General features: G+C 42.8%; 181 protein-coding genes, 39 pseudogenes and 1 riboswitch (2 of these 221 running past the window's edge). Of the genes and pseudogenes, 113 read left to right on the forward strand and 107 right to left on the reverse strand.

The window, feature by feature from the left end:
- Positions 1-272 carry the final stretch of an alpha/beta hydrolase-fold protein gene (locus N4T56_RS20390; protein WP_261734469.1) on the forward strand. The gene continues 949 nt to the left of window position 1, outside the view, so the window shows 272 of its 1221 coding nt (coding positions 950-1221); its start codon lies off the left edge, out of view; it ends in the stop codon at positions 270-272.
- Between the two features lie 159 nt (positions 273-431).
- Positions 432-671, forward strand: coding sequence for a YdcH family protein (locus N4T56_RS20395; protein ID WP_261734470.1), 240 nt, complete (start codon positions 432-434; stop codon positions 669-671).
- Between the two features lie 601 nt (positions 672-1272).
- Here N4T56_RS20395 and N4T56_RS20400 read toward each other — a convergent pair.
- The 3 genes and pseudogenes from N4T56_RS20400 to N4T56_RS20410 all read right to left on the reverse strand — a co-directional run bounded on the left by N4T56_RS20400 (position 1273) and on the right by N4T56_RS20410 (position 3767).
- Positions 1273-1769, reverse strand: a pseudogene (locus N4T56_RS20400) (GNAT family N-acetyltransferase).
- Positions 1766-2038: a type II toxin-antitoxin system TacA family antitoxin gene (locus tag N4T56_RS20405; RefSeq protein WP_188739005.1), complete on the reverse strand. Its 273-nt coding sequence runs from the start codon at positions 2036-2038 to the stop codon at positions 1766-1768. Before N4T56_RS20405 ends, N4T56_RS20400 begins: the two are co-directional and overlap by 4 nt.
- 109 nt (positions 2039-2147) lie before the next feature.
- The gene (locus N4T56_RS20410; RefSeq protein ID WP_315903076.1) at positions 2148-3767 is read right to left on the reverse strand and encodes an amidohydrolase; all 1620 of its coding nucleotides are present in this window, start codon (positions 3765-3767) and stop codon (positions 2148-2150) included.
- Between the two features lie 435 nt (positions 3768-4202).
- Between N4T56_RS20410 and N4T56_RS20415 the strand changes: the two genes are divergently transcribed.
- Positions 4203-4655: a DUF2846 domain-containing protein gene (locus N4T56_RS20415; RefSeq protein ID WP_315903077.1), complete on the forward strand. Its 453-nt coding sequence runs from the start codon at positions 4203-4205 to the stop codon at positions 4653-4655.
- A gap of 19 nt (positions 4656-4674) precedes the next feature.
- Here the strand turns inward: N4T56_RS20415 and N4T56_RS22890 are convergent.
- The 3 genes and pseudogenes from N4T56_RS22890 to hutI all read right to left on the reverse strand — a co-directional run bounded on the left by N4T56_RS22890 (position 4675) and on the right by hutI (position 7219).
- Positions 4675-4938 (reverse strand): annotated as a pseudogene (locus N4T56_RS22890) (hypothetical protein).
- Between the two features lie 69 nt (positions 4939-5007).
- A pseudogene (locus N4T56_RS20425) lies at positions 5008-5785 on the reverse strand (haloacid dehalogenase type II).
- Positions 5786-5986: 201 nt separating this feature from the next.
- A complete protein-coding gene (gene hutI / locus N4T56_RS20430; protein WP_261734883.1) occupies positions 5987-7219 on the reverse strand; it encodes an imidazolonepropionase in 1233 nt (410 codons plus the stop codon).
- 138 nt (positions 7220-7357) lie between these two features.
- On the opposite strand from hutI, the gene hutC reads away from it, so the two are divergent.
- The 7 genes from hutC to N4T56_RS20465 all read left to right on the forward strand — a co-directional run bounded on the left by hutC (position 7358) and on the right by N4T56_RS20465 (position 14383).
- On the forward strand, positions 7358-8062 hold the full coding sequence (gene hutC / locus N4T56_RS20435) for a histidine utilization repressor (RefSeq protein ID WP_261734471.1): 705 nt from the start codon (positions 7358-7360) through the stop codon (positions 8060-8062).
- Positions 8063-8159: 97 nt separating this feature from the next.
- A complete protein-coding gene (gene hutU / locus N4T56_RS20440) occupies positions 8160-9167 on the forward strand; it encodes a urocanate hydratase (protein WP_261734472.1) in 1008 nt (335 codons plus the stop codon).
- Entirely contained in the window at positions 9086-9301 is a 216-nt protein-coding gene (locus tag N4T56_RS20445; RefSeq protein WP_261734473.1) for a hypothetical protein, read from the forward strand. Before hutU ends, N4T56_RS20445 begins: the two co-directional genes overlap by 82 nt.
- On the forward strand, positions 9222-9833 hold the full coding sequence (locus tag N4T56_RS20450) for a hypothetical protein (RefSeq protein WP_261734474.1): 612 nt from the start codon (positions 9222-9224) through the stop codon (positions 9831-9833). Before N4T56_RS20445 ends, N4T56_RS20450 begins: the two co-directional genes overlap by 80 nt.
- 3 nt (positions 9834-9836) lie before the next feature.
- Positions 9837-11375: a histidine ammonia-lyase gene (gene hutH, locus N4T56_RS20455; RefSeq protein WP_261734475.1), complete on the forward strand. Its 1539-nt coding sequence runs from the start codon at positions 9837-9839 to the stop codon at positions 11373-11375.
- 217 nt (positions 11376-11592) lie between these two features.
- Positions 11593-12861 carry a mechanosensitive ion channel family protein gene (locus N4T56_RS20460; protein WP_261734476.1) on the forward strand — a complete coding sequence of 423 codons (1269 nt, stop codon included), beginning with the start codon at positions 11593-11595 and terminating at the stop codon, positions 12859-12861.
- A 22-nt stretch (positions 12862-12883) separates the two neighbouring features.
- The gene (locus tag N4T56_RS20465) at positions 12884-14383 is read left to right on the forward strand and encodes an alpha/beta fold hydrolase (protein ID WP_261734477.1); all 1500 of its coding nucleotides are present in this window, start codon (positions 12884-12886) and stop codon (positions 14381-14383) included.
- Here N4T56_RS20465 and N4T56_RS20470 read toward each other — a convergent pair.
- The 5 genes and pseudogenes from N4T56_RS20470 to N4T56_RS20490 form a co-directional block, all read right to left on the reverse strand.
- On the reverse strand, positions 14344-14958 hold the full coding sequence (locus N4T56_RS20470; RefSeq protein WP_261734478.1) for a lysophospholipid acyltransferase family protein: 615 nt from the start codon (positions 14956-14958) through the stop codon (positions 14344-14346). The genes N4T56_RS20465 and N4T56_RS20470 overlap by 40 nt on opposite strands.
- 368 nt (positions 14959-15326) lie before the next feature.
- Positions 15327-15794, reverse strand: a complete 468-nt coding sequence (locus tag N4T56_RS20475; protein ID WP_261734479.1) for a DUF2489 domain-containing protein — start codon at positions 15792-15794, stop codon at positions 15327-15329.
- A gap of 112 nt (positions 15795-15906) precedes the next feature.
- A pseudogene (gene yihI / locus N4T56_RS20480) lies at positions 15907-16454 on the reverse strand (Der GTPase-activating protein YihI).
- Positions 16455-16509: 55 nt separating this feature from the next.
- The gene (locus tag N4T56_RS20485; protein ID WP_261734480.1) at positions 16510-17172 is read right to left on the reverse strand and encodes a class I SAM-dependent methyltransferase; all 663 of its coding nucleotides are present in this window, start codon (positions 17170-17172) and stop codon (positions 16510-16512) included.
- A gap of 1028 nt (positions 17173-18200) precedes the next feature.
- Complete coding sequence (locus N4T56_RS20490; RefSeq protein ID WP_261734481.1) at positions 18201-18824, reverse strand: c-type cytochrome; 624 nt, start codon at positions 18822-18824, stop codon at positions 18201-18203.
- A 264-nt stretch (positions 18825-19088) separates the two neighbouring features.
- On the opposite strand from N4T56_RS20490, the gene yihA reads away from it, so the two are divergent.
- Positions 19089-19754 carry a ribosome biogenesis GTP-binding protein YihA/YsxC gene (gene yihA / locus N4T56_RS20495; protein ID WP_261734482.1) on the forward strand — a complete coding sequence of 222 codons (666 nt, stop codon included), beginning with the start codon at positions 19089-19091 and terminating at the stop codon, positions 19752-19754.
- A 625-nt stretch (positions 19755-20379) separates the two neighbouring features.
- Here the strand turns inward: yihA and polA are convergent.
- Positions 20380-23137, reverse strand: a pseudogene (polA, locus tag N4T56_RS20500) (DNA polymerase I).
- Between the two features lie 544 nt (positions 23138-23681).
- Here polA and elbB point away from each other — a divergent pair.
- Positions 23682-24338 (forward strand): isoprenoid biosynthesis glyoxalase ElbB, encoded by a 657-nt coding sequence (gene elbB, locus N4T56_RS20505; RefSeq protein ID WP_261734483.1) that lies wholly within the window; start codon positions 23682-23684, stop codon positions 24336-24338.
- 77 nt (positions 24339-24415) lie between these two features.
- Here elbB and glpG read toward each other — a convergent pair whose 3' ends face one another.
- The 5 genes and pseudogenes from glpG to N4T56_RS20530 form a co-directional block, all read right to left on the reverse strand.
- The gene (gene glpG / locus N4T56_RS20510) at positions 24416-25258 is read right to left on the reverse strand and encodes a rhomboid family intramembrane serine protease GlpG (protein ID WP_261734484.1); all 843 of its coding nucleotides are present in this window, start codon (positions 25256-25258) and stop codon (positions 24416-24418) included.
- On the reverse strand, positions 25255-25563 hold the full coding sequence (gene glpE / locus N4T56_RS20515) for a thiosulfate sulfurtransferase GlpE (protein WP_238107505.1): 309 nt from the start codon (positions 25561-25563) through the stop codon (positions 25255-25257). The genes glpG and glpE overlap by 4 nt, the downstream gene beginning before the upstream one ends.
- Positions 25564-25667: 104 nt before the next feature.
- Positions 25668-26695, reverse strand: a pseudogene (gene tdh / locus N4T56_RS20520) (L-threonine 3-dehydrogenase).
- A gap of 41 nt (positions 26696-26736) precedes the next feature.
- Positions 26737-27930 carry a glycine C-acetyltransferase gene (locus tag N4T56_RS20525; protein ID WP_261734485.1) on the reverse strand — a complete coding sequence of 398 codons (1194 nt, stop codon included), beginning with the start codon at positions 27928-27930 and terminating at the stop codon, positions 26737-26739.
- Positions 27931-28256: 326 nt separating this feature from the next.
- The gene (locus N4T56_RS20530) at positions 28257-28913 is read right to left on the reverse strand and encodes a TetR/AcrR family transcriptional regulator (protein WP_261734486.1); all 657 of its coding nucleotides are present in this window, start codon (positions 28911-28913) and stop codon (positions 28257-28259) included.
- 129 nt (positions 28914-29042) lie between these two features.
- On the opposite strand from N4T56_RS20530, the gene N4T56_RS20535 reads away from it, so the two are divergent.
- Both N4T56_RS20535 and N4T56_RS20540 read left to right on the forward strand, forming a co-directional pair.
- On the forward strand, positions 29043-29531 hold the full coding sequence (locus tag N4T56_RS20535; protein ID WP_261734487.1) for a glycosyltransferase N-terminal domain-containing protein: 489 nt from the start codon (positions 29043-29045) through the stop codon (positions 29529-29531).
- On the forward strand, positions 29428-30306 hold the full coding sequence (locus tag N4T56_RS20540; RefSeq protein ID WP_261734884.1) for a 3-deoxy-D-manno-octulosonic acid transferase: 879 nt from the start codon (positions 29428-29430) through the stop codon (positions 30304-30306). Before N4T56_RS20535 ends, N4T56_RS20540 begins: the two co-directional genes overlap by 104 nt.
- Before the next feature lie 147 nt (positions 30307-30453).
- Here N4T56_RS20540 and N4T56_RS20545 read toward each other — a convergent pair whose 3' ends face one another.
- On the reverse strand, positions 30454-31173 hold the full coding sequence (locus tag N4T56_RS20545) for a 3-deoxy-D-manno-octulosonic acid kinase (protein WP_261734488.1): 720 nt from the start codon (positions 31171-31173) through the stop codon (positions 30454-30456).
- Between the two features lie 109 nt (positions 31174-31282).
- Between N4T56_RS20545 and N4T56_RS20550 the strand changes: the two genes are divergently transcribed.
- The gene (locus N4T56_RS20550; RefSeq protein ID WP_261734489.1) at positions 31283-32320 is read left to right on the forward strand and encodes a glycosyltransferase family 9 protein; all 1038 of its coding nucleotides are present in this window, start codon (positions 31283-31285) and stop codon (positions 32318-32320) included.
- 59 nt (positions 32321-32379) lie between these two features.
- Here N4T56_RS20550 and N4T56_RS20555 read toward each other — a convergent pair whose 3' ends face one another.
- Positions 32380-33249, reverse strand: coding sequence for an adenylyltransferase/cytidyltransferase family protein (locus tag N4T56_RS20555; RefSeq protein WP_261734490.1), 870 nt, complete (start codon positions 33247-33249; stop codon positions 32380-32382).
- Positions 33250-33475: 226 nt separating this feature from the next.
- Here N4T56_RS20555 and N4T56_RS20560 point away from each other — a divergent pair, with 226 nt between their 5' ends.
- The gene (locus N4T56_RS20560; protein ID WP_261734491.1) at positions 33476-34549 is read left to right on the forward strand and encodes a CDP-glycerol glycerophosphotransferase family protein; all 1074 of its coding nucleotides are present in this window, start codon (positions 33476-33478) and stop codon (positions 34547-34549) included.
- Positions 34550-34631: 82 nt separating this feature from the next.
- Here N4T56_RS20560 and N4T56_RS20565 read toward each other — a convergent pair whose 3' ends face one another.
- From N4T56_RS20565 to N4T56_RS20580, 4 genes are all read right to left on the reverse strand, one after another.
- A complete protein-coding gene (locus tag N4T56_RS20565) occupies positions 34632-36821 on the reverse strand; it encodes a YjbH domain-containing protein (protein WP_390904095.1) in 2190 nt (729 codons plus the stop codon).
- A gap of 2 nt (positions 36822-36823) precedes the next feature.
- Positions 36824-37600, reverse strand: a complete 777-nt coding sequence (locus tag N4T56_RS20570) for a capsule biosynthesis GfcC family protein (RefSeq protein WP_261734492.1) — start codon at positions 37598-37600, stop codon at positions 36824-36826.
- Positions 37597-38316: a YjbF family lipoprotein gene (locus N4T56_RS20575; RefSeq protein ID WP_261734493.1), complete on the reverse strand. Its 720-nt coding sequence runs from the start codon at positions 38314-38316 to the stop codon at positions 37597-37599. Before N4T56_RS20575 ends, N4T56_RS20570 begins: the two co-directional genes overlap by 4 nt.
- 90 nt (positions 38317-38406) lie before the next feature.
- Positions 38407-38673 carry a hypothetical protein gene (locus N4T56_RS20580; RefSeq protein ID WP_261734494.1) on the reverse strand — a complete coding sequence of 89 codons (267 nt, stop codon included), beginning with the start codon at positions 38671-38673 and terminating at the stop codon, positions 38407-38409.
- A gap of 244 nt (positions 38674-38917) precedes the next feature.
- Here N4T56_RS20580 and coaD point away from each other — a divergent pair, with 244 nt between their 5' ends.
- Positions 38918-39421 carry a pantetheine-phosphate adenylyltransferase gene (gene coaD / locus N4T56_RS20585; protein WP_261734495.1) on the forward strand — a complete coding sequence of 168 codons (504 nt, stop codon included), beginning with the start codon at positions 38918-38920 and terminating at the stop codon, positions 39419-39421.
- Between the two features lie 51 nt (positions 39422-39472).
- Here the strand turns inward: coaD and mutM are convergent.
- The 7 genes and pseudogenes from mutM to N4T56_RS20620 form a co-directional block, all read right to left on the reverse strand.
- Positions 39473-40289, reverse strand: a pseudogene (mutM, locus tag N4T56_RS20590) (bifunctional DNA-formamidopyrimidine glycosylase/DNA-(apurinic or apyrimidinic site) lyase).
- 9 nt (positions 40290-40298) lie between these two features.
- The gene (locus N4T56_RS20595; protein WP_261734496.1) at positions 40299-40757 is read right to left on the reverse strand and encodes a hypothetical protein; all 459 of its coding nucleotides are present in this window, start codon (positions 40755-40757) and stop codon (positions 40299-40301) included.
- Positions 40758-40978: 221 nt separating this feature from the next.
- Positions 40979-42793 carry a bifunctional molybdopterin-guanine dinucleotide biosynthesis adaptor protein MobB/molybdopterin molybdotransferase MoeA gene (locus N4T56_RS20600; protein ID WP_261734886.1) on the reverse strand — a complete coding sequence of 605 codons (1815 nt, stop codon included), beginning with the start codon at positions 42791-42793 and terminating at the stop codon, positions 40979-40981.
- 18 nt (positions 42794-42811) lie between these two features.
- Positions 42812-43402 carry a molybdenum cofactor guanylyltransferase MobA gene (mobA, locus tag N4T56_RS20605; RefSeq protein ID WP_261734497.1) on the reverse strand — a complete coding sequence of 197 codons (591 nt, stop codon included), beginning with the start codon at positions 43400-43402 and terminating at the stop codon, positions 42812-42814.
- Positions 43386-44135 carry an energy-coupling factor ABC transporter ATP-binding protein gene (locus tag N4T56_RS20610; RefSeq protein ID WP_390904136.1) on the reverse strand — a complete coding sequence of 250 codons (750 nt, stop codon included), beginning with the start codon at positions 44133-44135 and terminating at the stop codon, positions 43386-43388. The genes mobA and N4T56_RS20610 overlap by 17 nt, the downstream gene beginning before the upstream one ends.
- A 4-nt stretch (positions 44136-44139) precedes the next feature.
- Positions 44140-44847 (reverse strand): annotated as a pseudogene (locus N4T56_RS20615) (ABC transporter permease).
- Positions 44844-45641, reverse strand: a complete 798-nt coding sequence (locus N4T56_RS20620; protein ID WP_390904137.1) for a substrate-binding domain-containing protein — start codon at positions 45639-45641, stop codon at positions 44844-44846. The pseudogene N4T56_RS20615 and the gene N4T56_RS20620 overlap by 4 nt, the downstream one beginning before the upstream one ends.
- Positions 45642-45863: 222 nt before the next feature.
- Between N4T56_RS20620 and N4T56_RS20625 the strand changes: the two are divergent.
- Together N4T56_RS20625 and N4T56_RS20630 are read left to right on the forward strand one after the other, a co-directional pair.
- Positions 45864-47351 (forward strand): annotated as a pseudogene (locus N4T56_RS20625) (sigma-54-dependent transcriptional regulator).
- Positions 47352-47404: 53 nt separating this feature from the next.
- Positions 47405-49493, forward strand: a pseudogene (locus N4T56_RS20630) (sensor histidine kinase).
- Positions 49494-49964: 471 nt separating this feature from the next.
- Here the strand turns inward: N4T56_RS20630 and N4T56_RS20635 are convergent.
- A complete protein-coding gene (locus N4T56_RS20635; RefSeq protein WP_261734499.1) occupies positions 49965-50645 on the reverse strand; it encodes a 7-cyano-7-deazaguanine/7-aminomethyl-7-deazaguanine transporter in 681 nt (226 codons plus the stop codon).
- A 261-nt stretch (positions 50646-50906) separates the two neighbouring features.
- A pseudogene (locus N4T56_RS20640) lies at positions 50907-52264 on the reverse strand (isochorismate synthase).
- Between the two features lie 722 nt (positions 52265-52986).
- Here N4T56_RS20640 and N4T56_RS20645 point away from each other — a divergent pair.
- The 3 genes from N4T56_RS20645 to ccoG all read left to right on the forward strand — a co-directional run bounded on the left by N4T56_RS20645 (position 52987) and on the right by ccoG (position 57552).
- Positions 52987-54180 carry an HD-GYP domain-containing protein gene (locus tag N4T56_RS20645; protein ID WP_261734500.1) on the forward strand — a complete coding sequence of 398 codons (1194 nt, stop codon included), beginning with the start codon at positions 52987-52989 and terminating at the stop codon, positions 54178-54180.
- Between the two features lie 299 nt (positions 54181-54479).
- The gene (locus N4T56_RS20650) at positions 54480-55922 is read left to right on the forward strand and encodes a sigma-54 interaction domain-containing protein (protein WP_261734501.1); all 1443 of its coding nucleotides are present in this window, start codon (positions 54480-54482) and stop codon (positions 55920-55922) included.
- Between the two features lie 172 nt (positions 55923-56094).
- Positions 56095-57552, forward strand: coding sequence for a cytochrome c oxidase accessory protein CcoG (gene ccoG / locus N4T56_RS20655; RefSeq protein WP_261734502.1), 1458 nt, complete (start codon positions 56095-56097; stop codon positions 57550-57552).
- 140 nt (positions 57553-57692) lie between these two features.
- Here ccoG and N4T56_RS20660 read toward each other — a convergent pair whose 3' ends face one another.
- Complete coding sequence (locus N4T56_RS20660; protein WP_261734503.1) at positions 57693-58205, reverse strand: malate synthase; 513 nt, start codon at positions 58203-58205, stop codon at positions 57693-57695.
- Positions 58206-58356: 151 nt separating this feature from the next.
- Between N4T56_RS20660 and N4T56_RS20665 the strand changes: the two genes are divergently transcribed.
- On the forward strand, positions 58357-59886 hold the full coding sequence (locus N4T56_RS20665) for a DUF3612 domain-containing protein (protein WP_261734504.1): 1530 nt from the start codon (positions 58357-58359) through the stop codon (positions 59884-59886).
- Here the strand turns inward: N4T56_RS20665 and N4T56_RS20670 are convergent.
- Genes N4T56_RS20670 through N4T56_RS20685 form a run of 4 tightly spaced genes read right to left on the reverse strand, consistent with a single transcriptional unit; the run spans position 59806 to position 61341 of the window.
- On the reverse strand, positions 59806-60351 hold the full coding sequence (locus tag N4T56_RS20670; RefSeq protein ID WP_261734505.1) for a type 1 glutamine amidotransferase: 546 nt from the start codon (positions 60349-60351) through the stop codon (positions 59806-59808). The two genes, N4T56_RS20665 and N4T56_RS20670, sit on opposite strands and share 81 nt — an antisense overlap.
- The gene (locus N4T56_RS20675; RefSeq protein WP_261734506.1) at positions 60338-60520 is read right to left on the reverse strand and encodes a hypothetical protein; all 183 of its coding nucleotides are present in this window, start codon (positions 60518-60520) and stop codon (positions 60338-60340) included. The genes N4T56_RS20670 and N4T56_RS20675 overlap by 14 nt, the downstream gene beginning before the upstream one ends.
- Positions 60517-60954, reverse strand: coding sequence for a hypothetical protein (locus tag N4T56_RS20680; protein WP_261734507.1), 438 nt, complete (start codon positions 60952-60954; stop codon positions 60517-60519). The genes N4T56_RS20675 and N4T56_RS20680 overlap by 4 nt, the downstream gene beginning before the upstream one ends.
- A 6-nt stretch (positions 60955-60960) precedes the next feature.
- Positions 60961-61341, reverse strand: coding sequence for a hypothetical protein (locus N4T56_RS20685; protein ID WP_261734508.1), 381 nt, complete (start codon positions 61339-61341; stop codon positions 60961-60963).
- A 306-nt stretch (positions 61342-61647) separates the two neighbouring features.
- On the opposite strand from N4T56_RS20685, the gene N4T56_RS20690 reads away from it, so the two are divergent.
- The 5 genes from N4T56_RS20690 to N4T56_RS20710 all read left to right on the forward strand — a co-directional run bounded on the left by N4T56_RS20690 (position 61648) and on the right by N4T56_RS20710 (position 67935).
- The gene (locus N4T56_RS20690; RefSeq protein ID WP_261734509.1) at positions 61648-63168 is read left to right on the forward strand and encodes a flavocytochrome c; all 1521 of its coding nucleotides are present in this window, start codon (positions 61648-61650) and stop codon (positions 63166-63168) included.
- A 28-nt stretch (positions 63169-63196) separates the two neighbouring features.
- Positions 63197-63550 (forward strand): cytochrome c3 family protein, encoded by a 354-nt coding sequence (locus N4T56_RS20695; RefSeq protein WP_261734510.1) that lies wholly within the window; start codon positions 63197-63199, stop codon positions 63548-63550.
- Positions 63551-63947: 397 nt separating this feature from the next.
- Positions 63948-65192: a hypothetical protein gene (locus tag N4T56_RS20700; RefSeq protein WP_261734511.1), complete on the forward strand. Its 1245-nt coding sequence runs from the start codon at positions 63948-63950 to the stop codon at positions 65190-65192.
- Positions 65193-65236: 44 nt separating this feature from the next.
- Positions 65237-66364: a hypothetical protein gene (locus N4T56_RS20705; protein WP_261734512.1), complete on the forward strand. Its 1128-nt coding sequence runs from the start codon at positions 65237-65239 to the stop codon at positions 66362-66364.
- A gap of 269 nt (positions 66365-66633) precedes the next feature.
- The gene (locus tag N4T56_RS20710; RefSeq protein WP_261734513.1) at positions 66634-67935 is read left to right on the forward strand and encodes an anaerobic C4-dicarboxylate transporter; all 1302 of its coding nucleotides are present in this window, start codon (positions 66634-66636) and stop codon (positions 67933-67935) included.
- Between the two features lie 120 nt (positions 67936-68055).
- Here N4T56_RS20710 and N4T56_RS20715 read toward each other — a convergent pair whose 3' ends face one another.
- Positions 68056-68952: a LysR family transcriptional regulator gene (locus N4T56_RS20715; protein ID WP_261734514.1), complete on the reverse strand. Its 897-nt coding sequence runs from the start codon at positions 68950-68952 to the stop codon at positions 68056-68058.
- Positions 68953-69072: 120 nt separating this feature from the next.
- Here N4T56_RS20715 and N4T56_RS20720 point away from each other — a divergent pair, with 120 nt between their 5' ends.
- Positions 69073-69723, forward strand: coding sequence for a TetR/AcrR family transcriptional regulator (locus tag N4T56_RS20720; RefSeq protein WP_261734515.1), 651 nt, complete (start codon positions 69073-69075; stop codon positions 69721-69723).
- A gap of 80 nt (positions 69724-69803) precedes the next feature.
- Here the strand turns inward: N4T56_RS20720 and gorA are convergent, their stop codons facing one another.
- From gorA to N4T56_RS20735, 3 genes are all read right to left on the reverse strand, one after another.
- Positions 69804-71159, reverse strand: coding sequence for a glutathione-disulfide reductase (gene gorA / locus N4T56_RS20725; protein WP_261734516.1), 1356 nt, complete (start codon positions 71157-71159; stop codon positions 69804-69806).
- 88 nt (positions 71160-71247) lie between these two features.
- On the reverse strand, positions 71248-71784 hold the full coding sequence (locus N4T56_RS20730) for a hypothetical protein (RefSeq protein WP_261734517.1): 537 nt from the start codon (positions 71782-71784) through the stop codon (positions 71248-71250).
- Between the two features lie 167 nt (positions 71785-71951).
- Positions 71952-72626 carry a hypothetical protein gene (locus N4T56_RS20735; protein ID WP_261734518.1) on the reverse strand — a complete coding sequence of 225 codons (675 nt, stop codon included), beginning with the start codon at positions 72624-72626 and terminating at the stop codon, positions 71952-71954.
- Between the two features lie 308 nt (positions 72627-72934).
- Between N4T56_RS20735 and prlC the strand changes: the two genes are divergently transcribed.
- Together prlC and N4T56_RS20745 are read left to right on the forward strand one after the other, a co-directional pair.
- On the forward strand, positions 72935-74974 hold the full coding sequence (gene prlC, locus N4T56_RS20740; protein WP_261734519.1) for an oligopeptidase A: 2040 nt from the start codon (positions 72935-72937) through the stop codon (positions 74972-74974).
- Between the two features lie 410 nt (positions 74975-75384).
- A complete protein-coding gene (locus N4T56_RS20745; protein ID WP_261734520.1) occupies positions 75385-75582 on the forward strand; it encodes an alpha/beta hydrolase in 198 nt (65 codons plus the stop codon).
- 69 nt (positions 75583-75651) lie between these two features.
- Here the strand turns inward: N4T56_RS20745 and ribB are convergent, their stop codons facing one another.
- The gene (ribB, locus tag N4T56_RS20750; protein ID WP_261734521.1) at positions 75652-76308 is read right to left on the reverse strand and encodes a 3,4-dihydroxy-2-butanone-4-phosphate synthase; all 657 of its coding nucleotides are present in this window, start codon (positions 76306-76308) and stop codon (positions 75652-75654) included.
- A gap of 96 nt (positions 76309-76404) precedes the next feature.
- Positions 76405-76573: riboswitch (FMN riboswitch) on the reverse strand.
- Between the two features lie 270 nt (positions 76574-76843).
- On the opposite strand from ribB, the gene N4T56_RS20755 reads away from it, so the two are divergent.
- A complete protein-coding gene (locus N4T56_RS20755) occupies positions 76844-77374 on the forward strand; it encodes a thioesterase family protein (RefSeq protein WP_261734522.1) in 531 nt (176 codons plus the stop codon).
- A gap of 106 nt (positions 77375-77480) precedes the next feature.
- Positions 77481-78168, forward strand: a pseudogene (locus tag N4T56_RS20760) (DNA-3-methyladenine glycosylase I).
- A gap of 6 nt (positions 78169-78174) precedes the next feature.
- Here the strand turns inward: N4T56_RS20760 and N4T56_RS20765 are convergent.
- Complete coding sequence (locus N4T56_RS20765) at positions 78175-78783, reverse strand: TetR/AcrR family transcriptional regulator (RefSeq protein WP_261734523.1); 609 nt, start codon at positions 78781-78783, stop codon at positions 78175-78177.
- A 106-nt stretch (positions 78784-78889) separates the two neighbouring features.
- On the opposite strand from N4T56_RS20765, the gene N4T56_RS20770 reads away from it, so the two are divergent.
- From N4T56_RS20770 to N4T56_RS20800, 7 genes and pseudogenes are all read left to right on the forward strand, one after another.
- Positions 78890-79588, forward strand: coding sequence for an MBL fold metallo-hydrolase (locus tag N4T56_RS20770; RefSeq protein ID WP_261734524.1), 699 nt, complete (start codon positions 78890-78892; stop codon positions 79586-79588).
- Complete coding sequence (locus tag N4T56_RS20775; RefSeq protein WP_261734525.1) at positions 79479-79994, forward strand: MBL fold metallo-hydrolase; 516 nt, start codon at positions 79479-79481, stop codon at positions 79992-79994. The genes N4T56_RS20770 and N4T56_RS20775 overlap by 110 nt, the downstream gene beginning before the upstream one ends.
- Before the next feature lie 318 nt (positions 79995-80312).
- On the forward strand, positions 80313-81464 hold the full coding sequence (locus N4T56_RS20780; protein ID WP_261734526.1) for an efflux RND transporter periplasmic adaptor subunit: 1152 nt from the start codon (positions 80313-80315) through the stop codon (positions 81462-81464).
- 9 nt (positions 81465-81473) lie between these two features.
- Positions 81474-84629 (forward strand): efflux RND transporter permease subunit, encoded by a 3156-nt coding sequence (locus N4T56_RS20785; protein WP_261734527.1) that lies wholly within the window; start codon positions 81474-81476, stop codon positions 84627-84629.
- Positions 84630-85045: 416 nt separating this feature from the next.
- Entirely contained in the window at positions 85046-85585 is a 540-nt protein-coding gene (locus N4T56_RS20790; RefSeq protein ID WP_261734528.1) for a hypothetical protein, read from the forward strand.
- Between the two features lie 208 nt (positions 85586-85793).
- Positions 85794-86541: pseudogene (locus N4T56_RS20795) on the forward strand (lytic transglycosylase domain-containing protein).
- 127 nt (positions 86542-86668) lie between these two features.
- The gene (locus N4T56_RS20800; RefSeq protein WP_261734888.1) at positions 86669-87988 is read left to right on the forward strand and encodes a M28 family peptidase; all 1320 of its coding nucleotides are present in this window, start codon (positions 86669-86671) and stop codon (positions 87986-87988) included.
- A gap of 92 nt (positions 87989-88080) precedes the next feature.
- On the opposite strand, the gene N4T56_RS20805 is transcribed toward N4T56_RS20800, so the two are convergent.
- Positions 88081-88926 (reverse strand): 23S rRNA (adenine(2030)-N(6))-methyltransferase RlmJ, encoded by an 846-nt coding sequence (locus N4T56_RS20805; RefSeq protein WP_261734529.1) that lies wholly within the window; start codon positions 88924-88926, stop codon positions 88081-88083.
- Between the two features lie 129 nt (positions 88927-89055).
- Here N4T56_RS20805 and N4T56_RS20810 point away from each other — a divergent pair, with 129 nt between their 5' ends.
- From N4T56_RS20810 to N4T56_RS20830, 5 genes are all read left to right on the forward strand, one after another.
- On the forward strand, positions 89056-89832 hold the full coding sequence (locus tag N4T56_RS20810) for a class I SAM-dependent methyltransferase (RefSeq protein WP_261734530.1): 777 nt from the start codon (positions 89056-89058) through the stop codon (positions 89830-89832).
- 899 nt (positions 89833-90731) lie between these two features.
- Positions 90732-92867: an ankyrin repeat domain-containing protein gene (locus N4T56_RS20815; RefSeq protein ID WP_261734531.1), complete on the forward strand. Its 2136-nt coding sequence runs from the start codon at positions 90732-90734 to the stop codon at positions 92865-92867.
- A gap of 280 nt (positions 92868-93147) precedes the next feature.
- On the forward strand, positions 93148-93525 hold the full coding sequence (locus N4T56_RS20820; protein WP_261734532.1) for a DUF2796 domain-containing protein: 378 nt from the start codon (positions 93148-93150) through the stop codon (positions 93523-93525).
- A 4-nt stretch (positions 93526-93529) separates the two neighbouring features.
- On the forward strand, positions 93530-93991 hold the full coding sequence (locus N4T56_RS20825; protein WP_261734533.1) for a Fur family transcriptional regulator: 462 nt from the start codon (positions 93530-93532) through the stop codon (positions 93989-93991).
- A gap of 378 nt (positions 93992-94369) precedes the next feature.
- On the forward strand, positions 94370-94507 hold the full coding sequence (locus N4T56_RS20830) for a hypothetical protein (RefSeq protein WP_261734534.1): 138 nt from the start codon (positions 94370-94372) through the stop codon (positions 94505-94507).
- Between the two features lie 545 nt (positions 94508-95052).
- On the opposite strand, the gene N4T56_RS20840 is transcribed toward N4T56_RS20830, so the two are convergent.
- On the reverse strand, positions 95053-96096 hold the full coding sequence (locus tag N4T56_RS20840) for an MBL fold metallo-hydrolase (RefSeq protein ID WP_261734535.1): 1044 nt from the start codon (positions 96094-96096) through the stop codon (positions 95053-95055).
- A gap of 288 nt (positions 96097-96384) precedes the next feature.
- Entirely contained in the window at positions 96385-97320 is a 936-nt protein-coding gene (locus tag N4T56_RS20845; protein WP_261734536.1) for a helix-turn-helix domain-containing protein, read from the reverse strand.
- Between the two features lie 910 nt (positions 97321-98230).
- Here N4T56_RS20845 and N4T56_RS20850 point away from each other — a divergent pair.
- The 3 genes and pseudogenes from N4T56_RS20850 (at position 98231) to N4T56_RS20860 (ending at position 100631) form a co-directional block, all read left to right on the forward strand.
- Positions 98231-99687: pseudogene (locus tag N4T56_RS20850) on the forward strand (catalase).
- A gap of 94 nt (positions 99688-99781) precedes the next feature.
- A complete protein-coding gene (locus tag N4T56_RS20855) occupies positions 99782-100279 on the forward strand; it encodes an ankyrin repeat domain-containing protein (protein ID WP_261734537.1) in 498 nt (165 codons plus the stop codon).
- Between the two features lie 130 nt (positions 100280-100409).
- A complete protein-coding gene (locus N4T56_RS20860; protein ID WP_188923020.1) occupies positions 100410-100631 on the forward strand; it encodes a penicillin-binding protein in 222 nt (73 codons plus the stop codon).
- Positions 100632-100691: 60 nt separating this feature from the next.
- Here N4T56_RS20860 and N4T56_RS20865 read toward each other — a convergent pair whose 3' ends face one another.
- Positions 100692-101237, reverse strand: a complete 546-nt coding sequence (locus tag N4T56_RS20865; RefSeq protein WP_261734538.1) for a CBS domain-containing protein — start codon at positions 101235-101237, stop codon at positions 100692-100694.
- 183 nt (positions 101238-101420) lie between these two features.
- A complete protein-coding gene (focA, locus tag N4T56_RS20870) occupies positions 101421-102290 on the reverse strand; it encodes a formate transporter FocA (protein WP_261734539.1) in 870 nt (289 codons plus the stop codon).
- A 588-nt stretch (positions 102291-102878) separates the two neighbouring features.
- Here focA and N4T56_RS20875 point away from each other — a divergent pair.
- Positions 102879-105041, forward strand: a complete 2163-nt coding sequence (locus tag N4T56_RS20875; protein WP_261734540.1) for a TonB-dependent receptor plug domain-containing protein — start codon at positions 102879-102881, stop codon at positions 105039-105041.
- The gene (locus N4T56_RS20880; RefSeq protein WP_261734541.1) at positions 105041-105502 is read left to right on the forward strand and encodes a TlpA family protein disulfide reductase; all 462 of its coding nucleotides are present in this window, start codon (positions 105041-105043) and stop codon (positions 105500-105502) included. Before N4T56_RS20875 ends, N4T56_RS20880 begins: the two co-directional genes overlap by 1 nt.
- Before the next feature lie 328 nt (positions 105503-105830).
- Here the strand turns inward: N4T56_RS20880 and N4T56_RS20885 are convergent, their stop codons facing one another.
- Positions 105831-107039 (reverse strand): MFS transporter, encoded by a 1209-nt coding sequence (locus tag N4T56_RS20885; RefSeq protein WP_261734542.1) that lies wholly within the window; start codon positions 107037-107039, stop codon positions 105831-105833.
- A gap of 82 nt (positions 107040-107121) precedes the next feature.
- Between N4T56_RS20885 and N4T56_RS20890 the strand changes: the two genes are divergently transcribed.
- The 4 genes from N4T56_RS20890 to N4T56_RS20905 all read left to right on the forward strand — a co-directional run bounded on the left by N4T56_RS20890 (position 107122) and on the right by N4T56_RS20905 (position 109897).
- Positions 107122-107361: a hypothetical protein gene (locus N4T56_RS20890; RefSeq protein WP_261734543.1), complete on the forward strand. Its 240-nt coding sequence runs from the start codon at positions 107122-107124 to the stop codon at positions 107359-107361.
- 111 nt (positions 107362-107472) lie between these two features.
- Positions 107473-109296: a tetratricopeptide repeat protein gene (locus tag N4T56_RS20895; protein WP_261734544.1), complete on the forward strand. Its 1824-nt coding sequence runs from the start codon at positions 107473-107475 to the stop codon at positions 109294-109296.
- A complete protein-coding gene (locus tag N4T56_RS20900; RefSeq protein WP_261734545.1) occupies positions 109284-109514 on the forward strand; it encodes a tetratricopeptide repeat protein in 231 nt (76 codons plus the stop codon). Before N4T56_RS20895 ends, N4T56_RS20900 begins: the two co-directional genes overlap by 13 nt.
- A 62-nt stretch (positions 109515-109576) precedes the next feature.
- The gene (locus N4T56_RS20905; RefSeq protein WP_261734546.1) at positions 109577-109897 is read left to right on the forward strand and encodes a hypothetical protein; all 321 of its coding nucleotides are present in this window, start codon (positions 109577-109579) and stop codon (positions 109895-109897) included.
- Positions 109898-110011: 114 nt separating this feature from the next.
- Here the strand turns inward: N4T56_RS20905 and N4T56_RS20910 are convergent, their stop codons facing one another.
- The gene (locus N4T56_RS20910; RefSeq protein WP_261734547.1) at positions 110012-110281 is read right to left on the reverse strand and encodes a hypothetical protein; all 270 of its coding nucleotides are present in this window, start codon (positions 110279-110281) and stop codon (positions 110012-110014) included.
- Between the two features lie 10 nt (positions 110282-110291).
- A complete protein-coding gene (locus tag N4T56_RS20915; RefSeq protein WP_261734548.1) occupies positions 110292-110615 on the reverse strand; it encodes a hypothetical protein in 324 nt (107 codons plus the stop codon).
- A 569-nt stretch (positions 110616-111184) separates the two neighbouring features.
- Between N4T56_RS20915 and N4T56_RS20920 the strand changes: the two genes are divergently transcribed.
- From N4T56_RS20920 to N4T56_RS20935, 4 genes and pseudogenes are all read left to right on the forward strand, one after another.
- A complete protein-coding gene (locus N4T56_RS20920; protein WP_261734549.1) occupies positions 111185-112234 on the forward strand; it encodes a hypothetical protein in 1050 nt (349 codons plus the stop codon).
- 27 nt (positions 112235-112261) lie between these two features.
- Entirely contained in the window at positions 112262-113314 is a 1053-nt protein-coding gene (locus N4T56_RS20925; RefSeq protein ID WP_261734550.1) for a hypothetical protein, read from the forward strand.
- Between the two features lie 217 nt (positions 113315-113531).
- Positions 113532-113916: pseudogene (locus N4T56_RS20930) on the forward strand (DUF3302 domain-containing protein).
- Positions 113917-113918: 2 nt separating this feature from the next.
- Positions 113919-115063, forward strand: a pseudogene (locus N4T56_RS20935) (HlyD family secretion protein).
- A 60-nt stretch (positions 115064-115123) separates the two neighbouring features.
- Here the strand turns inward: N4T56_RS20935 and N4T56_RS20940 are convergent.
- From N4T56_RS20940 to N4T56_RS20965, 6 genes are all read right to left on the reverse strand, one after another.
- Positions 115124-116047 carry a sensor domain-containing diguanylate cyclase gene (locus N4T56_RS20940; RefSeq protein WP_261734551.1) on the reverse strand — a complete coding sequence of 308 codons (924 nt, stop codon included), beginning with the start codon at positions 116045-116047 and terminating at the stop codon, positions 115124-115126.
- A gap of 272 nt (positions 116048-116319) precedes the next feature.
- Positions 116320-116967, reverse strand: coding sequence for a molybdopterin cofactor-binding domain-containing protein (locus N4T56_RS20945; protein WP_261734552.1), 648 nt, complete (start codon positions 116965-116967; stop codon positions 116320-116322).
- Positions 116968-116974: 7 nt separating this feature from the next.
- Positions 116975-118381, reverse strand: coding sequence for a molybdopterin cofactor-binding domain-containing protein (locus N4T56_RS20950; protein WP_261734553.1), 1407 nt, complete (start codon positions 118379-118381; stop codon positions 116975-116977).
- Entirely contained in the window at positions 118350-118625 is a 276-nt protein-coding gene (locus tag N4T56_RS20955) for a hypothetical protein (RefSeq protein WP_261734554.1), read from the reverse strand. The genes N4T56_RS20950 and N4T56_RS20955 overlap by 32 nt, the downstream gene beginning before the upstream one ends.
- Entirely contained in the window at positions 118609-119088 is a 480-nt protein-coding gene (locus N4T56_RS20960) for a (2Fe-2S)-binding protein (RefSeq protein ID WP_238104822.1), read from the reverse strand. Before N4T56_RS20960 ends, N4T56_RS20955 begins: the two co-directional genes overlap by 17 nt.
- Positions 119089-119605: 517 nt before the next feature.
- Positions 119606-119761 (reverse strand): hypothetical protein, encoded by a 156-nt coding sequence (locus tag N4T56_RS20965; RefSeq protein ID WP_261734555.1) that lies wholly within the window; start codon positions 119759-119761, stop codon positions 119606-119608.
- A gap of 463 nt (positions 119762-120224) precedes the next feature.
- Here N4T56_RS20965 and N4T56_RS20970 point away from each other — a divergent pair, with 463 nt between their 5' ends.
- The 3 genes and pseudogenes from N4T56_RS20970 to N4T56_RS20980 form a co-directional block, all read left to right on the forward strand.
- Positions 120225-120542 carry a hypothetical protein gene (locus tag N4T56_RS20970; protein WP_261734556.1) on the forward strand — a complete coding sequence of 106 codons (318 nt, stop codon included), beginning with the start codon at positions 120225-120227 and terminating at the stop codon, positions 120540-120542.
- A gap of 11 nt (positions 120543-120553) precedes the next feature.
- Positions 120554-120814, forward strand: a complete 261-nt coding sequence (locus tag N4T56_RS20975; RefSeq protein WP_261734557.1) for a hypothetical protein — start codon at positions 120554-120556, stop codon at positions 120812-120814.
- 76 nt (positions 120815-120890) lie between these two features.
- Positions 120891-122414 (forward strand): annotated as a pseudogene (locus N4T56_RS20980) (PepSY-associated TM helix domain-containing protein); the annotation flags it as partial.
- 70 nt (positions 122415-122484) lie between these two features.
- On the opposite strand, the gene N4T56_RS20985 reads toward N4T56_RS20980, so the two are convergent.
- Both N4T56_RS20985 and N4T56_RS20990 read right to left on the reverse strand, forming a co-directional pair.
- A complete protein-coding gene (locus tag N4T56_RS20985; protein ID WP_261734558.1) occupies positions 122485-123180 on the reverse strand; it encodes a pirin family protein in 696 nt (231 codons plus the stop codon).
- Between the two features lie 100 nt (positions 123181-123280).
- A complete protein-coding gene (locus N4T56_RS20990) occupies positions 123281-123727 on the reverse strand; it encodes a DoxX family protein (RefSeq protein WP_261734559.1) in 447 nt (148 codons plus the stop codon).
- A 158-nt stretch (positions 123728-123885) separates the two neighbouring features.
- On the opposite strand from N4T56_RS20990, the pseudogene N4T56_RS20995 reads away from it, so the two are divergent.
- The 3 genes and pseudogenes from N4T56_RS20995 to N4T56_RS21005 all read left to right on the forward strand — a co-directional run bounded on the left by N4T56_RS20995 (position 123886) and on the right by N4T56_RS21005 (position 127654).
- A pseudogene (locus N4T56_RS20995) lies at positions 123886-124783 on the forward strand (LysR family transcriptional regulator).
- Positions 124784-125026: 243 nt separating this feature from the next.
- Positions 125027-126400, forward strand: coding sequence for a DUF4041 domain-containing protein (locus N4T56_RS21000; RefSeq protein WP_261734560.1), 1374 nt, complete (start codon positions 125027-125029; stop codon positions 126398-126400).
- 12 nt (positions 126401-126412) lie between these two features.
- Positions 126413-127654 (forward strand): GIY-YIG nuclease family protein, encoded by a 1242-nt coding sequence (locus tag N4T56_RS21005; protein WP_261734561.1) that lies wholly within the window; start codon positions 126413-126415, stop codon positions 127652-127654.
- A 149-nt stretch (positions 127655-127803) separates the two neighbouring features.
- On the opposite strand, the gene N4T56_RS21010 is transcribed toward N4T56_RS21005, so the two are convergent.
- On the reverse strand, positions 127804-128994 hold the full coding sequence (locus tag N4T56_RS21010; protein ID WP_261734562.1) for an MFS transporter: 1191 nt from the start codon (positions 128992-128994) through the stop codon (positions 127804-127806).
- Between the two features lie 149 nt (positions 128995-129143).
- On the opposite strand from N4T56_RS21010, the gene N4T56_RS21015 reads away from it, so the two are divergent.
- From N4T56_RS21015 to N4T56_RS21025, 3 genes are all read left to right on the forward strand, one after another.
- Positions 129144-130025, forward strand: coding sequence for a LysR family transcriptional regulator (locus N4T56_RS21015; RefSeq protein ID WP_261734563.1), 882 nt, complete (start codon positions 129144-129146; stop codon positions 130023-130025).
- Between the two features lie 102 nt (positions 130026-130127).
- On the forward strand, positions 130128-130640 hold the full coding sequence (locus N4T56_RS21020) for a DUF2937 family protein (protein ID WP_188957696.1): 513 nt from the start codon (positions 130128-130130) through the stop codon (positions 130638-130640).
- Positions 130641-130671: 31 nt separating this feature from the next.
- A complete protein-coding gene (locus tag N4T56_RS21025; RefSeq protein WP_261734564.1) occupies positions 130672-131145 on the forward strand; it encodes a peroxiredoxin in 474 nt (157 codons plus the stop codon).
- 53 nt (positions 131146-131198) lie between these two features.
- Here the strand turns inward: N4T56_RS21025 and N4T56_RS21030 are convergent, their stop codons facing one another.
- The 5 genes from N4T56_RS21030 to N4T56_RS21050 all read right to left on the reverse strand — a co-directional run bounded on the left by N4T56_RS21030 (position 131199) and on the right by N4T56_RS21050 (position 136485).
- Positions 131199-133169 carry a methyl-accepting chemotaxis protein gene (locus N4T56_RS21030; protein WP_261734565.1) on the reverse strand — a complete coding sequence of 657 codons (1971 nt, stop codon included), beginning with the start codon at positions 133167-133169 and terminating at the stop codon, positions 131199-131201.
- Positions 133170-133484: 315 nt separating this feature from the next.
- A complete protein-coding gene (gene envZ, locus N4T56_RS21035; protein ID WP_261734566.1) occupies positions 133485-134828 on the reverse strand; it encodes a two-component system sensor histidine kinase EnvZ in 1344 nt (447 codons plus the stop codon).
- Between the two features lie 3 nt (positions 134829-134831).
- Positions 134832-135575 carry an osmolarity response regulator transcription factor OmpR gene (gene ompR, locus N4T56_RS21040; RefSeq protein WP_315903078.1) on the reverse strand — a complete coding sequence of 248 codons (744 nt, stop codon included), beginning with the start codon at positions 135573-135575 and terminating at the stop codon, positions 134832-134834.
- A gap of 99 nt (positions 135576-135674) precedes the next feature.
- Entirely contained in the window at positions 135675-136133 is a 459-nt protein-coding gene (locus N4T56_RS21045; protein WP_261734567.1) for a hypothetical protein, read from the reverse strand.
- 49 nt (positions 136134-136182) lie between these two features.
- Positions 136183-136485: a hypothetical protein gene (locus N4T56_RS21050; protein WP_261734568.1), complete on the reverse strand. Its 303-nt coding sequence runs from the start codon at positions 136483-136485 to the stop codon at positions 136183-136185.
- Between the two features lie 457 nt (positions 136486-136942).
- On the opposite strand from N4T56_RS21050, the gene N4T56_RS21055 reads away from it, so the two are divergent.
- The 8 genes from N4T56_RS21055 (at position 136943) to N4T56_RS21090 (ending at position 148951) form a co-directional block, all read left to right on the forward strand.
- Positions 136943-138433, forward strand: coding sequence for a SulP family inorganic anion transporter (locus N4T56_RS21055; protein ID WP_261734569.1), 1491 nt, complete (start codon positions 136943-136945; stop codon positions 138431-138433).
- A gap of 31 nt (positions 138434-138464) precedes the next feature.
- On the forward strand, positions 138465-139313 hold the full coding sequence (locus N4T56_RS21060) for a universal stress protein (RefSeq protein WP_261734570.1): 849 nt from the start codon (positions 138465-138467) through the stop codon (positions 139311-139313).
- A 1050-nt stretch (positions 139314-140363) separates the two neighbouring features.
- Complete coding sequence (locus tag N4T56_RS21065; protein WP_261734571.1) at positions 140364-140795, forward strand: nuclear transport factor 2 family protein; 432 nt, start codon at positions 140364-140366, stop codon at positions 140793-140795.
- 75 nt (positions 140796-140870) lie between these two features.
- Entirely contained in the window at positions 140871-141521 is a 651-nt protein-coding gene (locus N4T56_RS21070; RefSeq protein WP_261734572.1) for a YdbC family protein, read from the forward strand.
- A 489-nt stretch (positions 141522-142010) separates the two neighbouring features.
- Complete coding sequence (locus tag N4T56_RS21075; protein ID WP_261734573.1) at positions 142011-143234, forward strand: efflux RND transporter periplasmic adaptor subunit; 1224 nt, start codon at positions 142011-142013, stop codon at positions 143232-143234.
- Positions 143234-146383, forward strand: coding sequence for an efflux RND transporter permease subunit (locus tag N4T56_RS21080; RefSeq protein WP_261734574.1), 3150 nt, complete (start codon positions 143234-143236; stop codon positions 146381-146383). Before N4T56_RS21075 ends, N4T56_RS21080 begins: the two co-directional genes overlap by 1 nt.
- Positions 146376-147872 (forward strand): efflux transporter outer membrane subunit, encoded by a 1497-nt coding sequence (locus tag N4T56_RS21085; protein WP_261734575.1) that lies wholly within the window; start codon positions 146376-146378, stop codon positions 147870-147872. The genes N4T56_RS21080 and N4T56_RS21085 overlap by 8 nt, the downstream gene beginning before the upstream one ends.
- Before the next feature lie 584 nt (positions 147873-148456).
- Entirely contained in the window at positions 148457-148951 is a 495-nt protein-coding gene (locus tag N4T56_RS21090; protein ID WP_261734576.1) for a DUF2238 domain-containing protein, read from the forward strand.
- Positions 148952-149185: 234 nt separating this feature from the next.
- Here the strand turns inward: N4T56_RS21090 and N4T56_RS21095 are convergent, their stop codons facing one another.
- On the reverse strand, positions 149186-149965 hold the full coding sequence (locus N4T56_RS21095) for an acetoin reductase (protein WP_261734577.1): 780 nt from the start codon (positions 149963-149965) through the stop codon (positions 149186-149188).
- 810 nt (positions 149966-150775) lie between these two features.
- Between N4T56_RS21095 and N4T56_RS21100 the strand changes: the two genes are divergently transcribed.
- On the forward strand, positions 150776-151555 hold the full coding sequence (locus N4T56_RS21100; protein ID WP_261734578.1) for a sulfite exporter TauE/SafE family protein: 780 nt from the start codon (positions 150776-150778) through the stop codon (positions 151553-151555).
- A gap of 56 nt (positions 151556-151611) precedes the next feature.
- Here the strand turns inward: N4T56_RS21100 and N4T56_RS21105 are convergent, their stop codons facing one another.
- Positions 151612-152478, reverse strand: coding sequence for a DMT family transporter (locus tag N4T56_RS21105; protein WP_261734579.1), 867 nt, complete (start codon positions 152476-152478; stop codon positions 151612-151614).
- A 544-nt stretch (positions 152479-153022) separates the two neighbouring features.
- On the opposite strand from N4T56_RS21105, the gene N4T56_RS21110 reads away from it, so the two are divergent.
- The 5 genes from N4T56_RS21110 (at position 153023) to N4T56_RS21130 (ending at position 157476) form a co-directional block, all read left to right on the forward strand.
- On the forward strand, positions 153023-154186 hold the full coding sequence (locus N4T56_RS21110) for a hypothetical protein (protein WP_261734580.1): 1164 nt from the start codon (positions 153023-153025) through the stop codon (positions 154184-154186).
- A 14-nt stretch (positions 154187-154200) separates the two neighbouring features.
- Complete coding sequence (locus N4T56_RS21115; protein ID WP_261734581.1) at positions 154201-154605, forward strand: TerB family tellurite resistance protein; 405 nt, start codon at positions 154201-154203, stop codon at positions 154603-154605.
- Positions 154606-154652: 47 nt separating this feature from the next.
- On the forward strand, positions 154653-155540 hold the full coding sequence (locus N4T56_RS21120; protein WP_261734582.1) for a DNA repair protein: 888 nt from the start codon (positions 154653-154655) through the stop codon (positions 155538-155540).
- 11 nt (positions 155541-155551) lie between these two features.
- Positions 155552-156316, forward strand: a complete 765-nt coding sequence (locus tag N4T56_RS21125) for a hypothetical protein (RefSeq protein WP_261734583.1) — start codon at positions 155552-155554, stop codon at positions 156314-156316.
- A gap of 188 nt (positions 156317-156504) precedes the next feature.
- A complete protein-coding gene (locus tag N4T56_RS21130) occupies positions 156505-157476 on the forward strand; it encodes a hypothetical protein (RefSeq protein ID WP_261734584.1) in 972 nt (323 codons plus the stop codon).
- Between the two features lie 25 nt (positions 157477-157501).
- On the opposite strand, the gene greB is transcribed toward N4T56_RS21130, so the two are convergent.
- A complete protein-coding gene (gene greB, locus N4T56_RS21135) occupies positions 157502-157981 on the reverse strand; it encodes a transcription elongation factor GreB (RefSeq protein WP_261734585.1) in 480 nt (159 codons plus the stop codon).
- Between the two features lie 190 nt (positions 157982-158171).
- Here greB and N4T56_RS21140 point away from each other — a divergent pair.
- From N4T56_RS21140 to N4T56_RS21170, 7 genes and pseudogenes are all read left to right on the forward strand, one after another.
- Positions 158172-160532: pseudogene (locus tag N4T56_RS21140) on the forward strand (Tex family protein).
- 184 nt (positions 160533-160716) lie between these two features.
- Positions 160717-161961 (forward strand): phosphoethanolamine transferase, encoded by a 1245-nt coding sequence (locus tag N4T56_RS21145; protein ID WP_261734586.1) that lies wholly within the window; start codon positions 160717-160719, stop codon positions 161959-161961.
- Positions 161900-162385: a phosphoethanolamine transferase gene (locus N4T56_RS21150; RefSeq protein ID WP_261734587.1), complete on the forward strand. Its 486-nt coding sequence runs from the start codon at positions 161900-161902 to the stop codon at positions 162383-162385. The genes N4T56_RS21145 and N4T56_RS21150 overlap by 62 nt, the downstream gene beginning before the upstream one ends.
- A gap of 9 nt (positions 162386-162394) precedes the next feature.
- Positions 162395-162802, forward strand: coding sequence for a diacylglycerol kinase (locus N4T56_RS21155; protein WP_261734588.1), 408 nt, complete (start codon positions 162395-162397; stop codon positions 162800-162802).
- A 73-nt stretch (positions 162803-162875) separates the two neighbouring features.
- A complete protein-coding gene (locus N4T56_RS21160; RefSeq protein WP_261734589.1) occupies positions 162876-163553 on the forward strand; it encodes a response regulator transcription factor in 678 nt (225 codons plus the stop codon).
- The gene (locus N4T56_RS21165; protein ID WP_261734590.1) at positions 163550-164980 is read left to right on the forward strand and encodes a sensor histidine kinase; all 1431 of its coding nucleotides are present in this window, start codon (positions 163550-163552) and stop codon (positions 164978-164980) included. The genes N4T56_RS21160 and N4T56_RS21165 overlap by 4 nt, the downstream gene beginning before the upstream one ends.
- A 312-nt stretch (positions 164981-165292) precedes the next feature.
- Positions 165293-167202, forward strand: a pseudogene (locus tag N4T56_RS21170) (LTA synthase family protein).
- On the opposite strand, the gene N4T56_RS21175 reads toward N4T56_RS21170, so the two are convergent.
- Together N4T56_RS21175 and bioH are read right to left on the reverse strand one after the other, a co-directional pair.
- Entirely contained in the window at positions 167194-167667 is a 474-nt protein-coding gene (locus N4T56_RS21175) for a hypothetical protein (RefSeq protein ID WP_261734591.1), read from the reverse strand. The pseudogene N4T56_RS21170 and the gene N4T56_RS21175 sit on opposite strands and share 9 nt — an antisense overlap.
- 110 nt (positions 167668-167777) lie before the next feature.
- Entirely contained in the window at positions 167778-168569 is a 792-nt protein-coding gene (gene bioH / locus N4T56_RS21180; protein WP_261734592.1) for a pimeloyl-ACP methyl ester esterase BioH, read from the reverse strand.
- 42 nt (positions 168570-168611) lie between these two features.
- Here bioH and N4T56_RS21185 point away from each other — a divergent pair, with 42 nt between their 5' ends.
- On the forward strand, positions 168612-169418 hold the full coding sequence (locus N4T56_RS21185) for a ComF family protein (RefSeq protein ID WP_261734593.1): 807 nt from the start codon (positions 168612-168614) through the stop codon (positions 169416-169418).
- A 229-nt stretch (positions 169419-169647) separates the two neighbouring features.
- The gene (gene nfuA, locus N4T56_RS21190; protein ID WP_261734594.1) at positions 169648-170226 is read left to right on the forward strand and encodes a Fe-S biogenesis protein NfuA; all 579 of its coding nucleotides are present in this window, start codon (positions 169648-169650) and stop codon (positions 170224-170226) included.
- Positions 170227-170314: 88 nt separating this feature from the next.
- Here the strand turns inward: nfuA and N4T56_RS21195 are convergent, their stop codons facing one another.
- From N4T56_RS21195 to N4T56_RS21205, 3 genes and pseudogenes are all read right to left on the reverse strand, one after another.
- On the reverse strand, positions 170315-170644 hold the full coding sequence (locus N4T56_RS21195; RefSeq protein WP_261734595.1) for an FKBP-type peptidyl-prolyl cis-trans isomerase: 330 nt from the start codon (positions 170642-170644) through the stop codon (positions 170315-170317).
- 48 nt (positions 170645-170692) lie between these two features.
- The gene (locus N4T56_RS21200) at positions 170693-172627 is read right to left on the reverse strand and encodes an alpha/beta hydrolase family protein (protein ID WP_261734596.1); all 1935 of its coding nucleotides are present in this window, start codon (positions 172625-172627) and stop codon (positions 170693-170695) included.
- A gap of 70 nt (positions 172628-172697) precedes the next feature.
- Positions 172698-174040: pseudogene (locus N4T56_RS21205) on the reverse strand (MATE family efflux transporter).
- A 14-nt stretch (positions 174041-174054) separates the two neighbouring features.
- On the opposite strand from N4T56_RS21205, the pseudogene N4T56_RS21210 reads away from it, so the two are divergent.
- Positions 174055-175115 (forward strand): annotated as a pseudogene (locus tag N4T56_RS21210) (polysaccharide deacetylase family protein).
- 27 nt (positions 175116-175142) lie between these two features.
- Here the strand turns inward: N4T56_RS21210 and N4T56_RS21215 are convergent.
- The 5 genes and pseudogenes from N4T56_RS21215 to N4T56_RS21235 all read right to left on the reverse strand — a co-directional run bounded on the left by N4T56_RS21215 (position 175143) and on the right by N4T56_RS21235 (position 179099).
- Positions 175143-175703, reverse strand: a complete 561-nt coding sequence (locus tag N4T56_RS21215; protein ID WP_390904138.1) for an SCO family protein — start codon at positions 175701-175703, stop codon at positions 175143-175145.
- Positions 175704-175779: 76 nt separating this feature from the next.
- Positions 175780-176686, reverse strand: a pseudogene (gene cyoE, locus N4T56_RS21220) (heme o synthase).
- A gap of 13 nt (positions 176687-176699) precedes the next feature.
- Positions 176700-177680, reverse strand: coding sequence for a COX15/CtaA family protein (locus N4T56_RS21225; RefSeq protein ID WP_261734597.1), 981 nt, complete (start codon positions 177678-177680; stop codon positions 176700-176702).
- Entirely contained in the window at positions 177680-178231 is a 552-nt protein-coding gene (locus N4T56_RS21230; RefSeq protein ID WP_261734598.1) for a hypothetical protein, read from the reverse strand. Before N4T56_RS21230 ends, N4T56_RS21225 begins: the two co-directional genes overlap by 1 nt.
- A 52-nt stretch (positions 178232-178283) precedes the next feature.
- A complete protein-coding gene (locus tag N4T56_RS21235) occupies positions 178284-179099 on the reverse strand; it encodes an SURF1 family protein (RefSeq protein ID WP_390904096.1) in 816 nt (271 codons plus the stop codon).
- Here N4T56_RS21235 and N4T56_RS21240 point away from each other — a divergent pair.
- Entirely contained in the window at positions 179047-179265 is a 219-nt protein-coding gene (locus N4T56_RS21240) for a DUF2909 domain-containing protein (RefSeq protein ID WP_223418933.1), read from the forward strand. The two genes, N4T56_RS21235 and N4T56_RS21240, sit on opposite strands and share 53 nt — an antisense overlap.
- Positions 179266-179272: 7 nt before the next feature.
- Here N4T56_RS21240 and N4T56_RS21245 read toward each other — a convergent pair whose 3' ends face one another.
- The 6 genes and pseudogenes from N4T56_RS21245 to lexA all read right to left on the reverse strand — a co-directional run bounded on the left by N4T56_RS21245 (position 179273) and on the right by lexA (position 185835).
- The gene (locus tag N4T56_RS21245) at positions 179273-180148 is read right to left on the reverse strand and encodes a cytochrome c oxidase subunit 3 (RefSeq protein ID WP_261734599.1); all 876 of its coding nucleotides are present in this window, start codon (positions 180146-180148) and stop codon (positions 179273-179275) included.
- A complete protein-coding gene (locus N4T56_RS21250; protein WP_261734600.1) occupies positions 180145-180708 on the reverse strand; it encodes a cytochrome c oxidase assembly protein in 564 nt (187 codons plus the stop codon). Before N4T56_RS21250 ends, N4T56_RS21245 begins: the two co-directional genes overlap by 4 nt.
- Before the next feature lies 1 nt (position 180709).
- Positions 180710-182305: a cytochrome c oxidase subunit I gene (ctaD, locus tag N4T56_RS21255; protein WP_261734601.1), complete on the reverse strand. Its 1596-nt coding sequence runs from the start codon at positions 182303-182305 to the stop codon at positions 180710-180712.
- A gap of 10 nt (positions 182306-182315) precedes the next feature.
- Positions 182316-184325, reverse strand: coding sequence for a cytochrome c oxidase subunit II (gene coxB / locus N4T56_RS21265; RefSeq protein ID WP_390904097.1), 2010 nt, complete (start codon positions 184323-184325; stop codon positions 182316-182318).
- Positions 184326-184716: 391 nt separating this feature from the next.
- Positions 184717-185224 (reverse strand): annotated as a pseudogene (locus tag N4T56_RS21270) (cell division inhibitor SulA).
- Positions 185221-185835, reverse strand: a complete 615-nt coding sequence (gene lexA / locus N4T56_RS21275; RefSeq protein ID WP_188917653.1) for a transcriptional repressor LexA — start codon at positions 185833-185835, stop codon at positions 185221-185223. The pseudogene N4T56_RS21270 and the gene lexA overlap by 4 nt, the downstream one beginning before the upstream one ends.
- 264 nt (positions 185836-186099) lie before the next feature.
- Here lexA and plsB point away from each other — a divergent pair.
- From plsB to N4T56_RS21295, 4 genes and pseudogenes are all read left to right on the forward strand, one after another.
- Positions 186100-188524, forward strand: a pseudogene (plsB, locus tag N4T56_RS21280) (glycerol-3-phosphate 1-O-acyltransferase PlsB).
- Positions 188524-189780: a tryptophan permease gene (gene mtr / locus N4T56_RS21285; RefSeq protein WP_261734602.1), complete on the forward strand. Its 1257-nt coding sequence runs from the start codon at positions 188524-188526 to the stop codon at positions 189778-189780. Before plsB ends, mtr begins: the two are co-directional and overlap by 1 nt.
- Positions 189781-189893: 113 nt before the next feature.
- Positions 189894-190674 (forward strand): annotated as a pseudogene (locus N4T56_RS21290) (VOC family protein).
- A gap of 100 nt (positions 190675-190774) precedes the next feature.
- Positions 190775-191035: a hypothetical protein gene (locus N4T56_RS21295; RefSeq protein ID WP_188735897.1), complete on the forward strand. Its 261-nt coding sequence runs from the start codon at positions 190775-190777 to the stop codon at positions 191033-191035.
- A 567-nt stretch (positions 191036-191602) separates the two neighbouring features.
- Here the strand turns inward: N4T56_RS21295 and N4T56_RS21300 are convergent.
- The 4 genes and pseudogenes from N4T56_RS21300 to N4T56_RS21315 all read right to left on the reverse strand — a co-directional run bounded on the left by N4T56_RS21300 (position 191603) and on the right by N4T56_RS21315 (position 197064).
- Positions 191603-194734, reverse strand: a pseudogene (locus N4T56_RS21300) (efflux RND transporter permease subunit).
- 12 nt (positions 194735-194746) lie between these two features.
- Entirely contained in the window at positions 194747-194887 is a 141-nt protein-coding gene (locus tag N4T56_RS21305) for a hypothetical protein (protein WP_261734603.1), read from the reverse strand.
- On the reverse strand, positions 194868-196520 hold the full coding sequence (locus N4T56_RS21310; protein WP_261734604.1) for an efflux RND transporter periplasmic adaptor subunit: 1653 nt from the start codon (positions 196518-196520) through the stop codon (positions 194868-194870). The genes N4T56_RS21305 and N4T56_RS21310 overlap by 20 nt, the downstream gene beginning before the upstream one ends.
- Positions 196521-196662: 142 nt before the next feature.
- A complete protein-coding gene (locus N4T56_RS21315) occupies positions 196663-197064 on the reverse strand; it encodes a hypothetical protein (protein WP_261734605.1) in 402 nt (133 codons plus the stop codon).
- Positions 197065-197406: 342 nt separating this feature from the next.
- On the opposite strand from N4T56_RS21315, the gene N4T56_RS21320 reads away from it, so the two are divergent.
- A complete protein-coding gene (locus N4T56_RS21320; protein ID WP_261734606.1) occupies positions 197407-197970 on the forward strand; it encodes a NapC/NirT family cytochrome c in 564 nt (187 codons plus the stop codon).
- Between the two features lie 66 nt (positions 197971-198036).
- On the opposite strand, the gene N4T56_RS21325 is transcribed toward N4T56_RS21320, so the two are convergent.
- Both N4T56_RS21325 and rsmD read right to left on the reverse strand, forming a co-directional pair.
- Positions 198037-198333 carry a DUF1145 domain-containing protein gene (locus N4T56_RS21325; RefSeq protein ID WP_261734607.1) on the reverse strand — a complete coding sequence of 99 codons (297 nt, stop codon included), beginning with the start codon at positions 198331-198333 and terminating at the stop codon, positions 198037-198039.
- A gap of 2 nt (positions 198334-198335) precedes the next feature.
- On the reverse strand, positions 198336-198929 hold the full coding sequence (rsmD, locus tag N4T56_RS21330) for a 16S rRNA (guanine(966)-N(2))-methyltransferase RsmD (protein WP_261734608.1): 594 nt from the start codon (positions 198927-198929) through the stop codon (positions 198336-198338).
- Between the two features lie 168 nt (positions 198930-199097).
- Between rsmD and ftsY the strand changes: the two are divergent.
- From ftsY to rpoH, 4 genes and pseudogenes are all read left to right on the forward strand, one after another.
- A pseudogene (gene ftsY, locus N4T56_RS21335) lies at positions 199098-200631 on the forward strand (signal recognition particle-docking protein FtsY).
- A 3-nt stretch (positions 200632-200634) separates the two neighbouring features.
- Positions 200635-201317, forward strand: a pseudogene (ftsE, locus tag N4T56_RS21340) (cell division ATP-binding protein FtsE).
- Positions 201314-202279 carry a permease-like cell division protein FtsX gene (gene ftsX, locus N4T56_RS21345; RefSeq protein ID WP_261734609.1) on the forward strand — a complete coding sequence of 322 codons (966 nt, stop codon included), beginning with the start codon at positions 201314-201316 and terminating at the stop codon, positions 202277-202279. Before ftsE ends, ftsX begins: the two are co-directional and overlap by 4 nt.
- A 228-nt stretch (positions 202280-202507) precedes the next feature.
- Positions 202508-203365 (forward strand): RNA polymerase sigma factor RpoH, encoded by an 858-nt coding sequence (gene rpoH, locus N4T56_RS21350; protein ID WP_261734610.1) that lies wholly within the window; start codon positions 202508-202510, stop codon positions 203363-203365.
- A gap of 84 nt (positions 203366-203449) precedes the next feature.
- Here rpoH and N4T56_RS21355 read toward each other — a convergent pair whose 3' ends face one another.
- From N4T56_RS21355 to N4T56_RS21380, 6 genes and pseudogenes are all read right to left on the reverse strand, one after another.
- A complete protein-coding gene (locus N4T56_RS21355; protein ID WP_315903096.1) occupies positions 203450-203809 on the reverse strand; it encodes an AMP-binding enzyme in 360 nt (119 codons plus the stop codon).
- Between the two features lie 99 nt (positions 203810-203908).
- Positions 203909-204874: pseudogene (locus N4T56_RS21360) on the reverse strand (AMP-binding protein); the annotation flags it as partial.
- Positions 204871-205977, reverse strand: a complete 1107-nt coding sequence (gene menC / locus N4T56_RS21365; protein ID WP_261734611.1) for an o-succinylbenzoate synthase — start codon at positions 205975-205977, stop codon at positions 204871-204873. The pseudogene N4T56_RS21360 and the gene menC, both read right to left, overlap by 4 nt.
- Positions 205978-205985: 8 nt before the next feature.
- A complete protein-coding gene (gene menH / locus N4T56_RS21370) occupies positions 205986-206795 on the reverse strand; it encodes a 2-succinyl-6-hydroxy-2,4-cyclohexadiene-1-carboxylate synthase (protein WP_261734612.1) in 810 nt (269 codons plus the stop codon).
- Positions 206777-208515, reverse strand: a pseudogene (gene menD, locus N4T56_RS21375) (2-succinyl-5-enolpyruvyl-6-hydroxy-3-cyclohexene-1-carboxylic-acid synthase). Before menD ends, menH begins: the two are co-directional and overlap by 19 nt.
- A 108-nt stretch (positions 208516-208623) precedes the next feature.
- Positions 208624-209052: an Lrp/AsnC family transcriptional regulator gene (locus tag N4T56_RS21380; RefSeq protein ID WP_261734614.1), complete on the reverse strand. Its 429-nt coding sequence runs from the start codon at positions 209050-209052 to the stop codon at positions 208624-208626.
- A 171-nt stretch (positions 209053-209223) separates the two neighbouring features.
- On the opposite strand from N4T56_RS21380, the pseudogene yjeH reads away from it, so the two are divergent.
- Positions 209224-210499, forward strand: a pseudogene (gene yjeH, locus N4T56_RS21385) (L-methionine/branched-chain amino acid transporter).
- A gap of 6 nt (positions 210500-210505) precedes the next feature.
- Here yjeH and N4T56_RS21390 read toward each other — a convergent pair.
- Positions 210506-210958, reverse strand: a complete 453-nt coding sequence (locus tag N4T56_RS21390) for a tellurite resistance TerB family protein (protein ID WP_261734615.1) — start codon at positions 210956-210958, stop codon at positions 210506-210508.
- Positions 210959-211062: 104 nt separating this feature from the next.
- Positions 211063-211614 (reverse strand): DUF2780 domain-containing protein, encoded by a 552-nt coding sequence (locus tag N4T56_RS21395; protein WP_261734616.1) that lies wholly within the window; start codon positions 211612-211614, stop codon positions 211063-211065.
- Between the two features lie 171 nt (positions 211615-211785).
- Between N4T56_RS21395 and N4T56_RS21400 the strand changes: the two genes are divergently transcribed.
- From N4T56_RS21400 to N4T56_RS21410, 3 genes are read left to right on the forward strand one after another with little or no spacing between them, the layout of a single operon-like run.
- A complete protein-coding gene (locus tag N4T56_RS21400) occupies positions 211786-212502 on the forward strand; it encodes a hypothetical protein (RefSeq protein WP_261734617.1) in 717 nt (238 codons plus the stop codon).
- A gap of 23 nt (positions 212503-212525) precedes the next feature.
- The gene (locus N4T56_RS21405; RefSeq protein WP_261734618.1) at positions 212526-213965 is read left to right on the forward strand and encodes a tetratricopeptide repeat protein; all 1440 of its coding nucleotides are present in this window, start codon (positions 212526-212528) and stop codon (positions 213963-213965) included.
- Between the two features lie 31 nt (positions 213966-213996).
- Positions 213997-214209 (forward strand): hypothetical protein, encoded by a 213-nt coding sequence (locus tag N4T56_RS21410; RefSeq protein WP_261734619.1) that lies wholly within the window; start codon positions 213997-213999, stop codon positions 214207-214209.
- Positions 214210-214385: 176 nt separating this feature from the next.
- Here the strand turns inward: N4T56_RS21410 and N4T56_RS21415 are convergent, their stop codons facing one another.
- From N4T56_RS21415 to N4T56_RS21425, 3 genes and pseudogenes are all read right to left on the reverse strand, one after another.
- Positions 214386-214718, reverse strand: coding sequence for a hypothetical protein (locus N4T56_RS21415; RefSeq protein WP_261734620.1), 333 nt, complete (start codon positions 214716-214718; stop codon positions 214386-214388).
- Between the two features lie 392 nt (positions 214719-215110).
- Positions 215111-216976 (reverse strand): cytochrome c3 family protein, encoded by a 1866-nt coding sequence (locus N4T56_RS21420; RefSeq protein ID WP_261734621.1) that lies wholly within the window; start codon positions 216974-216976, stop codon positions 215111-215113.
- Between the two features lie 847 nt (positions 216977-217823).
- Positions 217824-218808: pseudogene (locus N4T56_RS21425) on the reverse strand (LysR family transcriptional regulator).
- Positions 218809-218955: 147 nt separating this feature from the next.
- Here N4T56_RS21425 and N4T56_RS21430 point away from each other — a divergent pair.
- Positions 218956-220162: pseudogene (locus N4T56_RS21430) on the forward strand (multidrug effflux MFS transporter).
- Between the two features lie 93 nt (positions 220163-220255).
- On the opposite strand, the gene N4T56_RS21435 reads toward N4T56_RS21430, so the two are convergent.
- Both N4T56_RS21435 and N4T56_RS21440 read right to left on the reverse strand, forming a co-directional pair.
- On the reverse strand, positions 220256-220810 hold the full coding sequence (locus N4T56_RS21435; RefSeq protein ID WP_261734622.1) for a hypothetical protein: 555 nt from the start codon (positions 220808-220810) through the stop codon (positions 220256-220258).
- A gap of 2 nt (positions 220811-220812) precedes the next feature.
- Positions 220813-221214: a putative porin gene (locus tag N4T56_RS21440; RefSeq protein ID WP_261734623.1), complete on the reverse strand. Its 402-nt coding sequence runs from the start codon at positions 221212-221214 to the stop codon at positions 220813-220815.
- Positions 221215-221337: 123 nt separating this feature from the next.
- On the opposite strand from N4T56_RS21440, the gene N4T56_RS21445 reads away from it, so the two are divergent.
- The 7 genes and pseudogenes from N4T56_RS21445 (at position 221338) to N4T56_RS21475 (ending at position 227918) form a co-directional block, all read left to right on the forward strand.
- On the forward strand, positions 221338-221949 hold the full coding sequence (locus N4T56_RS21445) for a tRNA-uridine aminocarboxypropyltransferase (RefSeq protein ID WP_261734624.1): 612 nt from the start codon (positions 221338-221340) through the stop codon (positions 221947-221949).
- A gap of 19 nt (positions 221950-221968) precedes the next feature.
- Positions 221969-222352 (forward strand): hypothetical protein, encoded by a 384-nt coding sequence (locus tag N4T56_RS21450; protein ID WP_261734625.1) that lies wholly within the window; start codon positions 221969-221971, stop codon positions 222350-222352.
- Positions 222353-222382: 30 nt separating this feature from the next.
- A complete protein-coding gene (locus N4T56_RS21455; RefSeq protein ID WP_261734626.1) occupies positions 222383-223021 on the forward strand; it encodes a class I SAM-dependent methyltransferase in 639 nt (212 codons plus the stop codon).
- Positions 223022-223139: 118 nt separating this feature from the next.
- Positions 223140-224448, forward strand: a pseudogene (locus N4T56_RS21460) (amidohydrolase).
- Between the two features lie 43 nt (positions 224449-224491).
- Positions 224492-225820 (forward strand): annotated as a pseudogene (locus tag N4T56_RS21465) (M16 family metallopeptidase).
- Positions 225817-227264 (forward strand): annotated as a pseudogene (locus tag N4T56_RS21470) (M16 family metallopeptidase). Before N4T56_RS21465 ends, N4T56_RS21470 begins: the two co-directional pseudogenes overlap by 4 nt.
- Positions 227265-227447: 183 nt before the next feature.
- Complete coding sequence (locus N4T56_RS21475; protein WP_261734627.1) at positions 227448-227918, forward strand: hypothetical protein; 471 nt, start codon at positions 227448-227450, stop codon at positions 227916-227918.
- A gap of 24 nt (positions 227919-227942) precedes the next feature.
- On the opposite strand, the gene N4T56_RS21480 is transcribed toward N4T56_RS21475, so the two are convergent.
- The 4 genes and pseudogenes from N4T56_RS21480 to N4T56_RS21495 form a co-directional block, all read right to left on the reverse strand.
- Positions 227943-228278 (reverse strand): DUF2956 domain-containing protein, encoded by a 336-nt coding sequence (locus tag N4T56_RS21480; protein WP_261734628.1) that lies wholly within the window; start codon positions 228276-228278, stop codon positions 227943-227945.
- Positions 228278-228741: pseudogene (gene trmL, locus N4T56_RS21485) on the reverse strand (tRNA (uridine(34)/cytosine(34)/5-carboxymethylaminomethyluridine(34)-2'-O)-methyltransferase TrmL). Before trmL ends, N4T56_RS21480 begins: the two are co-directional and overlap by 1 nt.
- 99 nt (positions 228742-228840) lie before the next feature.
- A complete protein-coding gene (locus tag N4T56_RS21490; RefSeq protein ID WP_261734629.1) occupies positions 228841-229524 on the reverse strand; it encodes a hypothetical protein in 684 nt (227 codons plus the stop codon).
- Between the two features lie 70 nt (positions 229525-229594).
- Positions 229595-230686: pseudogene (locus N4T56_RS21495) on the reverse strand (ATP-binding protein); it runs 274 nt beyond the window's last position.

Raw genomic sequence — 230686 nt, forward strand, 5'->3', positions numbered from 1 at the left:
TTGATGTACCAGCAATTGATTCGTTATTGGCTCTTGGCGCCAGTTTTGCTAACGATAATCCTGCACAAGCTATTGCGGTATATCAAGATACGCTGAATGCTTATCCTAAGGCACATACTGCGTATCATGCTTTAGCCATGGTTTATGCGGATTTAGGCGAGTTAACTAAAGCGATTACGGCTGAAAAGCAAGCCTTAGCGAGTACCGACCATCCGTTCTATCAACACAAGTACACCCAACAATTAGAGGTGTTTCAGCAATCGGAAAAATAGCGGCTAACTGCAGGGTAAGCCTTTAGTTGTATTTATGTTGGTATTTTAGTATAGCTATAGTATCCATTTTTAGAATGCAGTTTCGATTCTACCGAGAGCCAAAATATAGTCTAACCTTAAGATTGGTTTACATAATTGGATAATATAAAGGAGTAAGATATGTTAGGTGAAAGCCACGCGTTATTAGTTGATTTTCCTGAGTATACAGACACCATTTTAGCCTTAACCACAAAAAACAGTGAGTTCGCTGACTCTGCTCGTCGTTACCATGAGTTGGACACCGAAATCCGCAAGTTAGAACTGAGAAACTCCCCTACAAGTGATGACTTTATGCATCAAGCTAAACACGAACGATCTGTGCTTAAAGATAAGCTTTATCTTCAGTTTACTAAAGCGTAGAGGTCTGTTTTGAGCTGGAATCCAGCTCTTTTTTTATGGCCTGTGGCCACTAACGTCGTGGCGCTTCGCCCACACCAGATCAAGAGGAAACCAACGGCGGTTCCCTCTTCCTTTTTATAAAAGCATTGGCTCATTTGCCACATCAAAATAAATGATAGATGTTATTATTTCGCGACGTGGTGAATCCAGCTTTTGACCGCGTTTGTAGTCTGCTTTGTCCCATCCTGTCATCAAGAGTGAAAGTGTTAATGCTTCAGATGGGAGTCTGATGAGAATTCCTTCACATCAGACAAGTGGCTGAGCAACAGGGATGTACCGGTGCGTGTCGGAGAGTGAATGCCATGATAATACCAATCAGCACAAAAATGTGATCATTCTTACTGGTTAAAATCGCTTATAACGTCGTTAGACATTTTGAAGGTAGAACAACTAGCTCACTGCAACTTTGCCTTATTCTAAGCAATTTTTGCCTTATTCTAAGCAATTTTTCCTACGCAATTTCTGATCACTTATTTATCCTGATTGGTATAAACCTGTGAAATGAGTGCTCAGTGATATATTCTTGGCTCTAAGTTTTTCAAGCTATCTCAAGCCACTCAAACTATTTCAAACTCGCTCTTACATCTGCGATGGTGATGAACAGTTTGTGTTCTGCATCTTGAAATGCCTGGAATCCATAGCGTTGAGAGAAGTGCTTTGCGCCATCTTTTGCGTCAACAATCACCACTGGGAATGCTACGCTGTCACTCGCAGTGAGCAACTTTTGCAATGCATCAATAAGTAACCATTCACCAACCCCCTGGCCTTTGTAACGCTTATCTACTGCTAAGCGGGCGATGAGGCCGCCTGAGGTTGAAGATTGATACTTTTTTTGTAGCTTATGTGGCAGGGCTTTTATGTCTATCGGGGTCATTGTTAATGTATAAAAACCGATAATATGAGCGTTATTGATATCATCTTCTAAAACAAAGGTTCTGGTGTTGTCTTTTTTAGCTTGCTGACTCGCCATAACTTTCAAGTAGTTATTAAGTGCGTCACTGCCACAGTTAAAGCGGTTCTATCGTGTTTTGCCTTATCTAACAGTACCATATTCATTATTGGTTTTTGCTTTTATAACGTTCAGAAGCCGCTTGTAGATTTGAGTTTGCGGTTGCTGGGCGGTCTAGGGCTTCCATAAGTAAAGTGGCATCAGCTTGATTAAGCTTTAGCGTTTCTTCACGTTCAATCACTTGTTTGGCCTTTTCGATTGCAGCATTTAACATAAATGAATTAATGCTCGACATGCCAGCAAGCGCCGCGGCTTTCGATAATAAATCTTGGGTGTCAGCATCAACTCTAGCGGTGATGCGAGGTAACGTAGCTGCCATAATATTCTCTCTATTTGTGCCAAAGTGTCACATAAGCGTTATGTGGTTAAATTGCTCAAAAAGCAATCTGCGTGTCACTTTGGCACATAAGGAAATAGATTGAGAAGCTCTATTCCTCTCCTTTCACAAACACCTGACGGCCATTGACCCAGGTGGCGATGACCTTGTTTTGCCATATTTGTTGCGGGTTTATTGCAAAGTAATCGTCCTCAACCAAAATAAAATCTGCTTTTTTACCTGACTCTAGTGTACCCAATAACTGCTCTTGGTGGCCGGCATAGGCTGCGTCGATGGTGAAGCTTTTAAACGCTTCAATACGTGACAATTTCTCACCCGCCAACCAACCGTCTAAAGGCTTGTTAAGATGATCTTGACGGGTGACCGATGCATGCAATCCAAAGAATGGGTTCGGTGATTCGATAGGAAAATCTGACCCATTGGCGATGACGGCATTGGCATTTAACAGCTTGCGCCATGCATATGCGCCGGCAAGCCGCGCTTTACCTAAACGGTTTTCGGCCATGTTTTTGTCGCTGGTGGCATGGGTGGCTTGTACCGAAGCAATCACATCGAGCTGGGCAAAGCGGGGGACGTCAGCAAGGTCGAGAATTTGAGCATGCTCAATACGATGACGTAATGCCTTAGAGTCGGTTTTGGCAATAGCGCTTTGATATTTATTAAGCACGACCTGGTTGGCGTTGTCGCCGATGGCGTGGGTATTAACCTGAAATCCGGCTTTCATTGCCTGTAAAATCAGTTTGCCTAATTGCTTGTCTGAATACAGCATTAAGCCTTTGTGGCCGGGTTGGTCTGAGTACTCTTTAATTAACGCCGCACCGCGGCTACCTAATGCGCCGTCGGCAGATATTTTTACACTGTCGACTTTAAACATGTCGTCGCTGGTGTTGATATGACCTTGCTTTAATACCGTGTCAAAACGTGGGTCTTCAACCGACAGCATGCCATTAACGCGCACGCTCATGGCAGTGTTTGCCGCTAATTGCTGGTAAGCTTTAATGTTGTTAATGCTGATCCCCGCATCATGTACGCTGGTTAAGCCATATGAGGCTAAGCTGTCCATTGCTAGGGTTAACGTAGACTCAAGCTGTTGCTGATTAAGATCGGGGATGATGTTAAACACCAAGTTCATCGCATTATCGATAAGCACACCTGTAGGATTACCTTGCTCATCCTTAACTATTTCTCCACCTTCTGGCGAGACGGTGCTGGCTGAAATACCGGCCAGTGCTAGCGCTTTACTGTTTACCCAAATCGCATGGCCATCAACCCGTCCAAATGACACCGGATTAGCACTGAATGCTTTATCTAGACTTTCTTTGCTGGGAAATTGTTTGCTAAACCATAACTCTTGGTTCCAACCGCGACCCATTAACCAACCGTCTGTCGGATTTTTTTTGAGAAACGCGAGTGCGCGTGACACCGCATCTTGTTCGCTACTGGTGTTGGTTAAATCTGCGGTTAATAAGCTTAAGCCGTAACTGAGCACATGACCGTGGGCGTCGATTAATCCGGGCAGTAAAGTTTTACCTTTACCATCAATGGTAATGATATCGTTGGCTATGGGTAAAGCCTGGTCTTTAGTGAAAAGTCGGTCGATTTTATCGTCGGTGAACTGAATTGCATTAAAGGTGTGTAATTTACCGTTAACTAAGGTGTAGCCGTTAACATCATGCACTAGGGTGGTTTGCGCGAAAGTGCTTGCACTCAAACTGCAAACGCCCAATGTTATCAACAGTGCTATATAATCCTTTTTCATCATTTCATCCCTTTATGCGACTAATTTATCAACACTTATTAAATGTTAATTAATGGTTAATAGCAAGAGGTCGCAAGCGTCAGATTTAAAGCAATTGTATTCGCTTTTCTTAGTCATTTTATGTTGGTCACAAAGTTGGTTATATACATATCTGCAACTATTGTATGACATAGAGGTTTGGTTTAAATTATCAGATTAAGACTGCTCTATTTATCTCAAGGACAGAGCTACAGAAAGTCGGGATGACTTATTTATTTAATTTCCTACCTTTTACCGTCTAATTACTTGAGTAAACGATCCGGCTAACCGGGCTAGAACATCATGCTATAACAATTCAAATGAGTAAATTTAGATGAAAAAATCTATTTAGCGTTATCACTGATTGCGGTGACATTTTTCTCTGGTTGCGCCTCTGTACCTATGGCCTCCTCTGAGCAAGACAATGCTTTAAAGCAATTCCAAAAACCACAAAATGGTAATGCTGGTTTATATATCTATCGAAATAGCTTTGTGGTACAAGCGCTTAAGAAGAATGTGTATATTGACGGAAAATTAATAGGTGAAACTGCAAATAAAGTTTATTTTTACAAAGAGTTAGTTCCAGGCAGCTACGCTCTAGCTACTGAGTCTGAATTCAGTGAAAATAACATTGAATTACCAGTGGAGGCAGGGCAGCTCTATTTTGTTGAGCAGTATATTAAAATGGGTGTTTTTGTTGGCGGTGCAGCGTTGAAAAAAGTGGATATCGACACTGGTATGAAAAACATTAAAGAGTGTAAGTTAGCGAAAGAGACGGATTTGGATATTTATTTACCGAAACAAGCCGTAGCTCAAAAATAGAAAGCGTTAAATTGTCAGCTCAAAAATCGCCTAGCCAATGCTGGGCGATTTTGTTTTTAAAATTTAATTGCCTAGCGTCTGTTGATCTTTCAAGGTTATTTTTGCAGCGAATTGTTGGACATTTGTACAAGGCAGAGACTTTGAGGTGTAGTTATTCTACATAAAAAGTCGATAACGCAGTAAAAATGGCCAACAAACGCTGCCCGAAGGGTTCGGCTAAAAACGTTTTACTCTTTGTTGAATGATTCTTTGCAAATAAAGAGTTGCTTAGATTGCTAGGTATCAATCAATTCGCCTCGATTAAAACGTTTTTAACTCGAACAAAATTTAACCAGCAAAGATCAGCTTAGCCCTAGTTAAACTTAGTCAACGTTTTAGCAAGGTCATTCACATCTAACACGTTATAGTCTGGCTCTGCAGCCAGTGGAAACAACACTTTACCCTGGCGACGAATAAACGCAGTTTGTAACCCTGCTTTTTCAGCACCTGCGATGTCCCAACCGTGGGCAGCAACCATTAGGGCTTCGTTAGCGTTAACGCCTAAATCTTTAATGCTACCATTGGTAAGTGCTTAAATGCGGCTTAAATACACCGACAGATTCGATGCTTAAGTTGGCATCAAAATACTGACTTAAGTTTGCATTTTTAAGCTGTAATTGTACGCCTTCTAATGATGAGTTAGTTAATGTTACGAGCTTATAACCTTGCGCTTTTAATGCTGCTAAACCTTCTGCAACATCTGGATGAGCAGGCAATGAGCGTAATGGCGTTACAATCGCGGTTTTAGCTTGTTCGTGAGTGATTTCAATACCGTTAATTTCGGCCACCATCTCTAATGATGCCACCCCAATATTACCAAATGACTGATATTCGCCAGTGGCTGAAACCACTAAAGAGTGATGCAACATGGTTGAGAACCACAATGGCAATAAATCGTCACGACCATTTAACGCAGTGCCAACTGATTTGCGCATGTTTTCTAGATCTAACAGGGTTTCATTCACATCAAAAATAATCACTTTAGGCTTTGTGAGTTCAGTGGCTGAATCAGTTGGTTCATTGGCGAAAACATGGCTGCTGTTTAGCAACAAAAACGCGCTAGCAATTGATAGTAGTGTGCGGATTTTCATAATACCTCTGTCAATATGGGTTAGGTTAACAATAAAAAGATTTTGAACGATCGTTCACAATGTATCTAGCCTAAATGAAATAGATCTTAAAATCACGCAATTATTGATTTTATCTTGTTGGTCTTACAGGTATAGAAGGAGAAAGAGCCATATGTTGTGTATAAAAGCCAACAACATACGGCTTGAAGGCTTGAAATGCGATTAACGGGGTAAGGCAACTACCTCGCCATTTTTGACCACGTTTAAACAAGGATTAACCCCGTAGGAATACGCGAGTTGAGCGGGGGTGTTGATATCCCATAAACAAAAGTCAGCTTGCTTGCCTACGGTAATACTACCAACGCGATGCTCGAGTCCCAACGCCTTGGCGGCATTGATGGTAACGCCTTGCAGGGCTTCTTCTGGGGTTAACTTAAACAAGGTACAGGCCATGTTGAGCATTAATAAGGTTGAGCAAATCGGTGATGAACCTGGGTTAAAGTCGCTGGCTATCACCATCGGCACCTTGTATTGACGCAGTAAATCGATGGGCGGTAATTGGGTTTCGCGTAAAAAGTAAAAAGCCCCAGGTAATAACGTCGCGCAGGTTCCACTTTCGCTTATGGCCTTAACTCCCGCCTCGTCTATAAACTCAATATGATCAACCGACTTAGCCCCCAAGCTTGCAGCTAAGGCGCTACCACCCATATTAGATAACTGCTCAGCGTGTAGTTTTACCTGTAAACTCGCTCGCTTAGCAGCGCTTAATACTCGCTCGGTTTGCTCAAGATTAAAGGCGATATTTTCGCAAAATACATCAACGGCATCCGCTAAGTTTTCTGCGATTACTGCGGGCAGCATGTCATTAATAACAAGGTCGACATAGCTGTCTACATCGTCCTGATATTCTGGCGGAATGGCATGAGCACCTAAAAATGTGGTGCTAACATCGATATGATGATGCTCGCCAAGCTCACGGGCAACTCGCAATAGTTTCAGTTCGGTTGCAGTGTTTAAGCCGTATCCTGACTTAATTTCAACAGTAGTGACACCTTCTCTGGCAAGGGCATTTAAGCGTTGGCGACCTAATTCAAATAACTCTGCTTCATCGGCATCACGACAGGCATTAACCGTTGAAATAATACCGCCACCGGCACGGGCAATATCTTGATAACTGGCGCCTTGGAGCCGTTGCTCAAACTCATTGGCGCGATGACTCGCAAACACCAAGTGAGTGTGTGCATCGATAAGCCCTGGGGTTATCCAACCCCCTTGACCTCTGTAAACCGGGGTTGCCAAAACGTCAAATTCGGGCAGTTCATTGCGTGAGCCAACCCAAGCAATTTTACCGTCTTTTACTGCAATTGCTGCTTGCGGTATTACCCCGTAATCACCAGAAAAGCTGGGATTCATGGTGGCGATATTGATATCTATCCATACTTGATCCCACACCATGTTATTCCTCTTTTTCATCGAAAAAATTTGTCTTCTATGTAAGGTTAAACAATACTTGTTTAACCTTGTATATACAAGGTAGGCTAAAACCTGAGATAAATAAATTATGGCAATTTTGTCAGTATTGGAAGTGAAGATATGGCTCAAGCAAAGTTTGCTCAAATTAAACAATTTATTTTGTCACGGATTGAAACTGGTGAATGGCAAGAAAACGATCGCGTGCCGTCTGAGAATCAATTAACAGAATTATTTGTCTGTAGTCGCATGACTGCTAGGCGGGCGTTAACTGAGCTGGTGGCATCGGGTGTGTTAGAGCGCACTCAAGGCGTGGGCACTTTTGTGGCAGGGCTTAAGTCGCAGTCATCGTTATTGGTCATTCGTAATATTGCCGACGAAATTAAAGACCGCGGTCATGGCTATAGCGTTACACCGCTTGAGTTAAAGCAGATTGACGCCAGTACCGCGGTGGCTAATGCATTGGGGCTTGAGGTTGGCAACCCGGTATTTTATTCAGTACTAGTACATTGCGAACAAGGTTTACCTCTGCAAGTGGAGGAGCGCTTTGTTAACCCCAAGTTAGTGCCAAAGTACCTAGAGCAAGACTTTAGATTGCAAACGCCACACGAATATTTATCTGCTGTGGCGCCGTTAACTGAAGCGCGTCATACCGTTGAAGCCATTATGGCCACTGAGTTGTTACAGCAAAGGTTGGCAATAGAGGCCACTGAACCCTGTTTACAAATTTTACGCCGCACCTGGTCGCGCCAAGGTGTGGTGAGTTTTGCACGGCTAGTGCATCCCGGCAGTAAGTTTAAATTAACCTCTGCGTTGGTGAATGAATGATGCTAATCAATGAGGATATGCTCCATAGCGAATAACCATAACAACAATACAAAACACAACAAGACCAAACCGGATTGACTCGGTTGAAGAGGATATTATGGACAAACGACACGACCCAAGCCGGCGCATTATTGCGCCGCATGGTACCCAATTACAGTGTAAAAGTTGGCTAACAGAAGCTGCGATGCGGATGTTAATGAACAATCTTCATTCTGATGTAGCCGAACGTCCAGAAGAGTTAGTGGTATACGGCGGTATTGGCCGCGCCGCGCGTGACTGGCAAAGTTACGACAAAATTATTGAGGTGCTGAAACGTCTTGAAGATGATCAAACCTTATTGGTGCAGTCTGGTAAACCTGTTGGGGTGTTTACCACTCATGCTAATGCGCCGCGAGTGATTATTGCTAACTCAAACCTGGTACCTCACTGGGCTAACTGGGAGCACTTTAATGAGTTAGATAAAAAAGGCTTGGCAATGTACGGCCAAATGACCGCGGGTTCGTGGATTTATATCGGCTCGCAAGGCATTGTGCAAGGCACCTATGAAACCTTTGTCGCCATGGCCAAGCAGCATTTTAATGGCTCGTCAGCAGGTAAGTGGATTTTAACCGGCGGCTTAGGCGGCATGGGTGGCGCGCAACCTTTGGCAGGCACTATGGCGGGTTACTCAGTGTTAACCTGTGAAGTGGATGAAACCCGTATCGATTTTCGGATGCGCACGGGTTACGTCGACAAAAAAGCCACATCATTAGACCAAGCCTTAGCGATGATTGATGAAGCGAACCAAAGCGGCCAGCCCGTTTCGGTAGGATTGTTGGCTAACGCTGCTGATGTGTTTAGTGAGTTAGTCACCCGTGGTATTACCCCTGATGTAGTGACAGATCAAACCTCGGCGCACGATCCTTTAAACGGTTATTTACCCCAGGGTTGGACTTTAGAGTATGCCGCTCAAATGCGCAAAACAGATGAGGCGGCAGTGATTAAAGCCGCTAAACAGTCGATGGCGGTGCAAGTGAGAGTGCCATGTTGGCATTGCAAGCTGCAGGCGCGGCAACTACAGATTATGGTAACAATATTCGTCAAATGGCCTTTGAAGAAGGCGTGAGTAATGCCTTTGACTTTCCAGGTTTTGTGCCAGCTTACGTGCGGCCATTATTTTGTGAAGGCATTGTGGCCATTCCGCTGGGTAGCCTTGTCTGGCGATCCAGAAGATATCTACAAAACAGATGCCAAAGTTAAAGAGCTTATTCCTGATAATCCCCATTTACACAATTGGCTCGATATGGCTCGTGAGCGCATTGCGTTTCAAGGTTTACCAGCGCGTATTTGCTGGGTCGGTTTAAAAGACCGTGCCCGTTTAGCGTTAGCGTTTAATGAGATGGTTAAAAGCGGCGAGTTGTCGGCTCCCATTGTCATTGGTCGAGATCACTTAGATTCAGGCTCGGTTGCCAGCCCTAACCGTGAAACCGAAGCCATGCTTGATGGATCTGATGCGGTTTCAGATTGGCCATTAATGAATGCGTTATTAAATACTGCAAGCGGTGCCACTTGGGTGTCATTGCATCATGGCGGCGGTGTCGGCATGGGTTTTAGTCAACATTCTGGGGTGGTTATTGTTGCTGACGGTACCGACGAGGCCGCGGTGAGGTTAGGCCGCGTATTATGGAATGATCCCGCAACTGGGGTGATGCGTCATGCCGATGCGGGTTACGAGCTTGCTAAAGATTGTGCCAAAGCGCAAGGCTTAGACCTGCCAATGTTAGGAGCGTAACCCATGCCGACTTACTCATTTGAATTGATCCCAGGCACCTTAACATTGGCACAAACTCGCGCCATCAGCCGCAATAACGTCAAGATAACGCTTGCTAAAGATGCGATTAAAGATATTAATCAAAGTACTGAAATTGTCCAGCAAGTGCTGCGTGAAGGTCGTACTGTATATGGCATCAATACTGGGTTTGGCTTGTTGGCCAACACCAAAATAGCACCGCAAGATTTACAAGTTTTGCAGCGATCAATTGTGTTGTCTCATGCCGCAGGTATTGGCCAATACATGCAAGATGCCACAGTGCGTTTAATGATGGTGTTAAAAATTAACTCATTAAGCCGTGGGTTTTCTGGTATTCGTCTAGAGGTGATTGAGTTTTTAATTCAGTTAGTGAATGCCGGCGTATATCCGTGCGTACCCGAGAAAGGCTCTGTCGGTGCATCGGGCGACTTAGCACCATTAGCGCATATGTGTTTGCCATTATTAGGCGAAGGCGAAATGAGCTATAAAGAGCAAATTATATCGGCAAGCGAAGGCCTAGAGGTTGCAGGGTTAGCGCCGATTGAACTGGCTGCTAAAGAAGGCTTGGCGTTATTAAATGGCACTCAAGCATCAACAGCATTAGCGTTAGAAGGTTTATTTAATGCAGAAGATTTGTTTGCCGCCAGTTCTGTGATTGGTGCCATGAGTGTTGAAGCAGCAATGGGCAGTCGAAGCCCATTTGATGCACGTATTCATTCCGCCCGAGGGCAAACAGGTCAAATTGATTCGGCGGCGATATTTCGTCATTTGTTAACAAGCGAATCAGAGATCAGCCAAAGCCACAGTAATTGTGAAAAAGTACAAGATCCATACTCACTGCGTTGCCAGCCACAGGTATTGGGCGCGTGTTTAACTCAAATTCGTCAAGCGGCAGAAGTGCTAGGGGCTGAAGCCAATGGCGTGACCGATAATCCGTTAGTGTTTCAAGATACTGGCGACATTATATCTGGCGGTAACTTTCATGCAGAACCCGTGGCAATGGCGGCAGATAACCTAGCGATTGCCATTGCTGAAATGGGTGCGATTGCTGAGCGTCGTATGGCGCTGCTGATTGACGCTAGCTTGTCAAAATTACCGCCATTTTTGGTCAATAATGGTGGGGTGAATTCAGGCTTTATGATTGCACAGGTTACGGCAGCGGCACTGGCTTCTGAAAATAAAACCTATGCTCATCCAGCTTCGGTAGACAGTTTACCCACATCGGCAAATCAAGAAGACCATGTATCGATGGCAACCTTTGCCGCACGTCGTTTGCGAGACATGAGTGAAAACACCCGTGGCGTGTTAGCAATTGAACTACTCGCTGCGGCGCAAGGGCTAGATTTTAGAAGCCCATTACAGCCCAGTACTGCCATTGCTAAGGCAAAAGCTGAGCTAAGAGAAATCGTGTCGTTTTATGATCAAGACCGCTATTTTGCCCCTGATATCGATAACACCGTTAATTTACTGCTTAGTGCGAGTTTTAATCGACTATTACCGCCAGAGTTAATGCCAAGCTTTTAGGATTTAGCAAACAAAAAGGATCGCGAGATCCTTTTTGTTTGCTAAACTCCCCTTGATTATCGCCAGTGGTATGCTGAGTTAACTTTATTGAATGAATGTACTGAATTGAATACTCAATTAAGTGCATAATACTTGCAGTAAAAACCTTCGGTTTTGTTTGTCTTCTGGGTATTAAACGTTCCTTTGTGTAAAGGACTATGTGGCTAAGGATTTGTGAGTGAATACAGAATTTAGGGTAGAGGTTGCCTCTTGGTTAACCCAGCTAGGCATTGACAGTCAGCCAACAGATGGTGTGGCGACATCGGTATTAATTTTTGCTTGTTTGCTTATTGCTGGCATTGCTTATTACATTACCCATCGATTTGTGGTGCATGGACTTAATGCGGTTATTCGCCGCTCATCAGTCACCTGGGACGATATTTTTATGCGCTTTAATGTGCTAGAGCGCTTAGCGTTATTAGTGCCTATTGTGCTGTTAGATTTGCTTATTCCGATTGTGATCAATTCACATGAGTTTGCCAGTGTCATTATTGACCGCCTCCTTAGTTCATTGCTGGTGTTCTTTATTTTAAGGGCTATTTATGGTGCGCTAAATGCTGTTGATGAAATAGCCGATGTTAATCATGTAAACCGCCGAATACCGGTTAAAAGCTTTGTGCAGCTCACTAAGTTATTCCTATTTTTTATTGGCTTAATTATAGTTTTCTCAATACTAGCCGACCAGTCGCCTATTTACTTTTTTAGCGGTTTAGGTGTCGCTACTGGTTTTATGATGTTGGTGTTTCGCGACACTATTTTGGGCTTTGTTGCCGGTATTCAGCTTGCGGCTAACCGCATGGTGAGCAAAGGCGACTGGATCCAAATGGATAAGTACGCCGCTGACGGCGCGGTAGAAGATGTCACATTAACGACCGTAAAAGTGCGCAATTGGGACAATACCATCACCATGATCCCTGCGTATGCTTTGGTGTCTGATGCTTTTAAAAACTGGCGGGGCATGTCTGAGTCAGGCGGGCGTCGTATTAAACGTTCAGTGAATATTGACGTTAACAGTATTAAATTTTTAACAGATGAAGAACGTATTCGTTTAGGTAAAGTGAATTACCTAAAAGAGTATTTACCACAAATATTCAGTGAAATTAGTGCGGCCAATGCCAATATTAGCGATATTGATATGAAAGTTAACGGGCGCCATTTAACTAATATCGGTACTTTTAGGGCGTACTTACAAGAGTATTTACGTCGTCATGACAAAATTCATAAAGACATGACCTTAATGGTTAGGCAGCTCGCGCCAACCACTGAGGGCTTGCCGATCGAACTGTATATTTTTACCAATGATATCCGTTGGACGTATTACGAAGGGATTCAAGCTGATATTTTTGACCATGTTTTTGCAGTGTTGCCTGAGTTTGGGTTACGGGCATTTCAAAACCCAACCGGTAATGATATTCGCAGCATTAAACAATACAGTGAGCAGCAATAGTCAATCGGTAAGGATGTGAGTTGTGGCTAAGTGTCGTTATAGTCAAGGCGCTGTTTTACAGCGTCGGTTACTCCAACGGGTGCGCTTTTTAGTCTGTTACGTGTTGGCCATTACCTGTGTCATCTTGCCTGCACAGGCCAATTGGTTCAGTGATATTCATCGTAGTGTCAGTGGTGATGAAAAAGCGCCTAGCCTGAATCCTCTTAGCCTTGCTGAATTAGCTGACTATCCTGCAGATTATACCTATGAGCGCGTTATCGCGCCCAGCCATCAAGCGCCAGTATTTGTTTTGCAAGCCGGTCTTGAGCATCGCGACACTGTGGTGCTTATTCATGGCTTAGGTGACCAGGCGTCGAAAGATTGGTTAACGGTAATCCCAACACTTGCTAAGCAATACCATGTGGTGGCTATCGATTTACCCGGATTTGGCTTATCTCAAGGAGCTGTATTTACTTACTCGCCGCAACAATACGCCAAAGTTATCGATTGGCTGATAACTCAATATCGCCATGATGGCCAAGTTTACCTTGTGGGTCACTCTATGGGCGCGGCTATCAGTGTGTATTATGCCAGCCAATATCCTGGGCGTATTCAACAATTGGTGTTGGTCGATGCGGCCGGTATTTTAGATCGTACCGCCTACATTAAGCGGATTTCGACCCGCGATAATGATCAGGCCGATTTACCTCAGAGTGTTAGACGAGTTTTGGCTCGGGTAGACAACCTTGCCGATAAATTATTGGAGAAAACCGGCACAGGTTTTGACCCAACACGGATTTTTAGTGGTGACTCCTCGTTACGTAATATGACCATTGGCGAGCAAACTAATGTTAATGCGGCACTGGCGTTGATGGAACAAAATTTCTCGGTGTTAAGTTATCAATCCGTTCCGCCAACTCAGATTATTTGGGGCGGTCAGGATATCGTGGCACCGCTGCGCACAGCTTATGCGTTGCAACATGTTTTACCTCGTTCTCAGTTGCAGGTGATTAATCAAGCTAACCATGTGCCAATGAAGTCTCATCCCAATGAGTTTAATCAGTTGTTATTAGATAGCCTTAACGCCACGATTGAGCCTCGAAAAGCTCGACCACAAAATAACAGTGAGCGAATGAGCCGCTGCTTTCAAGATGATCAGAGTGAATTTAGCGGTCAATATCAGCAAATAATATTGAACGATTGTAAGTTGGCGCGCTTTGATAATGTGGATGTGAAGCACCTGGACACGACAGACTCTATTGTTACCATAACTGCAAGTCGTATTGGTACGGCCAATCAAACCATGCAAATGACTCGCAGTGTCATTAATGCTACAGACACTGTAATACTTGGCCAAATGCAAAGTCATCGCAGTCGTTTTGATTTTGCCGGGGTCAGTTTTTACGGTGAGTCGCCAGTGTTTGTATCGCAAGCATCAACTCGACTTGTACTATCACTAACAAGAATTATCACTCCCACCCAATCGACACGCCTGGGTGGAAGTTACGTATTAGCTGAGCAAAGCCTAGAAAGTGCGTTGTAATACTTAATGGCGTTCAGTTGAGGATTGTAACTGGTAATTTGGGATTTTTTGGGACGATAGCCTGTGATGGTGCGATAAAAATCCATTAATTGGTTCATTTCTGTTTCAATATTGCCTGTTGGAGTTAAAGGCGGCGAGAGCACAATGGTTTTGCGGCCAAAATCTAAACCTACTGGGACAATATCTACCTGTGCTTTAACTGCAATATGATAAAAACCGCTTTTCCAGCGAGTAACAGGGCTACGTGTGCCTTCTGGTGCCAGCGCTAACTTGTAGTTGGGATCTTGTTGAAACAACTGTGCAGCAGCATCGACGAGGTTATTATGTCTGCGCCTATCAACAGGGCTGCCACCCATCGCACGAAATAGCCATCCCCAAGGCGCAATAAACAATTGGTGCTTGCCTAGGAAATGGATTTTTGTACCTAATGCGCTTCGGGCAATAATCCCAATAATAAAGTCCCAATTGCTGGTATGAGAGCCAACTATCATCACGCACGATTGAGTTTTATCGAACTGTCCTTCAAACGTCCACCCCAGCAGACGCATTAATCTTATACACAAAGTGTTTATCATAGTGGAGTCCTAATCAGAGCGTTTACGCTTCTTATTATTGTAGCCTTTCTTAACGTACGACTGCATGGATGCAGGAGGTAGAGCAACGCAGGAGCAGTTGCCGACGACTGCATGGATGCAGGAGGTAGAGCAACGCAGGAGCAGTTGCCGAGAACGACTATGTCTTCAAAAGGTTGGTTCAAATACCTCACTGATCATTTTCGCTAAAAGAGCAAATTCTAATGCGGATGGGTATGACGCACCCAATAGGGGCGTTTAGTGATTAAAGCATATAATCTACTCTTCGCCAATTGACTATGAGATTGGCTGTAGCGGGCTGATTCAATAAGTCATGCCCGCAGCAATATGCGATATAGGGGATGAGAGAGTTAGTGAGTGGTTGGCTTATCGAACTCTGCGATGCGCTTGGCTTCATCTAAAATGACTTGCTCTAGTTCTGCTTCAGACTTCATCCGTTCTAAATCATATTTCATCCGCTGTTGTTTTGGCAGGGCTTTACGTGCGTCCATGATGGGATGATCTCGAATGATGTCATAGTGAACAAATAAGTTAGGAAAATCACCAGCCACTTGTTCTGACATTGATAATGCATCAAACAGTTTACCAATGCGCACCACACCTTCAGAAAGCTCGCAGCGGTCTTCTAACATGGCTGCAGCAATATAACGAATATCGGTAAGGATTTGCTGTCTACGCTCTTCCGCTTTGGCTTGACGCTCTGCCTGCGCTTTTTGGTTGGCCTCAGTGCGGCGCTTAAGGGTTAATAATAGGTGAGTGGCGTACGCGGCAAGGGCGATGATAATGAGTAATGCAATAATAATGGCGATAGTTGGCACAATTTATCCTTTTTTGAATACAAAACTGGCGCGAACCTAGTTTATTGGGGATTTACCCAATCAACTAGGTGTGCGCCAGTTTATTCCATTCAAATGAAATTCATTGAGTGGTTTAGTCTTGTTTTTGATAATCTTTAAGCAGATCTGCGCCTGACTCAAAACGATTTAATAGCTCGTCGTCTGTCAGTTGCTTTTTAGGGCTAGGCGCAGGTGCTTCACCACCTTCAGTTAGCCCTAAACGTTGCATTAACTGCTCGATTTTGTCTAATTGAATATCTAACCATTTTTGATCGGCGTTAGACAGATCGCGACCTTCTTCAAGTTGGTCAAGCAACTGATTTAGTCTTGGATCTTCTTCTAGCTTCAGCAATTTTTGCTCGTCAGTTATTTTAGGCTGTTTAGGCTTAACCACTAACGGCTCAGTGATTGATGTTGGCAATGATAATGCAACCGGTTTTTTACTGCCATGACGTGCATCTTTTGTTACTGCTACGCCACTGCCAGAAGCTTGTTTAAGTAACGCTTCATTATGACGGCTGCCAGATTTACGGCCAGATTCTGATTTTTTACCATCGACCGCTTTACGATCGGTTTTTTTACTCTTGGGGCAAACTTAGAGCCGTTTTCGCCGCCTTTGCGAGTTTTTTTACTGCGAGCCATGATGTTCTCGTTAGGTTTTCTAAACACGTCCTTGCAGAGTAATTTCTCCAAGGCACTAAATAAGGATGCGCTTTATATCAGGTTTTGACGATTTTTGCATCAAAACCAGATCTTTTGCTGCAAATAATAGCTCAAAATCACTGTGAGAAGCTAAATATTCGAATGTTGTTTGCTGATAGAAGCTCACATGAGTGGGATTATTTTTATAATGCCACTTCGCAAATAGGGCTTTGTCTGTGAGTAGTGGGGTGCTAATGGCTAACCAGCCATTAGGCTTAATCAGTTGGCTTAATAATTTCCATTCGCGAATGGGATGCCTAAAGTGCTCAAACACTCGGTAACAACAAACAAAATCGTAGTTCTGACTTAAAACAGACTGATCGGCAGCAAAGAATGGGTCGTATTGATTCACTTGATGGCCGGCTTCAACAATGCTCAGCTGACTTTTTTCATCTAATACTCTACCAAAGTTTAGGCCTTTTAAACTGCCTGTTTGTTGCTCGGCGATTTGCGCTAACAGGGGTAAAACAAATTGTGATAGTTGTTTTTGTTTAGATGATTTTTGTGCCCGACCATATCGCTGACGTTCTAGATTGGGCATAAGGTGTGAGTTTGGGCTAGCGAAGACTAAGTCGCATTGTGGGCAAGCGTAAAAAGCTCTTTTTTTGTCTTGAACAAAAAAATTGGCTGAATGATGACACAGTGGACATGGGCTCATTAACGACAGCAGCACCTTAGTAAACAATATATAGTGATATTACCCATCCGCATTAGCATTTGCGCTTATAGCGAAATTTATCAGCGGAATATTCTGCGGTAGCCTTTTGAAGAACCCTCTGGCAAACATAGCGTCTCAATACCTTTGATGTTGATAACGATACCTGTAGTCATTTCCATTGTACTGGTTTTAGTGACGCAGCCTAAAATAGTTCACATTCTAATAAGGGTATGTATAACAATAAACTATACCAATGTCCAAGTGATAGATATAACCATTGGCTGTAGATATGCGATAAAAAACACATAAAAAAAGGTGGCAGTAAACTGCCACCTTATAAAACAGTGCTTAAATGCACCTTATTCTGATTCCAAGTATCCGTACTTGCTATGTGACTATCCCGGTCAGATCTTAACTTTTGTTTTGCTGTCCGTGCTTTTGTAGTTGTTATTGGTCATCGCTGACGCTTTTTTATATTCTGTCGCCGTCCTGACTACAGCTTCCGTAGATGGTCTTCAATGACACATCATTATCCTCTTTGTCTTCTGTGACTATCAGTCAACCATCCTTGTTTTTTGTACCTTCGAGCAAGCTTCTTATGGATGCATCCTCAACAAAATGTTGATCCGCGGCTATTTGAATCATTCAAAAAACACCAAAAGGGTTACTCTGTTGTGTAAGGCAGTGCTAAATAGCGATTTGACCAGTCGGTCAGTTCCTTACAAATTTTACGACCTGGATTTCAAATTGAAATCGCGACTCATGTTATTAATATTAGTGAGTGGCCTTAAATTATTATTGTTATGACTTTTCTTTATTCTTATATCTTAAATGTATCAGTCCGAAATCTGTTTGATGTTATTAAGTTTATGGTCCAAACAGCTGGGTTTACCTCGGTACGGGGTGTATTTAACTCTAAAACCGTGAACTGTGTCAAGTATTAATGCAATCAGTTGACGTAAACGTCAGCTTTAGGGTAATAAAAATGAGCAATATATGCTCATTTTTATTATCTCGAACTCAGTCTATTATTTCTTAATGCTTGAAATATATTTAGATAGTGCTTCGATATCAGCATCTGACAATTTTTTAGCAACATCTTGCATCATGCCATTTAAATCGTTGTTACGAGAACCGTCACGGAACTTAGTTAACTGGATTTTGATGTAGTTAGCATGTTGACCGCCAATCATAGGGAAGCCAGCCGCAGCAGCACCACTACCCTCAGGACCATGACATGCGATACAAGAGGTGATACCGCGGGCTGCATCGCCACCTTGGTAGAGTTTTTCGCCTGCTTCTACGCCTTCAACCGCTGGATTAGCTGATTGAGTTTGGCTAGCGAAGAATGCTGAAATATCCGCGATATCAGTATCGCTTAACGCGATAGACATACCACCCATGATTGGATCCATACGACCTTCTTTGCCACCAGTTTGCATGGCAGAGCGGAATTCAGTTAATTGCTTTTCAAGGTATGCAGGGTGTTGGCCTGCAAGTTTTGGGTACATATCGATCATGCTGTTGCCGTCAACACCGTGACAGGCAGAACATACGATTACTTTAGTTTTGCCGGCTTCAGCATTACCTTCAGCCATAGCAGGTGATGACATAGTGGCTACTACAGACAGCGCAAGAGCTAACTTTTTCATGGCGTTCCAACTTCTTGTTAATTTATTGTCCTGAGCTTACTAGGAAGACCCGCAAGCGTGGTAAAATGATTTTTCCAAGCACTTTGGTGTAGTTTACGTGGCTCGAGTACAACGAGATCAACTATGACTACTTCACACATATCAGCGTTGCTTGGTTAAATAATGTGATCAGGGTAATATTTTACACGAAAACGTGCAAAAGTAAGCAATTGTTAAACATTTATGGTAATGCATTTACTGAAAGTAATTTAATTGGAGTGACTAGTGACCGAATCTCGTATCGATTTCCGTAAGGCAAAGTTTTTAATCAGTGCGCCTGATATTGCGCATTTAGATCAGTATCTTCCTGGGGATATCGGGGTTGAGATTGCTTTTGCTGGACGCTCAAACGCAGGTAAATCAAGTGCATTAAATGCGCTTACTGAACAAAAAAGTTTAGCTCGTACCAGTAAAACCCCAGGTCGTACCCAGTTGATTAACGTTTTTGAGTTGGATGCTGATCGCCGTTTAGTGGATTTACCGGGTTATGGTTTCGCCCAAGTACCGTTAGCGCTTAAAAACAAATGGCAGCAAGCATTAGGCGAATATTTGCAAAAGCGTGCTTGTTTAAGTGGTGTGGTGGTATTGATGGATATTCGTCATCCGCTTAAAGATCTTGATATGCAAATGATTGAATGGGCTGTATTAAGCAACATCCCTGTATTAGCCTTGTTAACCAAGGCTGATAAATTGACCCAAAGCATTAAAATGAAAACCGTTAACGAAGTGCGTAAAGCATTAGCTGACTATGGTGATAAAGTACAAGTTGAACCGTTTTCGTCATTAAAAGGCACTGGTAAGCCAAAGGTGTTGAGTGTCTTAAATGACTGGTGTCACCCAGCATGGTTGCCTGAGCAGCAAGCGTTACGTGAGCAAGCCGAGCAAGAATAATGTTGATGAAATAAAACCAGACACCTTGAAATAACCGACGTTGAGTCGGTTTTTTTATTTGTTTTTGATGAAAATCATCCAAAAAAAACCGACGGCCAAATGGCTATCGGTACAAAAATTAGCTCTTTTGGGGAGAAGCTAAATTCAACAAGACTCAAGTGTCATCAACTCAATTTGACGACCCTCAATGACCATAGAATAACTGCTTTTTTTATAAAGTTAAAGTATTTACTCTAAATATATTTTTAAGCGAAAAAAAAACCAAAAAAAAGCCCCAGCAACCTAAGTTGCTGGGGCGCCGAATTTGGCTAGTCACTATTGCTAGTGAAATAAAGGTTTGAAAGATTGAACATCTTAACCTCTGTACCCTACGAATGAGATAATAGCGCATTCGCCTTAAAATGAAAAACTGTTTTTCATAAAAAGACACAATAACTGTGAGTTTGACCTCAAATCGTTGCTTGTTTGTTAACCAGAGCGACAAGCTGTTATCAGTTTTATGCTGATATGAACACAAGATTAGTCGTTTTAAGAGATGCTTTGACGCCTTAAACAATAATGCCGCATTGAGACAATGCGGCATTGTTGTTCAGTCTGCCCCTAAGGAGGTGTGACAATATTAGCTTTAGTGGGCTTGGTCCCAGTTGTCGCCTATTCCCGCCTCTGCCAGCAATGGCACATCAAGTGATGCAGCCTGTGCCATTAGGTCGCACACTTTGCTTTTAAGTGCTTCAGCTTGTGTTGCATCAACTTCAAATACCAATTCATCGTGTACCTGCATAATGAGGGTGATTTCACCTTGTGTGTCTTGATTAATCCACTGGTGAATCGCAATCATGGCTTTTTTGATGATATCAGCGGCGGTGCCTTGCATCGGCGCGTTAATCGCTGCGCGTTCAGCGGCTTGGCGGCGCATTGCATTACGGTCGTTAATTTCTGGTAGGTATAAACGGCGGCCAAACAGTGTTGATACATAACCTTGTTCGGCGGCATCAGCACGTGTTTCTTCCATGTATTTTAAGACACCAGGATAGCGAGCAAAATAAGTGTCGATGTAGGTTTGTGCTTCGTTACGCGGAATATCTAATTGTTTGGCTAAACCAAACGCAGACATACCGTAAATTAAGCCAAAATTAACGGCTTTAGCACGGCGACGCTGTTCGGTGGTGACTTCTTCAAAGTGAACACCAAACACTTCAGCTGCGGTGGCTCTATGAATGTCTTTACCTGCAGCAAATGCGGTTAATAAGCCATTGTCTTGAGATAAATGAGCCAGTTATGCGTAATTCGATTTGCGAATAGTCGGCGGCTAAAATTTTACGACCGGCAGGGGCAATAAAGGCTTGGCGAATACGGCGACCTTCTTCGGTTCGAATCGGGATGTTTTGTAAGTTAGGCTCGCTTGACGACAAACGTCCGGTAGCGGCATTGGCTTGGTGATAGCTGGTATGAACACGGCCGGTGGTGGCATTGACCATCAGCGGTAATTTATCTGTGTAGGTGCTTTTTAATTTAGCGAGGCTACGGTGTTCAAGAATAATTTTAGGTAGCGGATAGTCTAAGGCTAATTCAACTAATACTTCTTCTGAGGTTGAAGGGGCACCTTTTGGGGTTTTCTTTTTAACTGGGTATTTAAGTTTTTCAAAAAAGAGCGTTTGCAGCTGCTTAGGCGATGCGAGGTTAAACTTCTCGCCAGCAATCTCGTAAGCTTTATTTTCAAGGTCATCGAGTTTTTGGGCCAGTTCACCACTTTGTTGACTGAGTAGCATTGAGTCGATTAACACCCCTTGGCGCTCAACGTCTGATAACACCTGAATTAACGGCAGTTCTAATTCGTTAAATACTGAGGCTAATGCTGACTCTTTTTCTACGCGCGGCCATAAATGCTCATGTAAACGCAAGGTGATATCGGCATCTTCTGCTGCGTAAGGTCCGGCTGTGGCTAAGTCTATTTGATTGAAGGTCAGCTGTTTAGCTCCTTTCCCCGCAACGTCTTCAAAACTGATATTTTTATGGCCTAAATATTTTAACGCTAAACCATCCATGTCGTGGCGTGATGCGACCGAGTTAAACACGTATGACTCAAGCATGGTGTCAAAGCGTACGCCGCCAAGCTTAATGCCTGCATTGGCAAAAATACTCATGTCATACTTTAGGTTTTGACCGACTTTTTGTGGCGTTTTGCCCTCTAAAATAGGGCGCAGCTTTTCAAGCGTTGCGGCTTTGTCGAGTTGTTGTGGCGCATCAAGATAGTCATAGGTCAATGGCAGATATGCTGCTTTGCCTGCTTGAGTGGCAAATGATAAACCGACGAGTTTGGCTTCCATGTAATTGAGACTGGTGGTTTCGGTGTCAACGGCAATCAGTTCAGCTTTACTGAGTTCATCAATCCATTTGTCTAATGCTTCTTCGCTAAGAATGGTTTCATATTCGGCTTCGATAGCGGCAGAGACGGTAATTTCTTCGTTGCTATCTTGGCTAACCGTGCCTGTAGGTTGTTTGTTGTCTAACACTTCTGCTAACCAGCGCTTAAACTCCATTTCACCAAAACATTTGATTAATTCATCGCGATCTTGTGGCTTAACATTCAGCTCATGCCAGTCTTGCTCTAATTCGACATCGGTTTTGATGGTGGCAAGTTCATAGGAGAGCTTAAGCATGTCAGCGTTATCGATAATTTTAGCTGGCATGGTTTTGGCGCCTCTAAAGCCAACTTCAACTACGCTTTGTGGATTAGCCAAAAGCTGCTCCACACTGCCTACGCCTGTCAGCATAGCTAATGCAGTTTTTTCACCGACGCCAGGTAAGCCTGGAATGTTATCGGCTTTGTCACCCATTAATGCTAAAAAATCAATAATGCGATCTGAGTCAACGCCAAATTTAGTTTTGACCTCTTCTGGTACCATGATGGTATCTGTCATGGTGTTAATTAAGGTGACATGTTCGTTGACTAACTGCGCCATGTCTTTATCGCCGGTGCTAATTAACGTGGCTCGGCCTTCTTTGCTCGCTTGCAAGGCTATGGTGCCAATCACATCGTCGGCCTCGACACCTGGAATACTGATCAACGGCAACCCCATAGCATGAATAATGCGATGTAACGGAGCTATTTGATTACGCAGATCATCTGGCATTGGCGGGCGCTGTGCTTTGTATTCATCGTACATGTCATTACGAAACGTTTTACCTTTAGCATCAAAAACCACAGCAATATGGCTTGGACTATAACGGCTTAACAAACTACGTAGCATGTTTACAACGCCATAAACCGCACCCGTCGCTTCACCTTTTGAATTTGTTAAATGAGGCGGCGCATAATAAGCGCGATAAAGATAAGAAGAGCCATCGACGAGGACGAGCGGATTATTAGGAATTGTTGGCATAATGTGTTTTTCGTTTTATGTATTTTGCGAGACAGATAGGATGACATTATACCCACAGCACCTCAAGGTACTTGTGAGATTGTCACAAATTTATCTACTTGAGTGTGGATAAACTCAAAGATCCGACAAGCCGCGCGGTTGGTGAGTTTGGCTTATTTGGTTAGGTACCTTTGTATTAAATTTTAACCACGAAAAAAGCCTCGCAGCCTGTGGATAAGTCTGTGAGTGAAATAATCAACGTTGCTGGATAGAATTTCTTACGGCTTGAATCGAAATATGTATCTAGTTGAAATTTATATATTATTTTTATTTTTGTGAGCTATTTATTAATTTCAATAAATATAACTAATTTGTGGACTTTTTTATTGATGTCAGTTAAGTCACAATGAATTTCAATGATGTTTTATGGCTAAAAAAAGCCCAACAGCAAAATTCGACGTTCTAAGTTAGCACGATTTTTAATCAGATCAACCGTTTTGTTGGAATTATGTTGTAATTTTTACATTGTTAATTAATGCTCAATAAAAAGTTGAAGGTGAATAGCATGAAAAAGATAGCCGTGTTGCTCAGTGGCTGTGGCGTATTTGATGGTACAGAAGTCCATGAAGCCGTTTTAAGTTTGCTTGCGATTACGCGAGCGGGTGGTCAATATCAGTGTTTTGCCCCAGACATTGACCAAATGCATGTGGTCAATCATTTAACCGGTGAGGTTAATACTGAAGAAACTCGCAACGTGTTGGTTGAGTCTGCTCGTATTGCTCGTGGTGAAGTGCTCAATGCCAGCAGTTTAGACATTAATGACTATGATGCGTTAGTGGTACCTGGTGGTTTTGGTGCAGCCAAGAATTTATCTAATTTTGCGACAACAGGCAGCCGTTGCCACATTAACCCTATTGTAGAAACTTTTATTCGTGAGTTTGCGCTTGCGCGTAAGCCTGTGGGGTTTGTATGTATTTCACCTGTGATGATCCCACACATTTATGGTCAAGGTTCGCTTGGCACCATAGGGAATGATAGTGATATTGCCCATGCATTTAATGAAATGGGTGGCAAACATCAAGCGGCAGCTGTTGAAGATATCGTTGTTGATGAGGCAAATAAGGTGGTGAGCACACCAGCATACATGCTCGCTACATCGGTTTTAGAGGCACATATAGGTATCGAAAAACTGGTGAATAAAGTGTTAGAGATGATTGATTAGCTTGCAACACACTAATAAAAACCATCGATGGAGGTGGTTTTTATTGCCTTGACGCTGTAGCAGCTTCTCTTTGGAAATTAACTTGTTGATTGCTTACGGCTGTCAAATAAAGCTTGAGCAAGCCCAACGAGTAAGCCACCGATGTGGGCACCGTTAGCGATTGGCATACCGAGTAAATCAGTAAAGCCAAGTACCAACCATACCATCATAAAGCCCATATAGGCTTGCGGTAAACTAATGCCACATTGAGGTTGTCTAACTCCCATTAACCAAGTGTACCCAACCACAGCATACACCACACCAGATAAACCACCAAAGTGGGAGTCGGTCATGTAAAACTGCACCACGCTGGGAATAGTACCTGCAATAACGAATAAAAATAGCAACGGTCTAACACCGAGTCGGGTTTCAATTTTTCCACCTAAATACCACCACCACAACAAATTAAACACGATATGCATGGTCGAAAAATGCATTAAACTTGGCGTGAAAACTCGCCATATTTGGCTGATATCACTGTGTGGGACTGCGCCAAAAAACGATAACTGATTATATATTGCGTCAGCAAAGCCTAAGTTCATTCCTGCAAATATTGCGACACAGATAAAGAAAGTTATCAGGGTCAGCGAGTATACGCCGGTCAGAAATTGCTGCAACAATCCTTTAGCGCCTGAGTCATAGTTGAATTGCGTAGAGGTGTCACCATTGTCCCAAGATGCTTGTAAATATTTGCTGTCATTAGGGTTGTTGGCAAACTGCAGTAGTTCTTCGCGAGCCTGATGCTCATCTTCTGGGTTGGTAATAATTAGGCCAACACCTTGGGCGTGTCGCACTGCATGGCATTGAATGTTCAACCCTTTAAGGTAATCAATAAATGCTTGTGCTGCACGGGCGTTAGGAAGTTGGCCTATTTCTATCATGAGTGCGCGAGGCTCCATGCACTAAATCCACCGTCAAGACTGTAGACATCATCAAAGCCTTGCTCATTTAAATAGCTGGCAGCACTTTGGCTGCTCATTCCGTGATAACACACAACAACAAGAGGCTTATCCATATCTGCAGATGCAATATAGTGGGCTAAATTTTCATTGTTTAAATTGACTGAATGTTGAATATGGCCAGCAGCAAAGCTAGCCGCATCGCGAATATCAACAACCTGCACCTCGTTCGAGGCCTCAGACATATGGATTAGCTCATTAACAGATAAGTGTTTAAAACCAGACATGGTATTACCTATAAAAAGTTCACGGAAAGCGTTTGTATGGAAGCCAGTTTGCAACAAGGGGTTATGCAACCCCCTTGAGAATACAGACAGTATAAGCGCGAGAATTAATCCCAGCTTAAAATCACTTTGCCAGATTGGCCTGAGCGCATGGCATCAAAGCCTTGCTGGAAATCATCCACATTGAAATGATGCGTAATGATTGGGGTTAAGTCTAGGCCTGATTGGATTAAGCTGGCCATTTTATACCAGGTTTCAAACATCTCACGGCCGTAAATACCTTTGATGATTAAACCTTTAAAAATGATTTTGCTCCAATCAATGGCCATATCGCCACCTGGAATACCCAGCATGGCAATTTTGCCGCCATGGTTCATGGTGTCTAACATGGCGTGAAATGCTGAAGGTACGCCAGACATTTCTAAGCCCACATCAAAACCTTCGGTCATGCCGAGGTTTTTCATCACATCTTTTAAGCTTTCTTTGGCCACGTTAACCGCGCGAGTCGCACCCATTTTGCGGGCTAGGTCTAGGCGATACTCGTTGACATCGGTTATTACAACATGGCGTGCGCCCACATGCTTACACACAGCGGCAGCCATAATACCAATAGAGTACAGCACCAGTGATTAATACATCTTCACCGACTAAATCGAATGATAATGCGGTATGTACAGCGTTACCAAATGGATCAAAAATAGCGGCTAAGTCATCAGAGATATCTGCCGGAATTTTGAAGGCATTAAAGGCTGGTAATACAAGGTATTCTGCAAAGGCACCATCACGGTTAACACCGACGCCAGAAGTATTACGACATAAATGAGTACGACCACCACGGCAGTTGCGGCAATAACCACAAGTAATATGACCTTCGCCAGACACGCGGTCGCCAATGGCAAAACCGCGCACTTCTTAGCTGCATGTCGACCACTTCGCCTACGTATTCATGACCTGCAATCATAGGAACAGGAATGGTTTTTTGTGACCATTCGTCCCAGTTGTAGATATGTACGTCGGTGCCACAAATGGCGGTTTTTCTAATTTTGATCAATAGATCGTTATGACCCATTTCTGGTTTTGGTGCATCAACCATCCAGATGCCTTCTTCAGGCTTTAATTTGCTTAATGCTTTCATCTTAGTAACCTAGTAATCCCGAGCTTAATGATATGAGCGAGTTAGATAATACCCATTTCTTTACCAATGCGGGTAAAGGCGCCGATAGCATGATCGAGTTGCTCGCGAGTGTGTGCGGCAGACATTTGGGTACGAATACGTGCTTGGCCTTTAGGTACCACTGGGAACGAGAAGCCAATAACATAAATGTGTTCTGCTAATAATTTGTTGGCAAAGTCACCAGCTAACTTCGCGTCGCCAATCATGACTGGAATAATGGCATGGTCAGCGCCACCTAAAGTAAAACCAGCTGCTGACATTTGCTCACGGAAATAACGGCTGTTTTCCCATACGGCTTCGCGCAACGCGTGGCCAGTTTTAAGCATATCAAGCACACGAATTGAGGCACTAACGATTGATGGCGCTAATGAGTTTGAAAATAAATAAGGGCGTGAGCGCTGACGTAGCCATTCAACTACTTCTTTTTTGGCTGCGGTAAATCCACCTGACGCGCCACCTAATGCTTTGCCTAATGTGCCGGTAATAATGTCTACACGATCCATTACGTCGCAGTATTCATGGGTGCCACGGCCATTTTGACCAATAAAGCCAACTGCATGTGAGTCATCTACCATCACTAGTGCACCGTATTTGTCGGCAAGATCGCACACACCTTTGAGGTTAGCGATAACGCCATCCATGGAGAATACACCGTCGGTGGCAATGAGAATGTTGCGCGCGCCAGCGGCTTGTGCTGCAATTAGCTGAGTTTCTAAATCGGCCATGTCGTTGTTGGCATAACGAAAACGTTTCGCTTTACATAAACGTACACCGTCTATGATTGACGCATGGTTTAACGCGTCTGACACAATCGCGTCTTCGGCATCTAATAAGGTTTCGAATAAACCGGCGTTAGCATCAAAACATGAAGAATAAAGAATGGTGTCTTCCATGCCTAAAAATTCACTTAAGCTCGCTTCTAATTGCTTGTGAGTGTCTTGAGTGCCGCAAATAAAACGCACAGATGCCATACCAAAACCGTGGCTATCTAAGCCAGCTTTGGCCGCCTGGATAAGTTCTGGGTGATTGGCTAGTCCTAAATAGTTGTTGGCGCAGAAGTTGATGACTTTTTCGTGGTTAACTTCAATGGCTGTCTGTTGGGCTGAAGCAATAACGCGTTCACTTTTATATAAACCATCTGCTTTAACATCAGCTATTTGTTGATTAATACGGTCGTAGAAAGAGGTAGATGCCACCTGTGTTCTCCTAAATATGGTTATTATGCTTATCCAAATCACGCAGTAAAACACCGCAGTAATTGATAGGGTGTTTTGGAGTTGCTGGCATTCTAACCTTTATTTTTGCCGCTCCACAGCGTTTTTTTTAGTCGTCAGACCAACATGAATTAGATTAGGGGTAGTCGTTATTCACATTAAAAAAACTAATATATAACATGTCAGTTCAATGGATATTAATTTGCGGATTATGAAACATAAAAATCCGCAAATACCTGAGCTCAATTGTAGTCGGATATCTGCGGATTGAAAGACCCTTAGTACGCCATTATCGCGTCAGCTTTTGATTACGCCGCTTGATGTCGCTCCTGACTGGCTATGTCGAGGTAATGTTGCTCTAGTCGGCTGAATGTGGCCGAAGATGCCGGTGTTTCATAAGCTTGGAAAATCATCAGCACCCGCAATAGGCCATCATATAAAGTGGCTTTAGTAATACTAGAGGTGCTTGATTGTGTTAGTTGGTAGCTAATCCAAAAGCTGACCATCATTTTTATGGTGTCTGCAAGGGCGGTAATTTTATTGTCATCAACGTCGAGAAAACCGTCTTTTTTTAATTTTCTTAAAATATCGCTTGAGCGAGTGAGCACTTGTTGTTGGGCGTGTAAGTAGCGGTTTTTAAGTGTTTCGTCACGACTTAAAATATCGGCTAAGTTGGCATACATAAAACGGAATTGCCATAAGGTATAAAACATTGCATCGAAGTAACCCATTAATAATTCAATGGTAATGGGCACATCATCATAAGGCTTAAAGCCCGACTCTAAGTGGTTTTCGTATTGGGCAAAAATCGAATTGATAATGTCTTCTTTATTACGAAAATGATAGTACAAGTTTCCCGGACTAATGCCTAAATGGGCGGCGATATGGTTGGTGGTAATACTCCGTTCACCATGTTCATTAAACAGTTCCAAACTGGCAAAAACGATCTTGTCGCGCGTTTTCATATGATTTCCATATTCATTTTTAGCTTAGGATATTGGCTTATACAGCGATAACATTTCATTAAGCCGACTCAATATGATTATGTTAACATTGTGTTTATCTGACAAGCAAAAATCGATGACTCTTCTTCCATGAACCGTACCTTATATTCTTTATTTTTGTATCTTTTATTGCCTCTGGTCGTAATGTATTTAGTTTTTAGAGCGATTAAGAGCCCTGATTACCGTCGTCGTTGGTCTGAACGTTTTGGTTTTGCGAAACTACAGCCTACAGATGTATTGATCCACAGTGTATCGATGGGTGAAACCCTAGCGGCCGTGCCGCTGATAAAACAACTTATGGCGGAGCATCCGCAATATATATTTACCGTTACCACGACCAGCCCAACCGGCTCCGCTGAGGTCATAAAAGCATTGGGTGATAAGGTGCAGCATTGTTATCTGCCTTTCGACTTTGCCTATGCGGTTAAACGTTTTTTACGCCAAACACAGCCCAAATATTTCATTATTATGGAAACTGAGTTGTGGCTACAACTTGCTGCATTTTGCCAAACAGCAGGGTGCAATAATGGTGTTAGCCAATGCTCGCTTGTCGCAAAAGTCAGCGGACAAATATGCTAAAAAAAGCCGTTTATCAACGCCGATGCTAAAACGACTCTCGTTGGTATTAGTGCAAACTCAAGCCGAGGCAGAACGCTTTATTGCCCTAGGTGTTGACCCACAAAAAATTAAAGTTTGTGGCAGCCTTAAATTTGATCTCACTATCGATCCCAATAAAAAACAGCAGGCGTTAAAAATGCGCAGTCAATGGCAGCGAAGCGATACTCCCATTTGGGTTGCTGGCAGTGTTCATCCTGGTGAGTTTGGAATTATTTTGGCGGCACATAAACAGTTGTTAACTATGTATCCACAAGCGTTATTGATTATGGCGCCTCGTCATCCAGAACAATTTAACTTAGCTGCAATTACCGTGACGCAAGCTGGGCTCAAATTAGCCAGACGCAGTATGAATGATGAGGTCAACCTTGATACTCAGGTGTTGTTAGGTGACACCATGGGTGAGTTATTGATGCTCTATGGTGCTGCAGACTTTGCTTTTGTTGGTGGTACCTTGATTGAGGGTGGTGGTCACAACCCTTTAGAGCCTGCCGCCATGGGATTACCGGTTTTTGTGGGTCCTCATCATTGGAATTTTGCCGAAATTACGGCCTTACTGGCAAATGAAGGTGGACTAACATGTGTAACGGGGGCTGAGGAGCTTGCCGCGTTATTAGCTGCTAAGTGGCGTAACCCTGCTGAATATCAACAAGCATCAGATGCCGCATTAGCTGTGGTAAGCCAAAACCGTGGTGCGTTAACGAAGCAATTTTCGTTTATTGATTCGCTGATGGCGTAATTTGCTTAACCTCAACTCTGGTTAAGAGATGAATAAATGACGTTGATTCTAACAATAATTCCATAAGATACATTCAAACTTGAATTTGCCTGGTTATCGGTGCAAACAACTGTTTGAAATACATTTATTATCCAGAGTTGAGGTTACTTATATTGCATTTAGGCTTTGATAACCATCAATTAACTGCTGCCAACATTGCTGTGAAAAAGCAAGGCTTGGCAGTTTTGTTTGTTCTTTATTAAACGAGCGTAATAATCTGTCTAGATTGGCTTGTTGCCAACCTTTATCTGGTTGACGTAGCTCTCCGCGGTCAAAGTCGATTAAATAAAAACGCTCGTGGGCTAATAAAATATTTTTGGCATTAAGATCTGCATGATACACGCCACGTAAGTGAAACTTAGCAATCGTTTGACCAAGTGCATACCATTGTTGCTCATCGATAGGTTGTTGGCTTAAATAAGCGACTAAATCTTTTGCGCCAGCGACATGTTCAATCATAATGTCGGCTCGATACCTTATATCAAAGCGTTCAACATGGGCGGCGATAGGCCTTGGTACCGCAAAGCCTTCTTGGTAAAGCGTTTCAAGAATGGCTAACTCTGCCATTGCACGGGTGTGTTTAAGGCCGGTGTATAAATAACGGTCGCGATTAAATTTTCCGATGAGTCCACCGCGCCAATAATGACGTAGTACCCAGATTTGCGCTGAGTCCGTTTTCACAAACCAGGTGGTGTAGCGCCCTTTTGATTGGCCTACTACAGCGTTTTTAGTTTGCCAAACGTCGACGGCAAAATCTTGAGGCGTTAAGTCTTTGGCGCTAGGTTCACACCAGGCAATATGGCCAAACGGGGTAGTTTTTATTTGCATCTAATTATCAAATAGCACGAGCTAGATTGTGGATCGAAATAACATTATACCTTAAGATCACTCACTTGCATTCCTTCCATCTTTTTCACTGACGCATATTGGGTATTCAATGAAAGCTGACTTTAGTTCGATAGGTTCATTATGTTTACTGCGTTTGTCTGCTATTGGCGATGTGTGTCATGCAGTGGCAATGGTTCAAGCTATTCAAAAGCATTATCCAGATTTGGCCATTACATGGGTCATTGGTAAGGTTGAGTATCAATTACTTAAGCATTTACCGGGGATTCAGTTTGTTATTTTCGATAAATCCAAAGGTTGGCGCAGTTATGCACAGCTACGTAGTGATTTACAAGGGCAACATTTTGATGTGTTGCTGCATATGCAAGTAGCATTGAGAGCAACAATAGCGTCATTAATGATTAAGGCGCGTATTCGAGTCGGCTTTGATAAAGCGCGAGCCAAAGAAGGTCAATGGCTGGTGACCAATTATGCTGTTGAGCCGATCGCTGAACCACATGTTTTAGATGGTTTTATGGGTTTTGCAAAAGCCATAGGTGTGACCGATTTAACGCCTCGTTGGGAGATTCCGGTACCGCAAAGTGATAACGATTTTGCCTCTCACCTTATTGGGGAAGGTAAGGTGATGGTGATTTGTGCCGCAGCCAGTAAAGCAGAGCGCAACTGGTTACCTGAACGTTATGCTGCCGTAGCTGATTATGCAATATCGCAAGGCTATAAGGTGATGTTATGTGGTGGGCCCACCGCGCTTGAAAAAAATTTAGCTGATGTTATTCAGTCTCACAGTCAGCACGCTTTCGACAATCAAGTGGGTAAAACAACCTTACCCCAATTATTAGCGGTGTTAAAACAAGCCAGTTTTGTGCTTGCCCCAGATACCGAGCCATTGCACATGGCGGTCACTCAAGGTACACCTGTCATCGGTTTATATGCACATTCAAATCCTGGGCGGACAGAGCCATATTATTATCGTGACTACACTGTGAGTGTTTACCAGGAGGTAGTTGCTCAGCAGGTAGGCGGAGACGTTAAATGGGGTAAACGAGCCAAAGGCGAGCATTTAATGGCGATGATTGAGGCTGATGAGGTGATAAAGAACATGAAAAAGCTTATCGAAGAGCGTACCTAATTGAACTACAAAAAACGCCACTTTATGTGGCGTTTTTACATTTACAAAATCTATTTTAGTTATTTGCCTGTTTCTTTAGGCGTAATATTGAGCTTTTGCTTGAGCACGGTCGAACTTACATTAGGTGTGTAGTCAAAATAGACCATCTCACAGCTCACTTTAGGGTATTTCCCTTTCCAGTCAGACCCTACCGAGATCGCGTCGATTTGATACTCATCCACGACTTTTTGTTTGTCTTTGTCAATTTGAGGGATCACTTCATCAACGTATCGATTCGCTTCTAAAATCGAAATCCGCTCTTCAAATGGAATGATAGGTGGACGGCCTTTTGATTTTTCTATGAGTTCATCTGTAGACACCCCCACAATCAAGTAATCGCATAAAGCCTTGGTGCTTTTTAAGATATTTAAATGCCCTTGATGAAAGATATCAAAACAACCTGAGGTATACATGCGGCGGTACATTTTGTTTGATGCGGGTTTATTTGAAGGCTCTAGTGCCGCAAAATCACTTTTTAGGGTTTTTAATAGTTCCGCTTTAAAGATAGCGTCGAGTTGTAACTCATCAACTAAGCTTGGTGCTTTTGGCCATTGATTGTCGGTAAATTCTTTACCACAAAACTCTGTAGCAAATTCGTATCGCGGGATAATATGAAAATGCACAGCAGGATCAACCATCATCAACATGAGGTAGTTGACTTTGTGGCAGTCAAACCGGTGATTTAGCACACTCTCTATATCGGAAATTATCTGTTTTTGTTCATTCGCCGCTTCGGTTGAAATGCCTGAGTATTGGTGGACATTTTCTTTACACACTAACACCATTGAACCAAGAGTGGGTTGGTCAGGTCTGAGTAACAAATACCAGTGTTGATATGACTTAATTAAGCTTTGTGGGTAATCAAATTTTCGTAAAGTAGATTGTGGCATGATAGGGCTTTATTGTTCAAAAATTTGCTTATATCTTAAGTTATCAGAATCTATGAGTCTATCTATGCGTGGGGATCTAAGCGCTTTCGTAAGATTTTATCGTTTATGACTATTTTAAGATGGCGTTCTCAGTGACTTTAACAGAGATAACAAATTGTTGTTATAATCAATTTTTGGCTGTACAGCTGCAGCTATTTTCCGATCTATCAAAGATTAAGAGAGTATTATGTTTATCGTTTTCGATACATTAAATGTGTACTACATCCCGCAGTACATGCCAGTTATTCAAGAGTTAACGCTTCGGGGACACACGGTAAAATTAGTGTGTTATAGCAGTAAAAATGACCAAGAAGCTCTGGCTAAAACATTTGATGATGTCGGAGTCGGGTGTCTTTGGGTCACTGATACTCAAGAAGCTGAACAAGTCTATTTAACGATAAAACCGGATTGGATATTTTTTGGTAATCAATTTCCACACCTAGATTCAGTGCATCAATACTCTAAAACGGCTCAATTAGGCCATGGTGTCGACTCTAAGCCTTCGTATTACCATAAATCTATTACGCCAATGACCGTGAGATTTATTGAAGGCTCGCTGCGGCTAGCAAAAATCAAACAGTATTATCCAAATGATAATTTTGTAGAAGTGGGTTTTTGTAAGCTCGACCCGTTATTTAAGCATCAAGATTTGGGCTTAGATTTAACCGCTTTAGGCTTAGATACCAGCAAAAAAACCATTTTATACGCGCCGACGTTTAATCCAAGCTCTTTAGAGTGCTTCCCTGATGATTGGCCTAATGATTTTAAAGAATATAATATTCTCATTAAGCCGCATTCGTTAACTCAAGTGAGGAAGCAGTATGCTAATCAACGGGCTAAATTAGCTAAGTGGTCAACATATCCAAATGTTTATGTTGCCAATGAAAACGACATTTCTTTGCTCCCTTTTATTCAACATGCCGATATTTTATTGAGCGAAGCGTCGAGTACATTGTTTGAATTTGCTGCGGTCGATAGACCTGTGATTGTGTGTAACTTTTTTAAATTGAAATGGTCTTATCGGGGCATTTTTAAGTATCGTTTTGAGCAGCGTTTTGGTAAAGATAATGTGTTGTATAGCGATATTGGCCTTCATGTAGACAAATACAAGTCTTTAATCAGAGCGATTCCAGAGCAATTAGCTAATCCACAGGCTTATCAAGCTAATAGGAAGCGATATACTCAGGAGCATGTAGAGCCTACTGATGGCTTGGCATCGGTGAGAATCGTGGATTATATTGAGGCATACGATAAGGCTTAAGTGTTGCAAGTCATCGGGTGATTAATAAAAAAGGCAGAACGTAAAAGTTCCGCCTTTTTTTATTACGAGTCGTAAACGTGGGTTATTTTACGGTGCTAGGTTTGTTCAACCAAGGCGCTCGTGCATCTGTACCACCATAAAGCTCAAACTTACGGCCGAGTTTCTGGCCGCCATCTCGTGTTAATGGTTGCCATGCTAGGCTGCCACGGTTTGATACTGCCGTGGGCAAGATTGCATCGAAAGGAATTGAAATATAGAACCCTTTGGTAAAACTACCTTCACCAAACTCTTCTGCCGATAAATCGGTTTTCGATGCAAAGGCACCCACAATAACGCCGCTGTCAAACTGCTTAGAAAAGTCTACGGTAAAACCACGATCCTCAGCTAAATATTGGCCGTAACTGACTTTAAGTAATACATCTTCAAACCAGTTTGGTTGGTAATAGACACTGGCATGACCGGTAAATGCGCCGGTTTGAGCATGGTAGTAACGTCCCGAGTCAGCATCATAGTTAATTTCATTTTCGAAGAAACCAAACATGTTATCAGGGTCGCGTTGTTTGACATAGTTTGCGTCAATGCCAAATGCCCACTCACTGCTCATTGGGCGATACAGTACCTCAGCCCCGACACCACCAAACATCATTTCGAGATAACCTACATATGCTTGGGCGTAAATATTCTCACTGAGCTTGTCTAGCCAAGTTAGTTGTAAGTTATCCACTCGTACCGGTGTGTCTGATACATATTGTCTCACTAAGGTTCTAACGCGTTTAAGATCCGTGCCATCTGGCGGTGTTTCGTATTTAAATTCATCATAGTTATCGAATAAATTAATATAAATAGAGCTACTGATTTCAATATTGTCTGTTAACCAGCGACCAGCAGAACCATTAATACCAAAATTAAAGAGATAGAAGTTTTCAGAGCCACCAAAAGATTGGGCCAGCTTCGGGGCAAAACCATAATTCCATTGCTCTGGTGTTTCCCAATCAGGCATTTCGGTTGGCACTACAGGTTCTACAATGGTGGTGCTGTCTTCAATATTAGCGCCAATATATTCATGTTGTACCGCACTTTTGAATTGCTTAGCATCAATATGAGTTTCGGTAGTCGGTAGATGACCCACTTGTTCAATGATCTTGAAGGTACTCGCTTGAGGGAATTGATTAGCTAAAATCCGCCCTGCGCGGTCATGGGCATGCTTTCGGTCGCGATATTTTGATTGGGTGGCAACGACAGTGACTTCATCATTTTTGATGTAAATCTTTGCCCCTTTGTAGCCCGCATCAAAGGCTAATTGCTTATTGAGTTCGGGTAAATCAACTTTGCGATCTGCAAGGTCTGGCTTGTCTTTAATGGTTTGCTTTGGTGGTTCGCGCCAATTTGATTTTAAGTCATTAAAGTTTGTCGATAAGCTAAATCCTAGTGTTACGGTATTACCACGCTCGTAACTTAATCTAAAATCGCCCCAATTACTGACTCGATACAATAAACCGAAATTAAAAGGGCTGCTTTGTGTTAACTCATTACCTGTGCGCAGTGCGGCAAAGTCAGATTGATAGTCGTTACCATCATATTCTACTTTTAAGCGTAATGGTGCCCAGGGTGTTTGGTATTCAATACCAGCAAATACAGCGCTACAGCCTTTGAACCAACGCTCAAAGTCAACATCGCCACCCGTGCCTTTATAGCCAGTGTTTCGGTTACAATCTACTGACGTTGCTTTGTTTGAGTCACTGAAATTACCGCGATTACCGATGTAACCCCAAGCAAAACCAACCGTAGCATCGAATGGGCCAAAACCTTTGGTCATGGCAATATATTCACTATCAAATAAACCTGTTCCGCCAATATCTCTTATGCCGATAGAGGTTTCGGGGATCCAGTAGCTTTCTTCCAATAAACGTAATTTAACGTCGATACCTTTGTCTGTGTAATAGGTATCACCACTAAAGCTTGGGTCATTACTGTAGAGTACGTCAGGGACTTGAGTGTAGCGTATGGTGGTTTCTAGCCATGGGAATAATTGCAACGACATTGCAGCATGGTAATAGTCTTCATTGAAGGTTGCACTGACATTATATTCACCTTCGGCTGCCATTCTGCCCGTCGGCATTTGAATGAGGCCCACGCCACCAAAATCATATTGCGAAGGTGTCAGCTTTGGCGTTGAGAGTTCATCGCTGTGCGCTGTGGCGCTGATAGCAATCCCGCTTACCATGAATGAAATGGCAAAAACAGAAGAGACAGTTTGTTTTGCTTGATTCATGGTTAACGTATCCAATGTTTTAATAATGCGAGTATTTGCTGGTTTAATGCTTGTTCGTTTTCTTTCACGCCTTGAAATTCTAAGTAAATAATTGCACCAGGGGCAATGTCAATATGTTGCTTATTCCAGTAAGCAATAGGGTATTGATGTAATGTGCCATCGGGCTGAATCAACCAAGCGAAACTGTTATTTGAATCACTTAATGGCATTGCGTTATCTAGGTATTCGTTGGCGTGTTGTCTCTGCTCAAATGGTTGTGAGCCATTTTGAGTAACCGCCCCTAATATGGTGACATCTTTAGGTTTAGTTGGGAGCGTGAGTAAATATGAGCCGTTTATAAGCGGATTTAAGGCAGCTTTTAATCGAATAGAATCATAATCTAATGGGATGAATTCACGCTTTAGAAATTGCTGATTTTCAATCCAGGCTGACAAAGATTGTAACGATTGAATATGCTCAGGTTTTCCCATGTCGGTATATTGGGTTTTCAGTGCATTTAACACATTACGTTTCTTTTGCTGAAATGCGCTTTCGCTGCTGTAATCGTACAACGCTGCCCCTAGCCAATATATTGCTTCTGGCTGAGTTGTCATTGCAATACTGTGACTGTTTACAAGGCTGTCTTGTATGATCTGTACTAAGCGTGGTGCTTGTTCATATTGCAATGTAATGGGTGATTTATTGTGAACGGTTTGGGTTACCGTAATTAACGTCGAGGCGTGAGTGTATGGCGTGCAAAACACTAATAAAAATAAGCATAATTGAATTAACGGCTTCATTTAACGTCCTTAAATCCATAAGGCTTCAAAAGAGTAATGTCGATATAAGGCAAGTTAGGAGCTATCTTCTGATAACTTTTCATAACAGTTCCATTTGCAGCATCAACCCAAAATTGATTGTCGTATTCAAGGTCGAGACTTGGGATGACAACATGTTCATTAAATTTTTTAAGGTTTAATGGCTTGTCATTTATGATGACCGTTTCATCTGTAATGAAACTGAATGTTGACTGCTGTTCATAGTTAATATGGTAGCCAGGCTGCCAATCGATAGTACTTTGCCAATACCGTGGTGTGCTGTTTAAGTGCAGCCCTAATGCAATCGGGTCGGTTTCTTTACTGCTTAGTTGAACCCGGTTGCCATAAAATAGATTGATTGTTTTTAGTAGGCGTCCGTTGCGTGTCACCAACATTCCTGCATCTGAGGAAATCCATTTTAACTCAATGTTTTCAGCGCTAGGTGTTGTGGATGGGAGTGTTTGTGGTGCTTCAGCAAGAGCTAATAATACATAGGCACGGTGCGAGTCATTTACTCTAACATAAATACTAGAGTAGGGAGTTTGTTCGATTTCTTCTGCAGAAATAGTATCGTCTGGTAAACCGACAACGCTTTCCTTAAGCATGTCACCAATTTGAACAAAAGTATTGCTACAACCGGTTAAAGTAAAAAGGAAGAGTACGAGGAGTAAATATTTTGGATGAAAAATTGAAGACATACGAGCTCAATTCCTTAAGCTATGGTGCAACAATGGCGGAAAATAAAAAAGCACATTTTTCAATGTGCTTTTTTTTACAAAGTTACGAATTTAGTTAGTTACTGAAGTCGTAGTCGTACCTGTACCAGTGCTTGTTGTGGTAGTGCCAGTACCAGTACCGTTACCACTTTCTTCATTGCTGTCATTTACTGCAGCAGCAATAACACCTACAGTGATAGCACCTGCTACAACCGCTGTACCAACTGTTACACCGCTACCTACTGTAGTTGTAGTTGTGCCAGTTTCAGTACCATCAGCTGCATGAGCTGAACCGATCATTAATAAAGCTGCTGTTAACGCGATAACTGATTTTTTCATATTCAAAGTCTTCCCATAATTTGTCCAAACACACCTAATGGAAGATTAGCATATAATCGACTCACTTCCATATATAATTCGATACTAATGCTTAATAAATATTCAGCGAGATCGAATTGCTAATTTACACGAATTTAAATTTTTTTACAAAAGCAGTTTAATTAAATATCAATTACAATTGGGTTGTACGGCAATGAGCTGTTAAAATTGCTTTAATTTCATCTCACGTTTATGGCTTTGTATTATGCATAGAAGAGCAATTTACCCTGGCACGTTTGACCCTGTGACGAATGGCCATACTGATTTAATCGAACGCGCGGCGCGGTTATTCAAGCATGTCATTATTGGTATCGCTTCTAATCCGTCAAAGCAGCCAAGGTTTAGCCTTGAAGAACGTGTTGCTCAAGTCAATCTGGTTACTGCACATTTAGATAATGTTGAAGTAGTGGGTTTTACTGGTTTACTGGTCGATTTTGCTAAAGAGCAACATGCTAGTGTGTTAGTGCGTGGATTACGTGCTGTATCGGATTTTGAATACGAATTCCAACTAGCCAATATGAATCGCCGTTTAAGCCCTGATCTTGAAAGTGTGTTTTTAACGCCATCAGAAGAAAATTCATTTATATCCTCAACCTTGGTTAAAGAAGTGGCGCTTCATGGGGGAGATGTCAGCCAATTTGTTCACCCAAAGATTGCAGCCGCTCTTAAATTCAAAGTTGAAGAGAGTAAAGCGCCTCATAAAGAGTGAGCTTTAATAAGCCATATTGCTCAAAAGTAAATTGTGATATGGCTTTCATTCCTATCTCTGCTGGCATAAACCACAAAATACTGTGGTGCGTTGTCCTAGTTTTATTTCACTTAATATATTGCCACACTGGGTGCAGGTTTCGTTGCCTCGACCGTATACATGTAGCTTTTGGGCAAAATAGCCAGGTTTCCCGTCGGCATTAGTAAAGTCTTTTAGAGTAGTGCCACCTTGTTTGATGGCGTGGGCTAAAATCTGTTTTACCTCACTGACTAACACGGTTAATCGTTCGATATCAATTTGACCTGCTTCAGCTTGTGGATGAATACCTGCGGCGAATAGGGCTTCGTTGGCATAAATATTACCGACACCGACCACAATGTGATTATCCATTAGGCATAGCTTAATGGCTTTTTTCTTCCCCGCGAGAGCGGCCTGTAGCTGTTGCGGAGTAAACGCTGGATCCTAATGGTTCAGGCCCAATTTTGACAATAATGGATGGGCATCTTCGGGTAATTCATACCATAACCATGCACCGAAACGCCTTGGGTCATTAAATCGCAGCATCCGGCCATTTGCTAACACTAAGTCGATATGGTCGTGTTTTTCTACTGGCGTATTGCGCGGTAAAATACGTAGACTCCCTGACATACCTAAGTGGACAATAGTTATTCCTGCATCGGTGTCGATTAATAAATATTTGGCTCGACGACGTATATTGTTAATACGTTGGCCGACAATGTTTTGCGCTACATCAGGTACGAGTACAACGCAGCGATCCATTACGCACAATGAGTTCAGTTACCGTTTGTTCGATAAGGTAAGGGCTGATCCCTTGTCGGGTGACTTCAACTTCCGGTAATTCAGGCATAAACACTCGTTATTTTGATTGAGAGGGCACATTGAGAACAGGCTGTAATTCAGCGCGCAAGCTTGGTGGCACTTGATACCAATTTTGATTTGATGACCGCAATAGGCCATCGTCGGGGAAATAACGCCATTGCTGTGCAGTGTGAATATTGCTAATTGCGATAGTGACAATTTGTTCGTTTGACCCGTGTTCAGGTTCAACGGTTAATGGCGACACATTAATATTTTGCCACGCTTGTGCCCATTGTTGGCAGTTCAGGACTTGCTCGTGACACCACCACTTATCTTCTTTTTTGCTCAGCCATATGTCATCAAGATGTAATTGCACTAAGGGAAGTTGAGGGTCAAATAAAGCGACCACATCATCGGGGACATTTGCGGTTTTGTCATCAATAAATGACAACACACTAATCATAAAGACACTGGCAGCAATAATAATATAATTCCAATTTTTTCGAGAAAGCGCCATAAAAGAGTCCTTTTATTTGATGTAGCGGTATGCTTTTAGTGTATCACTCAGGCAATAAAAAACGAATCTAGCACAGTAAGGTTCTAGCGGGTTACTAGAGCACCGTTATACGATTGCAGTGGGGATTTAGATTAGCGATAAAGAGAGTGGTTGATAGGGGTGAAGTATAACGTTGCTCGACAATCATGCGCATTGTGCATTGATTGTCGAGGCTTTAAGGCTTAAAGCAAATCAGCAAAGGGTTGAATAAATACGCTTTCACCAGCAGGAATCGTGGCGGTATCGTCAGCGATAATAATAAGGCAATTGGCATTGACCATTGAGTTCAGCATCCCCGATCCTTGTGCTCCGGTGGTTTTAACCTGAATTTGGCCGTTATCAGCAATGCTATATACACCGCGTGAAAACTCAGTTCTGCCGGTTTTGCTTCGCAGTGGTTGAGTCGCAATCGCAGGTATAAATTGTGGTTGCCATTGAGTTTCACCAGCCAATTTTCGGATAGCCGGTTGAACAAATTGCATAAATGACACCATCACCGCGACAGGGTTGCCGGGTAAACCAAAAAATAAACTCTGGTCAATTTTACCCACGGCTAACGGGCGGCCTGGACGCATATTGATACGCCAGAAATGGGTACTACCCACGTTAGCCAGTGCCATTTTGATGTAATCTGCATTACCTACAGAGACACCGCCTGAACTGATAACAATATCCGCTTTTGTTGCGGCATCGCTTAATGTGCTCGTCAGAGTTTGTTCATTATCGTCGATAATACCGAGGTCAATTACCTGACACCCTAGTTTTTTCGCCATCGACAAAATAGTGTAGCGGTTAGCATCATAAATGCAGTTAGGTTTTAACTCATCTCCTGGTTGGCTAACTTCATCTCCTGTTGAAAATACTGCGACAACAGGACGCTTAAAAATAGGCAGTCGATTAAAACCAAGCGATGCCATTAAACCAAGCTCTGCAGCACCTAGTCGGCTACCGGCCGCTAATGCGACTTCACCTTGGGCAATGTCTTCTCCTGCAAGGCGTACATGTTGGCCTTTGGTAATATGCTCTGATTCAAGTAGGGTTAATTGGTTATCTTGCTCTTGAGTCAGCTCACGCGCTTGGATGGTGTCAGCACCTTGCGGCACGGTGGCGCCAGTCATAATGCGTACCGCTTCACCTGACTGTAAAACATTAGGATAATGATGGCCTGCTAATACTTCGGCAACGACTTTAAATGGTGCTTTTGATAGGTCATCAAATGCAAAAGCATATCCGTCCATTGCGGAGTTGGTTTGTTGCGGTACGTTAATTTCTGAAATGATATCGTGTGCCAATACGCGATTATCAATATCAATTAAGTCGACGAGTTCGGTTTCGCGTGTAGGAGTCACTTGGCTAAGCACTGTGCTAATGCCCTGCGAGACGCTGATACCTTGCTCAGAGCCTGTAGGTTTTGGAATGTCAGCATCGTTAAAACAAATCGGCAGTTGAGCCTTTGGTGCTTGCCAGCTGTTTTTGTAATGCTCAACAAAATCAGCAATTTGTGCCACATTATTTAAATCTAATCGTGTTAATGAGTCAGGCACTTGCGTGTCTTCGCAGCAGGCAATCGCCACAATATTATCATCATGAACATGGATCAACGGCTTATTATGCGCTGCGCGGTGCAGTTCAATTTTGGGTAATGCCAGTTTTTTAAAGCCTTCAACTAGCACAATATCGACTTTATCAACTTCAATTTGGCGAAGTAGGTGTTGTAGTTTTGGGTCATCTTCAACGGGATCTTCCGTCATTAGCGCCCAGCGCACATGAGAGGCAACAAGCACTTGTTTTGCGCCAGCTTTACGCATTTCGAAACTGTCTTTTCCTGGGATATCAACATCAAAATTATGATGCGCATGTTTAATCACCGCTAAGCGAATACCGCGTTGGTTAAGTGCTGGAATAAGTTGTTTTAATAACGTTGTTTTACCCGTGCCACTAAATGCACAAAACCCTAGAACGGGAATAGGTAATGGATTACTAAAAACTACAGTCATCATGAACCTCTTAATAAATTACTTGGCAATTTGTTGGGCGAGTTGCTGTTTTTGTTCTGGTGTATTGACGTTGACAAAGGCATTGGGTTGGTCAGCAAAACTCTCAATAGCCACTTGATGCTGGCGATACCAAAAATCAATCTTACGCTCTCCGGCATCTAAAAAGGCCTTCATTGATGCGACTAACTGTGGTTTAAGTAATAACACGACAGGTTGCTCACGTTCACCATCACTGGCGACGGCAATATCAGCATTTTGTTCGGTCAAAGCCTTTAGCAAGCGCTGCGCTAAGTCGTCAGGAAGCATTGGGCAATCGCAAGGCACAACCAATAAATACTCGGCTTGGGTTTGCTTTAGCGCAGTAACCATGCCAGCGAGAGGACCTAAATAGCCACTGTCTTCGTCGCTAAACACACGATATCCCCATTGCTCATATTGAGCTTGGTTGCGATTGGCATTAATCATTATGTTATCGACTTGGCTGCTGAGTTTGTCGAGAGTGTGGCAAATCATGGCTTGGCCATTAAGATCCACTAAGCCTTTGTCATTGCCGCCCATGCGCCGAGCCATGCCGCCCGCTAAAATTACTGCGTCAATCTGTGGTGCCATAGTGTAATTCCGTTGTATTAGTCTGATGCACAGTTTCTGCTGCAGGAACATGCATGCTGGTGTGAATGGTACGTTGTTTAATATGCCAATGTTGTTGGCATAATGCAGTAAGGCCACAGGTTTGATGGCTACTAAGTAATAGTCCTGTGCCGTCTTGTTTTAATTGATTTATCATCTCAAGCACTAAACGTTGTGACTGTTTATCCATATTTGAAATAGGTTCGTCTAACATGAGCAACTTTGGCTGAATAATCCACGCTCTAGCAATAGCCAATCGTTGTCGTTCACCACCGGATAAGTCGCTTGCATTGTGGTTAAGTAAATCTCCAAGCTGTGCCATATTGACGGCTTGAGTAATACGATCATTGCGCTCACTGACGGGTATTTTCAATTGGCTTAATGCGTACGTTAAATTGTATTTTACTGTGCCTTCAAATAAATAAGGGTGCTGATGCAAATATACCGCTTTGCCAAATAAGTTGTCAGGCTGCCACCATGATTTAGGGGCAAAACCTTGGCTAATAACCTGCCCCTGGGTTGGGGTCATTAATCCTGCCAAAATTTTCATTAAGGTAGACTTACCCGAACCATTATCACCTTGCAGGTATATGACATCGCCTTGTTTAAACGTCAGCTCGGGTACGTTGAATAAAGTATTTTGTTTAAACTTCATCTGCAAATTGTGCGCGCTAATTTGCACGGTTTGCTGTTTTTGTAATGTATCTGAAATCATCATCCTAATGACTCCTTGGGAGGGCTTTGCCTCGCAATGAACCCAAAATGAAGTTTAGCACTAAGGCGAGTATGAGTAACACTAATCCCAAGGCAATTGCTTGAGCAAAATCGCCCTTGCTGGTTTCGAGCGCTATAGCTGTGGGAATATTACGAGTAACATCCATAATATTACCACCGACCATCATAGAACAGCCCACTTCAGTCAAAATTCGGCTAAAACCAGCAATAATGGCTAACAAGAGCGGTACTCGTAATTCACGACATAATGTCCAAACCGCACGTAACCAGGAGGCGCCTAACGTTCGGGAGGTTTCCCAAGCTCGTCGATCTACACTGGAAAAAGCCGCTTGAGATAAGGCGATTAATACGGGAGCGCAAATGAGCATTTGTCCTAAAATCATGCCTTTTTGGGTAAATAGCCATTTTAAATCACCCAAAGCACCATTACGAGTCAACAACAAATACACCAATAAACCAATCACAACAGTTGGAATAGATTGTAGCGTTTGCACTAAATTTATAACGATCCATCGACCGCGAAAATGGCTAAAGGCAAGGATGAAACCTAAGATAATCGACGGGATAATAGTGATCAGCAGCGCCGCAAAAGACACTGAAAATGAAATGTTTATAATGGCTCATACATCAGGGTCGAAAGATAGCAGCAAGCTAAATGCTTGCTGCAATAGGGCTAACCAGCCTTCACTCATTTCTTATAAGTTGCCTTAAACAATTGCTCTCCTTGCACGGTGAACTCGTTAATCATCGTTTGTGTTGCAGGGCTGATAAACCAGTCGCTTAATGCTTTTGCGCCTTTATGGTTTAAATCTGGGTATTTTGCTGGGTTAATCAACATAATCTGGTAAGGGTTGGCTAACGCTGCGCCACCTTCAAAGCTAATGTTAAGATTTAGTTTAGCTTTATAGGCAATATATGTTCCACGGTCTGTTAATGTATACGCTTGTAACTCATCAGCCATCAATAAGGTTTTCCCCATGCCTTGGCCGACAGAAGTATAACCGTTAAAGTCAGGGGCTACGCCCGCACTTTTCCAAATCGCAAGTTCTTTCATGTTGGTGCCAGAATTATCACCACGAGAAACAAACTTACTTGGCTTATGAGCTATTTTGCCAAAAGCTTCAGCGACATCTTTGCTTGATTTTGCTGCCGCAGGGTCATTTTTAGGCTCTAATACAATAAAATCGTTTTCCATAATGCCACGAGGTTCAATACCAAAACCGTCAGCCACAAATTTTGCTTCGGCGGCAGGAGCATGAGTCATAACGACATCAACATCTCCCTGACTTGCCAGCTTTAATGCTTTACCTGTACCGGTGGCAATCACTTGAACAGTGTAACCTGACTCAGCTTCAAATTTAGGTAAAATGGCACCTAATAAGCCTGAGTTTTCGGTACTCGTTGTTGTTGCGAGTTTAATGACTTCACCCGCTAAAGCCACAGGGCTGAACATCGCACCGCTTAACACTGTAGCGGCTAACAACATACTGACACTTGCTTTGAGTTTTAACATTTCCATTCCTTGTTGTATTAATGACCAGAATTCATCTACTTAATTAAATTGTCCTTAAGCGAGTTTTTGCTTAATTACCAAAGCCATAAGCAAGTTAAATGCCAAATGGGATTTATGCAAATACACTTCACGGCTAAAATCGAAACTGTGAACTTGATCTCAAGCTTAAATAAATTATATTAGACAAATTGTCCCATGATCACTTTTCTGTGGTTCATAGTGACCCTGTCGGATGAATTCAATGTTAAAGTGAGCTTAAGCGAGTCAAAATGTCCTAATGTAGAGTCTACTTATGAGTTCAGATGTACATATTAATCCTATAGCACACACTAGTATGTCGGTTTTAATCGTTGATGATGAACCAGGCATGCGCAGCTTTTTAAAAAAGCGTTAACCAAAAAGTTTGCTTTAGTTGAAACTGCATCCACCATAGCAGAAGCTGAAACGATCCGTAGTCAGGGGCATTTTGATTTATTAGTTGTTGATATTCGATTACCCGATCGCTCAGGTATTGAATGGCATGAAGCGTTAAATGATCCAGACAGGCAGTCTGACATTATTTTTATGACGGGTTATGCCGACATGGATGTCGCGATTAAAGCTCTGCGGGCTGGCGCATCTGATTTTATTATGAAGCCATTCCATCTTGAGCAAATGATGACAGCAGTTGATCGTTGCATCGAAAAGCGCTTATTAAAACGTGAAAACTTTATGTTACGCCGTGAGCTTGCTCATGGGCAGTCTTCCAACATTATTGGAAATAGCGAAGCCATTCGCGATGTTAAACAGGTTATCGAACGCATTGCGCCAACTAATGCAGTGGTGCTCATTGAAGGAGAATCTGGCACGGGTAAAGAGCTGGTGGCCAGACAATTACATCAACTCAGTGGCCGTAGCGGGGCATTTGTCCCCGTAAACTGTGGAGCCATAGCACCAGAATTATTGGCCAGTGAGTTATTTGGTCATACAGCCGGCGCATTTACCGGTGCCAAAGGGATGCGTGAGGGTCTATTTAGTTATGCCTCTGGTGGCACTATCTTTTTAGATGAAATTGGCGAAATGCCAATGAACATGCAAACCGCACTGTTACGAGTCCTTGAAGAACGCGCCATTAGGCCTGTAGGCAGTGAAAAAGAAATAGAAATTGATGTGCGTGTGGTTGCGGCAACTAATCGGTTATTGATTGATGAAGTTGAGGCTGGACGTTTTCGTCGGGATTTATTTTATCGTTTAAACGTGCTCAATATTGTTATCCCTTCGTTACGCTCTCGCCCTGAAGATGTGGTCGAACTCACCCATTACTTTACATTACAGTTGTCACAAGAGCTGGGGATCAAGGACATCATTTGGAGCCATGAAGATTTACAAGTACTTCAGCAATACGATTGGCCGGGTAATATTCGTGAACTACGCAATATGATTGAACGTTGTATTTTATTGGGTAAACCCCCTGCTGAATATTGGAAAAAACCCGCTGTCACCGTGATCCCAGAAGCAATGGGATACCCTTTAGATTGGCCGTTAAAAGAAGTCGAAAAGCAGCATGTAACCCAAGTTGTTGATGCCCATAATGGTAATAAGTCTGCTGCCGCCCGTGACTTAGGTGTGTCGCGCAAAACCCTAGATCGTAAATACAAAGAGTGGGCGAACCTTGATGATGACACTGATGGAGAAGCGCAATAGTGGCGCAGTCCTCAGGAGTTATCACCCGGGTCTTTGGTATTAGCTGGCAGCAGATGCAGTCAAAGATCCGCTATCGAATTTTATTTCTTACCTTATTACCCATTATATTAACGCTGGTTAGCCTGGTTTTTATCACGATATATTGGAATGTGATATATACAGGCAAGCAGTTGTTTATGAAGGTAAAGGCTGATTTGGTTGTCGCTGATAATACCTTGTCTCAAGTACAACAACGGCAACAGCACCAATTGAGTACGATCAGTGGCTCATGGGACTTTCAACATGCTTTTCAATTGTTAAATCAAAATGACCCTAAGCCAAATAGCGCAGCAATTAATGCACTCAATATTTTACTGGCGCAAAAGCAACAAACACTAGGGTTAGACTTTTTACGACTCATCAGTGTGGCAGATGCCGCAGCAGATCCTGACTTACGCCTAATGTTGCATCAAACTCAGCAACAGGCTATTTCAGGGTTAATGGTATTATCTAAAACACAATTAGCCCGGATTAACTCATCGCTTGCCGACAAAGCCTATGTTGAACTCGTGCCGACTCGGCATGCTACAACGCCTGAAAAAAAGTCAGAGACTCGCGGTTTATTGAGCCGCACATTAATGCCCGTTACCGATTTAACTGGCAATGTGTTTTGGTATTTAGATGGTGGGATTATCTATAACCACAATACGGCCATAGTTGATCATATTCGTGATCTTGTGTACGACAAAGGACCTTGCCTGAGCGCTCTATTGGTACCGTCACCTTATTTTTAGACAACATTCGCATTAGTACTAATGTGCCTTTGGAACAGTTTCCGAGCAAGCAAGAAAAAAATAACCGTGCAATCGGGACATTAGTCTCTGATGAAGTCGGCCAACAAGTATTAATTGAAGGCGAAACCTGGATTAACCGTGCGTTTGTTTTTAATGATTGGTATATATCGGGTTATTCGCCCTTGTACGATATTCGCGGTAAGCGTGTCGGCATGGTGTACGCTGGGTTTTCTGAGGCGCCATTTTTACATAATTACTTATTAAACATTATTGAGCTTGGCACCATCCTAGTGATTGTATTGTTTTTATCTGGCTTTTTAGTGTATCGCGGTGCTAACAGTTTATTGCAACCAATAGAATATATTCACCAGGTTGTCACGGCTGTGCAAGCGGGACGAAATGTCAGGATTGGTAACCTAGGACTTAATAAAGAGAACGAACTGGCCAATTTAGCCGAACAATTTGACCGAATGCTAGATCAGTTACAACGACGTAATGCGCAAATACAAGCCGCAGCAGAACAGCTAGAAATCAAAGTTGAACAACGCACCCGTAGCTTGCAAGATAAAACCGAAGAACTCGAACGCAACGTTGCATTATTGCATGCCACTCGTCAACAACTGGTAACCAACGAAAAACTGACCGCATTAGGTGAGTTAATTGCCGGTATTGCGCATGAAATCAATAATCCCACAGCAGTGATTTTGGGTAATATGGAATTACTCAAATACGAGCTCGGTGATGATGCTAAAGCGGTTGAAGAAGAAATCGATTTAGTGATTCAACAGGTGAAGTAGGATCACCACGATTATCCGCAGTTTATTGCAGTACAGTCGCCCTGGTGAGTTTAATGCACCTATTGAGCCACAAGCTATTACTCCCATTGTCGAAGAAGTATTACTATTGGCGCGTCACTCAATTGAGCAGCAAAAAGTTGAGTTAGTCAAAGAGCTGAATGCTACCGGCATTGTTGAAGTTAATCGACCGCAATTATTACAGGTGTTAATTAATTTAATGGTTAACGCAGCCCATGCGATTACAGACAATGGTCGTATTTGGGTAAGAACTTACGATTGGATAGAAGATGGCCAAAGTATTGGGGTGAAAATTGAGATTGAGGATGAAGGTATCGGTATTAGCAAGAAAGATTTAGGTCGTATTTTCGACCCCTTTTACACCACCCGCAAAGACGGTACAGGGTTAGGTTTATCTCTAAGCTACGGTATTATTAAGCGCCTTGGTGGCACCATTGAAGTCAAATCAACAGTGGATATAGGCACAGTATTTACTATTGGCTTATACCATAAAGCCAAAGCTGATCAGCAGCTTGAAGCCGTATGATGGTTTGCAGTTTGGTGATAAAACGTAGGTAAAAAGCAGGCAAAAAAAAGCCGGGTTAATAACCCGGCCACAAAGAGTGTGTGAGCAATGTCGTGCTTGCGAACTCTGTAAACCAATAAAGGTGATGAAGTCTCTATAAAGTAAACCGAGTTTTGGAACGCAAATTAATAATAATCATTCTCATTACCATTTGCAATAGGTTCATTTCTAAATAAGTAATCTTTACATTGTTATCATTTACACCTTCCAACGATTAATTCACAACCTTATGAAAAATATATAATTATTTTATTAGTGTGTTGTTGATATAGCTTCTGTGTTTACGATAGAGGCTTTAAATGGCATAGACTTGAGCGTTATTTTTTATGCGATTAAGCCAACAGCAAGACGCTACTGGCTTAATCGTGTCGCTTGAGATGGTGCGGATTTCATTGATACCAAGATTACGAGCCGAACTGGCTCAACCCGCAATGAGTAACTAGATGCATAGCCAGCTCAATTACTTAACAACATCAACAACAATGTTGTCTTGTCCTTTTGGGCTATCAAATAAAATGGTGTCCTGAAGTACTTTTAGCAATACGCCATAAGCGGGTAAAAATAATCCTAAACTCACAATCAACTTAAAGCCGTAATCGACAGTGGCGATCTCTGGCCAATGGGTTGCCATAAAGGTGTCACTAGAGGCATAAAAAGCCACACTGAAAAACACCAGCGTATCGACCAAGTTACCAATTAAAGTTGAGGCCGCAGGAGCTACCCACCATGCTTTTGCACGGCGTAACTTAGCAAATACCGTAATATCCATAAGCTGACCAATCAAATAAGCCACAAAGCTGGCAAAGGCAATGCGAAATACAAAGCTATTCCACTGTGCTAAAGCTGCAAAATCTTGTAGTTGGCTCTGATGGAACAATACTCCCACTAAATACGACACTAATAACGCAGGGATCATTGCTTTGAGAATAATGCTTCTAGCCGCTTGTTGGCCAAAAATTCTCACGGTTAAATCGGTGGCTAAATACACAAACGGAAAGCTAAATGCACCCCAAGTGGTGTGGTAGCTAAACAACTGGAAAGGTAATTGAACAAGGTAGTTACTTGCGCAAATAATTAAGATATGAAAACTGACTAATAGCATCAGTGCTCGGCGATATTTCGCCTGGGATAACTGCAACATATTGTGGCCTTTTTAATTGGGTTAGCGCGGGGTGAGGGAACCCGCTATTAATTTGATTAACAGTCTTTAAAAGCGTCATCTTGGCCATTGAGTTACCTACAACAGCGCCAATAACTGACTGATACAGAGAATATTATCATTATGGTTATGTTTGTTTATTTTCGCGATTTTTACCTGGCGTGATACCAATGCAAAGGTTGCTGCAAACATGGGGGCGGGATAATAGCATGGGTTATACCCAAGCGAAAGATTAAACAGTGACTAAAAGTCGATTAAAATAGCCAACACCGTGGCCAATTTATTTTCTAATTCTTGCCATTCTGCGAGCGGATCTGAGCCCGCTACAATCCCTGCACCGGCAAATAAATTGATTCTTCTTGGTTCTATTAAGGCACTGCGAATAGCAACCGAAAACTCAGATTCATTTCGATTAAAATAACCACAAGCACCCGCATACCAACCCCGAGCGTAACCCTCGCGTTGACGAATAAAGTTTAATGCTGCTTCGCGAGGCAGTCCGCCAACGGCAGGAGTGGGATGCAGTGCGCGTAATAATTCAAAATCACTGACCCCAGGTTGTAACTGTGCACGAATGGAGCGATGTAAATGCTGAATATGGTTAAGTTTAAAGATTTTAGGTTGTTCGTCAGCCCCAATATATTGGCTTAGTGGCGTCAACACATCGACAATGTGTTTTCTCACCAATTGGTTTTCATGGCTGTTTTTAATGTCGTCCAATAATGCTTGGGCGAGTATGGTATCTTCATCTGGGTTGAGTCCGCGTACCGTTGTACCAGCAAGCGCCTCGGTAAATAACTCTTGTTGACGACGAAGATATAACCGCTCGGGAGAGCATGAAATAAATGCCCGTTCTGGACTAAATTGAAAGCCAAACTGAAAACTGTTGGGGTTTCTGCCTTGCCAGCATGCCAACACTGTCCAAGGATCAATATCGTCACTCACATCAATTTGAGTGTGGCGTGACAACACCACTTTTGGCGTTGTACGGTTAAACTTTTCTTGGGTGACTTGATTAACTAATTCTTCCCAGCGCTCATAATGGGGTAAATCACTGCGGCTACCATTAATGTCATTTTATGAGGTGGTGACAAAGGTTTTGGCTTTTGCACTTGTGCGATTGCGTTAAGTGCCGCTTGAATTTCTTGCTGCGGATCTGTGTCTTCAAAATTAAGATTAACCAAAATCCTAAGCTTGTTACCGTGGCGGCGTAACTCTATTCTTGGTAACACAAAATGGGCTCGGCCAAATTCAGGCCAGCATTCTACTGTGCGGTCAAAAGCTAAACCACCGTAATAACGGATGTCTTGTTGGCTGGTTTTATTGCGTTGCTGTTGATAAATTTTCGCTAAAGCATTGTCGTCTACTTGGTCTTCAAAAAAGAAGCTTTTACAGGTGCCAATGGCGGCAACATCTTCGTCTCTGTCTCTACCGTGCCAGTATATTTTGGGAAACTGCTGCTGTGCTGCTAACCACGATAATAGCGGTAGCGCTGGCGCTTCTACAGATAGTTGAATAATCGCTTCTCGTGCAGGTACTTTACTGAGCTGGTTAAGCTTAGTAATCAGTTCACTGAAATGTGTTTCGAAGAAGTGACCCAAGTAGAATGTCCTCACGAGTAGAGTTGTCTGCGTTACGGTAATAAAGTGATGAAATACTGTCAATTAGCAAGGTTAAATCGTGTGATCTGAATTACTAATATAACAGTATGGTTAATTTCATAGTGACCTGCAGAAAAAGATAAATTCGTGATTTGAGTGTAATTGAATTACACATATGTTTGCTTTATTTTAATGATTTGTAGCTCAAGCTACTCCAGTAAACCAGCTGGCTGAGATTTACTAGGGTCTGTTGATCTTTGCTGTTTGAATTTTGTTCGAGTTAAAAACGTTTTAATCGAGGCGAATGGATTGATGCCTAGTCATCTAAGCAACTCTTTATTTGCAAAGAATCATTCAACAAAGAGTAAAACGTTTTTAGCCGAACCTTTCAGGCAGCGTTTGTTGGCCATTTTTACTGCGTTATCGACTTTTTATGTAGAATAACTACACCTCAAAGTCTCTGCCGCGCACTTGTATATGAGTAATGACCAACAATTCGCTGCAAAAACAATCTTGAAAGATCAACAGACCCTAGGTATAGAGAGTCAATAAAGCCTATTTTGTAAAATAGTGATTTTTAAAGAGTTGCTCACATTTCTTGAGAATATGCGCTGATAAGTACATTAAATCAGTAGTCTAATAAGAGAAATTAAGTCAAAATAACGTGAGAGTTTGTGTGATGTAGATCCCACTATTTAAGTTTTTTCCCGGAGTGCGTGTACATGAGTGATTCTGTTGAATCAAACAATGTCATAAAGATCCCAGTCGACAAGCTTGCCCTGGGCATGTTTGTTACCGCGATTGATCGCCAACAAAGTAAAATTGATATCCGTAATCCGGGTCAAATTAAGCACCGTGACGCCATTGTTAAGCTGAAAAAAAACAACATTACCACGGTATGGGTCGATGTTGAGCGCTCGTCAGATAATTGCGGCTTAAAAAAAGCCAACAAATCGAATAGCGCCACTAATCCATTGGCACGTAAAGCCACTGTCAGCCGAGATGGTCAACAATCTCAAGCCAAAAAACTGCTTGCAGAGGCCAAAGGTTTAATCAAAAAAGTAATGTCTGAAACCTTCGAAGGCAAAGCCATTGAAGTAGGCCAAATTGAAGATGTTGCTGACAAAATGATTGAGTCGGTGATAGCCGATGCCGATGCATTTAAGTGTATTTCTGCATTGCGCACTAAAGATGCCTACTTGCTTGAGCACTCAATTAATGTCGCATTTTTATTAGTGACTTTTGGTAAGCACTTAGGCCTTGATCGTGAATTGCTCAAACAAATGGCCGTGGGCGGTATTTTGCATGATATTGGCAAAATTAAAGTCAACAACGACGTTTTGCATAAACCAGGAAAGTTGACTCCAGAAGAGTTTGAACACATGAAGTTGCATCAAGTGTATGCAATGGAAATCATGAATGAAACCAAAGGCTTGTCGCAAGTTAGTAAAGATGTGTGTTTAATGCACCATGAAAAACTGGATGGCAAAGGTTACCCTAATGGTTTAACTGAATCCCAAATTCCACAACATGGTCGTATGAGTTGCATTGTGGATATCTTCGACGCGTTAACCGCGACTCGTTGCTACAAAGAAGCCATGAGTCCTGCGGCGGCTTTTAAAATTTTACTGAGTTTAACGCCATTTCATTTAGACCAAAAATTGGTGTATGAGTTTATTCGTTGTGTGGGGATTTACCCTGTTGGCTCGTTGGTGCTGTTATCTGACGAACGTGTCGGCATTGTGTGGGACTCTAAAGGCCGCGATGCGCTACATCCCATTGTTAAATGTTTTTACTCACTAAAACATAAACGCTATACCGAAGTCGCGCTAGTTGACATACACAAAGTGGATATCAATATTGAGCGTGGCGTTTCTCCGGGAACCCTTGAAGTCGATCCAACTCCTTTTTACTAATGCATTTATCCCAGTAAGATGGCTTGCTACGATATTGATATCGCGTTAATTAAGTGGTCGATAACGGGTATTCTCAGTCTGTTGTGCTAACCCACTCAAATGAAAACTCACCCTTCTAAAGAACTAATAGGTGCAATATCTATGAATGCAGTGGCGCGCACCCAATGCATCTTTTGTGTTTATCTCATTTTAGCTTACCTTCTCGTGAGATTAAGGGATTAAAATATCATTGAATACAGGTCGCGATATTTCGTGACTTAGTTATACTAAACCCATACATGTTTAATGCTATGGTTTATATGACTGATTTACCCCACAACCCAATGCTAACTTCAAGGCATTTTTTACCTGAAAACACCTTACTGCTTAACGCCATGAGCGAGGGCGTTTATGGTTTTGATTTAGACGGAAATGCGGTGTTTATTAACCCAGCTGCAGAGCAAATGACCGGCTGGAAGAGTGAAGAGTTAATTGGTAAAAACATTCACGATTGTCATCATCATAGCCATGCCGACGGTAGCCATTATCCACAACATGATTGCCCAATTTATCGCACATTGCACGATGCTATACCGCGCCAGGTGTCTGATGATGTCTTTTGGCGCAAAGACGGTAGCAGTTTTCCCGTGTATTACAGCTCGACACCGGTTTATCATCAACAAAAGTTAGTTGGTGTTATCGCGATATTTCGTGATGTCAGCATGCAAAAACATACCGAACAATCACTTAGGCAAGCTTTGGCGCAGGTGCAAGCATTGTCTGAACGCCTCGCGTCAGAAAACCAATATTTACTCACAGAGCTACAAGGTCAGCAAGGTGCGTTAGGCCTTTCAGGCAATAGCCAACCGATTAAGCAGTTAATTCAGCAAATTAATCTGGTGGCCAATACCGACAGCACGGTACTTATTTGCGGCGAAAATGGCACAGGCAAAGAGTTAGTGGCTCGCAGCTTACATAGACTAAGCCACCGTAAAAATCAGCCCATGGTCAGTGTTAACTGTGCGGCTTTTTCCAGTGCGTTATTAGAAAGCGAACTATTTGGTCATGAAAAAGGTGCATTTACTGGTGCAACAGCGCGGCGTAAAGGCCGCTTTGAACTGGCACATAATGGCACTTTATTTTTAGATGAAATTGCTGAGCTGAGTTTATCTGCCCAATCAAAGCTGCTACGTGTTATTCAAGAGCAAAGCTTTGAAAGGGTTGGCAGTAGTGAAACGATCAGCGTGAATATTCGCTTAATTGCAGCAACTCACCATGATTTAACTGCACGAGTAGAACAAGGCTTGTTTCGAATGGATTTATATTATCGCTTAAATGTATTTCCGATTACCGTGCCACCACTACGCGAACGCCGTGAAGATATCCCCCAGTTGGTGAGCGACTTAGCGGCATCATTGAGTAAAAAGCTAGGTAAAAAAATCACCAAGGTCAGTACGAAAGGATTAAAAAACCTCCAACAGTATACCTGGCCTGGTAACGTACGAGAGTTACAAAACTTGATTGAGCGAGAAATCATTTTGTCGTCAAATGGCCAGTTGTCATTTAATACTTTGCCAGCATTGGGATCTGCGCCGTCAACCACGGCAATGCTAACCATGGCACAAGCAGAAGCTGAGCACATTGTTGCAGTGCTTAACACAACGCACTGGCGGATTTCTGGTGCACAAGGTGCAGCTGCTATTTTAGACATGCCCGCCAGCACCCTTCGGTCTCGTATGAAAAAGCTCGGCATTGAGCGGTAACATATTTTTTCATGCACGGGTAATCACGATATATCGCTATAGTGACGATATATCGTGATATCTTGATAGGTGAATTCCAGCAAAGTTATATTAAATCATAGCCTTAAGTGTTTTCTTTTGTTGGCTTAGTCTTTGCTATAGCAGGGTAATACCGTGTTATAGGAAACCCGTTATGCCCAACTCATCAGCTCAAGTTACGTCAGCAGCTCAATTAAGTGATAAATTCAAAGCTTCACAGCGTATTGATGTGGTTCAAATCGCCACGCCGTCAGCAAAAATCCATGTGCGTGAACAAAAAGGGGTCTTTCAGCGTTTGCGCCAGTACAGCAATACCTTGCTGATCGCATTATTCTTTTTACTGCCTTTTATTAACTATCAGAGCCGTCAGGCGATTTTGTTTAATGTCACCGAGCAGCAATTCTTTTTCTTTAATCTCACCTTGTGGCCACAGGACTTTACTGTATTAGCGTGGTTTTTTATGGCGGCTGCGTTTGCGTTGTTTTTTGTCACTGTATATTGGGGGCGTGTATGGTGCGGCTTTATGTGCCCACAAACCGCCTGGACATTTATTTACATGTGGATCGAAGCCAAAATTGAAGGTAACCATCATCATCGAGCTGCCTTAGACAAAGCGCCATGGTCAATAAGTAAATTACGTAAACGGCTGACCAAACATACCTTATGGATTGTGTTTGCCTTACTTACAGGATGCGGGTTTATCAGTTATTTTATGCCTGCGCGTGAACTGTACATTGATATTTTTAGTGCAAGCAGTGGTTTTTGGATCGGTGCCTGGGTATGGTTTTTTGCTATATGTACTTATGTAAATGCTGGTTGGATGCGCGAAATGATGTGTTTGCATTGTTGCCCCTACTCACGCTTTCAAGCGGTGATGTTTGACGCAAATACCAAAACAGTGAGCTATGATGCGGCGCGCGGCGAGTCTCGTGGGCTACGTAAACGCGCTGAAAAAACCGAGTTAGGTGATTGTGTTGACTGCAACTTATGTGTTGATGTGTGCCCAACAGGGATAGATATTCGCAATGGGCTGCAATACGAGTGCATTAATTGTGGTGCCTGCGTTGATGCCTGTAATCAAACCATGGAAAAGTTTGGCTATGCTGCCAATCTTATTAGTTTTACCAGCGAAAAAACCTTAAAAGGTCAGCCTCAAGCCAGTGTGTTTTCGCTCAAAGCCCTCGGATACGCCAGCGCACTGTTGATAATGATTGGGTTAATTATTATCGATTTAAACCAATTAAATCATATTCAGCTTAATGTCATCCGAGACCGGCAAACCTTGTACCGTGAAGTGGGTGTCGATAGGGTTGAAAACAGCTATCAGCTTAAAATTCGTAATAAAACTCAACAAGCTGCAGTATATCAAATCGAGGTGTTCAGTGATGAAATGCCAACGTTTACCATAGTGACCGACACTGTGGTGCAGATAAAACCAGGCGAACAATTAGATTATCCTATTACGGTTAGTAGTCGTCGTAGTGAGCGCGTTGATGATACTAGCCAGCAAACACTGCAATTTAGTGTGACTCAAATTAACAATGCCGCTAGCCCAACCCCAATAACACCGTTAAATCAGGTGACGCAAAAGTCTCGCTTTTTCTGGCCTTAATACAACTAACACAATAACAAAAAGACTTCTCACATTGATTAAATGGGAGAAGTCTTTTCTGCTTGATACTCGCAATGTATTGCCGCGATTTAATGTGGCGACTATTTATCGCTTCGAGCATGCATCACTTTGAGTATGCATTAGCGCTGATGTAAAGCGTAGTCTGTGCCATCTTTAGCTGTAAATACCTTGCAGTTACCTTCGGTCGGCTGGCAGCTCGTGTGCAGTAAGCTAATCCACTGTTTGTAAGGTGTCGGTAAGTTTTTAATCGGCATAGAGACTTGAATATCTTCAATATGCGCATTGTCTGTTGCCCCTAACTTGCCAAGGCGGTCAAAACAAATTTCTACATGGGTATCGTTGTTTTTCAATACCACAGAGGTCGGCTCATTTTTGTGGCTCGTTAACGCCACAAATTGACATGGATTTTGTAAGCCACACTGGGTGCCATCTTTTAAGAAAGCCAGTAAGTGGTTGTAGTAAACCACGTAACTGCACACATCTTGATGTGAACCATTGGCTAATGGGAATTGCGCATCCAAAAAGTCTTTTGCATTTGTGCTGCGATCTTGTTGGTTTGTTGTCGCCACAAATTGCTCACCGATGAAGCGGTTAAGGTTTTGGGTGGCTGTATTGCTTGCTTGAGTAGACATATTCATCGCCTTATCCTCTTCTTGTGTTGTAGGTCAGAAATTAATTTTGTTATTTGTTTACTATTAAGCCTTGTTACCAGCTTGATTTTTAGTCTATGCTATTTTTACAAAGAATTTCACAATAAAAATTTTACACTGTGAATTATACAAAATGAGAAATGAAAAAAGCTTAATGCGAAAGACCCATTTTTTGGGGACAAAGATAAGAAACTTGCGTAAACGCAATAACTTAACAATGGAAGACTTGTCAGCACGTTGTGTACGTGTGGACTCGAGTAATGCGCCTTCGGTGTCATATTTATCGATGATCGAGCGCGGAAAACGAGTTCCGAGTGCCCATATGTTGGCTGTTATTGCTGCCGTTTTTCAAAAAGAAGTTGAATGGTTCCTTGATGATGTGCCAGAGGATGAAGCGATTACGCCAGAAAAAGGCAACAAAGGCGGGGTTAGTGGTATGCCGCTTGAACCAAGCTTTTTGTTTTCTAATGATATTTTGCAAATCGCTATTCCTGAAATGCTATCGCAAACCGGTACCAGTGGTCGTCAGTTTGCTCACTTGCTTATTCGTGCACACCAAGAGCATCACCAAAATCACTTTCCTGATCTTGAGCGCGCCGCAGAAGAGGTGGGCTTAAAGCGTATGCCGCTAGCCATTGAAGACATCATGGATATTGCCAAAGGCATGGGGTTAAAAATTAAGTGGATTGATCGTGCGCCAAAAGAAGTGATGGACGAAAGGGGGATGAGCTCCAAGCAATTAGTCACCTCCTTTTTTGAACCGCCTGGCACTATTTACGTTAGTAATATTTTAAAAACGAGACCTAATCGTCTTAAATATGACCTCGCAGTGCATATTGGCCATTGTGTATTACACAACAAAGACGGATTAAAGAGTGTCATGATGTCGGGGCGCAGAGAAGACTCTGAAGACGCCTACGCACCGCAATCAAATAACATTAATGCTCAAGATATCTTGCATGCCTGGCGTGACTTTGAATCGAGCTTTTTTGCTGGTGCACTATTGTGCCCTAAAGTACCTTATCGGCAGTTGCTTGACCGTCACGGCTATGAAATTAACGTGCATAAACAATTGCAAGTGTCGGCCTCGGTGGCCATGCGCCGCATGACCGTTGTATCGCCATACCCACACTGGCATTACTTTGATGCTTATGCACCTGGCAAGCTTAAAGCGGTGTATCGCGGTAATGGTATTCCACTGCCATGGGGTAATATGCGCTTGGTGGAAGATCCGTGTCAGCATTGGGCAGTATTTAGAATGATCAGTGAGCCCACTGAAGGCACCTCGGCACAAATATCGATTTTAAATGTCGGTAATGAGCCGCGGATTTATTGTTGTGAGTCGATCAAAGTCGATGACTCGGCGGGTAACCCACATGTGTTGTGTGCCGGAATCGACTTAAATCCGGCAATTGAGGCTCAAGGTAAAGATGCGCAGTCGATTGCAAACGATTTAAAACAAGCTTGTGCTGGCAATGGCGGCTCAATTGACATCCCTAGACACATTAAAAAAGACCTCACCAGTGTGGCGAAAATCCTTAATATTAATTGGATTGAACGCGGAATTAAAAACGAAGCACGGTTAATTTGTTCGCGTGGCGCTGTATGTCCGCGCCAGCCAAGTTGTTATGCAGCAGGGCGAAACCTGTGTGAAGATAATTAATTCACACAAATTGCGCATCCAGTAACTCAAATAAAAATTGGCCGAGTTGGGTTTGATGTTGTTGAGTGTGTAGCCCATGGTTATTGGGCACTCATCAGCAAAAAACTCAGCCAGCTGCTCGATTTGTTTATCATCCCATTCAGGATGAAATTGTAAACCAATGGCATGCTGGTGGCGGTACATTTGTACCGGACATTGTCCACTTGAGGCTAATATTGCAATATGCTGCGGCAAGGTGACGCCTTGTTCATGCCATTGCGGAACCGATAAGACGCTGCCGTCATTAAAGGTAATATCTTGCCAGCCTAGTTCTGGTGCTGCCATTTCAATGACCTGACCGCCCAGTTGCATTGCCAGGAGTTGCGCCCCTAAACATATGGCTAATATTGGGCGTGGTAACTCAAGGGCTTGGTTAATCAATGCACATTCAGCTCGCATCCATGATGGGTTGTCAGCCACATTCATTGGCCTCACCTAATACAATTAACCCCTGATATTTTATCAGCGATGCGGGCAATTCATCTGGGGCGTAAAAGCACTCAAGAGTGATGTCGTGACGTTCTGCCCACAATGCAATGCGCCCGACCCCTTCAGCCGGATGATGCTGAAAGACGGCAATGGTCGGCTGGGTCATTTTAGTTCACCTAATTCAAGGTAAATCCGTGTGATATCCTCCTTGCCAGATAAAGCTGATGAAAGCAGCTTTTCAGAGATAAATAGCTGTTTATCTGCTGCAAGTGTCAATTGGCTTGGCAGTGGAGTTTGCACATTATCAATGCGAACAATATGGTCTGCATCTGGGCGAACGCTAAGGGTATTAACAATAAATTGCACCTTGTCATCGGGGTGATAATTCAGAGTGTGGTAATCATTGTTAGCCGACTTATTTAAGCCGCTTTCTAGAGGTAATGGATTAAATAACACAATTTTATCGACATTGATGGTTTGCGATTGCCATTGCATTTCACCGCCACGCTCAAAGTGTCCTTTAACCACATCTACAGTCAACTGAGAGGTGTGATTTGAGTGCTTGGGATCTAATCTAGATAAATCAAAAGTGGTAGGCACTATGATTCAAACAGGATCGTCACTTTTGGCAGACACGTTAATGCCTTTAATCACCTCAGCCTGGATTTTAGGGTCAGCAAAAGACAATTTAAACACAACTTGAGCATTATGCGGTTGATGGAACATAGGCAAATGTGACGCAAAAAGGCCGTACTGACTGCCAAATAGCAACATACCATGTAAACCCATTTTGACAGGGTACTCAGCATGTTGGCTATGCTCTTGAGGCTCTGTTGCGTGGCTATTTATGCTTAATAAAATCAGCCCTAAAAATAAGTAGGGTATGGCGTTAAACGCACTTTTAATCAATGGTATAACTTGGCTTTTATGCTTGAGCAGATTTAAAGAAGAACAAAAAGTAGCAGTATGTTTGGAATAAATCAGCATGGTGTTGGCTCCTGTCTGAAACTGAACAGAAGGGAGCCGTCCCCGGATGAAGACCTAATCTTATGGTTAGGTTGAGGTCGTCCTCAAATAGATATGTTAACGATTTGCAGTATAAAAAACCAGTCGCGCATATTGGACTCCATTCCAAAACAACATTCAGTTAACAATTTTTTGTAAAGTTATACCTACAATTGATTAGTTAACATTGAGCTGTCTTTTAAACAAACATTAACAGTAGTTCCCATTTTGGAATTGATTCCATCGTTATGATGATTTGGTCAATTATACAAAAAAGGGTGATGACCTATGAGCAATGTAGATCTGTTGGGGCGCCGTAAGTTTATTGCTGGACTAGGTGTTGCTGCTGGTGCAGCAATGGTAGCTCCTGCAATGGCAGTGTCTGAAAAGGCTGACGGTGTTAAATGGGACAAAGAAGTCGAAGTCGTAATTATTGGTTCTGGCTTTGCCGGTTTAGCTGCTGCAATTGAAGCAACTAAACTTGGTGCAAAAGATGTCCATATTTTTGAAAAAATGTCATATTTTGGTGGTAACTCGGCGATTAACGGTGGCTTATTTGCTGCGCCTGGTACACCAATGCAAAAGAAAGAAGGCGTTGAAGATTCTGTAGAAAGAATGGTTAACGACCAATTGGCTTCAGGCCGTGGTATTGCAGATGAAGCGTTATTACGCCATGTTGCATCACACGCGGTAGAAGCATTACAAATGACGTTAGACGCAGGTTCAGAATACCACCCTTACTTACAACAATTAGGTGGTCACTCTGTAGCACGTACTTATCAAACTACAGTTAGCTGTGGTGCTGGTATTACTCAACCACTTTACAAAGAATGTAAGCGTGTCGGCGTTAATACTCACAACCGTTCAAAATTTGAAGGCTTCCTAGTCGGCAAAAAAGGTGAAGTGGTTGGTGTTAAAATGCGTACCAACTACCACTTTGGTGAAGACCAGCCTGGTAAAGTATTAAATATTCGCGCCACAAAAGGTGTGATTATGGCAACAGGTGGTTTCGCGCAAAACGTTGATTTACGTATGGCGCAGGATCCAACACTTAATGCAGAAGTTGGCTGTACAAATGCTCCAGGTGCAACAGGCGAAGGCATGTTTGAAATGTTCCGTCTAGGTGCGATTCCTGTGCATTTAGCACACATCCAGTCTGGCTCTTGGGCATCACCTGATGAAGGTGGTTTTGGTTATGTGTCTAACTACTCTATTTATAACTTCCCTCATTCAATGGCTGTTAACCGTTTAACCGGTAAGCGCTTTATGAACGAAATTGCTGACCGTAAGACTCGTGCCGATGCAGAGCTTTCGTGCCGCAACGAAAAAGGCGAAGCGTTACCTCCAATCTTAATCACTAGCTACAAAGATTCTAAAAAGCATCCGAACACTAAAAAAGTGATTAAGTACAATGTCGGCTGGAAATTCGACACCATTGAAGAACTTGCTAAGCATTTCGACGTGCCGTTAAAACCATTAAAAGCACAAATCGAAGAGTACAACAGCTATGTGAAGTCTGGTGAAGATAAGCAGTTTGGCAAAAACATGACCAAGGCTAAAGATAAGTATATCGAAGCACCATTTACCGTGGTTCGTTTATGGCCAAAAGTGCACTATTGCCAAGGTGGTGTTCAGGTTAATGTTAAAGCGGAAGTAAAAGACAGCTTTACTGGTAAGTCAATTCCAGGCCTTTATGCAGCAGGCGAAGTTTGTGGTGGTATTCATGGCGTCAGCCGCTTAGGGAGTTGTTCAATTCCTGAGTGTATGGTGATGGGTATGACCGCCGCACGCAGCATCATGAAAGCGTAAATAGACCAGTAAACAAGAGGAATCATTAATGAAAAATTTTAATATTATACTTGCGCTGGTACTACTTGGATTAACCAGTTTATCAGTACAAGCAGTTGAAATCCGCGACTACCACAAAGACGTTATCGGTAAAGACTGTAAAGCATGTCATGACAATGGCATCAAGCAGTTCCCATCTGATGAGTCTTGCTTACAGTGTCATGATGTTGATGACCTAGCAAAACAAACGGCTAGAAGTGAAGAAGATAAGTGGCAAAACCCACATAACAACCTTCACTATGGTAAAGACTTACCTTGCCAAGAGTGTCACTCAGAGCATAAAACCAAAGAACCATTATGCAGCAACTGTCATACATTTAAATATGACAAGCATAAAGGATAAATAGTATTTATTAATTAATATTTACTAATTACTAAAAAAGCCACATGTTATTAAATTAACGTGTGGCTTTTTTGTTTTTTATTCTCAACCTTACCACTTGTTGGTTTTTAATATTATATAAGATCGCGCTGTGTAAGTTGTGGTTTATATTTTTTTACGAGATTCTCTACCTATTATTTCACTTTTAACTATTTAATGTTGTGGTTTATTAATAGTTAATAAATTTTACTTCCCTTATTTTGAAGTGATTACCACTATTGTTTATTTAAATGGGTTTGGTTCACAAGTTTATTTTGTTATGTTTATTTTTTGTCTAAACATGTTTTGTTTAAATTTTTGGAATTAATTCCACATGTACCATTCGTCTTGTTTAAAACTATAAATAAAGAGAGATGTTATGAAATATAATGCGCTTTTCATGATGATGTTGTTGTCGGGTTCAGCAATGTCTGCTGAGCTACCTAGTTTTTTAGATGCAAATGATATTAATAATGCTGAGTTTACGTGTTTAGGGGACGCTCCTCAGTATTCTGAAAAAGATCAAAAGTATGTCGATATTCTTTGGGATGAAACCCTACAATATTTACAATCTTATGCCGTGGCATTAACCAATAGTGAAAATGGCTCATGCTTAAATTCAGATGAAGCGATGTATGATTCTACTGAAGGCGGTAAAAACATGTGCATCATGGATCGCCGCGACATGAAGCTATTAGTTAAAAATATTTACCAAGTGATTAATAACCCAAATGAAGCGAAAAAATGTTTTGGTGCTCGTGAAGATGTAAATTGGATTTATAGTCCAGGTGGAGAGCTTGCGCAAAAATCCCCCGTTGCAAAATGGCTTAATCGCACTACATTCGATGCCTTCTTTGACACCAAAGTTACCAATAAAGATGTGCGTAAATTGGGTAAAGAATTTACTAAAAACTTTACCAAAATGGTGACAGGTGACGAAATTAAAATGCCTTCTGCATTTCCTACCGACATCAGTGCTAACACCTTGCCTAACCTATGGGCTGCAGCGGGTTGGTTCCCAATGTATGCCGAAGAAAGCAAACGTAATGACAAAAATTACAACAACATACGCGGCGGCTATGCTTATGCTGAAATCTTTGGTCACTGGGGATTACTTCGCATCGACGAAATTAATAACCAAAAAGTGGGCGCCGAAATTGGCATGACAGTTCAATCGGTCGATACCCTTTATCCATATCATAACCATGCGATTTCTGAAATTTATTACAACATGCGTGTACCAGCATGTGCTAATGAATTTAAGAGCTTTGCTGTGCGTGAAGATTCGCCATTACTCACCACCGTTAAGCAAGACGATAAAATGAGACAAGTTCAGTTTGATGCGGGTCAACACAATGGTCACACCATGTGGTTGTCTGGTAGCGCTGATGTTGATCCATTGATGTATTTCCATCAAAACACTATCCATGCGTTTGAGGTTGATGGCAGCTGTGAAGCCAAACCAGAAGAACGTGCAATTGTCTCTGTTTGGGCTAGAAGTAACGCCGATGACAAACGTAATGACTACGGTACAACATTATTGTGTGAGTCAGCGAAAAACCCTGGCACTCCAGCACATAAAGATGAAGTTATTCAATGTGATTTAACCAAAAAGAAATGGTAACGACTGTTTTTTAAATGATACTTAAAATTAAATTGGAAATTATAATGAAACTACTAAAACTCTCTTTATTATCAACGCTAGTGTCACTGAGCTTTGTTTCAAACTATTCTGTTGCGCAAGACGCTGAAGACGGAATCGATGTTTCTGGTACATTAAGAGCAAATTATTCATACAAAGAATATAGCGAAAGCGCTAAAGATAAGTCTGGCGACTTAACGTTCGAAATGGCATCAATTAAATTTAACGGTAAATTAGATGATTGGGGTTTGGCATCTGAATATCGCTTTTATGATGGTTGGGAAACATTACGTTATGGTTATGTTTTTTATGACTACTCACCTGAATGGCAAATTCAATTTGGTATAAACCAGGTTCCTTTTGGTAACCCCGGGTTTATTTCAAATAGTTTTTGGTTTGGCGTACCGTATTATTTAGGTTTTGAAGATGATTACGATGCAGGTGTAAAAACCGTTTACTCAAGTGACGGTTGGGGCACTGAGTTAGCATTTTATAAAAATGCTGAATATAGTGCTAGCCGTAACGAACGTTATTCAACTGACTTATATACCGGTACCGTTAACGGCACTGAATATTATAATGAAGAAACCAATCAATTAAATATTCGTCAAACTTATGAGATGGAATACGAAGGCGGCAAAACCGTTGTTGGTGGCTCATTTGAGGTTGGTCAAATATACAATAGCAACACTGGTAACAACGGCGATCGCTATGCAATCGCGCTGCATTTAGATAGCAGCTATAACGGTTGGAATCTTCAGCTTCAGGCGATGCAATATGAGTACGATGCGGCCGATTCGGAAGATGACAATAAGATTGCTGTATCGGCTTATGCTTGGCAATACGAGATTGCTTCAAAAGCGCAAGCCTACAGTGTCAATGTGGCTAAAACCTTCACCACTAGCTGGGGCAGTGTCAAAGTGTACAACGACTTTGGTCTTGTGACGCCAGACGTAGACAATGACGATTACGATAACAGCTATCAAAATGTTACCGGTGTGGCGTTATCGTCTGGCTCTACCTATACCATGATTGATTTTATCACGGGTAAAAACATGTACGCTTCAACGTTAGACAACGGCCATATCGGTCTACCAGAAATTGGAGACGGTTGGGATTACCGCATCAATGTTAACTTTGGATACTATTTTTAAGCGTTAATTTAGCTTAAGTAAAAGTGACCTAAGTAAAGCATGCGCAAGTCAATGCCAATCGTTTGATTGGCATTTTTATTGTGGCGCATTGACGATTGCTCACGATAAACTGCTCAATAAATCCGCTGATACCCCCACTTGCTTTATTTCAATCCAGTAAATTGATCCACGTCTACATTCGTAAAATCACAACAGAGTAATATCCCGCCCTCTAAAGCAGTTCTCCCTGTTATTGCTTCACACTATTTAGGATTTAAAACATTCACACTATGATGATAATTGAAATAATGATTGTGCTTGGTGCCATTTACCTCGGCGCAAGAATGGGCAGCATAGGGATAGGTTTTGCCGGCGGCGTTGGCGTGTTAATTCTCACTGTCGGTTTAGGCTTAACACCTGGGGCAATCCCTATTGATGTTATGCTGATTATTATGTCAGTTATTACCGCTATTGCTGCAATGCAAGAGGCGGGGGGCATGGAGTATTTAGTCTCTATTGCTGAACGGTTGCTGCGCAAACACCCAAAATACATTACTTTTTTAGCCCCTATTGTTACCTACTTTATGACATTGTTTGCCGGCACTGGGCATACCGCATTTTCGACATTACCGGTTATTGCTGAAGTGGCAAAAGAGCAGGGTATTCGTCCTTCTCGGCCATTATCGATTGCGGTGGTAGCCTCGCAAGTGGGAATTACCGCGTCACCTATTTCTGCAGCCGTAGTGTTTTTCTCAGGTATTTTAACGCCTTTGGGTGTGGATTATTTAGTGCTGTTAGCTGTGTGTATTCCATCAACGTTTATTGCCTGTTTAATAGGGGCTGCAGTGGCTTCGTTACTGGGAAAACCGTTATCTGAAGATGCTATTTATCAACAGCGGTTAGCCAGTGGTTTAGTGAAAACCCGAGGGGCAACTCAAGTGATTTTGTTACCCGGCGCTAAACGTTCGGTCGCGATTTTTTCAGTGGCAATTGTGGCTGTGATGTCATATGCCACGGCAATATCTGACAAAGTCGGTTTAATTAGCAGCCCAGTATTATCGCGTGATGCAGCCATTATGCTGTTTATGCTATCTGCTGCGGCGGCAATCACCTGGTTTTGTCGTTTAGATGCCAGCAAAATTTCAAATGCATCGACGTTTAAGTCGGGCATGTCAGCCTGTATTTGTGTGCTAGGGGTAGCATGGCTGGGTGACACTTTTGTGTCTAACCATATTGATGACATTAAAACCGTTGCGGGTAACCTACTTGAAAACCAGCCCTGGTTGTTGGCGGTGGCGTTATTTTTTGCATCGATGTTGTTGTATTCGCAAGGGGCAACGACTAAAGCACTCATGCCTGCCGCATTGGCGATTGGTGTGAGTCCGTTAACTGCCATAGCATCCTTTGCTGCGGTGAGTGCGTTATTTGTACTGCCCACTTATCCCACGTTATTGGCCGCTGTCGAGATGGATGACACGGGTTCAACGCGCATTGGCAAGGCAGTGTTTAATCATCCGTTTCTTATTCCGGGTGTGGTGACCATTACCATGAGCGTTGTGTTGGCGTTTTTGTTTGGCAGTGTAATGCTGTAAGCGGCTAATTATATAGCAATTACAGGCTGGTAGGCCATTGTTGCAACGGTGTCAGTAGCATAATGACACCGTAATAACCCACTTAGCAGATGATACTTAGCAATAACTGACATTAAGCGTTTAACTGGCCTTAACCACGTTCAATGTGGGCTTGTCCTGTTGGTAGCCTTTGTGTTCAACATTGGTTTTAATTAAGTCGATTAACTGTTTAGTGGCATCGGTTTGGGTGTCAGGATTAAGGTATAACGACTCATTAAAAACGGGTAATGGTGGCAATCCATGCTCAAGTGGGTCTAATACCTGCATTTTATCGTTAATTCTAAATTCGGCGACAGGGGCAACAACCAAATCATTTTCGACCGCCATACACAGTGCTTGAGGCGATGGCGTTGACAGTAATACGTTAATAGGGCGCATCGATAACCGATGATTGGCAAACACCTGTGCCCGTATTGGGCAGTTTTCTGGGTATAAGCCCATCGGAATGGTTTTACGCAGATGGGCATTACCCTCTGCGGCGGCGACCCATTTAAAACGTCGAGTAAATAACAATTCACCATTAACCGGTAATTGCCAATGCGTCGCCACTATCACATCAAACTCACCTTGATGCAGCCGCTTGTATAAGTTGCCACTCACATCAGTATCTATGACTAATTCAATACAGGTAAACTCACGGATAAACTCTAATAAGCAGCTGTTTAAATAGCACTTAATAAAGTCTGTCGGTACACCAAGGCGGATAACTTCACGATTGTGACACTCTTTTAATTCATCTAGTGCCTGTGAGTTAAGTTGGATCATTTTGTAGGCATAGCTAAGTAAGGTTTCACCTGACTCAGTTAAGGTGACACCTTTGTTGTCTCTAATGAGCAAAGATTGGCCGACACTTTCTTCAAGTTTTTTAACTTGCAGGCTAAGTGTTGATTGGGTTCGGCAAATTTTATCGGCCGCTTTTGATAAGTTACCTGATTCAGCAACAGCGATAAAACTCTCTAACAATTCAATCTTTAACATAGGCTATTGAATAAGTTCATAGTGGTATCAGTATTACTCAATATGAGGTAGCTACAAAGCTTGTTATGATGTAAATGTGAACTAGAATAAATTTTCAATTGATAAAGATTGGAGTCTGTTATGACTAGCTGGGAAAAACGCGGTGACTATCTGATTGAAGTATCTCAACGTTGCCTAAAAGGCCACAAAACCTTCGACTTGTGCCGTTCACATTTAGTGCAAGCTAGTCAGATATCCAAAGGCACGATATACAATCACTTTACCTCAGAAGCAGACCTTATTGTCGCGGTAGGGTGTGCAGATTATCGCCATTGGTTAGCTCAAGCTGAACAAGATATACAACAATACAGCGACCCTTATTTACGTTATATATTTCATCATTGTGAGCGTTTGTATCATATTTTATCTGAGCAATCATTTGTGATTGCTAGAGTGATCCCTAATGAAGCGTTACTCTTGCAAGCCAGTGATTACTACCGTGAACGTTTTGAACGCTTAAGCACACAATATAAGCTGTGGAATACACAGACACTCAGTGAAATAGGTGAAATTAGAGGGTTTGATCGTGGGGAGTTACTTTGCGATTATTTACGCGGCGCGATGATTAATAGCGATGATGCCCAAAAGCATTATAACGATGCCGAAATGTACTATCAGTTTAGTTTTGGTATGACTCAATTAATGAGCTACTCACACAAACGCTCTCCCGGAATAAAAGTGTTTTTACAATGGTTACAAGATAAAGAAGCCAGCAAAGTACTTTCTTCATAAACGTGCTATGCATTAGCAGATTTTCTGCAACAAAAAAGCCGTGTTAACGCTAACACGGCTTTTACTTATGAATTAATGGCTTATCTCATAGTAACAAATTCTTCAGCGCCAGTAGGGTGGATTGCCACAACTGAGTCAAAGTCTGCTTTAGTCGCGCCCATTTTCATCGCCACACCAAAGCCCTGGAGTATTTCGTCCATGCCAAAACCAATACCATGAACGCCGACAACCACTTCGTTTTCGCCGGCACACACTAGCTTCATTTTGCACGCCTGGCGATGGCTGGTTACCGCGGTGTACATCGAGGTAAAGGTAGAGCTATAAACCTTAATGTTGTCTTGGCCATATTTCTCAGCAGCTTCAGGCTCGGTTAACCCCATAGTACCAATCACTGGGTGGCTAAAGACCACGGTAGGAATTAAGCTGTAATCCATTTTTGCGTTTGGCATGTTGCCAAATAAACGTTCTGACAATAAACGACCGGCTTTAATGGCAACAGGGGTCAGCTCAACACCGCCCGCCATAATATCGCCGACACAATAAATACCTTTTGCAGTGGTATTTTGCTGTTCGTCAGTTATCACATAACCTTTAGCATCTAACTGCACATCGGTATGTTCTAAACCAATATTCCCCGTTGATGGTGAGCGGCCAATCGCCCAAATCAAGCAATCAATCGTTAACTTTTCACCGTTTTCAAGCGCTAGGGTTAAGCTGCCATCAGCATTTTTGGTGACCGATTTAGGCACGCTATGAGTGTGTAGCGTCGGATCATCGGCGGCCATCGCTTCCACTAACCCATCAATTAAAATAGGGTCAAAGTTGCGCAGTGGCGCATGCTTACGAACCAATAAATGGGTTTCGCTGCCAAGCGCGTGTAATACTCCGGCAACTTCTACGGCAATATATCCCGCACCCACCACAGCCACACGTTTAGGTTGTTCACGCAGCTCAAAGAAGCCGTCTGAGTCGATACCGTATTCGGCACCCGGAATACTTGGGAACGTGGGTGCGCCACCAGTGGCCACAACAATATGATCCGCTGTGTAATGCTCACCATTCACTTCAATGGTGTTGTTATTAACAAAGCGGCCGTAACCATTGACTAATGTCACTTTATTGTTTTCAAAACCACGGCCATAAGCCGCATGAATACGACTAATATAGGCTTCGCGGTTATCAACTAAAGTGTTCCAGTCGAATTTATTAACGGTGACATCAAACCCATAATCCTTGGCGTATAAATTCATGGCTTCTGCGACGTGAGCGCCATACCACATGACTTTTTTAGGGACACAGCCTACGTTAACGCAAGTGCCGCCAACGTGCTTTGCTTCAATAACAAGTACTTTTGCGCCACGCATTGCTGCACGGTTTGCTGAGGCGATACCGCCACTACCTGCGCCAAGCGCGATATAGTCAAAATGTTGAGCCATGATGTTCTCCAATACGATTAATGCGTCCATTGTAGGGGGGATTGAGTTTGCAATCTAGTCGTTAAATATACACTCGCGGTAGATCTGATTAGCGCTTATATTGACAGGCACCTCGGTCAACGCTATTGGAGCCGCTACTTGTACACTTAAGACAATCCCATTCAGCTTCTCTAATATCGATTTCATCTTGGTAATGACTAAATTGACTGTGTTGGGTTTGCCGCTGCTGGTTTTTGAGGTGTTTTATGCGGTTATTAAGCCAGCGGCAATTTGGGTCATCTGCCATTGTGATGTTGGCTTGGCGCGATGAAGATGTAGCTTGATGGCTGGCATCGATATACTGCTGTAAGCTGGGTTTGAGGTAGATGTCGTCGGCTCTGTACTCTAAAGCTGAACGAGTGTCGTCAGGCAGTTCAATCACATTCCCTTGGCTGTCAATGGCAGTTTGCTGCGGTAAGTCTTTGGCATTGTCATTATTAAGCTGAGTGCTGTTATTGGTGGGTTTTGTGGTTAATTTACTGCGGTTTAACTGACTGAGTTCGGCAGAAAAAATAATCGAACTGGGTAATAGCGTCGTTAGCAACACGCCACAAAATGCGGCATGTTGCAAAGGGCGGGTCAGCATGTGCGATCCTTGCGTGGTGATATATTGACCACTTAGTGTAGTCGCACAGTGCTAAAACGCGAGCCAATGGCTAAAGGATTAAAAGCCCCAACTCACCGCTATACCTGCATAAGTTTCATCGAGACTGCCTTGCTGGTCGTCGGCAGCGGCTTGCTGTTTAATATCTTCTAGTGCAATGCTGTGGCTAATATGGCCGCAAACATCAGGTTTTCACTAAATTGATATTCAGTTTCTAGGCCAAATTGCACATGGTTAGCACCATCGTGTGCTTCACTGCTGTAACCAAAATCAAAGCCTTGTGAGACATAAGGTGTTAGCGTGAGTTGTGAATTGAGCTCCCACGGGCTGTAAACACTCAGGGTGACAAAGTAGCCAGAGGCTTCAGTGGCATAAGTGTAGTTTACTTCAGGCACTAGCCAGTCTAAGCCGTTATAAGTGATTGAACTAAAAAATTCATTGTCTGATGCGCGCTCATCACCATAAAACTCCAGGCGTTGGTAGCCCAAAGTCGCTTCGATATCGTAGTCCAAATGCAATGTGTATTCTAAACCGGCATTCCACTCGGTGTAGTTGACTTGGTCTGCTCTGCCAACAACGGCATAAGCTACCATGTCATTGTGCTCAACACTTGCCACAGCCCAGGCAATACCACCTTTATCTAAGTTATTACGACCTTCAGTAATGTATTGGTTTTCCCAAACCAAATCTAAGGCTGCATTTGGCTGAGTGTCCGTTTCAGCTAGCGCCGGCATTGTGGCCGCTAAACTTATCACCGCAAGAGTCGGTAAAAAAACACAAGTGGCAAAATGTTTACGATATACAGTACAAAAATCAAAAGTCATGTTTGTTTGGCTCATGGTTAAATATGGACTGAAAAACGGTCTGGACGTGTATATTAGTTTATTAACAATAAAATTAAATGATAATCACTTTCAGCTGAGATCTGCCTGTCAATATTAGCTTTGTAAACTAACAGTAAATAACAAATGCTACAGTGGTCACTTTTTTTATTGTGTAAATACGTTATGTGGTGGCGTGTGAGTATGATTAATGCTGGGATAATATTGATTCACAATGGCGTAAAGCTTGAAAGCCAAGTAAATTGGCTCCATATCATTGCAATCGACACGAAATATTTTGAGGGATCTTTATGAGCAATCCACTGCTAAACTGCGCAGCATTACCCGAGTTTTCTAAAATCAAACCAGAACACATCCAGCCTGCGGTTGAGCAAGCCATTGCCAAGTGTCGCGATACCATTGAAAAGTTATTAGCTGACAACAGCCAATATACTTGGGATAACCTTATCGCCCCTCTTGAAGAAGTTGACGACGAATTAAGTAAAGTTTGGTCGCCAGTGTCGCATATGAACTCGGTTGTCAGTAGCGATGCACTGCGTGATGCCCACGATGCCTGTTTACCGCTTTTATCTGATTACGGCACCTATGTCGGCCAGCATCAGGGCTTGTATCAAGCCTATAAATCAATTCATCAATCTGCTGAGTTTGCCGAGTTAACACAAGCACAAAAAATGGTGATTGAGCAGAGTTTACGTGATTTTGAATTATCGGGTATTGGCTTAGATGATGGCGAAAAAGTACGTTACGGTGAAATTGTTAAGCGTTTATCTGAGTTAACCAGCAATTTTTCTAACCAGTTATTAGACGCCACAGAAGCTTGGATCAAGTTGATTACCGACGAGGCTGACTTAGCCGGTTTACCTGAGTCGGCAGTGGCCGCAGCCAAAGCAATGGCTGAAGCCAAAGAGCTAAAAGGTTGGTTGTTTACCCTTGATTTCCCTTCGTATTTACCGGTGATGACCTACAGCGAAAACCGTGAGCTACGTGAAGAATGTTATCGTGCATTTGTTACCCGCGCCTCAGATCAAGGTCCAAATGCTGGCGAGTTTGATAACACCAACAACATGAACGAAATAGTGGCATTACGCCATGAGTTAGCCAATCTGCTTGGTTTTGCCAGCTATGCTGATAAATCATTGGCCACTAAAATGGCAGAGTCGCCAGAGCAAGTGTTGGGCTTTTTAAATGAATTAGGGCAGCGTTCAAAAGGCCAGGCGGCAACAGAATTAGCTGAACTGCGCGCCTTTGCTAAAGAGCACTATGATGTCAGCGAAATGGCATCATGGGACTTAAGTTTTTATGCCGAAAAACTGCAGCAACACAAATATGAAGTGTCGCAAGAAATTTTACGTCCGTACTTTCCAGAAAACAAAGTGTTATCGAGCATGTTTTTTACCGTTAACAAGTTATTTGGCTTAACCATTAACGAGCAAAAAGGTGTTGATACCTGGCACAAAGACGTGCGTTTCTTTGATATTTATGATGCCGAAAACGTTCACCGTGGCAGCTTTTACCTAGATTTATATGCTCGCAGTGGTAAGCGTGGCGGCGCATGGATGGACGATTGTCGTGGCCGTCGCATCACCTCAAGCGGTCTGCAAAAACCAGTGGCTTACTTAACCTGTAACTTTAATGGCCCAGTAGACGGCAAGCCGGCGTTATTTACTCACGACGAAGTCACTACCTTGTTCCACGAGTTTGGTCATGGTATCCATCATATGCTAACTAAAGTTGATGTGGGTGGCGTATCGGGCATTAACGGTGTGCCTTGGGATGCGGTCGAGTTACCCAGTCAGTTTATGGAAAACTGGTGCTGGCAAGAAGAAGCCCTAGCGGAAATCTCTGGCCACTACGAAACTGGCGAGCCATTACCAAAAGCGTTGCTCGATAAAATGCTCGCTGCTAAAAATTTCCAGTCAGGCATGATGATGGTACGCCAGCTTGAGTTCTCACTGTTCGACTTTAGAATGCACCATGAGTTTGACCCTGCAAAAGGTGTCGATATTCAAGGTATTTTAGATGAAGTACGCAGCCAAATAGCCGTATTAACCCCGCCAAGCTTTAACCGTTTCCAGCACGGTTTTGCCCACATTTTTGCCGGTGGCTATGCGGCAGGCTATTACAGCTACAAATGGGCTGAAGTGTTATCGGCAGATGCGTTCTCACGTTTTGAAGACGAAGGCATCTTTAACCCAGAAACCGGTAAGAGCTTCTTAAATAACATTCTTGAAATGGGCGGCAGTGAAGAACCAATGGAGCTATTTAAACGCTTTATGGGCCGCGAACCCAACACAGATGCATTACTGCGTCACAGTGGTATTGCTGCATAAATCATTCATGTAAACCCGTTAAAAACCGGCATTGATTGTCGGTTTTTTTATGCCGCGGACTTAGCCAGAAATAATCAACCTCAGCTCTGGATAACAAACGCCTTTCAAGCAGTCCTTTGCCTTCCTCACTGCGTTGAATTAACTAGCTATTGACGCGTTAATTCGCCTTGTTAGCAAAACAAATCACAAGCTTGACAGTGGATTTTAGTCAATCTATTGATTTATATCGTTATCAATACATCTCTTATCCAGAGTTGAGGTTAATCAGATAGATGCGCTGGTTTTACAGGGTTCTGCCACTAATGCCGACGATTGGGTCGATGAGAAAACACCGTGGTACATGGCACCGTTTATGAGCTTAGAAATACCGCAAGACTTTCGTAATATCGATAATCAAAAAGTGGTTACCCATGATTACCAAGGCTACATTACTGGTGATTGCCGCAGAGGATGATGAAGAAGTGCCGCCAGCACTTGCTGAAAAACTGTTTGCTGCGAGCAAGTCTGCTAATAAGCAGTTCATTATGGTGCCTAATGTCGGTCATCAGGGCATGCTAGACGATGTAACCACAATGCAGCAGTCTCAGGCCTTTATTACTGAGCTTTGATTTGAGCGGAAAATCGACATAAAAAAGAGGCGCAATGCGCCTCTAGCTTTGAAATGAATTAGGTTTTGTTTACGCTAATTTCAAATCATATTGGTTGCGGTACATCACCATGTCTTCGATGGTGAGTACTGGCATATTGTGCTTTAACCCAAAGGCGACGATTTCAGGCGCTTTGGCCATGCTGCCGTCTTCGTTGGTGAGTTCACATAACACGCCAGCAGGCATTAAGCCGGCCATTTGCATTAAATCAACCGTACCTTCAGTGTGGCCACGACGAGTCATTACACCGCCAGCGCGAGCACGTAATGGAAATACGTGTCCTGGGCGGGCTAAATCAGATGCTTTAGCACTGCGGTTAGCGGCGGTTTTTATGGTGGTCACCCGGTCTTGGGCTGAAACGCCCGTGGTCACACCCTCTTTAGCTTCAATCGACACCGTAAACGCGGTTTGGTTGGCACTATTGTTATTAACAACCATCGGTGGCAATTCAAGTTTGTTGGCGTGATCGTCTGTTAAACATAAACACACAATGCCGCTGCATTCGCGGATCATCAATGCCATTTGCGCTGTGGTTAAGTGCTCAACTGAATAAATAATGTCGCCTTCGTTTTCGCGATCTTCATCGTCGAGTAACAAAACGCCGCGGCCTTCTCTAAGCGCTGCAAGGGCATTTTCGACACGTGTGATAGGTTCGCCAAATTCGGCAAGTAGTGATAGCTGATTCATGGTTGTACTCCTAAAAATGACCAGAATCAGGGCTTGTAAAGAGGGATATAAATCCAAAACAAATTGCATCAAAAAGCCGTGGGCTGATTGATGTATCTCCATTCTCTCTCATCCGGACTATAACCGTCGGCTCTGGACTATTAGCGATCACATTTAAGCAATACTAAGTCACCAGATCTGCTGACCTCGACGAATCGAGCGCTCGCGGGCTTACTTTTTCAAGTTTACCGCCGGTGGGGAATTGCGCCCCGCCCTGAGAATTATAAATAATGTTGTTTGCGTTTAGCATTTGTCGATAACGATAAATGCTGTTGTTCAGCTTGTTGACGGCTTAAAACACCAACAAGATAAAACCGCGTTGCTATGGTAATCAGTTCAGTCACAGATGAAAAGGGGGATAAGTCGCAAAAAAAGTAACAAAACAAACAATAGACCTAAACGTACTGTATAAAACTCATGTTAAATGGCACTGGTGCCCTTGCTCGCTGGTATGACCTTTGTTAGCCTGTCGCGCTAACAATAGGAGTAGTGGTAAATGAATCTGTATTTTCGTTTTGCGTTGTTGTTTTTATGGCGAATAGGTCATTGCAAACGTATTGATTTTTTAGGCACCAGTAAAATTAATTATCGGGTTTTACCGTTAGATTGCGACATCAACTTACATTTAACCAATTCGCGTTATCCGGCCTTTATGGATTTAGCCCGTACTTATTTGATTGCTGAAATTGGTTTGATGAAACAGTTTCTTAAAAACAAATGGCTGCCTATCGTCAATGCTGCCGAGTTTACTTATATCCGTGATATTAAACCGTTTGAAAAGTTTACTATCGAAACCAAAATTGTCGGTTGGGATGAAAAATACTTTTACATTGAGCATCGCATGGTGACCGCACGTGGCTTACATTGTATTGCCCATGTGCGTGGGGTGTTTATGTGTCGTGGTAAGCAAGTGCCTATCGAAACCTTAATTACGGCAGCGGGTTACACCGGTGACATGCCTGAACTGCCGGCCGAAGTCGTTAAATGGAAACAGTTTTTACAGCTCAAAAAAGAGCGTAATACATAACTAGGCTAGGATTGATTGTTGGTATCAATATTAATCTATACAGATCAATCACCCAGGCTTTGCCGTATTAGCAAGTTAAGATTGATTAGGTAAAAGGAGTGACACGGTGACATTAGAAACATTCAGTGATATTTGGGCGCGCGCTTGCGAGCGTAAAGGTGAGTACTGCAATCGTGAAGTCGCTGTTACCTGACACACTTAGCGCCGCTGAAATCAGTGAGTATTCTGATGCACAATTGTTGTCAGTAATCAGCAAGCGGGTGTTTCAAAGTGGTTTTGTTTGGCGAGTGGTCGACAATAAATGGCTCGCTTATGAAAAAGCGTTTTTTGACTTTGAGCCCATGAAAGTATTGATGCTATCTCCAGATCAAATTCAACAACGCGCTAGCGACCCCACGCTTATTCGCCACCAAAAGAAAACCCAAGCCATTGTGGATAATGCCTACATGATCCAGCAAATTAGCGCAGAGCATGGTAGTTTTGCTGAATTTATTGCCCATTGGCCAACTGACGACATTACCGGATTATGGCAAGTGCTTAAAAAGCGTGGTGCCCGCTTGGGCGGCAATACCGAGCCATATTTTTTACGTGCCATTGGTAAAGACACCTTTTTACTCAGCCAAGATGTGCAGGCGTATTTAACGGGGCATAAGGTGGTGGATGCCGGCTTTACCTCGCAAACGGCACTGCGCCAAACGCAAGCAGCGTTTAATCAGTGGCAGCAAGAGTCTGGCAAGAGCTTGGCTGAAATCAGCCGGGTAATTTCTTTGGGTGTGGGCGACAATAGGCTGTAGTGGCCATCATGTTCGATAGCGACACAAAAACACTTTAACGATTTCTGCCGCACGTTGGTCTTTTTCTTTGTCAGTTAACGGCTCGCTCATTTGAAAGATTAATGGCCAAAAACATTGGCCTTTAATTAAACTGTGCACTTTATCCTGAGCCTGTTCTATATCATCAACATTGATTCGACCATCTTTGTCGGCTGCTTTAATCCAGCGTGAAATTGCGTTTTCTTCTTTAATGATCTTTTTTATTTCCTGTTGCATTTCAGATGCATAAAACAAATGACCAATGACCATTCTTGACACTTCAATGTGTTCTTCTGACTGAATATGCTCAATATCACAGCGCACTAATTGCTGTAATTGCGGTGCCAGCGGCTTGTTTGGGTGATAAGGCTCAGAAGGTTGTGATAATGCCTTTTTCCACAAGTCGGTCATTAATGTCATCACTAGCGCTTCTTTAGTAGCAAAGTGATTGTAAACCGTGCGTTTAGACACGCCTGCCACTTCGGCTAATTTGTCCATACTCGTTGCAGTAACCCCTAATGCTTTAAAGGTTGTTCTGGCGGCTTCAATAATGGCCGCACGTTTAATTTGGCTACGCGTTTGTTTTTCTTGAGTCATGGTCAGCACTTTATCGAGTTTATGAAGATATTTTACACTGAGCAGTTTACTTTTCAATGGTAGATTATTAAACTACACCGTATAGTTTACTTGTTAAGTGGCAAAGATGAAATTATTAACCGGTATTATGATTGGTGTGTTGTTGTTAATTGCCATTGTTTGGCTAAGCAAAATTTGGTCTGGTGGCAATAAAAGTAAGCCATTTACCAATAGCGAAAAAGCCTATCAAGCAGGGTTAAGCAGTTTATGGCCAATTGCTAAAGCCTATTGGCACACTCAGCGCCAAGCGCCTGCTCCTATTGATGCAGTACCCTTAATCACCTTAACACAAGATATCCTTGCGCAAACACGTGAAGATGCTGTTTATCGTTTAGGGCATTCAACAATATTAATGCGCTTAGATGGCGAGTACGTATTAATCGACCCAGTATTTAGTGAACGCGCATCGCCTGTGCAATGGGCTGGACTGAAGCGCTTTCATGAGTCGCCAATCAGTATTGCAGATTTACCCACAATAAAAGCCGTCATCATTAGCCATGATCATTATGATCACCTCGATAAAGCCGCCATTGAACAACTTGCAGGTAAAGTGCAGCACTTTGTTACGCCACTAAAAGTGGGCGAACACTTAACCATGTGGGGTGTTGATCCTACTCAGATCACTGAACTTGAGTGGTGGCAATCGGTTGAGTTAAATGGTCTTAATATTACCGCCACACCGGCACAACATTTTTCTGGTCGCGGCATATTCGATCGCGACCACACATTGTGCAGTCAGTTGGGTTATTCAGGGGTTACGGCATAAGGTTTTTTATAGTGGCGACAGTGGCTATTTTGGTGGATTCAAAGACATTGGTGAGCGCTATGGTCCGTTTGACCTGAGCATGATTGAAACAGGCGCCTATAATGAATTGTGGAGCGATATTCACATGCTTCCTGAGCAAAGCTTACAGGCACATATTGATGTTAAGGCTAACGCAATGATGCCCATTCACAATGGCACGTTTGATTTGGCATTGCACGACTGGTTTGAACCGTTTGAGCGTATTTCTCAATTAGCAAAACAGCATAATGTGACGTTGTTGACGCCGCAATTTGGTCAAGCGGTGATGTTAGCTAATCCACATGCAAGCGACCCTTGGTGGCGCTCTATGATGGCAGAAAACCAAAACATAGATGAATTAAATAAGGTTGTCATGAATAGCCATTAATTTAAGTTGGTAAAGAGGCGGTTTGCCAGAGCAATAATGTTGACTTTGTCAACATTATTGCTCAAAATTAACTATGGTTAAATGAATGTGCAGTGTTTAATTACGATATTAAACACAACAGTGCATTAACAAAACATCCATATATACCCTAAGTTTATTATTTGTTTACAATTTATTGTATTAGGTTGAGTTGTTTGAATTTTGTCCCTATGCGATAAAGAATACAGAAAATTTAACAGTTTAATTTTTAGCTATTTTCAAATGGAATGCCTCAAAACGGAGGAACCATCTTGAACGCAAATTGGAGTAGGAGCACACATGCACAAAGCATTGAAAGTCGCCGCGGTGATATCTGCGGCAATATGGATTACCGCTTGTGGCAAAGCAGAGGATGCGGCTCAAGCGCAACAGCAACAACAACCTCCTTCTCCTGTAGGCGTGATGACTGTTGAAGCAGTATCACAAGCGATTACAGTCGAATTACCTGGTCGGAGTCGTGCCTTTTTAGAAGCAGAAGTGCGCCCACAAGTGTCTGGCATAATTACCAAGCGCGCTTTTACTGAAGGGAGTGAAGTGACGCAAGGGCAGTCGCTATATCAAATTGATTCGGCCACATATAAGGCTGCATTAGTTAGTGCACAGGCAGACCTTGCCAGCGCCAATGCATCATTAGCATCAGCCAAAGCTAAAGCGGCTCGTTATGCTCAACTGGTTAAAACCAATGCGGTGAGTAAGCAAGATTTTGATGAAACCGAAGCTGCCTACAAAGAAGCACAAGCGGCTGTTACAGTGGCTAAAGCTGCTATTAATACCGCCAATATTAATCTTGAATACACCGAGGTTAAAGCCCCCATTTCTGGTCGAATTGGTAAATCATCGGTTACTGCTGGTGCGTTAGTGACAGCGAATCAAGCAACAACGCTTGCGACTATTCAGCAACTTGATCCCATCAATGTCGACATTGTTCAGTCAAGTGCGCAATTACTGCGTTTAAAAGCTAATTTACGCTCTGGTCAATTGCTTAAAAGTGATAATGCCAAAGTGTCTTTGACGCTTGAAGATGGCAGCACTTATGAGCATGAAGGCACATTACAGTTTGCAGAAGTGAATGTAGACGAGACCACGGGCTCAGTGACGTTACGAGCAGAATTTCCAAATCCAGATGGCACGTTATTACCTGGCATGTATGTGCGTGCACAGCTCAATGCTGGCCAAGACCCTCAAGCGATCTTAGTGCCACAACGTGCGATTACCCGTAATAACAAAGGCGAGGCGGTTGCAATGTTGGTTGATAAAGACAGCAACGTCGAAATGCGCGTAGTTAAAACAGCTGAAGTTATCGATAACCAATGGCGTATTGTTGAAGGCCTAGCACCTGGCGACAAATTAATTGTTGAAGGGCTACAAAAAATCCGCCCTGGCGCACCGGTTTCACCACAAGTATTAACGGCTGACCAACCACAAAAATAGGGAAAAATTATGGCTCGCTTTTTTATTGATCGCCCAATTTTTGCCTGGGTGATCGCAATATTAATCATGCTTGCAGGTGTGTTGGCTATTAAAGGCTTACCGATTGCTCAGTATCCAAGTATTGCACCGCCAACGGTTGTGATCAGTGCATATTATCCAGGTGCATCTGCCAAAACCATGGAAGACACGGTAACGCAGGTGATTGAGCAACGTATGACCGGGCTTGATCACTTACGTTATATTTCGTCCACCAGTGACAGCTTTGGTAACGCGTCAATTACCTTAACCTTTAATGCCGAAGCCGATCCCGATATTGCCCAAGTGCAGGTGCAAAACAAATTACAAGCCGCAACGCCATTGTTACCTGCTGAGGTACAGCAACAGGGCGTGACAGTGAATAAGTCTACCGCAGGCTTTTTGATGGTGCTTGGCTTTGTGTCTGAAGATGGCTCAATGGGCAAAAGTGATATTGCAGACTATGTTGCGGCTAATATTCAAGACCCCATGAGCCGAGTAGCCGGTGTAGGTGAAATTACACTCTTTGGTGCCCAGTATTCGATGCGTATATGGCTCGACCCACTAAAGTTAACCCAGTACAACTTAACCAGCATTGATGTTACCTCAGCAATTACTGAGCAAAATGCGCAAATATCGGCTGGTCAGTTAGGTGGTGCGCCATCAGTTGCAGGTCAAGAGCTTAACGCAACCATTACGGCTCAAAGCCGACTACAAACCCCTGAACAATTTAGACGCATTATCCTTAAATCTGATCCGTCGGGAGCTAATGTTTATCTTGAAGATGTAGCCAAAGTTGAATTGGGCGCAGAAAGCTACGCGGTTGATTCGTACTACAACGGCAAGCCTGCTTCTGGTTTAGCATTTAGTTTAGCCACCGGCGCTAATGCGCTTGATACTGCTGAAGGCATTAAAGCCAAAATTAACGAGATGAAAGACTTTTTCCCGCAAGGGCTTAAAGTGGTTTATCCCTACGACACTACGCCATTTGTTGAGCAATCAATCGAAGGTGTTGTGCATACATTGCTTGAAGCCATTGTATTGGTTTTCTTGATTATGTACTTGTTCCTGCAAAACTTTAGAGCAACATTAATCCCAACCATCGCCGTGCCAGTGGTATTGCTTGGCACCTTTGCTGTGTTATCGGCATCTGGCTTTACCATCAATACCTTAACCATGTTTGCCATGGTATTGGCCATTGGTTTGCTGGTGGACGACGCGATTGTGGTGGTCGAAAACGTTGAACGGGTGATGTCTGAAGAGAGCCTTAGCCCGCTAGAAGCCACGCGCAAATCGATGGATCAAATCACTAGCGCCTTAGTGGGTATTGGTTTGACCTTATCAGCAGTGTTTGTGCCAATGGCATTTATGTCGGGGTCTACCGGGGTTATTTATCGCCAATTCTCGATAACGATTGTGTCGGCAATGGCATTGTCTGTGTTTGTGGCCATCGTATTAACGCCAGCCTTGTGTGCCACCATGTTAAAGCCGATTAAAAAAGGCCATACCCATGCTGACACAGGTTTCTTTGGCTGGTTTAACCGTAAATTCGATGCCATGACCTCACGTTACGAGTCGAGCGTTGGCAGTATTTTAAAACGCTCATTCCGTGTGATGTTAATTTACATTGGTTTAGTGATTGCAGTGGGTTGGATCTTCTTGCGTATGCCAACGGCATTTTTGCCCGACGAAGACCAAGGTATCTTATTTACCCAGGCTATTTTACCAACAAATTCAACCCAAGAAAGTACCGTTAAAGTACTTAAAGATATTAATGACTATTACCTCACAGAGGAAAAAGACATCGTTAATTCTGTGTTTACCGTAGCGGGCTTTAGTTTTGCGGGTTCTGGTCAAAATATGGGGCTTGCGTTTGTAAGCTTAAAAGATTGGTCTACCCGAGAGGCGCCTGGTGAAGATGTGCAATCACTCGCTGGGCGTGCAATGGGGCGCTTTATGCAAATGAAAGAAGCCTTTGTGTTTGCATTTGTCCCCCCTTCGGTGATTGAGCTTGGTAACGCTACCGGCTTTGATGTGTACTTAAAAGATTTAAATGGCCAAGGTCACGACAAGCTGATTGAGGCACGTAATCAGTTGCTTGGTATGGCGTCGCAAAATCCTAACTTAGTGGGGGTAAGGCTCAACGGTCAAGAAGATGCGCCCATGTACCATATTAATATCGATCACGCCAAACTACGTGCATTAGACATTGATATTAATAATGTGAATAGCGTGATGGCAACGGCGTTGGGCGGTTCTTATGTGAATGATTTTATTGACCGTGGCCGCGTTAAAAAGGTTTACGTGCAAGGTGAAGCAAAATACCGTATGCAGCCAAGCGACCTAGACACTTGGTATGTGCGTAACAGTCTTGGTGAGATGGTACCATTTTCAGCGTTTTCTTCGGGTGAGTGGCAAATAGGTTCTCCGCAACTACAGCGTTTTAATGGTGTGCCAGCGGTTAACATTCAAGGTGCTACCGCGCAAGGCTTCAGTACTGGCGCAGCGATGGATACGCTAGAAGAAATGGCCAAACAATTGCCCCCAGGCTTTGGTTTAGAATGGAATGGGTTGTCGTACGAAGAGCGATTGTCTGGCAACCAAGCTCCGAGTCTGTATGCCTTGTCTATCTTGATTGTATTCTTGGTTCTTGCGGCATTATACGAGAGTTGGTCAGTGCCGCTATCGGTCATTCTTGTGGTGCCACTGGGTATTATTGGTGCATTGCTCGCCATGAATGGACGTGGTTTACCTAACGACGTATTTTTCCAGGTCGGCTTATTAACTACGGTTGGGTTGGCAACGAAAAACGCCATCTTGATTGTTGAGTTTGCTAAAGAATACTACGAAAAAGGCGCGGGCTTAATTGAGGCAACACTGCATGCGGTGAGAGTACGTTTACGCCCAATTTTAATGACGTCCTTGGCCTTTGGTTTAGGTGTAGTACCATTAGCCATTAGTTCTGGTGTTGGTTCTGGCAGCCAAAACGCCATCGGTACTGCTGTACTGGGCGGGATGATGTCATCGACATTCTTAGGTATTTTCTTTGTGCCGTTATTCTTTGTGGTGGTTGAGCGTATATTCAATAAACGTGAAAAAGCCACTGAAGCAGATGATGAGCAAGTGGATAACGACAGAAAGTCGATTTAATCGGTAAGTGATCATTGTTTAAAGCCCAGCCTAGCTGGGCTTTTTTGTACCTGTAACAATATAATCTGCTTATCAGATTAAAAGTCATTTAACTGGGCATAAATGATCTTTAAAGGCAGTTAATTGACTCTTTTATAAAGACTAAACTTAAATTGTGTTTAAAAAACACCCTGATAGCTTTGCGTTTAGGTTATTGAAAAAGTTAATGATTAAAAAATTAACTGTGTAAATATCACCCAGGTACTCTATTAAATTTGTGTTATGATTAAGATATTAATCAAAACAGATTTCTAACATCTATTTATGCCAACTAAGCACCTTTGTGGTTATTTTTTAGCGAAGTTATCGCCGATAAAGATGAACTTTTGATTAAATAATGATTATGATAGTGAATAACAATAATAAAGGATGTCACCATGCAGGCGCTGTTACTTAGCCTCACTTTAGCCACTATTCTGGCTTATCTTTGGTATGCCAGTTTACTCAAAAAACGCACTTCGGCTATTGAAGCGCTAAAAGTGATCGACTCAAAAATTGATAGAAGATTAACCCTGTTTACCGAACTATGTCGCGAAAGACAGTCATACCAGCATCCTTTAACTGCCGAACAACAAGCGCAACTTGCCCACTTAAAACACATACAACCCCAACATGATTGGAACCAACCCATTGAAGAGTCAAATGTGGCTGGTGGCTCATTGTCAGTGTCGATTGCCGCATGGCAACAAATTGATCAAGGGCTAGAGTCACTCTTAGCCACGGTGAATAAAGACAAACTGTGCACTGAACAACTCGCTGAGTATTTGCAACTTGAACTCGATTTTGTTCACGCCGAAGATTTTTATCGTAAAGCCGTGGATGAGTTAAACAGTGGGGTAAAGATTTTTCCTGGGTCGGCAGTGGCAAAATTTGCCCACATTGCCCCAATGCCCATTTTTGACCAAGTGCAGGAATAAGCCGATGACATGGCGTAATGGTTTGGCGCTCTTGCTTATCAGCACCGTGTTGGCTGGGGTAACCGCTGAGGCCAAACAAGTGGTTTACCCAGAGGTTGAAGACGTCGTTAAGCCACAAATTAAAGCTAAATACATTGAAGAACAGCCAGAGCAAAAACCACAACGGTCACTACAACAGTCTACGGTGAGCAAGCCAACGCTTGAGCCTATTAATGTTATTAATCTAAACCCTGTTAAGTCGCTTAGTGATCAACTTGTGTTAGATAATAGCTACGTTAGCGATAAATCCAAGCCTCGTACATTAACCAATGATTACCCGCTTAAAAAATCTGCTGTAACGCCTAATAAACCCAGAGTTAAAGCGCAATATTCTGAAAACGGTATTGTGAGTGACTTAGGCGTCGAAAAACGTAGAGTGTATCAATACAAGCAAGCTAATGGGATTATGGTATTTAGCGATCATCAGCCGCAGGGTGAAGATTACCAAGTACTCTTGTATGAATGCTTTGCCTGTCGTCCAGACTCCACTATCGACTGGTATAAAATCCCATTATTTACCTCGCACTTTGCCACCGATGTGGCGTTAGCAGCGCACAAATATCAGTTAGATCCGGCATTAATTAGAGCGGTGATTCATGCCGAATCGGCGTTTAAGCCCAGTGCGGTTTCAAAAGCCGGCGCCAAAGGCTTAATGCAATTAATGCCAGGTACCGCCAGTGATATGGGGGTTGATAACCCCTTAAATGCCCAGCAAAATATTCGTGGTGGCAGTCGCTATTTAGCGCAACTGTTAGCCCAATTTAATGGTGATTTAGACTTAGCGTGCGCCGCGTACAATGCCGACTCCAAGTACCGTTACTCAATACAGTGGCATTCCGCCATACCCTGAAACTCAGGCCTATGTGAAGCGCGTAAAAATATTATTCAAACGCTATCAAAAAGCATTAGCCAGTTAATCGAGGTTATATGAAATATCTAATCCATAAAGCACAGCCAAAGCGCGTTAAACTCAGCCCTAAAAGTGGTTATTGTTTAGCGGGCATGGCAGGGTTATTAATCCTAGGCGCTGCGACGGTTCCTGCTATGGGTGCAACCCCAGCAACCGCTGTTGCACCATCACAAGAAGACATGCGCTTATACGACATTGCTAACGCGCCAAAAGCGCAGCGTATCGAACAAGATATTCGCACCTTGGTTGATTTTGGCACTCGCCATACCTTGTCTGACACTCAATCCGACACCCAAGGCATTGGCGCGGCAAGGCGCTGGATAGAAGCCGAGTTTAAGCGGATTTCAAAAGAGTGTGGTGGCTGCTTAGAGGTTGTAACGGTAGCAAACACCGTAGAAGGTAAGCGTATTGCTCAACCTACCGAAGTGGTCAACGTTATTGCCATTCAACGTGGTAAAACAGATCCCAAGCGTGTGGTGATGATGAGTGGCGATATTGATTCGCGTGTCACCGACGTGCTTGATGCAACTTCCATTTCGCCAGGTGCTAACGACAATGCCTCCGGTGTAGCTGGCGCATTAGAAGCCGCGAGGGTGTTATCTCAATATCAGTTTAACGGCACCATAGTGTACGCAGCACTGTCGGGTGAAGAGCAGAGCCTGTACGGCGGCAATATTTTAGCCGACTATGCCAAAGCACAAGGTTGGCAAGTGCAAGCGGTGCTCAATAACGACATGATAGGCAACATTGCCGGCATTAATGGCGTAATAAATAACAGCAGTGTGCGAGTGTTTTCGGAAGGCGTACGTTTTGCAGAAACCGCCGAAGAAGCCAAAGCGCGTTATTTTAGTGGCGGCGAAAACGATTCTGCCTCACGTAATCTAGCCCGTAAAATCAAATCGTTGGCCGACCAGTACATGACCAATCTCGACGTCATGTTAGTGTATCGCCTTGACCGATTTGGTCGTGGTGGACACCACTTACCGTTTAATCAGGCTGGTTTACCTGCAGTGCGCATTATGGAAACCAACGAGCATTACGACCGCCAACATCAAGATATTCGAGTTGAAAACGGCATTGCTTACGGTGATGTGATTGAAGGTGTTGATTTTGACTTTACCGCCAAACTCACCGCATTAAATGCAATCAGTTTAGCCGCACAGGCATGGGCACCAGCACCGCCAACTAAGGTGAGTATTGAGGGACAGGTGTCACCCAGTACCACATTAAGTTGGCAAAAAAGCACTGATGATACTGTGGTAGGTTATCGAGTGTATTGGCGCTCAACCACCACACCAGAGTGGACCCACAGCCGCTATGTGGGCAAGGTGGATAGGTTTACTTTAGATAATCTAGTGATTGATAATTATTTATTTGGCGTAGCAAGTGTTGCTGCTAATGGCAATGTCAGCCCCGTGGTATTCCCTGGGGCGGCAGGCGCGTTTTTTAAATAAAGGCAGATTCGCTCGTTATAAACAGAATAGTAAAAAGCCCGGAGTATCAACATGCACCGGGCTTTTTTATGACCTTGTAGGGGATAATGCGATTACTCGCCAACTTCCCATGTTACTGTCGTGTGGCCGTCAGCATGGCCTAATAGAGGCGCTAAGTAATCTAATGCTTCTTTGGCCAAAACATCCATTTGCCACGGCGGATTAATTACCCATAAGCCAGCGGCGGTCATGCCAAATTCATCGCTATCGGCATGAATGGCTTGCTCAATACGCAGTTGTTTTTTTATGCCACTATTTTTAAGCAGTGTCAGCATGGCTTCAGTTTGCTCACGTTTTACCACTGGATACCACAGCATAAAAATCCCTGTAGCAAAGCGCTTGTGGGCTTTAATCAGAGTCTCTGCTACATCAATATAATCGGTTTTAATTTCATAACTTGGGTCAATTAAAATCACTCCACGGCGCTCTAATGGCGGCACCGCGGCAATTAACCCTTGTAAACCATCACTGTTGAGTACTTTTACTTGCTTGTCTTGAATAAAGTAACTTTCAAGTAACTCATGGTCGGTTGAATGCAGCTCGTGTAATACCATGCGATCTTGTGGGCGTAGCTCTACATCAACAAACGCTGGTGAGCCAGGGTAAACCCTCAGCTCACCGTCATATTCGGCATTAAAGTGGTGTACCGCTTCAACATAATCAGCTAAGGCTACTGGGAGGTTTTCATGTTGCCACAGTTTGGCTACGCCATCTAAATACTCACCGGTTTTTTGCGAGTACTCATCGGTTAATGAATACGCCCCAGCCCCTGCATGAGTGTCGATATACACGTATGGTTTTGCTTTTTTCTGCATGGCTTTTAATGCTTGTATAAGCATTGAATGTTTAAGCACATCGGCATAATTGCCAGCATGGTAACCGTGGCGATAACTAAGCATGGGTATTTCCATTAACTAAATGAACAGTAAAAACTGTGTAATAGCATCATTATAAGTTTTCTCAGGCGTGAGGTATAGGTATTCACTGTTGATGGCTTTTGGCATAATGGCGTTGTTTCTTACATTGGCATGGTATTTATCTTGTTACAGACACCGATCTTCTTTAATCAGCAGTACCCAACATTGGTTGATATCGCCAGCCGCTGGCAATTAGTGTGGGACAAAGACGCTGCGTTTGAATTGCGTTTTGAGCAAAATTGTTTGAGCCTGCATAAGCGTGACGAGCCGAAATTAGATGGTATTAATGTTGATTTTGTGTCTGGTGTTGTGGCGCATCGTCGCAAGTTTGGTGGCGGGCGCGGGCAGTCTATCGCCAAAGCGGTCGGGTTAAAACAAGGCGTAACGCCAACGGTTGTCGATGGCACAGCAGGGTTAGGCCGCGATGCATTTGTATTGGCAAGCCTAGGCTGCAAAGTCATTATGGTTGAGCGCCATCCTGTGGTTGCTGCGCTATTAGAAGACGGCCTACGTCGCGCCTACGAAGACGCGGAAATTGGCGAGTGGATGCAGGATTTGATGAGTCTGTTTCATGGCTCAAGCCTTAATGCACTAGCAGATGCTGCGCAATCCTCTGGTACTGAAATAGACGTAGTGTATTTAGACCCAATGTACCCACATCGCGAAAAGTCAGCCTTAGTTAAAAAAGAAATGCGCGTATTTCAAACCTTAGTGGGTGCCGACTTAGACGCCGACGGCTTATTAGCGCCCGCAATGGCGCTAGCCAGCAAACGGGTGGTGGTAAAACGCCCAGACTACGCTGAAGATCTCGATGGGGTAAAACCCAGTATGGTTATCGCCACCAAGAAAAATCGCTTTGATGTGTACGTGAAAGCCGCGATGAAATAGTGGTAAGTTGGCATTAACAAATTGTCGCTGAACCCATATATTGACATAATGCAGCCATAGTTTGACAAATTTAACCCATCCAATGACATTTTGTTTTATATATTATTGATTCATGGATTAAAAATGTTTAACTCTAGTTTGGTTTTTTGTAGCTTTACGAGGGATTCGATGAAAAATGAGCTACCAGATATATATGTAAAATTAGTCAATATATTTTTATTTTTGTCTTGGGTCGCTACAACCTCGGTAGTAGTGCTAGCACTATTTTCAAACTCCAGTACGAGTCAACTCGTAGTAGGACAAATAATTGAAAATTGGAGTACGACAATCTTACCAATTGTCTCAATATCTATTGTTTGTGGTTTTCCTTGGTTTAAACTTATCTTAACTGAATTCGACATCTGTCATGTTCCGCGAAAGATCGGCTTTTCAATATTTTCATTTTGTATCGCACTTTTTTTCTATGAACCTATTTCTAAAGCGCCTGCTGAAGGTGTTGTTTACAACACATTATTCTGTGTGTTGTTGATATTGATTGTGTATCCAATTACACGAATATTAAACCTCAGTGAGACTAATCCCTGATAAAGCCATCTTACCTATTTACACATGTTGCAATATTTTCGAGCTAGGGTGCAGACTTCAACCGAAAATACAAAAACTAGTAAGTTAAAGAATAGATATAGTTTAAACAGTAATAAAAAATTTGATTATATTCGCTAGTCAAAATTTACTTAAAGCTTAAAATATTGTAGGGTTTTATTATCAGGGCTGTTTTTGCGATATTATCAAATCGCCAAGTCCATCATACTCATTTTACATATATGAATGATAGGCTGGCTTAAAATGAAAATAATTAATCTATTTCTTTTTTATATTTTTTTTGTTTTTTTGCAAGGATGCGCTACGACCCTTATTCCCCAAGTGAATTAAATGGTACACCGCCACTTAATGCTGCAATTGTAAAAACTGATTATGAACAAATGGAAGAATTAGTAAAAAATGGGGTAAATATAAATCAAACCGACCCTCTCGGTAATACTGCTTTATTGACAGCGGTAAGTAATAACGATACTAGAGTAGTCAAATATTTACTACAAAACGGTGCACAGGCTAATGTTCAAAATAAACAGGATCTTACACCACTACATTACTCTGTAAGACACAATAATCTTGAACTTTCATCATTGCTTATCTCTTCTGGAACGAACATTGAGACAGTCAATGTTGATGGGGTTACGGCACTATTCTCCGCGATAATGCTTGGCTATGATGAAATCGTTAATCTATTACTAGTCTCGGGCGCAGATGTTAATCAACCAATGCCCAATTTAACATCCCCCATAACTTATGCGATTGCACGTAACAATCCTGATCTTGTTGAAATGTTGATATCATATGGTGCCGATGTTAATTCGAAAGGCAGTAACGATATTACCCCTTTACACTCAGCAACGCTTGAAACACAAGATACAACGAAGAAAACCATAACAAATCAAATTATGATTATAAGATCATTGATTGAGGCTGGAGCTAATGTCAATGCTGTCAATACAGCTGAACATACACCTTTATTTCAATCTGCGAACTTCGGAAACTTTGAAGCTGTAAAATTGTTAGTGGAATCAGGCGCTGATATAAGTAAAGGTAAAAGTTTACTTCCATTGCATGCAGCAGCAGAAAATGGCCATGTCAACATCGTTAAATACTTAATATCTTCAGGTGCTGACATTAACACAACGACAAAAAATGGTCATACCCCTTTAGCTTATGCTGTCTATTACAATCAGTTAGAAATGGTTGATTTATTAGTATCATTAAATTGCGACGTTAATACAGGTTCTCCGTTAACTATTGCTATAAAACAAGGACATCATGAGGTAGCTGAGCGATTGCTTAAGTCAAAAGTAGCCTTAGACAACATTATCGATGATCAAGGAAATACCCCACTGCTTATCGCCTTTACTCATAATGATATTAAAGCAGCCATATTATTAGTGAAAGCTGGAGCTAATGTTAATCATGTTAATGATAAGGGAGAATATCCCTTATCATTTGTGTACCCTAAAAATGGAAGGCCGCTTAATGAAAATGAGAAAAAGATAGAGGCTTTACTTTTTGCTCATGGTGTAAATGCTAATTATAAGAACCAGACAGGAAAAACTGCTTTTGAGCAATATAGCGCGAGTGTTCAGGCATATATGATTACTGAAAATAAAAAAAGAGAAGCACAAATAAAAGCTGAATATGATCGACAAGTATGGGAGCAGGAAGAGCGTTTAACTCAAAAGCAAAAAGCATTAGAACAACGAGCCTACGATATACAAAACCCTAAGAAAAGTTCCTTTGAGATATTCGCCACAACACTTAATAGCGAATTAAAAAAAGGGTTAAAAGAGGTATCTCAAGCTAAAGAGGAGATGCTTGCTCAACAAAGACAATTAAATGCAGATCAACAAGCTTATTCTGAACAAGTACGTGCTAACAAAGAAAAAGTCCGTCGAGATAATGCTCAGTTTGCTAGTGATCGAGCACAAAGAATCAAAGAAAATGAAGCATTAGCAGCAAGTCAAATGATTGCACTGCAACAGCGTCAAAAAGAGATAGCATCCAAGAACTACAGCATTAATCAAACAGAAACTAGCTCTCATGATGTGGTCGTTACTCCAAATCAAGCAATAGAAAATGACACTCGTACAAAATATGTGGCATTTACGATTGAGGTAAATAGTGATTGGGGAAGTGATGAGCCGACGAAGCAAAAACTTAGGCAACGACTCAATGATTTCATAGCCCCGAACAGACTTAAAAGTCATTGTGCTAAGCTTTTTGATCGAACTAGCTCACGATTGATGCAAATTCAAAATGTCACTTATGAAAAAACAGCTGCTAATCGATATCATGGTAAAGCGAAGGCACTAGGTTATTGTGAGATAAAATCATACTCAGAATCTTATCAAACAATAGATTGGTGTAGCACAAGTGGATTTAATTTTTCTTCTGTTTATGGATGTGCATTAACAACCCCAATTTAATAATGTTTAATGCAAATTGATTATATTAAGAGATAAGTCAGCTACTACAGTATAAGAAATTTAATCGGGTCAGATAAACTTTTAGAAAAAGTAATTATAAACAAAAGATTACACAAATCGTTTATGTCCATTAATGAGTTACATCTAGCTTGCAATGTCCAAACTCAACTCTGAACTTGAGGTCGTTGAAGACTTTTTACATATGAATACGTGAGTAGGCATAAGTACTCAAGTACAAAAACAAACACTAGGATCCCGGCTCAAAAACATTGCCGGAATAATGACCATTGCGGTTGATAACAGCACTGTCGAGGTCACATTAACGACACCGACAGTTGACTTGGTGGATGATTTGTTTGTGCTTAATGGTGGTGCTTGTCAATTTGTGTCTCACACTGTGGATGCAATGAGTGTTGAGCACCCAGATGACCATGATGCCATCGAAGGCCACGTAGATGAACATACTGCCCAACAATTACATAGTGATGTGACAGCGTATTATCGGTTTAATTGTGAAAAAATGTCTGAGCTTTCGAGCATTACTGTTACAGTATTTGCACTTTTTCCTCGTATTCACCAGATAAGCTCTATGTGGATTACCGATACTCAACAAGGTGCGGTGACGCTGAGCGATAAAAACATGATTAGTTTGAGATAACGCAATGAATAACATCGACACTATTATTGAATATGCTGAACAAAATTGTAAAAGCCATGGTTCACGCTTAACCACAAAGCGAAAACAAGTTTTATCTTTGCTTGCTCAGACAAATAAGGCGTTGTCTGCGTACGATTTAATTGATTTGTTTGTCAAAGAAAATGGCGAAAAAATCCCGGCGATGTCGGTGTATCGAATCCTCGATTTTTTAGAAGCAGAACACTTAGTCCATAAGCTTAAATTGGCTAATAAGTTTATTGCTTGCTCGCACATCACCTGTAAGCATGAGCATGGCGTGCCACAGTTTTTAATTTGTAGTGTGTGTAATGCGGTAAAGGAAATTATCGTTAATAAATCAACGATTAATGAACTTAATCAGAGCGTGGAACAAGCAGGTTTTCAATTAGTGAGCCCGCAGCTCGAAATCAATTGTATCTGTAATGATTGCTTAGCCACAGCGGCATAGCCATCAAGATTAACTATCACTCAAACACTGCAAGCTATCACAAATAAACTTGCTGTCTCACTATCATTTTTGTGTGTGAGCCGTTGTGTTACTTTGCCTAACCTGAATGTGTGAATGCTCGATAATGGAGCATTTCGTACCGAGTTATTATGCGGTGTATTCGGTGAACCTTTATGCATGTGAACAGTTAAACAAAGTATCATCAATATCCTACCATCATTGCCTCACCGTCTCGACTTCAATTTTAAAGGCTCTATTGATGACTGATTTGCGCAATTTGGCTTGCAACGTAACGTTGTCGTGTCTGCTCTCTGTTTTTCGATGGTGCCTATGTACCCTGAAACAACCTACTCAATTGCTTTTTTACCCTCTTGAGCGATGAAAGGATTAGATGTAGTTACCCTTGAGCTTGAGCAATCGCCAGAGAGTGTTGATGTTATTGCCGCTTGGCATCCGCATTACCACGACGACCCGCTGCACAAGTGGGTGATATCTTTACTTGATGTTGAATCATGAGTGAGAAAATCGTGTCATATTGAGCAAAGGCTTAAGCCACTCATGAAATGCGGCATAGATTTTAGCAATACCGCACTATAGATACTGATTTGTAACGACGAAATCAGTCTCTCTGGCTGTTGCTTGGTTGCCGCGAATACGATTTCACGAAAACTATCCGATATAAAACTAGGGTCTGTTGATCTTTGCTGTTTGAATTTTGTTCGAGTTAAAAACGTTTTAATCGAGGCGAATGGATTGATGCCTAGCAATCTAAGCAAAATCCATTTAACAAAGAGTAAAACGTTTTTAGCCGAACCCTTCGGGCAGCGTTTGTTGGCCATTTTTACTGCGTTATCGACTTTTTATGTAGAATAACTACACCTCAAAGTCTCTGCCTTGCACAAATGTCCAACAATTCGCTGCAAAAATAATCTTGAAAGATCAACAGACCCTAGGTATTTATGCCACTCCCAAAATGCCTATCTCATTATGGTATGCTCAGTTAACCCCAAAGTGTTAACTGAGCAAAAGTGCATTAATGTCAGTGTAAACAAACTGGCTATTTATGGATTTAAAATCATCAATTGCATAAACATCATTTGAAAATTTTCTTCCATATTCAGATTAACATTGCGAACACGACCAGCCCAACGGTCAATGAATTTAGCGGCTGACATTTTGGCGCCATTAGTAATCATTTCCTTGTATTCCCAATGTTTAGCACCGTCAGCATAACGACTTTCAGTTTCTTTCATTAGCGCATGGAATGCTGGTGATTGAGCCACTTCAAATACAATGTTTTTCATGTCTTGTACTAATTCGTTGTATAGCTCCAAATGCGCTCTCGTTGCGACAATTCGTTCATGGCCAGTGACCATAAAGTTAAAGTCATAGGTGTCGAGTAATATTTGTGGCAACTGGAAAGCAAACATTGGGTTAGTCGCTTCACCGAAATGGATCCAGGGTGCGGCATCTGGATGGAAAGTATCGGTTGCCAATAAAATTTTCTGTTGTGGTGCATACCCTATGCTGTCTGACTGTGAATGCCAGTTTTCAGGTAAGTCATTAAACTCAAGGCGTAAGCCACCGGTTTCTAAAACGTAACTGTCTTTCCAAACAATATCTGGCATTGGGCGTTTGGGATCATTTGCTCTTTTGAGAAATCGAGCGGTTTCATCATTAGATATTTTGATTGCTGATTCAGGAAATAAGTACATGCCTTCTGCATGGTCGCGATGATGATGCGAATAGATAACATGGGTGATAGGTTTGTCTGTCACTTCTTTAACGACTTCAAGTAAATAAGGGGTAACATCTGGCTTTGCATCGTAAACTACGACGCCATCGTCAGTGACAAAAAACACCATATTTTCAAAATCGTCATGGACGAAGTATGCGTTCTCTGCAATCTTAAAATAATTGTATCCACGTTCGGGTAGTGGAGTATAAACATAGTCTCGGATACTGTATTTAGCTTTTACTGCTTCAACGTCAAAAGTGCTTTGCGCTGCACTTGCAAGCCCACTGAAAATGCACAGGGCTGACATTAACCACGCACATAATATGTGGTGTATGTTTGTTGAAAATCGTCTTGTTAACTTTGTCATGATATATATTCCTCTCAGTACTATCTGTTAGGTAAAAATTGTTGTCGCTTGGAATATATTTTCGACTTAATGTCTTAACTTGTTAAGACACTCAACGCGGGGATAATGGCACTTTTCGCAGGTCGCTATTATTAACGATTGCTAGGGTCTGTTGGCCATTTTTACTGCGTTATCGACTTTTTATGTAGAATAACTACACCTCAAAGTCTCTGCCGCGCAGTTATATATGTGAGTAAAGACCAACAATTCGCTGCAAAAACAACCTTGAAAGATCAACAGACCCTAGGGTTACTTAGCGGTGGTTGGGTGCTTTTGTTGATATTGCTGGCGAAATGCTATTGGGCTTATGCCTGTTTCTCGTTTAAAGAAACGTCCAAAATAGGATGCATCTTCAAAGTTTAAGCTGTAACCAATTTCTGCCACTGTGGCATCGCTATGCACGAGTGAGCGTTTGGCTTCTAAGATCAGCTTTTCTCTGATCATCGTGCCTGGGGCTGATCCCGTGACGGCTTTAACGGTGTCTTTGAGGTGACTGGTGCTGACGCCAATTCTTTTGGCGTAGTCTTGTACTGAGTGCTCTTGAGTAAAGTGTTCAGAGACTAATTGCTTAAATTGTCGTACTAAAGGTGACAAAATCGCAGAACATTCGCTGGGATGTTCAATCATATATAGGCGGTGAAGTTTTGTGAGCAAAATATGTAAATAAGCCCTTAAAACCGAAATACTTCTGTCCTTGTCACGGTAAAACTCATCAGCTATTGCCTCAAAAAGCCCATTAATCATTGTGAAGTGCTCTTTATCGAGCGGTAAGTGTGGGCTATCTCCAACATAATTAAACACAGAAAAGTCATGTGTTCTGACGACCTTTGATGATGGAAAGCCTAAGAACTCCTCCGGGATCAGTAAAATATAGCCTTTTAATGGTTGGCTGAGTTGCCAGTAATGCACTTGTTCTTTTGATAAAAAAAACAGAGTGGGCGCCGCAACAGGGTAGGGAACAAAATCAATGGTATGGGTTCCTGCGCCTTCTGAAATGTATAACACTTGATAGCAATTGTGGCGATGGGGATAGTTTGCTTGAGCTATGTCTTGCATTAACTCAAATTTAGCCAGTACGAAAGGCATTTGGGGATCGAGTGACAGATGCGAGGTCTCATCTGGATGCTTAATGTAATGAATGGCTTCATCGTAATGATGGGTTGGTATATCACTCTTTTTTGCCATGAGCATCCATCCTTACTGAACGACATCAATTAACTATACAGCTTTAATTAACTATACAGCTTTAATTAACTATATAGCTTTTAAAATTAACATCATTGTTACAGCGCTTCAATCTAAAGCCGCTAGTTATCATTTATTGGTTAAATCCTTCTGTATGCGTTTATTGTTGCTCGTTACTGTATTATGGTTTTTATCGTGTCTAGATTGCTTAGGGAATAACAGCGATCTTTATTTTACCTTGTATAACAATGGTATAACCTAACGAAACATCTGTTTTGAAAGCCTCTAACCGTTCAACTTTCCCTTCACTATCCCATGCTGAATCTCACCACTCTCATGATGGAGCAAAATGTTATCAAAAAGTGTACGAAAATCACTCTACATTAACTCAATAAATTTTTGTAAAAGACAGCCTTAATCAGTCCAATTTTACTTGCTAAATACCTTTCTGGCGGAGTATTCTTTTAAAATATACCTTTCTAGGAAGATAAATGTTTGTTGGGGGCTGTTAAACACAGTCGAGGGTATTTACCACTTGATGATATTTATCAAATGTATAGCAATCTTTCGTGGGGATATTCTTATTTTAACGCTGGGAACCAATATACAAATTGCGATGCTATCGATATAGCTATTTTAATGAGCATACTGTTTCTGAATTAGCTGTATTGGGTATATCAATTTTTAATGTCGGCCATAACGGATGGATTATTAACCGTGATTGACAATGCGATATTTTGACTGAGTGCTTTCATTTTTTATCTAAATCTTGATAGCCAAGTAAATAATGTCACCACTAGAAAATGAAACAGCTCAAACTCTGCCAAACATTCAAGTAGTTAGCAATTTTGATATGTTTTATCAATCACTAACCTTTAGCAATATATCGACTAAGTAAGTGGAGTAAAGAATGACAAATCAAAATAAACTGACTACAAGTAACGGCGCGCCTGTCGTTGATAACCAAAATGTTCAAACTGCTGGTATCGTGGTACAATGTTATTGCAAGATGCGTGGTTTCTAGAGAAACTGGCCCATTTTGATAGAGAAGTGATCCCTGAAAGACGTATGCATGCGAAAGGTTCTGGCGCATACGGTACTTTCACTGTTACTCATGATATTACTCAATATACCAAAGCAAAAATCTTTTCAGAAATCGGCAAAAAAACCGAGATGTTTTGGCGTTTATCTACCGTAGCTGGCGAACGTGGTGCTGCCGATGCTGAACGTGATATTCGTGGATTTGCAATGAAATTCTATACCGAAGAAGGTAACTGGGATCTCGTGGGTAACAACACGCCGGTATTCTTCCTTCGTGATCCGTTAAAATTTCCAGATTTAAACCATGCCGTTAAACGTGATCCTCGTACCAACATGCGTTGTGCAAATACTAACTGGGATTTTTGGTCAATGTTGCCAGAGGCGCTACACCAAGTCACAGTGGTTATGAGTGATCGTGGTATTCCTCGTACTTATCGCCATATGAATGGTTTTGGTAGCCATACATTTAGTTTCCTCAATGCTGACAATGAACGTTTTTGGGTTAAGTTTCATCTAAAAACTCAACAAGGTATTGAAAACTTAACTGATCAAGAAGCTGAAGAGTTAGTGGGTAAAAATCGCGAAAGCCATCAACAAGATCTTTATGAGTCTATTGAAAAAGGCGACTTCCCTAAATGGGATTTAAAAGTGCAAATTATGCCTGAAAAAGACGCATTAAATTATCATTTTCATCCATTCGATTTAACCAAAGTGTGGCCACATGCTGATTATCCGTTAATTGATGTCGGGGTGATGGAGCTAAATCGTAACCCAGATAATTATTTTGCTGAAGTCGAACAAGCCGCATTTAACCCTGCCAATATTGTCCCTGGGATTGGGTTCTCGCCTGATAAAATGTTGCAAGGACGATTATTTTCATACGGTGATGCTCAGCGCTATCGCTTGGGTGTTAACCATGTGCATATTCCCGTTAACCAGCCTCGATGCCCTGTAAACTCTTATCATAGAGATGGTTTTATGCGCGTTGATGGCAATTACGGTAGCACTAAAGGTTATGAGCCAAACAGCTTAGGATTGTGGCAACAGCAACCAGAATTTAATGAGCCACCATTACACCTTCAAGGTGATGCTTATAACTGGGATTTCCGCGAAGATGATAGTGATTACTATACTCAGCCTGGTAACTTATTTAATTTAATGACTGCAGAACAACAGCAAGTGTTATTTGACAATACAGCACGAAGTATTGCTCCGGCATCATTAGAGGTTAAGCATCGTCATATTATTAATTGTTATAAAGCTGCACCAGCTTATGGCACAGGCGTTGCGATGGCGTTAGGGCTAGACATCACAGAAATCGTGTAATTTACAACTGCAGTAATGCAGGCCTATGAAGTGTCGATATAGGCCTGCTTTTTATATTTATGTCATTGAGTATAAACGCTATTAAAGGCATTTTATGACAGCTTGGAAAGAGTATAAAAAAACCTATCGAGCAGAAGCCGATATTTTTGATTTTGCGCGAGTTGGCGATCTTAGAGGCCTAGCAAACATGTTGTCTCAGCATGGTGAGTTAGATGTTGATGCTAAAAATAATCGAGGTTATTCAGCATTAATGTTGGCCGTTTATAATAGTGAAAACGACTTTTGTGAAACCTTATTAAGATGCGGCGCCAATGTTGATTCAACAGATGCTGTCGGCAACACAGTGCTAATGGCCGCAGCGTATAAAGGTAACCTTGATATATTAAAATTGCTGTTGGAATACGGTGCAAGCTTAACACTTAAAAACAAAACCAATATGGATGTAAGAGATTGGGCGTCTATGTTTGGCCGCAAAGAAATCTTACAATACCTCGATAGCGTTTATCCTAGCAACACCACCCCATCCCGATTAACAAACATCGGCAGGTTTTTAAAGCTTGGGTTTTGTTTGCTTTTTAGCAAGCTAAAATAGCCATCGTCGCTGGTGGTCTGTGTAAAAGACCAGTCCATCTGTAATAGGTGAGTCAGCCGAATTGCTTGTATTGATATATCCTTTGGGTAAACATATTGGTTGTATATGGTTTAACATCAAGGAGTGTGACATGAGTGATAAAATGAGTGAGTCTGCATTACAGGCATTAAAAATTGCGTTTACTTATATGCCTAAAGCAATTGAAGTCACTAAGTATGAATATGGCGATGACTACCAAAAAATATTAGATCATATTGAAACTGTCAGGGAAATGTTATTGATCAATGATGTCGACCCAGAAGAGGTTTACGGCGACATTAATCCTGAAAGCACTCCTAATTCAACGTATTGATAAAATGTAACAAGCTATGGTTTAACCATAGCTTGTTAGCAAACTCTCAAGTCACCACTATTACGCGACAGACTGCTCTACTGGATGGGCGTTACCGTCATGTTTTGGATGATACAGCTTAGCAAACATCTTCATGAGTGATTCGCGGCGGATAACTCCACATAAGCGACCGTTTTCAACAACAGGGTAAACACTCGGAACCGCAGCAGAGGCTTCACGTAGGCGCTCTTCATAACTTTGATAACCACCGCTGATATACATGCCTGAGTCGGTTACAGGGAAAAGCTTTTTCTTATCGACCACCATAAACTCAAGTAACTGGGCAACTTTTTCAGTTGGCGCTACGGTGAGCATTTTCGTTTGCATCACCTCTTTGATTGTTGTGGGTAAGTTGGCAGAAAACTCTTCTGACCACAGTGAGCGCAGTAGATCTTGCTCTGAAACAAAGCCCAATAACTGATTATTTTGGTCAACAACCGGGGCACTGCGAATGCTTTGTGCGGCGAGTAAATCTAGCGCTTGATAAATCGTGTTATCAACGTTAAGTGTGCCAGGATTAGTGTCCATTAATTCGCTAACGATAAGTTTGTCAATTTTGGTTTTCATGGTTAAGTCCTTATGACTTGAATGAGAGTGAGTTGATGTAATAGTTGAAGACTGAAACAGTGCTGATGCCGATAAATGTTGTGGCTGTTGCTGCACTTGAGGCCGTCATGTTGGCGAGTTTGGCCTTGTTCAATAGGGCTAATGTGTAGTTGTGCGACGTGATTGCTGCTTGGGTTACGATCGTTAATCCAAAAATACCCAAGGCTGCACAAATACTGCACCGCCAACAATGTTGCCTAGGGTGACCGGAATTAAGTTATGCACGATAAAATTGCTAATGGTGAGGTCGGCAAAGGCTTGTGGAACCACGCCGAGTGCCATGAAGTATTCACTACCAATAAAGTGCTCAATAGTAATGCCTAAAGGCACCATAAATAGGTTAGCAATGCTATGTTCAAAGCCGCTTGAGACAAACATCGCCACTGGCAATATCAATAATATTGATTTGCCTAAGGCGTCTTTGCAGCTAAAGGTCATCCACACCCCTAAGCACACCAACAAATTACATAAGGTGCCTAGAGCGAAGGCTTGGCTCCAATCATGGTGAATTTTATGTTGTGCGACATGCAAAGCGTTGAGACCCCAAGCGCTGCCGTTAAGGTCATACATTTTAGACATCATCACTAATAGCAATATCAACATTGCGCCACAAAGGTTGCCTAAATACACCCTTGTCCAACAACCTAATAATTGTTTGGTGGTGACGCGTTTTTGCGCCCAGGCAATCGCGCTTAATACGGTGCTGGTAAACAGTTCTCCTCCGAGTACCACAACCAGAATTAAGCCTAAGCTAAAGGCGATACCACCGCTAAACCGCACCAGCCCCCACGAGCCAGGTGCAGCTCCTGTGGTCACGGTGAGATAAAACACAAAGGCCAGTGCAATGAAAGCGCCAGCAAATACTGATAAGCCAAATGATTGTGCAATATGCTTTGTCACTTTGGCGTGTCCGTATTCAGCGGCTTTTTCAAATGGGCTCATTGCTGCAGAGCTATCTACGACAGCGAGATGGCTAACAGGTCGAGTCGCCTCGTGGGCGTCAAACTGTTTCATGACGCGCCCCGTAAAGTGCTACAGGCTCCCAATCGTGGCGTGACTCGATTGTTGCTTACATACATTGATGACTCCTTAATGTGGTTTCTAAATGTTGGATTTATATTCAGAATACACATTAAAAAGTTAAATAATATTGAATGTTTATTAAGCTATGTATCAATTAAATTGATGCTTTTTTTAAGCGAAAACCGGCTTTTTTGCCGTTTTTAGATAAAAATAAGCCTAGGAAGGCAAGTTGGTAGGTTGTTTTATGAGCTGTCGTGAGAAAATTACTTAATGCGTCATTACGTGAATACTGAGGGTGATTGAGAGTATCAATTTTGTCGATATGTGTGCGTGAATGACAATAAAAACAGGCTTTAGCATAATGAAAAGCCTTGTAATCTGTTGCTTTTAAATGGTTTTATTTCTATTTGGTATGAATGCTGATATAGGTTGGTAACATTGAGCGATTTTGTGCTTAGTGCTCACAAGGTCAGTAAAGGTAATTTGTGCTAAATGTCAAAAACATGATCCGGCTCAATTGATAATCACTCTCATTACCATTAATATTCGCTCATAATATATCCCATGGAGATAAACAGAGTGAAGCCAACGTACATAGCAGCATTATTAGCCGTAATCCTTAGTCCGCAAATGGTATTGGCAGAAGAGTCCTCTACTCCCGATGTGGAAAATATTGAACGTGTAAGTGTGATGGGGGTAAGGCAAAGACTAGAGCAAGCCGGTACTTTAGCTAACACCATCATGAAAACCGAAGTGATAAGCGCTGGCACTATCGAAAATAAAAATGCCGTTAACTTATCAGAAGCTATTGATAACTCGCCAGGTGTAAAAGTTTCTAACGAATGTTCTATGTGTGGCGTAAAACGCATCATGCTCAATGGCATGAAAGGCGAGCAAACAACCATTCTGGTTGATGGCTTACCCGTACACACTATGATTTCTGGTTACTATGCTGTGGATGCGATCCCAACGACCGGCATAGACCGCATTGAAGTTGCCCGCGGCGCTGGGGCATCGTTAATTGCTCCAGAGGCCATTGGCGGCACGGTAAATATTATTAGTTATGAGCCCACTGATAACGGCGCAGAATTTGATGTGGCAGTCGGTGAAAATGGCTATAAAAAGATGGGTTTCTTAGGTAAAGGTGTCAGTGAAGATGGCCGCACTCGTGCCACTTTAGTTGCCCAATATGATGATAGAGACCAGTATGACGCTGACGACAATGGCGTGAATGAAGCCCCACAACAAGAAAACCGCAGTCTTACCGCGAGAGTGTCGCACGATGTAACAGACACCGACAACATTGTATTGCGCATAGCCAATATTCAATCTGAAATTTTTGGCGGCTCAATGTTAGATGAAACCTTTGCTGATGGTCTTGCAAGTTCTACCGGCACTGTGCTGTCAGGTTATGACGATGATGCCACAGCGACTCAAGAGTTATTTGAAGACGGTGACGTGCGCAATGACTATACAGGTAAAGCTTGGGAAACGTCTGAGTGGATTAAAACCGATCGTAACGAAGCCTCATTAACTTGGTTAAGAGAATTAAACGATGATTGGAACATGCATTTAGCGACTAGCTATGCAGAGCATGATCAAGACTCTTTTTACGAAGGCTTTGATTACACAGCTAATGACGTAATGTGGTTCTTTGATGCACGTTTTAACTATTTGCTTAACGACACTCAATTACTGACCTTTGGTATAGACCACCGCACCGAAGAAATGCGTTCAAACTCGCGCTCTGGCAGTGCAAACCCTGATTATGTTTCAGATTCATTTGATTATGATGTGACGGGTATTTATGTCCAGGATACTTGGCAGGTAACTGATGAACTTGAAGTTGCAATGGCATTACGCTATGACAACGTTGTCGCCGACTTTACAGATCCAAACAAACCAGGAACAGAACTCGATGAGTCAATTTTATCTCCTCGAGTCGATATTCGTTTACGTCATAACGATGAGTGGGTGTCGCGTTTATCTGCCGGACGCGGTTACCGTGCGCCGTTATCATTCTTTGAAACAGACCACGGCATCTTAGATGGTTCACTGGGTTTTGATATTGATATTGATGAATTAGAGCGTTCAAACTCGGTTAACTACGCCTTGAGTTATGAAGGTGACAGACTGACATCTACGGCCTCTCTTGCCTGGACTGAAGTTGAAAACTTGGCGCAATTAACCACCAATGATCAAGGTATTCCACTACTGACTCAGCTTGATGAAAAAGCCAGTGTTGTCACTACCGACATCGCTTTAGGCTATCGTTTAACTGACGATCTAACCCTGAACCTAACCGGTGAAGTATTTGATTATGATTCAGTATTTCAATCATCTTATGCTGTAGCGCCAATAGAAGAGCGCATTACATTATCTGCCGATTGGGACATCAATGGATGGGACTTATTCGCCAATGTGGTGTGGGTAGGCAGCCGTGATTTATCTGACTATGGCTACGAAGGCTATAACCGACTACTGAGCACTGGCGAAGTTGACCCTGACTCTGAAAAAAGCACCGATGCACCGTCTTATTTCACTGTTGATTTGCGCGTCAGTTATGAGCTTAACGACTACCTTTCACTTTATAGCGGTGTGACTAACCTACTTGATTACACCCAAGCAGGTGATGAAGATACCCCGTTATTTTATGATGCAGACGGCGCTTATGATGTGGGCTATATCTATGAACTACTTCGCGGTAGAGAAATCTACGCTGGCATGAAGTACACATTCTAATGTTACGTCTCGCCAGTTTGATAATACTGTTATGCGCCGCGCCCTTATCTGCGGCGCAACTCACGGTTGATTACCAATTTAAAGACCTGCGCGGGCAAACCACCAGCAACCTTGCGCATTTACATGGTAAGCCGGTCGCGATGATGTTTTTTGAGCCAGAGTGCCCATGGTGTATCAAACAGGCCAAAGTCCTCAAGAAGCTACACCAAGAATGCGAGCAACAGCTGCATCCAGTTGCGCTAGGTATTAACGGCGATAATGTGAGGTTAAAACGTGCGTTGTTTCGGCTTAACTTTCCGTTTGAAGCCTACCGGCCACCCTCTAATTTAGTGCAAGATATGGGCGGGATCCCTGCTACACCGATTTTACTTTTGTTAGATGAAAATGGCGTGCTTATTAAAGGGTATCGTGGCTATACCGCCATGGGTGAACTTAAAGCGCAACTTTGTCCAACGGCATAATTATCCAGCGTTCAGGTTAAAGGCACTAAGCAAGTGCCTTTTTTATGCCTAATACACAGACAAACCGCCGCCAACAGCCATGATAAACGCGCCGATAGCCAAATGGGCAGACAGTTGGAGCAAAACTTTAGCCGTTCCGGCTTTTCCGCAATATCGCCTTGGAAGTAACGTTGCCAAGACTGTCTTTAACAAACATCACCAGCCTCAACAACGATTATCAATAAAACTGATGCTATACCAATCCGCATTTAAATTTGCTCTTTAAGCAAAAATGCGAATAAGGATTGATATTATTTGGGGAGGCAAGCTTGCAGTGCTGACGCATTTGTTAGCTAACCGACTTATCCAAGGTGGTGTTTCTGCCGCCACCGAAGCCGCATAATGCACACAATAGCGCAGCAATAATGCATAGCCACAGTAGCCCTTTCCAGCTGTCAGTTGAGGTGTGCAATGCTCCCGCCATCATAGAGCCTACCGCCGCTAATAAATAACCCACACTTTGTGACATACCAGAAAGCGAAGCAGCTTGATGCGGGTCATCTGTGCGTAAACTAATAAATGATAGCCCTAAGATAAAACAGCCTCCAGAGCAAAATCCCAACATTATCGTCCAGAAAAACGCTAAGTCAGGCATGTATAACAGCCCCATTGCACTGCCAGCACTGAGCAATCCCAATATAAGGCTCAGCCCGCTTTGATCTTTTAACTTAGCCAACAGTGGTATTAATACTAAGCCGGGTATAGCCGTCGAAATTTGAAATGCGCCATGATATGCCCCTGCTTCAACCGCTGAATGCCCTGTATCAGTTAATATGCTTGGCAGCCAGGTAATGATGATATAAGTCAAAAAAGAGTTTAAGCCTAACAACAAAGTAATTTGCCATGCTAAAAAATAGCGCCATACACTTTTTGACGATGAAGCAAATTGCGACATGCTCGCCGGTTTTGTGTGTTTACTCAGTTGTGCTAGCCAAACAATTAAGCCGGCAACGGTTAATATTGCCGACGAGCCCAATGCCAATTGCCAACCCAAACCATTAAGCTGACTCAGCGGAAATACCAAAGCAGAAAAGCCACCGGATGCCACCCCCATGGTAAGGACATAAGCAGAAGTCATGAGTGCCACTTTGGTGGCAAAATCGCGTTTGATTAAACTTGGTAATAGCACGTTTGCAATGGCGATTCCGATACCAATAACCGCAGTGCCTACAAATAGCATAATTGATGAGTCGAACACTCTTGCTAAAATGCCTAATAAAATCAGTATTAATGCGGCAAATAAGCTTTGCTCTAGGCCTTGTCTTCTGGCAAACATGGCTGCCATAGGTGAAATAATCGCAAAAGCAATAAGCGGTAGTGTGGTGATAAAGCCTGCCTGTGAACCGCTTAGCGTGTAGTGATCAATAATTTGCTCTAACACAGGGGCAATGCCAGTAAACGGCGCGCGTAAATTAGCCGCAATAAGCAAGATCCCTATCACCAGTAATACGCCTGCGAAGCGCGATTGCAGTTTGTTTTTATCAGTTGGTAACGTCATTTTGTGCTTTAGAGTTCACTTAATCATGGTCGACAGTATAAAGCGTTTTCTGTTGAGATAATCTAGATTAACGATCTAAAAAATGGATCAGCCAGCGAGTGATAGAAAAACCTGGCTGCAACGGGCCGATAAGTTTGCATTAACAGGACGCATATTGGCGCGCTTAATCAAAAAAGAAACCAGCATGACATTTGGCAAGTGGCGCACTCAAATTGCGATTATTACTGCGCTGCAAACCTTTCTGACAAGCAAAGTGTGCCATCGATTTTTTACAGGTAAAAGAATTATACCGTTGCAAAGACAACCTCAAGTAAAGCCATAAAACGATTAGAAAGATATTTTTAACGCATTGCGATTAATGACTTATCCCACTGTATTTTTATGTATTAAACGTTATGATACGCCTAGGTTAACTAATCGTTAAAGGACTAACATGTATCGCTTACTTCTCATCCTCTTGAGTGTGGGAACACTTATCTCTTGCGCTTCTACATCGACTCAACCCATCCCAGCCATAACTTCGCTTGAGCTTCAGCGTGGTGATGAACAACTACGTTTAGCCGAGTCATACTACAACGATAACCAGCCTGAAAAAGCATTAGCGCTTTACCAACAACTGGCTAAGCAAGGTCTCCCAAGAGCTCAGGGCGAGCTGGGATTGATTTACGATTTGGGCGTGTTAGGTGTTAAAGAAGATAATGCACTCGCGTTATATTGGTATAAAGCAGCGGCGAAACAAAATGACCCACAATCGATGGTTAATTTAGCGTCTTTTTACCGTGAGGGTGAGTTTGTTGATAAAAATCTCGATACTGCAGTGTCATATTACCAACAAGCGATTAATCAACAGTTTGCAATGGCAAATTGTGAGTTAGGTTACCTGTATTTAGATGAACCCAATTATCAAGATTTGCACAAAGCTGAGCGTTACTTTCGTGCGGGAGCTGAGTCAAAACAAGTTTCTTGTTACTTGGGGTTGGCTTACTTGTATGACTTTGAAGTAAATGATCAAATAAAGGCTTTTCAATGGTACAAATTAGCGGCTGACAGTGACTCTGCAATTGCTCAGTACAATATAGCGTTAAAGTATTTAAACGGTACTGGAGTAGATAAAAATCCTAAGCTTGGCCATGAATATTTGGCTATTGCAGTTGAGCAAAACTACCCACTGGCCGTGGGGTATTTGGCTCAAATCTATGATTTTGGTTGGGGGGTAGCTGAAAATAAATTAGCAGCAGTTGAGCTTTATCATAAAGCGGCAGAGCTCGGTGATGCAGACTCTCAGGTCAATTTAGGCTTATTGTATGAAGAAGGTAAGCTGGTTCCTGAAGATATTAATACCGCGTTGCAACTTTATACTTTGGCAGCCGATCAAGGTAATACCATTGCGATCAATAATATTGCCGGTATTTATTTACGCGGTGACAAAGTTGAGCGAGATTTGAAAATTGCATTGCCATTGTTTTACCAAGCTGCAGCATTGGGTAACCCCAATGCATTAACCAATTTAGGCACCATGTCACGCCTTGGTAATGGTGTTCCACAAGACGAAAAACAAAGCTTTTTATACTACAAACAAGCTGCTGACTTAGGTTTTACGCCTGCATATTTTCAGTTAGGCCAAAGTTATCACCTTGGGGTTGGTACAGAAAAAAACGATGAATTAGCCTTACCTTACTTGTTAGAGTCTACTGAATATGATGAGAGTGCGGCTTTTTATATCGGCATCATTTACTCAAAAAGCCCTTCTGTTACGCCTGATTTTGATAAGGCTATTTCATATTTTGAAAAGGCTTATGAGTTAGGTCGTCAAGATGCAGCCTCTTACTTAGGCTGGATTTATGAAATCAAAAGCCCAGCGCATCATGATATTGACAAAGCCGTTTATTGGTATCAACAAGGCCTTTCGAATTCATATTCTTGCATGAGGTTGGCTCGATTATATTTACAAGGTAAAGGCGTGCCCCAAAATATCGATAAGGGGTTAGCGCTGTATCATGAGTACGCCAAAATAAAAAAATACGACATCGATGAGCTTATTGGCAACTTATATTTTTTTGGTGAAGTGGTCGATCAAGATTATCAAAAAGCCCTTTTTCACTATGAGAAGGCGGTCGCCAATAATCAAAGTCAAGCCGCCAATAACCTAGGCGAAATGTACCGATTAGGCCATGGTGTGGCTAAAGACATTGATAAAGCGATTTCACTTTACCAGGCATCTACCGAATGGGGGGCGTGGTATCCATGGCCAATTTAGGTGAAATTTATTTAAATGGTGAAGGTGTTGCGGTTGATCGCGAGCTTGGTATTAGTTGGTTAACTAAAGCGGCAGAGCGAGGACAAAATGATGCCCAATATCTTTTAGGGCAAGGCTTAATTACCAATCAACAACAAGCTGCTGGTGAACAGTGGATTAAAAAAAGCGCAGAAGCGGGCAATAAAAAAGCCATACAATATCTAACTGAACATCAATAATACGGTTTAGCCGCTATTTAGTTAACATCAGGTTTTACCTCAGCTAGGTGATGGAGAGAGAAGTGAATTGGTTCAATGTATGTTTAGGTGCAGTGTTAATGCTGATGTCTGTGCCTGTTGTGGCGTCTGAATTACCGACCCAAGATATCAGTGAGATTATTTCTAAAGAAGAGTTTTTGTCTTATGAAAATGTCGCTGATTTTATTGAACACTCGCCTAAAGTGACCGAGTTTGTGGCGCCTGAGGCTGATGATATAGAACAATACGGCAGTGATGTGATGAAAACCCTAACCGGCTCTGACTGTGACAGAGACGGAAAAATGGACAGCAACCCAGAATGTAATGCGGTGTTCTATAAATTGTGGATGAAGTACCAGCTATAGCTGTCGACACATAAGCAAGGATGGTTGCAAAAAATAGGTAGCGCTTGATACCTACGAGTGCCGTTAAATTGTTACTTTACAGGGGTTAATAAAACATCCTGCATGGCTTGAACGTCAAATTTCGCTAGGCCTCTGGTTGATAATGTCGCACCACTTTTTACCTTCGGGAGTATTATTAAACGTGACGTGCAAGGTTTTATCTTGCACGATTTTGGGGTTCACTTGTAATAATGAGGCGACCTTAGCAATTTGCGGATCAGACTTTAGGTATTCAAATACGTTTATATCCATGATGATGGCGTCGATTCGGCCTTTTGCAAGTTTTAGGATATTTTGTTTTTCATCGATGCCCGATTCAAATTTTTGGCTGCCATTGGCAATCATTTCATCTATTTCAACGGTATTGATATAACCCTTCAGTACCCCCTAATTCATATCGATTTAAATCACTGACCTGATCCCAAATAATCGGATTACTCTTACGCTCTATCAGTACGATAGGGCTGGCACCTATGGGATCTGAAAACAATAACTCGCTAGAGGGATTATAGTAAGTGGGGTAATAACCTACGACTTGGCCTGTTTTTACTGTTCGGGAGGCTCGGTTCCAGGGCAAAACACCTATCGCGAGCGTGTGACCTTGATAACTCAATGCTTGAGTAATGATTTGACTGTTGATGCCATGTTTGGGGAGAGCGCTACCAGTAAAAGGGGCCATTCTATGGTGGAAAGCTAGAGCGTATCGGCCTTTAGTCCTGCAGATAAACACAATGTGGTTAGGATGATGCAGAGACAATATTGTTTCAGTTTTATTGGTACCGCATCCATCATTTTCACCAGTCCGTTGTGAGTTAGCTTTGAAGAACATTTTAATATAAGCATAAATTTTTTATAGTTTTATGGCATTTTTACAGAATGATTAGCTATATAAATCAATCTGTAAGCTTTTTAAAGCCGCCTCCAAATAAAAAATGCTGATGATAAAAATAGTTGGAGTAAAAGCTTAAAACGTCTGTGCCAATGTTGGTACTAGCGATAACGCTCACTTACCGCGAGTGGTAGAAGCTCTTACGTATCCTGACGTTGTCGATTGTAATTAATTCAAACAAGATGCTGATTATTGGGTTTGTCCTGTGTAAATTCTAGTCTTTTTTAGGCTTGCATTGTTTTTTATCTGCTCTATGTTGAGTGCTCAGTTGTAACAAAACGCACGAAAGTGATAACAAAAACACAAACAAAAAATAACAATCTGTGTATTGCTGTAGCAGATAAAAATGAGGACAACCCATGAAAAAATCGATGTTGTTGCTGTTAGCTGGTTTATTCAGTTGTGCAGCACAAGCGGCAGTGAGTGGCTATCCAGTCGTATTGGTGCATGGCTTTCAGCCGGATAACTTACAAAGCAAACCTACTGGGGCACAGGTGAGCAATAATGGTGCTGATTACTGGGCACAATACTGGCGCGATAGAGCTGACGAACGTATCGACTGGCCATCACAAGAACGGGTCGCCGATAAGATCACTAGCCAATATGTTTGGCCAAAACTGCAACAAATGTCACGTGACGGCACCTGTGCTAATGGTTGTGTGTTTGTGAGTCATTCAACAGGCGACTTAGTGACACGATATATTATCGATAACCAAGCATTATGGTTACAAAATGCGGGTCTACAGCCGCTGAATATTGTGGCAACGTTCGACTTTGCTGGTGCTGGCGGTGGTGTTGAGCTTGCTGACTTAGCGGTCAATGTGGCTAATGGTTCTGGTTTAATTAACTCCACGGTTAAGCTTGCTGTGTCGTTATGGCTCGGTGCTACGCCGTCATCATCTAACATTGGGGTGTTAAATGATTTACGGGTGAATACTGCGCGTCAATTAGCTTCATTTCCAGATAGCCGGGTGCCGCGCTTACGTTTTGCTGGCGCAGGTTCTGACTTTTTAGGCACGACAGGGGCTTTTTTACCAGGAGAAGATGACGGTGTTGTCGCGAGTCATTCAAGTTGTGGTGCAGCCTCTGCCAGCAGTTATAACAGTTGTTCGCGCAGTGTTGCATTTGATGGCAAGTTAACCTCGGTTAATGATCCAAATGCATTTATGCCTTACCATTATCCGATGTTGATGAGTGAAGGTTATAGCCACAACGACACCATTGGCAGCAGCGCTAAAGATGAAGTGACTACCGCTAATAATAGCTCGGCTTACTTAAATGGTGACAACATCAAGTTTACCACCTATGACGAAAAACGTGGTTGGTGGATTTTTAGTTCGCGTTATAGAGTGGTGAGTAACTCTAGTCGAACCAGCATGTCGTCATTGGTTTATCAGGCCGCAAATTAGTCCCCACTCAATGCGGATTTAGCTATTATGAAGCATAAAAAAAAGATCAGTATTGTTGCCCTGCTTGTTGGATGTGCAGGATATTGGTATCTCTTGTCTGAGCCGGCTCCCACGCTGGCTCAGGCAGTTGTTCCAAATCAAGACTCTCAAAGCGTTACTCATCAACCCAGTGTGGTAAAGCCGATGCTGCCTAAGCAAGCTACTGTAAAAGAAACCGTACCTGAGACAGTGAGCGAGCGTTTTTCATTGCTTGCTAAAGCTTATGCACAAGAGCTTTCTTTGCCTGCGTATTCGGTGCCACTTGGGATTGATGATGTTCATTTGTTAAACCCTAATCGTTATGTGCCACAACCTGTGATGTTAGAAGGTGGTGCAAGCGCTAGCATAGTGTTGCCTAAATATCGCTTTAGTTTCCCTGAACCCGTCACGGTGACGTTAGAGGTTAATGGACTATCGGTTAGCGGTGTCAACGCCTTGATTAACAGTGAAACCGATGCCAGTCAGGTGTTGGCTGAAGATGAGATGTTAGGGCAAAACGGACGCTGGACAGTGCAACTCGATGCCACAGAAGAATGGGATGACTCGATGGCGGTCAATGTTAGCTTTAGCGCTAATGGTAAAAAGCAGACTTTAACGACGGGCATTGAATATAGCTACCCAACAGCGACGATCACCGGTGTGGGTGAAGTACGAGCTGAAGGGCATGATATGTTAATCCCACTAAAAATAACGGTCGAAAAAGCCGGTTATTATCGAGTAAGAGCCAATCTGTATACTACAAATCAACAACCTGTAGCGCTGTTAACCGCTTCTGACAAGCTGTCTGAAGGTGAGGTTGAAATGGAGCTCAAAGCCTACAAGGGTGTGCTGCCTAAGCAAGATGGTGAGTTTACTCTGGGGAGTTTTGTATTGGAACGTCGCCCTGCAGTACCTGGTGAGTTAACACGTTATGGTCGCAGTAATGAGTCTAACTATGAGTTAGGTGAATTTGCCGTTGAACAATTGTCTGATGAGCCTTGGCAGCCTGATGAGCAAGAAATGCAGCGACTGCAATTTTTGCAAAAAATGGCCAATGAATAAGTGTAAAAATGATGATCCAGTTAATGTCAGTTAACCTTGCGGTAAACTTAAAGTGAATATCATATTTTGAAATGAGTAATTCTCTTTTATGTAAGTGTGAATATTCTCTGTTTTTTTACTGGATTGAAGTGTACTTTTTTTAAACAGTCTTATACTCAATATACCGCCCAACTTATTTTTATACTCACAAGGGTTATGGCGGAAATCGGGAGGATACATGTTCTTAGACTACTTTGCGCTAGGTGTGCTTTTTTTTGTCATCATCTTTATTTTCTACGGCATTATTGCCATCCACGATATTCCCTATGAGATTGCCAAAAAACGCAATCACCCCCAACAAGATGCCTTGCATATTGCTGGTTGGGTTAGTTTATTCACCTTGCATGCCATTTGGCCTTTTTTATGGATATGAAGCTACCTTATATCGTGAAGATAGAGGTTGGGGGTTTAGCGATTCTCGCAAACGAGAATTAATACTAGAAGGAGAGGTAAAAGAGTTAATTCAGCATGTGAGCGCGTTAAACGAACGCTTAACAGCGTTAGAGCAACCCGTCGCAGTGGGCAAACCGCCCCAATCAGACGATAAACCACAAGAGGCATAATCATGGACTTATTACTCATACTGACTTATGCCGCCATTTGTATCGCGATTTTTAAAATATTTAAGATCCCCTTAAATAAGTGGATCGTGCCGACGGCTATTCTTGGCGGTATTGTGTTAATTGGGTCTTTATTGATGTTGATGAACTATAACCATCCCTACACTCGATTTGCTCGGGAGTATTTTGTCACTATCCCTATTGTACCTGCCGTTAAAGGATTAGTGACAGAGGTGAATGTAAAGGCTAATTCGCCGATTAAAAAGGGTGATGTGTTATTTAAAATTGACCCTACACCTTATCTTGCGGTGGTTAAACAAAAACAAGCTGCGTTAAAAGAGGCTGAGTTACAAGTGCCGCAACTTGAAGCTGCATTTAACATAGCTGCTGCCAAAGAAGAGCAGGCCACAGCAGATAAAGACCGCACAGAGTCTGCGTATAAACGTTATGAAGAGGCCATAAAAAGGGTGGGCGTAACTCGCCTTTTACTGAGTTAGAGCTCGATAATCGTCGTCAATTGTTTGTTTCGGCCTCTGCACAGCTTAATGCCGCAAGTGCAGAAGCGTTACGTACTCGCTTAGCTTATGAGTCTAACCTGGATGGCGTCAATACAAAGGTTGCTGGGCTTCAGGCTGATTTAGCTAAAGCTGAGTATGACTTACAACAAACGGTAGTGAGAGCCCCGTCTGATGGTGTTGTGACACAACTTGCACTACGCGAAGGTGCCATGGCAGTACCATTACCCTTGCGCCCAGCGTTGACTTTTATTCCTGCTGAAACTCGATACTTTGCTGGCGCTTTTTGGCAAAACTCATTGTTAAGGCTAAAAGAGGGAGATGACGCTGAAGTGATTATTGATGCAATGCCTGGGCGAGTGTTTAAAGGCAAAGTGTCTAAAGTTTTACCGGCAATGGCTGAGGGTGAGTTGCAATTTAGTGGTAATTTACAGTCGTCTGATAGATTGTTTCAACGTGGTCGAGTGTTAGTGTTGATTGAACTAGAAGATGATGCTTTAAGGGAGTCATTACCTGCTGGTGTTGCTGGCCAGGTGGCGGTTTATACCGACCACTTTAGCCATGTCGCTGTTATGCGTAAAGTCTTGTTAAGAATGCAAGGTTGGTTAAATTATCTGTTTGCCGAAGGTCATTAACGTCTATAGAAATACATTTTTGATTTAAAACGTGCGGCCGCTAATTTGTTTATATTGTGTTTATTGCACTTTATTGCGGCCGCCATGTTTAGCGCTATATAAGGCTTTATCTGCACGACAAAACAACTCGTTCATTGAGGTGTCACCCTCAGTGAGCGTGCTACAACCAATTGATATGGTAATATTAATCCCCTTACTGGTTTGCGCCACATAAAATGAATGTTGAGCTATTTGAGCCCTAATTCGCTCGGCAATCACCTTGGCTTCATTTTGATCTGTCATCGGTAAAATCGCGGTGAATTCTTCACCACCAATGCGTGATAACGAGTCCGATTGGCGCAATAATTTATCGCAGGTTTGGGCAAATTCTTTGAGTATCTGGTCTCCGCCTATATGACCATAACAGTCATTAATCGCTTTAAAGTAATCGATGTCGATAACCAGTAAAGAAAGTGGTTGATTAAACCGAATTGCGCGGGCGCATTCTTGTTTAGCAATTTGATTGTAAGCTCGGCGATTGTGTACGCCAGTGAGTTGATCAGTATTAACCAGACTTTCAATATGTTGATGGGCTTCTTCTAAGGCTTTTTGGGTATTTTTTAATTCGGTAATATCTACGCCCATAATGACAGTATTGCCACTGTCGAGATTAATTCTGGTCATTTTAAACCAGCGGCCATCTGTTAAGTCGGTTTCATATTGATTAAGCGCTTTGTCTGAATGCAGCTTATGCAGGTTTGCAAGCCATTGATCAAAATTGTCGGCGTTGATAATGACGCCTTGTTTGGTTTCCCAAGCGTTACGCAATAAATCGGCCGACTTTTTGCCCGTTGCATTCTGTACAGTAGTACCAAATATGCTGGCAAAATGTTGATTGCAATATATCACTTCCTTGTCACTGTTGATTATCCCTAAGCAGTTGGGCGTAATTTTTATTGCTTCTAGAAAAATAGCTTCCAAATTAGCAGGTATACTTTCGGGCATAGAATACTCAAGGATATGAAGATGTATATTGACAATTATAAGTTAAATTATTCACTTATTATTAACAATTAGTAGGTTAGTATAATATTATTTTTAGCGAGCATTGTTTGTGACTGTTTTTGCTCATTTTTTAAAAAGTGTAATATGAGTAAATTAATTCACGTGTCAGCCTTTAGGGTGATAGCTGGTGGCGTTTTGGTTATAAAAAAGCCGACTAGTATGATAATAGTCGGGCTTTTTAAGTTATTAATTAAACTTACTTGGCATATTGATTAAATACTCGTGAGCTTACTTTTAAGATCGTTTGGCTTCATTGGTAACTTGCGTAAACGCACGCCAACCGCATTATAAATTGCGTTGGCAATGGCTGGTGCTACGGGCGTTACTGCTGGCTCTCCTAATCCTGAAGGTGGTTGAGTGCTTGGAATAAACTCAATTTTTATTTCAGGGGTTTGGTAAATACGTACTGGCGTATAAGTACTAAAGTTTGAGTCTTTATATTGGCCATTAACGATCTCGGTGCCTTCATGAATAGCCATTGATAAGCCCCATAGCGCCGCGCCCTGACACTGTGCTTCTGCGCCATTAGGGTGCACAATAATCCCGGCATCAATCGCAATATACAGTTTTTGTACGTCAATGCTGCCACGGTCTTTGTCTACTTGCACTTGAACGGCACAAGCCACCCAGGTGGGCATATCGCGCTCTTGACCAAAGGTAGAGGCAATGCCCAAACCGGTGTTTTCGGCTTGAGGTTTGCCCCACTCAATCATTTCAGCCGCTTTTTTCAGTACCGCAGCCTGACGTGCGGCACCACCAGCAGCAACAGGTGTGGTACCTGCATTTCGACCTTCGGCGATGAGCATGTCGAGACGGAATTGCAGTGGATCTTTACCGGCATGATGCGCGGCTTCGTCCATAAAACTTTCAACCGCCCAACCAGTCCAACCTGTACTCTACTGAACGTAACCAACCCGGTCTAAAAGTGGCAATGGCTAAATCGTTAGACACGGCACGTACTTTTTGTGCGCCTACGCTGTACCAGTGATCGGCACCTGCAATGGAGAATGGATCAAATGGTTGACCATTGATTCCTTTAGGCATAAAGCCGGGCGCTAAAACTTGTGTTGGCCAACCTGCTGTAGCGTGATGTTCCATCGCGGTCACCGCTTTGTTGCCATCGAAAGCCATTTTTAATTGCTGTACTGAAACAGAGCGCGCACTGTCAAATTGCATATCTTGCGGGCGCATCATCACCATTTTGACTGGCTTACCGCCCAATGCTTTAGAGGTGAGTGCCGCTGGAATGGTGTAGTCGCCGTTAAGTCTGCGGCCAAAGCCACCGCCTAACATGTAACTACGGATAACAATGTTGGCTTCATCTTCTGCAAGCGCTGTCGCTAGCACAGGCAGGGTAAGTGATTGCCACTGACATCCTGAATGAATTTCCCAAATGCCGTCTGGGTTTTTAAATACCAAAGCATTTAACGGTTCCATCTGCGCATGCAGTACGGTGCTGGTGATGTACTCTTCGGCAATAGTGCTTTTTGCGCCGGCAAACGCTGGCTCAGTTTCAACATTACCTGTGTCTAAAATGCCGCCTTTGCTGGCGTCGTTGAGTAACGTTTTACCGTGGGCAATAATGTCAGCTTCAGATACGTTAGCGGTTTCACCTTCATCCCAGGTTACTTTAACCAGCTTTGAGGCTTTTTGTGCAGCAAAAAAGCTGCTGGCGATTACCATTAACCAACCTGGCACACTGCCACTGGCATCATCTAACACGATTGTTTGTTGATAGCCTTTAACCGATTTGGCAGCTGAGTCGTCAAACTTAACCACTTTTGAGCCATAGCGGGTTGGCGGCAAAATCGGGTTGGCGTACACCATACCATCTACTTTAGCGTCGATACCAAATACGGTTTTACCATTGGTTTTATTGGCAATATCAAGTGAGGTAACTTGTTGGCCAACCAATTTAAGATCAGCATTGGGTTTAAGCGGCAGTTGCTTGAGTTCTTCTTCGGTAAATTGACGGGTTAAGCCCATTTCGACCAATTCGCCAAACGACAATTCGCCTTTGCTTGATACGATTTTACCGTTACTGGCTTTACAGTCAGCAGGTGCAATGCCCCATTTTTTAGCTGCAGCTTCAATTAGTGCCGTACGACCAGCGGCGCCCGCTTGGCGGTACACCGGCCAGCTTTGCGAAATAGACCAGCTACCTCCCGTGACCATATAACCCCAACGTGGGTCGCTGTCTACGTGGATAATTTCAATATCATCCCACGAGGCTTCAAGCTCATCAGCTAAAATACGCGCAATAGCCGTACCCACATGTTGGCTCCATTTCTGAGCGCATAATGTTGACTTTAATTTTGCCGGCAGTGTCGATTGAGTACCATAAAGACGGCTCGTAAATGTCGCCTTCACTTGGTAGTACTTTGCCGTCTGGGCTAGCGGGATTCATGGCAGCCATTAAGTGGCGAGGAAACCCAAAGCTGACACCAACCGCTGTCATGGCAATTAAAAAACCGCGGCGGGTCATGCCTGCCGATCCACGTTTAGGCAGTCTGCTCATCGTTACTCTCCTTGATTGAGTTTGCAGCTTCATGAATGGCACTACGGATACGCACGTAGGTCATACAGCGACATAAGTTTCCGCCCATTACCGCGTCAATATCTTTATCGGTCGGTGCTGGGTTGTCTTTTAATAATGCGGCGGCTTGCATAATTTGCCCAGATTGGCAGTAACCACATTGCGGCACTTGCAGTTTTTGCCAGGAAATTTGTAAAGGATGATCGCCGTTTTCAGATAGGCCTTCAATCGTAGTAATTTCAGCGCCTTCGACTGACGATATTGGGGTAATGCATGAGCGTGTTGCTTGGCCACCAATATGTACGGTACATGCGCCGCAGGTACCAATACCACAACCAAACTTAGTGCCGGTCATGTTGAGTTCATCGCGGATCACCCACAAAAGCGGGGTGTCGCTTTCTACGTCGGCAGTCATCGGCTTGCCATTTAAAATAAATTTTGCCATTGGTCACTTCTCCAGTGAATTAATGCTCAAACTTGGGCTTGATAACTATCTCACCCACTTTTTAGTTTTGGCTAGGGTCTGTTGATTTTTGCTGGTTGAATTTTGTTCGAGTTAAAAACGTGTTAATCGAGGCGAATGGATTGATGCCTAGTCATCTAAGCAAAATCCATTCAACAAAGAGTAAAACGTTTTTAGCCGAGCCCTTTGGGCAGCGTTTGTTGGCCATTTTTACTGCGTTATCGACTTTTTATGTAGAATAACTACACATCTAAGTCTCTGCCGCGCACTTGTATATGAGTAATGGCCAACAATTCGCTGCAAAAATAACCTTGAAAGATCAACAGCCCCTAGGTGTTTCCCCAGCTGATTGACGCTCAATACATCACGAAACCGCTCATAGCAATGCTATTGGACGTATGGCGGTTGCTAACTCTATCGAGTATTACGTTGTTAAGGGAGTTGGATCATCTCAATACGCTGCATGGTTGGCCTTTAACTCATTGATCATTAATGCAACCTAGCGTGACCAAGGTATTACTTGGTTAGATAAACTTTGATGAGTCATGACCGTGCTTGGCTGAGTGACAAGGTATATCATGGGTTGCCAAACCGTTATCACTGCTAAACCTAATATTACTGCGCCACATACGTTGTTCTCGATGGGTTTTAGCATTTAGGTTGCCTTGTTTTCTACACGTAAAGTGCAATAAACAAGGGAATATCTCATCGTACGCTCCCTGTTCGAATCTTTATTTATATCTGGTTATTATTTAAGCCTAAGCAATGCTTATTACTTTGTAAAGAAATCAATTGTCCGTAAATTAGTTATTAATAATACAGTAAGTTGAAAATGGAATACATGAGATTTTGTTATCACAAGTTTTATGTTAATGCTTTGTTTAGTAATCGATTTATTTCGTTTAAGTGTTGTTGCGGCAAGCTTCTCGTTTGTCACGTTAGCGTTTAATTGAGCGACGAATCGATGGCGTTATTATCGACACTCATGGGCGATAGCGCTATTCGATGATGGTATAGCCTAATAACGTACGTTTGGTTCGATATTATGCTTGTATTTACAGCTGTGATTTATAATAATGAATGAAAATTATTATCATTTGTATTTAAGGCTGGTAAATATGGAACTCATCAGCGTTTCTTCTCTATGGCTAGGGTGTTTGTTTGCTTATTTGGCGTCAGACAAACAACAGCTTATCGGTTTGCCGTTTCCTAAACTGCTTGCGTGGAGCTTAAGTTTTGCTGCCATGTTATTTGCAGTGTGGGGATTTAGTCACACATACAGTTTACTTGTGTCTAGTTTATTAGTGATCATTTGCGTGATGACTATGTGGATTTTGTTGGTGTTACTCGCCGCACACTTTAAAGGTCGTAGCATGTGGGTTAGCTCATTAGGCTTTGCCTTATTTGTCAGCATTATGATGGTTGGCGTTAAATAAGGTTAAATCAAATGTGGTTAAAGTCGCTTGCCGCCTTTGCTTGGGGGGTATTACTGGCAATTTGCATCGTGTTGTTGTCATTTCACCTGTTGCCGTTTGCTGCTGGTTTAAAATTGTTTATCGGCTTGCTGTTGGGCTTTTGCGTGTGGGTTACTGTTATGGCGTATTGTTATAGCCGTAATACTACCAAGGCCGCAAATATGGTTTGTGGTAAATGGTTTGCCGTCACAGCCGCTGCCAATGTGTTGTTGTTTTATATTCCGGTCTATTAATGAACTCTTCAATGAACTCTCAGACTCAAGCACCACACAAAGTGATTAAAAATCTGCTCGAGGACTTCACAGTTGGCTTGGGTTGATTATTTCGCCTTTGTTGTTTTTGATATTTTGGGCAGGCGCGATCACGCTATTCCATGACGAAGTCGCACAGTGGGCTATTACGCCACATCATCCAGTACAACATAGCCAGCAAGACTTGCCACTAGGCAGCATTGTTGAGCACAAGCTCGCGGAATATCCGGTTGATCAAGATGGGCGTTTACGAATCAATATGCCCACGACATTAGTACCTTATTATATTTTCTATTTAGACATTATTGACGAGCTGGCCGAAAATGGTCGTCAGACTATGCTCATTCTTGTTGATCCTAAAACAGGTGAAACGGTAGCAGGCATAGATGACTTCGTATTATCGCAGTTTATTTATCATCTGCATTACAACTTTAACTTACCCGGCGGCAGTTACCTTGTTGGTATTGTGGCTTTAGTGTTTTTGTTTGCCTTGGTGTCTGGTGTGTTTATTCATGCCCGCAAACTGTTCAAACACTTTTTTCAGTATCGAGTGGATAAGCAGCGGCGCGATAAGTTATTAGATTTACATACTGTGGTCGGCGTAATGACGCTGCCGTTTACCTTAATGTATGCACTTAGCGGGTTAATCCTCAACTTAGCCATTGTGTTTCAGCTGGCTTTTGCGATGTTTATCTATCAAGGCGATCAACAAGCGTTGTTAAATGACGCAGGCTTTGAGCGTGTGGTAGAACCGCGAAGCTCAAATCCGATGGTGATGGACAATGCCTTTAAGCTAATTGAAGAGGCTCGGCAGCAAGACGATTTTGAATTACGCAATGTGATTTTTCATCATTACGGCGCCGCTAATGCAACAGTGCAAGTGCGGGGTAGCGATACCGCAAGATTTGCTCAGCGTGATGAAGTGACCTATCGCATTGCCAATGGCGAAGTTGTTAATCAAGTGAATGCTGAACAAAATAATGCATTCCGTCAGGGGCGCGATGTTTTTGTTAGCCTGCATTTTGCTAACTTTGCCGGTATGGAAGTGCGGATGCTGTTCTTCATTTTAGCAATGGCCATCAGCGCAATGATAGTGACAGGTAATATGTTGTGGATTAATAAACGCCAAACATTGCGGCAATCTTCTCCGCGTAGTATTGCCATTGCAAGTGCCGTAACCCTTGGTGGATGTGGTGGCATTATTGTGGCTACCGCCGTTGGTTTTTTATTTGAGCGACTATTGCCGGCTTCACTCATTTCACGAGGTGATTGGCTTATTGGCGGTTTTGTCGCAACGCTGCTTGTGGTTATCGTAATGAGCATTAATGTGACGAATATTAAGCGTCATATTAGCCGCTTATTACTGCTTACCAGTGCACTGTTATTAATAACCGTGATGGCCGATTGGCTGATGTTTGCCGAGCAGATTATTACTCTGTGGCAAGACGGCTTTACTGCAGTGATTGGTGTGCAAGTGGCAATGGGTTTTATGGCTGCAATTGGCGTATTTAGTGCACTAAAGCTAAGAGACGTTGAGCAAGCTAACGCCCCAGAAAATTTGAATCATCCTATTAGCAATTAATCACTTTTGTGCGTGATAAAATACACGCCTGCCGGCGATAGCATTTTCACAGGCAGCAAGAGTGCGAGCATTAAGATAAATCAAACAACAGTGCAGTAGACTGGTCGTCTAATGAATTTTTTAACGTAATAGTTTGTAGGTCAGTAATTTTAGCGCCATCACCGGCAGTGAGTCTTTCTGACTCGATTTTTAGCTCACCAGCAATTTGATGCACATACACTTTTCGCCCAGGTGCAATGGTGTACGTTAACTCTGAATGCGGTGCTAAAATCAATTGCGATAAGGTCGCATTTTGCTTTATGTGCAAGGTACCATTTGCACCCGTTGGCGTGGCAATAGTAGTTAATCCTATAGCTTGGCCAAAGTTTTTTTGCTGATAGTCAGGTGGATTCCCTAAGGTGTTAGGCTGGATCCAAATCTGTAAAAAGGTCAATGGGTCGGTTTTAGATGCATTGTATTCACTGTGGCTAATGCCGCTACCCGCCGACATCAGCTGGAACTCTCCTGCGGGCAATACCTCAACATTACCTTCACTGTCTTTATGGGCAATTGAGCCTTGCAGCACATAGCTAATAATTTCCATGTCACGATGACCATGAGTGGCAAAACCTGCGCCGGGGGCTACTGTGTCATCGTTAATAACTCGAAGGGCAGAAAACCCCATTTGCTCCGGGTCGTAATAACTGCCAAATGAGAAACTGTGCTTGCTGTCTAACCAGCCAAAGTTGGCGGTGCCACGCTCATTTGCAGGACGTAAAGTGATCATGGTGTTCTCCTAACGCTTAATGTAGCTTGATACCAATCAGATGTGTGTTTGGATCTGATTGGTATTATCGAAATGTAGGTTTGCTAATTTGAGCTGAAAATTACTTAGCTAATCGACGGGTAAGCGCGTTATCTAGTGCCGCTTTACCTGAGCCAGATAAAGCCAATGACACGCTAGCGGCTAATAATGCTAAAGCATACTCATAACCGTGGTTAGACATAAATAAACCGTTACTTAGGTGAACACTGGCAATGGCAACTACCATAGTAAAGGCCAGTGCGACAGCCGCTGGACGAGTCAGTAAACCCAGTAGAATAAATAAGCCCCCAAAGAACTCAGCACTGCCAGCCATTAAGGCCATTAACACTCCAGGTTCCATCCCCATTGATGCCATCCATTGCCCAGTACCTTCTAGGCCATAACCACCAAACCAACCAAATAATTTTTGGGCACCGTGAGCTATAAATATAATCCCTACAGGCACACGCAATGCTAATGTGCTAACGCCTGCAGTAGAGTGTGTAATGCGTTTAATCAGTGCTTTCATGGTAGTTGTCCTCAATATTTTTAAACTATTCTGTGATGGCTTATAAAGGTTTAGTAAGTCTGTATCAGCGATTGATGATGAGTATATTGAGACTTGATTGAATAAAAAATCGGAATAAACTGAGTTAATAGTTCAAATTATTTGAATAAGGAAAATTCATGCACCATGCGATTACCATCGATGCACTACGAGCCTTGGACGCCATTGAGCGCAAGGGCAGTTTTGCTGCCGCAGCGGCATCACTGTACCGCGTGCCATCAGCATTAACCTATACCATCAAAAAACTTGAAGACGACATGGGTACCGCGTTGTTTGACCGCAGCAAACAACGGGCACAGCTTACCCCTGCAGGCAAGTTGGTGTTAGAGCATGGCCGCGATATTTTATTGGCCACAAATCGGTTGATTGACTCTGTGCTGCAGTTAGAGTCTGGCTGGGAGCGTGAAATCAGGCTTTCACGTGATACGGTGATCCCACAAGCACCGCTGTTTCAGTTAATCGAGCAATTTAATCAGCTCGAACACTCGGTAGACATTACGATTGATGTTGAAGCGGTCGGTGGTGGCTGGGATGCGTTGCACAGTCGCCGTGCCGACATTGTGATTGGTGCTTCTGGCGAGTTACCTCGAGGTGTATTTAAAACCCATAAAATAGGTGAAATCGAGTTTGTGTTTGCGGTAGCACCACATCACCCATTGGCATTTGTCGATGGTGTATTAGAAGCCGACAAGCTGACAGAATATGCCTCGGTGGTGGTAGCCGATACGGCGCAAGTGTTACCGACTCGCAGCAGTGGTCTGTTTAAAAGCAAGCAAGTGATTAAAGTGAACACCATGGAAACCAAAATAGCGGCCTCAGCGCCAAGGTCTGGGGATTGGTTTTTTACCTCGGCACATGGTGCAAGGTTACTTTGATAGCGGTGAGTTGATTGAAAAACAATGCTCAATACCACGACCTAACCAGAGCTTGTATCTTGCCTGGCATAAAGAGCATCAAGGCCGCGGATTTGAGTGGTTTATTGAGCACTTGCCTAGAATTGATTGGGGCTTGAGCTAGGTAAATCTGAAAAGGCTCAGGTTTGCGCACAGAAATAAGCTTGATCATTTTTAATTGATTTTTTGACAGCTCTAAATTTATGCAATGATGAATTTTCAGAGTGGGAAAGCTAGTTTCATCCAATATTTAAATTAAGGATAACTTTATTAGGTTTAATCATCTTATTTAGAGTCAATCCATACCCTCAAAAAAGGTTATATTTAGAAGCAATTATTTGAATACTTTAGTAAAGTGAAAATCTCAATGACCATGGAAGGTGCAACCACGATGCTTAACGAACCAACGCCATATCAAATAATCACAATATTATTGATTATTTTTACCACACTAAACCTTTTTTTTATTTATTCTAATTCCAAAAAGCGTGTGCAAATTACCAATGAAATTGGGCTTATAGAGAAGTTACTTGAAAATAAATCTGTGGAAGAAATAGTTAGTGAGATGAAGAAGTCGTTTCAAGACGTTCAACAGAAAAAATCTGCAGGCCAATCCGTTTTTCAGCAGTTAACAGAATCATTACAACATAACAAAGATAGACTTGCGTTTATTGATGCTGGGTTATTACCTCCAGCCTTTAAATTTGATGACACTGAGTTATTAAAAGAGCAGATCAATCAATGCAGAGAGCAACAATTGATCTTGATATTGCGGGGAGATGCAACAACTGCTTATTCAAGTTGGACTTGGTACGGTAGTAAGAGCAAGGGTACTGAAATGGTTATTGCTTACCAAAACTTGTTGCTTAAAGCATTTAATGCTGAATTCGATGTAATTAGACGGCAAATGCGCCACTCTACGTATGAAACGGCTCGCAAGAAACTGCTAAGACTTGAAGAGCAACTAGCAAAGCTTGGTGAAACAACGAATGTTTGTATTTCGAATGAATACGTTGATCTTAAAGTACATGAGCTACTGACTTGGCACAAAGAGTTAGAGCACAAAGAAGAATTGAGCCAGCAAAAGAAAGCCCAACAAGCTCTTTTACGTGAACAAGCCAAACAATCAGGCCAAGATACAGAAGATCTTGAGGACGAGATTTATTATCGTAAATCTGATTTGAAAAAAGCCAAAATGCTTGCTCTCAAAATGCATGGCGCTAATGCAGTTGATATGGGGATCAAAATTAGCAAAATGCAAAAGGAAATTGAGAGAATAGAAGCTAAGTTTGAAAGAGCTACTTCACAAGCTCAAATCACTAGAGTGGGTTATATCTATGTGATATCTAACATTGGTAGTTTTGGTGAGGGTGTTGTTAAGATTGGCATGACACGCCGACTTGAGCCCATGGATAGGGTAATCGAATTGGGCGACGCTAGTGTACCTTTTAGGTTTGATGTTCACACCTTAACGTTTGTCGATGATGCGCCTCGAATAGAAAGATTGCTTCATCAAAAATTTAACGACAAGCGTGTAAATGTTGAAAACTATCGAAAAGAATTCTTCAAGGCCACACCACAAGAAGTATCAAATGCCATGAAAGATCTTGGTATCGAATGTGATTGGTATTTTGATGTAGAAGCTAAGGAATACAGAGAAAGCATATTAATACGAGAGGCTATTAAACAAGAACATTCGTCAGTTAACACTATGTCTAGCAAAATGCCTGAATTTATCTAAAGGATTAGAATTATGTATATTGTTATCGCTATATCCGTATTTTTATTAATATCTACATACTTCCTATTTAATTCACGGTCAAAATTAAATGAAGTGAGCTTAAAGCATTCAACATTACAAAAGATTTATGACCCAGCTGCTCTTGAAGAAAAAAAACTCTTAGAACTTTCAAGTGAGTATAGTGAATTGCAATTTAGCTATCAGACTAAACTAGTAGAATTGAGACAAAGCGAAATTCGTTTATCTCAATACTATTTAGGAGTTGGTACTACTGATTCAGTCGCATACAGTCACTTGGTTAGCAGCGAAGATGTTGATGATATTGAGCTTCGGCTGGCTGATGTTAAAGACTCGCTAAAACGTTTAGTCAGTAACAAGGAAGCTTGTGTATGTAAAATGGGAAATAATGTTGTAGTTAATGGCAGGAGGTCTGAAGCCAAAAAGCTGATAAACCGAGAAATAAAATTACGTCTTCGTTGCTTAGACAATGAGTTTAAAGCTGCCGCAGCGATGGTGGATTGGAATAATATCAACCGGTTTATAGATAGAGCCAGAGATAAATTCAATGAGATTAATCGTTCAGGCACAATTGTTGAAACTTACCTCAAAAGTGAATATCTAGAGCTAAAAATAGAAGAACTAAGGTTATCATACGAGCTAAACCAAGCTAAACAAGACATCAAAGAATATGAAAGAGCAGAAGCACAATTAAAACGAGAAGCCGAACGCGAAGATAAACGAATTCAATCGGCAGTGTTGAACGCTGAAAAAGAACGTAAAATGATGGAAAAATTAGTGGCTGAAGAATTGGCTAAGCTAGAATCTGGTGCAGAAGAACAAAAAGCATTGTATGAACTTCATAAGCAACAGCTAAATGAGTTAATTGAAAAAGAAAAGAGAGCAATATCTTTAGCTCAAACTACGCGTGCTGGCTACGTATACATCATCTCAAATAAGGCATCATTTGGGGGAGATGTGGTTAAAATAGGTATGACTCGTCGTGCAAATCCAAATGAGCGTGTCAAAGAACTCGGGGATGCATCGATCCCTGAATTGTTTGATGTCCATGCATTTGTGTTTACTGATGACGCCCCTACATTAGAAAAGTACCTACACAATAAGTTTGCTGGTCAGCGTGTGAATATGGTTAATGGTCGTAAAGAGTTTTTCTACGCTGACCCGAATGATGTATTACGTGAATTATCAGATTATGATGGGAAATTCGAATTAGAAGTTTTTGACGAAGCAAGCTAATCAAAATTAACCCCGCATCAGTCTGAAAAATAAAATAAGCTGCTTAGCTCAACACTAAACAGCTTATATTTAAACTGATTTTGCTTTTTTGTAAGGCCTATCTTGAGCTAACTAGATTTGTTGTAAGCAGCTCGAGCGAAGGTCATCTATTATGCTGCTGCCCGAGATACCGCAGCGCTATTGGTTTTATTGTCTAGTGAGCCACTGTAGCGTGTTAACGCTAATGCCAACAATACAATCACCGCGCCGACCCATGGGGTATGCATTAAGCCAGCTTGTTCAACAATGATTCCGCCGCCCCATGCGCCTAATGCTATGCCCACATTAAACGCGGCAATGTTAAGGCCAGATGCCACATCCACCGAATTAGGTGTATGCTCTTGTGCTAGTTTAACCACATAAACTTGTAAACCCGGTACATTACCAAATGCAAATGCGCCCCACACCAAAATGGTGATAACCGCTGCAATAGGGTTAACCGCAGTAAAGTTAAATACCAGTAAAATGGCGGCTAAACCGATGAAGATAATACTTAGCGCTTTGATTGGGCCTAACTTGTCGGCCATTTTGCCACCCCAAATATTACCGATAGCCACCGACACGCCGTAAACCAACATAATTAGACCAATCGCGTGAGACTCAAAACCAGACACTTGCTCTAAAATGGGCGCTAAAAAGGTAAACGCGACAAAGGTGCCACCGTAGCCTAAGGCGGTAATGGCATACACTAATAATAAGCGTGGTTGAGTTAACACCTTAAGTTGAGCTGATATTTTAGTGGCCGCAGGTTGCTGTAAATTGTTTGGCACCAATAAACTGCTGCCTATCAATGCAATAAGGCCTAACAGCGCTACCGTTAAAAAGGTGGCTTGCCAACCAAATGTTTGCCCAATATAGGTACCTAATGGCACGCCTGTCACCAATGCCACGGTTAAGCCAGTAAACATAATCGCGATAGCGCTGGCGGCTTTTTCTTTGGGCACTAATCCGGTCGCAATGGTTGAGCCAATAGAGAAAAACACCCCGTGAGCCAACCCGGTAATAATGCGCGCGACAATTAAGGTTTCATAACCGGGGGCTTGCCAGGCCAATACATTACCTGCCACAAACAGCGCCATAACGGTTAATAACACATGTTTACGATTCCATTTACCTGTTAATGCCGTTAATACCGGTGCACCAATGGCAACACCTAGAGCATACAAGCTAACCAGTAAGCCTGCTGAGGGTAATGAAACATTAAGGTCTTGAGCCATGGTGGGCAGTAACCCCACAATGACAAATTCGGTGGTTCCGATGGCAAAGGCGCTTAGCGTCAATGCGAGTAGGGCTAACGGCATGATGTGTTCCTCGGTTTCAATAATATGGATGGGTGTTGCTTAATGCTGGCTATTATTCACGGTAATTTAGTTGTAAAAAATAGTGTCTTTAGCAAATGATATTTGTGTAAAATGAATGTAATTAAGCAGTGTGTTAACCCGAGGTGTGTATGCTGACTCGCTCAGATGATCTTGATATTTTATTAACTGTGGTCGACAGTGGCGGCTTTTCTGCGGCGGCTGATACGTTAAATATTCAGGTGGCGCGCGTGTCGCGGGCTGTGAGTAAAATTGAGCAACAGCTTGGGGTGACCATATTAAACCGCACCACCCGGCGTATTGAGCTGACCGACGAAGGCCGGCAATTTGTTGAGTCAGTGAGAACGGGCTTACTGCAATTACAACGGGCAGAAGATGAGCTAGTGAGCCGAGGTGAATTACCGCAAGGGCGATTGCGTGTTGATGCAGCAAGCCCATTTGTGTTTCATCAGTTAGTGCCACTCATGCATGATTTTAGGCAAGCGTATCCAGATATTACGCTAGAACTCACCTCTAACGAGGGTTATGTCGATTTACTTGAAAAACGTACTGATGTGGCGATTCGTATTGGTAAATTAAACGACTCCACTTTATATGCTAGGCCATTAGGTAACAGTGCTTTACACATCGTCGCCTCGCCAGATTACATTGCTCGACGAGGCGCGCCGCAAAAAGTGGCCGACTTAGGCGGGCATGAGTTGTTAGGGTTTACCGAGCCAAAAGTGCTTAACCAATGGCCACTAAAAGGCGGTGAGGATATTACGCCGACGATCAGTAGCAGTAATGGTGAAACGCTGCGCCAATTGGCATTGAGTGGCAACGGTATTGCGTGTTTGTCGGGCTTTATGATTAACGACGATTTGGCCGCTGGGCGATTAGTCACCTTGCTAAATCACGACAAAATTAATGTTGCCGAACGCGAGCAAGTGAGTGCGATGTATTACAAATCATCTACTGTGGCGCGCCGGATTTCTGCATTTATTGAGTTTATTCAGCCCAGATTAACTTTGTAATCAGCGGCAATAAATTAACATCAGTTTATACAAGATGCGTAGTTTACTGATTGGTGATATTGTGGCGTTTGTGAATTTCTCTCTATCTCAGCCGATGACATCATGATTAAACATTTAATGGACTACTTGCGTTTAGTGCTGTTTGTTTGTGGCGTATTGATTGGTATTCAAGTTCCTGGTTTTGTCGATCAATATGGCCAACGCTTAGAAGCGCATCAGCTAGAAGCCAAGCAAAGTTTGGCCGAATTTCAACACGACGCCGACCGTTTTTTCGGTGGCGATATCAGCAAGCTCATTCACCATTATCGGCAAAATAATGATCCTGTTTTTAGCGCGGGTGGTGAAAGCATTGAATCAATTTATCAACGTTACGTGGCGTTAACTGATGCATTAACACGTTTTCGTCAACACAGTTATAGCCCATATCAGCAAGTGATCCTTGCACCGCAAACAGACATTCAAGCTGAAGTATGGAAAAATTATTCGCATGTGATTTTATTAAAGCCCGAAGCCATTGCTATAGGTATGTTACTTGGGCTGTTGATCTCAATTTTGTGTGAGTCAGTATTATCCATTCTGTACGTGGGTTGCCGTAAAATATTGGCTCCTAGATAACCGATTTATTCACCCTTAAGGAAATATGATTATGATCGCTAAAGGACAATCTCTACCAAAAGCTACATTAAGCCAACTGACTAAAGACGGTATGGTTAATCACGATGTAACTGAATTATTTGCCGGTAAAAAAGTGGTGTTATTTGCCGTACCAGGTGCCTTTACGCCAACCTGTTCAGAAGCGCATTTACCTGGCTTTGTGGTACTAGCTGACGAGTTTAAAGCCAAAGGTGTTGACCTGATTGCCTGCGTGTCAGTAAACGATGCATTTGTAATGAAAGCATGGGGCGAAGCGCAAAATGCCTCTGAGTTAATGATGCTAGCCGACGGCGATGCAAGCTTTACTAAAGCACTTGGTCTAGAAATGGACACCGCAGGTTTTGGCGGCGTGCGTTCACAACGTTACGCGATGATTATCGACAACGGCGTGGTGACATTATTGAATGTTGAAGCACCCAAATCATTTGAAGTGAGTACCGCAGAAGCGGTAATGGCTGCACTGTAAGCCAGCTTTTAACTTGATTGAATCAAAATGGGTGCCCAATGTGGCGCCCATTTTTATGGCGTAGAGAATGGCGCTTTGGTTTCGCCAATGCCGAGGTTTTGTTCAATATTGTCGACGCTGTTACTGACCTCATGCGCGATGGTTTCGTTTTGTTCAAACGCATCTTTAGCGCGGTGCATTAAGCTGTCCATCGCCTGTACGAACTCATCGAGATAATGCACTTGCTGCTTAGCGTGTTCGCTGCCCTGGCTGGCACTGTTTGCCATGTCACTGGCTTGTTGCTGTACCTGTTTAGCCACGGTTAGCAGACTTTGGGCACGTGTTTTTTGTTGCTCAGAGGCGGCGCTAATGTCATTGACGCTTTGGCTTAGTGCCTCATTTGAACTGGTGAGCTGAGTTAATATCGCCATAATATCTTTGAGCGACAACTGGGTGCGTTGCGATAAATTACGCACTTCATCAGCAACTACAGCAAAGCCGCGACCTTGTTCGCCAGCTCTGGCCGCTTCAATGGCCGCGTTTAGTGCCAGTAAGTTGGTTTGTTCGGCAATATTGCCTATCACGTCAACAATTTTAGCCGCGTCATTCACCGAGGTGCTTAGCTGGTTAAGTGAGTGGTTACATTGATTTACCGTAGACAATGTATGTTCGGTTGCCGTTAATACACCCTGAGCTTCTTGCTGGCTGGCTAACATGTCGGTCATGGTTTGTTGAGCGCGAACGGTCAGCTCACTAGACGACTGGTTTACTTGGTTGGCTAATTCAATTAAATCAGTTGTTTGCCCTTGAGCCTGTTGTACTACGGTTTGTGTTTTTTGGGTACTATTTGACAGCGAGCCAATTTGAATGACTAAGTCGCGTAATGACTTAGAGACGACAGCCATATTGTGTTTTTGCTGCTCGTCCTCTTGCTCAAAACGTTGTAATAAACGATTAAAATGCGCGGCAATTTGCCCCGTTTCACATTGGCTGGTAACCGCAATCGGTTCACGTTGATTCGATTCGCTTAACATCGAAAATGCGCGGTTTAAGCGCCTTAATGGCGTGACCACACGACGCTGTTGTAACACAAAGTAACTTATGGCAAACAGTGCCAATAAGCCCACCATGCCATACAGTAACCATTGTAAGTTGAGTTTTAATTGTTGGTCTGTTTGGTTTTGCATGTCGGCTAATGCCACGAGTTGTTGCTCTACTTGGCTGGTGGCATTAATAAGGGCGTTTTGTACCGCCTGGTTTTCGCTGAGCATGTTCTCGGTGTTGCTCACTTCTTTACTGTAGCGCAGGCTTAAACTTAGTAGCTCAGCTCGAGGTGTTTCGCCTATTTCAATTTGCTCTGGTTCATCGTTACCTAGCGCAAACTCGTCGACTTCTTCGGTGCGATAAATACCGAGTAAAGGCAGTTGCTGCAATTGATCGTGCCAGGTGTTGAGTGTTTCTATGGTGAAATTTACGCTGTTGCTAACACCGGTATCTTTATCAATTAATAAGGATTGAGTGAGCTGCGATAACTGATACACCAGGCTGGGTAACTCTGTGCTAAGAGCAAGATATTGTTGTGCCACGCTATTATCTTGCGGCGCCGATTGTGCGTAACGGCTTAAGCTGCGGCTGTAACTGAGCATTTCAGATTCGGCAAACGCCAGCAATTGACGCGGGTTACCAGCTAATTTTCCCGCAGCGCGATATTTTGTGTCTAAATCTTGCGTAAGCTGCACCATTAATTGGGTTAGCGAGGCGCTGTCGAGTTGTGGGTGTGCTTGTTGTAATGCACTGATACTGTCGGTAATATCGCTTATATCTGTTCGGGCTTGTTCTAGATAATTGCTTTGACCGGTTTGCAAATATTTATCGATATTACGGCGCACATCATATTGAAATGTATGCTGAATACTTTGCAAGTTTTGATTGAGTTGTTCACTCACTTGCCGTTGCTGATTACTCCACAGCACGGTTGCAGCCAGGGAGGCGGCGAGGATCAGTAATAACGCAGAAGCTCCCAGCGATAAGGTTGATATTTTCATTCAAGCTAAACTCAGACAATTTTCATTGTGAGTATTTTATGTCACAAATATGACAGTTTATCGTGCGGGGTGAGACTTATTACCTAACATAAATATGAGTATTTTTGTGTTAGCTATCAGTTGATTGCGGTATTGTTTTGTTAGTGGGTGCAAAAGTAAAAGAGAGAATGATGTGGTGGTTAGGTGTTAAGCAGTGCAATTTAATGAGTGATAATTAGTCGGTTGTCATAGATGAGTCACATAAGTGCGCGGCATTGACACATTGCTTTATATTTAGCATAACAGCACGGTAACACGTATCCCAAATAGATAGCATCAACTGTCAGCGAGTTTTGTATCCATTAATGGCAACCAAACCTCAGCTTTTAATCCTCCCTCGGGGCGGTTAGACAGTTCTACTTTGCCATGGTGTCGGTCAATAATCCGCTTAATAATCGCCAGTCCTAGGCCAGAGCCTACACTGCCACGAGCAGAGTCGCCTTGAGTAAACGGTTGAAATAACAGCTCGACCTTAGACTCATCAATACCTGAGTCATTATCTTCGACACTAAAACAGACAGATTTTTTCTGGCGATACGAGCTGATTTTGATCCAGCCATTGCCATAACGAAACGCGTTTTCTACTAGGTTACTCAGCACACGTTTAATCGCAACGCTATTCATGGCAATGTCTGGGCAGTTGCCGAGTGACAGCTCTATGGTTTCTTCACGGTGCGATTCTTGTTGGCTGATCTCTTGGATCAAGCGGTTAATCTGATCAGGCTCGCGAACACCTTCACGATCGTTGCGAATATAGGTAATAAACTGGTTAATAATGGCATCCATGTCTTCAATGTCGGTAACGATGCCTTCTTTTAAATATTGGTCTTCTTCAACCATCATTTCAGACGCTAACCGAATACGAGTCAGTGGCGTGCGTAAATCGTGGGAGATTCCTGCCATGAGTAAGGCGCGGTCTTGCTCAAGTTGCTTCATGCTATGCGCCATTTGATTAAACGCATGGGTTACTTCAACAATTTCAGTTGAGCCGCTTAACGGCAATGTCGGCGGAAAGTCGCCCTGAGATACTGCAACGGCGGCTTTTTGTAAGCGTTTTAGTGGCCTGTTTTGCCTACGGGCAAATAACCAGCCGCCGGCGACACTAAGCGCACCAATCACTAATAAATATAAGGTTAAAGGTGATAAGTCAGACTCGTTAATGCCGGTTAACGGCACTTTAATCCATAATGTGGGGGCTTGCGGTGGCTTAATCCACACGTTGAGATTTTCGCCCTGAGAAAAGCGCACTTCTGCTTCACCGCCTAAATAAACCGACATTTGTTCAGACAAAAAGCTGTAATAAGTGGCTTGGCCGAGTCCGGCCTCCTGGGCTTGTTTTTGATTGTACACTGTCATGCCATCGTCACGTACCTTGGCATTTAAAGCGTCAACCATAGTGAGATGTTCGCGGCCTACATCAACACCATCAACAAATAATATGTTTATTTGGCGGGCAATCAGTTGGTTAATTTGCTCGTAACTGGGTTTGATAAAGTAAACGGCGACTGACCAATACGACACTAATTGATTAATCAGCAATAAGCTGCCAATCAATAATACCGTTTGGCTAAACGCGCTTCGAGGTAAGAAGCGCTGCCACCATTTTAACTTGAGTTCCATGAATTACTTTCGCGTGGCGCCGTCGGGTACAAACACATAACCTAAACCCCAAACCGTTTGAATGTAGCGTGGGTTGGCAGCATCTTTTTCAATTAAACGACGTAGACGTGACACTTGCACATCAATAGAGCGCTCAAGGGCAGAGTAGTCACGGCCGCGAGCAAGGTTCATTAACTTGTCGCGTGATAAAGGCTCACGTGGGTGGTTAACCAGCACTTTTAATACGGCAAACTCGCCACTAGTCAAGGCAATGCTTTCGTCACCATGAAACATCTCGCGCGTGGCTAAATTTAGTGAAAACTCACCAAACTCAATCATTTCTTCTTGCTGTGCAGGCGCGCCCGGTACTTCAGCAGTTTGGCGGCGCATTACCGCTTTAATCCGCGCTAATAACTCACGTGGGTTAAAGGGCTTAGGTAAGTAGTCATCGGCGCCCAGTTCAAGGCCAATAATCCGGTCGACTTCATCGCCTTTCGCGGTGAGCATCACAATAGGAATTGGGTTTTCTTGCTGGCGTAAACGGCGGCAAATTGATAAGCCATCTTCACCGGGTAGCATCAAGTCGAGTACTAAAAGGTGAAAGTTTTCGCGCTCAAGTAATCGGTCCATTTGTTCAGCATTGGCAGCGCTACGTACTTGAAAACCTTGTTCAAGCAGGTAACGTTCTAATAATGAACGTAATCTCATGTCGTCATCGACAACGAGGATTTTAGAGGTTTCTTGACCTATGGAATATCCTTTAAACACTAAATTGATACCAGCAATGGCTCAGTATGAAGTGTAATCACTTGAATTTGAATAGCTGATTGCAGCAGAAATTGTAACTAAATAGCTGTAAATACCGCTTTATTGCTTAAAAAGCGGCAAATGATCAGTGGTGTGGTCGATATCTTGGTCAAAAGATAATGCCAGTTGTTGACTTTGCGGGTGGTAAATAATTCTGGTAATAGCATTTATTGGGTTTAATGTAAGTTGTGGATGGCTATCAAAAATGGGTTCACTAAATCCTTGTAGTCCTTCAAAGCGGCCCCATTGTAGGTGAGTAATGTGGGAATCGGTATGTGGATCCTGATGCAAGTTAATGTGCACTGTGGCGTAATAACCGTTGTTTAGCAGTACTAAGCTACTCAACGCGGGAGTCGACAATTGGTGCCACACGCCATAGACGGGGTGGGTTGTGTTGCGGTTATAACGATATTGTTTATCAGTAACGCTATCGGCATTGCTATCGACATTGAGCAGTAAGGCCGTATTGCTTTTTGTGAGTGTCATTTGGTGTGCGGGGTGGGTAATTTGATACGCCACCAAACCCTCGCGTGGATTATTAGTATAACTGGCAATAAAGCGCACGCTATTAGGCGTAATAGCGAGTCTGGCCCCATTCGGCCACGCTGTGGTGTGGTGCTAGCAAGTTAAATTCAATGTGTAAGTAGCTTTGGTTTGGGTTTAGCTGTAATAAGCTAATCCGCTCAGGCGTGTCGATTATCCAATTGCCCACAATAGGCTTGAGTGAAGTGGAGGGGATTGATTGTGATGTGGCTTGCAGTGGGCTGAACGGCAATAAATACAGCACAAGATACAATGGGCGTAATCGTAACAAACTGATAATTTGAATAAATTGTTGTGTGGGCAACATGCCTGTTAGTGCAATAAACATAATGTCCCTTTATGTTTTAGGTTGAATGTTAAAAGAAATAGCACCACGTACGGTAATTTGAACGAGGTTTAACTGTAGTCAACAATGCTGGTAAATCAAATTAACGCCAAAGTTTCAGGTGGTTTTAAATAACAAAACGTGGACTATTTTAGTGACAGATTTTGACTTTCAACGGGCTGAACTATATTCTGTGTCGCTGCTTTGAGTTGCACCTGTGTAGTCAAAGCGAAACCTTATGCATGTAAAGTCTTGCATGTCATGAACATAAGCTGCATTCGTTAACCCCTTCCTAATTGGATTATGACAATCCATTTGTAGTGGCAGTTTGCTTTACCTCATATTTGATAGCATCTCGTTGCATGACGGATCGACACTTTAGAAGCTGTAGCGACATTGCAGTTTCAAATAAGCACGTACTATTGAAATAATTGACTGAATTTTAAACAGAGTGAATAACATGATACAAACCATGAAAAAAGAATGGTTCTCTAACATCCGCGGAGACCTTTTAGCCGGTCTTGTGGTTGCGCTGGCGTTAATTCCTGAGGCCATTGCCTTTTCTATTATTGCTGGTGTTGACCCTAAAGTGGGGCTTTATGCTTCGTTCTGTATTGCGGTAGTGATTGCCTTTACCGGTGGCCGCCCAGGGATGATCTCTGCGGCAACGGGGGCAATGGCACTGTTAATGGTGACCTTAGTCAAAGAGCACGGCCTTGAATACTTACTGGCCGCCACCTTATTAACCGGTGTATTCCAAATTGCAGCAGGTTACTTAAAGCTGGGTAACTTAATGCGCTTTGTGTCGCGCTCGGTGGTGACCGGCTTTGTGAACGCCTTGGCAATTTTAATCTTTATGGCGCAAGTGCCTGAGCTGATTGACGTGACCTGGCATGTGTACGCCATGACCGCTACAGGCCTTGGGATTATTTACTTATTCCCACTTATTCCGGTTATTGGTAAGTCCTTGCCGTCACCGTTAGTGTGCATCGTCGGGTTAACCATTTTTGCTGTATTTATGGGTATTGATGTGCGCACCGTAGGCGATATGTGCCAACTGCCAGACACCTTGCCTATCTTCTTGTGGCCAGAAGTGCCATTAACCCTTGAAACCTTAATGATCATCTTGCCTTATTCAGCAGGCCTTGCGGTGGTTGGTTTGCTAGAATCAATGATGACAGCCACCATTGTTGATGACTTAACCGACACTCAAAGTGATAAAAACCGTGAGTGTAAAGGCCAAGGTATTGCCAACATTGGTGCCGGCTTAATGGGCGGCATGGCAGGTTGTGCCATGATTGGGCAGTCGATTATTAACGTTAAATCGGGCGGTCGTGGGCGTTTATCTACGTTTTCTGCCGGATTGTTTTTGCTGATTCTAATCGTATTTTTAGGTGACTGGTTAAAGCTTATCCCTATGGCCGCTTTGGTTGCGGTAATGATCATGGTGTCTATCGGTACTTTCTCTTGGGATTCAATCCGTAACCTTAAACATCACCCAATGTCGACAAACCTTGTGATGGTGGCCACGGTTGTGGTTGTTGTTGCTACCCATAACCTGGCGATTGGGGTATTTGTAGGGGTGTTGTTGGCTTCGTTATTCTTTGCCAATAAAGTGGGTCAATTCATGGTGGTTAAAAGTTCAGAGATTACCGCTGAAACTGGCCGTCATTATAAAATCGTTGGCCAAGTGTTTTTTGCCTCGGCAGATAAGTTTAGCCAATCATTTGATTTTAAAGAAGTGGTTGATAAAGTCACTATCGACTTATCACTAGCGCACTTTTGGGATATCACCGCAGTATCGGCGCTCGATAAAGTGGTGATTAAATTCCGCCGTGATGGTACCGAGGTTGAGTTAATTGGCTTAAATGAAGCCAGTGCAACCATCGTTGATAAATTCGGGGTGCACGATAAACCTGAAGAAGTCGAAAAAATGATGTCGGGTCACTAACCCTGAGCAACACCACAAAAGGAGAACAATAATGACAAATGTGATTGCTTGTATCGACGGTTCAAAAGCCACCTTAGCGGTATGTAATGCCAGCGTGTGGGCGGCCACCCAAATGGATGCGCCAGTGACCTTGTTACATGTGTTAGATAAATCTGTGTATCCAACACAGTTGAATTTATCTGGCAGCATTGGTTTAGGCACGCGTGAACACCTACTCGACGAAATGGTTGAGCTTGAAGGCCGCAGAAGCAAACTAGCACTCGAGCAAGGTAAATATATGCTCGAAGATGCTAAAACCTGCGTGAATAAGCAACAAACTAGTGTCGCGGTAGACACCTTACAGCGCCATGGCGATTTAATTGAAACCTTGTTAGAACAAGAGCCTAATGCACGCTTAGTAGTGATGGGACGCCAAGGTGAACAACACCAGGATCATCCAATTGGTAGCCATATTGAGAGTGTTATCCGCACGCTTAAGCAACCGATTTTAGTGGTTATGCCTGAGTTTACCGCACCTAAGCGTTTTATCTTTGCTTACGACGGCAGTGCTACGGCGAAAAAAGCCCTTAATCAAGTCGCAACGAGTCCACTGTTAAAAGGCTTAGAGTGTCACTTGGTGATGGTGTGTGACAATCAAGTGCAAGCAACAGCTGAGCTGGCGACCGCAGTTGAGTCATTAAGTGACGCAGCGTTTTCTGTGACCACAGCTGTGTACCAAGGAGATGTGCAAACGGCGTTAGAGGCTTATCAAGTGACCCATAAAATTGACCTCATGGTTATGGGCGCATATGGTCATTCGCGTATTCGTGAATTTTTTGTGGGTAGCAATACCACCAAAATGATCAGCAAAAGTAATATTCCATTGTTATTGTTGCGATAATCGTTAATTTAACTGCTGGAAAGCGCTATACAGAAATGAACGCTGTATAGCGTTTTTTTATATAAATTCTTAAGTTTGGCCTTTATACCATTCCGCATTAATAAGTGACCACTCAGAATGCGTCCAGCGGTTTTTGATTAAGGCGTCGCTATGTCGTAATGGTTGTTCCCTTTCAAATAGCGAGAACGCAGAGCAAAAGCTGCTGGGACATTCCTTTCAGGCGAGTTTTTAAAGGGCTTACACTGCGTTGCATGACTTCGAAAGAGAACAACTATTCATTCAGTCATACGCCTTGTTTAAGCCCTTTTAAATTCTCGCTGAGAGATCATTTACTAACGTGGAATGGTATTAGATTTCCGTTCGAGTAATAGTGTCACTTTTTATATTTAAAAGTTAGTCATCGATCTGTTAGCCCTAGCGAGATAAGCGCTTCATCGGCATATTGTAACCAAGTACCTACGGGTGTTTTAAGAATCCAAGGAGCAATAACAAATGATCCTGTTGTTTCTTTGCCATCTTGCATAAAGTATAAGCAATAACGTATAACAATTAATCTAAACAGGTTATCGATTTAGTCCAACAAACAGTTTATTCCTTTGAAAAAATGCAAGGTACAAATACTAAAATGTTTCGTGTTTATTATTTTGAAAGAGGTGTCACTTTTTGAAGTGTTTAGTTAGCAGGGTTGTTGGATTTTTTTGCCCTTGATCTTTAATATGCAAGTGGCACTTGATGCAGATTCTATGGTGGAGAAGGCTTTCATTCTATTGATGACGCTAGGCCTTGTGATTTTTCTAGAATATCAATTGTTTAACAGTCGAAAAAATGGCGAGATATATTTTCGAGGGATCATTTCATCAAGCGATAGTTTTAGCTTTAATTCTGCTCAGATAAGTTATGCTGTGATGAGTGGTTTTATTGTGTCATACATTCTGCTGTTGATAGTGAAGTAAAATCAGCCTGTTACAAAACTAATCACAGAATGCTTAACCACCTTTATTGACATCAATAATCAGCAGATTTTTACAGTGTTTATATTATGGGGAATTTATGCAAACTTTAAGATTGTTCGCGTTAACTTGGCTATTAATATTTACTCCTTTTGTTCATTCTAACGAACTGACAGAGCCTCATATTCAAACCGTTGAACGCTTTATTACTGCTTTTAATCAGCACGACAGTAATGCGATGGCAAAATTCGTTGCAGATGATATTGAGTGGCTAAGTATTGCTGATGAGCAGCTCATTGCAGAAGCAAGAGGCAAGCAGAACTTAATTGACAGTATGAATGCTTATTTTACATCTTGTCCTACATGCCGTTCGGTACTTTCTGATGTATTTTCGACAACAAATAGAGTGAGCGCAGTAGAGGTTGCTAGCTGGCAAGGGCAAGATGGTCTCAAGTCGCAGCGGGCTATATCTGTATATGAATTCTCTGAAGGATTAATTAACCGTGTCTACTACTTTCCCGCAGAAAAATAGAATTGAAAATAATGTGGATGTTAATTAAAAAAATAACCTAATAATCAACAGTAAATCGAATATTAAGGACTTCATTTGACGATTGCGAAATTGATTATTTGTGGTGTTGATGACAACAAGAAAGATGATTTCTCTACTAGTCAATGTTCGTGGCATCAACTGTCTAATTGTGAAGGATTTTGTGGGCAAGCGGGTGGATGGGACATTTCATCAAGTACGGCAACGATTCTTGGTTTTTGGGCGTCTCAAGCCCATGTGGATGAATTTATGAAAACCACCCATGATGAGATCTTTGAACACAATAAACAGCAAGGTACCTATAACAATTGCGCTGTTAATTACTACAAATTAATGTCTACCACTTTAGGGGTAAATGTAGACATTTTTCATGGTGGGTTATTGAGTATTACCCACTGTTCTGGAGTCAGCAGCATGGATCCGTTTACTCAAGAACAACAGATCATGTGTAACCCTCAACTATCACAGCAACTTGGCATATTAAGCGCTCGTATTTGGCGGCATATTACTCTAGAGGATAACTATATGCTTGTAACGCATTGGGTATCTAAGCAGGCTCATGAGCAATATCTTAAGGGGCAGCTTTTTACATTGAGATCGCCAACAAGCTCGCCAGATTGCTTAGAAACAATATCCAGTAGCATCATTGAGCTTGAAACATTATGGAGCGTTGCGCCAAACAAATCGATTAACTGGAAAGCGCAATAAGCTGCAGGCTCTAATTAGACGCAATTAGGTCGTGTTTATGTTTACGGTAGCTTATTGTTCTAATTAAAAATAGATGTAGCAGTGGATAAACATTATTTTGAATGATTTAGTGCTTTAAGATGAGTCGAGTCTTGAATCAATTTTGTTATCTGTATTTGGGTTTTATATAGGTTTGAATTTAAACACAATGATAGAGGCTGAGGATAATCTAGTTTCGCTAACTTCTTTATTTGATGCTTTTTTATTCGCTGTTAAGATAAAGATCTTATCAGTATTTTCAATATGCATTTAAAAATATGCGGCTATTAAATCTGCAATTTATGTAACACACCCCTTGCTGTGTTTGAGGTTTAAACTTACACTGGTATCAGAGTGTAATTTTAATATCTTGCTGTTTTTTATTGATATTTTATAAGAGTAAATCAAGCGAAATAAAATGAAGTTAAAGTAAGTTAATACCGTTCACCATAAAGGATTTAGGGTATAGATATGACAAACTTTTTCATCCCCAAAACTCTCTCCATTGCGCTGCTCGTTTCTGCTGCGATATTGTCAGGCTGTGAAAAGCCAGTACCTATGATCACGCCTAAATTGGTCGTTGTCGAACAAGTTCATACTGCTACGGTTCCTTTATTCGGCAACTATGTAGGCGTAACTCAAGCTTCATTAGATGTTGAGGTTAGGGCTCGAGTGGATGGTTTTGTACAAAATAAAAGTTTTATTGAAGGCAGCCCAGTTAAAGAAGGTGATCTGTTATACAGCATTGATAATCGTCCTTATTTAGCGGTTGTAAATAGGCTCAAAGCCAATGTTGAATCACAGCAATCTGTGTTAGATAAATCCAGACGAGATGTTGAACGTTTAAAGCCACTTTATGAACAAGATGCAGCTAGCCAACTTGATTTTGATAATGCTATCTCAATTCTCTCGCAGGCAAAATCAAGTCTTGCAGCTAGTAAAGCTGAACTTGACGAGGCTGAACTAGAGTTAAGTTATACCGAAATAACTGCACCTATTTCTGGACTTGTTAGTCGCTCAGAAGTGGATATTGGTGCTTTAGTTGGTAGCAGTGGTCAGTCTTTATTAACTCGCGTAAAGCAAGTAGATCCAATATACGTCACATTTAATATGTCAGCTTTGGATTATCTCAATGCTCGCCGACGTTTTACGAGCAACTCCGCGCAGAAAGTAGCCGAGGCAGAGGGCAAAGCCGTCGAAGGTTTTGTCACCATTACACTTCCTGACGACACCCAATATCGTTATCTGGGTGATGTTGGTTTTACTGATCCCTCTGTTAATCCAGAAACAGGTACATTTCAAGTAAGAGCTGAATTACCCAATCCCAATAGAGAGTTACTTCCTGGTCAATATACGAATGTGCGTATGAAGCTCAATGAAGTGCATAACGCGATTGTTATACCGCAAAAAGCCACTCAAGTAGAGCAAGGTGGGGTTTATGTTATGGTGGTTTTACCCACTAATAAAGTTGAGCGTCGTTTTATTGTAATTGAACATCAGGGCAATATGGGTGTTGTGGTAAGGAGCGGTTTAAAAGCGGGTGAATTAGTTATTGTAGAAGGTATGCATCGTGTCCGCCATGGTCAACTGGCTGAGCCATTAACTGCGGAGCAATATCATGAAAGAGAAGATATTATTTTAAAAGAGCAAGCGCTTAAGCAACAGGCATTAGAGCAAGAACAGGAGCAAAACTGATGGCTCAGTTTTTTGTCAATCGTCCTGTTTATGCTTGTGTGATCTCAATAGTCATCGTATTACTTGGCCTTATCGCCATGTTTCAATTGCCTATTGATCAATATCCCTACATTACCCCACCACAAGTTAAAGTGTCTTCGTCATATCCTGGTGCAACATCGACAACGGCAGCGGAGTCGGTGGCCACACCATTGGAGCAAGAGCTTAACGGCTTGCCCAATATGATCTACATGAGTTCAAAAAGCACAAATTCGGGCAGCGCCAATGTCACTATTACGTTCGATGTTGGTACGGATCCCGACCTTGCTGCTGTCGATGTACAAAATTCAACTCAGCAAGCAACCGGCAGCTTACCTATAGACGTACAAACCGAAGGCGTTTCTGTATCTAAAGAAGCTTCTGTTGAGCTGCTTAAGCTTGCTTTGACTTCTAGTGATGAGCGTTATGATGAAATTTATTTGAGTAATTATGGCACGATTAATATTGAATCAGCTCTTAAACGTATTCCTGGCGTGGGGCGGGTTCGTAATACTGGCGCACGAAGTTATTCAATGCGTGTCTGGTTGCGACCAGATACCATGGCCGGTTATGGCTTAACCACTGCAGATGTTATCAGTGCTATCAAAGCACAAAACAAAGAATCTCCAGCGGGGACTATTGGCTCTCAACCTAATAGTGATGCGCTCAGCATGACCATGCCTATTACGGCAGAGGGACGCATGAACAGTGTTCCTCAGTTTAACGAAATTATTGTTCGAGCCAATAATGATGGTTCACTCATTCGTCTGCGAGATATTGCTCAGATAGAATTAGGTTCATCTTCTTACACATTACAATCACAACTCAACGGGGCTAATGCAACCGTCTTACAGGTGTATCTATTACCTGGAGCAAATGCCTTAGAAGTCACTAAAAATGTTAAGAAAGAGATGGCTAAACTGGCTGAAAAATTTCCACAAGGTATGAATTGGGAAGTCTTTTTCGATGCCTCCATTTTTATCGAAAACTCAATCAATGAAGTGGTAAAAACGCTGGTTGAAGCACTTTTTCTGGTTATCTTGGTGGTATATCTGTTTTTACAGAACGTGCGCGCAACGTTAATTCCTGCGATTGCAGTTCCCGTATCGTTAATTGGCACTTTAGCGGCTTTGCTGGCCTTTGGATTTACCATTAATACGGTGAGTTTACTGGCTCTGGTGCTGGCCATTGGTATTGTTGTTGATGATGCTATTGTGGTGGTTGAGAACGTAGAACGATTAATGAATGAAAATGGCCTCTCGTCAGTTGAGGCCACACGAGCCGCGATGGAAGAGCTTTCAGGTGCGCTGATTGCGACAAGCTTAGTGCTGGCTGCAGTGTTTGTTCCCGTGTCATTCTTGGCTGGGATCACCGGTATTATGTACCGTGAATTTGCTGTTGCAATAACCGTGGCAGTGTTAATTTCTACGATTGTTGCACTCACGCTCTCACCTGCGTTATGTGCCTTATTGCTTAAACCTGACGATAAACCCACATCTGGATTCTTCAAATGGATGAACGACAAACTTGATAGCAGTACCCGTAAATATTCCGCGCTAGTATCGCTTACTACTAAGCATGCAAAACGCAGTTATTTGTTGTTTGCGCTGATGGTTGGCGGTGTTTATCTCATTATGTCTACTTTGCCATCAAGCTTTATGCCGGATGAAGATCAAGGTCGATTTTTTATCGATATGACTTTACCGGATGGCGCAACCGTCAATCGCACTCAAGCAGTATTGAAAAAAGCTGAAGCATATGTGTTGGCTAACCCCGCTATTGCATATTCATTTACACTTGCAGGTGAGAATAAACGCTCGGGTTCGAATCAAGCGAATGGTCAGTTTGAAATTATTCTTAAACCTTGGGCTGTTCGAGCAGAAAACGACGCTACGGTACAAAAGGTGATGAAAGAGGTTAGTTCGTCATTACAAAACATATTAGAAGCCGATTTTAACCTCTATTTACCCTCAGCCGTGCCAGGGCTTGGAAATGGTTCAGGGGTTGAGATGGAGTTGCAAGATACTTCTGGAACTAACTTCAAAGGCTTAATGGAAACCGCTGATGAACTGGTTGAAGCACTCAAACTGCAACCAGAAATTGCTACTGCAAGCTTGTCATTACAGAGTGCTATTCCTCAGCTTCATCTTACTGTTGATGAAGCCAAGGCGATGGCTATTGGTGTGAATGTTGCCGATATTTATAGCACCATTAAAACGTTTACAGACTCATCTACGGTCAATGACTTTAATTTATTTGGCCGGGTTTATAGGGTCAAAGTGCAAGCAGAAGAGGAATATCGTCAATTTCCAGAACAGATAAAGGATTACTATATACGCTCCAGCACTGGTGCCATGGTGTCTATAGGAGTATTAGCAAAGTATGAGTACTCCGTCTATCCTGCGGCAGTGACGCATTATAATTTGTTTAGCAGTGCTTCTATCAATGCAACCCCTGGACAAGGTTATGCCTCTGGTGATGTCATTAAAGCCATTGATCGTGTGGCTAAACCTATGTTACCTAATGAATTCAGTTACGAATGGACGGGTATTACTTACCAAGAAGTTCAATCAGCAAATCAAACCAGTATTGCAGTGGGTCTGGCCATGGTATTTGTGTTTTTGTTTCTTGCTGCGCTTTACGAGAGTTGGACCATTCCTATTGCGGTGTTATTAATTGCACCTATTGCCATGCTTGGCGCCTCTCTAGGGACGTTAGTCAGTGGCATGGAAAGTAACTTATTTTTCCAAGTTGCTTTTATTGCGCTCATCGGTATGGCCGCCAAAAACTCAATCTTGATTGTTGAGTTTGCCAACCAACTTCATAAAGAAGGTAAGAGCCGTGTTGATGCGGCTTTAGAAGCGGCAACGATGCGTTTTAGACCTATTTTAATGACTTCTATTGCCTTTATTCTTGGGGTCTTACCGCTGGTGTTATCTGTAGAGCCTGGTGCTGTGAGTAGGCAAAGTATATCAATTCCAATTCTGTGTGGGATGATATTTGCCACCACGATTGGCATTGTGATGGTACCGTTATTTTTTGTCACCACGGCGGGATGGCTGAAATCTAAAATAAACATTGATGTTAGTCAATCCAATCTAGTGACAACAAAGGAGACTGATAATGTATAACGCTCAAGCATTTTCAAGGTCTCAGTGGTTGACACATATTATGTTATCAATTGGATTGAGCTTGTTTTTGGCTAGTTGTGCAATGGCACCTGATTATCAAAAACCGGAGCTTGGACTACCCACCCAATATCATAGCGACTTAGCTCAAGTTTCACAGAGTAATCTTGGTTTATCAAATTGGAAAGAATTCTACTTAGACCCAGATCTTCAAGTACTTATTACTCATGCTTTAGCGCAAAACTTAGATTTGGAGTCGGTTCGGTCACGTTTGATTGCTGCACGTTCTCAAGTTACGATCACCGATGCTGCGTTATATCCAACCTTGGAGTTAGGGCTTGATGCAGAGCGTTCGGTCGACAGTGGAATCACCAATACCGATCCTGATCATAGCAATGAATTTACCTTTGAAGGTACGGTATCTTGGGAGCTTGATATTTGGGGGGCTAACCAACGCCGAAGTGAAGCTGAGTATGCGCGCTTTTTGTCAGCTCAAGATACGCTAAACCTTGCTGTGATAAGCCTTATTAGTGATGTTGCTAGCCGCTATTATGAGTGGCTAGATATTGAACAGCGCTACCAAATATCATTGAATACCGTCAATATTCGTAAAAAAGAACGCGATTTGGCTCGGTTACGTAAGCAAAATGGTGTGATCTCAGGGTTAGAGGTTCGTCAGGCTGAAGTGGAATACCAGAGTGCTAAAGTGACCCTGCCGAATTTAGATTTTGAGCGCCAAGAAAAATCGAATCAATTGAAGATCTTACTCGGAGAATTTATTTATCCATTAGAGATTAAAACCGTAACCGAATTTAACACAGATATTCAATTATTTCCGAATAGCTTTAGTGTGGGAGTTCCATCGCAGATGTTATCCCAACGACCAGATGTTAATGCTGCAGAGCAAGCATTAATCGCCGCGAATGCGAATGTAGGCATCGCTAAAACAGCATTTTTCCCAACGTTTACCATCACTGGAAGCTATGGTACCGAGACCGATGATCTCAGTCGTATATTCGAAAGTAAAGGCGTTACTTGGTCTTTACTTGGTGGGATTACTGCTCCCATATTTAATGCTGGAAGTATCTCTGCTCAATATCAGGTGTCACAAGAACAGTTTAAGCAGGCTAGCTTGGCTTATCGCAGTACGGTGCTACGAGCATACTTTGAAGTGGCCGATGCCATGAACAGTTTTAGGCGCTCAAAGCTTGCTATTGAAGCTCAGCAAGGTCTGGTCGTAGCATCTAGAGAATATACTCGTTTAGCGACGCTCAGATACCGTAACGGGGTATCCAGTTCGTTAGATTTAATGGATGCTCAACGAAGTTTGTTTAGTGCAGAGTTAACCCTAAGCCAAGTAAAGCGTGATCGCTTATTATCAATGATTACTCTATATCGGGCATTAGGTGGTGGGGTATTATCGCAACAAGAATTAATGAAAATCCATAGTCCTGAAAAGGTAGGGGGAGCCAAGGAAAACAAAGGGATATAACTTTTTATCCACAAATGTAGAGCCATTATTCATTTCTACCCGAAAGGGTTAAAAATATAACACTCGAATAATATAAACCTTACATGATGATTTTCATTTTTCTTGTATTGGTGTTTGTGATTGTGGAGTAAATGGTGAGAATGTTATACATAGGGTTATTGTAGAAAAATAAAGCGTATTATCATTATTCATCTATAAATGCATTGAGCAATCTACTAAGTGTATGCAAAACCATTGTTATCAATGCATTGTGTCGTATTGAAAGAATAAATTTGTTATGTGTGTGCGCAAGTGTTTGTTGTCTTACTGTTTGTGACAGTGATTAGATGCGATTGAACCTCAAATTCAATGACGAGGGCTTACGACCTCATAACAATACCTTAATTCAGAATGGCTAAAAATATTATGGAACATAAACGATATTTTCTAACCCTTTCGGTCATCTTTGGAATTGAATGCTTAGTCATTTCTATATCGCCTTATAATCGAGCCGATTGGGCGCTTGAAAATGTACTAGTTGTCTTTTCTGCTATTTTTATTTTTTTACTTATAAAAAATGCCCATTATCGCGCCTCTCTTATAGTTTGATATTTGTATTTATGAGCTTACATGAAATTGGTTCATATTATACTTATTCCAATGTCCCCTATGATGAATTTCTAACGTCGTATTTTAATTTTAGCCTTAATGAATATATGGGCTGGAGCCGGAATAACTTTGATAGATTGATTCATTTCGCATACGGTTTTTTACTGGCATACCCTGTTAGAAATTTATATTGTCAAATTGCTGGGGTGAAAGGCTTTTGGAGCTATTTCACGCCTTTAAACCTCATTATGGCTACATCAATGTTATATGAATTAGTTGAGTGGGGCGCCGCTGAGACATTTGGTGGCGAGCTAGGAATGGCGTATTTAGGCACTCAGGGAGATATTTGGGATGCACATAAAGATATGGCAATGGCAAGTCTTGGCGGCTTTATTGCAATGGCGATGACGCTTTTTATCCATTCTCAAATTCAGAAAGACTTTCGAGAACAATGGCGATTAAGTTTAACGGTAAAACATAACGGGGATTAATCGGGGACAAAACCTTAGTTTGGAACTTGATAAGCAATAGACATGCTCACCTAAGATGAGTGTTAATTAGCATCGAGTCTATTATCACCATCTATTATCACATTGTTGTTAACCGTAGAGCTAAAAACTGCAGGCTATGTTGATACTCTCAATATTAGCCCACAATTTTTAGCCCATATAACCCAAGACCCAGTAAAATACAGAATCCTGCATTTCGAAAGCATTTGGTTATTGTTAACGGTAAACCAGGCCACCATCAATCAGCGGTGCTTGGCCTGTCATATAATCAGAGTCTGGATCTGCTAAATAAGACACAAAGTTGGCGACATCTACTGGTGTTTGTGCACGACCAAGTGCAATACCATCTACGTATTTTTTATAGGTTTCCCCTATTGGTGCGCCAGTAATTTCAGAAAAACGTTTATCAATTTCGACCCACATATCGGTTCCTACCACTCCAGGGCAATAAGCATTGACTGTAATTCCTGCGCTAGCATATTCCTGTGCTGCAGCCTGAGTTAATGCGCGCACTGCAAATTTGGTTGCCGAATAGGCGCCCAGTAAAGCAAATCCGTTGTGGCCAGCAATAGAAGATGCGCTGATAATTTTACCTTTTTGCTTACGTTCGATGAATTTTTTAGCTGCTGCTTGAATGCCCCAAAGGGTTCCGTCTACGTTGATCTTTTGGATTTTATCCATTTCTTCTTGGGTAATATCTGCAATGGCTTGAACTTGTGCAATACCGGCGTTATTGACCATAATATCAAATCCACCTAAAGCTTTTTCTGCATGTTCTATGGCGGCATACACTTGTTTCCGGTCACTAACATCTGCTTTAAAAGTAGTTGATTTTCGACCTAAGGCATCTACTTCAAGCGAGACTGCGAGCATTTTTTCTTCGTTTAGATCAACGATGGCAATATCCGCTCCATCTTTTGCTAAACGAAGCGCAATGGCGCGTCCAATGCCTTGACCTGCGCCTGTGACGAGCGCAACTTTTCCTTGTAATGACATATTTGACTCCTTTTGTGATAAGACAATAGCGAAGACATGTAAATCGCCTTCTTAATAACCAATTGAATAATTATCTTACGAGGGGGATGCAGAATAAAAGTAGATATAGATCAATTACAGTCGGCATAATGGCGAAAGATTAAACATGTTTAATCTTCTAAAAAGGCCTCTTAGTTCACTGATGAATATGTCGATATTACGATAGGCTGCAATCGCCTTTTTAATTTTTTATCTAATTAACTTTTTTGTTTAAACATAATCGATTATGGCGATGTTATAAGAGCAGCTCTGCTAGGGTCTGTTGATCTTTCAAGATTGTTTTTGCAGCGAATTGTTGGTCATTACTCATATACAAGTGCGCGGCAGAGACTTTGAGGTGTAGTTATTCTACATAAAAAGTCGATAACGCAGTAAAAATGGCCAACAAACGCTGCCTGAAAGGTTCGGCTAAAAACGTTTTACTCTTTGTTGAATGATTCTTTGCAAATAAAGAGTTGCTTAGATGACTAGGCATCAATCCATTCGCCTCGATTAAAACGTTTTTAACTCGAACAAAATTCAAACAGCAAAGATCAACAGACCCTAGTAAACGTTAAGCAAATTGAATTTTTGTTGTTAATACGGTTGCCGCAATCCATATTGAATAAGATGATGTTGTTAGAGGCTTTATTTTGAGCCTAACGATATGAGCAGGCTGTATAGATGTTATAAATAATTCATTTTAAAACAATATTTCGTGTAAAAATACCACAGTAGTCCTAACGAAAAGTTGAGTATGAGGTAGCGATGTTACAACCAGAATGGATAGCGTTGTTTTTATTATTAGGCTCTTTTGTTGGTTTTATGGCTGGACTATTAGGTATCGGTGGTGGTGGGATTTTAGTGCCGGTATTAACATCGATATTTCTATTCAATGGTATAGCGACTGATCATGTTGTGCACTTAGCTTTAGGCACATCAATGGCTTGTATGGTTATTACTACTTTTTCAAGTTTCCGCTCTCACAATGCCAAAGGTGCCGTTGTATGGTTAGCCGTTAAAGGAATGGTCTTTGGCATTATTTTGGGGACATTTTCAGCAACGTTTTTAGCCTCATATTTAAGCTCATTATTTCTGGGGATCTTTTTTGCGTTGTTTATGGCATTTGTATCAAGCCAAATGTTTTTAAATAAAAAACCAAAGCCATCAAGAGAATTGTCGGTGCCTACTGGGTTGTTTGCTGCGGGGTTCGGTATTGGATCAATATCTGCGTTGGTGTCAATTGGCGGTGGCTCTTTAACTGTTCCTTATCTAACTTGGCAAAACATTGAAATTAAAAAAGCAATCGGTACCTCTGCCGCAATTGGGTTGCCTATCTCTGTTGTAGGAACGGTTGGTTATTTAATTAATGGTTGGCACTATTCTTCACCTAATGATTACATTTTGGGTTATGTATATTTACCGGCGGTAGTGTTAATTTCGCTAACTAGTTTTATAACTGCCCCCTTGGGTGCAGGATTTGCACATAAATTACCCGTATCAATATTAAAGAAAATATTTGCTGTTTTACTCATTACACTGAGTATTAAAATGTTGGTTTCAATTATGTGAAGTAACATCAATGCTTGTATTCGGTAAAGTATGAAAGCTGAATGCAATCTAAAGAGTTATTGTAATACTTTGCGTTTACGTGTTTGGCTGAGCGTGTAAACGCCGCTGACCACAACGAGTAGGCTTCCAAGTAGCGTCATGACATCAGGTGATTCACCAAATATGAATATGCCCAATGCTAATGCAAATAATAAGCGGGTGTAGCGAAAGGGTGCGATGACCGACACGTCGCCTGCGCGCATGGCGATGGTAAGGGCATTATAAGCCGCGACGCCAAAAATAATTGCGCCGACGATTTGCAGTGATGTGATGGCGTTAAGCTGTGTTGGCTCATTTTGATATAACTGAATGGCGATCCCAGCGGGGATTAATACAAAAAATCCGTATACCCCAAGCTGCATGTTCGATAATACAGGCGGCGCTGCGCGAGTGGCTAAATCGCGGCCGGCAAAGCCTAGGGTTGCAATAACCGCTAATAAAGACGTGGCTTCAAAACCTTCAAGCCCGGGGCGAATAATCATTAATACTCCGATAAACCCCACCAGTACCGCAAGCCATCTTTTAACCCCTACATGTTCACCAAACAATAATGCCGCGCCTATCATGGCTATCAACGGCGTGGCTTGTAATATTGCTGAGGCACTGGATAGTGGCGTTAGCGTAATGGCTAAAGCAAAGGTAAATCGCCCGATCACTTCACAGCTTGCACGGATTAAAATCGGAGTTGTTATGATGGCGGGATGAATAATTCTTTCGCCTTTACGCCACGTTAACAACATAAAAATCAGCATGCCGCCGAGACCAAATAACGCCAGAATTTGCCCTAAAGAGGTGGTTTGTGCTGCGGCCTTAATCAGCATGTCTTCAATGGCAAAAGCGGCCATTGCAACAACCATGTAGAGACTGCCTTTGGTATTGTTCAAAGTGACACCTATTGGAAAGTAACGCGATAACAGCAACTTGATAAACAACCCTAAATGACTTTTGCGATTAGGCATAGGTAATTTTATTAATGTATTACTTTTTATCGCCTAAGCTGTGCTGATTACAGCTTAGTTGGCGTTTTTTATTGCCGATAACTTAATATTTACATTCTGTGCAAAGAGGCTGCCCCTGTAATCCCATAATGTATATCGGGTAATTATTCGTGCAAAAAGGCAAAGGGTACTTGGTTTTATTTCGCAGTGAAAAATTTGGTTATTTTTTCTTATTCCTTGTCCTGTATCACTTTTTTGGTCTCCGCTCTTGTAGTTATCCGCTTTTGTACGTATGAATAATGTAGAATGTTGATACACACTTAAAGTGGATAGGATCTGTATTGACGCTATGTCATTTCTCCATGGCGATTTATTAGATCCCGACTCTCACTGTTATTTATTCATCGAACATTTTGGGATTTGATCTCTTCATTCCAATTATTCATTGAGCTAAACGCTTAGTCTTTTACTTGTCACGAATGGAAAAACAATGGAAATCAGTTTAACGCACGTACTCATAGCGGCGGTAGGAATGGGATTCTTGGTCATTATCGTCCAAGTTATATTGTTTAATAAAATGAAGGTTATGCAAAAGGATGTGTCGCAGCAAAGCAATGATGCCAATGCACTGCTGTCTAGTACGATAGAAGCCATACCTAATTTGGTTCAAGCGCAAATCCACACAGGCGTTGCTGAAATAACCACGGCTGTTGAGGCTTATCAAAATAAAAGCCTGCAATCATTTAAGGCGGTTAATCAACTTATTTTAACCAAACTACAAGAGACACAGACTGAAAATACCAATTTGTATAGTCAGTTACAGACATTGATTGAGCAATTTAAGCTGGTATCGAGCCAGTCTGCCGAATTACAGCAACAAACCTTATCGACCGTTGTCACTCAGCTGGGCAGTAACCATAACGAAGCACAAACCAGCATTAAAGAAACCCGTGGTCAATTAGACACTGCTTTACAGGATTCGCTATCTAAAGTCTTAGCTCAGCTGGGCAGTAACCATAACGAAGCACAAACCAGCATCAACGAAACCCGTGGTCAATTGGACACTGCTTTACAGGATTCGCTTTCGAAAGTCTTAGCTCAGCTGGGCAGTCAACATGGTGAGATGCAAAACCATGTTAATGAAGCCAACCGTCAGCTGAACACAGCGATAAAGCATGCTCAGGTTGAAGTTGGCAAAGAATCAAACAAACTCCTGTTTACCTACAAACAACAACAGTTAGCTAATTTAGAGACCTTGTCTGGTTTAATTCAAAACTTGCGGGTGCAAAATCTGGTTGAGCTGACTAATGAGCTCGCTCAGCATACCGAGCTAACCGTCGACACCCAAGATTTTGTTAAACACTTAGGCGAATGCAAAGTGGTTAAGGTTGAAGATAAACACAGCGGCCAAGTGACTCAGATATATTACGAAAATGGCGTAAAACACAGTAGCGATACTTTATTGGGCGAACAGCTTAAATATCAGATGTTTTATGATCATGACGGCAAGCTGGTTAAGGGCGTTGAGTATGATGATCAGCAGCGAGTGAGTTTTGAGTATTTATATGACGCTGCCGGCGAAATTAACCAGCGTGTTGAATTCGCTTATGATGCCAACGGCAAGCAAGCCGAACCCATTAGTAAAGTTTATTAGAGTAAGGTGACTTAATGTATTTGAGTGAACTATCTGTAGCAGAGCGTAAAAATTTCCTAGAGCTGGCTTATTGCACCATGGGGCTCAACGGCAGCTACAAAGAACAAGAAAAAGCCATTTTCGAATCATTCACCCATGAATGTGGTATGCCAAGTTATCAACTGAAAAAACAAGATGATATCGATGGGGTGATTAAGTTATTAACCCGGAGCGAGGTGAAAAACCGCCGGATTATTTTAGTGGAGTTATTTGGCATTGTGTTGGCCGATAATGAGTTTTGTGACAGTGAAACTGAGTTTATGTTCAAGCTGGCTGCAGCATTTGATATTGCAGAGTTTGAGCTTAAGCGATTACAACGCTGGGTTGAAGCGATGAATGACCTAGTGCATGAAGGTTTTAGTCTTATTATGAAGGATTAATCTATGTTTGGACGGATTGGAAGCTGGCCTCGAGTAAGATAAGCAGCATGGTCGACAAGGCTGTTGAAGTCGGTCGCAAGGTCATCGATAAAGTCGTTGAAAAGGGCGCCAAGTGCTGGAACGCTTTTACTGGCAAAACCACCTTTGATAAAGCTGAGCAACTGTATCAAGAGATAACCGAACGTTACGACAAGAAAAAGACGCAATATGACCACTCGAGTGCCAAGCTCATCGAGGATATCGACACCAGGGTCAGTGCCATCAACCGCTTTAAGCAAGATATATACGATGTGCAGTTTAGTCGTTTTATCTCGCTGTCTAATCGCTTACACAATGTTACGGTCAAAGGGCAACCGTTTGAAGAATTGTTTAGTGATGCCATTCTTGAAGTTAAAGCCAGTGAGTCGGTTGGTCAAAGAGAAGCGCTATTTTTAATCGATTTTAACAAATTTGATTTGGTGCGAGTAGCTTCATACGTGCTTACTTTGGGCTTTTACTCGCGCAAAAAAGCCAAGCAAACTCTACTTAAAGTGCAGGAAGAAGAAGCACGCATTAATGAAGAAATTGCCAAGATGCAATCACATCTACGTCAGCTTGAGGTTGTGGCAAAATCGATCGATAACGTAGTGGAATACTTTGATGTTTTGATTAGTAACTACAGTAAGTTATTAGATCGTTTTGAGTATGGTATTCAAACTCAGCGACACAAACAAATGAGTCAATCAGGCGATATTTTTGCGCATAAACTCGATTTCAGGCTGATCCCTATTGCTCATATTGAGGAGTTTCAGGCGTTGTTTAATTTATCTATCGTGCTTAAGCAAATGGCTAACTTGGGTTACTTGTCCGAGAGCGGCAAGGTTAAGGCCGAAGATAACCAACAGGCCAAAGTCTTATTTGAAAAAGTGGTATCTATTCAGGGTATTGCCGCATAAAGGATTGATTAATGGCGACAAAAAATGACTATGCTCAGCCAGTCATCAGCACAGAGCAAGTATTGAGTGAGCTGCAGGGCTGCTCACCACTGCAAGTGAGTAAGCAACTGATCAACATGGAGTTACATGATCAGCGTGAGTCATTGGCTGTGATGGCGCAAATTTATGATGAATTTGAACAAGGTGGTAATGTCACCGATGAACTTGTTAAGCCGCTGATACTAAACCTTTGTGATGGCTTGCTTTGCATAAAGAAACTGGGGTTAAAGCAGCGTGGCATCACTGCGACTCGCTTGGTGAGCGAGATAAACAACTTTGACTACCAGCGCTCCACAACCACCGAAAAAGACCAACGATTAGAAAAGCAGCGACTCGACGCAGATAGCAAAAGTCATCAAGATGACAAAGGTGAATATGTTCGAACCAAAGCTGATGCGGCATCTCATACTCCAGATAATTATATGGAGGATGTGGGTAAGAAAACGGCTTATACCGATGCCTATTTCTCCGATAAAAAGAGGGTATACAGCGAACTTGAGGTTAATGATAGAGGTGAGCGTAAGCAGCTACGCAGAAACTCGACAAGCTATAATAATGAGCTTAAGGCTAAAGGGTTAAATGCGGTTGAACGTACCTATAATAACGATCATAACCTACCGTTAAAGCATATTTTTGATGAATATGGTTCGTCCAAGGCACTGTCGGTAACCGACCTAAGGCCGCGGCGGGCAGTGCTGATAATTTTGATGTTGTCAGCCAAAAAATTAACAAGATAAAATTAGATTCTAGCTGGAGCGACCTTAAGCAAAAAAGAGATAATCTGAAAGCTAAACCTAAACTTAGTGCGGCCGAAAAGAAAACGCTGGCGAGTCTCGAAACCCACGTTAATGAGGCCACTTGGCATAAAGCGTTAGCGCGTGAGTCTGAAGCGCGTACAGCGGTAGAGTCTCACCTGAACAAAAAGGTGGTAAGCAAACTAACAGCAGACACTAAACTGGTAAAAGGCGAGGCGCTTAAGGCTGGTTCGAAAGCCAAAGATGAGCTGGTTGATGCAGGTATTGGTGAGCTGATTATTTTGGTGGTCAAGGCCGTGAGTTTTGAACTAAAAGACATGTTTCAGAATGGCATTACGCATGATACAGGTTGCTCATCAAGCATTGATGCTTTCTCATTTAGAATGAAACGAGCTCTTAAATACATTACTCGTAATTTGGTGAATATCAGCTTGGGCAGTTTCAAAGATGCTGCGATGAACTTTGTTAAATATCTGGTCAATGCCATTGTCGATATGTTTGTTGGCATATTGAAGAAAGCGCTGAAAATTATCACAGAAGGCTTTAATGCCATTCTTGCATCAATCAAAATTTTGCTGGGAGAATCATCTGGAGCCGAGAAAGCCGATGCCATAACCAAGTTACTTGCCAGTACTGTGGTGACGTATATTGGCTTTGCTTTTGAAGAGTCTGTGCTGGGCTTTATTAATAAGTTACCTTTTGGTGATGTGTTATCTGATGTTGTGATGGTGATGTTTACTGGTATTGCATCAACCGTGGTGGTTTGGCTACTGGACAAGATGGATTTGTTTTCAGTTAAAGACGAAAAGCGCGCTGCACGGATTAAAGAAATCTTCGATATCCGCATACGCCAAATTAAAGAAAACACTGATGCTTTTGAGGCCGCAGCGTTGCAAACCTTAACTCAACAAAAATTACAGTTTAGGCGCATGGCTGAGCGAATGAGTTTGGCGATTGATAGCGATAAAAATGTGAATGCTAGCGTGTATGCTATGGCTGATTTTATGAAGGTGGATCTTGAGATTAACACCACTGATGATTTTATCGCCTTGCTGGTGGCTCAAGACAGCTTAGAGGTGTATGATCCTTTAAATATAACGTACAGGCTTGTGCTGTCCATCACAAGCCTGTTTGCGTTTTAGTGCTAAATGAAATGACGCAAAACTTTTAGTCTTTGGTATAGGTAATTTTATTAATGTACCAGGTTTTATCGCCTTGAGGCGTGCTGACCACCGCTTCATCGTCGACTTCTTTTTTGAGCAGTGCGCGAGCCATGGGTGAGTCGATAGAGATGTAATCTTTATGTTCGTCGTAGATTTCTTCTGGGCCGACAATTTTAAAGGTTTTAATGTCGCCGGCGTCGTTTTCAATTTCGACAATAGCACCAAAAAACACTTTGCCTTCTTGCTCTGGTGCGTAGTAAACAATTTTTAAGTCGGGCAGTAGCTTGCGTAAATAGCGCACTCGGCGGTCTATTTGCCTTAATAAACGCTTGTTGAAGGTGTAGTCTGCGTTTTCTGAGCGATCGCCAAGGCTGGCAGCCCAGGCCACAATTTTGGTCACTTCAGGCCGTTTTTCTTTCCAGAGGTAATCGTGCTCAAGTCTGAGCTTGTTGTAACCTTCGAGGGTGATTAACTTGGTTTTCACTTTTGCTACTCTTTTATCTGTGTATCATTTTTAAGACAGTATTTGCGTGAAGCATATCATCAGTATGTAGGCTGTGCATTGTCTGTTCTATGCTAAGGATCATAAAGCTTTTCGTACTAGCAGCGAATTAGTAGTCTTTATGGTATCTTTGGCATAATTTTATTTTAAACCATGCCGAATTCTACTGATTATGCATAATATTGCCCAGATTATCGCTCAAGAACTGAACGTTCGTGAGCAACAGGTCACTGCGACCATAGCGCTGTTAGATGATGGTGCAACTGTACCGTTTGTGGCCGCTACCGTAAAGAAGCCACCGGTGGCTTAGATGATACCCAATTGCGTAACTTGTTTTCACGCCTTGGTTATTTACGTGAGTTACATGACCGCCGCCAGGTGGTGTTGTCGAGCATCGAAGCGCAAGGTAAGTTAACCCCAGCCTTGTCGCAAGCGATTAATGAAGCAGACAGTAAAACCCGCCTTGAAGATTTATACCTACCTTACAAACCTAAGCGCCGTACTAAAGGGCAAATAGCTATCGAAGCCGGTATTGAGCCGTTGGTGGATGCCGTATTAGCTGACCGCACATTGGACATAGATAGCAAAGCTGAAGCGTTTTTAAATCCTGAAGCCGGTTTTGCCGACACTAAAGCGGTATTAGACGGCGCGCGTTACATTTTGATGGAACGCTTTGCTGAAGATGCAGAGCTGTTGCGTAAAGTGCGTCAGCATTTAAGCCAACAAGCGGTGCTTGAGAGCCGTATGGTTAAAGGTAAAGAAAAAGAAGGCGCTAAGTTCCGCGACTATTTTGAATATAATGAATTGATGAGCAAAATCCCATCACACCGCGCCTTAGCCATGCTACGCGGTCGTAATGAAGGTGTACTGAGCTTGTCGATGAATGCCGACCCAGATACCGAAGCCACTCAAGGCAGCTATTGTGAAGTGATCATTAGCGATCATTTCAACCTAGTGTTGACTGACTCTAGCGTTGATAGCTGGCTAAAAACGGTAGTGACCTCAACTTGGCGCATTAAAGTGGCCTTGCAAATGGAAACCGAGTTTATTGCCAAAATGCGTGAAAGTGCCGAAGAAGAAGCCATTAAAGTGTTTGCCCGTAACTTAGGCGATTTGTTAATGGCAGCTCCTGCGGGTGCGAAAGCCACCATGAGCCTTGATCCTGGGATCCGCACCGGCGTTAAAGTGGCCATTGTTGATAACACTGGCAAGCTGGTCGCGCATACCACTATTTTCCCGCATGCACCGCAAAACTTATGGGATAAATCAATCCGTACCTTAAGTAACCTGGTGGCGATGCATAAGGTCGAGATTATTGCCATTGGTAACGGTACCGGTTCGCGTGAGACAGATAAATTAGCCGGTGAGTTGATTGCGGCAGTAAAAGACTCGCAACCCAACTTAACCAAAGTGATGGTAAGCGAGGCGGGGGCATCGGTGTATTCAGCGTCTGAATTTGCCGCTAATGAGTTTCCTGACTTAGATGTGTCTATTCGCGGCGCAGTATCGATTGCTCGTCGTTTACAAGACCCATTAGCTGAGCTGGTTAAAATTGAACCTAAAGCCATCGGCGTTGGCCAATATCAACATGATGTGAGCCAAAGCATGTTGTCGCAGTCACTTGAAGCCGTTGTCGAAGACTGTGTAAACGGTGTCGGTGTCGATTTAAACATGGCGTCTGCGCCGTTACTGACTCAAGTAGCTGGGTTAAATAAAACCCTCGCGAAAAACATTGTTGATTACCGTGATGCCAATGGTCAGTTTACTAATCGAAAGCAAGTATTGAGTGTGCCGCGCGTTGAGCTAAAGGCATTTGAACAAGCCGCAGGTTTCTTGCGCATTCGTAATGGTGACAACCCACTTGATGCATCATCGGTTCACCCTGAGGCTTACAGCTTAGTTGAAGCCATTGCCGCTGCTAAGCAACATCCGGTTGCGCAGCTTATTGGTAACCCGGATTTATTGCGCGACATTAATGCCGCTGACTTTGTTACTGACACCTTTGGTGTGCCAACCATTAACGACATTTTGTCTGAACTCGACAAGCCAGGGCGTGATCCGCGTGGTGAGTTTAAAACAGCCAACTTTAAAGACGGCGTAGAGGAGTTAAAAGACCTTAAGCTTGAAATGATTTTAGAAGGCGTGGTGACCAATGTGACTAACTTTGGTGCCTTTGTGGATGTGGGCGTGCATCAAGACGGTTTAGTGCATATTTCGTCATTAACTGACAAGTTTGTGAGCGACCCACATACCGTGGTTAAAGCCGGTGATGTCGTAAAAGTTAAAGTGATGGAAGTGGACGTAGAGCGCCGCCGCATTGCCTTAAGCATGCGCCTAGATGAAAAGCCTGCGCCTGCCAAAATGGAGCCAAGCTAAATCGGGATCTCAAAAGGCTTCATTTAGTGGCAAACCGAGTCATAGCAAATCGAAGCCAAACAACCAGCCCAAACAGGCTAATAAACCGGTAAAAGCACCACAAAATGCAGCAATGGGTAATGCGTTTGCTGATGCGTTTGCCAAACTGAAGAAGTAGATATAAGCCAGTTAACACCAACGTAATATGTTGATTAATAAGCCCTTGCATTGTTGTGCAGGGGCTTTTTTATTGCCTTAGAAACTGAAATTCTACAGTCAGCAATAATTCAGTTTTTATTCAGTGGATCTTAAGTGTTTTAGTTGAATATCAACACCAGTCGAGTTTAACGCGAGTGGTTATTGTGAAATTATTAACCGAAACATGGTCAGGCATTACCCCAAAATGCATTAGTTATGAAGCGATGACGGGCATTATTTCTGTGTATTTTGGCCTGGTATTAAACTTTCCCGTTATTCGTAAGATTTATCAATTGTCGACAGATGGTCATGTGCTATTTTCGCTAACGCCTGCGATTTTGCTGAGTGGCTGCTTTATGGTGATCTTCAGTATATTTGCTTTTCGCTTTGTTTATAAGCCGGCAATGATCGTGCTCATATTGTCTTCGTCTGCGGCGATGTACGCCATGCTTCAGTACAACGTTATTTTAGATTACAGCATGATCGAAAATATCTTCGAGACCAACTCTGGCGAAGCGATATCCTATCTCAGTATCAACTCAGTGGGTTATGTGTTGGTATTTGGGATCCTGCCGTCGATTTGGGTATATCGCACAAATATTGCTAGCCAGGCTTCACTAACCAAAGCCTTGTTTCGTCGAGTAGGATTTGTTGTCCTTGGATTAGCTGTTATTGGAGTGATGGTGTTGTTTTTTTATAAAGACTACGCCTCTGTAGGACGCAATAATCAGTACCTCAATAAGATGATTATTCCTGCGCATATTTACAACACTGCTAAGTATATTAATCAACGTTTTTTTAGTGAGAAGTTGACGTTTAACCCTATTGGTCAAGATGCGCAGTTAGTGCCAGTTGCCAATGGTAAGCCTACATTAATGGTATTGGTGGTTGGCGAAACGGCGCGAGCGCAAAACATGGCTTATAACGGTTATCAACGTAATACCAATCCATACACCCAACACCTTGGCGTAATGGCTTTGCAAAACGTGTCATCGTGTGGGACTGCCACTGCACACTCGCTACCTTGTATGTTTTCAAATTTAACGCGCAGTGACTACAGCCGCCAAGTTGCTGATGCGCAGAATAACGTACTCGATGTTATCAAGGAGGCAGGTGTTGAAGTGACCTGGTTTGACAATGATGGTGGCGATAAAGCGGTTGGGGCGCGGATTAATAAAATCGATATATCGCCAAATGAAGCGAACCCATTGTGTGATGGTTTAAGTTGTTATGATGAAATTTTAGTTGAGAAGCTCACGCAAAAATTACAACAAGATAACGACAAAAGTGCGCGTTCAGGGAACCCATTAACAAACCAATTGATAGCCTTGCATACCATCGGTAGCCATGGAGCCGACTTACTGGCAACGATACCCTGCAGACAAAGCATCATTTACACCAGAGTGTAGCCGCAGTGATATAGAAAACTGCACTGACCAAGAAATCATAAACGTATATGACAACACCATTGCCTATACCGACTTTGTGTTAGCTAAAACCATTAAGGTGCTTGAGCAATACCAAGACAAATATAACGTGGCATTGGTTTACTTGTCTGATCACGGTGAATCATTAGGTGAAAGTGGCATGTATTTACATGGCACGCCTTACAGTATTGCGCCTAGCCAGCAAACTCATGTGCCTTGGTTAATGTGGTTGCCGCAAGATTATACTCAAGCAAAAGGTGTCGACCGTGAATGTCTTGCTGAACATGCTCAAACGGCAAGTTACACACATGACAACTTGTTTCACAGTTTGTTAGGCCTTTATGGGGTCAAGACCTCAGTGCGAGATGCTGAATTAGATATCACCAGCAACTGTAAATTGAACTAGGACATCACCATGACATCATCAACCACAGTGAACAAAGTTAATACTGAACAGCCTAAAATAGTGGTTAAGCGCCAAGGCCTCATGCGCTTATTGTATACCTGTAAGCATACCTTTAACGGCTTAAAGTGGATGTGTCGTAACGAGGCGGCTTTTCAGCAAGAATTGATGTTATTTGTGCCATTAACTGTGTTGGCTTGTGTCGTCAATATCAGTGCTGCGCAATCAGCCATATTGGTGCTCGCATTACTGTTTGTATTGTTTGCTGAACTGGTTAACACTGCCATAGAGGTGGTTGTGGATCGTATTGGTTTAGAATTTAATACCTTATCAGGCTTGGCTAAAGACATTTCATCAGCATTTGTGTTTATCAGTATGTTGATGGCTGTGATTGTGTGGTGGGCGGTTTTATGGCCATAAACGTTTCAATCACTGAGTACCGTGAAGCATCCGTTGGTTGATGGGTAAGGCATAAATAGGATAAGGGCATTCAATGAAAGTGTTGTTGATTGAAGACTCAGAAGCGCTGCGGCGCGGAATTAGAGTTGGGTTAGATCATTTAGGTTATACCGTTGATGAGACCGGCGATGGCTCAGAGGGCTTAAGTATGGCGTTGACTAATCAGTATGACTTTATCATTTTAGATTTAATGCTACCCAATGTTGATGGTATTAGCTTATTGAAAAGTATTCGTAAGTTAGGTAACCAAGCCAAGGTGATTATTTTGTCGGCTAAATCTCAGGCGGAAGATCGCGTTAACGGGTTATTGTCTGGCGCGGATGACTATTTAACCAAACCATTTTCGTTTGATGAACTGCAAGCGCGGCTGATTACCATGAGCCGTCGTGGTGAGTTAAATCAACAAACTAAAACAATTAGTATTGCTAATTTTACCCTTGATAGCAGCAATAAATCATTGCTGGTGAATGGTCAATTTATCGACCTGACTAAAAACGAATTTAAGATAGTTGAATACCTATTTAATAACCCTAAACAAGTGCTTAATCCGGAACAAATCAGCGAGGCTGTGGTGGGGTCGTTTAATCATTTATCTAAAAATACTATTGAAGCGCATTTATCGTCTGTGCGTAGAAAAGCCAAAGCGGTGGGGGCAACATTGCCGGTAAAAAATAAACGAGGTTTTGGTTACTTTGTGGATGAAAAAGCATGAAGTCATTAACCTCTAAACTAATGAATACCATGACTTACGTGGTGTCGGCAATTTTGATTTTGGTGTTTTTAGCTATCGACATTAGCATTGATAATTGGGTTGATGTTGAGTTTGATAATGCACTCACCGATAAGTCTAATTATTTAAAAACATTAGTAAAAGTAACACAGGAAGGCACCAAGTTTGATTTTTCAGGTGAGTTTATGCCTGAGTTTGGCACCTCAACTAAAGCGAGCTTTTTCCAGTTGTGGCAAGGTGATGCAGTATTTGAGCGCTCGGAGTCGTTAAACCATTTCCCTGGAGTGGATTTACTTAAAAAAGACATTCCACTGAACAGCGCCATTTTTGCCGATGTCGATTTGCCTGATGGTCGATCTGGGCGGGCGATGTTGGCGTATTTTGAACCTCAAGTGCCAAAGTCTTTAGGTGATGCTGCCATTAATGTTGAGCCTATGTGGTTAACTGTGGCAATTACGACAGAAGACCTCACTCAAATTTTAGTGATTATCGACTCGAGTTTAGCGATTGGTTTATTGTTGGTTATTGTGCTGATCCGCTGGGCGGTGGTGAAAGTGATTTATCGTGGGTTGACGCCATTAAATGAACTCAATGACGCCTTGAAACATGCTGATGTGACTCAAAAATACATTCCTTTGTCGGCTGGCGCTGAGCGCTATTTGGAAATTGAACCGATTCGGGATGAACTGAATAAATTTGTGAAAATAAGCCAGCAGTACCTGCAAACTGAAAAACGGATTACTGCCGATATAGCCCATGAGCTGAAAACGCCTATTAGCGAGTTAATCAGCTTAAGTGAGGTTTATATTCGCTATCCGGATGACCAGCGTATTGCGACAACATACAAACAAGATGTGTTGAATATAAGCCTTAGAATGAAGACCATTGTGAGCAACTTATTACTGCTGCAGCAGGCATCATCTGAGCATATTCATTTAAACCGTCAACAGCTCGATATCTCAACATTACTTGAACATATTATTGAAACCTTGGCGTTTAAATATCACGACATTAATAAACGTTTACTCATTGATAACCAGTTAATAGACAAACATATTTTTGCGGATGAGTTTTCATTGGATCTTATTTTAACTAATTTATTCGACAATGCGCTTTATTACAGTCCCGCGCAGTCTGAGATTAAATTGAGCTTATTTACTGAAGATCACAGCGTGACTATTCATGTCGAAAATAAATTACTTAAATCACTTAATTCCCATGACCTAGAGCACCTTACTCAACCGCTGTTTCAGGCTGAACAATCTCGAACCAATACCGACCGCCATGGTCTTGGCCTCGCGATTGTTGAAAATATAGCAAAAGCGAATGGCTTTACGTTTAGTTTTGGACTGATTTCAGAGGATAAAATCCGTTTTAGCTTGCATATAACCAAGCCAGCATTGCCATGAAGAACCTGATTTTATCGCCACCAGTATGCTGTTAACTGAATCTTCTAGTTTGATGATAAAGGCCTTGTTATACACGCTTAGTATATAAGCCATCCTTAAGACCTAACTTATTTTCAAATAACGACTCGTTATTTGGGGCAACTTTGTGCGCGCAAAAAAGGACTTAACGCAAAATAATAATAAATATTGGAGTCATTAATGTTCACTATTTTCAATCGTTATACTGATAATAAAACGTTAAAAAACCAAGTTAACTCATCAACTAATATATTTGGCGTTATTGTATTTTTTAGTGTGATAAGTTTTCTGGTGATGAGTGTGAGCCGCCTAGGTTTATCATTTTGGCAAATGGATCGAGTCGCTAATGCTCAAGGCTGGAATGATATTTTAATCCAAGGTCTGCGCGTCGATTTTGCCTCTTTATGTTGGTTTTTGGTTTTGCAGCGCTTGGCTGCGTGGTATTTGCAGGAGAACATTTAATCGGTCGAGTTTGGCTGATAATCTTACGTATTTGGCTAACCCTAAGCTTGTGGTTAATTGTCTTTTTAGAAGCCTCAACGCCCTCATTTATTGCTGAATATGGCTTTAGACCAAACCGTTTGTATGTTGAGTACCTGATTTATCCTAAAGAAGTGTTGTCGATGCTTTGGTCTGGCCGCAAAGCTGAACTTCTTTTGTCTGTGTTAATTTCAATTACCACGGTGTGGTTTGGTTGGCGCCTAAGTGGACGTTTAACAACGAATGTCAAATATTCCCGATGGTACTGGCGCCCTGCTTTAGCTGTGATTGTGATTGCAGTGACGGTGTTGGGTGCTCGTTCATCGCTAGGGCATCGGCCGCTAAACCCTTCATTAGTGTCGTTTTCTGATGACCCTTTGGTGAATTCATTGGTTTTAAATTCTTCATTTTCACTGATGTTTGCAGTTTCACAGATGAATAATGAACAAGATGCGTCTAGCGTTTATGGCAAGTTAACAACAGATAAGATTATCGATATTGTGCGCCGAGAAAGTGGCCGACCATTAAGTGCATTTACCTCCAACGATATTCCGAGCCAATCTTTTAACCAGGCCAGTTACAGCGGCAAACCTAAAAATTTAGTGATCATTTTGCAAGAAAGCTTAGGTGCGCGCCTTGTGGGAAGCTTAGGCGGATTACCGCTGACACCGAACATTGATGCTCTGGCAAATGAAGGTTGGTTTTTTGAAAATCTGTATGCCACAGGTACTCGCTCGGTGCGAGGCATTGAAGCGATATCGACAGGCTTTACGCCAACGCCTGCACGCGCGGTGGTTAAGTTAGGTAAGAGTCAAACAGGCTTTTTTACCATTGCCGATTTATTAAAGCAGCATGGTTATGAAACTCAATTTATTTATGGCGGTGAAAGTCATTTTGATAATATGCGTAGCTTCTTTTTAGGCAATGGGTTCAGCAATATTGTCGACCAGGGTGACTATAAAAATCCGGCATTTGTTGCGTCATGGGGTGTGTCAGACGAAGACTTATTGTTTAAAGCCGATGAAGAATTTTCGCGGATGCATAAACAAGGTAAACCATTTTTTAGTTTAGTGTTTAGCTCGAGTAATCATGATCCTTTTGAGTTTCCTGATGAACGAATTGAATTATATGAACAGCCTCAATACACCATGCATAATGCGGTTAAATATGCCGATTATGCGGTGGGAGAGTTTTTCAAAAAGGCAAAACGGTCAGAGTATTGGAAAAACACGGTATTTTTAGTGGTGGCAGATCATGATAGCCGTGTGGGTGGCGATGCGTTGGTGCCGGTTTCTCGGTTTCGTATTCCGGGGTTAATTTTAGGCGAGGGTATCGACATTAAGCGTGATGCTCGCGTTGCTAGCCAAATTGACATGGCGCCCACATTGTTATCGCTTATGGGGATCTCTGATAATTATCCAATGCTAGGCCGTGATTTAACGAAAGCACCGGATGATTGGAAGGGGCGTGCATTGATGCAATATGACAAAAATTTTGGGCTGTTAGAAGGGAATAAAATCACTATTTTACAACCTGAAAGGACAGCACAAACATTTAGTTATGATTTTGTCAGTGAACAATTAACACCCAACACACTTGACCAAAGGCAAGCTGAATCCGCTTTAGGTTGGGCATTATGGGGGAGTTTTGCTTATAGCCATATGACGTATAAAACAACCATTACCCCTGGAGTCATCAAAACAGTTGAGATTGGGTCACGCTAGCGTTTGCAGTTGCGACTCAATATTGGGGGCTGTTTGCTGTTGATAAAACTGACCAATTCGCTGGCCAAACTGTTGAGCATTGGCATTAGACATACTGCTGTCTGTTTGGCGCTGTTTTAGTTCAGTTTGATCGTTAACTGCCGTTGATTGTGATTTTATTTGAATATCTTTGCGTTGCAAGGCTGGCGTGAGATTGGCAAGCACTCGAACCGTTTGCTGTTGTTGCGTTTGTTGGCGTGTAGGTTGTTGCAACAATGCTTTTGGGTCAACAGACTGCTGGGTTAGGTTTTGCTGTTGGCGCTGGGATTGATCTTGTTGCTGTTTTTTTTCAGCCACGACATAAGCTTGAGCTCGTTCATTTTGCGGGTTAAACGCGCGTTCTTCATGGCCTTTGGACGGTTCTTGCGGTGGAATGATTGGTGGTTTTTGCTGGTTATCCACTCGCGCAAGTGTCCGTCGCAACATTCGATGTTGCTAAAGGCACTTGCGGATAATGAGTGTTAATGATCATTGCGGGTCGTTACACCATAGAACCATGGCTAAATTATAGCCAATATAATGCGCTAGCTAAAGCATTATTGCTGATATTTTGTCAGCCAGGGTAATAAGTTGTGCAAAAATTCATCTGTATGTGAAATGAACGGTGCATGAGAAGCTTTGTTGACGATCACATCGGTAATATTGTTTGCTTGGGGCATTTGTTTAATGATGCGTCGAGGTACTAAGCCATCGAGTTTACCCCACATCCGTAACCAAGGCTGTTGTAGCTGGCAAAGCTGCTCCCGCAGGTCAACCTCTTCTAACATTGTCAGTCCCTGTGCCAATGCCTGTCTGCTAGGCATGGGTTTACTCAGCACGAGCTGTTTTATTTGGCTAATATCGGCTTTTGCATTATCACTGCCCATGGCTTGAATTGCTAAAAAGCGCTCAACTGTGCGTGGTAAGTCGCGATTGAGTTGTGTTGAAAATTGCCCTAATACCGCGGGTAATATTCCAGGCCAAGCAGGCAAAGCATCGTTAGCGTCTCTGGTCATAAAGCACGGCGATGAGGCGAGGGTGACTAACGCTGAAACCGAGTCAGGGAAATCTATCGCCACTTTAGTGGCAAGTAATCCTCCTAACGACCAGCCTATCCATATGGCATTTTTAGGTAATTGCTGCGCCAAAGCTTGCACCCACTGCGTCATATCACCGTCAATATTAGGGCTTAAGCCAAAACCCGGCAGGTCAACATAATGCACTCTATACTGGTGTAATGCGTTTTTTAATGGACTGAATACGGCGTTATTGACCCCCCATCCATGTAGTAGGACAACATCTGGCTCTTGGGTGCCAACAATCTCGATATGCAGTGCAGGAAAGCTCACATTAATCTCTCTTGTTCGACTATTTAATGGAATGAATAGCCTATGTCTGTAACTGTATTTAAACGTAAAATGACCGGTTTAGTGGAGCACAGTAAATCTGTGTACCAGTCTGCTAGTGTGGCAATGCTAAGCAGTTTACCCAACCGTTGCCAGCTGTGCCAGCACCGAATTGAGCAACTTGATTATCAACGGTTATTTCCTAACCAAGTGTTGAGCGGTGTTTGCCAGGTGTGCCTGGCAGCAAGTTTGTATCAGCATGAGGTGTGTTTAGGCTGTGGTCGTGAAATTGCTTTGCTACAAGCCTATTGCGGAAAATGTCTTAAGTTTACTCCGATGTTAGTGGTGGCGCCGTGCAGTTATCACCAAGGTTTGGGGCCGTTAATCGCGGCGATTAAATATCAGCAACAATGTGCGCCGTTAAATGCCATTACTCAGCAGTTGGCCACGCGGATAAACCAGTTGATTGAGCATAAACTCATTCGCGCGCCGCAAGTGTTAGTTCCTGTACCTTTGCATCCTAATCGTTTACGTCAGCGCGGGTTTAATCAAGCTTGGCTGATTGCAAATCGGCTGAGCCAATTGCTTGATATCCCGTTAGATGACACCAGTTTAACCAGAGTGGTCGATACCGCTCCCCAGGCTGACTTGTCTGGCAAGCAGCGGCGTAAAAATTGTTTTAACGCGTTTAAACTTAGCGATAAAGTGCAATATCAACGCGTCGCGTTAATTGATGATGTGGTCACAACGGGCACTACGGTGGATGAAATTGCCCGCTTATTCAGTCAGCAGTTTATTTATGTACAAACCTGGTGCCTAGCCCGCGCTGAAGCACCAGGTTTATTAGATTAATTCGATTTGAGTAATAACAATAATATTTAATAATTAAAACAGATAATTAGTTATTTTTATGCCGCGTGTTATGTGGTTTTATGGGACGCTTATAATGTAAAAAAACTTTGCACTGGATCATTTTTTCAAGATCAAATCATCCAGAGACTACAAAGCAAATCCAAGTCGGAGTATCATGTATCTAATTCTTACTAAATTACTCAGGTATACCCCGAGGGAGCAGGTTTTCATGATCACCATTTCCGATACAGCTCAGTGCCATTTCGTTAAATTATTGGCCGATCAGCCAGAAGGCACTCATATTCGTGTTTTTGTTATCAGCCCAGGCACAGCGCAAGCTGAGTGCGGTGTATCTTACTGTCCACCAGATGCAGTAGAAGCTGACGATGTTGAGTTACCATTTAATGGCTTTAGCGCCATGGTTGATGAGAAAAGTGCACCATTTTTAGATGACGCCAGCATTGATTTCGTGACAGACCAATTAGGGTCACAATTAACCTTAAAAGCACCAAACGCCAAAATGCGTAAAGTCGCGAGTGATGCTCCGTTAGTTGAACGTATTGAATATATTATTCAGTCAGAAATTAACCCACAACTCGCCAGCCATGGCGGTAATATTATGTTGGTAGAGATTACCGATGATGGTGTTGCTGTACTGCAGTTTGGCGGTGGATGTAATGGTTGTTCACAAGTTGATATCACCCTAAAAGATGGTATTGAAAAGCAGTTACTTGATATGTTCCCTGGTGAATTATCAGGTGTACGTGACGTGACGGATCACCAACATGGTGAGCATTCTTACGCTTAATAGTGTTGAGTGTGAGCAAATAACCTGAGCTCAGGTTAAATAAAAAACGCGGCCAATTAGGTCGCGTTTTTGTTTATATGGAGATGGGTTAATCATCTCGAGTCAGCACTTCAAGTAATTCGATTTCAAACAACAAATCTGAATTAGCCGGAATTCGATCGCCAATTTGTCGCTCGCCGTAAGCTAGGTGTGCCGGTACTGATAATTGCCTTTTACCGCCGACATTCATGCCAATAATGCCTTGATCCCAGCCTTTAATGACTCGGCCAGTACCGATGACACATTGAAAAGCATCCGATGCATCAAACTGTGTTCCATCTGCTAAACGCCCACTGTAGCGGGTCGTTATTAGCGCGCCTTTTACTGCGGTTTTGCCCGTGCCGACTTCAAGATCGGTTATTATCAATTCTTGGGTCATCGCTTTCTCTACTCATCTTGGGCTAATTGGCCTTTAAAAAATGTGCGGTTATTTTACCCCAATATGGGTTGCCAGGAAGCGCTCTATTTCAACAAATGTTGTTAAGCGGTGTTCATTGTTGCTGAGGAAATGGTCGCCATGTTCAAGTTCAACGTACTTAACAGGTTTATTTAATCCTTTAAGTTCATCGTACATTTCTTCGCTGTGGTCTACTTTTACGACGCGATCTTTAGTGCCGTGGATTAACAATACAGGCACTTTTATACTGGCGGCTTTACTTATTGGTGAGCGTTGGTATAAGTCATCATAATCATCGCCAATTTGTTTTTTAACAATTTTACTGTTGTCGTAGTTACGAGATGACTTCACTAAACTCTCAAGATCTGTCACGCCTGCAATACTGATCGCGCATTTGTACAAATCAGGCGTTTTGGCTACCCCCATTAATGCTGCATAGCCACCATAGCTTGCGCCTACAATGCACATACGTTTAGGGTCGGTGATATCTTGTTCAATAAGCCAGTGAGCACCATCTTCAATGTCATTTTGCATTTCAAGGCCCCAGTTTTTTAATCCTGAGTTCATAAACTGGTAACCATACCCAGCAGACCCACGAAAGTTCATCTGTAAGACGGCATAACCGCGATTAGCGAAAAACTGTGCCCAGTAGTCAAACGTGGTGGAGTCGTAACTAATCGGACCGCCATGGGGAAAAATAATGGTTGGGAGGTTTTTCGCTTCAGTGTCTTTTGGTGTGGTTAAAAAGGCTTCGATGGCCAAGCCATCACGGGTAGTGTAATTAACCTTTTTAGGTTTAGATAATACCTCTGGCGGCAATTGACTATAACGATAAGCGATTGGATACAGCTCTCTTTTGTCTCTGTCGCCATAAAAGTAAGTACCAGATTCTATTAGGCCAGTACTATAAACGAGATAACGACGCTCATCGTCGCTTAATTGATTAATGACGTTGTGTGATTCTGGTAATACTTGGTTTAATCCATTATTGAGCTTGATATAGTCTTGATCCCAAAATAGGAATTCACCTTCAATATTGGTATCAATACCGATGACTTTTTGTTTTAACTTGGAATAAATGAGCTGGCCTTCAACATCATAATTTTCGTTTTGGAATACCAGTTCTTTAGAGAGATTTGGGTCGGTTAAATTGACTTTAAAAATGGCTTTTAAGCCTTGATGATAAGCGCTGACATAAAGGATGTTGGGGTCATGATCAAAGCCGATAGGCCAAATTGCATTTTCACCTAAGGCTTCAAACTCCCATAATAAGCGCAGATCACCATTGGCTTTTTGTTGTTCATAAATACGGTAGCTTGTATCGTCGCGATAAATGCCAATGCGTACCTGGTTTTGCCTGTCTGTTAACCAATTTTCAATGTACTTCTGTGCGCGTTGTTTTATTTTTATTCCACCGCTTTTTAAGCTGACTTTAATCACGCTTTCATATTGCATCTTAGAGCCTAAGCCACTTATTTGCATAAGAATATGGTCTGGATCGTTTTCAAGATAATCGACAATAGACGATTGTATTTGCGGCACAAATTGGAAGCGGGAAAAGATCCGCTTAGAAAACACACTAGAGATTTTATCGTCGCTTAAGCTGTATTTCATTAAGCGTGTTTCTGTTGTGGGTACGCCGCGGCGGATAGCAGGGTATTTGGCTTTGATTAAGACAATATCGTTGTTTGCCCATGTGAGCGATAAAATCACAAACTTTTGATTGTCGGTTTGAACAGGAAAAATATCTTTATTGGTTTTTATGTCGCGAATACTCAGCATTTGCCCGTCGAGTGTGGGGGTACTCACCCTGATTAATGAAGCGACTTTTGTGCCATCAGGCGATAAGGTTACAAAGCGCACATCTGGGAGATTGGCAAAAGCTTCAACAGGTAGGGAGGCGGCTAGGGCAATATTTGAGAGGTGAGTAAATGTAATGGCTAAAAGCCATAAAATCCTTTTCATTAAAAATCCGTTTTAAAAAACAAAATGTTGTCAGCATGTTACATTTTTGCATTGTCGCCATCAATGATTATTATGCGGAAGCTAGTCTGTATCTAAGCTTATAAAAATAATGCCAACCTAATGTCACACTGCGACATAGCATAAAGACTGACATGGCAGCCCATAAGCTGTGATTTCCCCATACTTGCAATAAGTACCAGCACGGAAAATACACTGCAAAGGTGGCAATAATCATACTGTTACGCATAATTTCACCCTGGGCTGCGCCAATATAAACACCGTCAAATAGATAACAGCCGAATGCTAAAATGGGCATAAAAATCAGCCAAACAAGATACTGGTTTGCAGCTTGTTGTACGGCTTCTACATTGGTGAGTAATTGAATGATCTCACTACCTGCGCCCCAAAATAGCAGGCTAAATAACACGGCAATGGCTGCAGACCAATAAAAGGCAAGTTGCACGCTGTCGTGCAGTAAAGATTGGTTTTTTTGTCCAAATGCACTACCACTTCTGCTTCGGCATAATAGGCGATGCCGTCGAGAGCATATGAGATCAGCATTAATAGGTTAAGTAACACCGCATTCGCTGCAATGATGTTGTCGCCTAACCCTGCACCGTGGAATGTCATAAAGCTGAACGCCGCTTGTAAGCACAAACTACGAATAAAAATATCTCGATTTAACGACAATAAACGGCCATAACCGTGTAGGGTTAATTGGCTAAGCCGGTGTTTTAAATTAAAGTCGCCCATTTTAGTCAACTGACGTTTAACCATAATCAAGGCTACCGAAAATGCACAGATATCGGCAATCACTGAGGCTAGTGCTGCCCCTTGGACGTCCCAATTAAAGCCGATTACAAATACTACATCGAGAATAATATTGGCGCAGTTGGCGATGATAAGTTGCCACATAGCGGCTTTAGGGGCTTGGCGCCCTAATAACCAACCCAGTAATACCAGGTTAACTAGAGCAAAGGGTAATGACCAAATACGAATATCGACATATTGACGACAGTAAAGCATGACTTGTTCACTGGCATCACTGAGACTTAACGCAAAGTTTACAATGGGAGATTGCAATATAACGCAGGCAAAGCCTAGTGTTAATGCTAAGATACAACCTTGTAACAACAATTGCTGCTGAGTTATTTTGTCGTTTGCACCATAGGCTTGTGCAACGAGTCCGGTTGTCGACATTCTTAAAAAGCCGAGCAACCAAATCATCAGAGTTATTATGGTGCTACCAAGCGCCACGCCACCGAGGTAATAAGCTTGGCCTAAATGGCCTATCACTGCAGTATCAACAAGTCCTAAAAGTGGAATAGTGATATTTGACAGTATCATCGGTGTCGCTAATGCCAATAATTGACGATGTTTATGATGATTTAATAGTAAAGCGCTAACTGACATAGGTTTGGGTAATCATGGTTAAAAAAATCGTTTTAGGTTTAATGGTTGTCTGTTGTAGTTTGTTGCATTACCACGCGCATGCGGTGGTGATTTTACAGTATCATCATGTTTCTGACAGTACGCCTAAAAGCACGAGTGTGACTCCAGAACAGTTTGCAGAACAAATGCAATATTTAGCAGAAAACAACTTTACGGTGATGCCGTTAACGGATGCCGTTGATGCCATCAAGAATAACACGTCAATTGCCAATAACAGTATTGTGATTACCTTTGATGATGGTTACCAAAGTATTATTCAAAATGCTGCCCCCATTTTAGCATCGCATAACTTCCCCTTTACTGTATTTGTGTCGCCAGCACCGATTATTGCAGGCTATGACGGCATGATGAGCTGGCAAGACATCAACACGCTAGTTGAACAAGGTGTAACGATTGCTAACCACAGTTGGGGGCATGAGCACTTAATCCGTCGTCTCCCAAAAGAAACCACCGCACAGTGGCATGACCGAGTTGAAAACAATATTTTATCAACCGAGGCTGAGTTGCTAAAACAAACGAGCCAAAGCTTGAAGTTTTTTGCATATCCTTATGGTGAATACACTGCGCAATTAGAAGCCATTTTGGAAAAACACGGTTTTGTTGGTTTCGGCCAGCAATCTGGTGCAGCAGGAGAGTACTCGTCCATTACCGCGTTACCGCGTTTTCCGGTAGCGAATGCTTATGCCGATTTATCGAGCTTAACTGTGAAGTTTTCAAGCTTGCCGATGCCGGTAGTCAAACAAAATATTCGCGAGCCGGTATTGAAATCGGGTCAATTTCGACCCAAGTTAGTGATAACTTTAGACACCAGAGATTTATATCCACATCAGTTGATGTGTTTTATCCAGGGGCAAGGGGCTAAAAAGCCGATTTGGTTAAGTGAGGATACTTTTAGTATTCAAGCACCTGCAGATGTCACTCCGGGGAGGTCACGTTATAACTGTACTGTGCCAAGTAAAACCCGCACGGGGTATTATTGGTTTTCGCAAATGTGGATTAGGCTACCAAAGATGATGGTAAGTGGCCACAAGAGTAGTCTTATCACGATGTTCAAAATAGATTGTTAGCGCCAAGCGCTAACAATCTTATTCATGTCGCTTATCAATTCACTGTTAATAATTTGCGGCAATTGTCCGGGAGTGGGCTTGGTTTTAAACACGGCGGTTTTCTCGCCGCGGGGAGACACCAACACATACGAGGCACTGTGATCTACTTGATAATCACTGTCTTCGCCAACCATTGCGTATACAAAGCCTAAGTCACGACTGAACGGAAACAACTCAGTGTGCTCTGCGCTGACGGCTTTAAACTCTTTATTGAAAAAGTTGATGTAATCGAGCCGCTTAATTTGAGTGTCACGTTTAGGGTCAGCTGACACAAACACCACTTGAAACGAATCTGATATTTTTTTCAATTTAGGGTATGCCGCCGCCAGTTTGTTCAACGTAGTAGGGCATACATCAGGGCAGGCAGTATAGCCAATAAAAAACAAACTCCATTTCCCCTGCAAAGACTGGTTAGTAAATTGATTACCGTATTGATCTGCAAGGGTAAAAGGCGCTAATGCTCTGGGTTGTTCAAAAACATAACTCGTGGCCAAATCAAGTGGCCGTGATTGGGTCATTTGATAAGCCATAACACCGGCAACCAGCAATACCAGCACTCCAATAACAACAAGTTTTTTCAATGCAAAATCCTTTCTATGCAACCCAAAAATAATGATCGACCAACAGCACAATAAATAACACCATCAAATGATAAATAGAAAAGGTAAACACCTTCATCGCTAAACCAGGATAGTCATGGTATTTAAGTTGCCACGCTTTATAAATAAACCCGCAGCTGAGAATCGTTGAACCGACTAAATATACCGACCACACATACCAACTAATACCGGCAATAAGCAAGCAATGGCCAGCAAAATGGTGTAAAGCAAAATACAGGTTTTGGTAAATTCTACCCCATGGGTGACAGGCAGCATAGGGATGTCGACTTTGGCGTATTCTTTACGGCGATGTATTGCTAAGGCCAAAAGTGCGGTGGGGTCCAGGTAAAGATAATAATCACTAACAGTAATGCGTAGCCATGTAGCTCGTTAGTGACGGCTGTCCAACCGAGTAACGGTGGCATTGCACCTGCTAACCCGCCAATAACAATATTTTGCGACGTTGCGCGTTTAAGATAAGCGGTATACACAAGGGCGTAGCCAATTAGGCTGGCAAATGTAAGCCAGGCGGTGAGTGGATTAACCAAGGTATACAATACCACAAAGCCAATGAGCCCTAGCGTAACGGCAAACACCGCGGCTTTGGTGGTGGAGACTTTACCCTTGGGTAGTGGCCTGTTGTAAGTGCGCGCCATTAAACCATCGATTTTGCGGTCGATTAAATGATTAAAAGCTGCGGCGGCACCGGCCATCATGGCAATGCCTGCCATTCCTGCAACCAGGGGTTGTAGAGGGACAATACCTGGCACGGCTAGGCACATACCCACCAAAACGGTCAGTAGCATTAGGGCAACCACTTTGGGCTTGGTCATTTCAAAATAGGCACGCCAAGACAGAGACAGTTTTTGTTGTGGCTGGCTTAGGGTAAGAGGTTTTGTCATGGTCAATCCTCGCTTATGCTTTACGCCACAGGGCGTAATTAATAAAAACTAAGTTGAGCAGCAAAAATGCAGCTCCTGCGTTGTGAGAGACCGCAATTCCTAAGGGTAAATTCATTACCACATTACTGATCCCAAGGCCAACTTGCATTATGACTAACAGCAGTAATAAATAGCCGCTGTTACGCATGATATGCGAATGTGAATAACGTAATTTCATCGCGAGCCAAATCAACATAGCGGCGGTGACGACCGCCCAAATTCGGTGAGTAACATGAATTGTCATGCGTGTGGGGTAGTCTAAAACCCCAAATTCGAAACTGGGGTGTTCGCCTTGAAATGGCGAAAATGCATCGGCAAAGCGGAGGTTATCAACCCAGTTACCTTCGCAAATCGGTAACGTGGTGCAGGCCAATGCGGCGTAGTTTGATGATGTCCAACCGCCTAACATAATCTGAATAATCAATACCCCTAAACACACTAAAGCCAAGGGCATTAATTTACGTGCATGGCTATCGCCGCCGGGGATCCGCAGTGGTTTAAGACGTAAATACAGTAATAACAATAAAGCAAATAAACTAAAGCCACCGATAAGGTGCGCCATCACTACGATGGGCATCAGTTTCATGGTGACAGTCCACATGCCGAGTGCGGCTTGAAAGATAATCAGTGCGGCAATAAAGCTGGGTAGTTTTTTAGGTGCGTGTGGCTGTTTAAAGCACAAAATAAGAATCGCTAATACCATTAACCCTAATGTGCCAGCTATGTAGCGGTGGATCATTTCAAGCCAGGCTTTTTCTGGCTCAATAGTCATATCTGGGAAATGCTGCTCTACTTTTGCTAGCTCATGACTTGCGCTGGGTACAGCTAAATGACCATAGCACCCTGGCCAATCAGGACAACCTAACCCAGCATCTGACAGGCGGGTATACGCGCCCATTAAAATCACTGCGAGGGTGAATACTAAGGTGAACTTAATAAGCCTTTTTACTGCCATTAACCAACCCTCGATAACTTAAGCATTTTGCGTAAATCGGCAATCATGGCTTTGCCTTGGGTGATGTTGGCATCCCGACCTGCCACATCGTCATATTGCATAATCAAACTGCCTAAAGGGTCAACAATAATGACTTGTTGTTGGGTCATTAATGCCGCGATGGCTTTATTGGCGACCACTTGCTCAAAAGGTATTTGTAATGTGGTGAGTATGCTGGTGTCGCTATGGCTATCAACCAAAATAATTGGGCTGACTCTGTCGCGGTTTTTACCTAAGGCGATGTAGCTTTGATTGAGTAGGTATAACCTGTCCTGGCATGATTGCTCACAGGCTTGTGGTAATAGATACAAAATCTGCCATGAATGTGGTTTGGGGTTGTCCATGGCTAAACTTTTATAGTTAATGTCGGCCGTCAGTAATGCCCCTTTATTGGTTGCACCGCCTTGGTATAGCTCTAAGCTCAATACTAGTTTGGCCACCGCAATAGGTAACACAAACACCACTAGCAATAAGATTAATGCTTTATTATTTTTTTTAGGCTGGGAGTTCATTGTATCTCCTCGTATCATTTTAATTGTTGTGTGTTGTTGTGTGTTGTTGTGGTTATTGACGTCTACATTGCCTTAAGGCTATCCAGAGCATCAGCCCTAAAAATACTGCTGCCATAGTGAACCACTGTAAGGCATATCCTTGATGTTTTTGCGCCGACAGTGGAATAGGCACCCAGGGTTGTGGTAGTGAGTATTGCGGTACAATATCTGGCTGTAATACCACTGCGGCAATATCATGATGTAATAACTCAGCTAACGCAGGCATAGATAAATTTTGAAACCGTATTGGTTTGTCTGGGTGTATTTCAGGATGAAGTTCTTCGCTCATGGGGTTAGTTTGTTTTTGATAAACCCGGCCGGTTAATGCATATTGCCCCGCTTGAATGGGTGCTAAATCGGGTAATTCGCGGCGGTCGTTACCTGCGCCCACAAAGCCTAATTCAACCAATATCCATGGCTGCTGTGCTGTGACTTCAAATACTTGGTAGGCAAGGTAACCCACCTGACCTTGATACACCTGATTATCGAGTAGTAACAATGGTTGCTTGACTGGGGTTGCGTTTATCGACAAACGATAGCCGGTCAGTAAGGCGGCTTCTTCAATAGCAGATGGTTCCGCCTTTGTAAGTGCCAGCAGCTGCGGATAGTTGAGCGCAGCTTGTTGCTCACGTAATGCCAAGGTTTGTTGCCATTGTTGCTTAAACTCAGCTCGCGACAGTTGCCACAGTCCTAACTTGACCAAAAGGGTAAACACGACCAAAGTAATCAATACCAATAACACCCGAGACACACTCACACCGCCAAAAGGATCGCCTGTGACAACACCATTGATTGTTAAATTAGTTTTAGTCTCGTTGCTCGTATTCATAATTTTTAACCTGGGTAGAGCTTTGTTTATTATGGTTAAAGGACAGCATCAGCAATCAATGAGTCAGTATTTAGGCCGTCGTGTGTTATTTTCTGTTGTCGTGATAGTTGTGTTGCTGGTGGCCTTAGGGTTGGGCTATATTCAGCCCAACACTCGGCCTTATTAATCTGCAATTACAACACGTACACAAAAATGAATAAGCATAACCACACCACATCGACAAAGTGCCAATACCAACTGCCCGCCTGAAAGGCGAAATGTTTATCTGGGGTAAAATGGCCTTTAATAATTCTGAGTAACAAAATCATCAAAAACAGCGTCCCTATGGTGACGTGCATGCCGTGAAAACCCGTCAATAAAAAGAAGGTATTACCATAAACTCCTGAGGTGAGCGTGAGGCCCATTTCTTGGTAAGCATGGCTGTATTCTTCCACCTGTAATGCAAGGAATACCGCGCCTAAAATCACCGTTAAACTTAACCAGATAATTAATGGTTTACGCTTGGCTTTTTCTAAACTGACATGAGCAAAATGCAGCGTTACAGATGATGTGATTAAGATAATGGTGTTAATGAGCGGTAAGCCTGTCCACGGCATGGCTTCGGTGGTAGTGCCGTCAGGGGTTTTGATTAATGGCCATGCGGCTTCAAATGCAGGCCATAATACTTCTTGGGTCATGGCATTGTTTGACGCGCCGCCCAACCAGGGCACTGAGATCATTCGCGCATAAAACAAGGCACCAAAAAAAGCGCCGAAAAACATAATTTCAGAAAAAATAAACCAGCTCATTCCTTGTCTAAACGACCGGTCCATTTGTGGCGAGTAGAGGCCTGCCATTGATTCGTCAATGACGGTTTTAAACCAGCCAAATATCATAAAGATAATCACTGCGATACCGGCTAATAAAATGTAGCCGCCAGAGGTTTTTTCGGTGGCTAATTGTTGAATATAATTACCCGCACCAAAGGCAATTAAAAATAAACCAATGGCGCCAATAATAGGCCAACCACTTTGGGCTGGGACGTAATAGGTTTGATGCTTTGTTGTCATCTTGCTGCTCCTTGCTTTGCCGATACCGCTTGCTTGTCAGTGATATCGTAAAGGGTATAAGAGAGAGTCAATGTATTAATGGACGCCGGTAAATCTGGATTCACATAAAAAATCAGTGGTAGCTCAGCACTAGTGTCGGCTGCGAGAGGTTGTTGATTAAAGCAAAAGCATTCTGTTTTGTTAAAATATGCCGCACCTTGACCCGGCGAAACCGATGGGATCGCTTGGCCAATAATGTTTTTTGCTGACAGATTTTTAACCAGGAATTTTGCGTGGGTAAGCTCTCCCGGGTGAACGGAAATTTGGTTCACTTTGGGAGAAAACTCCCATGGCATATCCGATTGCACCTGGGTCACAAATTCAATCGTCACAGTACGATTTTTATCAACAACGACCGCGTCATAACTGCTGGCAGTATTTTGGGTTTTGCCGTTAATCCCCAAGGTGTCGCACAGCACGTCATAAAGCGGAACCAAGGCAAACCCAAACCCAAACATGCCTATAGAACCTAAAATAAGCATGGTAAGTAATTTACGGTTTGATTTTGGCGTTGGGTTCATATCACTTAATCTCCGGTGGCGTCGTAAACGAGTGATATGGCGCGGGGCTAGGGATTGACCACTCTAAGCCATCAGCGGCTTGCCATGGATTATCCCCAGCGGGTTTGCCGCCTTTAATACATTTGAGCACCACCGCCAGAAAGATCAATTGCGATAAACCAAAGGCAAAGCCGCCGATGGAGACTATTTGATTCACGTCAGCAAACTGAATGGCATAGTCAGGTATACGACGTGGCATACCGGCTAGACCCAAAAAGTGCATCGGGAAAAACAACACGTTGACCGAAATAACCGAACACCAAAAATGCCACCTGCCTAGGGTTTCGCTATACATATTGCCAGTCCATTTAGGCAGCCAGTAATACGCCGCTGCCATAATGGAGAAGATGGCACCTGTCACTAGCACATAATGGAAGTGAGCCACCACAAAATAGGTGTCATGGTATTGAAAATCCGCCGGGGTAATGGCGAGCATCAGCCCAGAAAATCCACCAATGGTGAACAAAATAATAAAAGCAACGGCAAATAACATTGGGGTTTCAAAGGTCATTGAGCCTCGCCACATTGTGGCTACCCAGTTAAACACTTTTACGCCCGTCGGCACGGCAATGAGCATGGTGCAGTACATAAAAAACAGTTCGGCAAACACTGGCATACCTGTGGTAAACATATGATGTGCCCAAACCAGAAACGACAAAATAGCAATACTGGCGGTTGCGTAAACCATTGATGAATAGCCAAATAATGGTTTGCGGCTAAAGGTGGGTACAATCGCTGAGATGATACCAAAAGACGGTAAAATCATGATGTACACTTCTGGGTGACCAAAGAACCAAAAAATATGTTGGAACATCACTGGGTCGCCGCCGCCTGCAGCATCAAAAAAGCTGGTGCCAAAAAACTTATCGGTAAGCACCATCGTCACCGCACCTGCAAGTACGGGCATAACTGCAATCAATAAAAACGCAGTGATTAACCAGGTCCACACAAATAGCGGTAACTTCATCCAGGGCATTCCGGGCGCACGCATATTAACGATAGTCACCACCACGTTAATCGCACCCATAATTGAGCTTATCCCCATAATATGGATGGCAAATACAAACAGCGCCGTTGAATCAGGGCTATAAGTCGTTGATAACGGTGCGTAGAATGTCCAGCCGAAATTAGGGCCGCCCCCTTCCATAAATAACGACCCCAGTAACATGGTGAACGCGAAAGGTAAAATCCAAAAACTCCAGTTATTCATACGGGGTAAGGCCATATCTGGCGCGCCAATCATCATTGGAATTAGCCAGTTTGCCAGCCCGGTAAAGGCTGGCATTACTGCACCAAACACCATGACTAACCCATGCACTGTGGTCATTTGATTAAAAAAGTTTGGTTCAACTAACTGTAAACCTGGCTGAAACAGTTCTGCGCGTATGACCATTGCCATTGCGCCACCGGTTAAAAACATGATGAAACTAAACCATAAATACAAAGATCCAATGTCTTTGTGATTGGTGGTCAGTACCCAGCGCATTAGTCCTTTTGGGGCGCCGTGATGATGCTCATCATGGGCAGTGTCGATAGTATCGTGCGTTGTTGTGCTCATTGGTTTTCCCCTACTGTCCATGGCTAGCGACATCGGCCGCTTGTACTGCATCGCCAGAATTATTGCCCCACGCATTACGCTCATAGGTAATCACTGCGGCCATTTGTCTTGGGCTGAGCTGACTACTGAAAGCCTGCATGGCAGTGCCCGGTTTGCCATGCATAACCATCTCAATATGCCCGCTAACTGGTCCTGTTATTACCGGACTACCAATGAGTGAGGGGAAAGCGCCGGGTATTCCTGCGCCAGTGGCTTGGTGGCAAGCTGCACAGGTTGCAGCATAAACTTGCTCACCTTCAGCCATGAGCTGTTCCATGGTGAGTGTGGGTGATGCTTCTGGCGTGACAACTTCGTCAACGGCTTCGGTTGCTTGATTAGCCGCATCGGTTACCGAATCTGCAATAGCGGTTGCTGTATTTGTTACTTGTGCAGCAACAGTTGGCTGAGGTGTTGCGGCAGCGTTATTTGCAAAATTGCTTACGTTTGCCGCTTGTACAGTATCCCCAGAATTATTGCCCCACGCATTACGCTCATAAGTAATCACCGCGGCAATTTGCTGCAGGCTGAGTTGAGCACTGAACGCCTGCATTGCGGTGCCCGGTTTGCCGTGCAGAACCATCTCAATATGCCCGCTTACTGGTCCTGTTATTACCGGACTGCCAATGAGTGACGGGAAAGCGCCGGGTATTCCTGTGCCAGTGGCTTGGTGACAAGCGGCACATGTAGCGGCATACACTTGTTCACCCTCTGCCATGAGCTGCTCCATGGTGAGTACGGGTAAGTCTTCTGGCGCCACGGCTTTTGCAACGACTTCAACAGCTTGGTTGGCTGTTGAAGCTAGCGTATCAGCAGTATTATCAACCATAGCTGTTGCTGTGTTGACTTGTGCTGCCGCACCGTTACTTGAAAAGTTACCTACATCTGCAGCTTGCACTGCATCGCCACTGTTATTACCCCATGCATTGCGCTCATAGGTAATGACTGCGGCAATTTCTTGAGCAGATAGCTGTTTGGCAAAGGCTTGCATTGCTGTACCTGGCTTACCGTTGATCACAATATCAAGGTGACCTTGCACAGAGCCTTTAATCATTGGGCTGCCAATCAGTGATGGGAATACCCCTGGTAGACCTGCGCCATTGGGTTGATGACACGCTGCACAGTGGGCAAGGTAAACTTGTTCACCTTGTTTGCTTAAGTCTTCAAGGGATAAGGTTTGTGACATGGATGCAGCCGCTGCAGCGGCTTCGGTTTCAGCCAGTTGTTTTTGCTCTACTAGCCAATTATCAAAATCCGCTTCAGATAGCGCATTAACCACAATGGGCATAAAGCCATGGTCTTTGCCGCATAACTCCGCGCATTGACCTCGATAAATACCGGGTTTGTCTATGCGAGTCCAGGCTTCGTTAATAAAACCAGGATTTGCGTCTTTTTTAACGGCAAATGCGGGCACCCACCAGGAGTGGATAACATCATCGGAGGTCATTAAAAAGCGTACTTTTTGATTAATCGGCAATACCAGTGGCTTGTCCACTTCGAGGAGGTAATTCTCACCTTTAGTTTGGTCGCCATCGATTTGCTCTCTTGGCGTTGAGAGCGTGCTGTAAAACTCGATATCTTTATCAAAATAGCTGTAATGCCACTTCCATTGAGACCCAGTAACTTTAATGGTCAGATCCGCATTGCTGGGGTCTTCCATTGCGATTAGGGTTTTGGTGGCAGGGATTGCCATAGCAATTAAAATGATAAACGGAATGACGGTCCAGGCGATTTCCACTTTAGTACTTTCGTGAAAATTGGCCGCAACAGCGCCTTTTGATTTACGGTGATAGATCATCGAGTAAATCATGATCCCAAACACCACTAACCCAATGGCACAACAGATATATAAAATAGTCATGTGGAGGTCGTAAACCCTACCACTGATATCTGTTACACCTTGAGTCATGTTGAGGGGCATTTCTGCAGCCCCGAGTGGAAGTGCTAACAGCACAACCAACAAACAATACCACCTTTGCTTCACAAGACTTCTCCTCTGATAATTGCAAATAGCAATTACAAAGAAGAGTCACACAGTAAGTCTCTGCTCTATGCAAACTCTTCGATTCCCAAAAAAGTTTGATGACCTCAAAGTACTCTGGTGGTTGTAGGCTGCAAACCTACGCATTTTTGTTAGCTGAACACCACACTTGTACCTACGACTGAACTAATCAATTTATGTTGACGTGTTCCCATCGATGGCTGTTGTGCTGCCAATTCACGTCATATTAAGGATAGACAATGTTTCACCCTTGTTAACAACATTACTTGTAGATTAAACATTGATCAAGATCACTTTGTTCGCTAATCGTCTGAAAAAAAGCAAAAAAAAAGCCCTGATTTGAATGCAGGGCTTGGTGTTTATGGGTTCGTTGCTAATGAAATGCTGAAAAATTACTTGTCGCATTTGTCATAGATGGATTAACTATTGGGTGTTTTTCTGGTGAGTGAGTATTCACATCTTCAATCACGACACCTAATGCGCGGGCACTTTTGGCGACGATTTCTAAACGGCGGCTGTCGCGAGCATCCAATGAGCTAGTCCAGGTAATGACCGCACTAGACGTGCCACTGGTTAATGCTTTTTCCATGATCTCATAAGGTTTCGACTTCATCCTTAGTGTGCACTAACAAAATGCGATCCATTCTTACCCCAGCGCTGGCAAGCATATGCTTATAACCAATGTGTGGCGGGCTAATTAATACAATCCAGCGTCCTTGTTGGCTTAAGCTTGCTAGTTGGCTACACAATTGCCCTAGCTCTGACTCACCTTGAGTGACGGTTTGTAATGTTTGAATGGTTTGGCTGCCGTGTATATCAGCTTCGGTTAAATCGACCCATAAGCCTGGGTGGCGTGGCGCGGTGCCCATTAGTTTGTTCATAACCAATCTCCATTACGGATAACGCCAACTGCAAGCCCTTCAATGGTGAGGCTTTGGCAACTTAAGTCTACTTTAATCGGGTTGTATGCTTCGTTTTCAGCATGTAGATACACCACATTGCCTTTTTTCTCGAAACGTTTAACCGTGACGTCGTCTTCAACGCGAGCCACAACAACTTGGCCGTTACGTGCTTGCTGCATTTTATGAACGGCAAGTAAGTCGCCTTCTAAAATGCCAATGTCTTTCATACTGTCACCGCGGACTCGCAATAAAAAATCTGCGGCGGGTTTAAACATGCTTGGGTCAACTTGATAATATTGCTCGACATGCTCTTGAGCTAATATTGGTTCGCCTGCGGCAACTTGGCCAATAAGCGGTAAGCCAGACTCTTGCTCTTCTTCATGAGGTAAACGGATACCTCTTGAAGTACCAGGCATGATCTCGATAAAGCCTTTTTTGGCTAATGCTTTTAAATGCTCTTCGGCAGCATTTGCACTTTTAAAGCCAAGACGTTTTGCAATTTCAGCACGAGTCGGTGGCATACCTGTTTCGGCGATATTGTTTTTAATTAAGTCTAAAATTTCTGCTTGGCGCGGCGTTAACGGTCTCATGATGATTCCTGTTTTTTTATACAGTGACTGTCATTATATACAGTGTTTTTGTTCGCGCAAGTATTAACCAACTGTTTTTTGACAATTGCTCTATTAATATCTGCTATCATATTGTTTTAAAATATTTTTTAACTATATTTTTATTAACTGGCTTTGATTAGAGTTTTTCACAAAGTAAAGATAAATCAGCCTGATAGTGTAACAAGGGTGGTTTCTGGTATCCTATGCAACAAAATTACAGTGGCTTATGTTGCGAAAATAACCATGTCAAAACCAGATTCAATGTTTTTACGCGCGTTAAAATGGGTTCAAAAAAAGATGGTACACACGATTGTTGTGCCCCATGAACCTTTTGAAGACCTCAATTTAGATCCGGATAAACCATTGGTTTATGTCATGAAAACAGAGTCAATCAGTGATGCTGCTGCCCTCAGCGAAATCACCGAAGGCTTTGGCATGCCTAGCCCTTATCAACCTCTAGAAATAGATGGTTTGGAAGTGCCCCGCATTGTGTGCCTAGAAGGTCGTAAACCCCTTTTTGGTAAGCGTGAAAGCGGTGAAAAGTTCATTAATAGCTTTACTAGCTTACTGGCGCTGCATCGCCAGCGTCCGGATTTAGATATTCAGCTGGTGCCAGTCAGTCTATATTGAGGCCGCACACCCGGCAAAGAAGACGACAGCATGAAAGCGGCCGTGTTTGAGCGTGAAAACCCGACATGGTTACGTAAATGGTTGATGATTCTGTTTCTTGGTCGTCATAATTTTGTACAGTTTTCTAACGCGGTTTCTTTACGCCACATGGCTGACGAACACGGCTTTGATAAAAGTATTGCTCATAAGTTAATTCGCGTTGCTCGGGTGCATTTTCGTCGGCAACGTAAAGTGATGACTGTACCGCAATTGCCTAATAGGCAAGTGTTTTTCGCCTCGTTACTCAAGTCAGATTCAATCAAAAAAGCGATTGAAGAAGAGGCGATTAATAAAAAAATATCCCCAGAAAAAGCCCGCGAGAACTGCGATTGAATATTTAGATGAAATTGCCGCGGATTATTCTGACAGTTTAGTGCGCATTGCCGAGCGCTTTTTAACTTGGTTATGGAACAAGTTATACAGTGGTATTAACATTAAAGGCGCTGAGCAAATTCGTCAGCTTCATCATGATGGCCATGAAATTGTGTATGTACCTTGTCATCGAAGCCACATGGACTACTTGTTGCTTTCATACATTTTGTATTATCAGGGGATGGTTCCGCCGCATATTGCCGCCGGTATTAACCTTAACTTCTGGCCAGCAGGCTCTATGTTCCGCCGTGGTGGTGCGTTCTTCATTCGCCGTAGTTTTAACGGTAACAAACTTTACACTGCAGTGTTCCGTGAATATTTAGACCAATTGTTTGCTAAAGGTTATTCGGTTGAATATTTCACCGAAGGTGGACGTTCGCGCACTGGTCGATTGCTTGCCCCTAAAACCGGCATGTTGGCCATGACCATTAATAGTGTATTACGCGGGATTGAGCGTCCAGTAACTCTAGTACCTGTGTATTTAGGTTATGACCATGTAATGGAAGTGGCTACTTACCACAAAGAGCTCAGTGGTAAGAAAAAGAAAAAAGAATCAGTCTGGCAAGTGTTTGGTGCTATTCGTAAGTTAGGTAATTTTGGCCGGGGTTATGTCAATTTTGGTGAACCGATTAACTTACAAAACTTTTTAAACCAACAAGCACCAGATTGGCGTGATGAGGTCGCGAAAGACCCTGAACAAAAACCAACTTGGTTTACGCCTTCGGTTAATTTGTTGGCCAGCAGTGTAATGACCAACATTAACGGCGCAGCAGCAGCCAGCTCAGTCACGTTAACCAGTTTAGTGTTGCTTGCTTCTGAGCGTAACGCGTTAGAGCGAAGCTTACTTGAGCGTCAATTAGACTTATATTTAGCGATGTTGAAAAGCGTGCCTTATACCAGCTACACCTCTGTGGCAGAGGGGAATGGTAAGTCGATTGTTAATCACTGTTTATCACTAAATAAGTTTGTCAGTACGAAAGATGCCATTGGTGAAATTATTTCGGTAGATGAAAAAATTGCCATCACTATGAGCTACTATCGTAATAACATCATTCACTTAATGGCTATTCCATCGTTAATTGCTAGTTGTTTAGTGCAGTATGATATTTGTGAACGCAGTAAAATCCACGCCATTGTGATGGACTTTTATCCACTGCTAAAAGCCGAGTTATTTATGGGCATTGAAGACGTGCAACAGCATGTCGACAAGGTTTTAGACTTTATGGTAGAACAAGGTTTGCTCAGTGGTGATGATCATTTTGAAGTATCGCCGCGTTATACCGCTCAGTTATTGTTACTGGCTGAAACCATCAGTGAAACCCTTCAACGTTACGCGATTATTTTTAACTTGTTGGCGATTAAGCCTGATTTAGAACGCTCCGAGCTTGAAACTGACAGTCACTTATTAGCTAAGCGTTTAGGTGCGTTACATGGCATTACAGCGCCAGAGTTTTACGATAAAAAACTCTACAACACCTTAAGCGTTAAGCTTAAAGAATTAGGCTATTTATGCAGTGTTGAGCACCGTGCTGAAGTGATTAAAATTCGTGATCACGCTAACCAATTATTAAGCTCATCTGTAAGACAAACCATTGTCGATAGTGTGCATGCGGAGCATGGACATTAATGGCTAATCACATGAATGGGGCAAAGCATCGTCCACAAGGTAAGTCCTTATTGGGCGGTGCGATGATTATTGCCGGTACAACCGTGGGTGCTGGCATGTTTTCATTGCCAGTTGTGGGCGCGGGTATGTGGTTTGGCTATTCGATAGTCATGCTATTGGGCGTTTGGTTTTGCATGTTAATGTTTGGCCTACTGTTGCTTGAAGCTAACTTGCATTTTGAGCCAGGCGCCAGTTTTGATACGTTAACCCGTGAAACTTTAGGTCAATTTTGGCGAGTGATTAACGGCGTATCCATTGCATTTGTATTGTACATTTTAACCTACGCCTACATCAGTGGTGGTGGTTCAATCGTTAATCATAGCTTGTCGGCGCTTGGTGTAACCTTACCTCAAAGCGTTGCTGGATTAATATTTGCCGTAGTGTTGGCGCTTATTGTATTAATTAGCACTAAAGCGGTTGACCGTATTACTACCATCATGCTCGGTGGCATGGTGATTACCTTCTTTTTAGCGATTGGCAATCTATTAATTGAAATCGATACGACTAAATTAGTTTCGCCAGACGGTGAAAGCCGTTACTTGCCGTATTTACTTGCTGCGATTCCCTTTGGTTTAGCGAGCTTTGGTTACCATGGTAATGTCCCAAGCCTAGTTAAATACTATGGCAAAGATGCCAATACCATTGTTAAAGCCATTGTGGTGGGTACCTGCATCGCGCTGATTATTTATGTTTGCTGGCTCGTGGCGACTATGGGCAATATTCCACGTAGCCAATTTGCCGATGTGATTGCTAAGGGCGGTAATATTGGTGTGCTCGTTGAGGCCTTGTCTGGCGTAATGGCAAGTCAGTGGCTAAATAGTATGTTGACCTTGTTTGCTAACCTAGCTGTAGCGTCATCATTTTTAGGAGTGACCTTAGGTCTATTTGATTATCTGGCTGACTTATTTGGTTTTGATGATTCACGTGCTGGCCGAATGAAAACCGCTGCAATAACATTTATACCGCCAACGATTTTAGGCTTATTGTTTCCTAATGGTTTTATTATCGCCATTGGGTTTGCCGCATTAGCCGCAACCGTTTGGGCAGTAATAGTGCCAGCCTTATTAGCGTATAAAGTGCGTCAACTGTATCCAAACGCTACTGGCTTTAAAGTCCCTGGTGGCACACCACTGATTGCTGTCGTTGTGTTGTTTGGCATTATTACAGCAGCCTGCCATTTATTGGCTATGGCCGATATTCTGCCGGTATTTAAATAAGCTGATTTGCACAGTGTATTTTTAAAAAAGCCTTCTTTTTGAAGGCTTTTTGCTTTTTGGGTGATATCAACTTAACTTATACCAGTAATTGTGACTTCGACAGGATAACCATAATGAAAGTACAACAATATCAACAAGGACAGCCATGTTGGATTGAACTGGCTACGCACGATTGGGATGCGGGTAAAGCGTTTTACCAGGCATTATTTGGTTGGGGAGCTGATGATATGCCTATGCCTGAGGGGCATTATACTATGCTGCAAATTGAAGGTGATGATATTGGTGCCATGTACCCAATGCCAGAAGATATGCAGACCTTACCTACACACTGGACGCTATATTTTGCAGTTGATGATGTCAATGTTAGCGCAGAGCTTGTTAAACAGGCGGGCGGGCAAGTGATCGCTGGAGCCACATTCGGTTGGTGATGCTGGCCGTATGGTGCTTTGTACTGACCCTGAAGGCAGTCGTTTTGCATTGTGGCAAGGGCAAGATCATATTGGTATTAAGCGTGCTCAAGAGCCAAATACCTTATGCTGGGTTGAGTTAGCGTGTCGAGATAGTGATGCAGCTAAAACGTTTTATGGTGAGGTGTTAGGCTATCACACAAAATTAGCAGACATGGCCGATTTCGAGTACACCGAATGGTATGTGGGTGAGCAAGCGATTGGTGGCATGATAGAGATGACCGAAGAGTGGGGCGACGCACCTTCGCATTGGATGAACTATTTTGCTGTTGAAGATTGTGATGTCTCGTTGGCTAAGGCGAAAAGTTTGGGCGCTACTGTGTGCGTACCGGCTACCGACATCCCTAATGTAGGCCGTTTTTCGGTGCTTAATGATCCGCAAGGCGGTTTTTTCTCGATTATTTCGCTATTGAATCCAGCAGCATAAACATGTAGCATCTCGCATTCAGGTCATTATTTGAACTCAAATTCACAATTGATGTCTGAATAATTAGCGTTATACAAGGAGTACACCCAAGGATGAATTTATGACTCAAGAAACGACACAAGCAGCATTAGCACGAATTAACCGCAGTATGCTGATGGTGGCTATTATCGATTTTCCTGGCACGTTGTTGTTTGGTTTAGGGCTTTACGGCATTTTTGCCGGCTTTGATGAAGGCTTTTTACCTATGCTGGCTCACCCAATGATCATCAATGCAATGTTGGTTATTGGCGGCGCGATTATGGCGTGGGGAATGTTTAGGATGATGGGGTTGGCGCGTGAAAAGCAAAGGATCACTCAATAATGCAAAAGCCGATTGTGCTATCAACTTTATTATCGAGTCTGGTTTTGTTTAGTTTGCTGTTGCTAACAGCCTGTAGTGGTACCTCGCCCTATCGTTTCGGCAACGCTGGCAATGCAGACGATAATAAAAATGACACAGAGTATATGATACTCAATCTGCCTCGGTAGCCATTTTAGCCAGCGATCCATGTCAATACGGTCATCCTGATGACATCGCGGCATGCCGTAAGAAGAAACAAGATGAAGCGGATCATCTTAATGAGTCACTTGAGCGTAACTAACCTCAACTCTGGATAATAAATGCATTTCAAACAGCTCTTTGCGCCGATAACGTTGTTAAATTTACTTGCAATAGACTCGCTATTGACGCGTAAATTTGCCTAGTTATCAGCGCAAATTTCAAGTTTGAATGTATCGTATGGAGTTATTGTTAGAATCAAAGTTATTTATTCATCTCTTAACCAGAGTTGAGGTTAACTAACCTCAGCTTAACTTAGGTTAAAACGTGATAATAAAAATCCCAAACAATGTATTGTTTGGGATTTTTGCTTTTGGCGTCTGCGAATGTTTAAGCGGGAAGCCGTCTGCCATAAATCAGCAAGTAAATCGCCGGTATCACAAATAGCGATAATAACGGCGCAGTGACCATACCGCCGACCATTGGCGCTGCAATTTTTTGCATGACATCGTTACCTGTGCCGCTACCCCACATAATGGGTAATAACCCAAAAAAGATGGTGGCGACGGTCATGGCTTTAGGGCGTATGCGCATTACCGCACCTTCAATCAGCGCGGCGGTTAAGTCAGCTTTAGTTTGATAACGGTCTTGTCGTTTATAAGCGGCAATGCTGTTGTTGAGGTACACCTGCATCACAACCCCAAACTCCGCGGCCACACCTGCAAGGGCTATCATGCCAACCGATACCGCAACTGAAAAATTAAACTCAAGCGAGTAAAGTAACCATGCACTGCCCACCAGTGAAAATGGCAAACTGAGCATAATCACCAGAGCCTGAATTGTTGAGTTAAAGGTCATCATCAACAAGATAAAAATCACCGCAACCATAAGCGGGATCACCAGTGTCATTTTAGCCTCAACCCGCTGCATGTATTCATATTGGCCGGCAAAGCTGTAGCTGTAACGTGCAGGCAAACTAATTTGCTCATCAAGTGCGGTTTGTGCCTGGGCAATATACTCACCAATTGAGATATCTGTTAAGTCGACAAATACCCATGATATAAGGCGGCCATTCTCACTGGCAAGCATTGGTGCGCCGTCGCTAATGGTCAGTTCAGCTAGGTAACTTAAGGGTAGGTATTTACCGGTTTTAGTGAGCACGGGTAAGTTTTTAAGCTTTTCAATATTGTCGCGTAGTTCCCTTGGGTAACGAATATTAATCGGGTAGCGCTCCTGGCCTTGAATCGACTCGCCCACCGTCATGCCACCAATGGCCATTTGCACCACATCTTGAATGTCTTTGAGTGTCATGCCGTATCGAGCGGCATTTTTCAAGTTAGGGGTAATATCAATATAACGGCCACCACTGCTACGTTGTGCAAATGCCGATAAGGTGCCAGGTAATTGGCTCACGACCGCTTCTATTTCGCTGCCTATTCGTTGTAGTTCTTCAACATTTGCTCCTGATATTTTGATGCCTACTGGGGTTCTAACCCCTGTGGACAACATGTCAATACGGGTTTTTATCGGCTGTACCCAGGCGTTGGTCATGCCCGGTATGCGAACAGTTTGTTGCAGCTGGTCGATAATACTTTCTAAGGTCACGCCTGTGCGCCACTCGCTTGTGGGTTTAAGCATAATAGTCGTTTCAAGCATGGTTAATGGTGCAGGGTCAGTGGCGGTTTGGGCTCGGCCGACTTTACCAAATACCCGCTTAACTTCAGGTACAGTTTTTATCAGCCTGTCTGTTTGCTGTAAAATCTCCGCCGCCTTGCCAGCACTAACGCTGGGTAATGTGGTTGGCATATACAACAAGTCACCTTCTTCTAATGTCGGCATAAACTCAGAGCCCATTTTCGTTAATGGATAATAGGCGCTGAGTAAGGCCATAAGGGCTAATCCAATGGTGATTTTTGGAAAACGTAACACCCACTTTAATAAAGGTTGATATAACGCAATCAGAATACGGCTGAGCGGGTTTTTACGCTCGTCGGGGATTTTTCCGCGAACAAAATAACCCATTAATACCGGAATTAAAGTGATGGCTAAAATAGCCGATGCAGCCATGGCAAAGGTTTTAGTAAATGCCAATGGATGAAATAAGCGACCTTCTTGTGCTTCTAATGCAAACACAGGGGTAAAGCTTAAGGTAATAATTAATAGGCTGAAAAACAGTGCCGGATCGACTTCGATAGAGGCATCTTTAACTAGCTGCCAATGAGCTTCACCTTCTGGAGCACAGCCGTGTTGTTGGCGGTAATGCTCTAAATGCTTATGGGTGTTCTCTACCATCACGATAGATGCATCAACCACTGCGCCGATGGCGATGGCTATCCCGCCTAAGCTCATAATATTGGCGTTGACACCGATAAAGTGCATGGCGATAAAACTGATTAAAATCGAGACTGGAAGGGTGATAATCGCCACTAATGTCGAACGGGCATGTAATAAAAAGAGTAAACAAATTAGCCCGACAACCAGCATTTCTTCTAACACTTTATGTTTGAGGTTGTCGACTGAACGCACTATAAGTTCAGAGCGGTCGTAAGTGGTCACTAACTCGACGCCGTCTGGCAGGCCATTGCTGATTTGTTCGAGTTTGAGTTTAATATTATTAATGGTTTCAAGGGCGTTTTCGCCGTAGCGCATCACCACAATGCCGCCGACGACTTCACCTAAACCATCAAGTTCGGCAATGCCGCGTCTTGCTGCTGAAGTACGGTGCGCAGCTGTGCTACATCTTTCATCAAAATAGGTGTGCCAGCTTCAGACAAAATACCCAATGGGATTTCAGCAAAATCAGCAATGGTTTGGCGATAACCACTTGAGGTGATCATGTATTCTGCCTCGGCCATTTCAATGACTGAGCCGCCTGTTGAGCTATTAGAATTGTCGAGGGCATTTTTAATGGTCATCAAATCGATTTGATATAAGGCCAATTTGCGTGGGTCGACCACCACTTGATAGGTTTGCTCCATACCGCCAACAGTCGCGACTTCTGACACGCCTGCCACACTTTGTAGTTCAAGTTTTAAAAACCAGTCTTGTAGTGAGCGCAATTGCGCTAAATCGTATTGGCCTTTGCGGTCAACGAGTGCGTACTGAAAAATCCAACCCACACCAGAGGCGTCAGAGCCTAAACTCGGCGTTACTCCATCAGGCAGCTGATCTTGGGTTTGCGAAAGGTATTCAAGCACGCGTGAACGGGCAATAAATATCAGTACCGTCTTCAAAAATGACATACACAAACGAGTCGCCAAACATGGAGAAGCCGCGCACGGTTTTAGCGCCAGGCACAGCGAGCATTGCCGACGATAACGGGTAGGTTATTTGGTCTTCTACCAGTTGCGGAGCTTGCCCTGGATAGCTGGTTTTGACGATGACTTGTACATCAGATAAATCAGGCAGAGCATCAAGTGGCGTGGTGCGCATGGCCTGATAGCCTACAAGTGCAATAATGACGCTGAATAACAGCACCATGACGCGGTTTTTGATTGAAGCATTGATAATCTGCGCTAGCATAAACAAAGACCCTTAATGCTGGTGAACTGCTGCGGATGGCTGCACAGCAGCACTGCTTAAACGTTGTAAACTGCCTTGAATACTGGCTTCTGAGTCCAGTAAAAACTGTCCTGACACCACGACTTTGTCATGTTCATTTAAGCCTTGAAGCACCTCTGCTTTTCCTTGAAGCCATCATGCCAATTTTGACCGGGACGGAGGCAAAACGGGTGTCGTCACGCTGCACTACCACTCTGTTTTCACGACCGGTTAAAATTAATGCTTCTGTTGGCACCGTGAGTACATTGCTTTTTGCTTGGCCGTATAAGGTCACATCCACCAAAGAGCCTGGTCTAAGTTGCTCTTGCACGTTATTGAGTTGCACTCTTACTCGCATGGCACGGGTGACTGTGTCGAGCTCTGGATAGATGTAATCTATACTGGATTCAATATCAAATAGCCCTTGCGCGGCGGCGCTCACACTGACTTTATGCCCCTGGCTTAACCAGCTTTGCTCGTTTTCAAATACATCTGCTATTACCCATACGCTGTCTAAATTGACTATTTCAAATAGGGTGTCACCCGGTTGAATATACATGCCATGGCGTATGGTGAGCTCGCTAATAAAACCGCTCTGAGGTGCATAAAATGGCACTCGAAATACGGTTTCTCCAGTAGCTTCTAGGCGTTTAATAACGGTGTCATCGACGCCTAATAGCTCTAGGCGTTTTCTCGCTTTGCTCAATAATATGCTGCCACGGTTTTTATCTTTTTGCAGGTAATCCAATGCCTGCGAATAATCGTCTTGTGCATTGACCAGTTCAGGCGAATATAACTCGTACAGTAACTGACCCTTTTTGATTTGCTGACCTACATTATGCACCATTAGAGTTTCTATCCAGCCGGTTGCTCGAGTGTGCACATGGCCAATGGTGTTTTCGTTATATTGCACAGTGCCTATGGTATTGACCTGGCGAGACAAACTGCCTTTTGTCACCACATGGCTGCGCATCCCTAACGCTTGTTGCATACCACCAGAAACCCCAATGACCACTTCTTGTGCGGCATCGGAGACGGTCACTTTCTCTAAATTCATACCACAAATCGGACAGCTGCCAGGTGTATCCGACACCACATGTGGGTGCATGGGGCAGATGTATTTGGTGGTATCATTACTGCTGGTTTCTGCAATAGACAGCGCATTATTAGACGGTTTGAGCGAGCTAATGGGTTGCTTAAATACTTTTTTTGCAGCTGGCGTCATGTGCTTATGATCCATTGCCGGTTCAGCATCGGTGTCTTTTTCTATTAAAAACATGCCGCATTTAGGACAGCTGCCTGGCTCATGGCTAGTGACCTCTGGGTGCATGGGACAGTAGTAATTGTGCTGCTGATGCTCATGGTTTTGAGCGGCATCATCAGCACTTGATGTCGCTGCGTCGGGCTCCTTTTCAATTAAAAACATGCCGCATTTAGGACAGCTACCCGGCTCATGGCTAGTGACCTCTGGGTGCATGGGACAGTAGTAATTGTGCTGCTGATGCTCATGGTTTTGAGCGGCATCATCAGCACTTGATGTCGCTGCGTCGGGCTCCTTTTCAATTAAAAACATGCCGCATTTAGGACAGCTACCCGGCTCATGGCTAGTGACCTCTGGGTGCATGGGGCAGTAGTAATTGTGCTGTTGATGCTCATGGTTTTGAGTCGCCGGCTCAACCGCGGCAAAAGTAGCAAAGGCAGAAAAAAGAGTCGTGCAGCCTAAAAGGCTTACGCTAGTAAATAGCGCAATATAAAAAGCGTGTTTCATATTAACCTCGAATCATGGATAAACGCGTGGTGCAATCAGTAAAAGTGCACAGTGAATACGCGAGATAAACCACGAAAAAATCGTTTAAAAATACAAGTCAAATTAATGCAGCCGGCATCTTTGTCGGCTCAAATGCAAGGGATTAAACGATAGGGGGGCGGAACGCTGGGGTACCCTCAATAGAGATTAACTGCTCTATAGGTAATGTGATGGCAGAGTCAACAGGGGCTGGACTGACGCTCATATCAGTCGAGAATACCGTGCCGGTAAAGCTGATCGTAAAACAATGGTTACAATCACTTCCGCATGCACCGGGGGTGTCGCAACAATGGCTTTCTTGGGTGTCATGCTCTTGCACCATCATCATGCTGTGGCAATCGCTGCCATTTTCCATGTTGCTTGCCATTGAGGCGCTAGCTGTTTGGTGGAGCATTAGCATGTCATTAGGCGCTATCATTGTATTGCCATTAGCTAACACACCTTGCCCTAATAAGGATAACAAAGTGCAAATAGCAATAAGATAATGGCGCATAGATTTACGCATAACATCCTAAAAAGTGAGTCAATAAACACAATATAAGTGTATAGCAGGTGGCAAACAATGCGCAAACACGCATTTTTGGCTTTTACTTAGGTTATTTGGTCGCGGGTCATTATCTTTACGTGAGATAAAAGGTCTCAATTAAACCCTTTAAAATGTGCGGGTACTTTCAGATGTTGTCAGTTTTTAGTCTGACAGCATGTCACAGACACGATCTAGTTCGCATTTTAGATAATTTTTGATAAGAAATCATAAAAATAGCGACTAGTATCAATTTTCTAAATTTAAAAAATCCTAAACTACGCAAACAAATATTAGAAATCTAGTTTTAATGGAGATTGAACAATGAACTGGCGTGCACTATTTAAACCAAGCGCGAAATACTCGATTATTGCACTTATTGTGGTTGGTGTAATTGTGGGTGTCGTAGGCTACTTCGCAACACAGCAAACATTACATGCAACAAGTAGCGATGCTTTTTGTATGACATGTCACCGTGATCACTCGTTAAGAGATGAAGTTATGGCATCAGCTCACGGTGGCGGTAAAGCCGGTGTGACTGTTCAATGTCAAGATTGTCACTTACCTCACGACTCGGTTGACTATTTGATTAAGAAAATCATCGTGTCTAAAGACTTAATTGGCTTAATGACTATCGATGGCTTTATGACTCAAGAATGGTTAGATGAAAACCGTAAAGAGCAAGCTGATTTAGCATTAGAATACTTCCGTAGCAATGACTCTGCTAACTGTCAGCACTGTCACACTCGTATTTACGAAAATCAGCCAGAAACCATGAAGAAAATGGCTGTTAGAATGCACAGCATGAACTTCAAGAAAGCGCCTGAAGACAGAAAAACTTGTGTAGATTGTCACAAAGGTGTTGCTCACCCTTACCCTAAAAAGTAATAGAGCATCGATTTAAAAAAAGCCTCGTTAAATTAACGAGGCTTTTTTATGTCAAAAAATCAATTTTTATGTGTTGAGCGACTGACGCTTAATCTGATCTAAGGCAAATATGCCCCAGAGTAAAATGGCTGCGTATTTTATGATGGGTTGATGTCTACCTTTAGGGCTCAGGCATACCGCTAAAAGCAATAACAGGTGCATTACTGCAGTAAATGCAGCAAAAAGAGTCAGTAAGGTTGTAACATCTTGACTAAATACAAACGATCCATAGGCGAATAATCCCCACATCGACAATGTGGCGGTTTTACCGACTAATACCAGATCATTTCGTGTTGTATCGTTTAACGTCTGCTTAATGAGCATGATTACTGCGCCGAGGTGTCAGTCGTTTGATATTGATAAAGTCGGTAAATCACCTGGCCTGCCTGTTTCTCTTTTAATGGAACCCAAGACGCAGGTATAGGTAAAGTCGCAAGTTCAGACTCGGTTTCAACATAAATTAAGGCGTTGTTGTTGAGCCACTGTTGAGCCATTAATAACTCAATAGTTTTGGTTGCGAGTTCTTTACGAAATGGAGGGTCAATAAACACAATGTCGAAACCGTTTTGAGTACCTTTGGCGAGGACATTAAGACTGTCGCCATTAATCACTTCGGCATTTTGACAATGCAGGGCTGTAAGGTTTTGTTTTAATTGATTCGCCGCGTTTTTTTGTAATTCAATCATGGTGGCAAATTCAGCATAACGCGATAAGGTTTCAAGTGACAAGGCACCACTGCCGGCAAAACAGTCGAGTACTCGAGCACCACGAATATCACCGGCAATCCAGTTAAATAGGGTCTCGCGAACACGGTCGGTTGTAGGGCGTAAACCTTCTAAATCATGAATAGGCAGCTTACGTGAGCGCCATTGACCTGAAATAATTCGCACCTGACCGCTGCTGGTGTTTTTTTTAGCCATCTCACCCTCGTGATTTTGCCTGAACAAAGAAAAAAGAAAGTGGTAGACTATGCCACAATCTGAACCGTCGTTATTTTATATCAAACTGGTGATTAAATGTGAGTATTCATCATTTTACTGCACAGAGATGCAACAAACGGCTTCAACTGAATTTTTAAGCATATAAATATTGGTAGCAAACATGGCAAAGAAAGGTTTTTTTCCTGGTTTCGTAAAGATAAGTCCGCCCCTGACGTTGAAGAACTGCAACAAAATGATGCACACGTTGCGCACGATGCTGCCACCGATACCGAAGAGCAATCGCAACAGGATGAGCAACAAAAGCAAGCTGCTGAAGCGGTGCAATTAGAAGCGGCTCGCCTTGAAGCTGAAGCGTTACTCGCAGAGCAAGCTGAACAAGAAGCAGCCCGTGTAGACGCAGAACGTCTAGAGCAACAACGCATTGACAATGAACGTGCAGAGCAAGCACGTCTTGAGGCTGAAGCGTTAGCCGCAGAGCAAGCTGAACAAGAAGCGGCTCGTATAGACGCAGAACGTCTAGCAACTGAAGCCGAAGCGTTAGCCGCCGAGCAGTTGGCTGCACAAGCATTAGCTAAACAAGAATTGGCCGAGCAACAGGCGGCAGAAAAAGCACGCCTAGCGCAAGAGCGCCTAGAAGCTGAAGCGATTGCCGAAGAAGCTGCGGCCGCTGAAACGTTGGCACTCGAACAAGCACCTATAGAATCCATTGAGCTCGAACTGCAAGACGAGCCACAAGAAAAGCCTAAAAAAGCAGGCATGTTCGCCCGCTTAAAACGTGGCTTAATGCGCACTAGTGAAAACATCGGTTCAGGCTTTATTGGCTTATTTAGCGGTAAAAAAATCGATGATGACTTATTTGAAGAGCTAGAAGAGCAATTATTAATTGCCGATGTGGGCGTAGAGACTACCACTAAATTAATTAAAAGCTTAACTGAACATGCGTCTCGTAAACAGCTTAAAAATGCTGAAGCACTATACGATTTAATGCGTGACGAAATGCAAAAAATGCTTGAACCCGTTGCCATTCCTTTAGTACCAGACAATGCCGACGGCTCGTTTGTTATTTTGATGGTAGGCGTCAATGGTGTTGGTAAAACGACCACGATAGGCAAGCTAGCAAAACAGTATCAAAATCAAGGTAAATCTGTCATGTTAGCGGCAGGTGACACTTTCCGTGCAGCAGCGGTTGAACAGCTTCAGGTTTGGGGGCAACGCAATGATATTCCTGTTGTGGCACAGCATACTGGGAGCCGACAGCGCATCGGTGTTATTTGATGCATTACAAGCGGCTAAAGCACGTAAAGTAGACGTACTGATTGCCGACACAGCAGGGCGCTTACAAAATAAGAGCCACTTAATGGAAGAGCTTAAAAAAGTGGTGCGAGTGATGAAAAAACTCGACCCGAATACGCCTCATGAAGTGATGCTAACTTTAGATGCAAGCACCGGTCAAAATGCCATTAGCCAGGCACAGTTATTCCAGGAAGCCGTTGGCGTGACAGGATTAACCATCAGCAAGCTTGATGGTACCGCTAAAGGCGGGGTGATCTTTGCGATTGCTGATAAATTTAATATTCCTATTCGTCATATTGGCGTGGGTGAACAAATAGATGATTTACGCACCTTTAATGCCAATGATTTTATTGAAGCGTTATTCAGTCAGGAAAAAACGGACCAATAATCTATGATCCAATTTGAGCAGGTCAGTAAGATTTATCCAGGCGGGCAGAAGGCCTGATGGACGTCAATTTTCATCTTCGACAAGGTGAAATGGCTTTTTTAACCGGCCATTCAGGTGCGGGTAAAAGTACCTTACTCAAATTGATCACTGTGATTGAGCGCGCCACTGCAGGTAAAGTGTCGATTAATGGCCACAATATTGCCAATGTCGATTCTAAGCATGTGCCTTACCTGCGTCGTAACATTGGGATGATTTTTCAAAACCATCATTTGTTAATGGATAAGAGCGTGTTCGACAACATTGCCTTACCATTAGTGATTGAAGGCTTTTCCCATGGTGAAATCCGCAAACGGGTCGCGGGTGCGCTTGATATGGTAGGCTTATATGGCAAAGAGCGCCACCTGCCGATTATGTTATCTGGTGGTGAGCAGCAGCGTGTCGGTATTGCCCGCGCGATTGTGAATAAGCCGCCATTACTGTTAGCCGATGAACCAACAGGTAACTTAGACCCTAAATTGTCGATGGACATTTTACGCCTGTTTGAAACCTTCAATGATTCAGGTACCAGTGTGTTAATCGCCACCCATGATTTAGGCTTAATCGCCCGAATGAAATACCGTACCTTTACCTTGCGTCAAGGCAGAATGCTTGGCGGTGAAAGCACAGACAGGGAAGTTATGCGATGAGCAAAAAGCCCAACATTACCCAAAGCAAGCTGCCACTGAGCGGGCGTATCGTGATGTTTTTTATTCGTCATGTGCAACAAGGTATGTCGAGTATGGGTGAGCTGTGGCGCAGCCCAGTTTCATCGATTATGACCATGGCCGTGCTGGGGGTAAGCTTAAGCTTGCCTGCTGCATTGCAGGTGTTAGTTAAAAATGCTGAAAATATTACTCAATCGTGGAACAACGCGGCTGAAATTTCATTATTTATTAATACTGGCCGCAGTGAGCAATCGATTCAAAGTTTATTGTCGCGTGTTAAAGCGTTTCGCGAAGTTGAAACCGTCAGCTATATCAGTCGCGACCAGGCGCTAGAAGAGTTTCAGCGTTTATCTGGGTTTGGTGAAGCCTTATCGTACTTAGATGACAACCCACTGCCCGCCGTTGTTACCGTAACCCCATCAGTTAAATACTCAAGCCCAACTGGTGCGCGTGAGTTACTCGTCAAATTAGAACGTGAGCCTGAAGTCAACTTTGGCCGACTCGATATTGAATGGCTAGAACGTTTGCAAGCACTGCTTAAATTACTCGAAAAAACCGTGTTGGCCATTGCGGCATTACTCGTATTAGCCGTAGTGTTGGTGATTGGTAACACCATCCGTTTAGCCATTATGAACCGCCGCACTGAAATTGAAGTTATGAAGCTGGTGGGCGCTACCGAAGCCTTCATTCAACGCCCTTTTTTATACACAGGCATATGGTATGGGGTAATTGGCGGTGTTTTAGCCTGGCTTATTATCAATATTTTAGTGTGGTATCTCGATGGCGCGCTGGCCGAGTTATTAGGATTGTATGGCAGCCAATTAACGATTCAATCATTAACTTTTGCAGAGCTTATTAAGCTGGTGTTGTTGGCGTCATTTTTAGGTTGGTTAGGCTCGTATTTATCAGTGCGACAACATTTACGTAATATTGAACCCTCATAATATGAGGAATATAATAGTATTAGTGAGTCTATTAATGAACGATTGTTCACTTGCAATATGACTGGCTAGCGGTGAAAATATTAATCGAGCTGAAGCTGATTTGACATATGATGTCATTTAGTTGATAGTTCATCAGCTAAATCGAGTCTATAAGTAGATGAACCATTGGGTTTCATAAAGCGTATTTAGCAAACTGAAGTAAATTTTTTGAATGTAGTAGGAGAGCGAATGACTTATCAAACGCAATCAATGGCACTGACTGTCCCTAGAGGCAGTAGTAGTTTAGAAGCGTACATCCAGTCGGTGACTAGCATTGATATGCTAGACGCGGATACCGAGTACGATATTGCCAAGCGTTTACAAGAAACAGGCGATCTACAAGCTGCAAAGCAATTAATTATGTCGCATCTGCGTTTCGTGGTTCACGTTGCTAAAGGTTATTCTGGCTACGGTTTACCTCAAGCTGACCTTATTCAAGAAGGCAACATTGGTTTAATGAAAGCGGTAAAACGCTTCGATCCTGACGTAGGTGTTCGCTTAGTCTCATTTGCAGTACATTGGATTAAAGCCGAAATTCATGAATACGTACTTAAAAACTGGCGTATCGTTAAAGTTGCCACGACTAAAGCTCAGCGTAAGCTGTTCTTTAATATTCGTAAGTCTAAAAAGCGTTTAGGTTGGTTCAGCGACGCTGAAGTCACTATGGTGGCAGAAAACCTGGGTGTGTCTAAGGCGGATGTGACGGAAATGGAGTCACGCATGGCGTTCCAAGATCCTGCGTTTGATCTTACCAACGACAGCGATGACGATAACCACGATTTTGCTCCAGCATTGTATTTAGAAGATCATTCTTCAGATTTAGCTGAGCAGGTTGAAAACGACAACTGGGAAGCCAATTCTCAAGCGCGTTTATTATCAGCAATTAAAACCTTAGATGAGCGCAGTCAGCACATTCTTCGCGCCCGCTGGTTAGATGATGATAAAACAACATTGCAAGAATTAGCCTCAACTTATCAGGTGTCGGCTGAGCGTATTAGGCAGTTAGAAAAAAATGCCATGAACAAGCTTAAAGCGTGTATGGAATAATCTTCTCCTTTACGCTTTTAAACTAAAAAACCTGCTACGTGCAGGTTTTTTAGTTTTTAGCATAAGCAATAACGTTATTTCATTCTACGGCTGTTGCACTGCAGCAATAATCAATTTTCTAGGCGCTTTAATGCCGCTCGACACTACCTGTTTAGGCCAACTAAAATATTGTCTTGGGCGCATAAAGCGGGCTAGCTTTTGCTCTATTAACTCACTCAATTGAACGTTAATTAAATTGATACCGGCCGAGCCGACCAGCTCATCGCCATTGTTATCAACATAGTCAATAATTGCGGCGGGTAAGTGTCCAAAAATGGAGTCGGGCATGGCAAATACAATGGCTTGAGCCACGTTAGGGTGTGTCATCAGTACGGCTTCAAGTTGTTCTGGATGGACATTTTCGCCGCCACAAATAAACATATTGTCTACTCGCCCTGAAATCATTAACTGGCCTTTGTCATTAAGCTGACCTTTATCTTGAGTACAAAACCAACCCTGCTCATCAACTGGTAGTGAAACCCCTTTGGGGGTTAGATACCCTAAAAATAAACACTCTCCTTTAACCCAAATAATCCCGTCGACCAGCTTGATCTGCCGAGCAGGTAAAGGGCGGCCATGATGGCCTGCGAGATTCGCTTTTGCCGTGGTGATTTGCGAGCTCATTTCAGTCATGCCATAACTGGTGTAAGCGTTAATATTGAGTGCATTTAGGCTATCAATGAGTGGCGGCTCTATCATGCCACCGCCTAATAATAACGCCTTAACTTGGGTTAGTGCGCAGGGCTGCTGAGTTAAAATTTGCAAAGCTTGCGTGGGGACTAATGACACATGGCTAATGGTACTTTGTTGCAGTTGCTCAGCCAATGATATGGCTGTGTTACGCAGTACAATGCGGGCAGCGGCTAAGGTACATCGATGTAATATGGCTAAGCCGCCAATATGAAATAACGGCAAAGATAACAGCCAGGCATCGTCGGCGGTTAAAGGGATAAAGCTTGCTGAGCCTTGGGCACTGGCAAGGTGATTGAATAAACAATGCATCGCCGCTTTAGGGGTGCCACTAGAGCCCGAGGTTAAAATAATATTAGACGCAATATGGGGCGATATTTTAACGGGCGCTGGCGATGGATTCGCTTGTATGCAAAGTGACACGTTTACATAATGCGTGACAGCAATATCAGTTAGCCTGCCTGGGCTGTCTGTCCATAACCAGCTGACCTGGTAAGTATCAATAAGTTGATTAATTTGCGGGTTAGACAACCGTGGCGATAGCGGTAAAAACACCCAGCCAGAGTCGATACAGGCTCAGTATAAGCAAATCATTTCTAGGTTGTTGTGCGACAAGCACCCCACAATATCACCACGTTGCAGCCCTTGTGTTTGTAGCGACATGGCTAAGTTACTCACCATTGAGCTTAGGGTTGAGTAGTTGTAAGAATCGTGGCCATCTTCAATGGCAATTGCTGTCGGGGTTGTTAAGGCGGTTTGATGTAATGGCGAGATCATCATAAAGAATTTGCAGCCTCATTTTCTTCACCCGCATGAATAATTAACGACAGGGCGCTTGGGTTGAGTTGGGTTGAAGTCGGTGTTGTGAGCAGTAATGTTTGCCTAAATGCACTTAATGTATCGAGCCCTGGAGTTTCGTTAGGCGTTAAAGCCTGGCTGACAAGCCGTAAATCATTAATACCGATATCGGACTCTAAGCTTGAGCTTAAAATACAGCGAACGCCGTGACTGTGGGCGGCTTCTATCGTGTGCTGTAAACCCGCAAGTGAGCCGAGCAGCATAGGCTTAATGATGAGTGCGCCAATTCCGGGTTGTTGCTTTATCGCATTAACAACATCAAAAGTGGGCGAGTTCAATGACTCATCTAAGGCGTAGCGTAAGCCGAGTTGCCGATAAACTTCAGAATTATCAGCAGGGTTAATGCAAGGCTCTTCAATATATTCGATTTTATCTTTAGGTAAACAGGCCAAAAAGTCGATGGCTTGCTCGAGGCTAAAACCTCGATTGGCATCAAGTCGCAAACTCACCTGTGGTGCAAGTTCTAGCACTCGGTAAATAAAGGCAATTTCTTGTTTCATTGTGGTTTGTGCCACTTTGACTTTAACGCTATTTATGGTGCCATTTTGCAGCAGTTTAGCCTGCAGTTGCTGTTCGTTCATACCGACATAAACCAGTGGTATTGTTGCCGACTGTGTGTGTGGGTTATCAATTCTACAGGGGAATTGCTGAGTGATTTTTGCATGCAATAAGCTCAGTCCAAACGCGACAGAGGGTAAAGGTGAGGTGGTGGCTAAAGCGATTAACTCATTAGGCGACTTACCAATGAGTAACGCTGCGCTATGTGATAAAGAAGTCGTGACATCATCGAGTGATTCTTGACTAAAGCCTTCAATGGCCAGCCCTTCAACATCAATGCCAGACAGCGGTGCTATTTCCACCCAGGCTTGTTGTTTATGGTGTTTGTCGTTAATTAAGCTGACGAGCAACACCACACCTTGGCGATGATCAATACGCTGTTTGGCTACCGGCAATGTTGGGTTGAGCGCAATATGGTATCGATACAAAGAGACCGCGCTAATGGTTAACTCGTCGACAGGTTGCATCACGCCTCCTAAGCTGGATGGGATGGATTAAGTAAGGTCAGTAATGTGTCGCTAAATAATTTAGGGTGAAGACTATGTATATTGTGCCCAGCAGCAGCTAGCGGTTGCAGTTGTAATTGATCTTTGCCATTTTCAGCCTGCCAATCTTTAGCCACCTGAGCAAATTTAGTGTCATCTAAGCCATACAGGTAATAACACGGACATGATAATTGGCTCAATACGGCTCTGCAGTCTTGTTGTAAGCTAAGTGAAGTGGCAAGGTAGCAGTTGCTCAGGCGCTCGGGGTCGTTATGACTGCGTAAGGTGATTAACTGCTGTTTGTGTTGTTTGCTAAGGTCGTTAAATACAGCCTGTTGATACCATAACGACAAAAAGGCTGTTATGGGTAACTGTTGCAGCTTTTTATCCCATAAGCTATCGCTTTTGGCGCGCGCATCACGTTGAGTGTCATCGGTTAACCCTGGATGGGCAGATTCTAGGGTTAAGCTCAGCAGAGAGTCAGGAAAATCTTTGGCAATATGCAATGCAATACGGCCGCCCAATGAATACCCAAGTAAATGAAACTGTTTAATACCAAGCCCGCTAACTTTAGCCACGATATGCGAGGCAACCTGGCGAAATCCAGGGGAGTCTAATACCAAGTGATTAGCGCCATGGCCAGGTAGGTCGATGCAGATACAATGAAAGTATTGGCTTAGATGTGGCATTAAAATAGACCAGTCGTCTTTACTGCCCAAAAAGCCATGCAACATCACTAGTGCGGATAAATGGGGTTGGCCAAAACGACGGATTATCCCCATTAGTGTTGTTTCACCCATTGGTTAATTTGCGCAATTTGATCGCTGGCTTGATTTGGCGCGACATTGACCTCGATAACTGATGCACAGTTAAACTCAAATGCCTCTTGATACGCTTGTTGGAACGACTCTATGTCGTCAACTTGTCGATAAGCCAAGCCAAACATTGCTGCACCATAACCAAATTCTAGCCCATGACTTAAGCGATAAAAGTCATTGCGCAAATTTTCACTGGGCACAGGCAATAAGTTAAAAATATTGCCGCCATCATTGTTGATAATGACTAGCACAAATGAGCATGTCATCTGTTTGAGCAATGCCATTGAGTTGAAGTCATGCAAGCAAGATAAATCACCAATAATCAATGTGGTTGGTGCTTGTTTGTCAGCGGCTACCCCACATGCCGTGGCAATAAGACCATCAATACCAGAGGCGCCGCGGTTGGTGTAAATGGCGGGAGTGTTGGTGGCGATAGGAGCATACATATCATAGAGGCGTATGGGTAAGCTATTGCCAATAAATAAGATATGTTGATCGGTTTGGCTTGCTGCAATGGCTCTAACCACTTGAGCCTCACCAAAGCTAGTGTTGTCAATTTGCTGTTTAAGGAGTGATTCTAATGACTCATTATATGGCAATAATTGCAGTGCCCAATTGGCGTCTGATGAACGCGGCCAAGTTAATTGACATACGGCTTGCACGCTGGTTTGCCATACCTGTTTATGTTGATGAGTTGGATCTAAACGGTCGCTGTGGGTTAACACTTGCCAGTAGCTGTGCCAATGTTGTTGGGCTAAATACTGGATCAGACGTTTTGAAATAAAACGACCGCCAAACACCAATACTCGCTCAGCTTGTTCGAGTAACTTACTGGCTTTGGTGTTTAGCAATAATTGATCAATATGGCCAATGACCCCAGGGTGCTGGCGTAATTGTGATTGTGCATCAACAACGACTGGCCAGCCGAGTTTTTGTGCCAATGCCACAATAAGCTGTGGGTTATCTGCCGGTGAGAGCGTTCCTACAACAATCACACCTTTGCCATGCACAAAGCGCATTAAGGTGTCTGTGCTGGGGAGTTCTGACCCATTAAGCGCAGCATAACGAGTTAATGGTTTATTACTTTCAAACCAAGCGTTTAGCGGAGATAGGTAAGTAGCTGTAGTGACACTAGCGGTTTTTTTTACATGAGTCAGCGTGACGAGTGCGTTTGGGTATAACGGTTCACGATACATACAATTGATGTGCACCGGTTGATGCTGATTGGCGATTGCATGGTCGATGGTGGTTAATAAGGCATTAGCAGGGTAAGCGCTATCGGGGGTCGGTAAATTTACTTGTTTGGCGTAGCATGCAAAAATAGCAGGCTGCACAATAGCTTGGTTTGCTCCACAATCAATTAACTCATTGGGGCGATCGCCTGACAATATGATTAAAGGCACATGGGTGAGCCAGGCTTCTACTATTGCAGGATATAAGTTTGCAACTGCAGTCCCTGAGGTGGTGATGATAGCAACAGGAGCATTACTGGCCTTAGCTAGTCCGAGTGCCATAAAGCCTAAACCGCGTTCGTCAAAATGAATATGACGAGTTAACTGGGTTTGACTGGCGGCGGCTAAAGTCAACGGCGTTGAACGAGACCCTGGTGCCATACACACATGCTTAACGCCTAAACGCGCGAGCTCTTCGAGGATTAATTGGCCCATAATAAATTCATATCAGCACTAGTTTGTTGTTGCATATTGACTCATGTATAAGAAAACTTACGATTATAAGTGTAACGCCAAGTGTGCTTGATTTGTAAGAATTAACGCAGTCTTTTATGGGAAATCTCACATAGCGAGCATTGTTAAGCTTGATTATTAATCCACTCGCTCAGCACAACATGGGTTTTGATTTTAATGATGTCAGCTTGTGCATCAATAAATTCACGAATTTCATGTAATCGTTGCATTGAATTGGCATGAACATAAACCAGTAAGTCCATATCACCAGTGATCCCCTGGCAAGTAATGACCTCAGGAATGGTATTAAAAATATGCATCACTTCTGCGCAACGGGCACAACGATGTTGAATTTCAAAGTAGGCTGATACGCCTTGTTTTTGCGATTCACTGAGCAACACTTGGTAGCCACGAATAACGCCGCTTTGTTCAAGTTTTTTGATCCGCTCCGTCACTGCACTGCGTGACAAATTCACTTGTTCGGAAATGAACGAAATACTCTGTCGAGCATTGCGGCGTAATTCGCTTATAATCGCTTTATCAAATTTATCCAATGTCGGTATTCCTGAATAAACGCTAATATGACTTCGCCGTCATACTGGCGGCTATAGATGTATTATCTGTCATTTTGTCGGTTTTTAAGTGCAACTTGCGCAGTTTAACCCGCAGAATGTTGAATCAATGCCACATATAATATCGCAATATATCACAGCAAGAATAACATTATGAATCAGATCACAGGAACGATTGGACGTTGGCAAGGCGCAGGATTAATGGCCACCACATTGTTGGGCACAGGCGTGTTTATTTTACCGCAGATGACCATTGCGGTGGCTGATTCTGGGGCGCTTTTGGCTTGGTTTATTTTAACCTTGGCGATTATTCCGGTGGCGTTAGTGTTTGGCTTATTGGCGAGCCGCTTTCCTCATGCGGCAGGGGCCGGCTTATTTTGTCGAAAAAGCTTTCGGTAGCACGGCGGGCAGAACCGTAGGGTTAATCTTTTTATTGGTGATCCCAATTGGCGCTCCGGCAGCTATTTTAATGACACTGCAGTTTATGAATGCCTTGATACCGCTGCATGGCAGCTGGCAGTTAGTGGCAGAGCTGGTTGTGGTGTTATTGCTAATGGTACTGAATGTGCGCGGTATTCAAGTATCAGCCAAGCTGCAATTTGCATTAACCTTAGCCATTGTGACTGTGGTGGCTTTGCTTTTTGGTGCCAGCGGGCTTAACTCTGAGCAGCTTGAGTCATTCAACCAAACCAGTCATCCACAAATGGACACGGTAATGGTGGCATTGGGCATTGGTTTTTGGAGCTTTTTGGGCATAGAGGCGATGACACATTTGGCCAGTGATTTTCGTCGTCCAGACAAAGACATGTTGCCCGCCATATTGATGGGCACAGTGCTTGTTGGGATCATTTACCTTGCCTGCACGTTTTTACTGTTAATGGTGCCCACAGACAAAACCGGTGTCGCAATGATAAGTGCGTTTGATTACCTACTCAGTGACAACTTTTTGCATGGCTACGGTGCACAAGTGATTGGGATTTTAGGTATTGCCAGTGGCTTAGCCACCGTAAACGTCTACTCAGCTAGCGCTGCACGCTTATTGTGGAGCTTTAGTAAAGAAGGTATTTTGCCCAAATACTTTGTGAAGTTAAATCGTCATGGTGTGCCGTTTAGAGCGCTGTTTGGCATTCTTGGCAGTATGGCGGTGGTGATTGTACTAACCTTTTATTCTGGCCACGACTTAGAAACGTTAATTGCCTGGAGCAATGGGGTTTTTGTGATTATTTACTTACTTGCCATGTTGTCGGCAGCAAAGTTACTCAGCAAGCGGTATTTACCGTTAGTGGCGACAGGGTGTGTGTTTTGCATTGGGATAGGCATCGCCTTGGCCGAAAACATGTTGTATGTCATGGTATTGATTGCGGTTGTGGCGCCCTTCATGTGGTGGCAAAAGGCACATTTACAACGTAAGCAACTACAAACGAGTTAGGGATTTTTAGGTAGTTTGCTGAATAGCAATATTACGCATTTGGATCAGTTCGCTGTGCTTTAGATAAAGTAAGTCTGCGGTGCGGCGAATGATTTGATCTTCATATTGCGATAACTCACCATCGGCATAAGCTAAACGCCACATCGACAACAATAAGGTATGTTTATCTTCGATGCTAAATTGAGCATTAACTTCAGCAGTAAACTCAAACAGTGATATAGCATCATGACGTGCTTGTTTGGCCTCATCAGCTAAGGTTTTAGCTTGTTCAGCGCTAATGCCTAAGGTATTAGTGAGCATTTCAGGCAATATAGCGGCTTCGGCGTCAGCCAGTTTTTCGTCAGCATAAACCACTTCTAACAGCAAAGTCGCAGCGGCTAAATTAAGATGCTGGGCTTTTTCTTCAGGGCTACTTTCTTGTGCATGCGATTGAATAAACTGTTTTAGCTTGGCGATCATACTGACTCCACTATTGAGGCTACATCAATTTAATGCTAGCAAAAATGATAATCCCAAGCGAATGGCTTGGGATTAATTAATGTTAACCAATTGCGATATAATGCTTATAAAAGCGAGCCTAGGCCTTGGGTTAATAAGCCAACAGTGCCTTCGCTACCGCTTTGCTCTAAGTAGTTTTTAGCAATATCAACCATTGGCGCGATGTACTCTTTCGAGATACCTAGTTTTTCAAATGCGTCGTATACCATGGCTGAGCCTTGTAACGCAGAACCTAGGTCACCGGCTTGTGACAGTAAGCCTGACATACCGCTGTCTGATGATAATGACGGTACCGCAGCCAGTAAACTGTCTGCATTAGGGATGCTGCTGGTTAATTGGCTGAAATCATTATCGCCTAAATTGGTTTGCGCTAAGCTTAAAAGCGAGCCAAGGCCGCCTTCTGCTTGAGTTTGGCTTAATCCAAGCTCAGACATTACACTGCCAACTAATTCGGTTGATTGCGCTGTTGTGCTCTCTTGAGCTGTTGTTTCTGTCGCTGCTGGTGTTGCCACTGCTTTTTTAGCCATTTCAGATGCTTTATCTAACCAACCCGCTGATGCAGGTGTAGAGATAGCTAAGACGGTACACAGTATCGGTAATGCAGATGCTAATTTCATAATGCTTGTCCTGTAAAATATGATGAAAGGCTAAACTTGGTTGCTATATTACCCTGAAATAGCTAAATGCGACAGGAGATCGATTATTTACGCATTTCGCTTGTGCAAATTGACACTTTTTTGGGTATCCTAAGCGCCATATTTATTGATTAATCGATTATTGGAATTTACATGTCATTGATTGCTATTTTGACTGAAGCATTAAACTTTTTTCGAAACCACATTCGTCAGCTGGCAGCACTGACTTTACCTCTACTCTTAATTCAAGTGGCGATTCAGCTGTGGCTCGGTAATGAGATGCTCACAGCGGATCCTGAAAACCCTCAATTTGGTGCGTCTCACGCGGCAGTGATGATGTTGCTTTTATTGGTATTTTCAGTACTTATTGCTGCATTAACGCTGTTTTTAGAATTACGTTCACAAGGTCATGAGTTAGCGTCTGGGCAGATTTTAAAAGCCAGCTTACCGTTTGTGCCACCGTTATTATTAGCGGGCGTTTTTTCTGGTTTAGCGATTTTAGCGCCGGTAATGATATTTGCCGCATTTGGACTGCTTTGGTTAATTGGACTTGTGGTGAGCCTGTATTTGTTTGCCCGCCTAGCTTATGTCAACTTTATGGTGGTGGTTGAGCGTTTAACGCCACTAGAAGCCATTAAAAAGAGTTTTAGTTTTAGCGCGGGTTCAATTGCATTTAAAACCATTGCAGTATTAATGCTTTATGTACCATTATCATTATTTGCTGGTGTGTTTACTCAATTGGCTACTCAGGTTGGATTTCCACTACAATTAGTTGTTGAAACCTTGTTCGCGTTTTTAGGTTTATTTGTCAATATTGCCTTATTTAGATTGTATATGGTTAACCGTCAGCCGGCGGAAACTGATAAATAAGTCGCAGTAAAAAGGAGAAACCATTGTTGAATGATACCGCTTTTATTGATGGTTTCTCCGAGCAATTAACTGAAGATTATCGCTTAGCTAAAAGTTATGTACGCGATATTCCAACCCAAGCACTGGTGTATATTCGCAGCTTTACTCATAAGCTTGCCAGTCAATTAGCGACCCCTCATGGGCTGATATTTTCTAGCCCTAATTTATACGACCGCATTGAACAATTACACTCAGCTAGGCTAATAGACCCTACCATTGTGCGTGCGTTACACCGTTTACGTAGTGACGGTAATCGTGGTGCTCACCCTGAAAAATATCACTTAACTCAGGCGCAATTGGTCACGATTGCTGAAAAGTCGATAACCAATATTTTACGTGTAGTCGAAAAACTCTATCCTGTGGTACATCAACACGTCGCGCCGGGTTATACCTTTGAGCCTTTTGATTCGTTTGCAGGACGAGATTTGTGTTATCGCGCGGTGATGAATAATGATGCAGAAGCACAATATTTGGTGGGGATGTCGTTAAAAGCCAAAGGCCTCATGTTGCAAGGACAAGAGCAAGCATTGGCACAAGATTCAGACGCCAGCTCAGCACAAAGTAAGCTGTCGACCAAGGGGGAATATAGCACCGCGGCAGAGGCTTTTGCTCAAGCGGGTTATTGGTTTACTTTGGCTTCACAACAGCATCAAGCGGCCATATTTGAACATGGTGTCAGTTTACTGCACGGCTATTGTGGTGAGGTTAATCTTAGTGAGGGAGAGCAGTTAATCGCGCAGGCAGCCGACAGTGGCATTGTAGAAGCGCAAGCATTACAAGGCTTTTTTTATCTGGTGGGCAGCGATCAATTTGAGGTTGATTTGGCACAAGCAGAACGCTTATTAACCCTTGCCGCTAATGCCGAAAACGCTGAGGCAATGTCTAACCTTGGGGTGTTGTATTATCAGGCTCAACAGTTTGAAAATGCGTTTTTGTGGATTAATAAGGCGGCTCAAGCGGGTTACCCCAATGCCCAGTATCATTTAGCCTTAATGTTGGCAGATGGCTTGGGCTGTTCATCAGACTTAGCGGCCAGCGAGCAATGGATGCTCGAGGCGGCAGAGCAAGGGCAAGTTGATGCTATGTTGCATTGTGGCAGTCACATTTTGCATGACGACAATGCCAGCCAACAGCAGCGTGTTAAAGCTGAAGGTTATTTGCACCAAGCCATTAAGTATGGCCACAATGTGACTGCAATGATAGAGCTGAGCGTTGCGTTAGCTGATGGTATTTTAGGTCGTATTGATGTGGTGCAAGCGGCGTACTTACTGACATTAGCGAAAGCCCATGCCAATGATGAACAGTTGGCGGTTATTGAGCCGTTATGGCAATCGCTGGCAATGCAAATCGACAGTGTTATTGAGCTTAATCCCAGTGATGATGAAATGATTGCGTTGCAACAGGCTAAGTTGCTTTTGGGGTAACATTCACGAGTTCAAAGGGAGTATTGTGAGCATGAAAAGCACGGATCCCCGTGAAAGCGGGTTAATTCATTGGCTGTCTTTAGTGGTTGCACTGGGTATTGCTCAAAGTATCTTTTGGTATTTAGATATTGATGTTGAAGCCAGTTTATCGCTTGAATATATCGCCGCGTTGTTTGTTAAAGTTGCCTTCATCAGCCTGTTTTATTATTTATGTCTAAAAGTCTTTTGCTGGCTATATAGATAGCCGCAGCCACGGGTTTTAGCCCCCGTAACAAGCGCGACTCTGCAACGGCATTCGTTCAAAAAGTAAAGTCTCTGCCTATGTAACAACCTTTTTCTTTAGCACTTCGAAAACTTATCACTTAGATAATTCCTGACACTAACGCTTAAGCAAAGCCATTCGTCAGCTTTTTTGCCCAGTTAATCCGCTTGGTGTTCGAATGTTCTACCTGTCGTTGAGGCCTGGCTTGTTCCTGAGCGCTTAAACATATCAGCATAAGGCGCTGTGGGCTCGCGTTGTACATTGGCGTAGTTTTGGTACGCACGTGCTTGTTCAGCTTGCTGACGACGAAGCATTTTTTTACCAAAAAATCGCAAGGTGAGAAAACTGATTAAGCCAAATAATAATAAAAATGGCAGTAAAGTAATGGCGACTAAAGCCATAGCAAACACCATGAGCAAGGCTAGAATTGGATTCATGCTTGATACACGATGTTTAAAGTTGGCGCTGTTAAATGCTTGGTTAACGTTCATGTTGGCTCCTAAATGCGGTTTATCCTATGTCTATTTAACATGCTGAAAATGTTCATTAAATGACAGGGCTGATGGGCTAAAAGCCGTCAGCTGAGGATCCGCGCCTGAAATATGTATGATTGTTGAGCATGCAGTGTGCAACAGGTGGACATAATATGTCACGTTAAACCTCGTTAATGTTTACTCCAGAATAAGCATTACATTTGATTGACCCTTGAAATAGCAATGATGAATCTTCGTCAGGGCAATGTTGATAAAACTAAAAAGCCATATTTATTGAGTGTTTTGCTCAATGAAAGGGCGTGGTGGAAATTACGTTAATGACAATAAAAAAGGGTAAACTTTATGTTTACCCTTTTGGGATATAACTAATTACTCAATTATTTGAATGATTATTGTTCTTTTTCAGCCAATTTCCTCAACACTTTATTGTGAGTGACATCATCTGGCGCTTTTCCTGTGGCACCGATTTCATCGCTGCCATGGCAAGCTAAACAGCTGCCAACTCGACTGATGCGATCCATTTCCTGCTTATTAAATGGACGAGCCCCTTCGTGTGATGTTGATTGAAGTTGTTTACCATTTTCATCGACAAAACGTTCTAGTTCAAAATCGATAGGGGCTTTACCATCAGGAAAGTTTCTGTTGATATCGTATACGCCGCTACCTAAGCCCAACACTTTAGGGTTAGTATGACATTCTTCACAAGTACGTGATTTTTTGCTCATCGTATGAGGTTGGATGGGGTTATGAGAAATACCACTGGTACCATCTACTGTGGTGTAGGTTTTATTGCTCACGATAGACTTTTTGCCATCGACTTGAGTTAAAAATACTTGGCAGCCTGGCACAAAAGTGGATACTTTCCCACGATGGTTAATACCTAATGCTGGTGTTTCCCAGCGTACATAAGAGCGAGATTCACTCCAACTAAAGGCATTTTTAGCAAGGTTACCTTTATTACCTTGTTTTGATAAATCATCACCCGTACCTTCTAACCAATCACCATTAGGCTTACCGACGTCTTGTTTAGCATGACAACCATAACATTGTGGTGCCCAGGCGGCATGACAAGTAGAACATTCCATCTTTTCCATGTGGCTGGCAATTTTTACCATAGCAACATAACCTTCCTCAGATAATTTTTTATCTTTAAGCTGAGGTACATCTAACTTTTTACCGTCGTTTTTAGTCGTTAAAGTAACCTTCTTGCCGACGCGCTTTAGGTTGTTCATCGGATTATCACGTGACGTTTTTAATGTCGCTTCGGTGGTAGGAGTACCATGGCAAGACTCACAACGCACTTCTAAAGCATGCTCTTTTTTTGTGTATAAATAACCATCACCGTGCATTTCGTTTTTAGTATGGCAATCGATGCAGCTCATACCAGCATCATAGTGCAAATCTGCTTCAAGGAAGTTGTAATGTTTACCATGCAACTTTCCTTGCTTGTCGCCGTCTTCGGTATAAGGTGTACCATAACCGTCAGATTCCATCATGCCTTTATAACTTACACCAGTACGTCCGCCGCGGTTATGACAGTGTTGACATTGGTGCACAGTCATCTTTTTGGTCAGTTGATGCTTACGAGGGCGATCTTTTTGGGTTTTATCTATGGCTTTATCACCACCTTCATAGGTGCCAGCGTTACTATATTCAACATGACACGCTGCACAGCCCGATGCGCGATAATCACCATCTCTTTGATGGCCGTCACTCCAAATATGACAACGTAAGCACTGGTTTCGTAGATAATCGTCCCCTGGTGAGTTAGTGTTTGACTCTGGTTTAGTGGGGTCATAGCTTGGAATTTGAGTTAGACTTTCTACCGTACCTTCGCGGCCGGTTTTCAGTGCTTTGACATCGTAGGTTGCATAAATTGACTCACGACCTTGGCTTGCAAAATTGTAACGAGTGCCAGATATCATGCCTGCCATGGTGGCGTGGAGTGAGGTTTTTGCGTTATCGACTTCATCAGAATGACAACTACCACAAGTTTCATCTATTACGCGTAAATCGGTGGGGTTTGCCCACATATTTGCATGCGCGGCTTCTATATCAGTTGCTTCACCATCACCATTATGGCAATCAACACAAGTAAGATCAGCCATACCAGCAACTTGTGAAAACTGTTCTATACCATTATGGCAACTCATACAGCCTTTATCATCATCCCATTGTGCATTTGCATTTAATGTAACGGTTGCAAATAATGCAAATAATGCAGATATGGCAATGAAAGAGAATATTTTCATCATTTATTCCTTAGTTTCATTGTAATAATCTTATTTATTTTAGGTTATTAGTGTTGTATATAAATGGAGGTATGTAAAAGTGTTGTTGCATTTATGTGACCAATATCCATTGATCTTAGTTTTAAATCAATATTGAAAAGGGACTTGATGAAAGCCGTGGCATTAGATAAATGGCGGCGTAAATAAATGGTGGCTTAGATATATGACGGTTTAAATGAAAATAGCGAAGCAGTAATGATAGGGTATATATCACTGATATTGTACGGGTTATGCCATTTTCTAAGATAGTTGTGTTGATAGGCGAGAATAGAGTAGCGGTAATAAGAAGCCGTTAGTTTAAATTATCTAAAGGTTAATCATTCTACTATTTTGATATGAGGTATCATTCTTTTTGTTTATGAATTGTAAATTTATTGCTAAATTTATTGCTAAATTTATTGCTAAATTTATGATGTTCCTTATTTTGTAAGTGAGACGATAAAAAAGGCGATGTTGAAGTTGCACGATGCGGCTTTATATATGACGACTTAAAAGGGGCATCCCCATCAAAGCGACCAACATAAATAATAGTATTAACGATAGTGGCAACAGGCCACAGCACAATATTGTCACAATAGAGATTAATGCAGTAATGGGGGCGCATATTTTGCCGGCGTAAAAATAATTTAAGGGCGTTCATTAACTTACAAAGTTCTCACTCATTTCAGTGGCTAACATTAAATATAACCTATCTGTGTTTGGGGCTTGATAAGTTAGCCATGGTCTTTGGCACTAGTCACTTAATTTGAGTCTTCATTGGCAAAAAGTTCAATGGAAAAAATTCATTAAAGGTGAAGCTTTTTGCCCGTTTTTATTGTAACAAATGCTCGCGATTATTTTTAGGTATCTGGTGGTTGGTATTAGCCATGGCACTGTCGACACTGTTAAAAATAAGATTGCGAAACCATTGATGCCCGGGCTCCTGATTATTGCGTTCGTGCCACAAAAACACATACGCCATCGGCATAAAATTAAATGGTAACGGGATAGACACTAACGAATAGAGTTTTTGTGCATGGATGGCAAAGCTCGATGGCAGGGTAAAAATAAGGTCGGTATGCGCGCATACACTGGCAGCGCCATAAAAGTCTGGCACTGTGGTTGATAAGTGACGGTGTAAACCTAAATTAGCCAAGTGATAATCGAGTGCCCACCAATCGTTGCCTTCGCATCTTACCTGTACATGGGACATGTTTAAGTATTGAGATTGATCCCAGTGGCTGAGACTCGAAAATCTGTAAAATAGGGTGGTTTTGACGCACCAAACACACTTGATGGTCGTTAAATAGCGTTTGATATTCGATACCTTCGGGAACATGTTCTATCTTAAAGTCACTTTGTGGATGAATGTCTCTGCCTGCAATACCAAAGTCGATTTGCCCTTGTTGTAAGTCTTGCATCGATTTTTCTGTCCACACATATGAATCTAATTTTATCGAGGGTGCTTGTTGTAACAATGGTGCGATAAAATAAGGAATTAATGTTTCATAAGCACTTTCGACCATCGAAAATGAAAAATGGCGTTGGCTACTTGCAGGATGAAATGTGGGGGGCTGAGTCAATTGATATAAATTTTGCAGCACTGGCAAGAGCTTTTGCCGCAAAGCCAGTGCATGTGCAGTCGGCTTAAGCCCATGAGCCGTGCGTTGAAACAATGGATCGTCTAATGCTTCGCGTAGGCGGTTTAAGCTTTTGCTCACAGCGGATTGACTCAGGTGCAAACGGTGGGCACGCTCGAGTGACACTTTGCTCCTCCAGCAGTACTTGTAAAATAACCAGTAAATTAAGGTCAACACGCGCTAGGTTATCTAGGTTCATTAGATATTCTCAAATGGAAATTCACTTTGGATTTTATATCATTTCCGTTCATACCTCCATTTGACTTATCATAGCGCTCCATTAAGGGTGACCTTTAGCTTGTTTTCACAAAGAGAAAGAATATTATGCGTCGTAACCTATTGCCATTATTGATGTTTATGGTGCTACTAAGCCCATTAGCCATCGATATCTATCTTCCCTCTATGCCAACAATGGCACTTGATTATGGGGTGTCGAACAGTGAGGTGCAGTCTACTTTAGTACTGTTTTTATTTGCGATGGGTGTTGGGCAGATATTAATTGGTCCTTTGGCTGACCGTTTTGGCCGCAGACCCGTCGCCTTATTTGGTATTGTGCTTTACGGTATCAGCAGTTTGTTGGGCGCGTATGCGGTTGAATTTGAACTATTACAAATTGCCCGCGTGTTTCAAGGGTTAGCTGCATGTTCTACTTCTATTGTGGTGTTTAGTGCTGTGCGCGACTGTTACGATCGCAAGCAAAGTGTGTCGATGTACAGTTATTTAAATGGGGCTATTTGTGTCGTACCTGCGTTAGCGCCCACTTTAGGTGGTTTGCTAGCATTGCAGTTTGGCTGGCGTTCTACGTTTATCTTTATGGCCATTTATGCGGTAATAGTATTGTTTATTGTTGGGTTCCGCTTCCCGGAAACGCGTCCGCTCAATACCGACAGTACCGGTCACTTTACCGTTGGGGTCGTTATAAGCCAGTGCTTGGCGATCCGCATTTTATGTTTTATGCCTCATGCTGCATGATCGCGATGGCTTCTATTTTATGTTACGTATCTTATTCACCCGTATGGTTAATTGGTCACTTAGGTATATCAGAATTGATGTTTAGTGGCTTATTTGGCGTCAATGCCTTAGTGAACGTCGCGGCCTGTTTTGCTGCACCAGTATTAATTAAACGCATTGGTAATCGCCCTGGTGTCATAGTGGCATTGTCGTTAATGGTGTTAGCGGCTGTGGTTGAAGTGGTACTGCAATTAGTTGGCCCAGAGCAAGGCGTTGCCGCGGGTGTTGCCTTTATGGCTCCTATGATGCTGCTATGTGTTGGCTTTGCCCTATTGCTTGGAGCTCTGCTACCAGTATGGCGTTATCGGCCTTTGGTGAACGCGCCGGTACTGCAACGGCAATGCTTGGCTGTATGCAAATGAGCGGCGCATCGATGTTAACCGCATTAATCCAGCTAACAGATATACCTGCACCTTATGCCATTGCGTTACTGATGGGTGGATTGTGTAGCGTATTGCTCGCCATGATGGCAATGAACCGTTTAAGCCATCTGCATCAAGAGCAACTACAACACGATTAATTAAATAACCCGAGAACAGGTTAAATAATAGTAATATCACCTTTAACCCGCAGTATGCTAACCACATTCTGCGGGTATTTTTTACATTTTTATTTAGAAACGGGCATTTATGGCAATACCGATGTTTGTTTCTGAATCACTATAATACTCACCATTGTCGAAATAATGTTCCAGTGAAAACTTAGCCGAAAACACATCTGAAAAATGCCAGAAGTAACGTGTGTTTACGCCTGTTTCAGTAATGTTGTCGCTGTGGCTACTTTTATCTGAGTAATCAATATTACTGCTTCTGAAATCAGTATTGACATCTGCCCGGTAGTAAGTCGCACCCACTGACCATGCATTATTGATATACCAATCAGCGAAGACCGCAACAGTATAAATATCATTTTCAATGTTTAATGCAGAATCCTCCACTACAGTCGGCGTTGCACCATCAATTTTCGTGAGAACTGCGTTGTTGATATATTGCTGGTTTTGATAACCTACGACTTTAGAGATAAACATTCCAGCAGTTGATTGTAATGGGATAAAATGTTCGTAAGTTAACGTGATAACATCAAAATCTTGGCTAATATATGATTCAAATTCATGTACTTGATTTGAATCATTATTAGATGTTGATTCTGAGTTAGTGGCGTAGTTCAAGGTTAATTTTGAATTTGTGCTAAAAAATACCCAGCACTAATCTCGTATGTTGTGATGTCAAATGCCGCATCATCTATATCTAATTGTGATACTCCAGCTCCCAAAAACCATTTTGAGTCAAAAACGAATTCTCCGGAGATATTATATAAATCTTCAATGTCAGTTGTGGCATAACGTACTGAAACAGTAGACCCTTGGTTGAAAAATGCCGCCAATGCATATGGCTTATCGGCTTGTTCAACTGCTTCAAAATAATAGCGATAATTAGCGTTCACTAGACCATCCGATTCACCTGATGAGTCTAAAAAGCCTATTTCAGCTTCGTGGTGATAGGCATTATCTTGAGCGGCATAAACAGAACTTGTAGAAAGTGCAAGCATTAAGGCAATAGACACAGTCGTCATTGTTATTGCTTTAGTGGTAGTTATAACTCTTGTCATGATAGTGGTTCTTCCTTGAGGTGGTATCATAAAGGTGAGACATAATGAGTTGAACTTTACAACATTGCAACATAAATAAGATTAAATATGAGCAGAAGTTATTGTATTAATTGCCAATACCCACAGTCAGCTTGCATTTGTCATGCAGTAAAACCAATCACTACAGCAACTGACATTATCATCATGCAGCATCCATTTGAGGTGGGGCATGCTAAAAATACCGTTAAGTTGCTCAAACTCGCGTTGCCTCAAACCCAGATTTATGTCGGTGAAACTGCAGATGACTTTGCTGAGTTGCAAGGGTATTTAGCCGCGCAAAATCGGCCTGTGTATATTGTATACCCCAATGAGCACAGCCAAGCAGCAAGTCAGGTGGAAGCTGATAATAAAGCGATTATCGTGCTAATTGATGGCACCTGGCGTAAAGCGTACCGCATGTTGCAGCTTAATCCCTGGTTACTTAACTATCCGTCATTGCACCTTGAGTGTGACGATGAGTCGCAATATGTGATCCGCAAAGCCAAACGCAGTGACAGTTTATCTACCCTTGAGGCCGCGGCTTATACCCTAGCAAGCCTGGAGCCTAGTGCCGATATCGCGCCAATATTTGCAGTGTTTAACGCAATGGTGCACCATAAGTTATCCGCCATGCCAGCGGCGGTTCGTCAGCGCTATGATAGCGATAAGTTTAAGGGATAAGACTCAAAGGATAGATGTTATGAATACTCGCCTTATTGCAATGATAATGTTGATGTGTTTTGCCAGCATGCTTACGGTTAATGCTCATGCAACAGACAAGCCGCATAAAAAAATGACCTTGTCAGAAAAGGGCGAGCAAGCGCGTATTGAATCAGCCGAGCTTGAGCAAAGCCAATTGCAAAAAGCCCGTGACGCTGCCAGTGCCACCGCTGAACGTGAACAAAAAGTGTTAGCTAAACATGAAGCAAATGACTGGGAGGCACAGCAACTCGAAAAAGCACAGGCGCAATCTGAACAGCGTTTAACTCGCGAGCAAAAATACTTACAGCAAGCGCAAGAGGCTGCGGCGAAAACTCGTAAAATCCCGAAAGAAACCAGCGAACCTGCTCAATCTGAGCAATAACCTTTTTCGCTATAATTTGGAGTGTTGTCTTTGTCGTCTTGCCCATTGTGTCATCAGCAAACGTTTGCTTTTCATCAAGATAAAAATCGTGAATATGTACGTTGCCAACAATGCCATTTAGTGTCGGTGCCCTCGCAGTTTTATTTAGATGAAACGGCTGAAAAAGCCCAATATGATTTACACGACAATGACTTTGCCGATACAGGTTACCAACGGTTTTTGTCGCGTACACTCACGCCATTATTGGCTCGCACTGGGCTTAATGCCAAAGGCTTAGATTTTGGCTGCGGTGAAGGCGCCGTGCTTAGCCAAATGGCAGCAGCCCAGGGTGTCAGTGTCGCTAATTATGATTTGTTTTATCATCCAGATACTCAGGCGCTTAATCAGCAATATGACTTTGTATGTTTAACCGAAGTGATAGAGCATATTGCCGATGCTCATCTGTTAATTGATAAATTAAGCCAATTGTTGTTACCCGGTGGCATTTTAGCCATTATGACTAAGCGGGTGCTTGGCTTAGAGGTTTTTATTAATTGGCACTACAAAAGTGACCCAACCCATATTAATTTTTACTCAGTTGAGACCTTTGAATGGCTGGCACAACAACGCGGTTGGCAACTTGAAATCATCGACAATGATGTCGTATTTTTACAGCTGCCCTCGATATAAACTGGCATATGTTAATAAATAGATACAATTGTCTATAGGGTAAATCGGTAAAATAGTTAACAACAGAGGCGTTTCAGGGTAGTTTTGTTGCTCAAATAACAACAAAAATGGACCTGACATGCGCCTGACCTCCCTCGCTTTCATATTTGCTAGTGTATTTGCTAGCAGTGTTTATAGCTCATCTACCGTGGCCAGTGTGCCTAATGCCGCAGAATTAACCGCTCAAGTTGAAAGCAAAGTGATTGCATGGCGCCGCGACCTTCACCAACATCCTGAATTATCAAATCGGGAGTTTCGCACCAGTAAAGTGATTGAGAAACACCTCAAATCGCTAGGGCTTGAGGTGCAAACGGGTATTGCACATACCGGCGTGGTGGCGATACTGAAAGGCGGTAAACCCGAGCCATTAATTGGTTTACGAGCCGACATGGATGCATTGCCTGTGACCGAAGTGGTTGATTTACCGTTTGCTTCGAAAGCGACAGACACTTATCGCGGCCAAAAAGTCGGTGTGATGCATGCCTGTGGTCATGATACGCATGTGGCGATGTTAATGGGCGTGGCCGAAAACCTCGTGAAGGTAAAAGATAGATTGGCCGGTGATGTGATGTTTATTTTCCAGCCGGCCGAAGAGGGCGCACCAGAAGGCGAGCAAGGCGGCGCTGAGTTAATGCTAAAACAAGGCTTATTTGCTAAGCGTAAGCCAGAGCAAGTGTTTGGTATGCACGTTACCTCAAGTATGCCAACAGGTGTGATTGGTTTACGCTCTGGCTCTGCGATGGCCAGTGAAGATTCCTTTACGATCAAAGTGATGGAGCCGACAAACTCATGGCTCGCGCCCTTGGGGTGGTGTTGACCCTATCGTGGCTTCTGCGCAGATCATCAACAGTGTGCAAACCATTATTAGCCGTCAGGTCGATATTACTAAAGCGCCAGCGGTTGTTAGCTTTGGCGCCATTAATGGCGGCATTCGCTCAAACATTATTCCTGATGAAGTTGAGCTTATTGGTACTATTCGCACTTTTGATCAGGATATGCGCGCCGACATTAAAATCAAGCTGGCCGAAATCGCCACTAATGCGGCTAAAACCCTTGGGGCTACCGCCGTGACGGAGATCCAACCCGGTTATCCGGTCACAGTAAATAACCCTGAGTTGGTCAGCAAAATGCGCCCGGTGATAGCCTCTGTTGTGGGTGATAATATGCTGATTGAACCGGGATTAATTACCGGTGCAGAAGACTTTTCTTACTATGCTTTAGAAACCCCTGGGATGTTTTTCTTTTTAGGCGTGACGCCAACAGACAAAGATGTCAGCCAGGTGGCCACTAATCACTCACCGGCATTTTATGTTGATGAGAGCGCGCTAAAAGTGGGCGTGCAAACCATGACCCAGGTTGCCTTAACCGCCCTAGGCGCGGCACAATAAACTTATTTAGATTCACAATGGATAATCGCTCAAGGAGCAAGATATGACTCATAAACTCATCGCCTTGTTGATGACATTAGGTGTGCTAAGCACACCCACTGTGTCAGCAACACAAGCAGAAGACATTAATAGCTTTACCTTAGACAATGGCATGAAAATCATGGTGCTTGAGGATAGCTCAATCCCTAATGCCAACATGTATATATTTTGGAAGGTCGGCTCGCGTAATGAAGTACCTGGTATTACCGGTATTTCGCACTTTTTTGAACACATGATGTTTAACGGCTCAAAAAAGTTTGGCTCTAAAATGTTCGACCGCACCATGGAAGCTGCTGGTGGAGCCAATAATGCGTACACAACAGAAGACATGACAGTCTATACCGATTGGTTCCCTGCCAGCGGTATTGAAACGATTTTTGATCTTGAATCTGACCGCATCGCCAACTTAGATATTAACCCTGAAATGGTTGAAAGCGAGCGCGGGGTGGTGCAATCTGAGCGTACCACAGGGCTTGAAAACTCTAACTGGCGCACCATTCAAGAGGCTCTTAAAAGTGTGGCATTTTCAGCGCATCCTTATAGCTGGTCGGTAATTGGTTATGAGTCAGATATTGCCGCATGAATCCTTGAAGATTTACAGCAATATCATAAAACCTATTATGCACCCAACAATGCGTTAGTGGTGATTACAGGTGATGTAAAACTTGCCCAGGTAAAAGCCTTAGCTGACCAATATTTTGCGCCTATTCCAGCCCAAGCGCCGCCAAAAGCCGTGCGCACAGTAGAGCCTGAACAAAAAGGTGAGCGCCGTGTATTTGTTAAAAAAGAATCGGTCAGTACCCCTAATATTATGTTGGCTTACCATGTGCCAGCCACTAGCCATGCCGATTATTATGCATTGGATTTATTAGCCTCAATGTTAAGCGAGGGCAACAGCTCACGTTTTTACCAAGCGTTAGTCGACAAGCAATTAGCCGTAGCCGCCGAAACTTATATGCCCATGTCATTTGATCCAAACCTGTTTTATATCTTGGGTGTGGCCAATGCGGGCGTGAGCGCCGACACCTTAGAGAAAGCACTTATTGAGCAAATTAATTTAATTGCTAGTCAAGGCGTGACTCAGCAAGAGCTTGAAAAAGTGAAAAACATCAAGTTAATGGATTTTTATCGCACTATGGAAACCATTAACGGTAAAGCTAACACGCTAGGCACCTATGAGTTGTATTTTGGTGATTACACCAAGCTGTTTAATGCGCCAGAAGCCTATAACAAAGTGACTCCAGCTGACATTCAGCGCGTGGCACAAACCTATTTAATTAAAGCAAATCGCACTGTCGGTGTGCTCGCGGCGACTGAGGAGTCAGACAAATGAAAACCAGCACTCATTCAACAATGACCTTGTCGTTATCAGCCATCGCCTTAGCATGCAGTTTAAGCCTAGCGGGTTGTGCAGCAACACAAAGCACCACTACTGAATCTGTCGCGGCAGGCCAAGTTTTGTGATGCCAAGCTATCAAAAAATCATCTTAGATAACGGCTTAACCGTTAATTTAATGGTGCAAAAAGAAGTGCCATTAGTCACCCTTGATGCAGTGATAAAAGCCGGAGCGGTTAATGACACCACCTCAGGTTTAGCCTATTTAACCTCACAAAGCTTAATGCTGGGGGCAGCGGGTCAATCTAAAGCAGATATTGAGCAACAACTCGACTTTATTGGTGCTAGCGTGAATACCAACGCCGATGCCGAGGGCACTTATGTGCGCGCCAATATGATGACCAAAGACATCGACAATGTGTTGGCCATTTTCAGCAATGTTATACGCCAACCTGACTTTGACTCAACCGAGTTTGATAAACTTAAACAGCGCGAAATTGTGGGTTTGTCACAACAAAAAGAAAGCCCACGTGCAGTGATTAGCCGTTACTTTAGCAAGTTGGTTTTTGGTCAACACCCTTATGCTAATCCAGCTTCTGGCAACAGTGAGTCTATCGCAACCATTAATGCTAACGAGCTACGAGCATTCCATAAAGGTTACTATCAACCCAATAACATGACCATTAACGTCGTTGGTGATTTTGATGTTGCTGAGATGACCGCCAAGCTCAATAAAGCGTTTGGTGATTGGCATGTGACCGAAACCGTGATGCAACCCGATCTTAGCCAAGACTTACCAACACTAACCAAGCCAAGAGTGTTGTTAGTCGACAAGCCTGATGCCATTGAAACCACATTTTTAATTGGCGGTGTTGGCATTCGATATGACAATCCTGATTATGTTGGGTTAACGGTAGTGAACACCATTCTAGGTGGCCGTTTTACCTCATGGTTAAATGACGAGTTACGTGTCAATGCTGGGTTAACCTATGGTGCTCGTTCTGGCTTTAGCCCATATTCACAGTCTGGATTATTCCAAATTAGTACCTTTACTAAGTCATCGACCACCAAAGAGGCCATTGATTTAGCTTTGCTGACGTATTCGCGTTTGTGGGAAAAGGGCATCGATCAAACAACGTTAGACTCAGCAAAAGCGTATGTAAAAGGTCAGTTTCCGCCTAAGTACGAAACCAGCGGCCAGCTTGCTGGGCTATTGTCTGACATGTATTTATATGGCATGAGCGATGATTTTATTAACCAGTTCCAAGCAAAAGTGGATGGCCTTACATTGGCTGAAACTCAACGATTGGTTAAGCAGTATTTCCCGCAGCAAAATCTGCAGTTTGTGTTAATTGGTAATGCAGCTGAGATCGGCGATATTGCCGCACAATACGGTGAAGTGACTCAGGTGAATATTACTGATACCGGATTTGGTCAGTAAGGGCTATTAACCTCAACGTGAGGTAGTCAATAAGCATCAAATGGCTCACTGGTTTTTAGTGAGCCATTTTTTTATCTTGAAGTTAGGTTAGACTGACATTCTAACGCGGAATGGTATTACAGCTCATTAACCTAAGGGATTATGATGAAAAAACGCCTATTGTTATTGCTAGGAGCATTGAGTGTGACTCTGTCTTTGAGTGCGAATGCCGATAAGGTTGTATTGGCTGAGTTATGCCCGCAGCTGGTGGGTGAGTGGCAAGGCTCTGCAGCTAACCCCACATTAGACCCAATGGCAGTAACGACCTCGGTGATGTGCTCGGCTGATCAGCGTAATTTATATATCAGTGTGAGCCGTGGTAGCCGTTTTTCAAACAGTGAAACATGGTGGTTTAGGCAGCAACAAGAAAAGGTGTTGCTGGTGTTCAGTAATGGCGTGACTGACGATGTCAGCCAGTCATTAACCTTGTATCGACATGCGGGCAGTTATTCTTTTTTAGGTAAAGGGGAGATTAATCAGCGCCCAGCTTTAGTGCAATTGCAATTTGACCCGCTAGCGGCGAGTGTTAATCAACCCCGGGGGGGTGGTTATGGCAGCAAAGTGCGCATTATCTTGATGATGACAGCGAGCAATATAAAGTGGTTAGGGCGCTAAGCTTGTATAAGCCTGAGTGATACGCTACGCCATGAACATGTAAACTGCAAACCCTGCCCAGCTCAATAACAATAATCCGAGTAAACTCCAGGCCGCTGTGGTCATTTGGGAATTTGATTCACCTTGATGTATATCTGTATCATCGATTTGACGATGGTTACTTTTGGCCTTTAATTGCTGCTTACGGGCTTTGTCACGGTCGCGTGCTTTGGCTTTTTCACGTTTTTTATATTCTGCGATACCCTTTTCAATGCCGGCGGCAATTAACTTAGTTTGCTCTTTGGTTTGTCCCGGTTTTTGAGTCGCTTTTGCCATAGAAATCGCATCATTTTGGGTTTCTGGGGACGGTGTTTGTTTCATTATTCTGCACCTACAAAACCTAATTGGCGCCAAGCTTCATAGCTAATAATCGCCACTGAATTAGACAGGTTTAAGCTGCGGCTATTGGCTGTCATTGGAATGCGTAAACGCTGCTCTAACGGTGTGGCGTTAATGATGTCCATTGGTAGTCCGCGCGTTTCAGGCCAAAAAGCATGATGTCTTCATCTTGAAAGGCGATTTGGGTATGTGGACGACTGCCTTTTGTGGTGCATGCAATAATGCGTTTTCCCGGCATTGCGGCTAAAAAGCTTGCATAGTCTTTATGGCGCGTCACTTGAGTTAAATCGGCGTAGTCTAACCCGGCACGACGAAGTTTTTTCTCTTCTAAATCAAAACCTAATGGCTCAATTAAATGCAGGTGAGCACCGTTGTTGGCACATAAGCGGATTATGTTTCCGGTGTTTGGGGCGATTTCGGGTTCGTAGAGTGCGATATGAAACATAGTAACCTTATTCAGCACCATTAGAGTGCGAGGCATAAAAACGGGAACAAAGTATACCTCAGCCGCACGTGAGCGTCATCAATCACCCATCAGGTAAAGTTAAAAGCTGTGAATTGAATATTGTTGCTGCCTAAGGTGAGACTCTATTGCCACTGCGCTAGCACATTGAGTGTTGAGCCATACGGCGATTGGGAATCGATAAAACACCATGGCGGAGTCTTGCAGTAAGATGGCTGGGAAGTTGAGTTTTTGGCTGGCGGCATTAATGGCCTCCTGGTCGCTATAGATGTAATCAACCTTCTGCGCTAGCAACAATGACACCCCTTGCTCAATGGTATCGACCAGTTTTAAGGTGGCGCCAAAATCAGTAAATGAGCGCACTTTTCTGTCATCGACGGCCATAGGTAAATGGGCTATGACTTTATCAGCCAGTTCCTTACCAATAAACACTTGTGGCTCTGCTAAGCGAAACAGTGTTAACGGAATTTTTTTGTCGTCTAAAATAATTTGTAAATGTTGCTTGGTTGGTTTTTGAGGCGGGAAGAAGCTTAAACACCAATCATTGTTGGCTAAATGGTTTTGCGCAGCACTACTTTTAATAAAAGTGATCTCTGGGCTTAATGCGCTGTAGGCAAATGCACGCTGCAGTAAGGCAACAGCCTCACCCTGGTCGGCACGATGTTGCGTTAAATAAGGTGGATATTCAAACGCTATAACATCGATATTTTGTGCCTGGCTAGCAAAAATACTACAGCATAATAAACCAATGATTATTCGGTACATACAGTCTTCAGCAATGTGAACATAATGTTAAGCATAGCATCACATTGCGACGGTTTAACACTAATTTGAATTAATTGGTTGGCAAATCAATTGTTACTATGAGTCCATGAGGTAAACGGTTTTTGGCAATAATTTTACCATTGTGAGCATAAATGGCTGCCTGGGTAATCGCTAACCCTAATCCCCACCCTCCAGATTCACGATCTCTTGAGCTGTCTGGGCGGTAAAACGGGGTGAAAATGGCTTCTAGTTCGGCTTCTGGTAAACCGGATTCGTCATCTTTGACCACAATGGTGATGTGATTTTTAGATTGCGAGCTTGCTATTGAGACCGTTTTTTCGGCATAACGAATGGCATTACGGAGTAAGTTCTCAATTGCACGTGATAAGGTTTTAGGTAAATGCTCAAAGCTTATCGATTCATCAATATTGATATGCAGTTGTTTACCTTGTTGCTCAGCTTCAAACTCGGCGTCATCAAGTACTTGGCTTAAGGTTTCGGTTAGCTCTGCTGTGAGCCGTTTTTCTGAGGCGTTGAGCCTCACTCGTGACAATGTTAATAACTCGCTTATCAATGCTTCTTGCTGCAATGCTTCGTATTCAATACGGTCGAGTTCTGTACTGTGTTGGCCTTTTTTACGGGCTAACGCCAGTGACAATTGCAGACGAGTTAATGGGGTGCGCAGTTCGTGAGAGATATCGCCCATTAAGCGTTGCTGGTTATTCACCATCGTCTCAATGGCATCAGCCATGCCATTAAAGGCGACAGCAAGCTGGCTCATTTCATCGCGACGACTGGCGGTGGCGGCATCGACACGATTAGCTAAGTCACCTTTAGCAAGCGCATTGGCACTGAGTCTAAGTGAGCGTAACGGTTTACTTAAATACCATGCGAGCAACCCACATAATAATCCAGATAAAAAAATGGCAAACCCAGCGGTGAGTAATTTGTTATCAGTAAAAAGAAGAACCATGGCCGTGGATGATTATCTGGAAAGCGACCAAATAGGTTGTAGTTTTTGCCTTCAACGTCAAACTGATAAGGTCCAAATATCAGCTCGTTTCTAAATTGATGGCTGATGGGATGATTGGCTTCTTCAGCCATTAATTGAAAGCGTCTAAATACCCGTGATACGCGTTTAGTATTAATGACTTGACCGAGC

It is taken from the genome of Shewanella phaeophyticola, from assembly GCF_025398315.1.
Classification (GTDB): domain Bacteria; phylum Pseudomonadota; class Gammaproteobacteria; order Enterobacterales; family Shewanellaceae; genus Shewanella; species Shewanella phaeophyticola.

Excerpts from the sequence above, each read along its gene's own strand:
- rpoH (WP_261734610.1), top strand. The coding sequence starts at position 202,508 with ATGACTTATCAAACGCAATCAATGGCACTGACTGTCCCTAGAGGCAGT.
- N4T56_RS20675 (WP_261734506.1), bottom strand. The coding sequence starts at position 60,520 with ATGACCCAGCCGACCATTGCCGTCTTTCAGCATCATCCGGCTGAAGGG.
- N4T56_RS21325 (WP_261734607.1), bottom strand. The coding sequence starts at position 198,333 with ATGCTCATTAAGCAGACGTTAAACGATACAACACGAAATGATCTGGTA.
- N4T56_RS20985 (WP_261734558.1), bottom strand. The coding sequence starts at position 123,180 with ATGATCACTTTACGTCCTGCAAATGAGCGTGGCACCGCCAACTTTGGC.
- N4T56_RS20695 (WP_261734510.1), top strand. The coding sequence starts at position 63,197 with ATGAAAAATTTTAATATTATACTTGCGCTGGTACTACTTGGATTAACC.
- N4T56_RS21395 (WP_261734616.1), bottom strand. The coding sequence starts at position 211,614 with ATGAAATTAGCATCTGCATTACCGATACTGTGTACCGTCTTAGCTATC.
- lexA (WP_188917653.1), bottom strand. The coding sequence starts at position 185,835 with ATGAGACCGTTAACGCCGCGCCAAGCAGAAATTTTAGACTTAATTAAA.
- ftsX (WP_261734609.1), top strand. The coding sequence starts at position 201,314 with ATGAGCAAAAAGCCCAACATTACCCAAAGCAAGCTGCCACTGAGCGGG.
- N4T56_RS21005 (WP_261734561.1), top strand. The coding sequence starts at position 126,413 with ATGTATATTGTTATCGCTATATCCGTATTTTTATTAATATCTACATAC.
- N4T56_RS20970 (WP_261734556.1), top strand. The coding sequence starts at position 120,225 with ATGGAACTCATCAGCGTTTCTTCTCTATGGCTAGGGTGTTTGTTTGCT.
- N4T56_RS21050 (WP_261734568.1), bottom strand. The coding sequence starts at position 136,485 with ATGTTTATTGCACTAACAGGCATGTTGCCCACACAACAATTTATTCAA.
- N4T56_RS20530 (WP_261734486.1), bottom strand. The coding sequence starts at position 28,913 with ATGAAAACGCGCGACAAGATCGTTTTTGCCAGTTTGGAACTGTTTAAT.
- N4T56_RS20880 (WP_261734541.1), top strand. The coding sequence starts at position 105,041 with ATGTTACGTCTCGCCAGTTTGATAATACTGTTATGCGCCGCGCCCTTA.
- N4T56_RS20635 (WP_261734499.1), bottom strand. The coding sequence starts at position 50,645 with ATGTTGCAGTTATCCCAGGCGAAATATCGCCGAGCACTGATGCTATTA.
- N4T56_RS20710 (WP_261734513.1), top strand. The coding sequence starts at position 66,634 with ATGATGATAATTGAAATAATGATTGTGCTTGGTGCCATTTACCTCGGC.
- N4T56_RS20485 (WP_261734480.1), bottom strand. The coding sequence starts at position 17,172 with ATGAGCCCATGTCCACTGTGTCATCATTCAGCCAATTTTTTTGTTCAA.
- N4T56_RS20955 (WP_261734554.1), bottom strand. The coding sequence starts at position 118,625 with ATGAGCAGACTGCCTAAACGTGGATCGGCAGGCATGACCCGCCGCGGT.
- elbB (WP_261734483.1), top strand. The coding sequence starts at position 23,682 with ATGAAAAAGATAGCCGTGTTGCTCAGTGGCTGTGGCGTATTTGATGGT.
- N4T56_RS21020 (WP_188957696.1), top strand. The coding sequence starts at position 130,128 with ATGATTAAACATTTAATGGACTACTTGCGTTTAGTGCTGTTTGTTTGT.
- N4T56_RS21410 (WP_261734619.1), top strand. The coding sequence starts at position 213,997 with ATGAAAAGCACGGATCCCCGTGAAAGCGGGTTAATTCATTGGCTGTCT.
- N4T56_RS20910 (WP_261734547.1), bottom strand. The coding sequence starts at position 110,281 with ATGATTGCCAATGGCAGCCAAAAATTTGAATCGGGCATCGATGAAAAA.
- N4T56_RS20600 (WP_261734886.1), bottom strand. The coding sequence starts at position 42,793 with ATGACTGTAGTTTTTAGTAATCCATTACCTATTCCCGTTCTAGGGTTT.
- N4T56_RS20720 (WP_261734515.1), top strand. The coding sequence starts at position 69,073 with ATGACTAGCTGGGAAAAACGCGGTGACTATCTGATTGAAGTATCTCAA.
- N4T56_RS21490 (WP_261734629.1), bottom strand. The coding sequence starts at position 229,524 with ATGTACCGAATAATCATTGGTTTATTATGCTGTAGTATTTTTGCTAGC.
- N4T56_RS20690 (WP_261734509.1), top strand. The coding sequence starts at position 61,648 with ATGAGCAATGTAGATCTGTTGGGGCGCCGTAAGTTTATTGCTGGACTA.
- N4T56_RS21420 (WP_261734621.1), bottom strand. The coding sequence starts at position 216,976 with ATGATGAAAATATTCTCTTTCATTGCCATATCTGCATTATTTGCATTA.
- gorA (WP_261734516.1), bottom strand. The coding sequence starts at position 71,159 with ATGGCTCAACATTTTGACTATATCGCGCTTGGCGCAGGTAGTGGCGGT.
- N4T56_RS20780 (WP_261734526.1), top strand. The coding sequence starts at position 80,313 with ATGCACAAAGCATTGAAAGTCGCCGCGGTGATATCTGCGGCAATATGG.
- N4T56_RS20895 (WP_261734544.1), top strand. The coding sequence starts at position 107,473 with ATGTATCGCTTACTTCTCATCCTCTTGAGTGTGGGAACACTTATCTCT.
- N4T56_RS20925 (WP_261734550.1), top strand. The coding sequence starts at position 112,262 with ATGAAGCATAAAAAAAAGATCAGTATTGTTGCCCTGCTTGTTGGATGT.
- N4T56_RS21445 (WP_261734624.1), top strand. The coding sequence starts at position 221,338 with ATGAGCAGAAGTTATTGTATTAATTGCCAATACCCACAGTCAGCTTGC.
- N4T56_RS20610 (WP_390904136.1), bottom strand. The coding sequence starts at position 44,135 with ATGATTTCAGATACATTACAAAAACAGCAAACCGTGCAAATTAGCGCG.
- N4T56_RS20715 (WP_261734514.1), bottom strand. The coding sequence starts at position 68,952 with ATGTTAAAGATTGAATTGTTAGAGAGTTTTATCGCTGTTGCTGAATCA.
- N4T56_RS21200 (WP_261734596.1), bottom strand. The coding sequence starts at position 172,627 with ATGAAAAGGATTTTATGGCTTTTAGCCATTACATTTACTCACCTCTCA.
- N4T56_RS20825 (WP_261734533.1), top strand. The coding sequence starts at position 93,530 with ATGAATAACATCGACACTATTATTGAATATGCTGAACAAAATTGTAAA.
- N4T56_RS20620 (WP_390904137.1), bottom strand. The coding sequence starts at position 45,641 with ATGTTGTTAGCCGCTACAGTGTTAAGCGGTGCGATGTTCAGCCCTGTG.
- N4T56_RS20965 (WP_261734555.1), bottom strand. The coding sequence starts at position 119,761 with ATGCTAAAACCCATCGAGAACAACGTATGTGGCGCAGTAATATTAGGT.
- N4T56_RS20940 (WP_261734551.1), bottom strand. The coding sequence starts at position 116,047 with ATGCCCGAAAGTATACCTGCTAATTTGGAAGCTATTTTTCTAGAAGCA.
- N4T56_RS20805 (WP_261734529.1), bottom strand. The coding sequence starts at position 88,926 with ATGCTTAGTTATCGCCACGGTTACCATGCTGGCAATTATGCCGATGTG.
- N4T56_RS21225 (WP_261734597.1), bottom strand. The coding sequence starts at position 177,680 with ATGGCAGTAAAAAGGCTTATTAAGTTCACCTTAGTATTCACCCTCGCA.
- N4T56_RS21060 (WP_261734570.1), top strand. The coding sequence starts at position 138,465 with ATGACAAATGTGATTGCTTGTATCGACGGTTCAAAAGCCACCTTAGCG.
- N4T56_RS21015 (WP_261734563.1), top strand. The coding sequence starts at position 129,144 with ATGCTGACTCGCTCAGATGATCTTGATATTTTATTAACTGTGGTCGAC.
- rsmD (WP_261734608.1), bottom strand. The coding sequence starts at position 198,929 with ATGGCTAAAAAAAACACCAGCAGCGGTCAGGTGCGAATTATTTCAGGT.
- N4T56_RS20800 (WP_261734888.1), top strand. The coding sequence starts at position 86,669 with ATGGGTGCAACCCCAGCAACCGCTGTTGCACCATCACAAGAAGACATG.
- N4T56_RS20855 (WP_261734537.1), top strand. The coding sequence starts at position 99,782 with ATGACAGCTTGGAAAGAGTATAAAAAAACCTATCGAGCAGAAGCCGAT.
- N4T56_RS21310 (WP_261734604.1), bottom strand. The coding sequence starts at position 196,520 with ATGAAACACGCTTTTTATATTGCGCTATTTACTAGCGTAAGCCTTTTA.
- N4T56_RS20660 (WP_261734503.1), bottom strand. The coding sequence starts at position 58,205 with ATGTCTACTCAAGCAAGCAATACAGCCACCCAAAACCTTAACCGCTTC.
- N4T56_RS20705 (WP_261734512.1), top strand. The coding sequence starts at position 65,237 with ATGAAACTACTAAAACTCTCTTTATTATCAACGCTAGTGTCACTGAGC.
- N4T56_RS20790 (WP_261734528.1), top strand. The coding sequence starts at position 85,046 with ATGCAGGCGCTGTTACTTAGCCTCACTTTAGCCACTATTCTGGCTTAT.
- hutI (WP_261734883.1), bottom strand. The coding sequence starts at position 7,219 with ATGGTGTGGGATCAAGTATGGATAGATATCAATATCGCCACCATGAAT.
- N4T56_RS21175 (WP_261734591.1), bottom strand. The coding sequence starts at position 167,667 with ATGTTGCGACGGACACTTGCGCGAGTGGATAACCAGCAAAAACCACCA.
- N4T56_RS20815 (WP_261734531.1), top strand. The coding sequence starts at position 90,732 with ATGCGCTACGACCCTTATTCCCCAAGTGAATTAAATGGTACACCGCCA.
- N4T56_RS20580 (WP_261734494.1), bottom strand. The coding sequence starts at position 38,673 with ATGAAAAAATCAGTTATCGCGTTAACAGCAGCTTTATTAATGATCGGT.
- N4T56_RS21235 (WP_390904096.1), bottom strand. The coding sequence starts at position 179,099 with ATGAATACGAGCAACGAGACTAAAACTAATTTAACAATCAATGGTGTT.
- glpE (WP_238107505.1), bottom strand. The coding sequence starts at position 25,563 with ATGTCTGGTTTTAAACACTTATCTGTTAATGAGCTAATCCATATGTCT.
- N4T56_RS20755 (WP_261734522.1), top strand. The coding sequence starts at position 76,844 with ATGAATCTGTATTTTCGTTTTGCGTTGTTGTTTTTATGGCGAATAGGT.
- N4T56_RS20810 (WP_261734530.1), top strand. The coding sequence starts at position 89,056 with ATGGTATTTATCTTGTTACAGACACCGATCTTCTTTAATCAGCAGTAC.
- N4T56_RS20785 (WP_261734527.1), top strand. The coding sequence starts at position 81,474 with ATGGCTCGCTTTTTTATTGATCGCCCAATTTTTGCCTGGGTGATCGCA.
- N4T56_RS20990 (WP_261734559.1), bottom strand. The coding sequence starts at position 123,727 with ATGAAAGCACTGATTAAACGCATTACACACTCTACTGCAGGCGTTAGC.
- glpG (WP_261734484.1), bottom strand. The coding sequence starts at position 25,258 with ATGATAGAAATAGGCCAACTTCCTAACGCCCGTGCAGCACAAGCATTT.
- N4T56_RS21115 (WP_261734581.1), top strand. The coding sequence starts at position 154,201 with ATGTATTTGAGTGAACTATCTGTAGCAGAGCGTAAAAATTTCCTAGAG.
- N4T56_RS21095 (WP_261734577.1), bottom strand. The coding sequence starts at position 149,965 with ATGTCATTACAAGGAAAAGTTGCGCTCGTCACAGGCGCAGGTCAAGGC.
- N4T56_RS20535 (WP_261734487.1), top strand. The coding sequence starts at position 29,043 with ATGAACCGTACCTTATATTCTTTATTTTTGTATCTTTTATTGCCTCTG.
- N4T56_RS21055 (WP_261734569.1), top strand. The coding sequence starts at position 136,943 with ATGATACAAACCATGAAAAAAGAATGGTTCTCTAACATCCGCGGAGAC.
- N4T56_RS20445 (WP_261734473.1), top strand. The coding sequence starts at position 9,086 with ATGTTGGCATTGCAAGCTGCAGGCGCGGCAACTACAGATTATGGTAAC.
- N4T56_RS20395 (WP_261734470.1), top strand. The coding sequence starts at position 432 with ATGTTAGGTGAAAGCCACGCGTTATTAGTTGATTTTCCTGAGTATACA.
- menC (WP_261734611.1), bottom strand. The coding sequence starts at position 205,977 with ATGCAACCTGTCGACGAGTTAACCATTAGCGCGGTCTCTTTGTATCGA.
- focA (WP_261734539.1), bottom strand. The coding sequence starts at position 102,290 with ATGAAACAGTTTGACGCCCACGAGGCGACTCGACCTGTTAGCCATCTC.
- N4T56_RS20845 (WP_261734536.1), bottom strand. The coding sequence starts at position 97,320 with ATGGCAAAAAAGAGTGATATACCAACCCATCATTACGATGAAGCCATT.
- prlC (WP_261734519.1), top strand. The coding sequence starts at position 72,935 with ATGAGCAATCCACTGCTAAACTGCGCAGCATTACCCGAGTTTTCTAAA.
- N4T56_RS21215 (WP_390904138.1), bottom strand. The coding sequence starts at position 175,703 with ATGACCCAATCACGGCCACTTGATTTGGCCACGAGTTATGTTTTTGAA.
- N4T56_RS21075 (WP_261734573.1), top strand. The coding sequence starts at position 142,011 with ATGACAAACTTTTTCATCCCCAAAACTCTCTCCATTGCGCTGCTCGTT.
- coaD (WP_261734495.1), top strand. The coding sequence starts at position 38,918 with ATGCATAGAAGAGCAATTTACCCTGGCACGTTTGACCCTGTGACGAAT.
- N4T56_RS20865 (WP_261734538.1), bottom strand. The coding sequence starts at position 101,237 with ATGAAAACCAAAATTGACAAACTTATCGTTAGCGAATTAATGGACACT.
- N4T56_RS20550 (WP_261734489.1), top strand. The coding sequence starts at position 31,283 with ATGAAAGCTGACTTTAGTTCGATAGGTTCATTATGTTTACTGCGTTTG.
- N4T56_RS21065 (WP_261734571.1), top strand. The coding sequence starts at position 140,364 with ATGCAAACTTTAAGATTGTTCGCGTTAACTTGGCTATTAATATTTACT.
- mobA (WP_261734497.1), bottom strand. The coding sequence starts at position 43,402 with ATGGCACCACAGATTGACGCAGTAATTTTAGCGGGCGGCATGGCTCGG.
- N4T56_RS21450 (WP_261734625.1), top strand. The coding sequence starts at position 221,969 with ATGAATACTCGCCTTATTGCAATGATAATGTTGATGTGTTTTGCCAGC.
- N4T56_RS20560 (WP_261734491.1), top strand. The coding sequence starts at position 33,476 with ATGTTTATCGTTTTCGATACATTAAATGTGTACTACATCCCGCAGTAC.
- N4T56_RS20595 (WP_261734496.1), bottom strand. The coding sequence starts at position 40,757 with ATGGCGCTTTCTCGAAAAAATTGGAATTATATTATTATTGCTGCCAGT.
- N4T56_RS20575 (WP_261734493.1), bottom strand. The coding sequence starts at position 38,316 with ATGTCTTCAATTTTTCATCCAAAATATTTACTCCTCGTACTCTTCCTT.
- N4T56_RS20405 (WP_188739005.1), bottom strand. The coding sequence starts at position 2,038 with ATGGCAGCTACGTTACCTCGCATCACCGCTAGAGTTGATGCTGACACC.
- N4T56_RS21080 (WP_261734574.1), top strand. The coding sequence starts at position 143,234 with ATGGCTCAGTTTTTTGTCAATCGTCCTGTTTATGCTTGTGTGATCTCA.
- N4T56_RS20645 (WP_261734500.1), top strand. The coding sequence starts at position 52,987 with ATGAGTGATTCTGTTGAATCAAACAATGTCATAAAGATCCCAGTCGAC.
- N4T56_RS21125 (WP_261734583.1), top strand. The coding sequence starts at position 155,552 with ATGGCGACAAAAAATGACTATGCTCAGCCAGTCATCAGCACAGAGCAA.
- nfuA (WP_261734594.1), top strand. The coding sequence starts at position 169,648 with ATGATCACCATTTCCGATACAGCTCAGTGCCATTTCGTTAAATTATTG.
- N4T56_RS20765 (WP_261734523.1), bottom strand. The coding sequence starts at position 78,783 with ATGACTCAAGAAAAACAAACGCGTAGCCAAATTAAACGTGCGGCCATT.
- N4T56_RS20555 (WP_261734490.1), bottom strand. The coding sequence starts at position 33,249 with ATGCCACAATCTACTTTACGAAAATTTGATTACCCACAAAGCTTAATT.
- N4T56_RS21025 (WP_261734564.1), top strand. The coding sequence starts at position 130,672 with ATGATCGCTAAAGGACAATCTCTACCAAAAGCTACATTAAGCCAACTG.
- N4T56_RS21355 (WP_315903096.1), bottom strand. The coding sequence starts at position 203,809 with ATGATTTCAGGGCGAGTAGACAATATGTTTATTTGTGGCGGCGAAAAT.
- N4T56_RS21160 (WP_261734589.1), top strand. The coding sequence starts at position 162,876 with ATGAAAGTGTTGTTGATTGAAGACTCAGAAGCGCTGCGGCGCGGAATT.
- hutH (WP_261734475.1), top strand. The coding sequence starts at position 9,837 with ATGCCGACTTACTCATTTGAATTGATCCCAGGCACCTTAACATTGGCA.
- N4T56_RS20840 (WP_261734535.1), bottom strand. The coding sequence starts at position 96,096 with ATGACAAAGTTAACAAGACGATTTTCAACAAACATACACCACATATTA.
- N4T56_RS20770 (WP_261734524.1), top strand. The coding sequence starts at position 78,890 with ATGAAATTATTAACCGGTATTATGATTGGTGTGTTGTTGTTAATTGCC.
- N4T56_RS21480 (WP_261734628.1), bottom strand. The coding sequence starts at position 228,278 with ATGAAACAAACACCGTCCCCAGAAACCCAAAATGATGCGATTTCTATG.
- N4T56_RS20745 (WP_261734520.1), top strand. The coding sequence starts at position 75,385 with ATGATTACCAAGGCTACATTACTGGTGATTGCCGCAGAGGATGATGAA.
- N4T56_RS20670 (WP_261734505.1), bottom strand. The coding sequence starts at position 60,351 with ATGAATGTGGCTGACAACCCATCATGGATGCGAGCTGAATGTGCATTG.
- N4T56_RS21440 (WP_261734623.1), bottom strand. The coding sequence starts at position 221,214 with ATGACGACTGTGTCTATTGCCTTAATGCTTGCACTTTCTACAAGTTCT.
- N4T56_RS20860 (WP_188923020.1), top strand. The coding sequence starts at position 100,410 with ATGAGTGATAAAATGAGTGAGTCTGCATTACAGGCATTAAAAATTGCG.
- hutU (WP_261734472.1), top strand. The coding sequence starts at position 8,160 with ATGGACAAACGACACGACCCAAGCCGGCGCATTATTGCGCCGCATGGT.
- N4T56_RS21245 (WP_261734599.1), bottom strand. The coding sequence starts at position 180,148 with ATGACAACAAAGCATCAAACCTATTACGTCCCAGCCCAAAGTGGTTGG.
- N4T56_RS20920 (WP_261734549.1), top strand. The coding sequence starts at position 111,185 with ATGAAAAAATCGATGTTGTTGCTGTTAGCTGGTTTATTCAGTTGTGCA.
- N4T56_RS20650 (WP_261734501.1), top strand. The coding sequence starts at position 54,480 with ATGACTGATTTACCCCACAACCCAATGCTAACTTCAAGGCATTTTTTA.
- N4T56_RS20775 (WP_261734525.1), top strand. The coding sequence starts at position 79,479 with ATGGTCTTAATATTACCGCCACACCGGCACAACATTTTTCTGGTCGCG.
- N4T56_RS20570 (WP_261734492.1), bottom strand. The coding sequence starts at position 37,600 with ATGAAGCCGTTAATTCAATTATGCTTATTTTTATTAGTGTTTTGCACG.
- N4T56_RS20735 (WP_261734518.1), bottom strand. The coding sequence starts at position 72,626 with ATGACTTTTGATTTTTGTACTGTATATCGTAAACATTTTGCCACTTGT.
- N4T56_RS20900 (WP_261734545.1), top strand. The coding sequence starts at position 109,284 with ATGGCCAATTTAGGTGAAATTTATTTAAATGGTGAAGGTGTTGCGGTT.
- mtr (WP_261734602.1), top strand. The coding sequence starts at position 188,524 with ATGGCTAATCACATGAATGGGGCAAAGCATCGTCCACAAGGTAAGTCC.
- N4T56_RS20565 (WP_390904095.1), bottom strand. The coding sequence starts at position 36,821 with ATGAATCAAGCAAAACAAACTGTCTCTTCTGTTTTTGCCATTTCATTC.
- ccoG (WP_261734502.1), top strand. The coding sequence starts at position 56,095 with ATGCCCAACTCATCAGCTCAAGTTACGTCAGCAGCTCAATTAAGTGAT.
- N4T56_RS21150 (WP_261734587.1), top strand. The coding sequence starts at position 161,900 with ATGGAGCCGACTTACTGGCAACGATACCCTGCAGACAAAGCATCATTT.
- N4T56_RS21010 (WP_261734562.1), bottom strand. The coding sequence starts at position 128,994 with ATGCCGTTAGCCCTACTCGCATTGACGCTAAGCGCCTTTGCCATCGGA.
- N4T56_RS21415 (WP_261734620.1), bottom strand. The coding sequence starts at position 214,718 with ATGAACGTTAACCAAGCATTTAACAGCGCCAACTTTAAACATCGTGTA.
- N4T56_RS20470 (WP_261734478.1), bottom strand. The coding sequence starts at position 14,958 with ATGATAAACACTTTGTGTATAAGATTAATGCGTCTGCTGGGGTGGACG.
- N4T56_RS21320 (WP_261734606.1), top strand. The coding sequence starts at position 197,407 with ATGAACTGGCGTGCACTATTTAAACCAAGCGCGAAATACTCGATTATT.
- N4T56_RS21195 (WP_261734595.1), bottom strand. The coding sequence starts at position 170,644 with ATGACCCAAGAATTGATAATAACCGATCTTGAAGTCGGCACGGGCAAA.
- N4T56_RS21230 (WP_261734598.1), bottom strand. The coding sequence starts at position 178,231 with ATGAACTCCCAGCCTAAAAAAAATAATAAAGCATTAATCTTATTGCTA.
- N4T56_RS21390 (WP_261734615.1), bottom strand. The coding sequence starts at position 210,958 with ATGATCGCCAAGCTAAAACAGTTTATTCAATCGCATGCACAAGAAAGT.
- N4T56_RS21000 (WP_261734560.1), top strand. The coding sequence starts at position 125,027 with ATGACCATGGAAGGTGCAACCACGATGCTTAACGAACCAACGCCATAT.
- N4T56_RS20700 (WP_261734511.1), top strand. The coding sequence starts at position 63,948 with ATGAAATATAATGCGCTTTTCATGATGATGTTGTTGTCGGGTTCAGCA.
- N4T56_RS21400 (WP_261734617.1), top strand. The coding sequence starts at position 211,786 with ATGTCATTGATTGCTATTTTGACTGAAGCATTAAACTTTTTTCGAAAC.
- hutC (WP_261734471.1), top strand. The coding sequence starts at position 7,358 with ATGGCTCAAGCAAAGTTTGCTCAAATTAAACAATTTATTTTGTCACGG.
- N4T56_RS20730 (WP_261734517.1), bottom strand. The coding sequence starts at position 71,784 with ATGCTGACCCGCCCTTTGCAACATGCCGCATTTTGTGGCGTGTTGCTA.
- N4T56_RS20975 (WP_261734557.1), top strand. The coding sequence starts at position 120,554 with ATGTGGTTAAAGTCGCTTGCCGCCTTTGCTTGGGGGGTATTACTGGCA.
- N4T56_RS21110 (WP_261734580.1), top strand. The coding sequence starts at position 153,023 with ATGGAAATCAGTTTAACGCACGTACTCATAGCGGCGGTAGGAATGGGA.
- N4T56_RS20665 (WP_261734504.1), top strand. The coding sequence starts at position 58,357 with ATGAGAAATGAAAAAAGCTTAATGCGAAAGACCCATTTTTTGGGGACA.
- N4T56_RS21030 (WP_261734565.1), bottom strand. The coding sequence starts at position 133,169 with ATGAAAATATCAACCTTATCGCTGGGAGCTTCTGCGTTATTACTGATC.
- ribB (WP_261734521.1), bottom strand. The coding sequence starts at position 76,308 with ATGAATCAGCTATCACTACTTGCCGAATTTGGCGAACCTATCACACGT.
- N4T56_RS20820 (WP_261734532.1), top strand. The coding sequence starts at position 93,148 with ATGACCATTGCGGTTGATAACAGCACTGTCGAGGTCACATTAACGACA.
- ctaD (WP_261734601.1), bottom strand. The coding sequence starts at position 182,305 with ATGAGCACAACAACGCACGATACTATCGACACTGCCCATGATGAGCAT.
- N4T56_RS21315 (WP_261734605.1), bottom strand. The coding sequence starts at position 197,064 with ATGCGTAAATCTATGCGCCATTATCTTATTGCTATTTGCACTTTGTTA.
- N4T56_RS21155 (WP_261734588.1), top strand. The coding sequence starts at position 162,395 with ATGACATCATCAACCACAGTGAACAAAGTTAATACTGAACAGCCTAAA.
- N4T56_RS21185 (WP_261734593.1), top strand. The coding sequence starts at position 168,612 with ATGTCTGTAACTGTATTTAAACGTAAAATGACCGGTTTAGTGGAGCAC.
- N4T56_RS20490 (WP_261734481.1), bottom strand. The coding sequence starts at position 18,824 with ATGAAAAAGTTAGCTCTTGCGCTGTCTGTAGTAGCCACTATGTCATCA.
- N4T56_RS20890 (WP_261734543.1), top strand. The coding sequence starts at position 107,122 with ATGGATCAGCCAGCGAGTGATAGAAAAACCTGGCTGCAACGGGCCGAT.
- menH (WP_261734612.1), bottom strand. The coding sequence starts at position 206,795 with ATGGGTGAAACAACACTAATGGGGATAATCCGTCGTTTTGGCCAACCC.
- envZ (WP_261734566.1), bottom strand. The coding sequence starts at position 134,828 with ATGGAACTCAAGTTAAAATGGTGGCAGCGCTTCTTACCTCGAAGCGCG.
- N4T56_RS21250 (WP_261734600.1), bottom strand. The coding sequence starts at position 180,708 with ATGAACCCAACGCCAAAATCAAACCGTAAATTACTTACCATGCTTATT.
- N4T56_RS20945 (WP_261734552.1), bottom strand. The coding sequence starts at position 116,967 with ATGGACGAAGCCGCGCATCATGCCGGTAAAGATCCACTGCAATTCCGT.
- N4T56_RS20960 (WP_238104822.1), bottom strand. The coding sequence starts at position 119,088 with ATGGCAAAATTTATTTTAAATGGCAAGCCGATGACTGCCGACGTAGAA.
- N4T56_RS21120 (WP_261734582.1), top strand. The coding sequence starts at position 154,653 with ATGGTCGACAAGGCTGTTGAAGTCGGTCGCAAGGTCATCGATAAAGTC.
- N4T56_RS21295 (WP_188735897.1), top strand. The coding sequence starts at position 190,775 with ATGACTCAAGAAACGACACAAGCAGCATTAGCACGAATTAACCGCAGT.
- N4T56_RS20545 (WP_261734488.1), bottom strand. The coding sequence starts at position 31,173 with ATGCAAATAAAAACTACCCCGTTTGGCCATATTGCCTGGTGTGAACCT.
- N4T56_RS21165 (WP_261734590.1), top strand. The coding sequence starts at position 163,550 with ATGAAGTCATTAACCTCTAAACTAATGAATACCATGACTTACGTGGTG.
- N4T56_RS20830 (WP_261734534.1), top strand. The coding sequence starts at position 94,370 with ATGAAAGGATTAGATGTAGTTACCCTTGAGCTTGAGCAATCGCCAGAG.
- N4T56_RS20885 (WP_261734542.1), bottom strand. The coding sequence starts at position 107,039 with ATGACGTTACCAACTGATAAAAACAAACTGCAATCGCGCTTCGCAGGC.
- N4T56_RS21085 (WP_261734575.1), top strand. The coding sequence starts at position 146,376 with ATGTATAACGCTCAAGCATTTTCAAGGTCTCAGTGGTTGACACATATT.
- N4T56_RS20915 (WP_261734548.1), bottom strand. The coding sequence starts at position 110,615 with ATGGCCCCTTTTACTGGTAGCGCTCTCCCCAAACATGGCATCAACAGT.
- N4T56_RS20685 (WP_261734508.1), bottom strand. The coding sequence starts at position 61,341 with ATGCTGATTTATTCCAAACATACTGCTACTTTTTGTTCTTCTTTAAAT.